The sequence below is a fragment of the Stenotrophomonas sp. Y6 genome (genome assembly GCF_022436665.1).
Taxonomy (GTDB): Bacteria; Pseudomonadota; Gammaproteobacteria; order Xanthomonadales; family Xanthomonadaceae; genus Stenotrophomonas; species Stenotrophomonas acidaminiphila_A.
Genome location: NZ_JAKUKB010000004.1, coordinates 1 through 223,788, shown reverse-complemented (window position 1 = coordinate 223,788; position 223,788 = coordinate 1). Strand labels below are relative to the sequence as shown.

The following is a 223,788-nucleotide window of genomic DNA, read 5'->3' as shown; positions in this document are numbered from 1 at the left end:
CGACGCCTTCCCGGGTGATTCCGGCCGCCGATTACCAGCGCGAGCGGTGGCGCAACGGCTTGGGCTGGACCCGCGAGATCCTGCGCCTGCCGGCGCAGGAGCCGTGGCAGCTGCGCCTGTCCATCGCCGAGATCGAACACGACGCAGCGTTTTCCGCGTTTCCCGGCATCGAACGCGAACTGGTGCTGCTCGAAGGCGAGGGTCTGCGCCTGCGCTTCGCCGATGGCCGCTGCCAAACCCTGCTGCCGCCATACCAGCGGCTGCGGTTCGCCGGCGAGGACGCGCTGGATGGCGAACTGGTCGATGGCCCAACCCGCGATTTCAACCTGATGTGGCGTCGCGCCGACCTGCGTGCCGAGCTGCTGCACCGGCCGCTGGTCGGCAGCATGCTGTTCTTCTGCGAGCCGCAGGTGGCGTGGGCGATCCACCTGCTGGCCGGGCAGGCGGCGTTCGAGGACCCGATGCTGCCGCCGCTGGAGGCCGGCGACAGCGCCTGGCTGGGGGCCGGCGCGCGCCGGCGGCATGCGCTGCACGGTGCCGGCGAGCTGCTGGCGATCCGGGTCTCGCCGGCCGCGCACGTCGCCTGAGGCGGGCGCGGCGCGTGGACAGCCGCGTGCGCGGCGGCCGATGATGGCGCCTGGCCGCAGCGCCGGGAGCGACGATGGACAAGACCCATGGCAAGGACGTCGATGCCTTCATCGATGCGCTCGATCACCCGCGGCTGGCAGTGATCCGCGCGCTGCGTGCGTTGCTCCTGGCGGTGGATCCGGCGATCCGCGACGAGGTCAAGTGGAATGCCCCCAGCTTCCGCAGCCGCGGGCACTTCGCGACGATGCAGCTGCGCCGGCCCGACGTGGTGCGCCTGATCCTGCACCTGGGAACGCAGAAGCGCAGCCTGCCGGTGGGCGCCATCGCCGATCCGGACGGCCTGCTCACCTGGCTGGCCCCGGACCGCGCCCTGCTCGAATTCCGCGATGCCGCCGAACTGGAAGCAAGGCAGGCCGCAGTGGTGGCGCTGATCAGGCAGTGGATGGCGCTGCTGCCGTAGAGGCGGGGCTTGCCCCGCATGCGGCATTACCGGGAAAGCCATGTGCCGGACACGCCCGGCACTACGGTCCTGTGTTGATGCGGATCGTGGAGGCGGGGCTTGCCCCGCATGCGGCATTACCGGAAAAGCCACGTGCCGGACACGCCCGGCACCACGGTCCTGTGTTGATGCGGATCGTAGAGGCGGGGCTTGCCCCGCATGCGGCATTACCGGAAAAGCCATCTGCCGGACACGCCCGGCACCACGGTCCTGTGTTGATGCGGATCGTAGAGGCGGGGCTTGCCCCGCATGCGGCATTACCGGAAAAGCCATGTGCCGGACAAACCCGGCACTACGGTCCTGTGTTGATGCGGATCGTAGATGCGGGGCTTGCCCCGCATGCGGCATTACCGGAAAAGCCACGTGCCGGACAAGCCCGGCACCACGGTCCTGTATTGATGCGGATCGTAGAGGCGGGGCTTGCCCCGTATGCGGCATTACCGGGAAAGCCATGTGCCGGACAAACCCGGCACCACGGTCCTGTGTTGATGCGGATCGTAGAGGCGGGGCTTGCCCCGCATGCGGCATTACCCCTCACGTCCCGGCAGGCGGCCCCGCCGTTCCCCGCTTCATGCGGGTCCGTCAGTAAACATCGCGGCGGTAGCGCCGCTCCCGGACCAGTTGTTCCTTGCATTCGCGCCCCAGCACCTGTGCGATCACCGCGTCCACCGCCGGCGCCATGCCCTGCAGGCTGCCGCAGACCAGCACGGTGGCGCCGTGGTCGACCCAGCGCCGCAATCGCCCGGCCTGCGCGGCCAGCAGGTCCTGCACGTAGCGATGGGGCCCGCCATCACGGCTGAACACGGTATCCAGGTGTTCGATGCCGCCATCGCGACGCCACTGCTCCAGCTCGTCGCCGAAGTGGAAATCGTGGGCGCGGTGGCGTTCGCCGAACAGCAGCCAGTTGCGCCGTGCGCCGGCGTCGATGCGTGCGCGCAGGTGCGCGCGCAGGCCGGCGATGCCGGTGCCGTTGCCGATCAGCACCAGCGGCGCGTCGCCGGCCGGCGGGTGGAAGTTGGGGTTGGCGCGCAGGCGCAGGTCGATGCGCGCGCCGATGGCGGCGTGGTCGCACAGCCAGCCGCTGGCCAGGCCCGGGGTGCCGTCCGGATGCGACTGCCGCCGCAGCAGCAGCCGCAGGTGGTTCTCCGAGGGCAGCGAGGCGATGGAGTATTCCCGGTGCGGCAATGGCTGCAGCGCCGCCGCGATCGCCTCGGGCGCGCTGCCATCGATCGCCTCGGGCAGCCTGGCCGCGGCCAGCAGTTCACGCAGGGCGCGGCCATCGGCCAGCGTTGTCGCCGGATCGAGCGCGTGCGCGCGCATCCACTGTTCGACCGTGGCCGGCGCGTGCCGTGGGCCGATTTCGGCGATATCGCCGGCCTGCCAGGCGGGCAGCGCGGCGTCGGCCGGTTGCAGGCACAGCTGGAACACCGGGCCGCCGACGCTGCCTGGATTGGTCCGCGTCCGTGCGCGCAGCACCCACGGCTGGTAATCGGGCGGGCTCCAGTCGGCCTGCACGCGGCCGTCGCCGAACTGGCCGAGCAACTGCTGCCAGTGGCGCAGCGCGGCCGGATCGGCATTGTCCACGTCCACGGTATCGAACAACGGCTGCGCGCCTTGTCCGCGCAGCCAGTCGTCGAGCCGGTGGCCGAACGCGCAGTAGTCCGCGTAGCTGCGGTCGCCCAGTGCCAGCACCGCGTACTGCAGCGCCGGCAGCGCCGGCGCCTGGCGCATCACCTGGTCGAGGAAGGCCAGGGCGTGGTCGGGCGGATCGCCCTCGCCGGTGGTGCTGGCGATGAACAGTGCCTTGCGGGTACCGGCCAGCAGCGTCGCATCGACCTGGTCGAGCGCGCGCAGGCGTACCCGGCAACCGCCATCGCGCAGGCTCTGCGCGGTATGCCCGGCCAGCTGCCGGGCGAAGCCGGTCTGGCTGGCCCAGGCCACCAGCAGCGGCGGTTCGCCGCTGTCGCCGGGCTCGTCCGGGCGCGGGCGCGCGCGCCACCACAGCGCCAGGCACCCTGCCACGTAGCCGAGCACCGCGGCGAGCGCGATCCAGCGCCGCGCCGGCAGCGGCGTGGGCTGCCAGCCGTCCTGGCCCAGGTGCAGGCGCAGCAGCAGTCCGGCGATGGCCAGCAGCGCGGCGATGACCACGGCATTGCCGGCGATGGTGCGCATCGAGCCCGGATGGTTCATGCGTTGCCCGCGTCCAGCTGCTGCCGGAAGCCGCGCGACAACGTTTCCAGCGGGCCATCGGCGCCGCGCTGCAGGAAGCGCGCGGCCAGGCCATGGGCATCGGCGAACGCGCATCCCTGGTCGGCCCCCATCACCGTCAACGCGGTGGCCCAGGCGTCGGCCAGCATCGCCTCGCGGTGGACCACGGTGACCGCCGCGGCGGCACCGGTCACCGGCGCCTGCCGGCGCGGGTCCAGGGTGTGGCTGTAGCTCACCCCGTCGTGTTCATAGCGGTGCCAGCGGTCGCCGGAGGTGGCCACGGCCAGGTCGTCCAGTGCCAGCACGCGTGGCGGCTGCCCGCTGCCGGCATCCTCGTCGGGTGCCGATTCGACCAGGACGCGCCACGGCTGGCCGTCCGGCTTGCGGCCGCGGCCATGCAGTTCGCCGCCGACCTCGACCAGCGCCGCTTCGATGCCCTGGGCGCGCAGCCAGCGGCTGACCAGGTCCACGCTGTAGCCCTTGGCGATGGCCGACAGGTCCAGCTGCAGGCCGCCCGGTTGCAGCACGGCCTGCGCCTGCGCGTCCAGTCGCAGCCGCTGCCAGCCGCATTGCGCGGCGACACGGGCGATCTGCGCCGCGTCGGGTGGGCGCTGGCCGCGTGCATCGGCGCCGAACCCCCACAGCGCGACCAGCGGGCCCACGGTAGGGTCGAAGGCGCCGTCGCTGCGTTCGGCGACGCTGCGCGCGGCCTGCAGCACCTGCCAGAAATCGTCGGGCAGCGGCTGCCAGTGGCCGCGGTCCGCGCGGTTGAAACGGCTGATATCCGAATCGTGCGCCCAGGTGCTCATCTGCGCGACCACGCGGTCGAGCTGCGCCTGGATGCCGGCATGCAGCGCATGCAGGTCGCGGTCGCGCGGCGCCACCAGCTTGACGCTCCAGGTGGTGCCCATGGTGTGGCCGCCGAGTGCGGCGATGTCGGATGACATGGAAGGGGATGCGGACAGGGGAAAGAAGAGGGGCGCCGGCGGCCGCGCCGGTACCCGTGCAGGCGCGGGCCGGGGGAGCTGGGGGGCCGCCGCGGCGACGGCCTGCCCGTGGCTCCCCGGCACGTGCCGCTGCCTTACTGCGGCAGCACTTCCAGCGTGGCGACGTAGCTCAGCCGGCGCTGCTTGGCCTGCGGCGCACTGGTCCTGGCATCGCTGGTCGAGGTTTCCAGCCAGTACATGCCCGCCTCCGGCCAGGTCACCTTGAAGCTGCCGTCGGCGCCGGTGGTCACCTTGATCTCGTCCTGGGCGTTGCGGTAGCGGGTGGCGCCACGCACGATCTCCACCTCCAGCCCACTGGCGGGCTGGCCGTCGACCAGCAGCCTGAACGTGGCTTCCTCGCCGGCGAACAGGTCGTTGGGATGGGTGACCGGCACCAGTTCCAGGCCCTTGCCGGTGGCCGCGACGGTGCTCGGCTTGCCCTTGGTGACGAAGGTCTCCACCCGGCCGATGCCTTCGGTGACCTGCAGGTTCTGCGCGTCCTTCGGAATCTTGGTGGCCAGGTCCTCGGCCGTGGCGTTGCGCAGGAAGCCGCCACGGGCGCCGCCCATGCCGCCGGCCGCCGGCTTGTCCTTGGCCGCGGCCAGGCTTTCGGGGGTATCCCAGCGCGCGGACAGGCCCCGGTTGAGGTTGACGATGCGGTAGGTGCCTTCCTGCGCCAGCGGCACGTCGAACACGCTGCGGTACTTGCCGGTGGCCGGATTCTGCGGCTGCAGCGTGCTGCCGTCGGGCGCGGCGATGCTGACGTTGTCCAGCCGCATCGGCACGTGGTCGGGGTAGTACAGCTGGTTGGATACCGCGGCGTCGACCGTCACCCAGGCATCGTTGCCGGCGACGACGGTGGCCGAGGGCAGCAGCCACTGCTTGTGGGCCAGGGCGGAGAACGGAAGCGAGGCGGCGATCAGCGCGGCGAGCAGCGTGGTGTGTTTCATGCGGGTTTCTCCTTGTCCGGAAGGTCAGGGCTTGGTGGCGAGGGTGACCAGGCCCAGTTCGCTCTGGCCGCGGGCGTTGCCGGTGGCGGCTTTGCCCTTCCACTCGAATGGGATCTTCAGCAGCTCGCGGCCGCCGACCTCGCGCACCGCTTCCACCACCAGGGTGTACTGGCCGGCGGGCAGGTTGCGCAGCTGCGGCTGGCTGTCGCTGAAGCTCAGCGCGTGCTTGCCGGCCGGGCGGGTCGGCCCGGTCACGCCGTCCACCGGCACCTGCAGGGTGCGGCCGCTCTTGCGCCACCACTGGCGCAGGTCGGGCAGCCACTTGGTGCCATGGCCTTCGGCGTTGGACGTCTGCTGGTACCACACCGACAGGTTGGCCACCGACTTCTGCGCGCCATCCTCGACCCACACCGCCACGTAGGGCCGGTGGTACTCGGCCACGTTGAGCCGGGGGATCTCGACGTTGATGTCCAGGCTCGCGGCGTAGGCCGCCGGGGCGGCGGCGAGCAGCCCGCTCAGGGCGATGGTGAGGGTGACGCGCATGGTGCGACTCCGTAGGGAAAGCGTGTTCAGTGGATGAGGAGCAGGGCGATCAGCAGCGGCACCAGCAGGCCCAGGCCGACCAGCGGCCAGGTCATGCGCCGCTGCCGCGCATGCAGGTGCAGCAGGAACAGGCCGGTGATGCAGAACACCAGGCAGGCCACCGCGAACAGGTCGATGAACCAGCCCCAGCCGGCGCCGGCGTTGCGGCCCTTGTGCAGGTCGTTGAAGTACGACACCCAGCCGCGGCGGGTGCGTTCGAACTCCACCGCGCCGGTCTCGCGGTCGATGCTCAGCCAGGCATCGCTGCCGGGGCCCGGCAGCGACAGGTAGATCTCTTCGGGCGACCACTCGGCCGCGCGCCCGCCGATGGCCACGTCCAGTTCGCGCGCCAGCCAGTCGGCGACCCGCGCCGGCAGCGGTGCATTGCCATCGGCGTGCGGCGCCGCCAGCACCTGCAGCAGCGGCGGCGGCAGGTCCAGCTGGCGGTTGGTCACCTGCGGCGCGCCCTCGATCCTGCCCGCATGGTTGAGAGTGATGCCGGTGGCGGCGAACAGCAGCATGCCGATCAGGCAGACCGCCGAGCTGATCCAGTGCCACTGGTGCAGCGTGCGCAGCCAGAAGCCGCGGCTGGCCTGCTGCTGGACGAGATCGGCGGGGGAGCGTTCGGCGGACACGGGCGTGGTGCGGGGGAAAGAGATGGAATTAGAACATTGATGAGAATGATTCGCAATTTGTATCGCTCTGTATCCCGGCCTCGGCGGGTGCGGCCGGCGCTACCCGCCACGGCGGATCAGAAGCGCAGGTTCATGCTCAGCCAGACGCTGCGCGCCTTGTCCTTGTTGTTGTAGTCGTCCTCGAACAGCACCTCGTTGGTCACGTCGCCGTAGATGCCGTTGCCGTTGAGGTCGGTGAACGTGGTCTGGTAGGTGGTGAAGTCGCGGTCGAGCAGGTTGTTGATGCGCGCGTTGAAGGTCAGCCAGCCGGTGGCCTCGAACGACGCGCCCAGGTGCAGCACCGTGTAGTCCTTGTAGTACAGCTCCTTGCCGGTGACGGCACTGACGCCGCGGTAGCGCCTGGAGCGCGCCTCGGCGGTCAGGAACAGGCTCAGGCGGTCGCTGGCCTGCCAGTCGAACGTGGCATTGGCCATGTGCCGGGCGCTGTTGCCCAGCGGCAGGCCCTTCTCCGCGCCGCTCTTCTGCTCGCTGTCGGTGAAGGTGTAGTTGGCGCGCAGGCCGAAGGCATCGCTGATCTGCCAGCGCCCGGCCAGCTCGGCCCCCTGGATCACCACTTCGTCGATGTTGACCGTGCGGTTGCTGCTCGAATAGCCCAGCTCGGCATACTCGCCGCTGCTGGTGCAGCGCAGGGCCAGGCCGGCGCCGCACGGCTGGCTGTCGATCTTGTCCTCGAAGCGGTTGTGGAACAGCGTGGCGTTGAAGTTGTGGCCGCGCGGGTGCTGCCAGTACACCGCCAGCTCGGTGCTGGTGCTGGTTTCCGGCTTCAGGTCCGGGTTGCCGAAGAATGGCAGCGTGCCCTGGCCGCCGAAGCCGATGACGCCGTCGTACAGGTCGGTGGTCTTGGGGGTCTTGAAGCCGGTGCTGACGCCGCCCTTGATCGTCCACTGCTCGCCCAGCGCATAGACACCGTACAGGCGCGGGCTCAGGTGGTCGCCGAACACCTTGTGGTCGTCGTAGCGCAGGCCCGCGGTGAGGGTCAGCGGCGTGCTCACCTTCCAGTTGTCCTCGACGAACAGCGAGTACATGTCGTGCTCCTGCTTCAGCCCGGGCGTGCCCTTCTCGGTGCCGAACACGCCGTCGGTCAGATCGCCGCGGATGACCTGCGTGCCGACCACCAGGGTGTGCTCGCCGGCGGCCTGGAACGGCACGTCGAGCTTGGCGTCCAGGGTGTACTGCGCGCTCTCCAGGGTGCGCTTGGGGCGCGGCAGGAAGGTGGACTCGGCCAGCGCGCGGCGCTCGGCCAGGCCCATGCCGGCATATGCGCCGGTGCCGTCGATCATCGCCAGCAGGCGTTCGCGCTCGGCCACGGTGAACGGCAGCGTGCGGCCATCGTTGTTGGTGGCCACCCGCGCCAGCGAGACGAAACTGTTGCCGATGTCCCACTGGCCTTCGTGGGTCAGCGCCCAGGCATCGCGGGTGAATGCCTGCGATGCGCTGTAGCCGACTCGCGGGTCGGCGCGCCGCGCCCAGGTGCCGCCGTTGGCGCGGCAGGCGGCGGCATTGGCGCCGCTCGCGCCGCTGCAGTAGTTGGAGGCGCGCCAGATGCTGTTGATGGTGTCGACGGTGCCGACGGGGTATTCCTCCACGCCGCTGTCGTTGATCCTGATCCTGTTGTCGTAGGTCTGCCGCGAGGTGTCGTAGTCCAGCGACAGGGTCTGGTTGTCCGATGGCATCCACGCCAGGGTGATGCCGCCGGCCTTGTTGGTGTTGTCCACGGTCTTGCCGCCGCTGCCGAAGCCCAGCGGGCGGGTGTGCAGTCCGCCGGCCGGATCGGTGGCCGCTGCATAGGTCGGGTTGGAAGCCTTGCGTTCGTACCAGCTGCCGCGCGCGCTCAGGTTGAGCACCCCGGGCAGCAGCGGCCCGGTGACGAAGAAGTCCACCGTGCTGTCGTCGCCGAACGCGTCGTCGGTCTCGACGGTGCGGGCGATGCTGGCCGAGCCGTGCCAGCTGTCGAGGGTGCGCCGGGTGATGATGTTGATCACCCCGCCCATGGCGTCGGCGCCATACAGCGTGGACATCGGCCCGCGGATCACCTCGATGCGCTCGATCGCGTCCAGCGGCGGGATGTGGTTGAACTGGTTGCCGCCAAAGTTGTTCGGGTAGATGTCGCCGTGGTTGTTCTGGCGGCGGCCGTTGACCAGGATCAGGGTGTAGTCCGCGCCCATGCCGCGCATGGAGATGGTGCCCTGGCCGGTCTTGTCGCGGGTCTCGCCCACGTCCACGCCTTCCAGGTCGCGCACCGCGTCCAGCAGGGTCATGTAGGGGCGCCTGGCCAGGTCCTCGCGGGTGATCACCGAGATGCTGGCCGGCGCGTCGGTGATCTTCTGCTCGAAGCCGGACGCGGTGACCACGACGGTGTCCAGCGTGGACGGTTGCGCGGCGGGGGCGCCGGAGGCGTGGGCCAGCGCCGGCAGCGCGGCGAGCAGGGCGAGGGCGAGGGAAGTGCGCGCGGCGGGCGCGCGGAAACGATGGCGCAGAGCCATGGGAAGACCTCGGGAACGGAATGGAGAAGGGTGCGGCGGGCCGCTGGCGCACGGGCGCCATGGCAGCGACGGAAGGGGCGGTGGAACAGGCGCGGCGTGGCCGCGCGGCGACGGCTCAGCGCGGTGGGGGCGCTTGGCTGCGCTGCGACCGCCAGTGCCTGGGCAGGGCGGCCGGGGGCGCCGGCGAAGCCGCCGGCAGGGCGGACGTCAGGGGCGATGCGCTGTCCACGGCGCATGCCACGGGACGTGGCGGCGCGGCGCGCAGGCAGGCCGCGCGCGGCGCCTGCAGCGTGGCCACGCGGCGCAGTTTGGCGGGTGTTTCCTGCGCGGCCGTCTCGCCCGCGGGCGTTTCCTCGCCTGCGCCGACGGCGGCCGACGGCGCCCGGGTCGCGGGCGCGACATGCGCCTGGCCGGTGCCGGCAGGGCCCAGCAGCAGGCACAGGACCATCAACCCCCACAGCGGCATGCGCAGGCCGTTGCGCAGGGGCGCAACGGCGGACAGGCAGCGGCGGCGGAGCAGGTGGTGCATCGGATCCCCGGTGGGCGTCAGTGGCCGCCGATCAACGGGCCGGCGGCGTTGCGCAATTGTAGTTGGGATTCGTTATCCGATGCAAATAAGAATTCATTTCATTTGAGGTCGGGTTGACGCGGATCAACCCGCCCACCGCACCGTCAGACCTCGGCCCATTGCCGCAGCAGGTTGTGGTAGACGCCGGTCAGCTGCAGCACCGCGCCGGCGTCGGCGTTGCCCTGGCACAGGGTCTCGATGGAGCTGTCCAGTTCGAACAGCATCCGCCGCCGGGTGTCGTCGCGGACCATGCTCTGCACCCAGAAGAACGACGCCAGCCGCGCGCCACGGGTCACCGGCGTCACCTGGTGCAGGCTGCTGGAGGGGTACAGGATCAGGTCGCCGGCCGGCAGCTTCACCGCATGCTCGCCATAGGTGTCGCTGATGACCAGCTCGCCGCCGTCGTACTCGTCCGGCGGGTTGAGGAACAGCGTGCACGACACGTCCGAGCGCAGCTGTTCACCTTGGGACAGGTTCATCACCGCGCCGTCGACATGGAAGTCGTAGGTGCCGCCGCCGGTGTAGCGGTTGAAGCGGGGCGGCAGGTACTTGAGCGGCAGGGCGGCGCTGAAGAACAGCGGGTGCCTGGCCAGTGCCAGCAGGAGGGTCTCGCCCAGCTCGCGCCGCAGCGGTGAATCCTCCGGCAACTGCTCGTTGCGCTTGGCCTGGGCGCCGAGGTGGCCCACCGTCTGGCGGCCATCGATCCACTGCGCGGCGTCGAGCCGGGCGCGGAAGCCGGCGACCTGCGCCGGTGTCAACACGTTGGGGATATGCAGCAGCATCGGGGCTTTCCTCAGTCTGCGGGAGAGTCGACCAGCGCGCGTACCCGGGGGTGCGGCGAGGCGGCCAGTTGCGGAACGATATGCGCCATGAACGCGGGGCTGCCGTGGGCGAGCGCAAGCCGCAGCCAGTGCAGCGCTTCGTCGATGCGCGCCTGCTGCAACAGGATGGAGGCGTAGTTGGCCTGCCCGCGGAAGTCCCCGGCTTCGGCCGCGCGCCGGTACCAGTACAGCGCCGCCTGCGGGTCGCGCGCGGTCTCCAGCCCGTCTTCCAGGTGGCGCGCCAGCAGGTTCATCGACTTGGCGTGGCCCAGGTGGGCGGCGCGGGTGTAGAGCGCGAGCGCCTGGCGGCGGTCCTGCGCCACGCCGCGGCCGGTGGCGAGCAGGTTGGCCAGGTTGTACATGCCCCAGTCCAGCCCGGCCCCGGCTGCGCGCCGGTACCAGACGGCAGCCAGTGCCGGATCGTGCGCGGTGCCCTGGCCCAGTTCGTGGCAGCGGCCGAGCATGTTCATCGCCAGCGCATCGCCATTGTTGGCCGCGGTGGCGTACCACAGCAATGCCGCTTCGGCGTCGCGCGCCACGCCCTTGCCGTCCATGTACATCTGCGCCAGCAGCAGCTGTGCGGCGACCAGTCCGCCCTGGGCGGCCGCGCGGACATCGGCGAAGGCCGCGTGCGGGTCCGCGCTCAGCCGCGCGGCCAGCGCGTCGGCATCGAGGAAGGGGCGGGAGGACGCGGACATCGGTGGCTTCGATCGGGCCTGGCGTTTGGAGGAAAGACGGGCCTGCCGGAAAGGCGAAGACGGCGGCAGCAGACCTGCCGCCGTCGGTGTCCCTGGATCAGAACCTGACGTTGAGCGCCAGCGTGGCCGAACGCCCGGGCGCGATGCTCGCGTAGTGCGACGAATAGGCCTTGGTGAAGTAGACCTTGTCGGTCAGGTTCTGCAGGTTGAGCTGCAGGCTGATGTTGTCCTGCAGTGCGTAGCTGGCCATCGCGTCCCAGCGGGTGTAGGCCGGGATCCACTTGGTATTGGCGACGTCGCCGTACTGCTTGTCCACGTAACTGGCGCCACCGCCCAGGGTCAGGCCGAACGGGAGCGCATACGTGGTCCACAGCGTGGCCGCGTGCCGCGGCGTGTTGGGGAAGACGTTGCCGTTGTTCGGCGAGACGATCCACACCCCGGGCGCCGGGCAGCCGCTGCGGCTGGGCACCGAGCAGACGTAGCCGTTGTCCTTCAGCTCCGAATCCATCCAGGTGTAGCCGCCGGCGACGCTCCAGCGTTCGCTGATCTGCCCGTTGATGCCGATCTCCACGCCGTTGATCGCCTTGCGGCCGGCGTTGCGGGTGTCACCACTGTCGACCACCACGCGCGCGTTGTTCATCTCGGTGTGGAAGAGCGCGGCGGTCAGGTTCAGGCGGTTGCCGAACAGGTCCCACTTGGTGCCCAGCTCGTAGTTCCTGGTCTCCTGCGGCTTCAGGTTCTGGATGGCGGCGCTGATCGCGTCGTTGCCTTCGCCGCTGTCCATGCCCGGCGGCGTGGACGAGGTGCCGTAGGACAGGTAGATGCTGCCGTTGGCCGTGGGCTTGAACACCACGCCGGCCTGGTAGTTGACGAAGGACTCGCTGTTGCGCAGCACGGTCGGCGCCTTGCCCGCGACCGGGGTGACCTGCTCGGTGTCGTAGTCGTCCCAGCGCAGGCCCAGGTTGAGCAGCCAGCGTGGGCTCAGTTCGAGGGTGTCGAACGCGTACACCGACGCGGTGCGCGTGGTCTGGCGGATGTCCAGCGCCTTGTCGCTGCGGGTGACCGGGTGGGTGGCGGCCCAGGGGTCGTTCGGGTTGGGGTTGTAGAAATCGGTGCAGTTCCAGCCGGTCGCCGCGCCGGTGGTCGGGCAGGCCTGGGTGCCGTCGATGGCGTTGCTGGTGCCGCCGCCGCCGATCAGGTAGCGGCCCTTGCTGCTCTTCTCCTCGCTGTGTTCGACCCCGGCGCTGTAGCTGTGCTTCAGCCCGCCGGTCTGGAAGGCGCCGGTCAGGCTGAGCTGGTCGGCGAAGGTGCGGGTATCGATGGCGCGGTCGTTGGTGCGGCGCCACAGGGTGCCGTACTTGTTCGGGTTGTTCTTGCTGTCGTCCGGCTGGGTCCACAGGTAGTCGTTGCTGGTGTTGCCCAGGCGCGCGATGTTGCGCAGCTTGTGGCCGCCCAGGTCATAGCTGGCATCGAGGGTGCTGATGTCGGCGCGGGTGCGCTGGAAGTCGCGGTCCTTCAGCCCGTAGTAGTTGTTGCGGTCAGGCACCAGCGGCCGGCCGGTGGTGGTGCCGGTGGCCGGGTCGGCATACGGGAAGCCGCCGGCATCGGGCAGGTCGTCGGTTTCCAGGTGGTAATGGCTGGCGATCACCTGCAGCGGCCCGTTCAGGCCGAAGGCGATCGATGGCGCGATGCCCCAGCGGCTGACGTTGGCGGCGTCGCGGCCTGGGATGTCGGACTCGTGCTTGAGCAGGTTCAGGCGTGCGGCGATGCCGTCGCCCAGCACGTAGTTGGCGTCCACGGTGCCGCGCGCGTAGCGGTCGCTGCCCACGCCCATGCTGGCGCTGGTCTGGTTCTTCAGCTTCGGGGTCTTGCTGACCAGGTTGATGCTGCCGCCGCCGGAATCACGGCCGCCGTAGGCCGAGCTCGGGCCCTTGACCACTTCCAGCTGCTCCAGGTCGAACACTTCGCGGGTCTGGCTGCCGACGTCGCGCAGGCCATCGACGAACATGTTGCTCTGCCCATCGAAGCCACGCAGGAACGGGCGGTCGCCGGTCGAATTGCCACCCTCGCCAGCGCCGAAGGTAATGCCGGGCACCATGCGCAGCGCGTCCACCAGGTTGGTGGCGCCGATCTCCTGCAGCGTTTTCTCGGTGACCACGGCCACCGACTTGGGCGTATTCAGCAGTTCGGCGGTGAACTTGGGCGAGGACGGCGCGAACCAGCTGCCGCGGACCTGGACCTTGTCCAGATCGGTGGCCTGTGCGGCGCCGGCGTCAGCGTCCGCCGCCTGCGCGGCCAAGGGCGAGAAGCCGGCGGCGAGGGTGGCGGTGGCCAGCATGGCGGCACGCGGCGGGTACTTGCGGGTCTTGATGGGGCTCATGGATGACGATGTCCGGGAAAAGTAAGACGAAAGCGGCAGCGCGGGCGCCGGCGGTGCGGACGCCCGGGAAGCGGAACGGAGCAGGCAGGCGCGGCCCTTGGCGGCCTTTGGCACGTGGACCCGCCGCGCGGAACTCAGCCGTGGTGGCGCGCAGGGGGCGCATGCCCCGGAGGCGACCGGTACGCCCGTGCGTCGGGTGCCGCAGGCGCCGGCTTGATCCGCCGAGGCGTGGCTGGCCGGGCCGGATGCGATGCCGGCCAGGGCGCGCGCGACAGTGCCGCCGGGCGCGCGACGCGGGTCGCTGCTTCGGCATCGGCTTCGGCAATCGCAGTCAGGTGCAGCGATGGGCCACCCGGGGCCGCCGGCTGGCCGGCGGACGCGACAACGGCCGCGCCGCCGGCGGGCGATGCGGCGGCATGGGCCGCAGGGGCCAGCGCCGCCACCAGGCAGGTGGCGAGAAAGCCGCATGCCAGCAGCCACAGGTGCCAGTACCGCCGCACCGGAACGGTCGGCAGGCAGGGCGGGGCTCCGTCGCGGGAGCCGCGCGGGCGGGGGCGGGCGGCATGCATAACGGTAAATTAAACGATAATGATTCGCATGTCCACACGCATGCGCGGCGCCCCGGCCGGCGCCGTGCCGGCTGGGTCAGTCGCGGTCGTCGCGGGCCCAGATGCCGCCGTTCTCGCGCTTGACCGGGAACTTGGGCACCGGGGTATAGGCCGGGGCGCACAGGGCGCGGCCGTCGCGGACATCGAAACGGGCGCCATGCAGGACGCACTCGATGCTGCCCTCGACCGGGTCGATGCTGCCCGAGGACAGCTCGAACTCCTCGTGCGTGCACTGGTCTTCCAGCGCGTACAGTTCGCCGTCCAGGTTGAACACGACGATCGGCGCGCCGGTCACCTCGTCGAACGCGGTCTTCATCTCGCCCGGCAGCAGCTCATCGCTGGCGCAGACATAGGTCCAGGTCGCGCTCATGCCGCCGGCTCCAGTCGCTTCTCCAGGACTTCGAAGCGCAGATCGTCGCGTTTGGGCAGGCCGAAGCGCGCGTCGCCGTACGGGAACGGCTTCTTGATGCCGGTGCGGGCATAGCCGCGGCGCTCGTAGAAGGCGATCAGTTCGTCGCGGCAGTCGATCACGGTCATCTGCATGGTCGGCAGCCCCCACTGCGCCGCGACAAGCCGCTCGGCATGCTGCATGACCTGTTTGCCGACCCCGCCGCCCTGCGCCGCGGGGCTGACCGCGAACATGCCGAAGTAGCCATGACCGTCCTCGTCGGCGACGTGGCAGCAGGCCAGCAGCCGCCCGCCCTGTTCGGCCAGCAGGATCACGCTGCGCGGCCGCTGGATGTCGGCCAGCAGGCCCGCGGCGTCCACCCGCTGGCCGTCGAGGAGATCGGCTTCGGTGGTCCAGCCCACGCGCGAGGCGTCGCCCCGATAGGCCGAGGTGACCAGTTCGATCAGGGCCGGAATGTCGTCCGGGGTGGCGCTGCGGAAGGTGAGGGTATCCATCGCCGCATTGTAGCGATGCCGGATTTCCTTGTAGATGCGGGGCCTGCCGTGCATGCCGTGACGGCAACGCCGCGGGCGGGGCATGCCCCGCCTCCACGCTCAGCCCAACAGGGCGCGCACCTTCTTCAGCGCGGCCATGAACGCCTCGATCTCCGCGTGCGTGTTGTAGAACGCCAGCGAGGCACGGCAGGTCGCGGCCACCCCGTAGTACTGCAGCAACGGATGCGCGCAATGCTGGCCGGAGCGTACCGCCACGCCCTGCAGGTCGAGCAGGGTGGCCAGGTCGTGCGCATGCGCGCCTTCGACCAGGAACGAGACCACCGCCGCCTTGTGCGGCGCGGTGCCGAAGATGCGCACGCCGTCCACCCGCTGCAGTTCCTCGGTGAAGTGCGCCAGCAGTTGCTGTTCGCGGGCGGCGATGTGGTCGCGGCCGAGGCCGTCCAGGTAGTCGACCGCCGCGCCAAGGCCGACGAAGCCGGCAATGTTGGGGGTGCCCGCCTCGAACTTGTGCGGCGCGTCGTTGAACACCGTGCCGTCGAAGCTGACCTCCTTGATCATCTCGCCGCCGCCCAGGAACGGCGGCATCTCCTGCAGCAGCTCGCGGCGCGCCCACAGCGCGCCGGTGCCGGTGGGGCCGCACATCTTGTGGCCGGTGACGGCGTAGAAATCGCAGCCGATGGCGGCGACGTCCAGCGCCAGGTGCGGCGCGGCCTGCGAGCCGTCGATGACGCTGACGATGCCGCGCCGGCGCGCTTCGCGGCAGATCTCGCGCACCGGGTTGACCGTGCCCAGTACGTTGGAGACGTGGGTCAGCGCCAGCAGCTTCACGTCCGCGGTCATCGCCGCGTGCAGCGCGTCCATGTCCAGGCTGCCGTCCGGGTTGATCTCGGCCACGCGGATGCGGGCGCCGGTGCGTTCGGCGACCAGCTGCCACGGCACGATGTTGGCGTGGTGCTCCATGCGCGAGACCAGGATCACGTCGCCGGCCTTCAGCCGCGGCAGCGCCCACGAGTAGGCCACCAGGTTGATGGCGAAGGTGGTGCCGCTGCACAGCACCAGCTCGTTGGCGCGCACGTTGAGGAAGCGCGCCAGCTTGGTGCGCGCGCCTTCGTAGGCGTCGGTGGCCTCGGTCCCCAGCGCGTGCACCGCGCGGCTGACGTTGGCGTTGTAGCGGCGGTAGAACTCATCGACCGCGCCGATCACCGGCAGCGGCTTCTGCGCGGTGTTGGCGTTGTCGAAGTACACCAGCGGCTTGCCGTTGACCTCGCGCATCAGCAGCGGGAAGTCGGTACGCACGCGCTCCCAGTCGGGGGCGCTGCCGGTGTCGGGGAGGGGGCGCGGGGAGGAAAGGTTCATGCCATGCCTGCCTGGTGCAGTGCCTGGCCCAGGTGCTGGACCAGCTGCCCGGTGAGGGTGTCGTCCACGGCGGCCAGCGGCTCGTGGCAGAACGCGGTGCTGAGCATGGCGCGCGCCTGCTCGGCCGGCACCCCGCGCGAGCGCAGGTAGAACAGCGCGTTGGCGTCGAGCTGGCCGACGGTGGCGCCGTGCGCGGCCTTGACCTCGTCGGCGTCGATCACCAGCGTGGGCTGGGTATCGATCTCGGCGTCGGCGGACAGCAGCAGGTTCTTGTTGGACAGGTTGGCGTCGGTGCCGTCGGCGCCCTCGCGGATATGAATGCCGCCGTGGAACACGACCCGGCTGCGGTTGGCCGCCACGCCCCGCCACAGCAGCTCGGCGCGGGTGTCGCGGGCGATGTGCTCGATGCCCAGGCGGGTGTCGATGTGGCGGCGGCCGGTTCCCAGCAGCACGCCATTGGCGACCAGCAGGGCGTTGTCGCCTTCCAGCCGCACGTTGAGTTCATGGCGGCTCAGCGCGGCGCCCAGTTCCAGGTCGATGCGGCGGTACTCCGCATCGCGCGCCAGCACCGCGTCGGTGCGCAGCAGCGCGGTGGCGCGCGCGCTGTCGGCCTGCACGCGGGCATGCGCGAGCCGCGCGCCCTGCGCCAGGTGGACATGCACCAGGGTGTTGTCCAGGTGCGCGCTGTCGCCGGCCTGCAGGTGGTGTTCGACCAGGTCCAGCGACGCGCCACGGCGCAGTTCGACCAGGTGCCGGTGATGCCAGGCGATGTCGGTCGCGTCCCGGGTCGCGGCGGCGGCCGCGGTCGTGGCATCGGCGTGCGCGGCGGCCAGTGGCGCGCTGACGAACACCAGGTGCAACGGCGTCGTCGCGGCGATGCCCTCGGCCACCTGCACCAGCACGCCCTCGTCGGCGAGCGCGGCGTTGAGCTGGGCGAACACCTCCTCGGCGCGGTCGAAGCGGCGGCCCAGGAAGCCGGCGGCCAGCGGCTCGTCGCGGCGTACCGCCGACAGCGTGCGCACCTGGACGCCGGTGTCCAGCCCTGACAGGTCGCTGTGGGCGTCGCTGGGGCGACCGTTGACGAAGACCAGCCGCGGCGCCGGGATGGCGGCCAGCAGTGCGGCGTCGATGGCCGGCGCCTGCAGCGGCGCGGCACCGAAGCTGCGGCGTTCGAGCTGGCGCAGCGAGGTGTACTTCCAGGCTTCGCTGCGCGCGGCGGGCAGGCCGCTGCGCAGCGCGGCATCGAGCGCGGTACGACGCTCGTCGTTGCCGCAGAACGCGGCGGCCAGCGATTGCAGGAGCGGGCTCATTACTTGGCCGCCTCGCGCACCACGCGGTCCTTGAGGAAGTCGTAGCCGTGCGCTTCCAGTTCCAGCGCCAGCGCCGGGCCGCCACTCTTGACGATGCGGCCATCGGCCAGCACGTGCACCACGTCCGGCTTGATGTAGTCGAGCAGGCGCTGGTAGTGGGTGATGACCAGGAACGAGCGCTCGGGCGAGCGCAGCGCGTTGACGCCGTCGGCCACGCTCTTGAGCGCGTCGATGTCCAGCCCCGAGTCGGTCTCGTCCAGGATCGCCAGCTTCGGCTCCAGCACCGCCAGCTGGAAGATCTCGTTGCGCTTCTTCTCGCCGCCGGAGAAGCCTTCGTTGACGCCGCGGTGCAGCAGCTCGTCCTTCAGGTGCAGCACGGCCAGCTTCTGCCGCACCAGCTTGAGGAACTGCATCGAATCGAGTTCTTCCTCGCCGCGCGCCTTGCGCTGGGCGTTGAGCGCGGCGCGCAGGAAATAGGTGTTGTTCACGCCCGGGATCTCCACCGGGTACTGGAACGCCAGGAACAGGCCGGCGGCGGCGCGCGCCTCCGGCTCCAGCTCCAGCAGGTCGTTGCCCTCGAAGCGCACGCTGCCCGCGGTGACCTCATAGCCATCGCGGCCGGACAGCACATTGCCCAGCGTGGACTTGCCGGCGCCGTTCGGGCCCATGATGGCGTGGACTTCGCCAGGCTTCACGTCCAGCGACAGGCCCTTGAGGATTTCCTTGCCGGCGATGCTTGCGTGGAGGTTTTCGATCTTCAACATGAGGGTGCGGTCTTCAAATTTGAATGTGGGGCAGGGCGATCAGAGCTCGCCTTCGGCGCGATCGAGGAAGGTGGCGCGCAGCCAGCCGGTGCGCTGCCGGGTGAGCTCGGCCTTGTTGGCCGAATACAGCATCGGGTACATCGAGCCGTACAGGACGCGCGGGTTCTCGTCCTTGCCCACCGGGTAGCGTGCCTGGATGTCGGCGTCGCGCAGCTGGATCCACAGGCGCTGGGCGTCGCGCAGCCTGGCGATGGCCACCGGCTGGCCCTGCAGCTTCTGCATCACCTGCCGGTACACGGCGTTGAGCTCGGCATCGCTGGCGTCGGCTTCACGCGCGGCGCATTCGTTGATGTCCAGCTGGGTGCGGGCACCGTCGCAGGCCTTGCCCGGCGACGCGGCCGAGGCAGCGGCCGGCAGCAATGCCAGCAGGAGCAGGGGCAGGCGACTCATCCGACCGAGCCTTCCAGCGACACTTCCAGCAGCTTCTTGGCCTCCACGGCGAACTCCATCGGCAGCTCCTTGAACACCTGCTTGCAGAAGCCGTCGACGATCATCGACACCGCGTTCTCCTGGTCGATGCCGCGCGCGCGGCAGTAGAACAGCTGGTCGTCGGAGATCTTGGAGGTGGTGGCCTCGTGCTCGACGGTGGCGCCGGGATTCTTCACCTCGATATAGGGGAAGGTATGCGCGCCGCATTTCTTGCCGATCAGCAGCGAGTCGCACTGGGTGTAGTTGCGCGCGCCGTCGGCGCTGGCGGCGACCTTGACCAGGCCGCGGTAGGTGTTCTGGCCACGGCCGGCGCTGATGCCCTTGGACACGATCTTGCTCTTGGTGCGCTTGCCGACGTGGATCATCTTGGTGCCGGTGTCGGCCTGCTGGCGGTGGTGGGTCAGTGCCACCGAGTGGAACTCGCCCACCGAGTCGTCGCCCAGCAGCACGCACGAAGGGTACTTCCAGGTGATCGCCGAACCGGTCTCCACCTGGGTCCAGGTGACCTTGGAACGGGCACCGCGGCATTCGGCGCGCTTGGTGACGAAGTTGTAGATGCCGCCGACGCCGTTCTCGTCGCCCGGGTACCAGTTCTGCACGGTGGAGTACTTGATCTCCGCGTCTTCCAGCGCCACCAGTTCCACCACCGCGGCGTGCAGCTGGTTCTCGTCGCGCATCGGCGCGGTGCAGCCTTCCAGGTAGGAGACGTGGCCCCTGTCCTCGCAGATGATCAGCGTGCGTTCGAACTGGCCGGTATTGTTGGCGTTGATGCGGAAATAGGTGCTCAGCTCCATCGGGCAGCGCACGCCCTTGGGCACGAACACGAAGCTGCCGTCGGAGAACACCGCCGAGTTGAGCGCGGCGAAATAGTTGTCGCCCACCGGCACCACCGAGCCCAGGTACTGGCGGACCAGTTCGGGGTGCTCGCGGATGGCTTCGGAGATCGAGCAGAAGATCACGCCCTTGTCGGCCAGTTCCTTGCGGAACGTGGTGCCCACCGAGACCGAGTCGAACACCGCGTCGACCGCCACGCCGGCCAGCCTGGCGCGCTCATGCAGCGGCACGCCGAGCTTGTCGTAGGTGTCCAGCAGTTCCTTGGGGACTTCGTCCAGCGACTTGTACTTGGGGCCCTTGGGCGCGGAGTAATAGCTCAGCGCCTGCAGGTCGATCGGGCCGATCTGCAGCTTGGCCCAGTCCGGCTGGCGCATGGTCAGGAAATGGCGGTAGGCGTCCAGGCGCCACTGCGTCATCCATTCCGGCTCGTCCTTCTTGGCCGACAGGGCGCGGATGATGTCCTCGTCCAGGCCTGGCGGGAACGACTCGGACTCGATGTCGGTGACGAAGCCGGCCGCGTACTTGCGGCCCAGCTGTTCGTGGATCTCGCGGTTGGGGGTGTCGGCGCTGCCGACGTTGTCGATGGTCTCGGTGGCCATGAGGCTGCCTACGGAATTCAGGAAACGATGCTGACGTCGATGCGCCGGCGATCAGCAAGTGGGAGGGGGTGCAGCATCTGCGCCAAGGTGACCCCGCGCAGGGCATCGGCGACCACGTCGTTGATCAGCCGCCAGTTGGAACGCACCCCGCACTGGCGCGCGATGCCGCACTGGCTCTCGCCCTGGCTGCATTCGGTGATCGCCAGCGGGCCTTCCATCGCCTCGACGATCTCGATCAGGCTGATCTCGGTGGCCGGGCGGGTCAGGCGGTAGCCGCCGCGCACGCCGCGCAGGCCTTCGACCAGCCCGGCCTGCGCCAGCGGCTTGAGCAGCTTGCTGACCGTGGGCGGTTCGAGCCCGGCGGCCTCGGCCAGCTCGGTCGCGCTCAAGACCTCGTCCGGCCGCGTGGCGAGCACGGTCATGACGACGCTGGCGTAATCGGTGAGCTTGGTGACGCGGAGCATGCGAAGGCGGGGGAGTCAATGTGGACCGAAATTGTACGCTTTTGTGCGCGGGGCCTCAAATCGACCGCCGGCCGCCGCGTTGATGCAGGTCAAGCGGCCGCCTTGTGGCGTCCCGGGCTTGGGAAGCCTGCGCGACTGCGCGAGAATCCCCCTTCCCATCGTTTCCCGGCCATGTACATGCCCAAGAAGATCCAGGCGCGCAAATCCACCATCCACGGCAATGGCGTGTTCGCGCTGGCGGCCATCGCCAAGGGCGAGCGCATCATCGAGTACAAGGGGCTGCGCCGGACCCACGCCGAGGTGGACGCCGACGATGCGGGCGACGTGGAAAGCGGGCATACCTTCCTGTTCACGCTCAACGACGATTACGTCATCGATGCCAGCTACAAGGGCAACGACGCGCGCTGGATCAACCACAGCTGCGACCCCAACTGCGAGGCGCTGATCGAAGAGGCCGAGGGCGACGACCGCACCGCCGACAAGGTGTTCATCGAGGCGATCCGCGCGATCCGTCCGGGCGAGGAGCTGACCTACAACTACGGCATCACCCTGGCCGAGCGCCACACCCCGCGGCTGAAGAAGATCTGGGAGTGCCGCTGCGGCTCGCCCAAGTGCACCGGCACCATGCTGCAGCCCAAGCGCTGAGCGGCAGCGGGTGACTGGACATGAAGAAGGCCGCTTCGGCGGCCTTCTTCGTTCGCGGCAGGTGGAACTGCCCGCTGGTCCGCAGGTGCCGGGCTTGCCCGGCACTGGACTTCCCCGGGGAGCTCCAGGCGGGGCAAGCCGCGCATCCACGGCCATCTGTTTCGTGGCGCCTCGCGTCATCGCTGCGCAAGGAACCTCAGTTGCCCAGCAGCCCCTGCGGCAGCAGCGTGCCCAGGTTCTGGTTGAAATCCACCGCGATGCGGCCGTTTTCGATACCCACCGACTTCACCTGCAGCGCACCCATCACGTTGGCGATGGCCGGTTCGATGCGGTAGATCGGCTCGCGGCGCGCGTAGTCGGCCAGCCAGGTGTTGAGCAGGCCGCGGGTGCCGGCGTCGAGTTCGGCCCCGGCCATGGTCGGGCGGAACGCGTCGACGGTCGGCTGCTCGAGGTGGAAGCCACGGGTCTGCGCGTCGTAGCGCAGGCCGCTGCTGAGCTGTACGTTGCCCACCGGCATCGGCGCGCCGCCGGCGGCGGCCATGGCCAGGTCGAACTGCAGGTTCAGGCGGCTGCCCGCGGGCAGGGTGAGCCGCGGCTGGCTGACGGTCATCGCCAGCAGCCCGCCCAGTGCCTTCTGCGACCGCGGGAAACTGCCGTCCAGGTAGTGCTGCACGTCGGCCGCGTCGACCAGGAGCCGGCGGCCGCTGACCTGCGGCGCGGCATGGGCGCTGGTGGCCAGGACCACGCAGGCGACGGCGGGCAGCAACAGGGTGCGGAGGTTCATCGTATCGGCCTGTGAGAGTGCGGCGGGAAGCGACGCACGATACCCGGAAACGGTGAATGGCCGGTTAGCGCGCTGGCGCCGGCGTCGCCGCGGTCACTGCGCCGGGCGCAGTGCACGCAGCCGCGCGATCAGTCCGTCCAGTTCCGGCTGCAGCGTGGCCAGCGGGTGGCCGTCGCCGCGCGCGGCCGCGGCCAGCGCTTCCAGCAGCCCGGTGGCGACCACGACGCCGGCGGCTTCGTTGCAGGACAGGCGCCGCTGCCGCTGGGCCTCCTCCAGTTCGCGCATCCAGTCGCGCGGGCTGCGCTGCTCGAACTCGATGGTGCAACGGCCGCTGCACTGCAGGCCATCGGCTTCGATCGGCGTGACGGTGATGCGGTAACGGTGCTTGCTGCTGGACATGGTGTGGCGTGGGGTCGTGTGGCTTGGCGACCACCATAGGCCCGGCGCGCGGCCGGGGCGAGGCGCCAGCCCATGACGCTGTGTTCCAGTGCAGGCCGCCGCGCAGGGCAGCGGGCCGTGCCGGCGGGCGCCCTGTGGCCATCGCTGGCGGGCGTGCCGCAGGCCGCGTGGCGCACCGGTCCACGGTGCCGGCCATAGCGTCCGTTGGGGGGCGGGTCCCGTGCTTTCGAACCGCCGGCTGCTCCCGGTGCATGTCGGCGCCCGCCGATTGCAGCCGTTCCGACAACGCACCGTGGTGATGGCGGCGCTTGCGCGCGGTGGCTGGATATTCCCTCCGCGCATCCGTGCGGGTTGGCGCAGACGCCTTGCAGGCGGGCGCCGGGACGATTCCGGCGTTGCCCGTCGATGACCCGGGAAGCGCCGTGCACGGCGCAAAAAAAACGGGACGGCATGGCCGTCCCGTTGTTTCGCCCAGGGCGCGCGGATCAGATCGCGGCGTCCTTGAGCTTCTTGAGCGGGCGCACCTTGATCTTGGTGGAAGCCGGCTTGGCGGCGAACCACTGCTCTTCCTTGGTGAACGGGTTGATGCCCTTGCGCTTCGGCTTGGCCGGCACGCTCACGGTGGTGATCTTCAGCAGGCCCGGCAGGGTGAAGCTGCCAGCGCCCTTCTTGTTGACCGATGCGGCAACGGCGCCTTCCAGCGCGGCCAGGACGGAACGGACATCCTTGGCGGCGACGCTGGTCGCCTCGGCCAGGTGTGCAACCAGACCCGACTTGGTCAGGGCTTCCTTGATCGGCTTGGGAGCGGCCGGCTTGGCGGCTGCCTTCGTAGCGACTTTCTTCGCTGCCTTCTTCGGGGCAGCCTTCTTAGCGGTCTTTGCCATGGTTTCCTGTTCCGTGAGCGGATGGTTGTTGGTCGTGCCGACCCCGTCGGCAAGCGAAATGTAGGGCATGCGCGGTGCATCGCCAATAGGCCGGGGCACAAAAACCCCATAAAAATTGCATCCAGCCGCCCTTTTGCCACGGCGCGGGGCGACGGCGGCGGGAAAATGCACGGCAAACGCGGGGGGGCATGCCGGTAATGGCGGCGGGCATGGGCGCGGCCGGCAGCGCTGGCCGGCGCGCGGGGCGATGCCGCCGCGGCGCACAAGGCGCTAACGAACGCTCGCCTAGGCTGGGGCCACCTTCAACGCATGCACAGGAGACTTGCCATGGGTATTTCGCGTCACGCCACCGCGCACTGGGAAGGTGACCTCAAGAGCGGGCAGGGGCGGCTGAGCACGCCGCAGAGCGGCCTGATGGACAACACCCGCTACGCGTTTTCCAGCCGCTTCGGCGACGAGAAGGGCACCAATCCCGAAGAGCTGATCGCCGCCGCGCACGCCGGCTGCTTCACCATGGCGCTGTCGGCAAAACTGACCGAAGCCGGTTTCCCGCCGCGCTCGCTCGACACCCGCGCCGATGTCGACCTGTCGATGGAGGGCGGGCCGCAGCTGTCGCGCATCCGCCTCAGGGTGAAGGCGGTGGTGCCCGGCATGGACGAAGTGAAGTTCCGCGCGGTGGCCGACGACGCCAAGCAGAACTGCCCGGTGTCCAAGGCGCTCAGCGCGGTGCCGATCAGCCTGGAAACCGAGTTCGCCTCCTGACCCGTCGGCCGGGGCGGTGCGCAACCGCCCCGGCGTTCCGGTTCAGGGCCGTTTCACGCGCCGCGCCGGAGCATCCGTCCATCTCCCACGCCGGTGCGGCCGCCATGTCCCGATCATTGCCTGTTGCAGGTGTCCTGGTCTTTGGTTGCCTGCTGGCGTTCACCGCCTCGGCGCAGCGCTACGACGACGACAGCTATCGCCCCTACCCGGGCAGCAGCGGCCAGTGGCGCGACGATGATGGCCGTTACGACCGCGACGACAACGGCCCGGTCTACGACTATGCCCGGGTGGTGCGGGTGGATCCGATCATCGTCGACGGCGGCGGCCGCCAGGGCGCCTGTTACGAGCGCAGCGATGGCGATTACGTGTACGACGCCGACGGCTACCGCCGCGAGCGTGGCGATATCCGCGACTATGGCGACGGGCACGATGGCGGCTATCGCCAGGGCAGCGATGGCGGGCGCCAGGTGGCAACGGTGATCGGCGGCCTGGCCGGCGCCATCATCGGCAGCCGCATCGGCGGCGGCGATGGTCGCTACCTGGGCACCGCGATCGGCACCGTGGCCGGCGGTGCCGCCGGGCGCGCGATCTACGATGCCAACAACCGCCCGGTCTACCGCCGCTCGGACGTGCGCGTGTGCGAGCCGCAGCGGGAGGGCTACGGCTACGAGAGCGAGCGCGTGGCCGGTTACGACGTCACCTACGAGTATGCCGGCCGCGAATACCACACCCGCCGCGATTACCACCCGGGCGAGCGCATCCGGGTGCGGGTGGACGTCAGCGCCGATTGATCCGCGCCCTTCGCCGCGCCCGACGGCGCACGCGGTTCGTTGTCACGCCTGGCCGATGACGGCATAGTCGCCGTTCCCGTTGGCCAGGAGTGTCCCCGCATGCGCCGTACCGCCGCCTGTCTCGCCATCCTGCTTCCCTGCCTGCATGTCGCGCCGGTCGCGGCCGGGGTCCGGCTGCTGCTCGCCGACACCATCCGCACCGGCGATCCGCAGCAGCCGTCCGCCAGCGCGCTGGCCTGGGACACGGACGACGGCCGCCTGCTGGCGGTGGGCGAACGCACCGCGCTGCTGCAGCGCTATCCGCAGGCCACGCGGGTCGATGTCGGCAAGGCCACGGTGGTGCCGGGCCTGATCGACGCGCACGCGCACTTGGTCGGCCTTGGCAACACCCTGGCGCAGGCCGATCTCAATGGCGCGCGCAGCCGTGCCGACGTGGTCGAGCGGCTGCGCGCGTTCGAGAAGACGCTGGCGCCGGGCGAGTGGCTGCTTGGCGCCGGTTGGGACCAGAACCGCTGGGACGATACCGCGTTCCCGACCGCCGCCGACCTGGACGCCGCGTTCCCCGAACGACCGGTGTACCTGGAACGTGTCGACGGCCACGCCGGCTGGGCCAACAGCGCCGCGCTGCGGATCGCGGAGAAGGCGGGCAGGTCGCTGTCCGGCGACTGGCAACCCGAGGGCGGGCGCATCCTGCGCGATGCCGCCGGCAAGCCGGCCGGGGTGCTGGTGGACGCTGCGTCGGCGCTGGTCAGCGCGCACATCCCGGCGCCTGACGCGGCGGTGCGCGAAAAGCGCCTGCAGGCCGCACTGCAACTGGCGGTCAGCAACGGCCTGACCGGCGTGCACGACATGGGCGTGTCGCGCGGCGACCTGGCGGTGATGAAGCGGCTGGCCGACCAGGGCAGATTGCCGCTGCGCATCGACGCCTACGCCGATGGCAACAACGCGGCGCTCGATGACCTGTGCGCCAACGGGCGCTACACCCATCCGGGCGGGCGCCTGCAGATGCATGGGGTAAAGCTGTTCATGGACGGCGCGCTGGGCAGCCGCGGCGCCGCGCTGCTGGCCGACTACAGCGACGACCCGCACAACCGCGGCCTGCTGATGACCTCGCCGGAGGAATTCGAGGTGGCCGTGCGCAAGGCCGATGGCTGCAAGGTGCAGGTGGCCACCCACGCCATCGGCGACCGCGGCAACCGCATCGTGCTCGACACCTACGAGAAGGTGCTGGGCGCACACAAGGGCAACGACCATCGCTGGCGCGTGGAGCACGCGCAGGTGGTGGCGCTGGAGGACATCCCGCGCTTCGCCCGGCTCGGGGTGATCGCCTCGATGCAGCCCACCCACGCCACGTCGGACATGGGCTGGGCCGAGCAGCGCGTCGGGCCGGAGCGGATCAAGGGTGCGTATGCCTGGCAGCGTTACCTGCACAGCGGCGCGCGGCTGGCGCTGGGGTCGGACTTCCCGGTCGAGCAGGTCGATCCGCGGCTGGGCCTGTATGCCGCGGTGACCCGGCAGGACCGCGATGGCCACCCGCCGGGTGGTTGGCAGCCGGAGCAGCGCCTGAGCGCGGAACAGGCGCTGCGTGGCTTCACCAGCGACGCGGCGTATGCCGGACATGACGAGACCCGGGTCGGGCGCCTGCGCGCCGGCCTGCACGCGGACTTCGTGGTGCTCGATCGCGATCCGCTGGATCCGGCCAGCGGTCGCCTGGACGCATTGAAGGTGCTGTCCACCTGGGTCGATGGCGAGCCGGTGTACACCGCCGCGGCGCCGGCCGGCGAAGGCTGACCCCGCGGTGCGGCGCGGCCGGAGTGGCCCGGCCGCACCGTGACGCCGATACCGGATCGCCGCACGGACAGGCCGCGGTGGATGCCACGCTGCGCGCGCCAGAGGGCCATGCATCCACGCCGCGCAGGTTGCATGCAGGTGGAAAATCCGCGCAGTCGCGGCTGATATGTGCCGCTACGGCGGCGGTTGCGGAAGAAACCGTCCGCTCTTCGTCGCGTGGTCGAGCGTGATGCAGTTCACCCTGCGAGAGACGGTGGATCCGCAGGTCGAATCCGGCCAGGCGGCGTCGCGCCCCATGCGGCGGGCGTTTGCGCGCCCCGGCGCTGCGCCGGCCGCTGGGCCCGATCCGCCGGAAAATCCGGTTGCAGGCGCAATGAAATTCGTCTTCCCCCAGACACTGCGCTTTGTTCGTTCACGAGTTAGCACTGTCGGTACGCCCCCTGCGGGCGTCCCACAGTCATCGCGAATCCGGGTAACGAACACATGCGCAAGCCACTCCCGCTTCATCCCCTGACGTTGTGCGTCCTGGCCACCCTGGCCGCCTCCGCCGACGTCCATGCCCAGGCCAAGGAAGAAGGCAGCGATCGCAAGGTCAGCGATCTCGCCACGGTCAGCGTCTCCGCCTCGCGTATCGACCGCCCCGACCTGGTGGCGCCGACGCCGACCCTGCCGATCACCGCCGAAGAGCTGAAACTCGACACGCGCACCAACATCGGTGCCGCGCTCAACGACCTGCCACAGTTCCGCGCGACCAGTTCGCCACAGACCACCGGTTCCAACACCGGTGCCGGCAATGCGCCGGTCGACCTGCGCGGGCTGGGCATCTCGCGCACCCTGGTGCTGCAGGACGGCCGCCGCATCTCCAGCGACAACGACCTGAACACGATCCCGTCGATCGTCGTGAAAAGTGTCGACGTGGTGACCGGTGGTGCCTCCGCGGCGTGGGGCTCGGGTGCGGTCGGCGGCGTGGTCAACATCACCCTGGACCACGACTTCGTCGGCTTCAAGGCCGGCGCCCAGGCCGGGCAGTCCACCTACGACGACGGCAAGGAAAAGCGCTTCGAGGCGGCCTGGGGCACGGATTTCGCGGACGGGCGCGGTCATTTCCTGGTCGGCGGCGAGTTCCTCGACAACGACGGCATCGTGCCGCGCAGTTCGCGCAGCCGCGCCGGTCGCTGGTCGACGCTTTCGAACGGAAAACAGCTCGAATTGATGCCCGACGTGGGCTTTTCCGATGCAGCGTACGGTGGACTGATCCTGCCGCGGAAACTGCCCGGCGGTGTCGAGGATACGTCCGCGCTGGCGGGCAAGGCATTCAATCCGGATGGTTCGCTGCGCGACTTCCAGTACGGCCGCGTTGTCGGCGCGCTGATGAGCGGTGGCGAGGGGCCGTCGAACGACGATTACAGCCCGCTCAGCGCGCCGCAGAAGCGGTATTCGGTGCTCGCCAGCGGCCGTTATGACCTGAACGACGATGTGCGCCTGACCGCCGAAGTGCGCCACTCGCGGATGTACAACAACTACATCTGGTTCGGCGACCACAACCGCGGAGAAGGCTTCACCGTCAAGATCGACAATGCCTTCCTGCCGCAGCAGGTACGCGATGTGATGCTGGCCGAAGGGCGTGAGACGATCAACATCGGCCGCTTCAACAACGACATCAACTACCCGCACATCGATTTCGAGCGCAAGACCACGCAGGCCACGCTCGCCCTGGATGGCTACGCCGGCGACTGGCGCTGGAGCGCGTACTACAGCCATGGCGAGGCCGAGGCGAACTTCGATACGCCGGGGTTCATCCTGCGCGAGGCATGGGCCAACGCCATCGATTCGGTGATCGACCCGGCCACCGGCAAGCCCGTATGCCGCGTCAGCCTCGGCAACCCGGCGCTGCACTGCGTGCCGATCAACGTGTTCGGCGAAGGCGCGCCGTCGCAGGAGGCCATCGACTACGTGACCGGCACCCCGCAGCAGCGCGCCAGGACCACGCTGGACGTGTTCGGTGCGAGCCTGCGCGGCGAGCCCTGGGAACTCCCGGCAGGCGCGGTCTCGGTCGCGTTCGGCGTGGAGGGCCGGCGCGAGGCGATCGACCAGCGTGTCGGCGCGCTGGACGCGGCCAAGGCCTTCCGTTCGTTCAACTTCAGTGCGATGAAAGGCGCGTTCAACGTCAAGGAGGCCTTCGGCGAGGTGCTGGTGCCGCTGGTCAGGGACGTGCCCGGCCTGAACAACCTGGCGCTGAGCGCGGCCGCGCGCATCTCCGACTACAACACCACCGGTTCGATCTGGTCGTGGAAGCTCGGCTTCACCAACGAGTTCGTCGATGGCTTCCGCGGCCGCATCGCCCGTTCCCGCGATATCCGCTCGGCCAACCTGGGCGAGCTGTTCACCACCACCACCACCGGCTGGAGTTACGTCACCGACCCGACCAACAACCAGACCGTGTATGCGCTGAGCAACGGTGGCGGCAACCCGGGGCTGCGTCCGGAAACGGCGGACACCCTGACCGCTGGGCTGAGCTGGTCGCCGCGGGCGGTCGAAGGGTTGGATCTGTCGCTGGACTATTTCAACATCGACATCAAGGACGTGATCACCACGATCGGGCTGCAGGACATCCTCAGCCGCTGTGCCGCCGGCAATGCCGAACTGTGCAGCCGGGTCGAGCGCGACGCGGCAGGAAACATCACCCGCATCGTCTCCACCTACACCAACCTGTCCCAGTACAAGACCGACGGCGTCGACCTGGAAGCCTCCTACCGCCGCGACGCGCGCCTGTTCGGCGTGCCCGGGCGGCTGCGCCTGCGCACCCTGGCGACCTGGGTCAACAGCCTGAGCACCGACGACGGGGTCAAGCGCATGGAGTACGTGGGCTCGCAGGGCTACGCGTTCGGCCTGGGCGTGCCGAAGTGGCGCGCGGTGTCCAGCATCGCCTTCGACAGCGATGCGTTCTCGGTCAACGCACGCGCGCGCTACCTGTCCGCGGGCGACTACGACCGCAACCAGAACATCGTCAACAACCGGATCGGCAGCTACGTGTACTACGACGTCGGCGGCGCCTACCGGCTGGGCGGCGAGGGCAGGGTGGAGCTGTATGCCAGCGCCAACAACGTCTTCAACAAGAAGGCGCCCATCGCCGCGACGTTCTCGCCCTATTACGACGTGATGGGGGCCTACTACACCGCCGGCGTGCGGGTGAAGTTCTGAGCGGCGCGGCCGCCAACCGACAAGGAGCAGAAATGAATCATGCACTCCATGCGCTGCTGGCGGCGGCATTGGCCGTCGCCGGCAGTGCCGCCGCGGCGGTTCCGGTGCCGCCGGCGATCCATGCCGACGGCGTTCCGGCCATTCCCGCGGCGACCGCGGAGGCCAGCGCCCGCTACCTGGAATTCCGTCGCGCCGCCTTCCTGGGCTGGGACCCGCAGAACCGCTCGGTCCTGATCAAGACCCGCTTCGGCGGCACCGACCAGCTGCACAGCGTGCAGTCGCCGGGCGCCGCGCGCACCCAGCTCAGCTTCGAGGCCGAGCCGGTGCCCTTCGCCAGCCACGCCCCCGGCGACAGCGGTCACCTGGTGGTGCAGAAGGACATCGGCGGCAACGAGTTCTTCCAGCTGTACCTGCTGAAGGACGGCCGCCTGGAGCTGTTGACCGACGGTCGTTCACGCAACTGGCTCGGCAGCTGGAGCCGTGACGGGCGCCTGCTCGGGTATGCGTCCTCGCGGCGCAACGGCGCGGACATGGACCTCTACGTGCTGGACCCGGCACGGCCGGGCAGCGACCGGATGGTCGCGCAGGTCAGCGGCGGCGGCTGGAACATTTCCGACTTCTCGCCCGACGGCGCGCATGCGCTGGCCATCAACCGGCTGTCGATCAACCACGCCGTGCTGGCCGAGGTCGACCTGCGCAGCGGCGCGATGAAGGTGCTGACCCCGGCACGCGGGCGCGCGTCCTATGCCGACGCGCGCTATGCCCGCGACGGCCGGATCTGGGTGCTTTCCAACCGCGATTCGGATTTCGTCCGGCTGGGCAAGCTGGACCCGCGCAGCGGCGCGTTCACCGCGGTCAGCCGCGAACCGCGCTGGGACGTGACCGACTACGCGGTATCGGACGACGAGCAGGTACTGGTCTATGCGATCAACGACGGCGGCGTGTCGCGGCTGCGCGTGGGCGACGGCGCCGGGGCCAACCTGCGGCAGGTCGACGGCCTGCCCGACGGTGTCCTGGACTGGAGCATCGGCCAGCTGCTGCAGATTGCGCCATGGGGCGAGATCGGCCTGAGCCTGTCCTCGGCCAAGGTGCCCGGCGACGTCTATTCGATCGACGCGCGGACGCTGGCGGTCCGGCGCTGGACCCGGAGCGAGGCTGGTGGACTGGACCTGGAGCGCAACCGCGAGCCGGAGCGGGTGGAGGTCGCCAGTTTCGACGGCGAGAAGGTGTCCGGCTTCCTGTACCGCCCCGATCCCGCCCGCTTCCCGGGCAAACGCCCGTTGATCATGGACATCCATGGCGGCCCGGAAGGGCAGAGCCGGCCCGGCTTCCTCGGTGCCGACAACTATCTGCTCAATGAGCTCGGCGTGGCTCTGTTCCTGCCCAACGTGCGCGGCTCCTCCGGCTACGGCACCCGCTTCCTGGACCTGGACAACGGCCCGTGGAAGCGCGAGGACTCGGTCAAGGATGTCGGGGCGTTCATCGACGCGCTGGCGGCCGATCCGGCATTGGATGCGGCGCGGTTCGCGGTATACGGCTTCAGCTACGGCGGCTACATGTGCTACGCCTCGGCGGTGCATTACAGCGACCGTCTGCGCGCGGCCAGCTGCGCCGTCGCCATTTCCGATTTCGTCACCTTCCTGGAAAACACCCAAGCGTACCGGCGCGACCTGCGGCGGGTGGAGTACGGCGACGAGCGCGATCCGGCCCAGCGCGCCCGGCTGGCGGAGATATCGCCGTTGCGCAATGTCGGGAAGATCCGCATTCCGCTGATGGTCGCCGCCGGCGGCAACGATCCGCGGGTGCCGGCTTCCGAGGCCGAGCAGATCGTCAAGGCGCTGCGCGCGCAGGGCGGCGACGCCTGGCACGTGCTGGCGCGCAACGAGGGCCACGGTTTCCACAAGCGCGAGAACCGCGATTACATCTTCTGGGCCGGCATCGAGTTCTGGAAGAAGACGCTGCTCGCGCCGGCGCAGTAGGCGCCACGGCAGGCGTCGGCATCGGCCGGCGCCTGCGCCTCAGCGGTCGTCATGCAGCTGGCCGCCGGGCAGGAACACCCAGGTGCGGGTGACCTGCAGGATGTCGATGTCGTCGCTGGTGCGCGGCAGCGGCGGGAACGGCTGCGCCAGCTCCACCACCCGCAGCGCCGCCGCGTCCAGCAGTGGCGTGCCGCTACTGCGCAGGATGCGGCTGCTTTCCACGCTGCCGTCGCGGCGCACGCCCACGGTGATCACCACCTGGCCGCCGAGACGGCGCTGGCGCGCTTCGTCCGGGTAGTTCAGGTTGCCCACGCGCTCGGCGCGGTCGACCCAGGCGCGCAGGTAGTTCGCGTATGCATACTCGCGGGTGCTGGCCGAGACGAACTTGCGGTTCGGGCGCTTGGCGTACTGCTCCGAGCGCAGGTGCACCTCGGCGGCCAGCCGTGCCATCTCCGCGTCGCGCTGTTCGCGCGCGGTCATCGGCGCGTCCGGCGCAGGGCGTTCGGGCAGCGGTTGCGGCTGCGCCTGGGCCACCACGTCCTCGCCGCGGGTGCTGCTGACCACGCGCGCCTGCGGCGGCGGGGGCGCGGCGGCGGCCTGGCGTTGCGTCGGCACCGGCGCGATGCCGTCATCGGCGCGTGGCACGATGCCGGCCTGGCTGTCGCGCGGCCGTTGCGGCGTGTCGTGGTCGCCGCCGCCCTGCTGGTTGGCCTGGGCCAGGAAATCGGCCTGTTCCGGCGTCAGCGGCGTGCTGGTCTGGCTGAAGATCACGTCCAGCGTCGGTACCAGCGGCGCGTTGCCGCCGACCGCGAAGCCCACCCCCAGGATCAGCAGCCCGTGCACCAGCAGCGAGAGCGTCAGCGTGGCGCCCAGCCGTTGCTGTTCGGTGATGCGCGCCGGCGGCGGCAGGGCATCCACGGGTACGCTCATCGCCGCAGGCCGGCCTCGAGCGCGTCGAACAGCTGGCCGGCGATGTTCAGGCCGAACTGGGCGTCGAGCTCGCGGGCGCAGGTCGGGCTGGTGACGTTGACCTCGGTGAGGTAGTCGCCGATCACGTCCAGGCCGACGAAGCGCATGCCGCGCCGCTTCATCTCCGGGCCGACCTGGGCGGCGATCCAGCGGTCGCGCTCGCTCAGCGGGCGGCCTTCGCCGCGGCCGCCGGCGGCCAGGTTGCCGCGGAACTCGTCGCCCTGCGGGATCCGCGCCAGGCAGTAGTCGACCGGCTCGCCGTCGATCAGCAGGATGCGCTTGTCGCCGGCGCTGATGTCGGGGATGAAGCGCTGCGCCAGCGCCAGCCGGCGGCCACCGTCGGTCAGCGTTTCCAGGATCACGTTGAGGTTGGGGTCGCCGGTGCCGCTGCGGAAGATCGAACGCCCGCCCATGCCGTCCAGCGGCTTGAGCACCACCTGGCCGTGCTCGAGGGCGAACGCCTTGAGCGCGGCGGCGCTGCGGCTGACCAGGGTCGGCGGGCAGCATTGCGGGAACAGCAGCGCGGCCAGCTTCTCGTTGTAGTCGCGCAGCCCCTGCGGGTCGTTGACCACGCAGGCGCCGGCGGCCTGGGCCACCGACAGCACCTGGGTGTCGTACAGGAACTCGCCGTCGAACGGCGGGTCCTTGCGCATCAGCACGATCTGGCCGGGGCCGAACGCGGTGCGGGTGTAGCTGCCCAGGGTGAACCAGCCGGCCGGGTCGTCGCGCACCTGCAGCGGCGCGGTCTCGGCCACGGCGGCGCCGCCCTCCAGCGCCAGCCCGCCGGGGCGCACGTAATGCAGGCGGTGGCCGCGCCGCTGGGCTTCCAGCAGCATGGCGAAGGTGGTGTCCTTGGCGATCTTGATTTGGGCGATGGGGTCCATCACCACGATGACGTCCAGCATGATCCACGGCCGTTCGGGTCAGGCGGCGATGGTAGCGCCCCGGCACGACGGGCGCCCAGCGCCACGCGCGGTCCGGAGCGTTGCGGGGCTGAATGGCCCCGCGCAGCGACTGCGATGGGGTTCACACTGCGGGCGGCGATGGCCCTGCGCTGACGGCGGCCCTTGACAGTTTGCGGCCGGGCTGGGATATAGACCGCTTTCGCAGCAGCTCCACGTTCAGATGGCGCGCTGCGCGCCCGGGGAAATCGCAATGGTTGAAAACATGGCTGCGGGTGGGGAACTCGCAGGGTTGAAGGTGATGGTCATCGACGATTCGAAGACCATCCGCCGTACCGCCGAGACACTGCTCAAGCGCGAGGGCTGCGAGGTCGTGACCGCGACCGACGGTTTCGAGGCATTGGCCAAGATCGCCGACCAGCAGCCGCAGATCATCTTCGTCGACATCATGATGCCGCGGCTGGACGGCTATCAGACCTGCGCGCTGATCAAGGGCAACCAGCTGTTCAAGTCCACGCCGGTGATCATGCTGTCCTCCAAGGACGGCCTGTTCGACAAGGCGCGCGGCCGCATCGTCGGCTCCGAGCAGTACCTGACCAAGCCTTTCACCCGCGAAGAACTGCTGGGCGCCATCCGTACATACGTCAACGCCTGACCAGGGGGTAAGGCACATGGCTCGAATCCTGTTGATCGAGGACTCACCGACCGACCGGGCGGTGTTCACGCAATGGCTGGAGAAGGCCGGGCACGAAGTGCTCGCCACCGACAATGCCGAGGACGGCCTGCAGATGGCGCGCAGCCAGGCGCCGCAGCTGGTGCTGATGGACGTGGTGCTGCCCGGCATGAGCGGGTTCCAGGCCACCCGCGCGCTGTCGCGCGACGAGGCCACCCGCGGCATCCCGGTGCTGATCGTCAGCACCAAGAGCATGGAGACCGACATGGCCTGGGGCATGCGCCAGGGCGCGTCGGATTACGTGGTCAAGCCGCCGCGCGAGGACGACCTGATCGCGCGGATCAACAAACTGGTGGGTTGATGCGATCTCCCTTCGACATCCTCGAGGCCTATGAACGGCGCAGCCTGGCGCACGCGGTGCAGTTGCCGGAACGGCATTTCTCCGCCGACGTGTGGCGTGGCGTGGGCTACCGCATCGGCAGCCGGCGCCTGGTGTCCGATTTCCGCGAGGTGGTCGAGATCGTGCCGATGCCGCCGGTGACCCCGGTGCCGGGCGCGCAGCCCTGGCTGCTGGGCGTGGGCAACCTGCGCGGCAACCTGTTCCCGGTGGTGGACCTGAAGTACTTCCTGGAGGGTCAGCGCACCGTCCAGCAGGAAGGCCACCGGGTGCTGATCATGCGCCAGACCGGCGGCGACGTCGCCATCAGCATCGACGAGCTCTACGGGCAGCGTAGTTTCGAGCTGTCCACCCGGGTGCCGGCCGGTGACATCGCCCAGGGCCGCTACGCCCATTTCGTCGAGCACGCCTTCAATGACGGCGACCACGACTGGGGGGTGTTCTCGCTTTCCCTGCTGTCGCGCACGCCTGAATTCCGGCAGGCCGCCGCCTGAGTGCGGGCCCGCCTTTCCGTATTGGATACCGAGGTCGAAACATGAGTACTGCTCCGGACGCCGCCAAGACCAGCAAGCTTGGCAACGTGAGTACCAATTTCTGGTTGGGCCTGCTGGTGCTGTCGATGATCGTGTTCGGCGCCAATACCGGCGTCGCGACCTGGCAGGGCAGCCGCCTGGCCGGCGCGGGCACCGGCGCGGCCGACCTGCAGGTGCTGTCGCAGCAGCTGGCCAACCAGGGCCGCGAGGCGGTGGCCGGCAACCGCGCGGCCTACGCCGCGTTCAAGGACACCCGCGCGCGGGTCGACCGCACCGTGGGCGAGCTGCAGGGCCGGTTCGGCCAGGAGGCCGGCGTGGCCACGCCGCTGCGGCAGCTGGTCGAGACCTGGCAGCCGCTGTCCAAGAACGCCGAGCAGATCGTGGCCAGCGAGCCCGCGGTGCTGGCGCTGGCCGGCAACGCCGACAGCTTCGTCGGCGCGGTGCCGCAGCTGCAGGCGCAGCTGAACGAAGTGGTGCGCGCGATGACCGCCGGCGGCGCCCAGTCCAGCCAGATCTACAACGGCCTGCAGCAGGTCGTGGTGGTCGGCTCGATGGCCCGCCGCGTCACCGAAATCCGCGCCGGCGGCCCTGGCGCCAGCGGCGCCGGCGACGCGCTGGCGCGCGACATGACCGTGTTCACCCAGGTGCTCGAAGGCCTGCGCAACGGCAGCGAGGAGCTGGGCATCGCCGCGGTGCGCAACCCCGCCGCGCAGGTGGCGCTGGAGCAGTCGGCCAGCCAGTGGACCAAGATGAAGAAGGACGCCGACGCGATCCTGGCCAGCTCGCGCAACCTGTTCGCCGCGCAGTCCTCGGCCGCGGCGCTGGCCAGCGGCTCGGACCGCATGCTGGACAACAGCCGCAAGCTGTTCGACGCGTTCTCCGCGTTCGGCTCCACCCGCGACACCCGCATCTTCCCGAACTTCTGGTGGAGCGTGGTGTTCGGCGCGCTGTCGGTGCTGTCGATCATCGGCTTCGTGTGGAGCACGGTGCGCAGCCGCTCGCGCGAGCAGGAGCTGCGCTACCAGACCCAGGTGGAGTTCAACAGCCGCAATCAGCAGGCGATCATGCGCCTGCTGGACGAAATCAGCTCGCTGGGTGAAGGCGACCTGACGGTGAAGGCCTCGGTGACCGAGGACATGACCGGCGCCATCGCCGACGCGATCAACTACGCCGTGGACGAGCTGCGGCACCTGGTGACCACCATCAACGACATCTCCAGCAAGGTGGCGGTGTCGGCGCAGGAAACCCAGGCCACCGCCATGCAGCTGGCCGAGGCGGCCGGCCACCAGGCCGACGAGATCACCAGCGCCTCGGACCGCATCGGCGAAATCGCCTCGTCCATCGAACAGGTGTCGCGCAACTCCAGCGAGTCGGCCGAAGTGGCGCAGCGCTCGGTGGTCATCGCCACCGAGGGTGCCGGCGTGGTGCGCCAGACGATCCAGGGCATGGACCAGATCCGCGACCAGATCCAGGAAACCTCCAAGCGCATCAAGCGCCTGGGCGAGTCGTCGCAGGAGATCGGCTCGATCGTGGAACTGATCAACGACATTTCCGAGCAGACCAACATCCTGGCGTTGAACGCGGCCGTGCAGGCGGCGTCGGCCGGCGAGGCGGGCCGCGGTTTCGCGGTCGTGGCCGACGAAGTGCAGCGACTGGCGGAACGTACCTCCGGTGCGACCCGGCGTATCGAGGGCCTGGTGCAGGCCATTCAGGCCGACACCAACGAAGCGGTGACCTCGATGGAACAGACCACCGCCGAAGTCGTGTCGGGCGCGCGCCTGGCCGAGGACGCGGGTACCGCGCTGACCGAAATCGAACGCGTGTCCAACGCGCTCAACACCCTGATCAAGAACATCTCCATTGCCGCCCACCAGCAGGCCGCCGCCGCTACCGACATCACCCAGACCATGGGCGTGATCCGGCAGATCACCGGCCAGACCTCGCAGGGCGCCGGGCAGACCGCCGATTCGCTGGGCCAGCTCAACCAGCTGGCGGCGGACCTGCGGCGTTCGGTGGCCGACTTCAAGCTTCCGGCCTGAACCGGTTGAACGGGCGGGGATGGAAAGGAACCAGCAGATGAAGTGTCGTCATACCGCACAACAGGGCCGCCCGGACGGCAAGCGAACGATGCTGCACGGGAGAGTGCGATGAGTACCTTGCGCGATGCGATGAGCCACGCGGCGCTGGGCTGGGTCAAGCCGGAGCTGGACGAGACCCTGCGCCAGGCGCGCAGCGAGATCGAGTACTTCGTCGAGGACCCGGCCGATGCCAGCCGCATGCGCTTCTGCGCCGGCTACCTGCACCAGGTGCAGGGCACGCTGCGGATGGTCGAGCTGTATGCCCCGGCGATGGTGGCCGAGGAGCTGGAGCTGCTGGCCGACGCCGTGCGCGAGGGCGCCGTGCCGGACCGCGACGAGGCCTGCGCCACCCTGATGCGCGGCACCGTGCTGCTGCCCGACTACCTGGAGCGCCTGCAGAACGGTCATCGCGACATCCCGATCGTGCTGTTGCCGCTGCTCAACGAGATCCGCGCCGCGCGTGCCGCCGAGGGCATCAACGAAGGCGTGCTGCTGGCGTTCGATCCGGAAGCGGGCAAGGCCAGCGAGGCCGAACTGGAACACGCGCGCGGCAGCCTGCAGGGGCGCAACCGCGAGCTGCTGGACACGGTCGGCAACGCGGTCAAGGAAGAACTGCTGCGGATCAAGGACGCACTGGACCTGCACGTGCGCACCGGCGGGGCAACCGCCGACCTGCAGACCCAGGTCAACGAGCTGGGCGCGGTGTCCGACACCCTGGGCGTGATGGGGCTGGGCGTGGCCCGCGGCGTGGTCGCGCAGCAGCGCGACGCGCTGCGCGAGGTGGTGGAAGGCAGCCGTCCCATCGACGACAACCTGCTGCTGGACATCGCCGGGGCGCTGCTCTACGTCGATGCCTCGCTGGACGACCAGGTCGCCTACCTCGGCGCCGCGCTGGAAGGCGACGAGGATCCGGCCGCGGTGGAGACCCGGCGCACGGTCGAAGTGCTGGCGCATGAAGCCATCGCCAATTTCGCCGCCGCGCGCGAGGCGTTCGTCGCCTTCATCGAGACCAACTGGGACCACGCGCGCCTGCAGGACGTGCCGCGCCTGCTCGACGAGGTGTCCGGCGCGCTGCGCATGCTCGACCTGCGGGTGCCGGCGGACTACATGAACGGCATCCGCCAGTACATCGGCGTGGAGCTGATCGGGCGCAAGCGCATCCCCGGCGGGCGCCAGCTGGACACGCTGGCCGACGCCATGGCCAGCCTCGAGTACTACCTGGAGGCGCTGCGCGAGCGGCGCCCCGGCCGCGAGGAGATCCTGGACATCACCCGCAGCAGCCTGGAGGCGCTGCGCTACTGGCCGGTACCCGCCGCGGGCCGGCAGGAGGACGCCGCCCCGGCGTTCGCCATCGATTTCGCGGAAGCGGCGGAGGCGGCGCCCGCTGCCGCCGCGCCGGCGCCGGTCGAGGTGCCGCAGGCACCCGTGCAGGCGCCCGCAACGGCCGCCACGCCGCTGGTGTTCGGTGATGCCATCCATGCGCCGCCGCCGTCGACCGCGCCGGTCGCGGAACCGCCGCCGCTGCCGTCGTGGGACGCCGGCGACGGCTTCGGGGCGTTCGATCCGGTGGCCGCCGAAGGGCTGCCGGCTGCGGCCGAGGCGGATTTGAGCGTCGCGCCGCTGGATCTTTCTGCCGACACCGGGCTGGCGCTGGAGCCGTTCGCTGCCGATGACGCCAGCGACGCCGCCACCACGGATGCCGCTGCGCCGGGCGTCGCCGCTGGCGAGCTGGGCGATGCCGCCGCGTGGACGCCGAACGAGGCCATGCCGGATCCGTCCGCGGCGCCGCTGTCCTTCGACGCGTCGTCGTTCGGCTTTGCCGACGACGACACCGCCGCACCCGCGCCGGCCGCCGGGGACGAAGCCGATACCGCCGCCGCTGCGGCCGGTGGAACGCCGGCCCCGGACCACGAGATCGCCGCTTTCCTGGCCGAGCTGGACAAGGCCGCCGCGTCCTTCGATCCGCTCGCTGCCGAGGCCGACGTGGCGCCGGCGCCGCTGCTGGACGCACCGGCGGTGCCGCTCGCGGCCGATGCCGGCGAAGGCGTGGATGGCGGCTTCGACAACGACGCCGAGCAGATCGACCAGGACATCCGCGAGGTGTTCATCGAGGAGTTCGACGAAGAGCTGCAGAACCTGGGTCGGCTGCTGCCGGCGTGGCGCGCCGCGCCCGAGAGCATGGAGCGCCTGCGCCCGGTGCGGCGCGTGTTCCACACCCTCAAGGGCAGCGGCCGCCTGGTCGGCGCACGCACCCTGGGCGAGTTCAGCTGGAAGATCGAGAGCATGCTCAACCGCGTGCTCGATGGCAGCCGCCCGGCCAGCCCGGCGGTGGTTACCCTGGTCAGCCAGGCGTATGACGTGCTGCCGCAGTTCAACGCCGCCCTGCGCGGCAACGGCCGCATCCATGCCGACGTGGCCGGCATGCAGGACATCGCCGACCGCGTGGCCGCGGGCGAGGAAGCGTTCCATGTTCCCGGTGCGTCCGCCGCACCGGCCACCGCCGCGGCCGCGGCCGCGCCGGTCGCCGCGCCCGCGGCCGGTACCCCGGCATCGGTGGACAGCGTGCTGCGCGAGATCCTCGAAGCCGAAGTGGGTCAGCACCTGGCCACCGTCGAGGCGTGGCTGGCGCAGTCGCAGTCGCAGCCGCAGCCGGTGAGCGAACAGCTGCTGCGCGCCGTGCACACCATGAGCGGTGCCTTCGCCATGACCGAGGTGCCGGAGATCACCGCGGTCACCACGCCGGTCGAATCGTTCGTCAAGCGCTCGCTGGCCAATGCCGTGGTGCCCAGCGCCGCGGGCGTCGCCGCGCTGGGCGAGGCCGCCACCGCCGTGGCCACCACCATCACCGCGCTGCAGGCACCGTCGCCGCTGATCCCGTCGTTCGCGCCGCTGGCCGCGCGCCTGCGCGAACTGGCCGACGCCCTGCCCGAGGCGCAGTGGCCGCCGCAGGTGCACGAGGAGCTGGACGAGGAGGCCGATGCCATGCCGTCGGCGGCCACGGTGCCCGCAGCGTCCGCACCGGCGCCGCTGCCGGTGGAGCAGGAGCTGGCCGGCATCGGCGATCTTTCCGCCTACTTCGACCCGGCGCTGCTGGAAGCGTCGTTCGCGGATGTCCCCGCGCATGATGCCGCCGCCAGCGGAGATGCGTCCGTGCCTGCCCCTGCGGCGGAGGAGACGGTTGCGCTGCAGGTCTTCGAGTGGCTGGAGGACGATGCGGACACGGGCGACGTGGAGGCTGCGCTCGCCGCTGCGACCGACGCCGGGCTGGAAAGCGCCGGCGCGCTGCAGGACACGGCGGCGGACGTCGACGCCGGCGCTTTGCTGCCGGATGACGCCGGGCAGGCGCTCGCGCCGGCCAGCGGCTTGGCGCAGGTGCAGGATGCGATGCCGGCCGACGCGGACATGCCGCGCCAGGCCGGGGAGCGCGATGCCATTGCGGCCGATGCCGGCATCCAGTTTGTCGACGCCGCACCGTCGGCGGTCGACGATACCGCGCCGCTGGGCGAGGCGGGCCACGACGACGCGTTTGCCGTAGCCGATGCCGTGGCGACGACCACCGATGAAGCCATGGACAACCTGCCGCCGTCGCTGGAGGTCGCGCCGCTGGCGCCGGCGTCCGGCCAGGACCAGGCCGCCACCGACGACGCGGCGCTGGATGCCCGGTTCGGGATCCAGGCGGGTAGCGACGCCGATAGCAACGCCGAGGCAGGCGTTCACAGCGGCGCGGAAGCCGGCAGCGAAGCCGAAAGCGCAGTCCAGCTCCAGGCCGTCGCCGGCAACGAAGCGGAAGCCGACATCGAAATCGAAGCCGAAGCCGAAGCTGAAGCTGAAGCCGGCGTCGAAGCGGAAGTAGAGGCCGAAACCGAAACCGAAACCGGCATCGAAGCCGATGCCGACGTTGAAGCCGAAGCGCGAGTTGAAGGCGAGCGTCACGACATCCACGACGCCGAAGCCGAAGCCCGAATTGAACGCGACCGTCACGACATCAACGACGCCGAAGCCGAAGCCGAAGCCGGGAGCGACGCCCGCGTCGAGCCCGCGTCGCCGACCCCGTCGCTGCATGAGGCCGAGGCGCCGGCTGTCGCCTCCGAAGCGGCGGCGTTCGATGCCGGCCCGCTCGATTTCGAAGATCTCGACCGCGAACTGGTCGATATCTTCGTCGAGGAAGGCAAGGACCTGCTCGACCATTGCGATCGTCTGATCAGCGAGCTTCGCTCGGCGCCGGAAGACCGCGAGCTGCTGGCCGGGCTGCAGCGCGACCTGCATACGCTCAAGGGCGGCGCGCGCATGGCCGGCATCAACGCCATCGGCGATCTCGGCCACGCCATCGAGTCGCTGCTGGAAGCGGTGGCGGCCAGCCGCACCGAGATCGGCCGTGGCGACGTGCAGCTGCTCGAACGGGGTTTCGACCGCCTGCACCAGTTGCTGATCCGTACCGGTGCGCACCGCGCGGTGCAGATGCCGGTCGACCTCATCGAGGCGTTCGAGGCGCGTACCGCCGGTGGCGGCGAAGCGCTGGAAGCGGCCGTGCCGGTGGACGCCGTGCCGTCGTCGCCGCAGGCCGCGGCAGCGACCACCGTCGAGGTGCTGGACGCAGCGGCCGAACCGGAATGGCAGGCGGCGGGCGCCGCCGCCGATCCGGCAGCGTCGTCGCCGGCCGATGCCGCAGGCGTTGTGGCGCCGGACAGCCAAGCCGTTGCCGAAATTGAAGCCGTCACCGGAGTCGACATCGAAGTCGGCGCCGACGCCGTTGCAGCGCCGGCGACCGCGGTCGAACCGCAGCCGGTGGCTGCCGCGGCCATCGCCAGCGAGCCGTTGTCGCCGCCGGTGGTCGAGGCCCAGGCCGTCGACGAGGAAGGCACGACCCGTACCCAGGAGCAGGTGCGCGTCCGCGCCGACCTGCTCGACCGTCTGGTCAACCATGCCGGTGAAGTCGCGATCTACCGCTCGCGCCTGGAACAGCAGCTGGGCGCGTTCCGCAGCGCCATGGCCGAGCTGGACCGCACCAACGCACGCCTGCGCGACCAGCTGCGCCGCCTGGACCTGGAAACCGAGGCGCAGATCGTCGCCCGCTACCGCCGCGAGCAGGAGCAGGCCGACCAGGCATTCGATCCGCTGGAGCTGGACCGCTTCTCGACCCTGCAGCAGCTCAGCCGCGCCCTGAACGAATCGGCGGCCGACCTGGGCGGCCTGCAGGGCGTGCTCGACGACCTGTCGCGCAATTACGACGCCCTGCTGCAGCAGCAGTCGCGGGTCAGTTCCGAACTGCAGGACGGGCTGATGCGCGCGCGCATGGTGCCGTTCGACGGCCTGGTGCCGCGCCTGCGCCGCGTGGTACGCCAGGCCGCGCAGGAACTGGGCAAGCAGGTGCACCTGAACCTGGAAGGCACCCACGGCGAACTCGACCGCAACGTGCTCGATCGCATGGTCGCGCCGCTGGAGCACATGCTGCGCAACTCCGTGGCCCATGGCCTGGAGACGCCGGCGCAGCGCCTGGCCGCCGGCAAGCCGGAGGAGGGCGCGATCACCCTGCGCCTGCGCCGCGAAGGCTCGGAAATCGTGCTGGAAGTGGCCGACGACGGCGCCGGTCTCGACCGCGAGGCGATCCGCCGCCGCGGCGAGCAGCGCGGTTTGATCCAGCCGGGCGAACAGTTGGACGACGCGCGCCTGGACAACCTGATCTTCGCCTCCGGTTTCAGCACCAGCGAGCAGGTCAGCCAGCTCGCCGGGCGCGGCGTGGGCATGGACGTGGTACGCAACGAAGTGCGCCAGCTTGGCGGCTCGGTGGACATCCACTCGGTGCGCGGCCAGGGCGTCACCTTCACCCTGCGCCTGCCGCAGACGCTGGCCGTCACCCAGGCGGTGTTCGTGCGCATCGGCGAGACCACCTTCGCGGTGCCGGTGGCATCGGTCAGCGGCATCGGCCGCATCGCCCGCGAGCGTTTCGAGTCCGGCCAGGGCGGTTACCACTACAACGGCGAGGACTTCGCGCTGCACGACCTGGGCACGCTGGTCGGGCAGGCCGCGGCCAAGGCCGAGGGCCAGCCGCAGATCCCGTTGCTGCTGGTGCGCGCCGGCGACCTGCGCGCCGCGGTGGCGATCGACCAGGTGCTGGGCAACCGTGAAATCGTGGTCAAGCCGGTCGGCCTGCAGATCGCCTCGGTACCGGGCATCTACGGCGCCACCATCACCGGCGAAGGCAACGTCGTGGTGATCCTGGACGTGGCGCCGCTGGTGCGCCGCCACCTTTCGCAGCCGCAGCAGCCGGTGGAAGTGGCGGCCGTCGGCCAGCAGCGGCATGTGCCGCTGGTGATGGTGGTGGACGACTCGCTGACCATGCGCAAGGTCACCGGCCGCGTGCTGGAACGCCACAACTTCGAAGTGGTGGCGGCGCGCGATGGCGTCGAGGCGCTGGAGCGGCTCGAGGAGCGGGTGCCCGACCTGATGCTGCTGGACATCGAAATGCCGCGCATGGACGGTTACGAGCTGGCCACCGCGATGCGCGCCGATCCGCGTTACAAGGAAGTGCCGATCGTGATGATCACCTCGCGCAGCGGCGACAAGCACCGCCAGCGCGCATTCGAGATCGGCGTGCAGCGTTATCTCGGCAAGCCGTACCAGGAGCTGGATCTGATGCGTAATGTCTATGACCTGCTGGGGATCGCCCGTGTCCGCGAGTGACCGTCCCAGCGCCCGGGCCGTGGCGCTGCTGGCGCGCCCCGGCGTCGCCCGCGAGCGCCTGCGCGAGGCGGTGCTCGCCGCCGGTGGCGCGCTGGTCCTGGAAGAAGACCCGGGCGCGTTGGACCCGGCCGTGTTGCAGGCACTGGGCCCGACGATGGTGCTGGTGGCGCTGGAACCGGCGCTGGAGGATGCGCTGGAACGGCTGGCCCCGGCCCTGGAAGGGCCGCAGCTGGAGCTGATGTTCGAGGAGGCCGAGCTGGCCGCGCGCCGCGAAGGCTGGGACGCGCAGCGCTGGACGCGCCATCTCGCCGCCAAGCTGCACGGCCATGACCAGGTGCTGCCGCCCGGCCAGGAAGAGGACGCGTTGACCCTGCCGGAGCCGGGCATGCCCGAGCGCCCGGCCGAGCGCCATGCCGATGCGCCGCTGCAGTTCCATGTCGAGGAGGCCGCGCAGCACCTGGACGAGGTGCCGGTCGACACGCTCTATGCGCCGCCGCCAGCCGGTCACGACCGCCCCGAAGTGCTGAGCTTCGAGGAGTTGATGGCCATGGCGCCCGCCAGGGCCGAACCCGCCCCCACGCCGGCCGTGCCGCCCGAACTGCCGCCACTGGCCGACGCCCAGGCGCCGCTCGCGGCTGGTGCGCCGTCGCTGCCGGGCAGTTTCCACAGCTGGTCGCTGCTCGACGACGACGCCTATGTCGCGCCCGCCGCGGCGCCCGCGTCGGCCGGCGAGGTGGCGCAGGCACCGGCCGACGCCACCGACGCCATCGACACCGGTGGGTTCTCGCTGGTCGCACTGGAATCGGACGCGGAGGCCGCCGCCCAGGGCGCGGTGCTGCTGCTGGCCGGCATCGGCGGCCCGGATGCGGTGCGTCGCCTGCTGAGCGCGCTGCCTGAGGATTTCCCGCTGCCGGTGCTGGTGCAGATGCGCCTGGACGGCGGCCGCTATGCCAACCTGGTCAAGCAGATGTCGCGCGTCGCCGTGCTGCCGGTCGCCCTGGCCGAGGCCGGGCAGGCGCTGGAAGGCGGCAATGTCTACGTGCTGCAGGACGGGGTCGGGGTGGCGTCGCAGGCCGGCGGCCTGCGCTTCGCCGACGACACCGCGCCGGTGCTGCAGGCATTGGCGGTGGACCGTTCGGCGGTGGTCATGCTCAGCGGCGCCGATCCGTCGCTGGTGCCCGATGCGCTGGCGTTCGCCGAGCGCGGCGGCTGGGTGGCCGGACAGAGCGGCGATGGCTGCTACGACCCCGAAGCCGCCAGCCAGCTGGCCGTGGCCGGGCATCCGGCCGGGCCGCCGGAATACCTCGCCGGCGAGCTGGTCCAGCGCAGCTACGGCTGAGCCGCACACGAGCAAGGAACCGACCATGAGTTATGCAAGCAACGATGAAGTCCGTGGCGTCCTGATCCAGGCCGGCGCCGAGCGCGTGCTGCTGCCCAATGCCACCGTCGCCGAGATGATGTCGCGGGTGCCGGTGCAGCCCATCGAGGGCGCCCCCGACTGGCTGGCCGGCTACATCGCCTGGCAGGGCTGGGAAGTACCGCTGCTGTCCTACGCCCGCTTCAACGGCGGCGACGAGCCGGTCTCCGGCAGCAACAAGGTGGTGGTGCTCAAGGCGCTGGGCGGCAACCCGGAAATGCCGTACTTCGCGCTGCTGACCCAGTCCTTCCCGCAGCTGATCGCGGTGCCGCGCGACGGCCTGCTCGCCGACGCCTCCGAGGAAAGCCTGCCGCAGGGCGTGCACATGCGCGTGCTGCTGGGCGAACAGAGCGCGCTGCTGCCGGACCTGGACGCGATCGAAAGCGCGGTGGTCGCCGCACTGGCGGCGGTGGCCTGAAGCCACCCCATCGATGCGCGGCCCGCCCCGCACGGGCATTGCCGGCAGGTCCGCGTGTGGGGCAAGCGCCACGATACCTACGTGGGCACGATCACCGGCAATACGCGCCAGGCTGCCATCTGCGCCATCGGTGCGGAGTCCGCACCGCACGGGCATTGTCGATCAGGTGGCGTTGCAGGCGGGGCAGGCCGCGCATCCGCGGTGCGCCATGCAGCACACCGCGTACCGCCGTGCGCTCCTACAGGTCGCCCAGCCGCGCCTGCAGTGCGGCGATGGCGGCCAGCCCCGCGGTCTCGGTGCGCAGGATGCGCGGCCCCAACTGCAGCCCCTGGAAGCCGGCGTCGGCCAACTGCTGGCGGTCGCGTGGCGACCAGCCCCCTTCCGGGCCGATGGCGATCACCACCCCGCAGGCCGGCGCCGGCGGCAGCGCCGACAGCCGGTGCGCGCCCTGTGGATCCAGGGTCAGGCGCAGGCTCTGCGCCGGCAGCGCTGCCGCCGCCGTGGCCAGCGCCTGCGGGGCCGACAGCGCCGGGATGCGGGCGCGGCCGGACTGGCCGCAGGCCGAGCCGATCACGCTGCGCCAATGCGCGATGCGCTTTTCCGCGCGCGCGGCATCCAGCTTCACTTCGGTGCGCTCGGCGTTGACCGGGACGATCGCGGTCACGCCCAGCTCGGTCGCCTTCTGCAGGATCAGGTCCATCTTCTCGCCGCGGGCGATGCCCTGCAGCAGGGTGATCGCCAGCGGCGATTCGTTGTCCAGCGCCTGCGCGGCGTCGATCCGTACCTGTACCTCGCGCTTGCCCACCGCCAGCAGCGTCGCCGTGTAGTCGCTGCCGTCGCCGTTGAACAGCACGCAGGCATCGCCCTCGCGCAGGCGCATCACCCGCACCAGGTGGTTGGCGGCGTCCTCGGGCAGGGTCACGGTCTGCCCGGCGTGCAGCGGCAGTGCCACGGGGCAGCGGGTCAGGCGCATGCGCGGCTCCGGCAGGGCGGGGTCATCGTCGTGGCGGCGGGGTCTGCTAGCATTTCGGGCTCATGGAAACGTATCTGCCAGTGCGCATTCTAGCGATCCGCCCGTCCTCCGCCCGGAGCCCCGCATGAGTCGCCGGTTGCCGCTCATCCATCGGGTGCGCGGGGAGGACATCGGCCCGTTCCACCAGGAACACTTGGACCTGGAGTTCTCCAACGGCGAACGTCGGCATTTCCAGCGGCTGGTCAGCCGCGGCCACGGCGCGGTGGTGGTGGTGCCGATGCTGGACGCGGACACCGTGCTGCTGGTGCGTGAATACGCCGCCGGCCTGCACCGCTACGAACTGGGGCTGGTGAAAGGGCGCATCGACGCCGGCGAAACCCCGCAGCAGGCGGCCGACCGCGAGCTCAAGGAAGAGGCCGGCTATGGTGCCCGCCGCATCGACGTGCTGCGTACGCTGACCCTGGCGCCGACCTACATGAGCCACCAGTCGTGGCTGGTGCTGGCGCGCGATCTCTACCCCGAGCGCCTTGCCGGCGACGAACCCGAGGAGCTGGAAGTGGTGCCCTGGAAGCTGGCCGAGCTGGACGCGCTGATGCTGCGCGAGGATTTCTCCGAGGGGCGCTCGCTGGCGGCCCTGTTCATTGCCCGCGAATGGCTGGGGAAGGCGCCATGAGCGTCCTCGATCCGTCGCTGCGCGAGGCCGTCATCGGCATCGCGCGGCAGGCCGGCGCGGCCATCATGCAGGTCTATGCCGATGGTTTCGACGTCGCCCACAAGGACGACCTGAGCCCGCTCACCAGCGCCGACCTGGCCGCGCACCACGTGATCGTGCACGGCCTGTCGCAGCTGACCCCGGACCTGCCGGTGCTGTCGGAGGAATCGGCGCAGCTGCCGTGGGAGGCGCGCCGCCAGTGGCAGGACTACTGGCTGGTCGATCCGCTGGACGGCACCCGTGAGTTCATCAAGCGCAACGGCGAATTCAGCGTCAACATCGCGCTGATCCGCGAGGGCGTGCCGGTGTTCGGCGTGGTGCAGGCACCGGTCACCGACGTCGTCTGGCACGCCCTGCGCGGCGATGGCGCGTGGCGCCGCGAGGGGGGGCGCGAGGATGCGATCCTCACCCGGCGGCCGCCGGCGCTGCCGCTGCGGGTGGCGGCCAGCCGCTCGCACCGCGATGCGCGCACCGGCGAACTGCTCGCGCGCATGGGCGAGATCGAACTGGTGGCGCAGGGCTCCTCGCTGAAGTTCTGCCGCATCGCCGAGGGCACGCTGGACGTGTACCCGCGGCTGGGGCCGACCAGCGAGTGGGACACCGCCGCCGGACAATGCGTGCTGGAAGCGGCTGGTGGCGTGCTGCTGGCCGCCGATACCGGCGAGCCGTTCCATTACAACCGCCGGCCGCGCCTGCTCAATGGCGACTTCATCGCGCTGGGCGACCCGTCGCTGCCGTGGCGCGACTGGGTGGCCGCGCCGTGAGCGCCGGCGACCTGGGCGAGCCGGGCGACGTCGCCACCCTGCTGCGGATCATGGCGCGCCTGCGCGATCCGCAGGGCGGCTGCCCGTGGGACCTGCAGCAGGATTTCTCCAGCATCGCGCCGTACACGATCGAGGAAGCCTACGAAGTCGCCGACGCGATCGACCGCAACGACCTGGCCGGGCTCCAGGACGAACTGGGCGACCTGCTGCTGCAGGTGGTGTTCCATGCGCAGATGGCCAGCGAGCAGGGCGCGTTCGCTTTCGCCGACGTGGTCGCGGCGATCAGCACCAAGCTGCTGCGCCGGCACCCGCACGTGTTCGGCGATGCCCGGGCCGACGACGCCGGCCAGGTGGTGGAGAACTGGGAGCAGATCAAGCAGCGCGAGCGCGCCGACGCCGGCGATACCGACGACTCGGCGCTGGCCGGCATCGCCCGCGGCCTGCCCGAATGGCAGCGCGCGCTGAAACTGCAGAAACGCGCGGCGCGTACCGGCTTCGACTGGCCCGACGTCGCGCCGGTGCTGGACAAGCTGCGCGAGGAGGTCGACGAGGTGCAGACCGAGTTCGAAAGCGCCGCGCATCCCGGCCGCCACGCGCGGCTGGAGGACGAGATCGGCGACCTGCTGTTCGTCTGCGCCAACCTGGCCCGCCACGCGCGGGTGGATCCGGGCAGCGCGCTGCGCCGCGCCAACCTCAAGTTCGAGCGCCGCTTCCGTGCCATGGAGGCGCTGGCCGCCGCGCGCGGGCAGGTGATGTCCGCGCTGGACCTGGAGCAGCAGGAAGCGCTGTGGCAGGCGGTCAAGCGCGGGGAACAGGACACGCCGTGATCAAGACCCTGGCGCTGTTCGCGGTGACCGCGCTGGCCGAGATCGTCGGTTGCTACCTGCCGTGGTTGTGGCTGCGCCAGCAGGGCAGCGCCTGGCTGTTGTTGCCGGCGGCGGCCAGCCTGGCGCTGTTCGCCTGGCTGCTGACCCTGCACCCCACCGCAAGCGGCCGTGTCTACGCCGCCTATGGTGGCGTCTACGTCTGTGTCGCACTGCTCTGGCTGTGGCGCGTGGATGGGATCGCGCCGACCCGGTGGGACCTGCTCGGCGCCGGGCTGTGCCTGCTCGGCATGGGCGTGATCATGACCGGTCCCCGCGCCGGCGCGGCCTAGGGCGCTATGCTGCGCGCATCGCCCGTCGAGGGATGCGTCATGGCCCGTTTCGGCAGCTTCCGCGAGTTCTATCCGTTCTACCTGAGCGAACACCGCAACCGCACCTGCCGCCGGCTGCATGTGCTGGGCAGCGCCGCCGCCCAGCTGTGCCTGCTGGCGGCGCTGTTGAGCGGGCGCTGGCCGTGGGCACTGGCCGCCCTGGGCTGTGGTTACGGCTTCGCCTGGGCCGGGCATCTGTTCTTCGAGAAAAACCGCCCGGCCACATTCAGCCACCCGCTGTATTCGTTCGTCGGCGACTGGGTGATGTTCGCCGCGGTACTGCGCGGCCGGCTGCCGTTCTAGCCGGCGCCGGCTGGCTATACTCGGGCCGGCAACCCGACGAATCGAATTCACAAGGAGCGTACTGATGGGCGGCGGTTTTTTTCTCGCGGCGGTGATACTGGTGGGCGGTGCGATCGTGCTGTTCAAGACGGTGCGCATGGTGCCGCAGGGCTACGAATGGACGGTGGAGCGCTTCGGCCGCTACACCCACACCATGTCGCCGGGCCTGCACTTCCTGATTCCGGTGGTCTATGGCGTCGGCCGCAAGGTCAACATGATGGAGCAGGTGCTGGACGTGCCCAGCCAGGAAGTCATCACCAAGGACAACGCGGTGGTGCGGGTGGACGGCGTGGTGTTCTTCCAGGTGCTGGACGCGGCCAAGGCCGCCTATGAGGTCGCCAACCTGGAGGTGGCGATGATCGCGCTGGTGCAGACCAACATCCGCACCGTGATCGGCTCGATGGACCTGGACGAATCGCTGAGCCAGCGCGAGACCATCAACGCGCAGCTGCTGAGCGTGGTCGACCATGCCACCAATCCCTGGGGCATCAAGGTCAACCGCATCGAGATCCGCGACATCCAGCCGCCGCGCGACCTGGTCGATTCGATGGCACGGCAGATGAAGGCCGAGCGCGAGAAGCGCGCGCAGATCCTGGAGGCCGAGGGCCTGCGCCAGGCCGAGATCCTGCGCGCCGACGGCGAGAAGCAGGCGGCGGTGCTGGAAGCCGAAGGCCGCAAGGAGGCCGCGTTCCGCGACGCCGAGGCGCGCGAGCGCCTGGCCGAGGCCGAAGCCAAGGCCACCGCGATGGTGTCCGAGGCCATCGCCCAGGGCGACGTGCAGGCGATCAACTACTTCGTCGCGCAGAAGTACGTGGAAGCCTTCCGCGAACTGGCCAGCTCGCCCAACCAGAAGCTGGTGCTGATGCCGATGGAGGCCAGCGGCGTGATCGGCTCCATCGCCGGTGTCGCCGAACTGGCCCGCGAGGCTTTTGCCCGGCAGGAAGAACGCAAGGCATCGCCATCGCGCGGCAACCCGCCGCCGCTGGGGCGCTGAGCCATGCGCTGGGAGGTAGTGGGCTGGGCGGCGCTGGCGGTGCTGCTGTTCGCCGCCGAGGCGATGGCGCCGGGCGCATTCATGCTGTGGATGGGCTTCGCCGCCACCGCCGTATTCCTCGCGGTGTGGGCGTTCGACGGGTTCAGCGTGCTGGCCCAGGTGGTGCTGTTCGTGGTGCTCAGCTTCGTCTCGATCCAGGTCTACCGCACCTGGTTCCGCCGCCGTGACCGGCCCAGCGACCAACCCTTGCTCAATCGCCGCGCCGCGCAGCTGATCGGCCGGGTGGTGGTGCTGGACCAGGCCATCGCCAACGGCGTCGGCCGGGCCAGGATCGACGATGCGTTCTGGGTCGTGGCCGGCCCGGACCTGCCCGCCGGCAGCCGCGTGCGGGTGGTGGCGGTGGACGGCATGACGCTGAAGGTGCAGGACGCCTGAGGCAGGGCGGCGCGGGTTCCGCGCCGCCATGGGCGCGGCCCGGGCCATCTGGGATAATGGCCGCTTTCCTCGCATGGAACGGCCATGACCCTGAAGACTCTCCTCAACGAAACCCACCGCTCGCTCGGCGCCAAGATGGTCGATTTCGGCGGTTGGGACATGCCGATCCATTACGGTTCGCAGATCGACGAGCACCACCTGGTGCGCCGCGCCGCGGGCATGTTCGACGTCAGCCACATGACCGTGGTCGACCTGAAGGGCGCGCGCACCCGCGAGTTCCTGCGCCAGCTGCTGGCCAATTCGATCGACAAGCTCAAGGTCACCGGCAAGGCGCTGTATTCGTGCATGCTCAACGCGCAGGGCGGGGTGATCGACGACCTGATCGTCTACTTCCTGGCCGACGATTTCTTCCGCATGGTGGTCAACGCCTCCACCCGCGAGAAGGACCTGGCCTGGATCCGCCAGCATGCCGCGGCGTTCGACGTGGAGGTGGTCGAGCGCGAGGACCTGGCGATCGTCGCGGTGCAGGGGCCGCAGGCGCGCGCGCTGGTCGCCGGCCTGGTCGCCGAGGGCGACCGTGCCGCGCTGGACAAGCTCGGCCGCTTCGCCGCGCTGGACGTCGCTTCCGTCGATGGCGTGCCGCTGTTCGTGGCACGCACCGGTTACACCGGCGAGGACGGTTATGAGGTGCTGCTGCCGCAGGCGGCGGTGGTCGGCTTCTGGAACGCGCTGCTGGCCGCGGGCGTCAAGCCGGCGGGCCTTGGCGCGCGCGACACGCTGCGCCTGGAAGCCGGCATGAACCTCTACGGCCAGGACATGGACGAGGGCGTCACCCCTTACGAAGCCGCGCTGGCCTGGACCGTCGCCCTCGACGAGGGCCGTGCGTTCATCGGCCGCGACGTGCTGGAAGCGCAGAAGGCCGCCGGCAACGCACGGCAGATGATCGGCCTGGTGATGGACGACAAGGGCGTGCTGCGCCACGGGCAGAAGGTGCTCACCGCCAACGGCGAAGGCGAGATCCTGTCCGGCACGTTCTCGCCGACGCTGGGCAAGGCGATCGCCTTCGCCCGGGTGCCGGCCGGCGAGCCGGGCGAGGTGCGCGTGGACATCCGCGGCAAGGAAGTGCCGGTGCGCGTGGTCAAGTTCCCGTTCGTGCGCGACGGCCAGCCGCAGCCCGGCATCAACGCCTGACAATCCCGCGGCCGCGCGGGGCACCGCCCCGCGCCGTCCGTTAAACTACGCATCCACCCCGTCCACCGTTTCTTCGGAGCAGTTCCATGAGCGAGATCCCCGGCGACCTCAAATTCCTCAAATCCCACGAATGGGCCCGCGTCGAAGGCAATGGCCGCGTCACCGTCGGCATTTCCGACCACGCGCAGGGCCTGCTGGGCGACCTGGTCTACGTCGAACTGCCCGCCGTGGGCGACACGGTGCAGGCCGGCAACGCCGCCGCCGTGGTCGAATCGGTCAAGGCCGCCTCCGACGTGTACAGCCCGGTGTCCGGTACCGTGGTCGAAGTCAACGAAGCCCTGGCCGACAAGCCGGAAACCATCAACGAGGACGCCTACGGCGAAGGCTGGCTGTTCGTCGTGGAGATGTCCGAGCCGGAGCAGGTGAACGAGCTGCTGGGGCCGGACGACTACGCCGAGCTGCTGGAAAACGACGACCACTGATCCGGTTGCTTCGCGCCCAACGGAACGGCCGCCTCGTGCGGCCGTTTCTTTTTTCATCGCCCCGCGTCGCTGGCAGCGTGTCGCTGGCCGGCATGCCGTCGATGCACGCGCACGGTCGGCGCCGCGACGGCGGCGTCCATCGCCTGGTTCGGTGATGTGCGGTTGTCGCCCGCGCGCGTCGACGCGCGATGCCCGGGAGCCCGGCGAAGCGACAACCGGTGGCGACCATCGTGATCGGCGCGGACGCCCGCGATGGCTCCGGCAGGCGCCGATTGTTTGCGCAAAACCTTCCCCGCGATGCGCGCGGGCACGCTCGCGGCGCAACCAAACCAGGTCGCGCCGCCATTTTTTTTTCACACGCCCGGAACCGCGGTCGCGGCGTCGGCGTTTGTGCGCCCGGCGTCGCGGTGCGTGCGCGCCGCGAACGAATAGTGCTTTTTTTACGGTGTTTTTCGCATGCGCCGACATGGCGTGCGCAGTGCATGCGGCGGCGTCGCCGGATGTGCGGGCGGCAATGGCGGGCGTTGCCGGCACGGTTGGTGTGAAGCTTTCCGGAAAAAGTTGCGCGCGGGTAGTTGACAGTAAAAAAAACCGTGATTAGGTTTCGCCCAGCAGACCTTTGCTGCGGAAGCGAGTGAGCCGGATCAACATTCAGATGCGAAGCACAACCTGGACGTCCGCCACGATTGCACGGATGGTGGAGCAGGAGTCGCTTCCTTCCGCGAAACACCCCCCGAACAAGACATGGCACCCGTGGCGGGAATCGTTGCGGGTGTTTCTGTATCCGTCACGATGCGGCTGACGCATCGTCGGTCCTCCGCGATACACCGCGGATTTGCTTCAACTGGGCATTTCAATTCCATAGATCACTGACGAGGAGCCATCCAATGGCCACGAAGAAAGCTGCGAAGAAGCCGGCCGCCAAGAAGGCGGTGAAGAAGGTCGCGAAGAAAGCTGCTGCCAAGAAGGCAGTGAAGAAGGTCGCAAAGAAGGCCACCGCCAAGAAGGCAGTGAAGAAGGTTGCCAAGAAGGCGACCGCCAAGAAGGCAGTGAAGAAGGTCGCCAAGAAGGCCACCGCCAAGAAGGCGGTGAAGAAGGCGGCGAAGAAGGTTGCCAAGAAGGCCACCGCCAAGAAGGCGGTGAAGAAGGTCGCCAAGAAGGCCACCGCCAAGAAGGCGGTGAAGAAGGTTGCCAAGAAGGCTACGGCCAAGAAGGCGACCGCCAAGAAGGCGGTGAAGAAGGTCGCGAAGAAGGCTGCTGCCAAGAAGCCGGCCGCCAAGAAGGTTGCTGCCAAGAAGAAGCCGGCTGCCCGCAAGAAGAAGGCGGCTCCGGTCGCGCTTCCGGCCACCCCGGCGCCGCTGATCTGATCCAGCGCTGAAGCTGTACCTGGAACTCCTTCCCCGACTGCCCAGCGGGGAGGGAGTTTTTTTATGCGCGCGCATCACCCGGGCGCGGCCGGGGTGACGCCTGGTACCGGAGACGACAGGCACCGCCGCGGACACCTGCCGGCGAACGGCCGCGCGGTCGCGCGGTAACGCGGTGCATCGCCTGCCGCCCGCGCCGCTCCATCGGCGCTGGCGGCAGGCGCAGGTGCGCCGACGCCGGGCGACGCCGGGTGCGCCCGGGGCGTGGGGCCGGGCGCGGGCACCGTGCCGGAGACGCAGCAACGAAAAAGGCGGCCGAAGCCGCCTTGTCGGTGCGTCCCCCGGGCGCCGGGTCAGCGCGGAGACGCGGTGGCCCGGTCGGAGGCGACGCCCTTCCTGCCACGCGGCGGATTGGCCGGGGTGTCGTCCGCCATCAGGTTGTCGCTGCCGAAGTCGGTGTCCACGTCCAGCCAGCGCTGCGTCGGCAGGCCGAGGGCACGGTCGAGGATGGTCGGCATCAGCCCGCTGGGCACGCTGCTCTCGCCATTCCACATCACCGCGATGCCGAGATCGCGCTCGGGCAGCAGCGCGACCAGGCCGCGGTAGCCCTGCACCGCGCCGGCGTGGAACACCACGGTATGGCCGGCGTAGTCGAACACGCGCCACCCCAGTGCATAGCCGGCCGAGTCCAGCCGCTGGCGGCGCCAGCCCGAACGCATCTCGCCCGGCGTGTTGACCAGCGGTGCATGCAGGGTCGCCAGCAGCGGTGCCGGCAGCACGTCGGGGCGATGCCCGGTGTGCGCCAGCAGCCACTGCGCCATGTCGCTGGCGCTGGCGTTGACCCCGGCGGCCGGGGCGACCCGGTAGTAAGTGGGCTTGGGCGACAGCGAAACCCAGCCGTTGCGGCTGCGCACGTGCGGGCGCGCCCAGCGCGGACTGGCCTGGATGCCGGCCAGGCCGAGGCTGGCATCGTTCATGCCCAGCGGCTTGAAGATGCGGCGCTCGACCGCCTGCTCGTAGAAGCTGCCAGAGGCCGCATAGACCACGTCGCCGATCAGGCTGAAGGCGACGTTCTGGTAGGCGTAGCATTCGCCGGGCTCGCACTTGAGCGGCGCGCTGGCGAGCTTGCGGGTCAGCGTGTAGTAGTCGGCGTTGGCCTCGATGTCGCGGTCGTACGCGTTGTACGGCAGGCCGACGCGGTGGCTGAGCACGTCGGCCACGGTCAGCCGGCCGGTGGCCTCGGGCGTGGCCAGCTGGAAGCCGGGCACGTAGTCGGTGACCTTGCTGTCCCAGCGCAGGGTGCCGTCGTTGACCAGCAGCCCGGCCATGGTGCCGGCGAAGGCCTTGGACAGCGATGCCAGGCGGAAAACGGTGTGCGCGTCCACCGGCTGCGGATTGCCGATGTCGGTGACGCCGAAGCCGCGGGTGGACAGCACGCGGCCGTTGTGCACGATCGCCATCGCGATGCCGGGCACGCGGTTGCCGTAGGTGAGTTGTTCGGCCATCGATTCGATGGCGGCGACATTGAAGCCCTCGGGCAGGGCCTGCACCTGGTCCGGGCGCAGCGCCACCCGGTAGGGCATCGGCTGCGTCGGCGACTGCATCGGCGCGTTCTCGAGGTTCACCGGCAGCGGCGGGGCCGATGCAGGCAGCGGCTGCGGCGCGGTGGGCGTCTGGGCGGTGGTCGACAGTGCGAAGGGCATCAACACACCGAGCAATCCCGATGCCACCGGACGGAAACGCCGGCGTCTGCTGTTCTCTTTCATCGTGATCGATGCCTGCTAGCTAAGGCTGTCGCCGATTCTAGCGCCGCTTTTCTGGATTGCACAAACGGGGAGAAGATGAATAGGCATCATCTTGATATTGCTCGGTTTTGCAGCCCGACCACCGCTCAGCGCGGCGCGGCGGCCTGCGGATCGAGGATCAACGCCGCCACACGCTCGGCCATCATGATCACCGGCGCGTTGGTGTTGCCGCTGACCAGCGTGGGCATCGCCGAGGCGTCGATCACGCGCAGTCCGTCCACGCCGCGCAGCCGCAGTTGCGGGTCGAGCACCGCCGCGTCGTCGCTGCCCATGCGGCAGGTGCCGACCGGGTGGTAGATGGTCTCGGCCTTGGCGCGGATGAACGCCTCCAGGCCGGCGTCGTCCAGGTCCTCGCGGGCGGGGAAGATCGGCGCGCGCCGCCAGCGGTCGAACGCGCGCTGGCGCAGCAGGTCGCGGCTCAGGCGTGCGGCCTCGATCATCATCTTCAGGTCGAAGCCGTCGTCGTCGCCCAGGTAGTTGGCATGGATCCGTGGCGCAAGCGACGGGTCCGCGCCGGCCAGCGCGATGCGGCCGCGGCTGCGCGGGTGCAGGTAGCAGGCGTGCAGGGTGTAGCCATCGCCGGGCAGGCGGTGGCGGCCATGGTCGTCGAGCATCGCCGGCACGAAATGGAACTGGATGTCGGCACGCTCGTCGGCGGCGAAGCGCGAGCGCACGAAGCCGCCGGCTTCGGCGATGTTGCTGCTGCCGGCGCCGCGGTGGCCGCGCAGGAACCAGTCGAACGCGATCTTCAGCTCGCTGGCGCGGTCGTAGCTGACACCGGGAACGGTGCGGTACAGGGTGCAGATATCCAGATGGTCCTGCAGGTTGGCACCCACCTGCGGCTGGTCGAGCCGCACCGTGATGCCGTGGGCGCGCAGGGCATCGGCCGGGCCGATGCCGGAGAGCATCAGCAGCTGCGGCGAGTTGACCGCGCCGGCGCTGAGCAGCACCTCGCGCCGTGCGTGCAGGTGCTGCCGCTGCCGGCCCTTGCGCAGCACGATGCCGTGCGCGCGGCCGGCGTCGACCTGGATGCGCTCGACCTGTGCGCCGGTGAGCACGTGCAGGTTGCGGCGCTGGCGTACCGGCGCCAGATAGGCGGCGGCCGACGAGCAGCGCGCGCCTTGCTTCTGCGTCACCTGGTACAGGCCCACGCCGACCTGGGTGGGCCCGTTGAAGTCAGCATTGTACGGATGGCCGGCCTGCACGCCGGCGTCGACGAAGGCATGGCTGAGCGGATTGACGTGGCGCAGGTCGGAAACATGCAACGGGCCGGCGTGGCCGTGCAGCGCGTCGCTACCACGGCTGTTGCATTCGGCCTGGCGGAACCACGGCAGCACGCCGGCCCAGTCCCAGCCGCTGGCACCGGCCGCGGCCCAGCGGTCGTAGTCGCCGGCGACGCCGCGCACGTAGCACATCGCGTTGATCGAGCTCGACCCACCCAGCACCTTGCCCCGCGGCCACCACAGCCGCCGTCCCTGCAGCTGCGGCTCCGGTTCGGTGTGGTAGCTCCAGTTGAGGCGGCGGTTGTCGACCAGCCGGGCCAGCCCGGCGGGCATGTGGATGAACGGGTGGCGGTCGCGCGGGCCGGCCTCGACCAGCAGTACCTGCAGCTGCGGATCGGCACTGAGCCGGTTGGCCAGCACGCAGCCGGCCGAACCGGCACCGATGATGATGTAGTCGAATTCCCGCATCGCGCTTCCCCCTGGCGTATCGCCAGCATAGCCGGGAAGAACGCCCGCACTGGCGATGTTGCAGTGCATCGGATACCGTGCGCGCTTTGTGGCGACAGGTGCAGGCCGATGCGGTCCGGTCAGGGCAGGGTACATGCGGGGGAGCGGCTGGCGGTTGCGCTGTCCTTCGCCTATTTCTTTTGCGTGCTGGCCGCGTACTACGTGATCCGTCCGCTGCGCGAGCAGCTGGCCGCCGCGGTCGGCTCGACCCAGCTGCCCTGGTTCTACGGCGCCACCTTCATCGGCACCCTGCTGCTGTCGCCGCTGTTCGCCGCGCTGGTGACGCGCTGGCCGCGGCGGGTGGTGATGCCGGTGGTGCAGGTGTTCTTCATCGCCTGCCTGCTCGGGTTCGTGCCGCTGTTCGCGTGGCCGGAGCTGCTCGGGCCGAAGACGCTGGGGGTGACGTTCTTCGTCTGGGTGAGCGTGTTCAACCTGTTCGTGGTGTCGGTGTTCTGGAGCTTCATGTCCGACATCTGGGACAGCGCGCAGGCGCGGCGGTTGTTCCCGGTCATCGCTGTGGCCGGCACGGTGGGCGCGGTCGCCGGGCCGATGCTGACCCGTTCGCTGGTGGGCGTGATCGGCGTGGCGCCGCTGCTGGTGGTCTCGGCGGCACTACTGTGCCTGGCGCTGGGGTGCGTCGTGGCCCTGGGGCGCTGGGCGCGGCGGCATGGCGCGCGCCGCCACGAACCCGGCCACGAGGCCGCGGTCGGCGGTGGCATGTTCGACGGCCTCAAGCAGGTGTTCGCCGATCCGTTCATCCGCAACATGTCGATCCTGCTGCTGCTGGCCGACGGCATCGGCACGGTGAACTATGCGCTGGTGACCGACTACTCCGGGGCCACGTTCGCCGACGCGGTGGCGCGCACCCGCTTTGCCGCCAACATCGACCTGGCCGGCAACGTGCTGACCGCCATCACCCAGCTCACCCTCACCCGCTGGCTGCTGCCGCGCAAGGGGCCGGGCATCGTCATCATGATCTGGGCGCTGGTCAGCGTCGGCGCGCTGTCGCTGGTGCTGTTCGCGCGCGACCCGCACGCGCCGCTGCTGATGGGCATGCCGGCGGTGGCGATCGCACTGATCGTCAGTCGCGGCCTGGCCTACGGCATGGCCGAGCCGGCGCGGCACAGCCTGTACACCCGGGTGCCGCGCAGCGTGCGCTACAAGGGCCAGAATGCAGTGGACACGGCGGTATGGCGGTTCGGCGACATGTCCATCGCGCTGGGCATGAACTGGTTGCGCGTGCTGGGCATGGGCACTGCCGGCTTCGCCGGCGTCAGCGCGGCCGCGGCCGTGATCGCGGCAGGCATCGGCTGGCGGCTGTCGCGTCGCCCCGAGGGCGTGCCGGCGCCGGAGGCGCCGCCCGCCCGCTGATGGCTTTGCCGGGCGCGCGCCGGTCCACGGCGCGTCCCAGGCCAGCGCCAGCGGCGCGGCATGCAGCGCCGCGTCCAGCGTGGACACCAGGCTCAGCAGCTGCGCGTACCAGCCATGCAGGTGCCGCAATGCCGACCGCTCCAGCATGCGCCATGTCCAGAACAGCGCCACAAGTCCCTGCAGCGCCGGTCCAAGCGGCATGGCGTGCGGTCCGCGGCCGAAGACCAGTGCCAGCGCGCATACCGGCGAAGACGTGGCCCCGACGCGGGTCGGGGATCTGCATGACCGTGCGCTTGGCCAGGCCGTTGCGGGTGAGCTCGCGTTTCCGGGCGAACCGCTTCCACCAGGCCAGGTCGGAGGCCGCGGAGCGCAGGCCGTGCACGCCGTCCGGGCGCACCGCCCCTTCGGTGGTGTCCGTGGCCTAGCCGTTTGCGCGGCGCGGCGACACCCACATCGCAATGCGGGCGGTGAACACCTCGGTGCCCGCCGCATCGCTGATGCCGACCCGCACCGGCAGTTCGTAACCGGCGGGGGCGCTGGCGATGGGGCGTTCCGGCACCGCTACGGCCTTGAGGGGGCCGCGCGCCTTGGCCAGGTAGCGCACCTCCATGCCCCTGGGAATCCAGCGCATGTCGGCCGGCAGCGAGGCATCGGTCATCAGGCCGGCGGTCAGCTCGGCCAGGTTGCACAGCGCGATCGCATGCACGGTGCCGATGTGGTTGCGCACTTTGCGGCGGTCGGCCAGGGTGCCTTCGCAGCGGCCGTCCGCGAGCAGGGTGATGCGCGGGGAAATGCTGGCGAAATACGGCGCCTTGAAGCACACCGCGCGGGTGAACAGCCAGCGCCCGCCTGGCCAGCGCGACAGGCGCCGGTACAGCGTCAGCAATGGGGGGCTCATCGTCGCCTCCTGGACAGGGAAACGGCGGGCAGGTGCCCGCCGTCTTCCGGTTGCGTCGGATGGCCCGGTTCAGGCCACCTGCTGCGGCTGCCGGCCGTGGTGGTCGTAATACGACGCGGCACGCAGCTCATGCGGATCGAAGTCGTCCACGGTGATGGTATCCAGGGTGATCGCGCGCAGTTCCTCCAGCAGGGTGCGCTCGTCCTGGGTGATGACCCCTTCGGCGACCGCCTCGTCCAGCTGCGCGGGGAAGGTCAACGCCTCGATGCCCTTGGTCTTGAGCGCCTTGAGGAACTTGCGCTCCACCGGCTCGGCCATCACCGCCTTGGTCAGGTAGCTGGCGATGCGGCCACCGGGGTTGTTCTCGCACGGGGTCAGGAACACGCCCTTGGCCAGCCGGTCGCGGGCTTCGTTGGGCGACATCAGGGTGGCGGCCACGCGCCGGCTCAGGCGATCGCCGGGAGCTTCGGCGCGGCGGCCGAACGGGAAGATCAGCGCCCACATCAGCCAGCCGATCGGGCGGATCGGGAAGTTGCGCAGCGCCGCCGACAGTGCCTCCTCGATACGGTGCACGCTGTCATGGAACGCCCACGCCAGCAGCGGCTGGTCGGCCGTCGGCGCGCCTTCGTCGTGGTAGCGCTTGAGCATCGCGCTGGTCATGTAGATGTGGCTGAGCACGTCGCCCAGGCGGCCGGACAGCGATTCCTTGAACTTGAGCTTGCCGCCCAGGGTCATCATCGAGATGTCGGCCATCAGCGCCAGGTTGGCGGAGTAGCGGTCCAGCTTGCGGAAGTAGCGGCGGGTGTAGGCGTCGCCCGGGGCGGCACCGAAGCGCGCGCCGGTCAGCCCGAACCAGAACGAACGCACCGCGTTGGAGATGCCGAAGCGCACATGGCCGAACAGCGCCTGGTCGAACTCGCGCAGGCCGGCCTTGCGGTCCTCGTCCTGGGCGGCCTTCATTTCCTTGAGCACCCACGGATGGCACAGGATCGCGCCCTGGCCGAAGATCAGCAGGCTGCGGGTCATGATGTTGGCGCCTTCCACGGTGATCGCGATGGGCGCGGCCTGCCAGCTGCGGCCGGCGAAATTGCGTGGGCCGAGGATGATGCCCTTGCCGCCGATGACGTCCATCATGTCGCTGATGCACTCGCGGCTCATGTTGGTGCAGTGGTACTTGGCGATGGCCGACGGCACCGACGGCACGTCGCCGCGGTCCACCGCCGCCGCCGTGGCCTGCGACAGCGCGCTGATCTTGTACGCCTTGCCGCCGATGCGGGCCAGCGCTTCCTCCACGCCCTCGAAGCGGCCGACCGACAGGCCGAACTGCTTGCGGATGCGGGCGTACGCGCCGGTGATGACCGCGCCGGCCTTGGCACCGCCCGAGGCGGTGGATGGCAGGGTGATGGAGCGGCCGACGGCCAGGCACTCGTTGAGCATGTTCCAGCCCAGGCCGCGCTTGTCCGGGCCGCCGATGATCTGGCTGAGCGGGATGAACACGTCCTTGCCGCGAATCGGGCCGTTCTGGAACGGCGAGTTCAGCGGGAAGTGGCGGCGGCCGACTTCCACGCCCGGGGTTTCGCGCGGCAGCAGCGCCAGGGTGATGCCGATGTCCTTGGTGTCGCCGAGCAGGCCGTCGGGGTCGTACATGCGGAACGCCAGGCCGATCAGCGTGGCCACCGGCGCCAGGGTGATGTAGCGCTTGTCGAAGGTCAGCTTCAGGCCGAGGACTTCCTCGCCGTTCCAGGTGCCCCTGCAGACGATGCCGAAATCGGGGATGGAGGTGGCATCCGAGCCGGCGAACGGGCCGGTCAGGCCGAAGCAGGGCACCTCGATGCCCGCCGCCAGGCGCGGCAGGTAGTAGTCCTTCTGTTCCTGGGTGCCGTAATGGTTGAGCAGTTCACCCGGGCCCAGCGAGTTGGGCACGCCGACGGTGGAACTGACCACGCTGGAGATCGACGCCAGCTTCTGGATCACCTTGTGGTGGGCCAGCGCGGAGAAGCCCAGGCCGCCGTACTGCTTGGGGATGATCATGCCGAAGAACCTGTTCTTCTTGATGAAATCCCACAGTTCCGGCGGCAGGTCGGCGTGGACATGGGTGATTTCCCAGTCGTTGACCATCCGGCACAGTTCTTCGACCGGGCCGTCCAGGAATGCCTGCTCTTCGGCGGTGAGCTGCGGCTTGGGATAGTCCAGCAGCTTCTGCCAGTCCGGATCGCCAGTGAACAGCTCGCCCTCGAAACCGACCGAGCCGGTCTCCAGCGCGATGCGCTCGGTCTTGGACAGCGGCGGCAGCACCTTGCGGAACACCCCCATGAACGGCGAGGTGATCAGCGGCTTGCGCAGGAACGGCAGCAGCACCAGCGCGCTGACCACGACCAGGATCGCCGCGGCGACGATGACCGCAGTCGGGTTGATGCCCGCGAACCAGCAGATGCCCAGCAGTACGGCGCCGATCACCGTCCAGGTGACCAGCCGCATGCGGTGATAGGCGACGAAGGCGGCTGCCAGCAGCAGCGCCAGGAAAGGAACGACAGTACTCATTGACTTGCTCCGGTAACGTGCTCGGTTCGGGCGGACGCGGCGGCGGAAGCCGGGGGCAGTGCGTCCAGGTAGTTCAACACGGCGGCGGTAAACGCGTCGTTGTCATCGCCTGCCACCATATGCGTGGCGTCGGCCAGATGCACGTGTTGCGCGTGCGGCACCAGCGCCAGGAATTCGGCCACCGTCTGCGGGGTGACCAGGTCGCTGCGGCCACCGCTGACCAGCAGCACCGGGCATTCGACGCGGCGCGCGGCTTCGGCGATGGCATCCTGGTGCTGTTCGCTGTCGCGCGCCAGTTCCTCCACCAGCCGCGGATCCCAGTGCCAGCTCCAACGGCCGCTGCCGGTGGGGCGCAGCAAGCCACGCAGGGCATCGTCGCTCTTGCGCGGGCGGTGCGGCATATAGGCGGCGATGCTGTTGGCGGCCGCTTCCAGCGAGGCGAAGCCATCCGGGTGCGCGCTCATGAAGGCGAGGATGCGCTCGACCCCGCGGGTTTCCCAGCGCGGAGTGATGTCCACCAGCACCATCGCCGCGAACAGCCCCGGCCAGCGCGCCTCGGCCATCAGCCCGAACAGCCCGCCCATCGACGCGGCGACCAGCACCGGTGGCCGCGGCAGTTCGCCGGCGACCACGATCAGGTCGTCGGTGAACTGCTCGCCGTGATATGGCAGCCCGGCCGGATTCCAATCGGAACCGCCATGGCCACGCGCATCGTAGGCCAGCGTGGCGTGGCCGGCGGCATGCAGCGCCGCGGCAGTCGTGGTCCACGCGCCGCGGGTCTGGCCGAAGCCGTGCGCGAACAGGATCGGCGGCTTGTTTCCAGGGGCTTTCGTGGCGGCCAGTCCGATGCCGTGGGCACCTTCCAGGCGGGTGTCTTGCGCGTGCATGGGGCTCACAGGGAGAAAACCGTACCTGATAGTATGGATTCGCCCGGATGCCTGTCAATACTGATGGGTATGGATCGGAACGCCCTGCGCCACATGGCTTTGGCGGTCTCGTCGCCTGGTCGCGCCGCCCGCCGGCGCGGCGCATACTGCATCCAGTCCCCTGCGTATGGTTAAATCAGCGGATGAACGAATCTTCAGCTTCCCCGGCGGAACCCCGCGGTACACGCAACAGCCGCCTCAGTGCGGACGACTGGGCCCAGGCCGCCCTGGACCTGATCGCGGAGCAGGGGGTCGGCGCGGTGGCGGTGGAGCCGCTGGCCCGCCGCCTTGGCGTCACCAAGGGCAGCTTCTACTGGCACTTCCCCTCGCGCGACGCGCTGCTGCAGGCCGCACTGGAACGCTGGGAGCTGGTCGAGCAGCAGCAGGTGTTCGGCAGCCTGGAGGAAGTACCCGACCCGCGCACCCGCTTGCGCGCGCTGTTCCAGCTGGTCGCGCACGAGGTCACGCCGCACGTGATCTACAGCGAGCTGCTCAAGGCGCTGGACAACCCGCTGGTACGTCCGGTGATCGACCGCGTTTCGCAGCGACGCCTGGACTACCTGATGGCCTCGTTCCGCCAGGCCGGCCTCAGCTCCACCGACGCCCGCCACCGCGCGCGCTTGGCCTACGCGGCCTACGTGGGCTTTCTGCAGCTGTCACTGCAGCTGCAGCAGCCGAAGCAGGCGCGCGAGGAATTCGAATCCTACGTCGAGCACGTGATCGAGACGCTGATCCCGAACGGGTGAGGGCAGGCAACGGCGGGGAATGGAGAGCCGCGCATGTCGCGGCTTTTTTCATGCGCCATTCTCCGCTCTGCGTGGCTCGGAAAAAACAACGGCCCCTTTCGGGGCCGTTGCTTCAGACGCTGATCAATCCACCGATCAGAACTTCTGGTTGTACTTCAGGTACAGGAAGCGGCCGGTATCGAAGCCGCCGTAGTACGAGAAGTTCGATGCAGCCTGGCTGTACATGATCGGACCAACGCGGTTGAACACGTTGTTCGCACCGATGGCGATGCGGGCATTCCACGGCGCCTGCCAGGAGACCTGCACGTCGTGGAACGTGGTGGCGCCCAGGCGGTTCTGCGGGAGGATCTTGTTCGCGGTCGGGCTGAAGTAGTTCGGATCACTGCAGCCGTACCCCGGGGTGCAGTCTTCCTTGGTGCTGGAGTAGTAGCGGATGCCGTAGCTGGCAGACCAGTCACCCTTGTTCCAGCCCAGGCTCAGGTTGGAACGGATGCGGAAGTACTCTTCGAAACCATTGACCTGGCTGGGCTTGGTGCCAGCGTCGTTGGTGCTCTTGATCTCGAACTTGCTGACGTAGGTCGTCGCCCACTTGGCGCTGAAACGGCCCCAGTCGGTGTCCAGCGCGTAGTTGGCGTCGAAATCGAAACCTTCGGTCAGGTAGTAACCCGCATTGCGCCTGCCGTAGGTCAGTTCGCTGACGATGTTGCTCTGTGCCGGGTCACGCTTGAACATGGCGCAGCGCGATTCGATCAGGTTGACGTAGCAGTCGTTCATGATCGCGTTCGGCGAATCGGAAACCACGGTGTCGTCGATGCGCACCTTCCACCAGTCCAGCGCCATGGTCAGGCCCTGCACGAACTTCGGGCTGTAGACCAGGCCGATGGTCTTGGAGGTGGACATTTCCGGCTGCAGGTTGATGTTGGAGCCGGAGACGAACGGGACCGGGGTCTGGTTGCCGTTCGGACCGGTGATCGGCACGAAGCCCTGCTTCAGCTGGCGGAAGTTCGCACCGACGTCCTTGAGGCAGCGCGGCGAGTTGGCGGCCTTGCCGTAAAGGACGTCGCACGGATCCTGGAAGCCGGTGGCGAAGGTCTGCGAGCCGCCGCCATACAGGTCGCCGATGGTCGGGGCACGGAAGCCTTCGGCATAGGTGGCACGGACCAGCAGGTCGTCCATCGGACGCCACTTCATGCCGAACTTGTTGTTGGTGGTGTTGCCGAAGGTATCGAACTTCGAGTACCGGGTAGCTGCGTTGAAGGTCAGTTCCTTGGCACCCGGCAGGTCGGCCAGGACCGGCACGTTCAGTTCCAGGTAGCCTTCATCGACCTTGTACGAGCCGTAGGTCGGGCCCGAGGCCAGGTTGGTCGAATCGCCGGACTGGGCGATGGCATCCGGGGTGAAGCCGCCTTCTTCCTTGCGGTGCTCGTAGCCCAGCGCGAAGCCCAGGTCGCCGGCCGGCAGGGTGATGATCGAGCCCGCCAGGTTGACGAAGTAGTCGTGCGTCTTCATCTTGCCCACCGCGTGCTCTTCCTTGAACAGGAAGTTGCGCACGGCCGGGTCGTCCAGCGAATTCGCGACGGCACCGGTGCCGAAGCCGGCAAACGGGTTCCACGGCACGCAGCCGGCGATCACGTTGCCCGGCGTACCGCAGACGATCTTGCCCGTGGTCGGATCCTTGAACGACGGACCCACGGCGGCCCTGACGGCCGGGATGTAGAAATTGCCGTTGTTGATGATGGTCGTGTCGGCTTCATTGAACATGTAGCCGGCATCCCAGTCGAAATAGCGGTCGCCGATTTCGAAGGAGCCTTCCAGCGCCGCGGTGAAGCGCCACGTGGTCTGGGTGGTATCGGTGGTGCGCGGGACTTCCCAGCCACGACGACGCCAGTCGATATTGTTGCTCTGGGTGTACGGCTTGCCGGTAGCCGGATCGATATAGCCAACCAGATCCGGCTGGTAGAGATCGGCGTTGCCGTTCGGGTTGAAGTAGCTGCCATTGCTCACGAACTCGCGGCTGCCATCCGGGTTGGTCTTCCAGATGGCGCCGGCCATCGGTGCACCCACCGCGGTGGATTGCAGCGGGTAGCCGGCAATCTGGCGGTTCGACTGGCGCTTGGTGTAAGCCAGATCGCTGGTGAAGCGGACGCTGTCGGTGATGTCGTAGCTGGTGTTGACAAACAGCGAGCGGCGCTCAAGCGGCGTCAGCAGCTGCATCTGGTCGATGGAGTTGCTGGTGTCGTTGGCATTCTGCGGGTGGAAATTGCCCGAGCCGATGGCATTGCTGCCACGATTCGGAGCCGACCAGGCCGCACTCGCGCGCTGCGGATTGCCCTTGGAGTCAAGCTTGAGGCTGCCATCGCTGTTGCGCAGGAACTGGTTGTTGAGGCGGTTGTAGTTGCCCCACTGGCCGACGGTGGTGTTGTTGCTGCCCGGAGCGCGCGGATCGGCTTCGGCGGTGTACCAGCGGTCGCGCGCCCACACCGGATCTTCCTTGTGGTACTCGGCACCCATGGTGACCGAGCCGCGTTCGCCGGAGAAGCCGACCATGAAGTCGTAGGTCTGCTTCTGGCCATCGCCCTCGCCGTACTGGCCGGTGTAGACATTGGCCTCGGCACCGTCGAAGTTCTTGCGGGTGATGATGTTGATCACGCCGGCCATCGCGTCGGAGCCGTAGATCGCGGAGGCGCCGTCCTTCAGGACTTCGATGCGCTCGACGATGACGGACGGGATGGAGGAGATGTCCTGGTAACCGGCCGGGCTGATGCCCAGGCGCTTGCCATTGACCAGCACGAGGGTGCGCTGGGCGCCCAGGTTGCGCAGGTCGATGTACTGGCCGCCGGCTTCCTGGTTGGAGGTCAGCGGCGAGGCGCGGCTGAACGTGGGGCTGCCGGCTGCGGAGATGTTCTGCAGGATGTCGGCGACGGAGCTGAAGCCCTGGTTCTCGATTTCCGCGCGGGAAATGGTCAGAACCGGCTGGGCGGTTTCGACGTCGACCTGACGGATGCGCGAACCGGTGACTTCAATGCGGTCGAGGTTGGTGGCACCGCTGGTGTCCTGGGCGAAGGCAGTGCCGGTGGTGCCGGCGCCTGCGACCAGGGCCAGCACCACTGCGTCACGCAGCTTGTTGGACTTGCAATACATGGGCTCTCTCTCCAAGTGATCTTGGTAGTTACAAGTGGTAGCGCCTGCGCGGCGGGGCGAAAGATTCGGTCCCAAAATCCGTGCGGCTGACCCGATAGTACTTCCGTCTCTTCTGAAATTAAAGCTTCGTTAATGAATTGCGTGGGTTTGGTGAAATTCGGCAAAGTGAATGTTGCAGGCGCAACAAAAACGCCTCCTTGCGGAGGCGTTTCGATGAATGCGCAGGCTGTTCGACGGGTCGAGAGCTCAGAGATCCTGCTCGTACCGCACGTAGGGAATAGCCCCTTCGTCGTTGCTCTCATTGCGTGGAGAGAACGGGTTCTTGCCGCGGGTGATGACGTTCTCGGCGCCGACGGTGAGCTGGCCGCTCCAGGGCGTGCGCCAGGTCAGGCCCAGACCGATGCCTTCCCACTTGCCGGCCCGGCCGGGGGCGTCGACGACGCGGCCGATGATGTTGGCGCTGAACGGGCCATAGCCCCCGCCGATGCTCAGGCTCTTGCTGTCCCAGCGGTCGACGAGCGCGGGCGATGCATCGCTCAGTGGTACCAGGCGTGCCTTGGCGTAGGTGCCGCCGATGGAGACGAAACCCTCGCTGCCGATGTTCTTCTGGCCGAAGACGGTCAGGTCGTTCTGTTCCACGCGCGCGGCCGGTGCCTTGGCATTGCCCGACAGCCATGCGGGCAGCGTGTCGCGGCCCGTGCCGGCGCTCAGGCCGACGCGCCCGCCGGGACGGTTGAAGGTGGTGGTCGCCGACAGGTGGCGACCGGGAACACTGTCATCGTCGTCGCCCAGGCTGGCGAGCATGCAATGGCTGGCCAGGCCGCTGATGCTGCTGCCGCGGCTGCTGTTGCACAGCAGGCCGAGCGAGTCGCCGGAGGAGAGCCCGAAGGCGGCATCGAGCGAATTGCGGCCGAAGTGCCAGCGCGCGCCGGCGACCTGCTCGCCCGTGGGCTCCAGGTACAGCAGCGCCTCGACCTTGCCGCTGCCCTTGTTCCAGACCGGCAGGACGGTGCTGTCCTGGGGGGCTCGCGGCTTGGCCTGTGCATGCGCGCCCGTTGCCACCCCAAGGGCGATCAACAAGGCCAGCGGCAGGCGCAGGAAGGTCTTCATCGACTCAATCAGACAGGACAGGGGCCGGGAAGTTCCCGGAGCGTGAGATTCTGATCGTATGTTGTTTATGTTTTCTTAACAAGACTCCGTCCTCCCCGGAACGCAGCTCGTCGGTGCCGTTACTGCAGCCGCTCGGGAGCGGCCTGGCTGGTGGGCATGGCTGCAAACAATACGCCGAATTCGGTCAAAGGGAAGTGATACTCGCGCCCGCAGAACTCGCAGCGTACTTCGACCTGGCCGCTGTCGGCGGCGGCGGCGCGGGCTTCGTCCTCGCCCAGCGACTGCAGCATGCCGATCACCCGCTCGCGCGAACAGGAGCAGCCGAAGCGCAACGGCTTGTCGCCCAGGGTCTCGACCTGCTCTTCGTGGAACAGGCGGTGCAGCAGCGCGGGGCCGTCGACTGCCAGCAGTTCGTCGCGTCCCAGGGTGTCGAACAGCGCGCCGGCGCGGACCCAGCCATCCTCGTCGCCCTGGTCGCCCGGGAGCTTCTGCAGCAGCAGGCCGGCGGCCCGCTGGCCATCGGCGGCCAGCAGCAGGCGCGTGGGCAGCTGCTCGGAATGGCGGAAATAGTCCTCGAACGCCTCGTCCAGGCTGTTGCCCTGCAGCGCCACCAGGCTCTGGTAGCGCTGCGGCTCGCGCGGGTCCAGGCCCGGGTTCTCGATGGTGATGGCCAGCAGCGCGCCGTCGCCGAGCTGCGACAGGTCGGGCGGGGCATCCTGGCCGTCCTCGAGCTGGGCGATGCCACGCAGGGTGCCGGCCGAGGTGCATTCGGCGAACAGGGTGCGCAGCGCCGAGCCGCTGCGCAGCTGCACCGACAGGCGCCCGTCGATCTTGATGTGGCCGGTGAACAGCGCCGAGGCCACGCAGGCCTCGCCGAGCAGGCGCATGGCCGAAGGGCGGTAGCTGCCATGGGACAGGATTTCGCGCCAGCTGCCGGAGAGCTGGACATGGACGCCGCGCACGCCGGCCTCGGGCAGGAGGAAGCGGACAAGGAGGTCGGACGTTTCGGTCATGGGAATCTGCACGTATGGGGACGCCGGTGCCGGATAATGCACCGATGTCGGGATTCATGGGGTCAGCCAAGCAGATGGGGACGGAGCAGGACGAGCGCAAGGTGCGGCCGTGGCGCAGGTGGCGGCGCTGGTTGTGGATCACGCCCTGCGCGCTGGCGCTGTTCAGCATCGTGCAGGTGGCGGTGCTGCGGTTCGTCGATCCGCCGTTTTCCACGGTGATGGCGCTGCGGCAGGCCGAAGCGTGGGGGCAGGGCGAGTGGGGATTCCGCATCCATTACCAGTGGTGCGACCTGGACGCGATGGCGGCCAGCGTGCCGATCTCGCTGGTGGCGGCCGAGGACCAGCGGTTCCCGCTGCACAACGGCTTCGATCTGCAGGCGATCGAGAAGGCGATGGACCACAACGCCCGTGGCAAGCGCCTGCGCGGCGGCAGCACGATCAGCCAGCAGGTCGCCAAGAACCTGTTCCTGTGGCAGGGCCGCAGCTGGCTGCGCAAGGGGCTGGAGGCCTGGTACACGGTGCTGATCGAGGCGCTGTGGCCGAAGCGGCGGATCCTGGAGATGTACGCCAACGTGGCCGAATTCGGCGATGGCGTCTACGGCGTGCGGGCGGCGTCGCGGCAGTTCTGGGGCAAGGACGCGGCGCAGCTGTCGGCGGCCGAGAGCGCCCGCCTGGCGGCCGTGCTGCCGTCGCCGCGGCGTTACAGCGCAACCCGGCCGGGCCCGTTCGTGCAGCGCCGCGCCGCCTGGATCCAGCGCCAGGCGCGGCAGCTGGGTGGGCCCGGTTACGCGGTGGACGGCGAGTGATGCCACCGCGTACCGGCCGCTGCCGGGGCGTGCGCGCCCTGTTCCGTAGAATGCGCGCATGAGTCCCCGCGACCGGCTGACCGTCGTCATTGCCGCCTGCAACGAGCAGGACGCCCTGCCGTTGCTGCACGAGCGCCTCGGTGCCGTGCTGGAACGCCTGCCCGACATCGATGGCCGGGTGCTCTATGTCGACGACGGCAGCACCGACGCCACCTGGTCGCTGATGCAGCAGCTGGCGACGGACGACCCGCGGGTGGCGGCGCTGCGGCTGTCGCGCAACTTCGGCAAGGAGGCCGCGCTCACCGCCGGGCTGGACCTGGTGGATGAAGGCGCCGCGCTGATCCTCGACGCCGACGGCCAGGACCCGCCGGAGCTGATCGCGCAGTTCGTCGCACTGTGGCGGCAGGGGCATGACGACGTGTATGGCGTGCGCCTGGCGCGCGAGGGCGAAGGCTGGCTGAAGCGCGCCACCGCCTCCGCGTTCTACCGGGTGATGGGGCGGCTGTCGAAGACGCCCATTCCCGCCGACACCGGCGACTTCCGCCTGCTGTCGCCGCGCGCGCTGGCGGCGCTGCGGCAGCTGCGCGAGCGCCAGCGTTTCATGAAGGGCCTGTTCGGCTGGGTGGGTTTCCGCCGGGTGGCGTTGCCGTACCGGCGCGCGCCGCGGGTGGCCGGGCGCAGCAAGTTCGGCTTCTGGAAGCTGTGGAACCTGGCGCTGGAGGGCATCACCAGCTTTTCCACCGCGCCGCTGCGGGTGGCGACCTATCTCGGGTTGCTGACCGCCGCGTCCTCGTTCGGTTTCGCCGCCTGGGTGGTGGGCAAGGCGGCGCTGTACGGCGACCGCGTCGCGGGCTGGCCGACGATGATGGCGGTGATCCTGTTCCTGGGCGGGGTGCAGCTGATCGCGCTGGGCCTGATCGGCGAGTACCTGGGCCGCCTGTACATGGAGGCCAAGCAGCGGCCGTTGTACCTGGTTGACACCTGGCGGCCGGCCGACGTGGCACTATCGGGCGCATCCGCCAGCAAGGGAGAACGCCATGCAGACCGTTCGTCAGTTGCTCGGGACCAAGTCCCCTGAGATCCACGCGGTAGCGCCGGACAGCGCGGTGATCGACGCGATCCGGCTGATGGCCGAGAAAGGCATCGGCGCGGTGCTGGTGATGGACGGGGCGCGGCTGGCCGGCATCCTTTCCGAGCGTGATTACGCGCGCAAGATCGTGCTGCGCGACCGCTCCTCGCGCGACACCCCGGTGGCGGCGATCATGACCGCCGAGGTGGTCACGGTGACGCCGGCGGACACGGTCGAGGACTGCCTGCAGCTGGTGACCGACCGTCGCATCCGCCATCTGCCCGTGGTCGAGGGCGGCGCGGTGCTGGGGGTGATCTCCATCGGCGACCTGGTCAAATCGGTGATCGAACAGCAGCGCCGCGAGCTGGGGCAGCTGCAGCAGTACATCGTCGGCGGCTGAGCGCGCGCCCGCGCCCTATCTGGCGTAGTGGCCGCCGCAGTCGGCGTCCTTGCCCGGCCCGGTTTCGAGGGTGGCCAGCAGCGCCGCCGGCGGGGTGATGCTGCCCAGGGTCAGGGCGATGGCGCCGCGCAGCCCCAGGGCCTTGAAGTCGGGGCGGAACGACGGGTCCTTGAAGGTGCCGCCAATGCGCAGCGGCGAGCGCAGCGCGAGGATGCTCCTGTCCTTGGGCCGCGGCCGCAGTAGCAGGTCCAGCTGCTCGCCTTTGAGGCTGACGCTGCCTTCGCCCACGACCAGGGTGTCGGTGGTGTCGAACGCCAGTGCGCGCGCCTGCATCAGGCCATCCTGCACCCCGAAATCGGCGAACGCGCAGCGCAGCGGGATCTGGCGGTCGCCGGTGAACAGGAACTTGAGCGACTCGGCCACGTCCAGCCCGGCCAGCTCCATCAGCAGGTTGCCGACATGGCCGCGGCCCATGCCGATGGCGACGTCGCCGTCGCTGCGGCCGAGCATGGCGGCCACCGAGTTGCCGGTGCCGGACAGGCGCACGCGGCCGCCGATGCCGCCGGAGGCCTGCCGGGCCAGGCGCGCGTCGGGAAACAGGCGGCCCAGCTGCACCCCGCGCAGACTGGCGTCGAGCGTGGTGGCGATGCGCGGGCTGCGCGCATCCATGCGCACCGAGCCGCGGATGTCGCCGCCGGCGACGCCGAAGTTCAGCGGCTCCAGGCGCAGCAGGCCATCGTCCAGCCGCAGGTGCGCGTCCATGTCGTCCAGCGGCAGCGACGGCGAATTGATGCGCTGCGCCTTCCAGCGCACGTCCGCGTCCATCGCCCGCAGTTTGCCCAGGTCGTACGGCTTGTCAGGCAGTACCGTGGGCCGGGCCGCCAGTGCCGCGGCCGCGGCCCTCTGCCCGGCGTTGGCGGTTTCGCCGCCATCGGTGCGGGGCGGCGCGCCGACAAAGCCGGCGAGGTCGTCGAAGTCGAGCCGGCGCGAGACCAGCTCGGCGGTCAGCCGCGGGCGCTCGCCGCCCACGTCGATGCGTACATTGCCGGCCAGATCGCTGTCGCCCACCTGGCCGCTGAAGCCGTCGTAGCGCCAGGTGTCGCGGTCGCGACGCAGCCGGCCGTCGAGGCGGTACGGGGGCGAGGACGGCAGGGCGATGCCGAGCAGGGGGTACAGGTCTTCCAGGTCCTCGCCGCTGAGCCGAAGCCGCAGGTCGAACAGCTGCAGCTGGAACGGATTGGTCAGGGTGCCGCTGGCGGTGGCGCGGGTGGCGCCGGCACGGCCTTCCAGGTGCAGGCGGAAGGGGTGCTCGCTGTCGGCCAGCTGCAGTGGCGATTCGGTACCGCCACGCACCGTGAACGCGGCGCCGCGCCAGTGCCCGTTGCCCTGCAGCAGCAACGGTGGCGCGGCGTTGGCCTGCGCCGGCGCGCCGCTGCGGACGGCAAGCCGGATGTCGGTACGGCCAGGCGCGTCCACGAAGCGCAGGATGCCGTCGTCCACGCGCAGCCGCTTGAGCGGCAACGGCCGGCCTGCGTCACCGCCACCGAGGAAATCCCAGTTCCCCGGTTCGCCGCGCCGCGGCGCGGTCTGCAGCAGCACATCGGGACGCGCCAGCCGCACTTCGGGTACCTGCAGGTCGCCGCGCAGGAGCGGCCACAGCCGCAGGTCGATTTCGACGCGCGCGGCCCGGGCCATGTCCGGCCGCTGCGCCCACGGCGCATTGGCGAAGCTGACCCGGTCGGCGCGCAGCGTGCTGGTGCTGCCCAGGTCGACGTCGAGGTGCCCGATGTGCAGGGCGCGGCCGGTACGCGCCTGCACCATGCGTTCCAGTGGCCGCTTGAACCAGTTCCAGTCCCACAGCAACAGCAGGACCACGAGCGCGGCGAGCAGCACGCCGGCGATGGCGAGCCAGCGCTGGCCGCGCGTTCCGGGACGGCGGTGAGGCCAGCGCGACGCGCGCGGCGTGGCGGGGGCAGGTGCGGTGTTCACGCCGCCATGGTTGCCGCCAGCTCGTGCACGTGGCGCGAAGCGTTCATTGGCGCGGCGTGCAGACGCCGTCGTCGCGCCGCTGCGCGGCAGCGGCCCGCTAGAGGATCTGCGCGGTCACCGAAACGAAATGGCAGACGCTGCCGGCGATCACGAACAGGTGCCAGATGGCGTGCGAATAGCGCACCGATTCGCGGTGGTAGAAATAGGTGCCCAGGGTGTAGGACACGCCGCCCGCCAGCAGCCAGCCCAGGGTGAATCCATCGAGCGAGTTCCACATCGGCTCGATCGCCACCACCACCAGCCAGCCCATGGCGATGTAGATGGCCGTGGACAGCCGCTTGAAGCGGCCGGTGTAGAACAGCTTGAAGATCACCCCGCCCACCGCCAGCGTCCAGATCGCGGCGAACAAGCCCCAGCCCCACGGCCCGCGCAGGCCGATCAGGGTGAACGGCGTATACGTGCCGGCGATCAGGATGTAGATCGCGCAGTGGTCGAAGATCTTCAGCCGGCCCTTGGCCACCGGGTGCTGGATGGCGTGGTACAGGGTCGAGGCGGTGTACAGCAGCAGCAGCGCCACGCCGAACACGATGGCGCTGGCCAGTTGCCAGCCGTCGCCGTAGATTGCGGCCAGGGTGATCAGCACCGCGCTGGCGCCCAGCGCGGTGACCGCGCCCAGGCCGTGGGTCAGGGCGCTGGCGATTTCCTCGCGGATGTCCACGGTGTGCCGCGGCAGGGGGGCGGTGGTAGGCATGGCCTGCACGTTACCGCAATGCAGCACGGGGTGCATCCCCATGCCCGCCAGCGGTTGGGGGTGGCGTCATCCAGGGGCAGGAGCGCGCTGGACGCGCCTGCCACCGGCCGCTCATTCCACCGAGACGGTATGCGCGGCCTCGCGGGTGGCGGAGAAACGCACGTCCGGCGCCCGTTCCTGCGCCAGTTGCAGGTTGACCCGGGTCGGGGCCAGGTAGACCAGCTGCCCGGCGGCGTCCACGGCCAGGTTGTTGGCGTTCTTCTCGCGGAACTCCTCCAGCTTCTTCGCGTTGTCGCAATGCACCCAGCGCGCGGTGACCACGCCCACCGGTTCGAAGATGGCTTCCACGCCATACTCGTCCTTCAGGCGGTAGGCGGCGACGTCGAACTGCAGCACGCCGACCGCGCCCAGGATCAGGTCGTTGCTCATGATCGGGCGGAAGAACTGGGTGGCGCCTTCCTCGGACAGCTGCGCCAGGCCCTTCTGCAGCTGCTTGAGCTTGAGCGGGTCCTTCAGGCGCGCGCGGCGGAACAGTTCCGGGGCGAAGTTGGGGATGCCGGTGAAGGTGACCGCCTCGCCCTCGGTGAAGGTGTCGCCGATGGAAATGGTGCCGTGGTTGTGGATGCCGATCACGTCGCCCGGCCAGGCCTCGGCCGCGATCTCGCGGTCGCTGGCCATGAAGGTCAGCGCGTTGGCCAGCTTCATTTCCTTGCCGGTACGCACATGGAAGGTCTTCATGCCGGCGCTGAAGCGGCCCGAGCACACCCGCATGAACGCGACGCGGTCGCGGTGCTGCGGGTCCATGTTGGCCTGGATCTTGAACACGAAGCCGCTGAGCTTGTCTTCCTGCGGGGCGATGGTGCGGCCGGTGGTGGCGCGCGGCTGCGGCGCCGGCGCGTGTTCGACGAAGAAGTCCAGCAGCGGCTGCACGCCGAAGTTGTTCACGCCCGAGCCGAAGAACACCGGGGTCTGCTGCCCGCGCAGGTAGGCGTCCTTGTCGAACGGATGGCTGGCGCCCTGCACCAGTTCCAGTTCATCGCGCAGGTCGGCCAGCATCTTCTCGCCGATGCGCTCGGCCAGGCCGGGCGCGTCCAGCGACGGGAAGATGGTCGAATCCTGGCGGGTGAAGTTGCGGCCCGGCTCGTACAGGTGCACCTCGCCGGTCAGCAGGTGCACCACGCCCTTCAGGCGCTGGCCCATGCCGATCGGCCAGGTGACCGGCGCGCACTGGATGCCGAGCACGGTCTCCACTTCGTCCAGCAGCTCGATCGGATCCTTGCCCTCGCGGTCGAGCTTGTTGATGAAGGTCATGATCGGGGTGTCGCGCAGGCGGCACACCTCCATCAGCTTGATGGTGCGCTCCTCCACGCCCTTGGCCACGTCGATCACCATCAGCGCCGAATCCACCGCAGTGAGCACGCGGTAGGTGTCCTCGCCGAAGTCGGCGTGGCCGGGGGTGTCGAGCAGGTTGACGATCTTGTCCTCGTACGGGAACTGCATCACCGAGGAGGTGACCGAGATGCCGCGCTCCTTCTCCAGCGCCATCCAGTCCGAGGTGGCGTGGCGGCTGGTCTTGCGCGACTTCACCGAGCCGGCCATCTGGATCGCGCCTCCGAACAGCAGCAGCTTTTCGGTCAGCGTGGTCTTGCCGGCGTCGGGGTGGGAAATGATGGCGAAGGTGCGGCGGCGCGCGGCTTCGGATGCGACTTCGGACATGGCGGCTGCGCCCACGGCGGGCGCGCATTGGGAAAGGGAAGCCGGCGATTATAGCCGCTCAGGGCGGGGCGCCCGCCTCGCGGGCGAAGCGCAGCTCGCCGTGCGGGCCGGCCATGCGGAACGGGATCGAGGCCAGCGTCAGCCCGGTGTTGGCCTGCACCGCGAAGTGCAGGTGCGGGCCGGTGCTGCGGCCGGTGTTGCCGGAACGGGCCAGCGGCTGCCCCGCCTGGACCTCCTGCCCGGGCCGGACCGCCAGGCTGCCCGCCTGCAGGTGGGCGTAGAGCGCCATGCCGCCGTCGGCGTGCAGGACCCGCACCAGGCACCCGTCGCCGGGCGCATCGTCCACCACCTGCATCACCGTGCCGGCGCGGGCGGCGAGCACGGGCGTGCCTTCGGGCAGGGGAAAGTCGATGGCGTGGCGGTTCTGCGCGTCGCCATGGCTGCGGGTGCCGTCGAAGCCCTGGCTGACCCGGACCGGCACCCCGGCGAACGGCAGCAGGTAGAGGTGATCGGCCGGTCGCGCGGACGGGTCGCCGGGAAAGGCGTCGAGCAGCAGCCGGACCCCGTTGCCGGTATCGGCCAGCCACAGCAGGTCGCGCTGTCCGCCCGCCGGCAACAGCACCGGCGCGGTCACCGCGCGGCCATCGGTGCCATCGCGCAGGCGTACCTGCAGCGGGCCGGCCAGCAGGTTGCGTGCCCGTGCTTCGCGGCCGCCGCCGCGGGGCTGCAGGAGCAGCCGTGCGAAGCCGGCTTCGCGGTCGCCGGCGGCCTCCGCCATGGTCGGGGCGGCCAGCCCCCAGGCCTGGCGCCAGCGCGGCGCGGGGTCCTGGCCCTGGGCGGGCAGGGCCAACGTGGCGGACAGGAGCAGAACTGGTAACCGGTGCATGCGCTGGCGCGGGCAGGTGGTGCCGGGATTATGCCGGCATGGTTGCATCGGAAACTCCATCGCTCCATCCGAATAAAGAGATTGACATGCGTCCGGGAGGCTGGCATCGTGTGTCCACCATCGAGACCGGCGGAGGGACAGGCCCTTTGATGCCGGGGCAACCAGCAGGTGCGCAAGCGCCTGTGTTTGGTGCCAAATCCTGCGGGGACCACCGCGTCCGCCGAAAGATGGTTCGATCCGTGCCCTGCACGGCGAACACGGGCCCGCGAAGCTCGATGGCTGCTCCTTACCGGATATCGCCATGCGTTTCGCCACCGCCACCGCCCTCCGTGAACACCCGGCCGCTGCGCCCGACAGCGCAGTGCCCGCCGCAGCCGCCGTGCGCGGTGAAATCGACGTGCGCCTGGCCATGCGCCATGCCGGCGAGCGCACGCTGCGGCTGCGCTACGAGCTGGCCGGCCGTGCCGATGCGCCGGTGGTGCTGGTGGCCGGCGGCATCTCCGCGCATCGCCACATCGCCGCCAACACGGTGTTCGGCGAGAAGGGCTGGGCCGAAGGACTGGTCGGCTGCGGCCGCGCGCTGGACCCGGCGCACCGCCGCCTGCTGGGCCTGGACTTCATCGGCGCCGACGGCGAGCTCGACGTGCCGATCGATACCGCCGACCAGGCCGATGCCGTGGCCCTGCTGCTGGACGCGCTGGGCATCGATCGCCTGCATGGCTGCGTGGGCTACTCCTATGGCGCGCTGGTCGGCCAGCAACTGGCCATCCGCCACCCGCACCGGCTCGGCCGGCTGGTGGCGGTGAGCGGCGCGCATCGCCCGCATCCGTATGCCTCGGCCTGGCGCGCGCTGCAGCGGCGCGCGGTCGCCCTGGGCCAGCTGCAGTGCGCCGAAAGCCACGGGCTGGCGCTGGCGCGGCAGTTCGCGATGCTCAGCTACCGCACCCCGGAAGAGTTCGGCGAGCGCTTCGATGCCCAGCCCGAAGTGGTGAATGGCCGCGTGCGCGTGGCCGCCGAGGATTACCTCGACGCCGCCGGCGCGCAGTACGTGGCGCGCACCCGGGTCAATGCCTACCTGCGCCTGTCCGAATCCATCGACCTGCACCGCATCGAGCCGGCCGCCATCGGCGTACCGACGCTGGTGGTCGCGGTCGAGGGCGACCGCCTGGTGCCGTTGTCCGACCTGGTCACGCTGGTCGAGGGCCTGGGCACGCGCGGCAGCCTGCGCGTGCTGCGTTCGCCCTATGGCCACGACGCCTTCCTGAAAGAGACCGATCGCATCGACGCGATCCTCGCCAACGCCCTACGCCTTCCCGGAGAGAACGCATGAGCCTGTCCACCGCTTCCGATGTTTCCTGTTGCCGCGCCACCGCGGCCGTGCGTGCCGGCATCGATCGCGATACCGCCTATGGCGCGGTGACGCCGCCGCTGGTGCTGTCGTCCAATTTCAGCTTCGACGGCTTCGGCAACAAGCGCCAGTACGACTACACCCGCAGCGGCAACCCGACTCGCGACCTGCTCGGCGAGGCGCTGGCGGAACTGGAGGGCGGCGCCGGCGCGGTGGTCACGTCCACCGGCATGGGCGCGATCAACCTGGTGCTCAATGCGCTGCTGCAGCCGGGCGACAGGCTGGTGGTGCCGCACGACGCCTACGGCGGCAGCTGGCGCCTGTTCAACGCACTGGCGGCCAAGGGCCACTTCGAACTGATCACCGCCGACCTGACCGATCCACGCGCACTGGCCGAGGCATTGGCGCAGGCGCCGAAGCTGGTGCTGGTGGAAACCCCGTCCAATCCGCTGCTGCGCATCACCGACCTGCGGTTCGTGATCGATGCCGCGCACAAGGCAGGCGCGCGGGTGGTGGTGGACAACACCTTCCTGTCGCCAGCGCTGCAGAACCCGATCGCCTTCGGCGCCGACCTGGTGCTGCACTCGACCACCAAGTACGTCAATGGCCACAGCGACGTGGTCGGCGGCGCGGTGGTCGCGCGCGATGCCGAGCTGCACCAGCAGCTGGTGTGGTGGGCCAATGCGCTGGGCCTGACCGGCTCGCCGTTCGACGCCTTCCTGACCCTGCGCGGCCTGCGCACCCTGGACGCGCGCCTGCGCGTGCACCAGGAGAACACCCGCGCCCTTGTCGACCTGCTCGCCACCAGCGACGTCGTGGCCAGGGTCTACTACCCGGGGCTGGAATCGCACCCGGGCCACGTGCTGGCCGCGCGCCAGCAGAAGGGGTTCGGCGCGATGCTGTCCTTCGAGCTGGCGCAGTGCGAGGACGCCGACCCGCACGCGGCGGTGCGCGCCTTCGTCGAAGGCCTGCGCTATTTCACCCTGGCCGAATCGCTGGGCGGCGTGGAGAGCCTGGTCGCGCACCCGGCGACCATGACCCATGCGGCGATGACCCCGGAGGCGCGGGCCAAGGCCGGCATCAGCGACGGCCTGCTGCGCCTGTCGGTCGGCATCGAGGCCAGCGAGGACCTGGTGGCCGACCTGCAGGCCGGACTGCTGCGCGCTGCGCGGGCGCTGGCCGACAGCCGCCGTGAGGCCCTGCGGAAAACGGTGGACGCATGAGCGCGCAGCTGCGTCCGCGCGCAGCACCGGCGCGGCTGGTGCTGCTGGGCACCGGCACGGTCGGTTCGGCGTTCGTCGCCCGCTACCAGGCCCTGCGGCAGCGGCAACTCAGGCTGCCGCTGCTGCACGCGGTGGCGAACTCGCGCATCGCGCTGGCCTGCGGCGACGCGCCCGAGGCGGCGTTGTCGCGCGCGCGCGAGGCCACCCGGCAGGCCGGCGCGCTCGCCCATGCCGAGCAAACCGGGCGCCTGCAGGCCGGCGACATCGTGGTCGACGCCACCGCCAGCGAGGACGTCGCCGCCGAGCATGCGCACTGGCTGGCGCGGGGCATCCACGTGGTCACCGCCAACAAGCTGGGCAATGGCACCACCTTGGCGCGCGCGCGCCAGATCGGTGGCACCGCGGCCGCGGGCAACGCACGCTATGGCGACGCGGCCACCGTCGGCGCGGGCCTGCCGCTGCTGTCCAGCCTGCGCGCGCTGGTGGCCGGCGGCGACCGCATCCATTCCATTGAAGGCGTGCTGTCCGGTTCGCTGGCCTGGCTGTTGCAGCGTTTCGACGGCAGCCGGCCGTTCTCCGCGTGCGTGCGCGAGGCCGCCGCGGCCGGTTACACTGAACCCGATCCGCGCATCGACCTGTCCGGCGAGGACGTGCGCCGCAAGCTGCTGATCCTGGCGCGTGCGGCCGGGGTGGCGCTGGAGCCGGACCAGGTGGCGGTCGAATCGCTGCTGCCGCCGGCGCTGGCGGCATTGCCGGCCGCGCAGGTCGACGCCGCGCTGGCGCAGCTGGACGCGCCGCTGGCGGCGCGCCTGCAGCAGGCACGCGGGCAGGGGCTGTCGCTGTGTTTCGTGGCGCGCCTGGACGGGCACGGCGCCAGCGTCGGCCTGCGCGCGTTGCCGGCCGAGCACCCGCTGGCCGGCGGCCGCGGCACCGACAACCGGGTGGCGATCCACAGCGACCGCTACCGCGTGCAGCCGCTGCTGATCCAGGGCCCGGGTGCCGGCGCCGAGGTCACCGCCGCCGCGTTGCTGGACGACGTGCTGGGCATCGTCAATCGATGAGCGCGCACGCCCGTTGACGGCCGGTCCGTCGCGGGCCACCGCCGTGGTTGCCGTGGTGCCCCGCGGTGGTGGGGCGGCGTGGCGTATGCGTGCGCTGCGGTGCTGCCGGTAGCGGGCCCGCGCACTGCCGGACCGCATGGTCGGCGGTGGCCTGGACGCTTGTCCGTCTCGCCATGTTGGCCACCGCCGGGCGCGACCCGCCGAGAGGTGGCGCGAACCGGCAGGGCCTCAATGCCGCGCGGCCGCCGCGTGGAGAAGCCGCTCGACCTCGGCGCGGCCGAGGCGCGTGCCATCGCGGTCGACCACGCTGAAGTCCACGCCGTTGTCCCACAGCAGCGGCGCGGTGAGCACCGCGATGTCCTCCGACGCGGTCCGCGCCTGCAGGTCGAGCAGGCGCTGGTTGAAGCCGGCGGCCTGCAGCCAGGCGCGGTAGCTGGAATCGTGTTCGGTGGCGAACTGGTCCTGGTAATGGCATTCCTCGCGGTCCGGCGAGGGCAGGGCGTCGCACTGGGCGTTGCGCTGGTGCAGGCCGATCACCGCGTCCGGCTCCATCTGCCGCTGCGCGGCGGCGGCCCACAGCGCCACGCAGATGCTGGCGCAGTAGCCACGCACGCGCACGGTGAGGTTGTTCCGGCGCACGATGCGCGCCGCTTCCAGGCCGGTGACGGCATAGCCGCCGCCGCTGGTGATGTCGATCCGCCGCACCGAGGGCGCCGCGTCCAGCAATGCGCCCAGGTCGCTTGCGAAATTGCGGCCGACGCCGCCCTCCACGCGCAGCGCGGTGCCCTGGTCCTGCAGGGTCATGCGCGCTTCGCCGATATCCGCCAGGGTGGTCGATTTCTCGCCGCGGATGAGCCGCGCCTGCGGGGCGGGCGCCGCGGCGGGGGATGGCGCCGGCGGGTCCGCGCGGGTGACCGGCGCATCCCCCGCCGCCGGACGCTTGCCGATGAACCAGGCAAGCACCAGCAGCGCGACCGCCGCCAGCGCCAGCCGGGCCAGGGTCAGGCCACCGCCGTTGCGCGGCGCCGACGGCGTTGCCGTACGCGGGCGCCGCGGTGGCGTTGCCCCATCCGGTTGCTGTGCGCCCTGCATCCTTGCCCCGCTGCTGGCTGTCGTTGCGCGATTCTGGTGCGCGTCCGGGCGCCGGCGCAACCCGCCATCGGGCCGGTCGCGGCGTGCGTCCGGGCCCGCGGCGCGGGTCACGCACCGCGAGCGATGTCGATCCTGCCGTCGCTGCCGAACATCTCCAGCAGGCCGTTCTCCACCAGCCACCAGGGATCGCCGGCCAGGGCCGACAGGTCGTCGGGTGGCTGCGCGCCCGGCACCGGCTGGTAGGCGATCCAGCCGTTGCGCCCGGCCATCTTGGCCCGGTACAGCGCGCGGTCGGCGAGGGTGACCAGTTGCTCCCAGCCGAGCAGCCGCGGGTGGCTCGGGAACAGCGGGCACTCGATCAGGCCGACCGAGGCGGTGAGGCGGTGCTGCTGGCCGTTGCCCAGCTCGAAGCTGTGTGCGGCGATGCGCGTGCACAGGCGCTGGCCCAGTCGCCCCAGGCTGCCACGCGGCAGCGGGCGGAACACCAGCAGGAATTCCTCGCCGCCCCAGCGCGCCACGTAGTCGCCGCTGCGCTTGAGTTCGCCGAGCAGCTGGCCCATCTGCTCCAGCACGCGATCGCCGGCGGCGTGGCCATGGGTATCGTTGATCGACTTGAAATGGTCGACGTCGAGCAGCGCGAACACCACCGCCTCGCTGCCGTTGGCATAGCCCTCGTCACGCTCGTAGAACGACAGGTCGGTGGGTATCTGCTGGGACAGGTAGCGCCGGTTGTGCAGGCCGGTGAGCGGGTCGGTGAAGCTGATCGCCTTCAGTTGCGCGTTGGCTGCCTGCAGGTCGCGGGTACGTTCCTGCACCAGGCGCTCCAGCTGCGCGCGCTGGCGCGCATAGCGATGCTGCAGCCCCAGGTAGCCGAGCCAGATCAGCCCCGCCAGCCCGAGCATCGCCAGCAGGCGGAAGACGAGGGTTTCGTACAGGCGCCGCGGGATCTCCACGGCGACATGCGCGGCGTGCCGCAGCGGTTCGGCCTGGCTGAAGTCGGCGACCTCGAAGGTGTAGTAGCCGGGGGGCAGGCTGGCGTAGCTGGCGCTGCGCGTGGTCGGGCTTTCCAGCTCGTGCCATTCCTTCTCGTAGCCGGCCAGCCGGTAGCGCAGCTGCGGGGCGTGCATCGGCTGGAAGTCGGGCAGGCTGAACTCGAAGCGCAGGTCGCGGGCGTCGAGCGGCAGCTTGAGCGTGCCCTGGCCGGTGGCCAGGCGCCGGCCCTGGACCTGCACGTGGTCGATGCGGATGTTGCGCGGCGCGCTGTCGGTGTCGGTGTCCACATCCACCAGCAGCGCGCCGTCGCGGGTGGGCAGCCACAACTGGCCATCGCGCAGCACCCCGCGGCTGTTGCCGGCGCCGTTGCAGCATTTGTCCTGCTGCCCGCCGGTACGGTCGGTGCCGGAGTTGATGACGATCTGCGCCGCCAGTGCCTGGCGGGGATTGGCCAGCGCCTTGTCCAGCACCGCCAGTGGCAGGCGGTAGACGCCGCGCATGCCGGCGACCCACAGGTCGCCGCCGTTCTGCGCCAGGTGGAAGGCGACATTGGCCGGCAGCTCGCGTTCGCGGTCCAGCCAGTGCCAGCGCTGGCCGTCATGCACGCGCAGGCTTTCGCCATTGCTGGTACCCAGCACCCAGCGCCCGTCGCGGAGTTCGACGAAGGCGGTGACCGGGGTGTCGTCGGACAGCCCGCCGAGCCGGCCGGTCGCCAGGATGCGGCCGTCGCGCCATTCGTACAGGCCCTTGTAGGTGCCCAGCAGGATGCGGCCGTCGCGGGTCTCGTAGACCAGCCGGATGCGGGGATCGGCCAGTCCTTCATGCTCGCCATAGCGGGTCAGCCGCTTCCCGTCCTGCAGCAGGAACAGCCCCTGGGTGGTGGCGAACCAGAGCCGGCCGGCATGGTCGCGGACGATGCCGTTGATCTGCGCATCGCGCAGCGGGGCCAGCGCGGGCGGTTGTTCGAGCCGGCCGCCGCGCAGCACCGCCACGCCGGCGCGGGTGCCGATCCAGGTCTGGTCGCGCTCGGGCAACAGGCTGTAGGCCTCCGGGTGCGGCAACTGGCTGCCGGCGACGCGGCTGGAGAAGCGTCCGTTCTGCCACACCGCCACGCCGTTGCTGCTGCCGACCCAGATGCTGCCGTCCGGCGCCGCGGCCACCGACCACAGCAGCGGGTCCTGCAGCCCGTCGGCCTGGCTCAGGCGCCGGGTCCAGCCGTTCCAGACCCGGGTCGCGCCCTCGACCATGCTGCCCAGCCACAGGTTGCCGTCGCGATCCTCGTAGATCGCGCGCACGGCGATGGCGCCGGGGGTGTTGTGGATGCGCTCGGGCGGCTGGCCGGCACGCAGGCGTTCCAGGTACTGCGGCGTGGCCACCCACAGGTTGCCGTCGCGGTCGGCATGCATCGCTTCCACGGTCAGGACCTCGTGCGGACGCGGGTCCGCCGCCTGCCAGCTGCCGTTGCGCAGGCGGAAGAGGCCGTTGCGGGTGCCGGCCCACAGTTCGCCGCCGGCACGCGCCAGCGCGGTCACTCCGGCGTTGCCGGCCGCCGGTGGCAGCGGCAGCGTGCGCACGCTGCCGCCGGAGACCTGGAACACCCGGCCCTGGCCACCCGCCCAGATCGCATTTTCGTCCGCCAGCAGGCTCAGCGCCGGATCGGGCAGTGCCTGCACGCGCCGCAACCTGCCTTCGCGCGGGGTGCAGATGCCTTCCGCGCAACCGGCCAGGAGGCGGCCGTCGACCTTGAGCAGCGCACTGACCGGCGCCGGATGGTCGGCGACGGTTGGCGCGATGGCGTGGAAGCGCTGGTCCTCGAGCAGCAGCAGCCCCTGGGTGGTGCCGATCCACAGGCGGTCGTCGGCCTCGGCCAGCAGTGCCAGGATGTTGTTGCCCAGCTCCGGCGCGTCGCGCTGGGTGTAGCGCACGAAGCGCACGCCGTCGAACCGGGCCAGCCCGGTCTGGGTGCCGAACCACAGGTAGCCGGCCGGGTCCTGGGTGATGGCCAGCACGCTGATCTGCGGCAGCCCCTGGTCCACCCCCCAGGTGTCGGTGACGTAATCGCGGAACGGTTTTCCCGTGTCCAGGGCGGCAGCGGGCAGGGAAACCGCCAGCAGGAGCAGCAGCCACAGGCATGCCAACAGTCCGGTGCCGGTTGCCAGCGACCGGCGCGGATGGCGGATGATGAATGGATGGTCGATCGAGATTCCCCCTGAATCCCGGTACTGACGTCAGCCTACATTGAAAACCATAGCGGCCCGGCGCGCATCCACTTGAATGCCCGCCGCCGCATTCAGCATTCGATGACGTTGACCGCCAGTCCGCCGCGGCTGGTTTCCTTGTATTTGTCCTGCATGTCGCGGCCGGTGTCGCGCATGGTCTTGATGACCTTGTCCAGGCTGACCTTGTGCTTGCCGTCGCCGCGCATGGCCATGCGTGCGGCGTTTATCGCCTTGACCGCGCCCATGGCGTTGCGCTCGATGCAGGGGATCTGCACCAGCCCGCCGATCGGGTCGCAGGTCAGGCCCAGGTTGTGTTCCATGCCGATCTCGGCGGCATTCTCGATCTGCCCCGGCTTGCCGCCGAGGGCGGCCATCAGCCCGCCGGCGGCCATCGAACAGGCCACCCCGACTTCGCCCTGGCAGCCGACCTCGGCGCCGGAGATCGAAGCGTTCTCCTTGTACAGGATGCCGATCGCCGCGGCGGTCAGCAGGAAGTCGAACACGCCCTGCTCGTTGCTGCCCGGGCAGAAGCGGTCGTAGTAGTGCAGTACCGCCGGGATGATGCCGGCCGCGCCGTTGGTCGGGGCGGTGACCACGCGGCCGCCGGCGGCGTTCTCCTCGTTGACCGCCAGCGCGTACAGGTTGACCCAGTCCAGCGTGGTCAGCGGGTCGCGCATGGCCGCCTCCGGCCGCGCGGACAGTTCGCGGTGCAGCGCCGGGGCGCGGCGGCCCACGTGCAGCCCGCCCGGCAGCGTGCCCTCGGAGCGGATGCCGCGCGCAACGCAGGCCTGCATGGCGTCCCAGATTTCGCGCAGGCCGGCGCGGATCTCGTCCTCGCTGCGCCAGCACTTCTCGTTCTCGAACATCAGCGCGGCGATGCTCAGGCCGCTGCGCGCGGCCTGGGCCAGCAGCTCGTCGCCGCTCCTGAACGGATACGGCAGCGGCGTCTGGTCGGGCACGATGCGGTCGTCGGCGGCGTCGTCGGCATTGACCACGAAGCCGCCGCCGACGGAGTAGTAGTCGCGGGTGGCGATGACCGTGTCGTTGGCGTCGAACGCGGTGAAGCGCATGCCGTTGGTGTGGTACGGCAGCTTCTGGCGCTTGTTCAGGGCCAGGTCGCGCTTCTCGTCGAAGGCGATCTCGTGCTGGCCCATCAGGTTGATGCGCCTGGACGAGCGGATGCGCGCCAGCGTGGCCGGGATGATGTCCGGGTCGATCAGGTTGGGCCGGTGGCCTTCCAGCCCGAGCAGCACCGCGGTGTCGGTGCCGTGGCCGCGCCCGGTCAGCGCCAGCGAGCCGAACACCTCGGCGCGGATGCGGGCGACGTCGGCCAGCTGGCCCGGGTCGAGCAGCCAGCGGTGGACGAAGCGTTCGGCCGCGCGCATCGGGCCCACGGTGTGCGAGGAACTCGGGCCGATGCCGATCTTGAACAGGTCGAACGTGCTGACGGACATTGCGTTGTGCGTGCTGCCTGGAGGAGTCGCTATTCTACGGGTTCGCCGCTGACGGCCCCGCCCGCAGCGCAGCATCTGACCTGGATGGGGTGTAGGGAATGGGCTTGATCCTGTATCAGCGCGACGATTGCCACCTGTGCGACCAGGCGCTGGAGGTGCTGGCGCAGGCGCGCACGCCGGCGTTCGACAGCGTGTTCATCGACGGTGACGACGCGCTGGAGCTGCGCTACGGCACGCGCGTGCCGGTGCTGCGCGATACCGCGGGCGGTGCCGAGCTGGAATGGCCCTTCGATGCGCAGGGCGTGCGCCGGTGGCTGCGATGAACGCCCGCGCGTGGTCGCCACTGCTTGCCGTGCTGGGCATGGCGGCGGCCACTGCCGGTGCGGCCGACGTGGACCTGGCCAAGGCGCTGCCGGCGGACCCGCAGGGTTTTGCGTGGCAGGGGCGCACGCTGGCGCAGGTGCTGCCGGTGGACGCCATCGAGCGGCTGGTGCTGTTGAAGGCGGTGACCAGCGCGCCGGCCGCGCTGGACATGCGCAACCTGCGGCGCATGCTGCGCGACGCCGCGGCCACACCGCTGCAGGCACCGGCGCCGGGCGAGCGGCAGCCATTGCAGGCCGGGGGCGCGGACACGGTGTGGGAGGCGGTGCTGCTGACCCGCGACGGCGGTGTGTTCGGCCTGGTGGTGCGCCCCGGCCAGGGCGGGCAGGCGCAGCGGCACCGCGCCTGCCTCACCGACGCCGCCGGCCGGCGTGGCTGTTTCGATATCGCCGGCGTCGCCGCCGGCTGAGTCCGGTGCGGGCTTACTTCGCGCGCAGCACGACCTTGGTGCTGATCGCGGTTTCGTCCGGGATGGTCTTGGTGTCGGCCCAGTCGCCACCGCCGACGCCGAAGTCCAGGCGCTTGACCGTGGCCTTGCCGGTCAGCACCGGCTGCGCGCCGGGCGTCCAGGTGAAGGTCAGGGTGACCGGCTTGCTGACCCCGCGCAGCTGCAGCGTGCCGTCGGCGGCGAACTGGTTGCCGCCCACGGCGCGGAAGCCGCTGGCGGTGTAGCGCGCCTGCGCGAACTGGGCCACGTTGAAGAAGTCCTTGCCCTGCAGCGTCGAGTCGCGGTCACTGTTGCCGCTGCGCGCGCCGGCCAGCGGGATGGTGACGTCGAGCTTGCCGGCGGCGGGGTTGGCCGGGTCGAAGCTGAGCTGGGTCTGGAAGCCGGGGAAGGTGCCGGTGAATACCTCGCCGTCGTATTTGGTGGCGAACACCAGGATCGAGCCGGGCGCCTGTTCGTAGTCCGCGGCCATCGCCGGGGCGGTGGCCAGCATGCCGGCCAGGGCAGCCGCCACGGCGGCCGGGGTGGTGAGCTTGATGTTCATGCGGATTCCTTCTGTGGGGTGTCGAGCCAGCCCTGCGGCAGCATGCGCACCAGCGTGGCGTCGCGCTGCTGGAGGTGGTGGTAGAGGGCGGCGCCGGCATGCGCCAGCACCACCAGGATCAGCGCCCAGAAGCCCCATTCGTGGAACGCGTGCGAGAGCTGCGCGGCGCGTTCGTCGGGGGCCACCAGCTTGGGCATTTCCAGCAGCCCGAACAGCTTGAACGGGCGCAGGCCGCTGGCCGAGTCGTACAGCCAGCCCGACAGCGGGATGGCGAACATCATCACGTACAGCAGCCAGTGGGTGGCGCTGGCGATGCGCTCCTGCCAGCCCGGGGTGCCCGGCACCGGCCGCGGGGCGCCGGCGTACAGGCGCCACAGCAGCCGCAACACCACCAGCACCAGCACGGTGATGCCGATCGACTTGTGCGCGGTGTAGACCCAGAAATATTTCGGCGTCTTCGGCAGTTCGCCCATGAGCAGGCCGACGATGCCCAGGGCGAGGATCAACAGGGCGATCAGCCAGTGCAGGCTCTTGCTGACGCTGCCCCAGCGGTCAGGCGTGTTCTTCAGGGTCATGGGCGCGATTCCGGTTGCGGGGAGGATCGGGTGGCGGCGTCGGCCGCGGCCTGTGCGTCGTCGGCGTCCGCCGGCGCGGCTTCGCCGGCCGCCGGTGCCGCGGCGTTGTCGTCGCGCACCGCTTCGGCCTCGATGCGCAGTTCAACGCGGTTGCCGATCACCGTCGGCCAGGCGTCGATGCCGAAGTCCGAACGCTGCAGGGTGGCGGTGGCGGAAAAGCCGGCGGTGCGGCGGAACGGCGGCAGCGGGTGCCGCTTGAGTGCGTTGAGGCGGACGTCGAGCACCACCTCGCGGGTCACGCCGCGCAGGGTCAGCAGCCCATGTACGCGCGCGCTGCGTGCATCCACCGGTTCGATGCGGGTGGAGACGAACCGCGCCTGCGGGTGGCGCTGGCCGTCCAGCAGGTTGCGCGCCAGCGTGGCCTGGTTCCACTTGTCGTTGCCCAGGTCCAGCCGCGCGACCGGGACCACCACGTCGAGGTGGGCACCGGACCAGTCGTCCGGGTCGAAGTCGAGCACGCCCTCGCTGCCGGACACGGTGCCCAGCGCCTGCGAGAACCCGGCGTGTTCGACCGCGAACAGCACCCGCGTGTGCACCGGGTCCAGCCGGTAACGGTCGGCGGCCGGCGCCGACAGTGGCAGCAGGCAGGCCAGCAGCAGGGCGAGGCGAGGTGACAAGGGGCGGCTCCGGCGGGGGGTGGTGGATTCTAGGCATATGCCCGTCATGGTTTGTTGCCTGGCGGCGCAATGGATTGTTGCGCGGCGCCGCCGGGCCGCGCCGTTCCGCCGCGGGCCGGGGAGGGGGCCGGGGGCGGTCGTGGCCGGGGCTGCCGGCACGCGCCGGTCGTCGTGCCGCGCGGATGCTATTTTCCCCGCTGACAGGAAGCGCGAACGGGCGGCGGATGGGAACCAGGGGCAGCATCGACACCAGCGGACCGGCACCGGGGCGCGCGGCCGCGGCGGCCATTTGCGGCGGCCCCGCCGCGCACACGGGGGCCGTGCGATGAGGGCGTGGTGGCGTGGGCTGTTGTGCCTGCTGCTGTGCGCCGGGGTGGTGGTGCCGGCCACGGCCGAGGTGCCGGTCACCCCGCAGCCGCGCCGGCTCCGGGTGGCCGATGGGCTGCCGTCGGCCAACATCAATGCGTTCGCCGAGGACCGCCGCGGCTACATGTGGCTGGCCAGCCACGACGGACTGGCGCGCTTCGATGGCCGCAACTTCCGCATCTGGCGCGCCGAGGACGGCCTGCGCGACAACCTGATCTGGAGCCTGCACGTGGACGCCGGCAACCGGCTCTGGTTCGGCACCCAGAACGCGGGCTTGGGGATGCTGTCGGCCGATCGCCGCAGCTTCCGCTTCTTCGATCGCGAGACCTATCCGCAGATCGGCAGCAACAGCGTGTGGAGCATCGCCTCCACGCCCGATGGCAGCGTCTGGTTCGGCACCCCGAGCGCCGGCCTCCACCGGCTTGCGGTGGACGGCACCATCCAGCGTTTCATGCCGGTCCCCGGCCGGCCCGACAGCCTGCCGTCGGCGTCCATCGCCTACCTGGCGGTCACCGCCGACGGCGTGCTGTGGGTGGGCAGCAAGGGCGGGCTGGCGCGCTGGACCGGCAGTGGCTTCCAGCGCGAAGGCGAGTCGGTACTGCCCTCGCCGCGGATCAACGGCCTCAAGGTCGATGGCGGCCAGCGGCTGTGGATCGCCACCAACGGCGGGGTGGTGGTGCGCCATCGCGACGGGCGTTTCGAGCGCATGCAGTGGCCCGGTTCGGACTACGGCCACGTGCTCAACGTGCTGCAGTACGACAGCGACGGCAATTACTGGCTGGACACGCTGCAGGGCCTGGGCCGCAGCAGGGCCGGCGAGGCGGTGAGCAACGTGCCGCTGTACAGCGCCCAGGAACGCGGCATGGTCAAGCCCAACTGGAGCACCGCCTACGAGGACCGCGACGGTGGCCTGTGGTTCGCCAGCACCAATTCCGGCCTGTGGCACCTGTCGCCGAACTGGCGCCAGTTCTCGGTGCTGGCGCGGCACCTGGACGATCCGTCCTCGCTGCGCAATCCATATGCGCTGGCGATGGCCGCCTCGGCCTCCGGCGGCATCTGGGTGGTGGGCACCCGCGGTGCGCTGGACCGGCTGGATCCGGCCAGCGGCGCGGTCGAGCACCACCTGCAGCCGGTCGACGGCATCCACTGGCCGCAGTCGGTGGCCGAGGATCCGCAGGGGCGGGTCTGGATCGGCAGCCTGGACACGCTGGTGCGCTACGACCCGCGTGACGGCGCGGTACGCCGCTGGCGGCATGACGATGCGGTGGACGCGGCGATGGTCGGCGACGGCGACATCGTGCGCCTCTGCGATGGCCACGTATGGATCTATTCCGAGGACGGCGGCATCCAGCGGCGCGATGCCGAGGGCCACGTCACCCTGCACCTGGCGCCGGGCCAGCACGGCCTGCCGCAGGGGGCGCTGCAGGACATGCAATGCGGCCCCGGCGAGCGCCTTTGGCTGTCCGGCGCCACCGGCCTGTCGGCCTGGCAGCCGCAGGCCGGCGCCTTCGCGCCGGTGGCGGGCGGGCCGCAGGTGCCGGCGCATGCCTTCGACGTCGGTGCCGACGGCACGGTGTGGGTGGCGCTGCTCGGGCGGCTGGAGCGTTACCGCTGGGACGGCGGGCAACTGCGCTGGGAGGACGGCATCGGCGTCGAGCAGGGGTTCCCGATGCTGGCCGCCGGCGGGCTGGTCATCGACGGCCGCGGCATTGCCTGGGCGAGCAGCGCGCGCGGCCTGATCCGGGTGGATCCGCAACGGCGCTCGGTGCGCCTGTACGGCGTGCACGACGGGCTGCCCGGGCAGGAGTTCCGGCGCCGCGGGCTGGTGCAGGCGCGCAGCGGCCAGGTGGCCGGCGGCACCCCCGACGGCGTGGTGCTGTTCGATCCGGCGCAGGTCGGCCCGCCGGCGCGGCGGCCGCCACTGGTGATCGAGCGGATCAGCGTGCATCGCGGCGACCAGCTGTACGACCTCTCCGAGCAGCCGCTGCTGCGGATCAAGGACGGCGACCGCGACCTGCACGTGGTCGCACGCCTGCTGGCGTTCGCCGACTCCACCAACAACCAGTACCGCTTCCGCCTGAGCGGCTACGACCCGGACTGGGTCAACGCCGGCGCCAGCGGCGAGCGCGTGTTCCCGCGCCTGGCGCCGGGCAGCTACACCCTGCAGATCCAGGGCGCGGTGCCCGGCGGCGGCTGGATCGCCGCGCCCGACGTGCGGATCGAGGTCGCCCCGCCGTGGTGGCGCAGCGGCTGGGCGATGGCCGCCTATGCGCTGGCCGCGGCGCTGGCGCTGGGGATCGCGGTGCTGGCCTACCGCGCGCGCCTGCAGCGGCGCAGTGAATGGCAGCTGGCCGAACAGCGGCGCGAACTGGCCGAGCAGGCCTCCTCGGCCAAGACCCGCTTCCTGGCCACCTTCGGGCACGAAGTGCGCACGCCGATGACCGGCGTGCTGGGCATGACCGAGCTGCTGCTGGACACCCCGCTGGACGATACCCAGCGCCGCTATGCCGGTTCGATCCAGCAGGCCGGCGTCCATCTGCTGCAGCTGGTGAACGATTCGCTCGACCTGGCGCGCATCGAGGCCGGCCGGCTGGAGCTGGACAGCCGCCCGTTCGAGCTGGCGCCGCTGCTGGACGAGGTCGCCGCGCTGATCGCGCCGGTGGTGCGCAAGCGTGGCCTGGAGTTCGTGCAGGAGCCGCGGCTGCCGATGCCGGTGCGCGTGACCGGCGATCCGATGCGCCTGCGCCAGATCCTGATGAACCTGCTCGGCAACGCCGCCAAGTTCACCGGGCACGGCCAGGTCGGGCTGGGCGTGGAACTGCTGCCCGCCGGCGCCGGCATCCGCCTGGTGGTCAGCGATACCGGCCCCGGCATCACCGCCGAGCAGCAGGCGCGGCTGTTCCGCCGCTTCGAACAGGCCGAAGGACCGCAGACCGCCTCGCGCTACGGTGGCAGCGGGCTGGGCCTGGCGATCTGCCAGGAACTGGCCGCGGCCATGGGCGGCAGCATCCGCATCGACAGCCGGCTGGGGGCCGGCGCGCGCTTCATCGTCGAGCTGCCACTGGCGTGGACGCCGCTGGCCGGCGGCGATGCCGCGGCGGCGCGCGCGCCGGGGCAGGGCCCGGAAGGCAGCCTGTGCATCCTGCTGGTCGAGGACGACCCCACCGTGGCCGATGTCATCGCCGGGTTGCTGCGCGCGCGTGGCCACCAGGTGGTGCATGCGCTGCACGGGCTGGCGGCGCTGGCCGAAGTGGCGGCGTGGCCGTTCGACATCGGCCTGCTCGACCTGGACCTGCCGGCGCTCGACGGCCTCGCATTGGCGGCGCAGCTGCGCGGCCAGGGCCACCGCTTCCCGCTGGTGGCGGTGACCGCGCGTGCCGATGGTGGCGCCGAGCAGCAGGCGCGCGCGGCCGGCTTCGACGGGTTCCTGCGCAAGCCGGTGACCGGCGAGATGCTGGTGGCCGCCATCGCCGCGGCGTGGCGCCCACGCGACGCGGCACCGGCGCAGGACGCGCCGGCGGCGGCGCCGCCGGGCTGACTACTCGACCACTTCCTCGACCGCGCGCGGGTGCGGCCGGTTTTCCGGCAGTTGCCAGAACACCAGGGTCGAGCTGAGCGTGATCACGCCGACGCACACGAACGTGGCGTGCAGCGCGGCGCTGGCGCCATGCCCGGTGAGGTGGGCGCCGAAGGTGGACAGCAGGCTGCCGGCGGTGGCCGCGCCGAAGCCGGTGGCCAGCATCATCACCATCGACAGCAGGCTGTTGCCGCTGCTGGCCTGGCCGGCGTCCAGGTCGCGCAGGGTCACCGTGTTCATTACCGTGAACTGCATCGAGTTGAAGGCGCCGAACAGGGCCAGCTGCAGCAGCTGCAGCGCCAGCGGCTGGCGACCGCTGACGAACATGAAACTGGCCATCGCCAGGCCCACGCAGACGGTGTTGATCATCAGGATGCGGCGATAGCCGAAACGCTCCACCAGGGTCACCGCCAGGCGTTTGGCGGCCATGCCGGCCAGCGCCACCGGGACCATCATCATGCCCGCCGCCATCGGGCTCATGCCCAGGCCCACCTGCAGCAGCAGCGGGATCAGCAGCGGCATGGCGCCGCTGCCGATGCGCGAGAACAGGTTGCCGAGGATGCCGATGCGGAAGCTGGTGACCCGGAACAACGTCAGCGGGAACAGCGCGTCGCTGCGCCCGGCCGCGTGCAGCCAGTAGCCGGCCAGCGCGGCGATGCCGATCACCGCCAGCAGCAGCACCAGCGCATGCGCCGAGCCGAAGCCGGAGGCGCCATCCAGTGCCAGCGACAGCGCGATCATGCCGAACGCCAGCATCAGGTAGCCGGCCAGGTCGAAGTGATGCCGTTCCTGGCCGTAATGGTCGGGCATGATCCGCAGCGCGGCGAACAGCCCGGCCACGCCGATCGGCAGGTTGATCAGGAAGATCCAGTGCCAGGACGCGGCCTGCACCAGCCAGCCGCCCAGGGTCGGCCCCAGCAACGGGCCGACCAGCGCCGGGATCGCGATGAAACTCATCGCCGACAGGAACTGCTCGCGCGGCACCGAGCGCATCACCGCCAGCCGCCCCACCGGCAGCAGCAGCGCGCCGCCGATGCCCTGCAGTACGCGTGCGGCGACCAGCCAGTGCAGTGTCGGCGACAGCGCGCAGGCCAGCGAGCCCAGGGTGAACAGCACGATCGCCGCCACGAAGGTGCGGCGGGTGCCGACGCGGTCGGCGATCCAGCCCGAGGCCGGGATGAAGCTGGCCACCGCCAGCGCGTAGCTGAACACCACCGACTGCATCTGCAGCGGGCTCTCGCCCAGGCTGCGCGCCATCGCCGGCAGCGCCGTATTGACGATGGTCGAATCCAGCATCTGCATGAAGATCGCCAGCGACACCAGCCACAGCAGCGGCTTGTGCGGATCGGCGGCGGGCAGTGGGCTGGAAGGGGGCAGGGACATCAGGCGCACTCGTTGCCAGGGCGGTGCCGGCATTGTCCCGGTTCGCGCGTGCAGGCATCGCGCACGCGCGCCGCCGTGGGCCGGCGCCGCGCGCTGAGCGGGCGTGCCCGGGCCGGCCTGGCCGCGCCCGGGGCGAAGTACTCAGCGGCGGCTGAGGCGGTGCACCGCGTCCACCAGCACCGCCACGTGCTCGGGATTCATGTCCGGCGACATGCCGTGGCCGAGGTTGAACACGTGGCCCTCGCGCGAGCCGCCGTTGCCGGCGGCATAGCTGTCCAGCACCTTGCCGGCCTCGCGGGCGATGGCCTCCGGTGAGCCGTACAGCGTGGTCGGGTCCAGGTTGCCCTGCAGCGCCACCTTGCCGGCGGTGGCGCGCGCGGCGTCCTCCAGCGAAATGGTCCAGTCCACGCCCACGCCTTCGGCGCCGGTGGCGGCCAGCTCGGCCACATACTGGCCGGTGCCCTTGCCGAACAGGATCAGCGGCGTGCGCTGCGCGCCCTGGCCGCGTTCCAGCTCATGGGCGATGCGCGCCAGGTAGGGCAGCGAGAACTCGCGGTACATCGCCGGCGACAGCACCCCGCCCCAGGTGTCGAACACCTGCAGCGCCTGCGCCCCGGCCGCGCGCTGCGCCGCCAGGTAGGCGACGACCGCGTCGGTCACCACCCGCAGCAACTGGTGCAGCGCCGCCGGCGCGTTCAACGCCATCGCCTTGATCCGCGCGTAATCCTTGCTGCCGCCGCCCTCGACCATGTAGCAGGCCAGCGTCCACGGGCTGCCGGAGAAGCCGATCAGCGGCACCTTGCCGTCCAGCTCGCGGCGGATCAGCCGCACCGCGTCCATCACGTAGCCCAGCTCGGTCTCCATGTCCGGCACCGCCAGCCGGGCGATGCCCGCCGCGTCGCGCACCGGGTGGTGGAACTTCGGGCCCTCGCCCTCGGCGAAATACAGGCCCAGGCCCATCGCATCGGGCACGGTGAGGATGTCCGAGAACAGGATGGCCGCGTCCAGGTCGAACCGCTGCAGCGGCTGCAGCGTGACCTCGCAGGCGACCTCCGGGTTCTTGGCCATGGCCAGGAAGCTGCCGGCGCGGGCACGGGTGGCGCGGTATTCCGGCAGGTAGCGGCCGGCCTGGCGCATCAGCCAGACGGGCGTGCAGTCCACCGGCTCGCGGCGCAGGGCGCGCAGGAAGCGGTCGTTGCGAAGGGGGCTGGTCACGGAAAACTCCTTGGAACGTGGCCGTTGGGCCGGGGCGGCGCGCATGGCGCCGGGGCCGGTCAGGGGTGCGGCTCGCCGCTGGCGAACACCACCTGGAAACCGCGCTTGATCTGCGCGTCGCGTGCCTTCTCGAAGGCGTGGCGGGCCTCGTCCTGCTGCAGGAACAGCTCGCGGCGCAGCTGCGCGCGGCCGCCGGTCTGGCCGGTCTCGCGCAGCAGCTCCCAGCCGCCGAGCAGGTCCGGCAGCAGCGAAAGCTGCACATAGCGGGGGGATTCGTTGCCGCTGGGCGGCTGCTGCAGGTAGACGCGCATGGCGATGATTGTAGCCGGCCGCGTCGGGGCCGGGTGGCATTGCCCCGGCGCCGGCCGTGGCCTCAGCCGGCGCGCAGTACCGCCAGCACCGCGGCCTCGTCCACGTCCGCCACCACTTCGGCCCGGCCGACGCCGCGCCACAGCACCAGGCGCAGGCGCCCGGCGAGGTTCTTCTTGTCCAGGCGCATGTGCGCGAGCAGGGTCGCGGGGTCGAGCCCGGCCGGGATCGCCACCGGCAGGCCATAGGCCCGCAGCAGGTCGCGCAGCGCGTCCGCGGCGTCGCCGCCGGCCATGCCCAGCGCGGCCGACAACCGTGCCGCCAGCACCATGCCCACCGCCACCGCCTCGCCGTGGTTGAGGTTGTCGCTGCCCGGCGCGCCATAGCCCTGCGCGGTCTCGATGGCATGGCCGAAGGTGTGGCCGAAGTTGAGCAGGGCGCGCTCGCCCTTTTCCAGCGGATCGCGCGCGACGATCTCGGCCTTGTGCTCGCAGCTGCGGGCGATGGCCTGCGCCAGCGCCGCATCGTCGCCGGCCAGCAGCGCGTCGCGCTCGGCCTGCAGCCATTGGAAGAACAGCGGGTCGCGGATGCAGCCGTACTTGATCACCTCGGCCAGCCCGGCGCGCAGTTCGCGCACGGGCAGGGTGCGCAGCGCGGCGGTGTCGGCGATCACCGCGCGCGGCGGGTGGAACGCGCCCACCAGGTTCTTGCCTTGGGCGATGTCCACCGCGGTCTTGCCGCCAACCGACGAATCCACCATCGACAACAGGGTGGTGGGCAACTGCACGCAGTCCACGCCGCGCATCCAGCAGGCGGCGGCGAAGCCGGCCAGGTCGCCGACCACGCCACCGCCGAGCGCCAGCACGCAGGCGTCGCGGGTGGCACCGAGCGTGGCCAGCGCGTCGATCGCGCTGCCGAAATGGTGCAGGGTCTTGGACGCCTCGCCGGCGGGAATCAGGTACTCGCCGACCGCCAGGTCCGGGCGCGCCTGGTGCAGCGCGGCGCGCACCCGCGCCAGGTACAGCGGCGCCACGGTGTCGTCGCTGACCAGCAGCACGTGGCGGCCGCGGACGGCGCCGGCCAGCAGGTCGCCCGCGCCGAGCAGGCCGGGGCCGATGTGGATCAGGTACGGGCAGTCGCCGCCGACGGCGACGGTGCGGGGGGCATGGCTCATGCGGGGAGTTCCGGGTTCTGCCACTGCGCGGCCAGGCGCACGACCAGGTGCGCGGTGGCCTCGGCGGGGGAATAGGGATCGGTGTCGACGACCAGGTCGGCGACCTCGCGGTACAGCGGATCGCGCAGCGTGGCCATGGCCTCGAGCACCTGTTCGCGGTCCTCGCGCTGCAGCAGCGGGCGGGTCTTGTCGCGCTGCAGCCGCTGCAGCTGCGCGGCCACGCCCACGCGCAGCCACACCACGAAACCGCGCTGGCGGATCCGCTGGCGGTTGTCGGCATCGAGCACTGCGCCGCCGCCGGTCGAGACCAGCTGCCCGCCGCGTTCCAGCAGCCTGGCCAGCACGCGTTTTTCGTGCGCGCGGAAGCCGGCCTCGCCGACGTTCTCGAAGATGGCCGGGATCGACGAACCCACCTCGTCGACGATGGCCTGGTCGGCATCGACGAACGCCAGCCCGAAACGCTCGGCCAGGCGGCGGCCGATGCAGGTTTTGCCGGCGCCCATGGGGCCGACCAGGATGACGTTGGGGGCGGGATTCATTGCCGTTCGATGCTAGCACCGTGTCGGTGCGTTAACACGGTAGCAGCCAAGCTCGTCGACGCCACGAGTGGTTCGTGGTGCAACCAACGGAGGCGGACATGGCAGTGGCGAAAATCATCGAAGTCAGCGCGTCGTCCAGCGCCAGCGTCGAGGACGCGGTGCGCAGCGGCCTGAAGAAGGTGGCCGAGACGGTCAAGGGCATCCAGGGCGCGTGGATCAACGAGACCAAGGTGGTCACCGATGGCGACGGCAACATCACCGAATGGCGGGTCAACCTGCGGGTGACGTTCCTGGTCCAGTAGGTGCGGGGCTCGCCCCGCACGGCTTTCGCACATGGCGCGTGCGGGGCAAGCGCCGCACCTACGGCGTGGGCGGGGTAGGCATCGCGTCTACGACATGTGCGGGGCAAGCCCCGCACCTACGGCGCATGGGGCAAGCACCGCGCCTACGGCAGCACCCGGCGCTGCGCATCCAGCGCCACGCTGCGGTCGGCGATGTCCGGCAGGCAGCGCAGCGCCTGCCGGCTGACGCGCTCGTAGAACTGCACGAAGCGTTCGACCTGCGCCCGGTTCATGCCGGTGCGCCCGGGCGCGGCCTGCTGCAGCGCCTGCTCCTGCTGCCAGCGCCAGTTGGGCACCACCGAAAAGCCCGGCGGCTGCAGGAACCACAGCCGGTCGCAACGCTGCCACAGCGCCGGGTAGTCGCGGGCCAGCGCCTGGTTGCACCAGCGCCGCCAAGTGCCGTCCGCATCGGCGTCGCGCTCGAGCGCGTTGAGCGGTGTGCGCAGGGCGTCTTCGGCTTCCGGCGGGGTGCCCAGGAACCAGCCCTCGAACACCAGCAGGTCCAGGTGCTGGACCGGTTGCCACTGCGCCTGCGGCACGCGCTCATCGGCGAGCTTGTCGAAGCGCGGCAGCGCGAACGGCTGGCCGCCGCGGGCCGCGTCCAGGGTTGCCAGCGCCAGCGGCAGGTCGTGGGTGCCCGGGGGGCCGCGCGTGGCCAGCAGCGGATGCACGCGCCCGGCCAGGCGCTGGCGCTGGGCGCGGGTCAGGTAGACGTCGTCGATGGACAGCGCCGCCGCGCGCAACCCGCGCGCCTGCGCCAGCTCCACTACCTGCGCCGCCAGCGTGGACTTGCCGCTGCCCTGCACCCCGCTGATCGCCAGCACCGGCGTGTCGCGGCCGCTGGCCAGCGCTTCGTCCAGCGCCTGTGCGGCCAGGGCCTGCGGGAAGCGGCGTGCGGAGAAGCGGTGCGGAACGGACGACATGGCGCCACAATAGCCCAAACCCGTGCCGTCCGAAGTGGAGCCATGACCGATCTGTACGCAGAAGCGCTTTCGACCTTCGCCGAGTTGTTCGAGGAGGCCAAGGCCAGCAATGAAATCGAGCCCAGCGCGATGACCGTGGCCACGGCCGACGTCGATGGCCGGCCATCGGCGCGCACCGTGCTGCTCAAGGCCTTCGACGAGCGCGGTTTCGTGTTCTACACCCACCTGGACAGCCGCAAGGGCCGCGAGCTGCACGCCAACCGCCAGGCGGCGCTGCTGTTCCTGTGGCGCAGCCTGCGCGAGGCCGGCATCCAGGTGCGGATCGACGGCGACGCGCAACTGGTGTCCGCGGCCGAGGCCGACGCCTACTTCGCGTCGCGCCCGCGCATGAGCCAGATCGGCGCCTGGGCGTCGATGCAGTCGCAGACGCTGGGCTCGCGCGAGGAGTTCGACGAGCGCCTGCGCAACTTCGAGGCGCGTTTCGAGGGCCGCGACGTACCGCGCCCGGACGGCTGGAGCGGCATCCGCGTGGTCCCGCAGCGCATCGAGTTCTGGTACGGCGCCACCTTCCGCCTGCACGAGCGCTGGTGCTACGAGGCCGACGCCGCCGGTGCCTGGAGCAAGCGGCTGCTGTACCCGTGAGCCGGCTGCGCCTGCATCCGGTCCATCGCATCACCGTGTTCGTGCCGCCGGCGCACCTGCAGGCGCTCAAGCGCGGCATCCTCGCGGTCGACGACCTGGCCGCCGGCGGTTATGCCCAGGGCATGTGGGAGTCGGCACCGGGGCGGGAACAGTTCCGCGTGCTGCCCGGTACCGCCTGCGTGGTGGGCGAGGTCGGCGAGCTGGTGAGCGAACCCACCGTGCGGCTGGAGTTCTGCCTGCCGCGCGGCGTGCCGGGTGACCGCGAACGGCTGCAGCGGGTACTCGACCACGGCATTGCCGCGCACCACCCGTGGACCAGCCCGGCGGTGTTCGTCGAGGCGCTGGAGTTCGCCGCGCCATGACCGGGCCACGCCGCATCGTCTGCCTGACCGAGGAGCCGACCGAGACCCTGTACGCGCTGGGCCAGCAGGACCGCATCGTCGGCATCAGCGGTTTCACCGTGCGCCCGCCGCAGGCGCGCCGCGACAAGCCCAAGGTCAGTGCCTTCACCAGCGCCAAGGTGGAGGAGATCCTCGCGCTGCGGCCCGACCTGGCGATCGGCTTTTCCGACATCCAGGCCGATATCGCCGCCGAACTGATCCGCCGCGGGGTGGAGGTGTGGATCGCCAACCACCGCAGCGTCGCCGGCATCCTCGATTACATCCGCCGGCTCGGCGCACTGGTCGGCGTGGCCGCGCGCGCCGACGCCTATGCCGGCGAGCTGCAGCGCGGGCTGGACGCCATCGCCACGCAGGCGGCGCGGTTGCCGCGGCGGCCGCGGGTCTATGTCGAAGAGTGGGACGAACCGATCATCACCGGCATCCAGTGGGGCGCGGAGCTGGTGGAGATCGCCGGCGGCATCGACGTGTTTCCCGAGCTGTCGCGCGAGCCCCTGGCCAGGGCGCGGATCCTCGCCGATGGCGCGCCGGTGATCGCGCGCGACCCGGAGATCATCATCGGCTCGTGGTGCGGCAAGAAATTCCGCCCCGAGCGGGTGGCCGCGCGCCCGGGCTGGGCGGCGATCCAGGCGGTGCGCGACGGCGAGCTGCACGAGATCAAGTCGCCGCTGATCCTGCAGCCCGGGCCGGCGGCGCTGACCGACGGCGTGCAGGCGATTGCCGCCATCATCCAGCGCTGGGCGCAGCGTCACGCGTAGGTGCGGGGCTTGCCCCGCACGGGCTTTACCGACGGGGCACCAGGTGGGGCAAGCCCCCATCGCGGCCCGTCTTCCTGCCGGCATCAAGCAAGGGGCTGCGGCGCTGACCGGCAGCGTGCAGGCGACCGCCGCCATCATCCAGCGCTGGGCACAGCGTCAAGCGCAGGTGCGGGGCTTGCCCCGCACGGGCTTTACCGATGGAGCACCAGGTGGGGCAAGCCCCACCGCGGCCCGTCTTCCTGCCGGCATCAAACAGGGGGCCGTGGCGCTGACCGACGGCATGCAGGCAATCGCCGCCATCATCCAGCGCTGGGCGCAGCGTCACGCGTAGGTGCGGGGCTTGCCCCGCACGGGCTTTACCGACGGGCACCAGGCGGGGCAAGCCCCCATCGCGGCCCGTCTTCCTGCCGGCATCAAGCAGGGGGTCGTGGCGCTGACCGACGGCGTGCAGGCGATCGCCGCCATCATCCAGCGCTGGGCGCAGCGTCACGCGTAGGTGCGGGGCTTGCCCCGCACGGGCTTTACCGACGGGGCACCAGGCGGGGCAAGCCCCTGTCGCGGCCCGTCTTCCTGCCGGCATCAAACAGGGGGCCGTGGCGCTGACCGACGGCGTGCAGGCGATTGCCGCCATCATCCAGCGCTGGGCGCAGCGTCACGCGTAGGTGCGGGGCTTGCCCCGCACGGGCTTTACCGACGGGGCACCAGGCGGGGCAAGCCCCCACCGCGGCCCGTCTTCCTGCCGGCATCAAGCTGCGGGTCCGGCCTCACGGTTTCAGGCCGCTGGCTTCATCGCCCAGCCTGTTCTCCAGATTGGCGCGCCCGCTCTGGGCGTAGCGCTTGCATGCCCCGGCGTCGACCAGCGGTTTGCCGCCCGTGCCCCGCAGGCGCGCGAACAGGTCACTGGCCAGCGGGTGCGGCGTGATCTGGATGTCGCAGGGCAGGGCGGCGAGGGTGTCCAGGCCGCGGCGGAAGGCGGCGACCATCGCCGGATGGTCGCTGTAGCGGTACTGGTGGTCGGACAGTGCGCTGACGCTGTCGGTGTAGGCCAGGTCCAGGCAGCGCGTGCCTTCGCAGCTGCGCCAGGTCCAACTGGTGCCGCCCGGGGTGTGGCCGGGGGTGGCGTGTGCGACGAGCGCCAGCGCGCCGACCCGTACGCTGTCGCCGTCGGCCAGCGTGCGCACCACCGGCACCGCCGGAAAGCCGGTGTCGAATTCCAGTTGCTGCGGGTCGCTGCGGTCGCTCACCCCGGTATGCAGCGTGTTGACCGCCGGCGCGCGCGCCAGCAGCGGCGCGCCCGTCACCTGCTGCAGGTAGGCCAGGCCGGCCGCGTGGTCGTAGTGTTCATGCGAATTGAGCAGGTACTTGACGTCGCCGGGGTCGAAGCCCAGGGCGCGGATGTTGGCTTCGATCAACGGCCCGGCCGGCGCGGTGGCGCCGTCGATGAGCACGTGGCCCTGGTCGGAGGTGACCAGCAGCGCGGTGAGGCCGCAGGTGCCCACGTACCAGGTGTTGCCGAAGATGCGGCGCGGCGGCGCGGGTTCATTCCAGTCGTCCATGGCGCTGTCGCTGGGCGGGCAGTCGCGCGCGCCGGGGGCGGTGGACGTCGCCGGCGCGGCGTGGGTGGCGGGGAGGGCGGCCGCCACATGCGCCGGCGCGCGTGGCGGCGTTGCAGGGCAGCCGGCCAGCAGCGCCAGGCCAAGCGCGGGTACGGCAAGGCGGCAGGGCCGCCGCAGGACTGGGGGCATCACGGTCATCTGCAGGTTGGAAAGCGCTGCCGCAGGATAGGCAGGCCGCGCGCGCGCGACCAACGCGAATAAGCTGCGGCAGGCATGAGCTGCCTGCATGCCTGGGTGCCTTCGCCGCGGTCAGCGCCCCGGCGCCAGCCCGGTGTAGCGTGCGCGCGGGCGGATCAGCGTGCCCAGTGCCTGCTGTTCCAGCGCGTGCGCCAGCCAGCCGGTCAGGCGCGCGGCGGCGAACATCACCAGCGCATGCGCGCCGGGCAGGCCGTGCACGTAGCAGATCGCCGCCAGCAGGCCGTCGATGTTCGGGTGCTGGCCGCTGTGTTCGGCGGTGGCCGCCAGCACCGCCTCGACGTGGCGCATGCGCGGCTGCCCGCCGCACAGCGCGCGCAGCTGGCGCAGCATCTCGCCGCCGCGCGGGTCGCCATCGGGATAGAGCAGGTGGTTGAAGCCGGGCAGTTCGTCGCCGCGGCGCCAGCGTTCGGCGATGAACGCCGCCGGCGCGCCGCTGGCCTCGGCATCGAGCAGCAGCGCATGCGCGCGCGCGGTGGCACCGCCATGGCGCGGCCCGGACAGCGCGGCCAGGCCGGCGCTGACGGTGGCGTGCAGGTGCGCGCCGGTGGAGGCGACCACGCGCGCGGCGAACGCCGACACGTTCAGCTCGTGGTCGGCGCACAGCACCAGCGCCGAGCGCACCAGTTCGGCGAAGCCGGCATCGCCGGGTTGCCACGCATCGGCCAGCAGGCGGTGCACCGGGCGCGCGTCGGGCTGCACTCCCACCAGCAGCGCGGCGTTCTGCCGCAGCAGCATCGCCGCCACCTCGCGCCGCACCGGCGCGGCGGCGTTGAGCGATTGCCGCTGTTCCAGCGCCAGCAGCGGGATGCAGGCCATGGTCCGTTCCAGCGGCGGCAGCGCTGCGTCCAGCGCCAGCGCCGCCACCCGCGGCGGCCACGCCGGCGGTGGCGCCGCGGCGAACGGATCCTGTTCCTCGCAGTCCCACAGCAGCCGCGCGATGTCTTCCAGGGTGGCGCCGCCGCGCGCCGCCGCCACTGCCGAGCGGCCGCGGTAGTACGGCGCGTCCGGGCGGATCAGCGAGATCCGCGTTTCCAGCACCGGCAGGCCGCGGTCCAGGCTCTGCGCCGCGCCACGCGCCGCGCCGCGGCCGGCGCGCTTGCGCTGCGCCAGCCGCTCCACCTCGGCGCGCAGGTAGACCCGGCTGCGCGGGTCCGGCCCGGGCCGCGAACTGAGCTGGCCGCGGCTGACATAGGCGTACAGCGTGGCCGGGCTGATCCCGAGCAGGGCGCAGGCGTCGCTGGCGGGGATCAGTTCGGGGTCGGCGGGTTCGGTCATGGGCTCGATATGTTGATTGTTTGAATCAAGATTGATCAATGGTTTGGATGGTGCCAGATTGTGCGCCATCGCGGAACGGCGCTCTCGCCGCCGCCATACCAGGAGTCCCGCCATGTCCGTTTCCTCCGCCGGCGCCGCGTTCCGCGCCGCCCTGGCCGCCGAAAAGCCCCTGCAGGTGATCGGTGCGATCAACGCCAACCACGCGCTGCTCGCCAAGCGCGCCGGCTACAAGGCCATCTACCTGTCCGGCGGCGGCGTCGCGGCCGGCTCGCTGGGGCTGCCGGACCTGGGCATCAACACCCTGGAAGACGTGTTGATCGACGTGCGCCGCATCACCGACGTGTGCGACCTGCCGCTGCTGGTGGACATCGACACCGGCTTCGGCCCGAGCGCGTTCAACATCGCGCGCACGGTGAAGTCGCTGATCAAGGCCGGCGCCGCCGCCTGCCACATCGAAGACCAGGTCGGCGCCAAGCGCTGCGGCCACCGCCCGGGCAAGGAAATCGTGTCGCAGGGCGAGATGGTGGACCGGGTCAAGGCCGCCGCCGACGCCAGGACCGACCCGGACTTCTTCCTGATCGCCCGCACCGACGCCATCCAGATGGAAGGCGTGGACGCGGCCATCGAGCGCGCCATCGCCTGCGTCGAGGCCGGTGCCGACGGCATCTTCGCCGAGGCCGCCTACGACCTGGACACCTACCGCCGCTTCGTCGACGCGGTGAAGGTGCCGGTGCTGGCCAACATCACCGAGTTCGGCAAGACCCCGCTGTTCAGCCGCGACGAGCTGGCCACGGCCGGCGTCGCCATCCAGCTGTTCCCGCTGTCGGCGTTCCGCGCCGCCAACAAGGCCGCCGAGAACGTGTACGAGGCGATCCGCCGCGACGGCCACCAGCGTGGCGTGGTCGATGCCATGCAGACCCGCGAGGAGCTGTACGACCGCATCGGCTACCACGCCTTCGAGGCGCAGCTGGACAAGGTATTCGCGCAGAAGGGCGCATGATGGCCGTCCCTGCGGCCACCTGATACCCGCCATGGCGACCCCGTCCTCCCACCGCACCCGCGTCGACCGCCGCGATACCGCGCGGCGCCTGCTGCAGCGCGACCTGGAACAGCTCACGCCCGAGGAACGGGTGGTGGTCGAACGCTTCATCTCCGGCGGGCGGGTCTCGCGCAACGTGCGCCGCGAACTGCACGAGTCGCGCACGCTGGGCGAGCGGGTCGCCGACCGCGTCGCCGAAGTCGGCGGCAGCTGGACCTTCATCCTGTGCTTCGGCGTGGTGCTGGTGGTGTGGATGGTGGTCAACAGTTTCCTGTTGGCCCGGGCGTTCGACCCGTACCCCTACATCCTGCTCAACCTGGTGCTGTCGTGCCTGGCCGCGGTGCAGGCGCCGATCATCATGATGAGCCAGAACCGGCAGGCGGCGGTGGACCGCATGCGTGCCGAGAACGACTACCAGGTCAACGTGAAAGCGGAGCTGGAAGTGCTGCAGATCCACGAGAAGCTGGACCTGCTGCGCACCCGCGAATGGGCGCTGCTGGTGGAACAGCAGAACCGCCAGATCGAAATGCTGCAGCGGTTGCTGGAACGCGCCACCACGGCGCCCGGCGACGAGCCGCAGAAACAACCGTAAACCTTCCCTCGAAAGGCAGAAGACCATGTCAGAACAGACCACCGCCACGCCCGCCTTCAAGCCCAAGAAGTCCGTCGCCCTGTCCGGCACCGCCGCCGGCAACACCGCGCTGTGCACCGTCGGCCGCAGCGGCAACGACCTGCATTACCGCGGCTACGACATCCTGGACCTGGCCAACACCAGCGAGTTCGAGGAAATCGCCCACCTGCTGGTGCACGGCAAGCTGCCGAACCAGGCCGAGCTGCGCGCCTACAAGGCCAAGCTCAAGGCGCTGCGCGGCATCCCTGCCGCGGTCAAGGCCGCGCTCGAGGAGCTGCCGCCGTCGGCGCACCCGATGGACGTGATGCGCACCGGCGTGTCGGTGCTGGGCTGCGTGTCGCCGGAGAAGGACGACCACAACCACCCGGGCGCGCGCGACATCGCCGACAAGCTGATGGCCTGCCTCGGCTCGATGCTGCTGTACTGGTACCACTGGAGCCACAACGGCCGCGCCATCGACGTGGAGACCGACGACGACTCCATCGGCGGGCACTTCCTGCACCTGCTGCACGGCGAGCAGCCGCGCGAATCGTGGGTCAAGGCGATGCACACCTCGCTGATCCTGTACGCAGAACACGAGTTCAACGCCTCCACCTTCGCCTGCCGCGTCATCGCCGGCACCGGCAGCGACATGTACAGCGCCATCACCGGCGGCATCGGCGCGCTGCGCGGGCCCAAGCACGGCGGCGCCAACGAAGTCGCGTTCGAGGTGCAGAAGCGCTACGAGACGCCGGACGAGGCCGAGGCCGACATCAAGGTGCGGGTGGAGCGCAAGGAAGTGGTGATCGGTTTCGGCCACCCGGTCTATACCGTGTCCGATCCGCGCAACAAGGTGATCAAGGAGGTCGCGCGCGAGCTGTCAGCCGAGCAGCAGAACATGAAGATGTACGACATCGCCGAGCGCCTGGAAACGGTGATGTGGGACATCAAGAAGATGTTCCCGAACCTGGACTGGTTCAGCGCCGTCAGCTACCACATGATGGGCGTGCCGACCGCCATGTTCACCCCGCTGTTCGTGATCGCGCGCACCGCCGGCTGGAGCGCGCACATCATCGAGCAGCGCATCGACGGCAAGATCATCCGTCCCAGCGCCAACTACACCGGTCCGGAAGACCAGGCCTTCGTGCCGCTGGACCAGCGCGCGTAAGCCGCGCATCGCGTCTTCCGCGTGCGGAAGACCAGGCCCCTCTCCCGCACGCGGGGGAAGGGCCGGGCGAGGGGAAGCGGCTGGCGCGTACGCCCGGCTTCGTGCGGGTGGACGAAGATCGACAGGCAACGCCAGGGTTCCCCTCCGCCCTTCGGGCACCTTCCCCCGCAGGCGGGGAGGGCAGCCTTCGGATTCTCCGGGGTGCGGCGGCTCGGCGCAGCCGCCAGCCCACCCGCCACGACAGCAAGCCCAGACCCTCACAGGCCCGCCATGAACACCGATCACCGCAAGCAACTCCCCGGCACCGCGCTGGACTACTTCGACGCCCGCGAGGCGGTCGATGCCATCGCCCCCGGCGCCTACGCCACCCTGCCGTACACCTCGCGCGTGCTGGCCGAGAACCTGGTGCGCCGCTGCGATCCGGCCGCGCTCGGCGATTCGCTCAGGCAGCTGATCGAGCGCCGCCGCGACCTGGATTTCCCGTGGTTCCCGGCGCGCGTGGTGTGCCACGACATCCTCGGCCAGACAGCGCTGGTGGACCTGGCCGGCCTGCGTGACGCCATCGCCGAAAAGGGCGGCGACCCGGCCAAGGTCAACCCGGTGGTGCCGGTGCAGCTGATCGTCGACCACTCGCTGGCGGTGGAGTGCGGCGGCTACGACCCGGACGCGTTCGCCAAGAACCGCGCCATCGAGGACCGCCGCAACGAGGACCGCTTCCACTTCATCGACTGGACCAAGCAGGCGTTCCAGAACGTGGACGTGATCCCGCCGGGCAACGGCATCATGCACCAGATCAACCTGGAGAAGATGTCGCCGGTGGTCTACGTGCAGGATGGGGTAGCGTTCCCGGACACCTGCGTCGGCACCGATTCGCACACCCCGCACGTGGACGCACTGGGCGTGATCGCCATCGGCGTCGGCGGCCTGGAGGCGGAGAACGTGATGCTCGGCCGCGCCTCGTGGATGCGCCTGCCGGACATCGTCGGTGTCGAACTGAGTGGCAGGCCGCAGCCGGGCATCACCGCCACCGACGTGGTGCTGGCGCTGACCGAATTCCTGCGCAAGGAGCGCGTGGTCGGCGCCTACCTTGAGTTCTTCGGCGAGGGTGCCGCGGCGCTGACCATCGGTGACCGCGCCACCATCTCCAACATGTGTCCGGAGTACGGCGCCACCGCGGCAATGTTCTATATCGACCAGCAGACCATCGATTACCTGCGCCTGACCGGCCGCGAGGAATCGCAGGTGGCGCTGGTGGAAAACTACGCGCGCACCACGGGGCTGTGGGCTGACGCGCTGGCCACCGCGCAGTACGAGCGCGTGCTGCGTTTCGACCTGTCCACGGTGGTGCGCAACATGGCCGGCCCGAGCAACCCGCACCGGCGCCTGCCGGTGTCCGAGCTGGCCGAGCGCGGCATCGCCGACGAAGCCAAGCTGGAAAGCGGCAGGGGCGAGGAAGCCCGGGGCCTGATGCCCGACGGCGCGGTGATCATCGCCGCCATCACCAGCTGCACCAATACCTCCAACCCGCGCAATGTGATCGCCGCCGGCCTGCTGGCGCGCAACGCCAACGCGCGCGGGCTGGTGCGCAAGCCGTGGGTGAAGTCGTCGCTGGCGCCCGGTTCCAAGGCGGTGCAGCTGTACCTGGAAGAGGCCGGCCTGCTGCCCGAGCTGGAAAAGCTGGGCTTCGGCATCGTCGCCTTCGCCTGCACCACCTGCAACGGCATGAGCGGTGCGCTGGATCCGGCGATCCAGCAGGAGATCATCGACCGCGACCTCTACGCCACCGCCGTGCTGTCGGGCAACCGCAATTTCGACGGCCGCATCCATCCCTACGCCAAGCAGGCGTTCCTGGCCTCGCCGCCGCTGGTGATCGCCTACGCCATCGCCGGTACCGTGCGCTTCGACATCGAGAAGGACGTGCTGGGCATCGACGCCGACGGCAACGAAGTGCGGCTGAAGGACATCTGGCCGTCGGACGCCGAGATCGACGCGGTGGTCAAGGCCGCGGTCAAGCCGGAACAGTTCCGCAGCGTCTACAACCCGATGTTCAACGTGCGCGTCGAGCATGGCGCGCCGGTCAGCCCGCTGTATGACTGGCGCCCGCGCAGCACCTACATCCGCCGCCCGCCGTACTGGGAGGGCGCGCTGGCCGGCGAGCGCACGCTGCGCGGCATGCGCCCGCTGGCGGTGCTGCCGGACAACATCACCACCGACCACCTGTCGCCGTCCAACGCGATCCTGCCGTCCAGCGCCGCCGGCGAGTACCTGGCGAAGATGGGCCTGCCGGAAGAGGACTTCAATTCCTACGCCACCCACCGCGGCGACCACCTCACCGCGCAGCGCGCCACCTTCGCCAACCCCAAGCTCTACAACGAGATGGTGCGCAACGCCGACGGCAGCGTGCAGCAGGGCTCGCTGGCGCGGGTGGAGCCGGAAGGCAAGGTCATGCGCATGTGGGAAGCGATCGAGACCTACATGGCGCGCAAGCAGCCGCTGATCATCATCGCCGGTGCCGACTACGGCCAGGGCAGCTCGCGCGACTGGGCGGCCAAGGGCGTGCGCCTGGCCGGCGTGGAAGCGATCGTCGCCGAGGGCTTCGAGCGCATCCACCGCACCAACCTGATCGGCATGGGCGTGCTGCCGCTGGAGTTCAAGCCGGGCACCGACCGCAACACCCTGGGCATCGACGGCACCGAGACCTTCGACGTGGCCGGGCAGCGTACCCCGCGCGCCGACCTGACCCTGCTGATCCACCGCCGCGACGGCAGCACTGTCGAGGTGCCGGTGACCTGCCGCCTGGACAGCGACGAGGAAGTGGCCATCTACGAGGCCGGCGGCGTGCTGCAGCGCTTCGCCCAGGATTTCCTGGAAGGCGCCCGGGTGGCCTGATACCCCCGACGGCCCGGCAACGGGCCGTCTTTCATCGCAAGGAACCGTTCCATGGCATTTCTCCCGCAACTCCGCATTCCCGCCACCTACATGCGTGGCGGCACCAGCAAGGGCGTGTTCTTCCGCCTGCAGGACCTGCCGGAAGCGGCGCAGGTGCCCGGCCCGGCGCGCGACGCGCTGCTGATGCGCGTGATTGGTTCGCCCGACCCGTACGGCAAGCAGACCGACGGCATGGGCGGGGCGACGTCGAGCACCAGCAAGTGCGTGATCATCGCCCCGGCCTCGGTGCCGGACCACGATGTCGACTACCTGTACGGCCAGGTCTCCATCGACAGCGCGTTCGTCGACTGGTCGGGCAACTGCGGCAACCTCAGCACCGCGGTGGGGCCGTTCGCCATCGCCAACGGTTTCGTCCCGGCCGCGCGCATCCCGCGCGACGGCACCGTGGCGGTGCGGGTGTGGCAGGCCAACATCGGCAAGACCATCATCGTGCACGTGCCGGTGCGCGACGGGCAGGTGCAGGAAACCGGCGATTTCGAACTGGATGGCGTCACCTTCCCGGCGGCGGAGATCGTGCTGGAGTTCATCGATCCGTCCGACGACGAAGGCGAGGGCGGTTCCATGTTCCCGACCGGCAATCTCGTCGATGAGCTCGACGTGCCCGGCGTCGGCACATTCCGCGCCACGCTGATCACCGCTGGCATTCCCACCGTGTTCGTCGAGGCCGCCGCGCTGGGCTACGACGGCACCGAACTGCAGCCGGCGATCAATGAGGACAAGGCGGCGCTGGTCCGGCTGGAGGCCATCCGCGTGGCCGCCGCGCTGCGCATGGGCCTGATCCGGACGCCGGAAGAAGCGGCCACCCGCCAGCACACGCCCAAGGTCGCCTTCGTCGCGCCGGCCAGGGACTACGTCGCTTCCAGTGGCAAGCACATCGCCGCCGCCGACATCGACCTCAACGTGCGCGCCCTGTCGATGGGCAAGCTGCACCACGCGATGATGGGCACCGCCTCGGTCGCCATCGCCACCGCCGCGGCCGTGCCGGGCACGCTGGTGAACCTGGCCGCCGGCGGCGGGCAGCGCGAGGCGGTGCGCTTCGGCCACCCCTCCGGCACCCTGCGGGTGGGCGCCGCGGTGGCCCGGGTCGACGGCCAGTGGACGGTGACCAAGGCGGTGATGTCGCGCTCGGCGCGGGTGCTGATGGAGGGCGCGGTACGCGTGCCCGGCGACACGTTCTGAAAGGTCCGGGCGCAGCCGGCACGCCACCGCAGGCGTGCCGTCGCGCACACGAGGGGTTCCCGGGCGGCGGCTATACTCGCCGCGTCTGCAGGAGAACGCCATGGGCAACAGGAAGTGGAAGCACATGCGCTGGGGCGCCGCCGCGCTGGTGGCGCTGGCGATGCTGGTCGGCTGCAAGCGCAACGAGACCGGGCAGCTGCCCGGCGCCAGCGGCGAGGCGATCCAGGCCAAGCGTGACGAGGTCAAGGGCTTCGCCCTGGTGCGCGTGTGGCCCGACCAGAAGGGCGGCGACGGGCTGTCGCTGGCGGTGGAGTTCTCGCAGCCGCTGGTCGGCACCCAGGACTTCGACAAGCTGCTGCGCTTCGAGGAAAAGGTCGGCACCGAGGACAGCAGCTGGTCACTGTCCGATGACGGCAAGACCCTGCGCTACCCTTACGTCGAGGCGGCCAAGGATTACACCCTGGTCGTCTCGGCCGACCTGCTCGCCGCCGACGGCAGCCGCCTGGGCCGCGAAGTGCGCCAGCAGGTGTTCACCGGCGAACTGAAGCCGGCCGCCGGCTTCGCCTCGCAGGGCAGCGTGCTGCCGGCGCGCGAGAGCCGCGGCCTGCCGGTGGTGTCGGTCAACGTGCCGGAAGTGGACGTCGAATTCCTGCGCGTGGGCGAGAAGAACCTGCCCAGCTTCTTCAGCCAGTACCAGCGCGGCGGCCGTCGCGGCAGCTGGGAGCTGGACAGCGACTACGGCGAGCACACGCCGATCTCGCAGCTGGCCGAGCCGGTCTACCTGAACCGCTTCGTGCTCGGCGGCAAGCCCAACGAACGGGTGCTGACCTACCTGCCGATCCAGGAGATCCGCGAGCTGCAGCAGCCGGGCCTGTACTTCGCGGTGATGAAGCGCGCCGGCAGTTTCGAGGGCGAGTACGACACCGCCTTCTTCACCGTCAGCGACATCGGCCTGCACACCCGCGCCTACAAGGAGCAGCTGTTCGTGCACACCGCCTCGCTGGCCTCCGGCGCGCCGCTGAAGAAGGTCGAGCTGCGGGTGCTCGACGGCAAGGGCGAGACCATCCTCAAGGGCCAGACCGACGCCAACGGCAACGCGCTGCTCAACTACACCCTGGACGCCGCGCACGTGCTGGTGGCCAGCAGCGGTGCCGACACCACGATGCTGCCGTTCAACCAGCCGGCGCTGGACCTGAGCGAGTTCGCCGTGGCCGGGCGCCAGAACGCATGGTTCGACGTGTTCGCCTGGTCCGGCCGCGACCTGTACCGCCCCGGCGAGACGGTGCGCGTGTCGGCGCTGCTGCGCGACAACGACGGCAAGCCGGTGACCGCGCCGGACAAGGGCGCGCAACCGGTGTTCCTACGGCTCAAGCAGCCCGACGGCAAGGTGTTCCGCGAAACCCGCCTGCAGCCGGGCGCGCAGGGCTATTTCAGTTTCGAGCAGGCGATCCCGGCCGAGGCGCCCACCGGCCGCTGGCAGGTCGAGTTCCGTACCGACCCGGCCAGCAAGGAGGCCGTGCAGGGTCTGACCCTGCGCATCGAGGAATTCCTGCCCGAGCGCATGAAGCTGGACCTGGACAGCGCACAGAAGACGCTCAAACCGGGCGAACCGCTGAAGCTGCAGGCCGACGCCGCGTACCTGTACGGCGCGCCGGCCGACGGCAACCGCTTCACCGCCCGGCTGGCGGTGGCGGTGGAGCAGCACCCGCTGGAATCGATGCCGGGCTGGTTCTTCGGCGACCCGACCGTGAGCCTGCCGCGCGACGCCAGCGACGTGATCGACACCACCCTGCCCAGCGACGGCCGGCTGCGCCAGGACATCGCCCTGCCGGACGAGGTCGGCAAGGGTACGCCGGTGGCGGCGCTGGTCTCGGCCAGCGTCTACGAGACCGGCGGCCGCACCGTCACCCGCACCCTCAAGCGCGTGCTGTGGCCGGCACCGGCGCTGGTCGCGGTGCGCCCGCTGTTCAGCGACACCGATGGCGCCGACGCCAACGCCAACGCGCGTTTCGAGCTGCAGCGCGTGGATGCCGACGGCAAGCCGCAGCCGGCCAAGGGGCTCAAGGTCACCCTGGTGCGCGAACTGCGCGACTACCACTGGACCTTCACCGACAACCGCTGGGACTACGATTTCACACGCCGCTTCGAGAACAAGGAAACCCGCACCCTCGATGTCGGCGCCACCGCCGCCCGGTTCGACTTCCCGGTGGAGTGGGGCGAATACCGGGTGGACGTGTTCGACCCGGCCACCGGGCTGACCATGCGCTACCCGTTCCGTGCCGGCTGGAGCTGGAACGACGACAACCGCGGGCTCGACGCGCGCCCGGACAAGGTCAAGCTGGCCCTGGACAAGACCGGCTACAAGGCCGGCGACACGCTGAAGGTGACCCTGACCCCGCCGCATGCCGGGCGGGGCGTGCTGATGGTCGAAAGCGACCGCATGCTGTACGTGCAGGACATCGAGGCCAAGCCGGGCAGCACCTTCGAGATTCCGGTCACCCAGGACTGGGAGCGGCACGACGTCTACGTCACCGCGCTGGTGTTCCGCGGTGGCAGCGCGTCCAGCAAGATCACCCCGGCGCGCGCCGTGGGCGTGGCGCACGTGCCGATGGACCGCCGTGACCGCCGCATCGCGGTGGGCCTGGTGGCGCCGAAGCAGATGCGCCCCGAACAGCCGATGACGGTCACCGTCAGCGCGCCGGAGCTGGCCGGCAAGCCGGCGCACGTCACCGTCTCGGCGGTGGACGTGGGCATCCTCAACATCACCCGCTTCGCGGTGCCCGACGCCAACGCGCATTTCTTCGCGCAGCGCCGCCTGGGGGTGGACGCCTACGACATCTACGGGCGGGTGATCGAGAGCTTCGAGGGCAACAGCGGCAAGCTCAAGTTCGGCGGCGACATGGCGCTGCAGGCGCTGCCGCAGGCGCGGCGCCCGACCGCGCGGGTGCAGACCGTGGACCTGTTCTCCGGCCCGGTCGCGCTCGACGCGAAGGGCAACGCCCGCATCACCCTGCCGGTGCCGGATTTCAACGGCACGCTGCGGGTGTCGGCGCTGGTGTATTCGGACACGCGCTACGGCAACCGCGACGTGGAAACGGTGGTGCGCGCGCCGATCCTGGCCGAGGCCAGCATGCCGCGGGTCATGGCCCCCGGCGACCGCAGCACGGTGACCCTGGACGTGCAGAACTTCACCGGCAAGCCCGGCGAGTTCACGGTGCGGGTGGACGGCGAGGGCCCGCTGGCGATCGGCGAGGCCGCGCGCCGGCTGCAGCTGGCCGCCGACGCCAAGCAGACCCTGAGCTTCCCGCTCAGCGCGCAGGAGGGCTACACCGTGGCCAAGGTGCGGGTACGGGTGGACGGCAACGGCTTCAAGGTCGACCGCCGCTACGACCTGCCGGTGCGCGCGGCCTGGCCGCAGGTGCTGCGCGCGCAGACCCGCACGCTCGACCCGCTGGCGCCGGTCACCCTGGACAGCGCCTTCGCCGGCGGGCTGATGGCCGGTTCGGTCAGTGCGCGCATGCTGGTCAGCCCGCTGCCGCCGATCCCGTTCGCCTCGGCCCTGCAGGGCGCGCTGAACTACCCCTACGGCTGCGCCGAACAGACCACCAGCAAGGGCTATGCGGCACTGCTGCTGGACCAGGCCACCTCGGCCATGCTCGGCGCCGACGGGCTGGACGCCAAGGCCCGCCGCGAGCGCATGGAAGGCGCGTTCGGGCGACTGGCCTCGATGCAGGTGGCCAACGGCAACTTCTCGATGTGGGGCAGCGACGACTACGTCAACCCGGCGCTGACCCCGTACATCGCCGAGTTCCTGCTCGACGCCAAGGATGCCGGCTTCGCGGTGCCGGACAACGTGCTGCAGAAGGCATTGAACCGGATCAGCGAGGACCTGCTCAGCGGCGGCAACCAGTTCTACGGCCAGGACCGCCGCGAGGCACTGAAGTTCGCCAACCAGGCGTATTCCGGCTACGTGCTGGCGCGGGTCAACCGCGCCCCGCTGGGCACGCTGCGCGCGCTGTACGACAACGAGCGCGGCAAGGCGGTGACCGGGTTGTCGCTGGTACACCTGGGCGTGGCGCTGTCGCTGCAGGGCGACAGCAAGCGCGGCCAGGCCGCCATCGCCGCCGGCTTCGGCATGGCCGGCAAGGACCGCCCGGCGTATTTCGGCGACTACGGCAGCCCGCTGCGCGACGACGCGCTGATGATCGCGCTGCTGCACGAGCGTGGCCTGGCCAAGCCCGGGTACGACGCACGCGCGGTCAGCCTGGGCCGCGAACTGGACGCGCGCCGCAACGCCGGCTGGCTGTGGCTGAGCACCCAGGAGCAGGTGGCGCTGGCGCGGCTGGGCAAGGCGCTGATGGCCGACCAGAAGAAGCTGGTCTCCGGTGAACTGGCGGTGGGCCAGGCGCGCGAAGCCATCGACGCGCGCAAGCTGTTCGCGCGGGTGTTCGACGCCACGCAGCTGGCGCAGGGCGTGCGCTTCACCCCGCAGGGCCAGGCGCCGATGTTCGCCAGCCTGGAAGTGGCCGGCATTCCGCGGCAGGCGCCGGCGCCGGACAACAGCGTGATCGGCATCGAGCGCGCCTGGTTCACCACCGACGGCAAGCCGTGGACCCCGCGGCCGCTGAAGGAAGGCGAGGCGCTGATCGTGCGCCTGAGCGTCACCGCCAACACCGCCATGCCCGACGCGCTGCTGACCGACCTGCTGCCGGCCGGCCTGGAGATCGAGAACTTCAACCTCGGCGACGCCAGGCAGTGGGCCGACGTGGTGGTGGACGGCATCCAGATCAACGACCGTGGCGGTGCGGCCGATGCCAAGCACGAGGAGTTCCGCGACGACCGCTACGTGGCCGCGCTGAACCTGTCGCGCGGCAGCACCGCGCGGGTGTTCTACCTGGTGCGCGCGGTCACCCCGGGCACCTACACCGTGCCGCCGCCGCTGGCCGAGGACATGTACCGTCCCGAGCTGCGCGGCGTGGGCCGGTCCAACCCGACCACGATCACCGTCGTGCAGCCATGACGATCACCGCGGGCACGTGCCACTGCGCGTGCCCGCGCGGCAATGAATGGATGATGGATGGCGAGCGCCGCACCCCGCACTCCGGTACCTCCCGCTCCCGCGCCCGCCGCGGGCGCGGGCGTCGAACGCGGCACTGATCCGGCGATGCGGCCGCCGCGCGGGCGCTTGCGGCGCCTGCTGCCATGGCTGCGCTGGGGCACGGTGGCGCTGTTGTCGCTGCTGCTGGTGCTGGATATCGCCTTCCCGCCGCCGCTGCCGGCCGCACGCGACACCGGTACCCTGGTCGTCGCCCGCGACGGCACGCCGCTGCGCGCCTTCGCCGATGCGCAGGGCGTGTGGCGCTACCCGGCCGATGCGAAGACCGTCTCGCCGCTGTACCTGCAGGCACTGCTGACCTACGAGGACCGCTGGTTCCGCCGGCACCCCGGCATCAATCCGTGGGCGCTGCTGCGCGCCGGCGGGCAGATGCTGGCCGAGCGCCGCATCGTCTCCGGCGGCTCCACCCTGACCATGCAGGTGGCGCGCATCCTCGACCCGCACACGCGCACGCCCTGGGGCAAGGCCAAGCAGTTGCTGCGCGCGCTGCAGCTGGAGGCGCACCTGGACAAGGCGCAGATCCTGGACCTGTACCTGGAGCGCGCGCCTTACGGCGGCACCATCGAAGGCGTGGAAGCGGCCAGCTGGGCCTACCTGGGCAAGCCGGCGGCGCGGCTGTCGCATGCCGAAGCCGCGCTGTTGGCGGTGCTGCCGCAGTCGCCGAGCCGGCTGCGCCCGGACCGCCACCCCGAGGCCGCGCGCCGCGCCCGCGACAAGGTGCTGGCGCGCATGGCCGAGCTGGGCGCCTGGTCGGACGAAGCGGTGGCCGATGCGCGCATCGAGCCAGTGGTCGCACGCTCGCTGCAGCAGCCGCTGCACGCGGCCTTGCTGGCGCAGCGGCTGCGCAGTGCGCAACCGCGCGCGGCGCACATCCAGACCACCCTGGACAGCGGTCTGCAGCGCACCCTGGAAGAGCGCGTGGCCGCGTATTTCTCGCAGTTGCCCGAGCGCACCTCCGCCGCGCTGCTGGTAATGGACAACGCCACCCTGGAAGCGCGCGCCTACGTCGGTTCGGTGGCGTTCGCCGACAAGGCGCGGCTGGGCCACGTGGACATGGTGCAGGCCTGGCGCTCGCCCGGCTCCACGCTCAAGCCGTTCCTGTACGGCATGGCGCTGGACGACGGGCTGATCCATTCCGAAAGCCTGCTGGTCGATGCGCCGCAGAGCTTCGGCGGCTACCGCCCCGGCAACTTCGACGCCGCGTTCAACGGCCCGGTCGGCGCGGCCACCGCGCTGCGGCTGTCGCTGAACGTACCGGCGGTGGACCTGCTCGACCGCGTCGGCCCGTCGCGCTTCGCCGCGCGGCTGGGCAACGCCGGCATCAAGTTGCGCTTCCCGCACGGGGTGCAGCCCAACCTGGCGCTGATCCTGGGCGGCACCGGCGCGCGCCTGGAGGACCTGGTCGGCGCCTTCGCCGCGCTCAACCGCCAGGGCATCGCCGGGCGCGTGCGCTACACCCCCGACGACCCGCGCATCGAACGCCGGCTGGTGTCGCCGGGCGCGGCGTGGATCGTGCGCGACATCCTGCAGTCCAACCCGCGCCCCGGCTACGGGCTGGGCACCTTCGACACCGGCAGCCGCCCGCCGGTGGCGTGGAAGACCGGCACCAGCTATGGCTACCGCGACGCCTGGGCGATCGGCAGCACCCGCCGCTACACCGTCGGCGTGTGGGTGGGGCGCCCGGACGGTACGCCGTTGCCCGGCCAGTACGGCGCGGTCACCGCGCTGCCGCTGATGTTCGAAGTGATCGACAGCCTGCCGCGCCAGCCCGGCGACAGCGACACGCCGCCGATGCCGGCCAGCGTTGGCGAGGTGGCGGTGTGCTGGCCGCTGGGCCTGGCCGCCACCGACACGCCGCCGGCGCTGTGCCAGCGGCGGCTCGACGCGCTGGCGCTGGATGGCACCGTGCCGCCGACCTTCGCCGAGCGCGATGCGCGGCTGTGGCAGTCCGGGCAAGTGCGCTTCGAGGTGGATGCGCGCAGCGGCCAGCGCCTGTCGGCCGGCTGCGAGGGCCACCCGCAGCGGCAGGCGCGCGAAGTCGCGCGCTGGCCGGCGCTGGCATCGCCGTGGCTGTCGCAGGCGCAGCGCCAGGCGCAGCAGCTGCCGCCGCTGGCGCCGGACTGCCCCGACGACGGCCGCGGCAAGGATGCCGCCCTGCACATCGACGGACTCACCGACCGCGCCACCGTGGCGCGCGCGCCGGGCGCGGCGCACGGCCCGCGCCTGCAGATACGGGCGATCGGCAGCGAAACCACGGTGCAGTGGCTGCTGGACGGGCGCTGGATCGCGCAGACCGAAGGCGCGCGCGCGTTCGTGCGCGACTTCGATGAGCCGGGCGAGCACAGCCTCACCGCACTGGCCGCGGACGGTGCCTGGACCCGCATCCGCTTCCGCGTGGCGCACTGAGCGGTGCGCGATGTGCCCGCGTAGGTGCGAGGCTTGCCTCGCACGCCCTTCGTGACCGATATCGGGAAGGCCCCCGTGCCGGGCAAGCCCGGCACCTACGATGCCCTCGGCCGCTCCGGCGTCCAGATGCCATTGGACGATCCAAGAAAGGCCCTGCGGTGCCATTGCGCTCCATGGCTGGCCGCCGATGGCGCCTGCAGGTCCCTCCGCCCGGCGCGCGGCACGTTGCGCGATGTGCCCGCGTAGGTGCGAGGCTTGCCTCGCACGCTCTTCGTGACCGATATCGGGAAGGCCCCTGTGCCGGGCAAGCCCGGCACCTACGATGCCCTCGGCCGCTACGGCACCTACGATGCCATCGCACAGTCCAAGGGAGGCCCTACGGTGCCATTGGACGATCCAGCCACGGCATGTGCTTCATGGTTGGCCGCCGCGGCGCCCGCCGCCGGCGCCTGCAGGCCCCTCCGCCCGGCGCGCGGCACGTTGCGCGATGTGCCCACGTAGGTGCGAGGCTTGCCTCGCACGCTCTTCCGCGCAAAGCGCCAGGGCGCGTTTCGCCGCGGTTACTCGCCGATCCAGCCGTCGAGCAGGTCGGCGAAGTCGTCGGCGTGTTCTTCTTCCTGCGCCAGGATCTGCTCGAGGATGCGCTTGGTGGTGGTGTCCTTGTCGCCGACGAAGTTGATCATCTCGCGGTAACTGTCGATGGCGATGCGCTCGGCGATCAGGTTCTCGCGCACCATGTCGCGCAGGTTGCCGCCTTCCTTGTACTCGGCGTGGGCGCGGGCGGTGAGGGTGTCCGGGTTGAAGTCCGGCTCGCCGCCCAGCTGCACGATGCGCTCGGCCAGCATGCCGGCGTGCGCCTGCTCCTGCTGCGCGTGCTCCAGGAATTCGGCCTTCACCGCATCGGCGAGCATGCCCTTGGCCATGTAGTAGTGGCGGTAATAACGCAGCACGCACACCCATTCGGTGGCCAGGGCGTCGTTGAGCAGCTTGATCACCATCTTGCGGTCGGCGGCATAGGTCGGGGTGATCGCGCCGTCCTCGATGCTCTTGCGCGCGTTGGCGCGCAGGGTCTTGCGGTCGCTGATGCCGCTGGCCGGGACGGTCATGGCTTTCTTGCTGGCGGGCTGCTTGCTCATGGCGGGCGTGCTCCTTGGTGGAAGGGAATCGCTACTCCGGAAGGTGGGCCAGTACGTACTCGGCGGAGGACACCTCGAAATTGCCGGGTTCCTCCACGTGCACGGCGCGCACGATGCCGTTGTCCACGTACAGCGCGAAACGGCGCGAACGCATGCCCATGCCCGATCCGCTGGCGTCCATTTCCAGGCCCAGGGCGCGGGTGAGGTCGCCATTGCCGTCGGACAGCATCAGCAGCCCGTCCGGCACCGACTGCGCCTTGCCCCAGGCCTGCATCACGAACGGGTCGTTCACCGCCATGCAGAACACGTCGATGCCGCGGCTGCGGAACTGCTCGAAGCGCTCGATGTAGCCGGGCAGGTGGCGCGCCGAGCAGGTCGGGGTGAACGCACCGGGCACCGCGAACAGCACCGCCTTGCGGCCATCGAACAGCGCCTGCGTGTCGATGGTTTCCATGCCCTCGCGGATGCGCTTGAGGGTCACTTCCGGGATGCGGTCGCCGACGTGGATGGTCATGGGCTTCTCCAGAGTCTGAATCGAAGTTTAGTGAGTGGGGGTTGAGGGCCGCGTCAACGGCTTGAAAGCGCGGCCTTCACGCAGCATTTCCCGTGCATGGGCGCAGGGCGCCATTCCGGCCGCCCGCCCGCATCCCTGCAGGAGGAGATGATGAGCATCGTACGTTACCGCCAGTGGCCGACCCAGTCCGATATCCGCCATCTGCTCGCCCCGTTGCTGGACATGCCCGGCGACGCCGCACCGGCCGGTAGCTGGGTGCCGGCCGTGGACATCCGCGAACAGGACACGCAGTTCGTGCTGCACGCCGACCTGCCGGGCGTGGATCCGGCCTCGATCGAGGTGCAGATGGACAAGGGCGTGCTGTCGATCAAGGGCGAGCGCCGCGCGCCGGCGCCGGTGGAAGGCCCGCACTTCTCGCGCATCGAACGCCGCCACGGCACGTTCGAACGCCGCTTTGCGCTGCCCGACAGCGCCGACGCCGAAGGCATCGTCGCCAGCAGCCGTGACGGCGTGCTGGAAATCCGTATCCCCAAGCGCGCCGAAGCCGCGCCGCGCCGCATCCAGGTGGCCAGCGCCGGCGGCACCGCGTAAGCACGCGCCGCGCACACATCGGCACCGCCGTGGCCCGCTAGAATGGCGCCACGGCGGCAGCCGAACCCGTATCGGCCCGTTCGCCGCAAGGCGGCGGGCCCGACTCTTTCCGAAAGGGTGTCTGGATGGAATTCAAGGATTACTACGCGACATTGGGCGTGGAGCCCACGGCCGGCGATGCCGAAATCAAGACCGCCTACCGGCGGCTGGCGCGCAAGTACCACCCGGACGTGAGCAAGGAAGCCGGCGCCGAGGAGAAGTTCAAGGCCGTCAACGAAGCCTACGAGGCGCTGCGCGACCCGGCCAAGCGCCAGGCCTACGACCAGCTGCGCGCCCAGGGCTACCGGCCCGGCGAGGAGTTCCACGCGCCGCCCAACTTCGGCGGCGGCCAGGGCTTCGACTTCGAGGAAGTGTTCGGCGGCGCCGGTGCCGGCGGCGGATTCAGCGATTTCTTCGAAAGCCTGTTCGCGCGCCAGCGCGGGGGCGGCCGTGCGCGTGGCGGATTCGACGGTTTCGGTGGCAACGCCGGGCCGCAGCCCACGCGCGATACCCGCGCCAAGCTGTCGGTGCCGCTGGAGGCGGCCTACAACGGCGACACGCTGCGCATCAACGTCGATGGCCGCCAGCTGGACGTGCGCGTGCCCAAGGGCATCCGCCCCGGGCAGGTGATCCGCCTGGCCGGGCAGGGCAGCGGTGGCGGCAACCTGATGCTGGAAGTGGAATACGCCGCCCACCCGCAGTTCGAGGTGGACGGCCGCAACATCCTTTACACCCTGCAGGTCACCCCCTGGCAGGCGGCGCTGGGCACCAGCATCAGCGTGCCGACCCTGGGCGGTGCGGTGGAGCTGAAGGTGCCGGCCGACTCGGACAGCGGCCGCAAGCTGCGCCTGCGCGGCCGCGGGCTGCCGGGCAAGCCCGACGGTGACCAGATCGTGGAGCTGGAAGTGATCGCCCCGGTGGCGACCAACGAGGCCCAGCAGAAGGCCTACCGCGCGCTGGCCAAGGCCTTCGGCGAGAAAATCTGACGTATCGCCAGCGGCAGGCGCGGCCCGTGAGGGCGCCCCTGTGGCGGTATCAGGCCGGGGCCACGGCCCCGTAGGTGTGGGGCTCGCCCCACACGGGGCCTTGCCGGGGAACGCCGCATGCGGGGCAAGCCCCGCATCTACAGGTAAGCGTGCGGTGCATGCCCGCATCCACAGCACGCGGAGCAAGCCTCGTATCGCGCATGCGGAGCGAGGCCCCCATCCACTGGTCAGGTTTCGTGAACGTCGCCGCCTGGCCGTATCAGGTCGGGGCCACGGCGTCGTAGGTGTGGGGCTTGCTCCACACGGGGCCTTGCCGGGGGAAGCCGCATGCGGGGCAAGCCCCGCATCTACAGGGGCAGCGTGCGATGCAAGCCCACATTCACAGCATGCGGGGCAAGCCTCGTATCTAGCATGCGGAGCGAGGCCCGCATCCACAGAGCAGGTTTCGGGAACGTCGCCGCCTGGCAGTATCAGGTCGGGGCCACGGCGTCGTAGGTGTGGGGCTTGCCCCACACGGGGCCTTGCCGGGGGAAGCCGCATGCGGGGCAAGCCCCGCATCTACAGGGGCAGCGTGCGATGCAAGCCCACATTCACAGCATGCGGGGCGAGCCGCCCCATCCACAGATCAGGCTTCTGGCGCGTCGCCGCCGCCTTCGAACACCCGCGCGATCACCTCGGACAGCTCGTCTTCCGAAAACGGTTTGGTGATGTAGGCCTTGGCGCCCTGGCGCATGCCCCACAGGCGGTCGGTGTCCTGGTCCTTGGTGGTCACCAGCACCACCGGGATGTGCGCGGTACTGGCCTCGCGCTTGAGCGTGCGCGTGGCCTGGAAACCGTTGAGGTTGGGCATCACCACGTCCATCAGCACCAGGTCGGGCAGCACCGACTTGGCCGCTTCCACGCCGGCGGCGCCGTCGGTGGCGGTGAAGGTTTCATGCCCCAGTTTTTCGACGATGCGCTGGATGCCGAGCAGCTGCGACGGCGAATCGTCCACGATCAGAATACGCGCCACGTTCTTCCCCAAGATGATGTCGCGGCCATAGTGTCGTGCCCGCTGCGATGCGAAGCAACCCGCCACGCCGCGCGCGGCGCCGCATTCAGTCGATCCGCACAAGCGTGCGCCCGAACGAGCCGCCGCCCAGCATGGTGGCGAACACCTCCGGCAACCCGTCCAGGCCCACCTCGCGGGTGCAGATGGTGTCCAGGTGGCGGGGCTTCCAGTCGTCGCCCAGGTGCTGCCACACCTGTTCGCGGATGTCGCGCGCGGTGCCGGCCGAGGCCACCCCCAGCAGCGACACGCCGCGGATGATGAACGGCATCACCGTCATGTCCAGTTCCGCGCTGGCGGCCAGCCCGGCCGAGGCAACGTTGCCGTAGGGCGCGGTCTGCGCCAGCAGGCTGGTGAGCATGGCGCCGCCGACATTGTCCAGGCCGCCGCCGAAGCGCGCCGATTCCATTGGCCGGGTGGTGGCCAGCGCCTCGCGGCCCAGCACCTGGGTGGCACCGAGCGTGGTGAGGTAGTCCCTGGCTTCGGCCTTGCCGCTGATGGCGTGCACCTCGAAGCCGGCGCGGCTGAAGATATCCACCGCCAGCGAGCCGACCCCGCCGGTGGCGCCGGTCACCGCCAGCGGGCCGTGCGCCGGGGTCTGCCGGTTGTCGGTCATGCGCAGCAGGGCCAGCGCGGCGGTGAACCCGGCCGTGCCCAGCACCATGGCCTCGCGCAGGCTCAGCCCGGCCGGCAGCGGGATGGCCCACTTCGACTCCAGCCGCACATGCTGGCTGTAGCCGCCGTCGCGGGTTTCGCTCAGCCCGCAGCCGGTGGCCAGCACCGCATCGCCCTCGCGGAAGGCCGGGTCGCGGGAGGCCACTACCTCGCCGGCCACGTCGATGCCGCCCACCAGCGGGAACCGGCGCAGGATCTTGCCCTGGCCGGTGCCGGCCAGCGCGTCCTTGTAGTTGACCGAGGACCAGCGGGCGCGCACCACCACCTCGCCCGGGCTCAGCTGGTCCAGGGCGACCTGCTCCAGCCCGGCGCGGTAGCCGGCGTCGTCGTTGTGGATGCGGAAGGCGGTGAACGGGGCGGGGGCGGACATGGCATGGCCTGCGGCGGAACGGGAGACAACCAAGATAGCGGTTGCGAAACGTCAGGTCTGCCCCATCTAGTAGAATCCGGATTCGATTGACCACGGCCAGGACTGCGGGAACGCCCCGCGGACAGGCCCTGACAGATGGAGCATGCATGGCCTGGAACACACCTGGCGGCAACGATAGTGGCGGCCCCGCCGACAACCGGCGCGGATCGCGCTCGCCGCGCGGCGGCAATGGCGGCGGCGGATGGGGCGGATTGCCCGGCCCGCTGCGCGACCTGTTCGACGGCGGCATCTGGCGCTGGGTACTGCTGGGCGTGGCGCTGCTGGTGCTGCTGTCCAGCTTCCAGCTGATCGGCGAACAGCAGCGCGGCGTGGTGCTGCGCTTCGGCCAGTTCTCGCGCATCCTGCAGCCGGGCCCGAACTTCAAGCTGCCGTGGCCGATCGAATCGGTGGTCAAGGTCAACGCCACCCAGATCAAGACCTTCAGCAGCAACGTGCCGGTGCTCACCCGCGACGAGAACATCGTCAACGTGGCGCTGAACGTGCAGTACCGCGTGGACGACCCGCGCCTGTACCAGTTCGGCACCATCGACGCCGACCAGGTGCTGGAGCAGTCGGCGCAGAGCGCGGTGCGCGAGCAGGTGGGCCGTGCCGACCTCAACACCGTGCTCAACAACCGCGGCCCGCTGGCCGTGGCCGCCGAACAGCGCCTGGAAGCCTCGCTCAAGGCCTACCGCACCGGCCTGGTGGTCACCGGCCTGACCCTGCCCGACGCGCGCCCGCCGGAAGAAGTGAAGCCGGCCTTCGACGAGGTCAACGGCGCCCAGCAGGTCAAGGAACGGCTGATCAACGAAGCCCAGGCCTACGCCGCCAAGGTGGTGCCCGAAGCGCGCGGCCAGGCCTCGCGCGCGCGCACCACCGCCGAAGGCTACAAGCAGGCCATCGTGGCCCGCGCCGAAGGTGACGCGCGCCGCTTCACCCTGCTGCAGGCCGAATACAAGAACGCCCCGGAAGTCACCCGCAAGCGCCTGTGGCTGGAAACCGTGCAGGACGTGCTGGCCGAGAACCGCAAGGTCATCGGCGGCGACGGCCGCCAGCTGATCTACGTGCCGATGCCGGCCGACGCCGGCAAGACCGCCAACGCCCCGCAACTGACCCCGGAAATGGCGGTGCCGGCGCTGCCGGCCGCCACCGACAGCATTCGCAACGCGGACCGTTCCGGTTCGCGCTCGGCAAACCGTGAGGAGGCCGGCCGATGAAGAATTCCCTTGTGATCGGCCTGCTGGTCGCCGTGCTGCTGGGCCTGCTGGGCTCGGTGTACGTGGTGCGCGAAGACCAGACCGCCATGGTGCTCAACCTGGGCAAGGTGGTGCGCTCGGACATCAAGCCCGGCCTGCACTTCAAGGTGCCGCTGGTGGAAACGGTGCGCGTGTTCGACCGCCGCTTCCAGGTCCTGGACACCGCCCCGGCGCGCTACTTCACCGCCGAGCAGAAGGACGTGAGCGTCGACTTCTTCGCCATCGGCTACATCTCCGACGTGCGCGCCTACTACCGCGCCACCGGCGGCGACGGCAAGGTGGCCAACGCCCGCCTGGCGCCGATCATCACCGACTCGCTGCGCAACCAGATCAACGCCCGCACCCTGCAGCAGCTGGTGTCCGGCGACCGCGGCGAGCTCATTGCCGGGCAGCTGCAGGGCATCAACGAGGCGGTCAAGACGCTGGGCATGCAGATCATCGACCTGCGCATCAAGCAGATCGACCTGCCCACCGACAGCCAGGTGATCACCGACGTCTACGAGCGCATGCGCGCCCAGCGCAAGCAGGAAGCGGCCAAGCTGCGCGCCGAAGGCGAGGAGCAGTCGCTCACCATCCGCGCCCAGGCCGACCGCGAAAGCACCGTGCTGGTGGCCGAAGCCGAGCGCGACGCCCAGCAGCTGCGCGGCGAGGGCGACGCCCAGGCCGCCGCCATCTACGGCAAGGCCGGCTCGGCCGACCCGGCGTTCTACGCCTTCTACCGCAGCCTGGAGGCCTACCGCGCCTCCATGACCGACGGCAACGGCGTGATCGTGCTGGACAAGAACGACCCGTTCCTGCAGTACCTCAAGAACGACCGCTGAGCCCAGGCCCGCGCCGCCCCGCCGCTCTCCCGCCGGGAGAGGGCAGGGGCCGGGCCCTTACAGGACACAGGAAGCCGCGGCCGCGGCGCTGCACTGCAATGCACCCCCGGCCGCGGTGTTCCCCCGCCTCGCCATCCCCATGCAAGACCTCTTCTCCGCGCTCTGCCTGGTCGCCATCCTCGAAGGCCTGCTCCTGTTCGCCGCGCCGCTGGCGTGGAAGCGCATGGCCGCGCGCCTTCTGGAACTGCCCGCCGCGGCCCTGCGCCAGTCTGGCGCGGTGCTGCTGGCCATCGGCCTGGCCGCGCTGTGGTGGCTGCGTCACTGAACCGCGGCCGGCCGCCCGCCCCGGCCGGGGCCGGCGGGGGTGGTAGCCGTCAGGCAAAACCCGGATAATCCAGAAAAGCCGGCCGGGGCACTCCCGTTCGGCTTTTTCCGTGTAAGGCCCTGGCGTTTGCCCGGCACTCCCCGATGGAGCGCCACCCCGGCAGGCCCGCCGGCCCCGCGCGGTCCCGTCCGCGGCCCCGATGGCCGCAGCCAACTCAGGAGTTCACCCGCCATGGGTCAATCAGTTGTTGTTCTCGGCGCCCAGTGGGGCGATGAAGGCAAGGGCAAGATCGTCGATCTGCTCACCGAGGAAATCGGTGCCGTCGTGCGTTTCCAGGGCGGCCACAACGCCGGCCACACCCTGGTCATCAACGGTAAGAAGACCGTCCTGCACCTGATTCCATCCGGCATCCTGCGCGACGACGCGCTGTGCCTGATCGGCAACGGCGTGGTGATTTCCCCGGCCGCGCTGCGCAAGGAAATCGAAGAGCTGGAAACGGCCGGCGTGGAAGTGCGCTCGCGCCTGAAGATTTCCCCGGCCGCGCCGCTGATCATGCCGTACCACATTGCCCTGGACCAGGCGCGCGAAAAGGCCGCCGGCGGCAAGGCCATCGGCACCACCGGACGCGGCATTGGCCCGGCCTATGAAGACAAGGTGGCGCGCCGCGGCATCCGCATCGCCGACCTGCACTACCCGGAACAGCTGGCCGAAAAGCTGCGCACCGCGCTGGACTACCACAACTTCGTGCTCACCAAGTACCTGGGCGTGGAGCCGGTGGATTTCGACAGCGTCTACGCCGAAGCGCTGGCCTTTGGCGAATACGTCGAGCCGATGAAGAGTGACGTGGCCGGCATCTGCCATGACCTGCGCAAGCAGGGCAAGCGCGTGCTGTTCGAAGGCGCGCAGGGCGCGCTGCTGGACATCGACCACGGCACCTACCCGTACGTCACCAGCTCCAACACCACCGTGGGCGGCGCGCTGGCCGGCGCCGGCGTGGGCGCCGACGCCATCGACTACGTGCTGGGCATCGCCAAGGCCTACGCTACCCGCGTGGGCGGCGGCCCGTTCCCGACCGAACTGGACGACGAAATCGGCCAAGGCATCCGCGACCGCGGCGCCGAGTACGGCGCCTCCACCGGCCGCCCGCGCCGCTGCGGCTGGATGGACATCGTTGCGCTCAAGCGCGCCGTGGCCATCAACGGCATCACCGGCCTGTGCATCACCAAGCTGGACGTGCTGGACGGCATGGAAAAGCTCAAGGTGTGCATTGCCTACGAATACCGCGGCAAGCGCACCGAATACGCCCCGCTGGACGCGCAGGGCTGGGAAGAGTGCACCCCGGTGTACCTAGAATTCCCGGGCTGGAGCGAGAACACCCACGGCATCACCGAGTGGGACCAGCTGCCGCCCGCCGCCCGCGCCTACCTGCGCGCGCTGGAAGAACTGGCCGGCTGCCCGATCAGCATCGTCTCCACCGGTCCGGACCGCGACCACACCATGGTGTTGCAGGATCCGTGGGGTTGAGGCGTTAGCCCCGTAGGAGCTAGGTCACTAGCTCCGAAATGATGATGTTTAACCAAGAAGCCCCGCATTTGCGGGGCTTCTTGTTGCTGCTTCTTAAAAAAATAATGGAGCGGTCCTTTGGCGCCGACTTGGAGGCTTTCATTTGCCAGTTTGCACGTCAGGGAATTGGCGGGAATCACAAGAAATCATCAAAGTAATACCCGCTCTCGACCAGTAGCAGACATCTAGACCATTTAAGGCGGCATCCTTTACGTGCTGCAAATGACCCCAAGGTCGCAACCAATGGTTTCTTTCAAATAGGTTGCCGCCGAGGCGATCACCATGTCTTGGTCGGTCGTCCTGTTTGCCAATGACAGGCCCGGCTGCACCACGAGGATTTCCGCATCAACGCGTTTGAATCGGTAGGCCTTCACGATGTTGTTCAACTCTGTAGGACTGCCCGCGAGGAACCGGCTCGGTCGAACATTTGTCGCCAATTTCTGATTCCGGCTGTTGATGTGCTGGCCAAGATCCCTGAAGCGCCACTTCCATTTCGCTGAGCGCACAGCCTGTGAGCAAACTTCGACCACGTCCTTGACGCGTTCGCCAGCCGTCTGACCCCCCGAGAATTTGCAGTGGGCCAGCACCAGACGGATGCGATCCGGCTCTTCCTTAAGGCAAACTAGGTCGGCCGCTTCGCCCGCTGCGTCGTCGTCGAACACAACGTCGAAACCACCTTGGATGAAATGCTGCGCGGCCTTCCACTGGATTGAGTCCATGCGCATTTGTCCATTCCGCCACAGTGACTCGACCGTCAAATCCACCCCCTGCCAATCCCATGTTTCGAACTGGCTCGCATCGAGCTGTAGTTCTCGCGGATCTTGGGGCTTGATCAGGAGATTCCCGTCCAACTCAGAAAGATCTACGAAGCGGACCAGGGGCGGGTACGAGCTGAAGTACTGGGATGCCCCGTAATCGCGATTTCCTATCTTGATGGATAGCTCGTCCCCGCCTGTCTGGCGAACCTGAAATCCGTATTCACCTCCAACCGTTAACGTGAAGGCGGCCAAGTCAGGAACATCGTCGGTCCTGAGCTCAAATCGTAAGCTGCTCCCTTCTTTATCGCGGAATTCTATGTCCACCAGATAGAGCGGCCACTCAGCGTCTCCAGAGGCAAACACGACCCGTTCCACCGATACGCCTAGCAGCTCTGCCGGCCACTCCACGACAAGCACTTCCTCATCGGGGATTCCATCGATTTCCTGCGGGACGAGGACGTTTGCAATGATGTCGGCGACGTTGATCGTATCGTCCACGAGCTTCGAACCAATCTCCTTGCACCATTGGATAAGCGAAGGAATGGAGCCTTGTTCCCTCGACCATACGCGACCTTTATAGGAACATCCGATCGCGACCTTGTTTCCTTCTTCCCAACCCGTTCCGCTCACATTGTTTTTGACGGAACCAGCACGCTCGGAAACTCCCAACGCGTCCGCGACATCCGCTCCGGTGTACATGGCAAAGCTCAAGTTCCGCCTGCCGTGCTTTTTTACGCCCAGGCTTTGGAACATGAGACGGTTGATGCGGCCCAACGACCGAAACACCTGTTCGCCACTGATCAGCGTCACCTCGCCGGAAACAGCCTGAGCCAGCTCCTGGAATATGGAGCCATGATCTGTCGATGATAGAAACAGCAGTCGCGCATCCGCGTGGTAGTGGAGCACAAACAGAGCCCATTCCCGATCGCGAACTTCCTTGGATTGCATCCAGCGCAGGCGAGGCTCACTCCTTGTCACGAAGTACAAGGTCTTCGTTTCATCATGCAGCCAAACGGCATGGACATGACGCTCCTTGCCGAGGCCCAAGTGAAATCTGGCGGGAACGAATTGTTCTGAATTAAAGACAACCGTGCTGAAGATCGGGCGGAGCAGCTTGTGCGAGATGGAAACATCGTCGGTCGACGGCGTGTCAAGTCGCTGCGACGATTGGAGGAATTCGATCAGTTCCGCATGGTCTTGCGCTGCTTCCGAACTGAGCTCGCTCAGCAACTTGTTCCAGTCGGCATCTTCGCTATACAGGCGTTCCAGTGCACCGGAAACCCGTGTGTCGGCGATATTCGCGACAACGGTGGCATCCCCGATGTTCTGGCCCGCGACCCGGGTAAACCGACCGGTAAATTGCAGCAGGATGGCTAGGCTGCGGTGCATATCATGGATCGCCGCTACCTTCAGGCGGGGAAGGTCGAACCCCTCTCCGAGCATGTTCACGCAGACTGCGATCTTGGACCGACCCGCCTTCAGCTCTTCGACCCTGGCATTAGCGACAGGGCTCTCCGAGTGAATGAGGACCGGTTCCAAGTCGGGGGCCAATTCCCGATAGATCTGCTCCACTGCCTCGGCACGTCCGATGCCCTCACACCGGGCCATGAGCAGGTGGTCATATCCCGCGTCCAGATCCTCCCTCAACTGTTGGATGGCCGCCTCGGCAATGGCCCGGTCAGCCCGCACCGTCCCGCGGACTTCGAAGACGGACTCGAACCGGATCGGTTTGAAGTAGCCGTCTTGCTGTGCTTGACTGAGCGGGTAGTTGAATATGACCTTTCCGTCGACCAGCTGCGCATCGCGTCTGAAAGGAGTCGCCGTGAACTGGAGCGTGTGAACGTTCTTGAATGCATCCCTGACCCGCGTCCAGTTGGATGCTGGAACATGGTGTGCTTCGTCTAAAATTAGTGCACTGCAACTTTGTGCCAACGCATCTAGGATCGTGGTTTCCGCACCCATGCCGAGCGCACTGGCCGTGACTACCACGACATTGCATGCCGCTATCAGTTCAAGGTCTTCGGCTGTCTGGGGGCGTTTGTTGATGACCCCGACGATGGGATTGGGTACGTCTTCGGGCAGCACCTTGAGTTTCCTGAGCAACCCGAATGACAGGAACTTTTGCGCAGTCTGGGCTCGAAGGGCGTCCCACGGGACCACGACCAGCAATGGTGACCGCCCAAAAGCGGCAAGGGCAGCCAGCATTGTCTCTGTCTTGCCCGTACCGGTTGGCATGACGATCGTCGCTGGCTGATGTCCCAGGCTCCAGTGCGCCCCGATGGCATGCAACGCACCTAGTTGCGGCGGCCTCAATCCCTCCTGACCCGGCAATATGGTTCCATCTTCCTGTTTGACCTCGGACCGGAAGGACAGTCGCCCATCCCACGAGGTCGCAATCTCCTTGGCCACGCAGGGCCAACCGACTTGCGCAACCCTTGCATCGAACCCTTCGAGCAGGCGGTGACTCCTCCATTGATAGCCGCCTTCGGGACGTTCCTTCAGAATGCCATCAACGCTGGCTGGACGATCAATGTTCGGCCTCGAGGTCACCAGCACTCGGTCGCCGTTCGCCAAATGCAGGACTGGCAGTGTGGTTCTCGACGTAATCCGCACTTCGCGTCGTTCCAGAATTTCTACCTCGGCACCCTGTCGCAAGACGTGTCGAACCCGTCCCTTCGGAAACGGCTTGTTCACTACCAAAGGCGGCAATTGGATCATAACCAGGCCCCTAACCTGCGGTCGTCACACCCAGATTAACTCATGTCCACTTTGGGTCGTATGACGCCCTGCGGTCAAAAGCGGATCAAATTAATAGGGGGAAAAGGTCGGTTCCGGCTTAAATCGGTGCTTTTCGCAGCCCGTACGCGCCTTGAAGTCATATCGTCAATCTGCACCAGAACTCAGGCCTAAGTGCCTGATGGTTCAATTCAGCCACCCTATCCAGCTTCCGCCTCCTCGCACACTTCGTAATACAGCCAACGCGATCCGCTCATGGAACTAAATCGCGCTGTGCGTTACTCTTAAGGAATATGGCCGACGGCAACCATCGGCAATTGAATTTGGGGTGTCCTGGCGGTTCACCCCGCGCGGTTCGTTGATGTCTACAGCTGTGGAGGCATGAATGGCAGAAGATCAAGGCGGCGAAGAGGTAATTAGGGAGATAGCGAAGGCGCTAGCCCTCGCGTCTGAGCTTGATCCACAAATTGTTAAATCGCTTCGCTCCGCGATTGTCCAAGCGATGTCGGATTACGAGGACGACACGAACGCGCAGGCTGCAGCCGCGCTTGCGGCGGTTCTCGATTTTAGACCTGTGACGACCCAAGACGCACTCTCGCAAACCTTGGATGAGATCGGGGGGCTGGTCGAAGGTCTCACCGGACTAGAGGACGTCTGTTACACCGTTGAGACGCCAGAAGGACGCCGTGTTCGCTCAATCCGGTCACGTCTACCAACTGTATCACCCCGGGGTTTGACAGATGACGAGCAGGCAGATCTTGAGGCCTATATCGCCCGATATCTGCCACCGGACGACCCTCGCGAGGAGCACGCGCCACGAGGGCCACGACTGTGACGATCAATAAGTTAGCAATCCTAAAGGCTGTGAAAGCAGCCATTGCGCGTGCGAAGGCGAGCGGGTCTCCCTACGCGCAAGGAAAGGCATACGAACTTCGGGTACTGCTCAGGCTTCTGCGAATCATCGATAGTGCGGGCTACAAGCTCACGTGTACCCCCAAGAAGGCAGGCGTCCTGACATTTGGAGGGGCTCCATGCAAAGCAAACCATCCGCAACACGATTACATCAGTGGATCTACGTCTACCGAGAAGCTCGAGATTCGGGTTTCAGTGCAGGTCACCACGCTAAGCCATAGCTTGAAAGGCGCGACGATGGTCAAAGCGGCTGACCGTCACGAGATTGACGTCGGTGTATATCGTCCGATTACGAGCCGTCGCTATCCTGCATTTACGGAGCTACTTCTTGGGGCCTCGTGCAAGACTGGCGGCTGGCACAAGGCGTACGTCCGCGAGGCGCTAGGTATGCGTAGGGAGCTAGGATTCTTCAGGTCACCCATGATGAGCTCAGCTCCGTGGTTCATCGCAACCGTTCCCTGCGATCCTCCGGTTCCCTTTGTCTTGTACGCAACTAGCGCTGGGTCCGCCGTGTATGCGTCGTTGGCAACTTTGGGGCTCTACGTCGAGCACTACAAGGGTTAGCGGAAACCGGCTTTGGAGTTCGGATCAGCTCAGGTGTTTCGAGAACGATTTCCGCTTTGGGTCGAAAGCACTCATTCCGATATCGCCGTTCTCAATGCTTGGTCACTGACATAGACATAGCACCCTTTCATCCCTCGGCTCATCAGTGTTTTGTAGGTATTCCGGATGATCCGATCCACCCGGTTATGAACCTCGGGGTTGCTCTTGGCCTGCGACTTGTAGCCCCAAATGGAACGGTCCTGCTTTGAGCGCTTGCTGGGGTCGGTAACGATCCGGCCATCGCGCCAAGCCAGGTCGGGGCCGATGATCACGCCTACGTAGTCCATCTCCAGGCCTTGGCTGGTGTGGATGCAGCCGACCTGCTCGACGGAGTTGTCGGCGATGGCCCACAGGCTGCCGTCGCTGCCCAGGTTCCATTGGGCGCGGTAGTCGTGTTCGGGGATTTCAATGTCCCAGGCGTTGGGGTCCTTCTTGCTCTTCCAGTCCCAGCAGTAGCCGGCGACCATGCGCGATTTGTTGTTGGCGCGGTTCTTTTCGCGGATCAGTTGGTGCAGGTCGCGCGGGGAGTCGACGATGCCGAATTCGAAGGCGCCGCGGTCGAAGTCGGTATTGGCGGTTTGGCGGATGCCGAGCAGGTTGTCCAGCCATGCGATGTAGCTGTCCGAGCCGGCGCAGCGGAACTGGGACGACAGTTCGAGCAGGCTGACCTCGGCGTCGAAGTAGGCGGCCCAGCGGCACAGTTCTTCTGTATGGCCGATGTCGGACAGGGTGACTATCTGGTCGTCGTCGACGAAGAACACGGTGCAACGGGCGCTGCGGATCAGCTCCATGACCTGGTTGTCGCCGAGATTGCCGTACAGGCCGCTCTTTTCATTGAGGCGGTGGGCCTCGTCCACCACCAGCACGTCGAAGGTGTTGGGTTCGGTGGTATGGAAACCACTGGAGCCGGTGAACAGGCCGGCGATTTCGTACTTGCGGATATGCCCGGCCAGCTTCTGCGCGTAGACGGCGCGTGGTGCGGCGTTCTTGGAAACGTACTTGGTGGTCAGGCCGCGCTTGGTCAGTTCGACCAGCAGGTTGATGGCCACGACCGATTTTCCGGTGCCCGGGCCGCCTTTGACGATGACGACCTGCTTGCGGGTGTCGCTGGCCTGTGCGGCGCGGGCGAGGCAGTTTTCGTAGACCAGTTTCTGGTCGTCGATCAGGACGAATTCCTTGTTGCCCTTGAGCATGCCGGCAACGCTGTCGGCCAGCATCTTGGAAGGGCGCACGCGGCCGTTTTCGATGCGGTACAGCAGCTCGGCGTTGTCGCCACGCTTGACGTGCTGTTTGATGAAGGTGCGCAGCTTCTGCTTTTCGCTCGGTCCACGCAGGAACACCGGCGCCTTGTCCAGGTGGGCGGCATAGCGTGGATCCATGACGCCGCCATTGTGGACGTGGTTGTGTAGGTAGGCGCAGGGTTTGAGCTGGATGCCTCCTTCGTGCACGGCCGCGTTGAAGCCTTCCAGCAGCGCGGCATAGGACCAGGCTTGGTAACTGGGATGGATGCCTTCGCTTTCTGCCGGGCCGCCGCGCTGGGCAAGGATGATGCCGTCCTTGTCGGTGGCCCTGGACTCGGACCACTGCTTGAGTTCGACGATGATCGCGCGCGGGTCGCTGTCGGCGGCATGACCGCTCAGAATGAAATCGATGCGCTTGTTGCTGTAGGGAATGCCGAACTCGATGCCCACGCCCATGTCATCGGGCAGCTCGTCATCGGCTAGCACGTCCACCATCTGCATCAGCGAATGGCGCCATGCGTGAAATTCCGGGGTCGGGGCATACCGCTTGGTCTTCTGAAGGAAGGCCTGCGCGACGATTTCCTCGATGGCGCTTTCTTCCGAATCCCTTAGGAATCCGGCCCTTGTGGACTGATAGACAATCACGCTGGATCTTTCCCTGATGTTTCCCCGCTCCCGTGAAGCTCGGTGTACTTGTCGCTGCGCCCTTTTGCAAGTTCAACCGGGTATTTCTTCGCGTTGAGCGCGAGTTTGCCGCGCGCGGCGGCAGCCGGGTCGATCTGCAGCACGTCGCACAGGCGCAGCAGATAAAGCAGGACATCGGCAATTTCCGTGCCGACTTGAGCCTTGCGCTCGTCGCTCAGGTTCCGGCTCTGGGTTTCGGTGAGCCACTGGAAGTGCTCCATCAGCTCGCCGGCTTCGATGCTCAGGGCCATGGCAAGGTTCTTGGGGCTGTGGAACTGCTCCCAGTCGCGCTCCTGCGCAAATTGGCGCATGGCAGACTGGAGTTCATGGAGGGCGTCGGGCATGGCATCGAGTTGCTGTAGGAAATTCCTGATAATGGTAATCCGCCATTGACCCCGGTGGGGCCTGCTCGCATGCTGGGCCACGGAGCCTAGAAACTCCTCAAACAGCGGTGCCCACCTCCGACAAACCGGTGGGTTTTTTGTGCCTGCTGTGCAGGTACAACCGACGCGATGCCTGCGTCGGGAGGGCGGTGAATACAACACCCGCAAGGGGAATAAGCCCGCCGTCTGTTTGCGGTTTCTAGCCTCCCGACTTCCCGTCCGCCGTTCGCGGCGGACGGCCACTTCATGGAAGGAGGCGGCGACGATGGCGAAGCACACGTTGGACGATGAGCGGCCGGGCTACTACCTGCCCGAAGACAGCCAGCAGCGGCTGGTGCGGCTGAGCGACCACATCAAGTTCCTGCTGCGGTTGATGCAGCCGCTGGCGGATGCGGCGGGCGAGCCGGCGCGCGAGGTGCGCCTGGCCGAGGTGGCGTTCTGCCTGGAGTTGCTGGGCGACCAGGTGGACCTGGTGCTGGACGAGGTGTCGTGGCCCGCACGGCGTGCGGCGCAGGCGGGCGTGCCTGCGCGCGATGCGGCGGATCAGGCGCAGGGCTACGCCTTCGGCGTCACGCTGGCGCAGGTGGATGCGCTCGATGGCTGGGTGCGCACGCTGGCCGCGCAGGGCGATGTGCTGGCCACCGGCGATGCCGCGGGGTGGGCGGGCGGCACAGTGCCGTCGATGGGCCGCGCGGTGTTCGATGCGGCGGCGGCCATGCGTGGTGTGCTGGATGCGGTGGAAACGCAGCGGCTGGCAGCCGGCGCGGATGCGAGCCTGCGGGTGGAGGAGGCGCGGGCGGTGTATGCGGTGCCGCGTGCGTTGCCGGCAAGGGTGTCGCGGGACCCGGTGCGGGTGGAGGCGGAGCTGGAATACGGCGATTCCCTGCACTGAGGGAGCGCAGCACGCGCGGGGCGCACGGCCAATGGCCCTGCGCCGGCGTGGGCTCAGGCCGCGGCCAGTTGCTGCAGGTGCGTTGCGAAGCCGCTTTCGTCGCTGGCGGCGTTGATGTGGTCGAAGTAGGTGTACCCGCCGCTGGCGTGGATGCCGGCGGGCAGGGCGTCGCGCGCCTGCGTGTCGGGGACCGGCGTCGCTTCCCTCGGGCGGGGCAAATAGGCGATGCTGCCGTAGCACAAGGGGGAGCGCATGACGCACGCAGAGCACGACGACAAACAGGCGGCGCCGGGCGGCGCGCCGCCCGCCACGCCGATGAACTGGTCGCCGATTCCCGATGTGGGCACGGGCGATGAATCGTGGGTGCTGAACCTGTGGCGGCGCGGGTGCCGCGAGCCGGCGCTGATGTTTTCAGCGGCGTATGTGCTGGTGGGGTTCCTGGGGCTGTGGTCGAGCGCGTGGTTCTACCACGGCTTCGGCATCACCATTGCCGATTACCTGCAAGCCAGCGATTACCTGGTGGCGGGCCTGCGCGACCCGGGCAGTGTGCTGATCTTCGCCATCGGCGTGCTGCTGGCGGTATTGGTGAGCTGGCCGGAGGCGCTGCGCCGCCGTTACCCGGACTATGTGGCCGACCTGCGCCGGCGGCGCTGGTGGGCGCGCATGGCGTTTCCGCAGGCGCGGATCATGACCTGGGACGGCATTGGCATCCACCCCATCACCGGGGTGAGCCTGGTGGTGGCGTCGTTCATGCTGATGGGCTCGGCGGTGTACATGCAGACCAAGGGCGAACTGGTGCGCGAGAAGGGCCGCGGCACGCCGGTACAGGTGCATATGATCGGCGACGCCGCGCCGCGGCCGGGCCAGGCGCGGTTGCTGGGTACCAGCAGCGCCTTTGTCTATCTGTGGTGGCCGGCGCAGCGCCGCGCCGAAGCGGTGCCCATTACCTCGGTGCGGCAGGTGCAGGCCGCGCCCAGGGGAGCGCGCGACGCCGCGGTGGCGGCACCGTCAGCGGCACCGGCACCGGCGGCGACGCCAGCGACGCGCTGAGCCGGGCTGCCCGGTCACGGCCGGCGGGGCAGGGCCACTACGTGCCCGCTGCCGCATGGCCGCACAGGGCCGGCGCCGCAGTGGCGCGTTCAGTGGCTGGTGTGGTGCTTGCGCCCGCTGCCGGATTTCTTGCCACCGCCATCGTGCTTGTTGACCGTGGCCCAGGCGATGCGCTCGGCGGTTCGGGTGCTGGCGCCGCGGGCTTTTTCGCTCTTTTCGATGTGCGCGGCCTGGCGCTTCTGCTTGTCGGTGTAGCTGGATTTGTCGCCCTGGGTCATGGCGGTACTCCCGTGGGTGTGGGCCTGCAGGTATAGGCCGGGCGGCGCGGGGAGAAGGTGAAGCGGCCGTTGCCGGTGTGTTATGCCAGCCCGTGCCCGGCGCTGGCGGGGGGCTTGGCTAGAATGCGGGGACTGCTCCGCTGCCGGACCCATGCTTGATGCGTATCGACCCCGCCGAGATCGAAGCCCTGTTCGACGCCATTCCCAGCGTGCTGTTCTTCGCCAAGGACGTGCAGGGCCGCTATACGCACGTCAACAAGACGATGATGCAGCGGCTGGGGGTGAAGTCGCGCGGCGAGGTCATCGGCAAGCGCGCCGACGAGCTGTACCCGGCGGGCATGAGCGAGGCCTACGTGGCCCAGGACGCGCGCGTGCTGGGCGGCGAGGTGATCGAGAACGTGATGGAGCTGCAGCTGTTCGCCAACCGCCAGCCGGGCTGGTGCCTGACCTGCAAGCGGCCCATCGTGGAGAACGGCAGGGTGGTGGGGCTGATTGGCATCTCGCGCGACCTGGGCCAGCGCGGCGGGCTGGAATCGCAGTACGAGCCGCTGCGGCTGGCGCTGGATTACCTCAACACGCACTACGCTGAAAACGTGCGCATGCAGACCCTGCTGGACATCACCGGGTTCTCGCTGAGCAAGCTGGAGCGCAGTTTCCGCAAGGTGTTCCAGATGACGCCGCAGCAGGTGCTCACGCGCCTGCGCATCCAGATCGCCCTGCACCTGCTGCACGGGCAGGACAGCGTGGCCAGCATCGGCCAGGCCTGCGGCTTTACCGACCAGAGCGCGTTCACCCGCAAGTTCAAGGCCGAGGTGGGCATGGCCCCACGCCAGTACCGGGCGATGATCGCGGCGCGGCAGCAGGAAACCGCCGCGCCGGAGTGACGTCCGGCTGTGCGCTGCGGCGCAGGGTTCCAGCCTGCGGCTATGCAGGCAAAGAGGCAGGCTGCGCGTGGGCGCACGCCACAAGCCGATGCCGGGTTGAAGAAGAGCGGTTGCTGGGGCCGGTGATGGGCGGGGGCGCGGCGGTGGTGCCGCGCTTCAGCCGGCGTAGCCCGCGCGCGGTTCCTGCACCTGGCCGCCGGCGTCGATGCGGATGCGCGGGCGCAGCCAGGCGGCGAACTCGGCTTCGCTGGTGGCGCCTTCGGCCAGGCCCAGCATGGCGATGTACTTCTCTTCGTCGGTCGCGGTCAGCTGGCCGTCGTTGAGGGCGATGAACACGCGGTAGCAGACATGCGCGGTGCGCTTGTTGCCATCGACGAACGGATGGTTGCGCGCCAGGCCGTAGGCCAGGCTGGCGGCAAGATCGGCCAGGTCTGGCGGTGGCTCGCCATAGGCGTGCAGCTGCTGCGCGCGCGCGAGCGCGGAGTCGAGCAGGGCGTCGTCGCGCACGCCGATGCCGCCGCCATGTTCGGCGAGCTGGCGGTCGTGGATGGCCAGTGCCAGTGGCTTGCTGATCCAGCGGATCATGGCCGCCTCACTGCGCCAGCTTGTGCAGCACCTGGCGGTCTTCGCGCATGATCGCCTCGGCCACCTCCATCTGCGCGGCAAGCTCCGGGTCGAATACGGTCAGGCGGATGCCGTCGGGCGTTTCCAGCGCATGCAGCTCGTCGCCTTTTTCCAGGCGCAGGCGTGCAAGCAGTTCCTTGGGCAGGATGATGCCGGACGAGTTGCCGATGCTGGTGATCTTGAGCTTCATGGTGGGACTCTGCTGTTTGTTATAACGGACGTTATCACCGGGTGGCCGGGTGGACAAGCGGACTACCGGGTGCGCCGGCCGTAGGCGCGCGCCGCATGTGCCCGTCAGAAGTACGGCCGCAAAGCAAACGGCCCGCTTGCGCGGGCCGTTGCCTTTTACCTTGTGTCGCGGCCCGGTCAGGCCTCGACGTCTTCCTTGTAGGCATCCACCGGGATGCAGGCGCACATGATGTTCTTGTCGCCGTAGACGTTGTCCACGCGCGCCACCGGCGGCCAGTACTTGGACTGCTTGAGCGACGGCAGCGGGAACGCCGCCAGCTCGCGCGGGTAGGCGTGGGTCCACTGGCTGGCCGACACCGCGGTGGCGGTGTGCGGGGCGTGCTTGAGCGGGTTGTCCTCGCGGTCCAGGCGGCCGTCCTCGATCGCGCGGATTTCCTCGCGGATCTGGATCATCGCGTCGATGAAGCGGTCCAGTTCGTACTGCGATTCGCTTTCGGTCGGCTCGACCATCAGCGTGCCGGCCACCGGGAAGCTCAGGGTCGGGGCGTGGAAGCCGAAGTCGATCAGGCGCTTGGCCACGTCCTCGGCGCCGATGCCGGAGGTCTTCTCCAGCGGCCGCACGTCGAGGATGCACTCGTGCGCCACCAGCCCGTTGCGGCCGGTGTACAGGGTCTTGTAGTGCGGGGCCAGGCGCTTGGCGATGTAGTTGGCGTTGAGCAGCGCGACCTGGGTGGCCTTGCGCAGGCCGGCCGCGCCCATCATCGCGATGTACATCCAGCTGATGGGCAGGATCGAGGCGCTGCCGAAGGTGGCGGCCGAGACCATGGCGCCGTTGCCCACGCCCTGGGTGCGCAGGCCGTCGGCGACCAGCGCGCCCGGCAGGAACGGCGCCAGGTGCGACTTGACCGCGCACGGGCCCACGCCCGGGCCGCCGCCGCCGTGCGGGATGCAGAACGTCTTGTGCAGGTTCAGGTGCGATACGTCCGAGCCCCACTTGCCGGGCTTGGCCACGCCGACCAGCGCGTTCATGTTGGCGCCGTCGGTGTACACCTGGCCGCCGTGCTGGTGGATGATCTGGCAGATCTCCACCACCTCTTCCTCGAACACGCCGTGCGTGGACGGGTAGGTCATCATGATCGCGGCCAGGCGGTCGCTGTACTTCTCGGCGTTGGCGCGGATGTCCTCGACGTCGACGTTGCCGTTGGCGTCGGTCTTGGTGACCACCACCTTCATGCCGCACATCTGCGCCGAGGCCGGGTTGGTGCCGTGCGCCGAATCCGGGATCAGGCAGATGTCGCGGTGGCCCTCGCCGCGCGAGGCGTGGTAGGCGCGGATCGCCAGCAGGCCGGCGTATTCGCCCTGTGCGCCGGAGTTCGGCTGCAGGCTCACCGCGTCGTAGCCGGTGCATTCCACCAGCATCGCTTCCAGCCCGTCGATCAGCTCCTTGTAGCCCTGGGCCTGGTCGGCCGGGGCCAGCGGGTGGATGTTGGCGAACTCCGGCCAGGTCACCGGGATCATCTCGGCGGTGGCGTTGAGCTTCATGGTGCACGAGCCCAGCGGGATCATCGTGCGGTCCATCGCCAGGTCCTTGTCGGCCAGCGAACGCAGGTAGCGCAGCAGTTCGTGCTCGCTGTGGTGGGTGTTGAACACCGGGTGGGTCAGGAACGCGGACTGGCGCACCAGGCCGGCCGGCAGCGCGTCGGCGGTGGCCGCGTCCAGCGCGTCCACGTCGACGCGGGCGCCGAACAGCGCGCCCAGCGCCACGATGTCATCGCGGGTGGCGGTTTCGTCCAGGCTGATGCCCACCGCCGCGCTGTCGATCACGCGCAGGTTGTAGCCGGCGGCCACGGCCTTGGCCTGCAGCGCGGCGGCGTCGACGTTGCGCACGTGCAGGGTGTCGAAGAAGTGCTCGCCCACGTCCACGCCGTTGCCGCGCAGCGCCGCGGCCAGGAGGGTGGCCAGGCGGTGGGTGCGGCGGGCGATGCGGGTCAGGCCTTCCGGGCCGTGGTAGACGGCGTACATCGAGGCCATCACCGCCAGCAGCACCTGCGCGGTGCAGATGTTGGAGGTGGCCTTCTCGCGGCGGATGTGCTGCTCGCGGGTCTGCAGGGTCAGGCGGTAGGCCGGCTTGCCTTCGGCGTCGACCGACACGCCGATCAGGCGGCCCGGCATGGAGCGCTTGTAGGCGTCGCGGCAGGCCATGAACGCGGCGTGCGGGCCGCCGAAGCCGAACGGCACGCCGAAGCGCTGGCTGTTGCCGACCACGATGTCCGCGCCCCATTCGCCGGGGGCGGTGATCAGGGTCAGTGCCAGCAGGTCGGTGGCCACCGCCACCAGGCCCTGGCGGGCATGCACGGCCTCGACCAGCGCCTTGTGGTCGCCGATGTGGCCGAAGGTGTCCGGGTACTGCAGCAGCACGCCGAAGCAGTCGGCGTCCAGCGCTTCGGCCGGGGTGCCCACGCGCAGGGTGATGCCCATCGGCTCGGCGCGGGTGCGCAGCAGCTCCAGGGTCTGCGGGTGCACCGCGTCATGCACGAAGAACACGTCCGACTTGGACTTGGCCGAACGCTTGGCCAGGGTCATGGCTTCGGCCGCAGCAGTGGCTTCGTCCAGCAGCGAGGCGTTGGCGATCTCCATGCCGGTCAGGTCGGCGACCATCTGCTGGAAGTTGATCAGCGCTTCCATGCGGCCCTGCGAGATTTCCGCCTGGTACGGGGTGTAGGCGGTGTACCAGGCCGGGTTCTCGAGGATGTTGCGCAGGATCACGTTCGGCGTATGGGTGCCGTAATAGCCCTGGCCGATGAAGCTGCGCAGCACCTTGTTCTTGCTGGCGATGGCGCGGATCCTGGCCAGCGCCTGCACTTCGGTCAGCGACTCGGGCAGGGCCAGCGGGGCGGGCGACTTGATCGCGCCGGGGACGATGGCGTCGGTCAGCGCGTCGAGCGAGTCATGGCCGACCACGCGCAGCATCTGCGCGATTTCGGCATCGTTGGGGCCGATATGGCGGTCGACGAAGGCGGAGGCGTGTTCGAGTTCGCGCAGCGAAGGCGTGTTCTGGTGCATGACGGACGTCCGGAGGTGGCGTGCGGGGCTGGGGCGGCGGCCGCATGCCCTCCGGCAGCGGTTCCGCGCACGCGGCACCACGGCCGGCAAGCCGGTGGCTCGCCTCGTGCCCCTCTGTCCTTTTGCCTGAGAGTTTGGAAGGCGCGACCTGCGGGTCGCGCGCCTCGTGCACCTTCGGCGCCGGATTGAACCGGTCTCTCCAGAGTTTTGACGCAGGTGGTATCGGGCCTGAGCGATTGCGGGCGTTTGCGCCTTCGGCAGCGATGAACCGCTTCTCCCACCGTGTAGCGCGCCGATTATAGCCGTTGCCCCGGGCGGCCGGCGCGGTCGCCAGGCTGAACGGGCCACGCCGCCGGCGCGTGCCGGGCACCGGTGCGCGTGGCGTCGCGGCGGCGGCGGGCCTATCATGTGCGGCTTCCCGTTGTTCCCAGGCGCCGCCCGCACAGGGCCGGCGCCCGTCGTGCGTCGCCGCGCACGCCCCGCCGGATACGCCATGACCACCGCTTCGCCGTCCACCCGCCGCCTGGCCCTGCTGCTCGCCGGGCTGTCCATGTTCGGGCCGTTTTCCATCGACACCATCTTCCCGGCGTTCCCGCTGCTGGCGCGGGAGCTGGCGGTGGACGAGGTGGCGGTGCAGCAGACCATCAGCGTCTACCTGCTGTTCTACGGCCTGATGAGCCTGGCGCACGGCCCGCTGTCCGATGCCTGGGGGCGCAAGCGGGTGATCCTGGGCGGGCTGGTGCTGTTCACCGCCGCCTCGGTCGGCTGCGCGCTGTCCACCCACCTGGGCACGCTGCTGGTGTTCCGCGCGCTGCAGGGCGTTTGCGCCGGCGTCGGCATGATCGTCGGCCGCGCGGTGATCCGCGACCTGTACCACGGCCCGGACGCGCAGCGGCTGATGAGCCAGGTGTCGATGATCTTCGGCATCGCACCGGCCATCGCCCCGATCATCGGCGGCTGGATCCTGCTCGGCGGCGGCGACTGGCCGCTGATCTTCTGGTTCCTGGTGGTGTTTTCGCTGCTGCTGGTCGCCGCTACCGCGCGCTGGCTGCCGGAAACGCACCCGGCCACGGCGCGCACGCCGCTGTCGCCGCGCGGCCTGCTGCGCGACTACCTGCGCATCGGCTTCAACCCGCGCTTCCTGCGCCTGGCGCTGGCTGGCAGCGTCAACTTCGGCGGCATTTTCCTGTACATCTCCTCGGCGCCGGTGTTCGTGATGCAGCACCTGCGCCTGGGCGAGGGCGGCTTTGCCTGGTTGTTCATTCCCACCATCGGCGGCATGACCACCGGCGCGTTCCTGTCCGGGCGCATGGCCGGGCGTACCGTGCCGGTGCGGCAGATCAGCATCGGCTTCGCCTGCTGTGCGCTGTCGGCGGCGCTGAACATCGCCTACGCCGCCTCGGTGGTGCAGCTGCAGCTGCCGTGGGCGGTGCTGCCCATCTTCCTGGGCGGGCTGGGCATGGCGCTGATCTTCCCGGTGCTGGCGCTGGCGGTGCTGGACATGTACCCGCAGCAGCGCGGCCTGGCCTCGTCGCTGCAGGCCTTCGTGCAGCTGATGATCAGCACCCTGGTGGCCGGCGTGGTGTCGCCGCTGCTCAGCGGCAGGCCGCTGCACCTGGCGCTGGGCATGGCCGGATTCATGCTGCTGGGCTTCGCGTTCTGGTACTGGGAACACCGCCGCGAGCGCCACCTGGCCGGCCCGCACATGCACGTCTAGCCGGCCTCCATTCCCGCCTCACCCCGACTGCGTCATTCTCCCCCTACCGGCCAGCATGGCCGCCACCGGAAGCTGCCACCATGTCCATCCATTCCAAGGGCCGCCGCGAGGCGAAGAAGAAGCTGGCCGAGCGCGAGCGCAACCAGGCCGCGGCCAACCCGGCGCCGAAGCCCGCGGTGGAACCGCACGCCGAACTGCGCGACCAGCAGCGCACCCTGCTGGCCGGCATCGTCCGCCGCGACGGCGAGTGGGTGCTGGGCATGGACGGCAGGATCGCCGGCGAAACCTCCAGCGCCGCCCGCGTGCTGGCGCTGATCATGCAGGCTGCCGAACTGCACGAACGCAGCGGCACCCCGGTGCGGCTGATGTACTCCGATGCGCTGAAGGACGCCGCGCATGCCGAGGCGGCGGAGCAGGGCATCGACTTCGACACCTGGAAGCGCAACCTGGCCACGGAGCTGGGCCTCGGCGCGAAGGACGCCGTGGCCACGCATTGAGTTGTTGATGCGGGTGAACGGACAAGGGCGCCGGGTGGCGCCCTTGTTGTTTCCACCGGCAGCGCGCGGCGGTGGGCTGGCCGGGCTATGCCATGCCGGCGCCCACCGTGGCCCGCACCGGGATGCCGGCCGGGTCGAAATCCTCCAGGCAGAACACGTTGATGCCGTAGTGGTCCGGGGTGACGCGCTTGCGATGGAACGGGTAGATGCCGCAGGTCCGGCAGAAGTAGTGCGTGGCGGTGAAGGTGTGGAATTGATACGCCGACAGCTGCTCCTGGCCCGCGAGCAGGCGGAAGTCGCTTTCGTGCACCTTCACCATCAACGCGTTCTTGCGGCGGCAGATGGAGCAGTCGCAGGTCGTGAGCTCGGGAAAGTCGCTGGTGATCTCGAAGCGGACGGCGCCGCAGTGGCAGCTGCCGGTGCAGGTGGTTCGGGGGCGGGTGGACATGTGGGCAGTTGAAGGGCGAGTGGTCGGGGCAGACTAACGCCAACCGGGCCGGGCGGTCGCGCGGGCCGGCGCACACCGGAGCCCGGCAGCAGATGCCCGGGCATTGCGTGCCAGCGCCGGCCCTCTGTTGCGTCACACGGCGAAGCCCGCGACCGCGGTATGGGGATCGCCACGACGCGTAGCCCGTTCCTTCTCCGGGAGCCGCCGGATACCCGCGCGCCACGTCGCGCTGCGGAAGCTGCCGGCGTTGGCACAGGTGCCGGAACGACTCAGGTTTGGCCTGTCCCGGGTATCAGCGTTGACCAACCCAGCGGGCTGGGAAACACCGGCACGGCGTTGCCCAGACATGGGCGATGGCCCACCGCTGGACGTGTTTCCGGCCGCCGCCAACCCGCACGCCCTGGGGCGGGTACCTGCACGGGAAGCGCCGCCCGTTGGCGGACATCCACGGCGATGATCGCGTTCCTCATCCAGGCAACGGGCGCACGCGCGGACGACAATCAGTGAAGCCAGTGCGCCCATGCCCTGGTCAGCAGGAAGGCAGTGCCGGCATACCCCGCCGCGGCCATCATCCACACCCGGTGCGGGGCGCGTGCCTGCTGCAGCAGCCAGACCCCGCCCAGCAATGACAGCACGAACATGATGGCCGCCATCACATAGGCCTGCGGGGCGGGTACGAAGACCGACCAATGGCCGCGCTTGTTCGACGTGGTGAATCCGTGCCCCGCAAGAATCAGGCACCCGCCTGCAAGCGCGAAGAATGCGAGGGAGAAAACGGCGGCGAACTGTGCCTTGCGCATGGGACGCCTGCGTCAGCGCTGGGCCGGGCCGCGACGGGGTCGCGATGGCAATGGGCGTCGAGCTGCCACGGTCAGGTCCCGGCTCAGCATGCACGACGGTAGTGCAGGGCGACCGCGCCGCAGCGCAGTGGCTGCGCCGACACCCGTTCGAGTCGTCGCGAGGCGGGCAGCCCACCCGCGTACAGGGTGGGACCATGGCCGGCGATCCTGGGATGGACGAGGAACCGGTACTCATCGATCAGGTCCAGCCGGTCCAGCGCGTTCGCCAACATGCCACTGCCCAGGAGCACTCCGCGCGGCGTGGCGTCCTTCAGTTGCTGCACGCCCGTGCGCAGATCGCCGGCGATGCGGTGGCTGTTCGCCCAGGAGAAATCCGTTCGCTTCGCCGATACCACGTACTTCGGTTTGGCCTGCAGTTTGACCGCCCACTCGCGCATCGATGCGGGCGCCTCCACCTCGCCGCGGGCCACTGCCGGCCAGTGGCTTTCCATCATCTCGTAGGTGACACGCCCCCACAGCATCGCGCCGCTCTCGTCCATCAGCCGGGTGAAGAAGGCATGCGTCTCGTCGTCGACTATGCCCTCGCGGTGGTCGATGCAGCCGTCCAGGGTGAGGTTCATGCTGAAGATCAGAAGTCCCATGGTGCCCTCCGTGCGCGGTGCGTGGTGACCTTGTTCTGCCTACCTGCTGCTGCGCTTGCATGATAGATGCGAACTCGCCGGGTTGCAGATACGGCCTCTGGTAGCGCTGGATACAAGTACCTGGCGAACTTCAACCCTGCTTCATACCTGGTGCCGCGGAGCGTCGGCCTGGACGAACGGCCGCGCGGCTCACCTTGTGGCTACGAGACCACGACCGCCGACTGGATTGGTTTCAACATGCTCGCTGAAGCCGGTGATATATGGCCTGGCTCGCTTGATGGCGTCCTGCACGGCAGGGAGCGTCAGCGAATTCGCGTGATGCTCCTTGCTGTCCCAGACCTCAGTCACCCAGATCGCGTTGGCATCTGCCGGGTCTTCAGCCACGACATAGCTCAGGCAGCCGGGCATGGCGTTCACGCCTTCAAGTAGTGCGGCAACGACCGCAGGGCGCTGGCCCGGTACGACGTCGATCTTTCCAATGAGACCGTACATTGGTGCTTTCTCCGCGCTGGTGGCGATTGAAGGTAGTGCCGATGAGGCAACGCCCATGGCACTGGCAAGCAGGAATTCGCGGCGGCTGACATCTTTCATGGGGTGCGCCTGATGTCTGGGTAAGACAGAGCTGCGAAGCGGGTTCGGGGCGCCGGATTGTTGGGCCTCTGCCCGTTGGTCACCAGTGAGGCAAACATGCGTCAAGGGTGCACGCAGCCATTGTACTGCCACCCGTTGACCGCAAGCCCGTAATACCCGGCGCCGCAAATGTCGCGATGAGTCGCGAGCGATGAAAAGCCACGAGTACGAAGAGTGCGGACACCCTGTATGTCGATCCCTCGCCCTGGCGTGCGCTTGTGTCCGTATGGGGCCCGCATCAACGGCAATGCCCTGCGCCCGGTGGAGGCCAGTCTGTGGCCGCGATGTCCCCCTCTTTGGGTAGCACGACGATTTGGAGTCCAATTTCCAATTAGGTGAAGATTGGATGTGAAGAGATGGTTTGCCGAAGAGCAGGTCATAGGCTTCCCGCGTGAGGCTGTAGCGGGCATGGCGGTGAAGGACCTGTGCCGGCGGTATGGATTCAGCGAGGCATCCTACCTGCGGCGCAGCAGGTTCGGCGGCATGAGCGCGCCGGGGGTCAAGCAACTCAAGGGGCTGGAGGCCGAGAACAGGTGGTTGAGGAAGCTGCTGGCCGAACAGTTGTTCGAGAACGGCGTCCTCAAGGACGCCCTGCGAAGAAAGGGATGGCCGCATCGGCTCCCTTCGTTGCAACGCACCGGCCTTTCGTTGTCACGCCATCGGGCTGCCGGCTTTTGCCCTGCACCTGGCACCCGCCCCAGGCGGCGCGAGCTGGCCCCCGGACGCGCCTATAACACCGGCATCAGCTGGATCATCGGCAGGTAGGCCGAAACGAGCGCCAGCGGCACGCCCACGATCAGGATGAGCAGTCCGGATACCCCCGCGGCGATCGCGCGGCTGGCCTTGCCCGGCCAGCACAGCCGGATCAGTAGCACCAGCGCCGGGGCGAGCCAGATGGCGGGGTAGAAGCGCGTGGCGAGCCGGGTCGGCAGTGGCAGGTCGGTGCCGCGCAGGGTGAACGCGGTGAAGGTGTCGGTGAACTGCGGGTAGACCACCATGCCAATCACGCTGATGGCCACGGCGGCCAGCACGCTGGCGATCAGGCCGGTGAGCAGCCACACGGTGTCTCTGGACAATCCGGGCGCGGCTTGGGCGCGGGGCAGCTCGGGTGGTCTGCTTGCGGGGGAGTCGGTCATGGGGCGTCTACGGGGCGTCGCGTTGGCATGCGCTGCATGCGCGGAAGGAGGTGAACGAAGGGCGCCTTGCCGGCGCCCTTCGTTTTGATGCCTGAACCGGAACCGGGGTTACGGCGCGGCCGGCTTCACCGGCTGCGCGGGACCGGCCTGCCAGCCACACATCTGGCCTTCGTTCTGCTGCTTGAGCCACTCCTGCAGCGGGGCGAAGTACTCCAGCATGGGCGCGGCGTCGAGCTTGTCGGTGCCGGTCAGTTCCTTGAGCGTGGCCTGCCACGGCTGGCTGGCGCCCTTGCTGAGCATGGCCCAGTACTTCTGCCCGGCTTCCTTGTTGCCGTAGAAGGTGCACTGGTTGAGCGGGCCGGTGTAACCGGCGGCGTCGCACAGGCCCTTGTAGAACTGGTACTGCAGGATGCGCGCCAGGAAGTAGCGCAGGTACGGGGTGTTGCCCGGCACGTGGTACTTGGCGCCGGCGTCGAAGAATTCCTCGCCGCGTGCGCTGGCCGGGGCCACGCCCTGGTACTGGGCCTTCAGTTCCCACCACTTCTGGTTGTACTGCTCGGGCTTGATCGAGCCGTCGAACACGCCCCAGCGCCAGCGGTCGATCATCAGCCCGAACGGCAGGAACGACACGCCGCTCAGGGCCATGCGCATCTGCGCGTTGATGGTGGCCTCGCGGCTTTCCTGCGGCTTGTCGACCAGGCCGATGGAGTTCAGGTACTGCGGGGTCATCGCCAGCACGATGGTGTCGCCGATGGCTTCGTGGAAGCCATCGTTGGCACCGCCCTGGAACAGCGGCGGCAGCGGGTTGTAGGCCAGGTCGTAATAGATGTGGCCCAGCTCGTGGTAGATGGTGGTGAAGTTCTCTTCGGTGGGGGTGATGCACATCTTGGTGCGCACATCCGGGCCCACGTCCTTGCCGTCGCCGCCCATGTTCATGTCCCAGGCGCTGGCGTGGCAGACCACGTTGCGGTCCAGCGGCTTGATGAACTGGGTGTTCTGCCAGTAGCTCGGCGGCAGCTTGGGCATGCCCAGCGACACGTAGAAGTCCTGCGCGCGCTCGGTCATCTGCCGCGCGGTGGCCAGCTCGGCCTCGCGCTGGGCCTTGAAGCGGGCGGCGACGTCGGCGTTGGCGCCGGCCTTGGCCAGCGCCGCGCTCAGGTTGCCCTGGTGCTGCTTCTCGAGCGCGGCGGTGATGTCCAGGCTGCCGGCGCCGGGGTAGGGCTGCAGCTGGTCCCACAGGTTGCTCCAGTCCTGCTGCCACATGTTGCCGGTCAGGTGCGCGGCGATCAGGCCACCGCCGACCTCGGCCTTGTCCTTGCCGTACTCCTTGTCCAGCTTGGCGCGGGTGTAGCAGTGCAGCTGTTCGTACAGCGGCTTGACCTGCTCCCACAGGCGGTCGGTTTCCGGGCCAACCTGTTCGGCCGGCATGTCGTAGCCGCTGCGCCACATCTGCCCGGCATCGGCATAGCCCAGTTCGCGCGCGCCTTCATTGACCAGTTCGACGAAGCGCTGGTACGGCTTGCGCGAGGCCACGGCGGTGGAGTGCCAGCCCTGCCAGGCGTCGAGCTGCTTGTCGTAGTCGTGCGAGCGCGCCAGTACCTGCTCCAGCTCGCCGAGCTGGCGGCAGTTCTGCTGGTCGCCTTCGCCGGTGCAGTAGGTGCCGGCGCCGTAGTCGCCCTCCAGCTTGGTGGCGATGGCGGCCAGCTCGGCCAGCTTGGCCGGGTCGCGCGGGGCGGGCATGGCGGTCATCAGCTTGAGCAGGTGCAGGGCACGCCGGGTGTCCTCGCTCATCGGCTGGCCGTCGTACTTGCCGGCCTGTTCGATCCAGCCGTTGAGCGTGGTCAGCCAGCGCTCGTTGGCCTTGGCCGCCACGCGCGCGGAATCGTCGTTGATGTAGGTGGACGACAGCCACTGCGCCGAGGTCATTTCCGGGTACATCGCCTTGAACTCGGCATTGATCCGGGCGACGAACTGGTCGGCGCTTTCGGCCGGCGCGGCCTGTGCCGTCGGTGCAGCGGTGTCGGTGGCGGCTTCCTTCTTGCAGGCGGCCAGCGACAGCACGCCGGCGCTCACGGCAAGGGCCAACAGCAGGTGACGTTGTTTCACGCGATTCCCCGGTGGTATTGGATCGGCGAAGGCTAGAGGGCCGCGGCGGCCGCGGCAAGGGGGTGGGTCAGCGCTTGAGTGCCATCAGCAGCACGCCGCCGCCGATCATCGCCACGCCCAGCCATTCGCGCCATGCCAGGCGCTCGTGCAGGAAGGCGAAGGCGAACACCGCCACCAGCACCACGCTGAGCTTGTCCACGGGCGCCACCTGCGAGGCGGGACCGCGTTGCAGGGCGCGGAAGTAGCACAGCCACGAGGCGCCGGTGGCCAGCGCCGAGAGCAGCAGCCACAGCAGGGTCCTGCCGGGCAGCGCCAGCGGGTTGCTCCACTTGCCGGTGGCAGCCACGAACAGGCCCAGCACGGCGACGATGGCGATGGTACGCAGCAGCATCGCCAGGTCGGCATCGACCTGCTGCAGGCCGAGCCTGGCGAAGATCGCGGTCAGCGCGGCGAAGGCCGCCGACAGCAGCGCCCAGGGCAGCCATTGCGGAAAGGTGGCCATGGTGGGTTCTCGCAATGCCGGTTGGATGATCCCGCGGCGCTTTGCCGCGGGAACGACGGGCGTCGCTGCCGCGGCGGGACCGGTTGCTAGCCTTCGCACCCGGCGAACAGGTCGCGCTCGCGCTCGTACACCGAGGTGGTGACCTGCATCAGCCCCAGTACCGAGGGGAACAGGTTGTCGTGGTCGCTGCGCTGGCGCGCACGCTCGCGCAGGCACTGCAGGTCCAGTCCGCGGCTGGCGGCGAACTGCGGGGAGAACCACATCACCATAGGCACCCGGGTCTGTTCGTCCGGTGCGATGGCGTACGGCACGCCATGCAGGTACAGCCCCTTCTCGCCCAGCGATTCGCCGTGGTCGGAGAGGTAGATCATCGCCGTGTCGTAGTCCTGCAGGTCGCGCAGGGTGGCGATGGTGCGGGCCAGGAAATGGTCGGTGTAGCGGATGGCGTTGTCGTAGCTGTTGACGATCTGGCCGCGGCTGCACTTGCCCAGGTCCGGGGTGTCGCAGGTCGGCACGAACTGGCGGAACGCCGCCGGGTAACGCTGGAAATAGCTGGGACCGTGGTTGCCCAGCTGGTGCAGGACGACCACGCGGTCGCCCGGCCTGGCACGCACCTGCGCGGCCAGGTCGTCGAGCAGGATCTCGTCCATGCAGCGGCCATCGGCGCACAGTCCGGGCTTGGTGGCGTCGTCCAGCCGCTGGGTCTCAAGCCCTTCGCACACGCCCTTGCAGCCGGACTGGTTGTCGCGCCACAGCGTGGCGATGCCGGCATGCTGGAGCACGTGCAGCAGCGACTGGTGCGCGCGGATCTTCTTGGCGTCGTAGTCGTGGCGGCCGAACGGCGAGAACATGCACGGCAGCGATACCTCGGTGCTGGTGCCGCAGGCATGCATGTCCGGGAAGTTGATCACCCCGGCCTTGGCCAGCTCCGGCGTGGTCTGGCGGGCGTAGCCGTTGAGGCCCCAGTTCTGCGCGCGCACGGTCTCGCCGACCACCAGCACCAGCAGGCGCGGCTTGCTGTCGGCCGCGCGCGGCGTGGCCTTGGCATCGGTGCCAAGCGGCAGCTTGGGCTGGTTCTTGATCGGGTTGGAGCTGACCAGGTTCTGCTTCAGTGCGATCAGGTAATTCGCCGGCGTGGCCAGGTAACGGACCTCGCGGTGGTTGCGCATCAGCGCCGATACGTTCTGGAACGAGGCCAGCGTGCCGGCACCGGACACCACCACCACGCCCACCAGGAACAGCAGCCGCCACAGCAGGGCGCGGGTCCAGCTGCGGCGGCGCAGGCGCAACCGCCACAGCAGCACGCAGGGCACCAGCGCATACACCAGCAGCGGCAGGAGCAGCGCCGGGGTCATCAGCTCGCGCGACTCCTTGTGGTCGGTGGCCAGCACGTTGCGCAGCATGTCCGCGTCCAGATAGACGTTGAAGCTGTTCATGTAGTGCGTGGCGAAGGCCGTGGTGACGAACAGGATCGTCAGCAGCACCTTGGCGTTCCAGCGCCACACCAGCAGGCCCAGCAGCAGCGCGTGCACGCCCATCAGCAGGGCGAACAGCGACACCGCGAACAGCACGCTGCCGGGGTTGGTGGCCAGGGCGTCGCGCCAGAACAGGCCGTTGCAGGCCAAGGCGAAGAACGCGCTCGACAGCAGGATCAGCGTTTCGGTGGAGATTTCCGGGCGCCAGCGGCGCAGCCGTGCGAATGCGCTGGTCGATGCCGGCAGATGCGGTGAAGCCGTACTCATGCGTGGGTTTCTTCCTTGAACGGGGTGGCCTTGGCCGGTGGGAACATCAACAGGTAAAGCAGCACCGCCACGGTCCAGCTGACCGCCAGCGACCACACATCATGCGAGAAAAAGTGCGCGCCGCGCAGCTGCTGGGAAATGCCGAACAGCAGCCCGGTGGCCACCGCCACGGCGAGCGCGGCCCAGCGCCAGCGCGGGCGTACCTGCAGGGCGAAGAAGTACAGCGCCACCCAGCCGTAGCCGGCGCTGGCATGGCCGGCCGGGAAGCAGGCGGCGTGGCCGAGCACCACCGGGCGCGGCTCGAACAGGCCGATGAACGGGCGCAGGCCGCCGTAGCGCTCCAGGTCCCAGGGGCAATCCATCTGGGTCATGGACTTGAGCAGGGCGACCACGCCGGTGGACAGGCCCACCGCCAGCAGCAGGTACAGCAGCGGCCGGCGCAGGGGCTTCCAGCGGGTGTCCAGGCAGGCGCGCAGCAGCGCCAGCATCACCAGCACCGCGGCCAGGGTGCTCAGGTTCTTGCCGCCGCGGTGGATGACGTGGGTGGTCCACCAGGCATCGCGGAACGCCCAGTGGCCGCCTTCCCAGCGGTAGAGCTGGTCGGCCAGCCACTGGTCGCCGTTGCCGGCCATCAACACCAGGCTGGCGGCCACGGCCAGCAGCAGCGGGAGCAGCAGGTGGCGGGCCAGGAAGCCGCGCCGGGTGGCGGCAAGGCCGGGCGCGGGCAGCACATACGGGGGCGGCGAGGACGGGATGGCAGGCACGGATGCGGAGCCTTCGACGATGAATGGCCGCATGGTGGTGGCGGCCATGTCGGAGAGTGGTCGGAGGCCCGTTGCCGCGGCGTTAACCCCGCCCCGCGTTCAGTCCTCGTCGGTCTCGCCGGCCGTTCCCGCGACCTGGCCGTGGGTGGCGGCCACGCAGGCGGTATCCAGCGCGGTGCCCGGCAGCAGCTGCCACTGGTTGCGGTTGGCGCTGCCGATGTCGATCACCGCGGCCGGGTCGGCGCAGGGGGTCATGGCCTGCTTGAGGACAAACAGCCAGCGCCGTTCCGGGGCGGCGGCCACCCACTGCCCGGCCATCTCCCACTGTTCGGGCCACGGCCGCTTAAAGCCGAAGTCCATCGCCTGCGGGTGGGTCTGCAGCAGGTTCTGCTCACGCCAGGCGACCATGCCCAGTTCGCCGTCGCCGATGCGCTGGCGCACCTTGTCCATGACCGCCGAGGCCGAGCTGTAGGGGTCCAGGGCCGGCATCAGCCCCAGTCCATACATCGTCCACAGCAGCACCGTGGCCAGCACCGCGGCCAGCCCGGCGCGGCGCAGGCGCAGCGTCGCCACCAGCACCAGCGCGGCAATGCCGAAGCCCAGCAGCCAGGCGCCGACCCGTGGGACTACCGCCGGGTCGATCGCGCGTTTGGCCGCGCTGCGCTGCGCCCAGCCATCGGCGTGCTGCAGTGCGTCGTAGCCGACCGCCAGCATCGCCACCGCCAGCAGCGCCACGTACAGCAGCAGCGCCCAGCGCACGCCGGTCCGGCGCAGCAGGCCGGCCAGCAGCGGCGCGGCCGCCACCGCCAGCGCCGGCAGCATCGGCAGGATGTAGACCTCGCGCTTGCCGGGGCTGGCGCTGAAGAACAGCAGCACCAGCAGTGCCCAGCCCAGCAGCACGATGTAGCGCGGGTCGGCGCGGCGCAGCCGCCGCCACCAGGCCGGCACCAGCCACGGCAGCAGCAGGCTGCCCGGCAGCCACAGCGTGGCGATCACCTGCAGGTAGTACCAGGCCGGCTGGTGGTGGTGCCAGGCGTTGGCGTAGCGGGTGCCTGTCTGCTTGAACAGCAGTTCGTGGGCGTAGGACTGCAGGCCGGGGTCGGGGTTGTTCAGCAGGGCAATGCCCAGCGGCGCCAGCCACACCCCGGTACCGGCAATGAACAGCGGCAACAGCAGCCACCAGCCCCAGCCGCGCCCGGCGCCGGGCGCGCCGGGGTGGCGCCAGCGCCAGGCGGCCCAGGGCAGCAGCGCCAGCAGCGGCAGGAAGCCCACGCCCTTGGTCACCGTGCCTACGCCGGCAGCGAAGGCGCCCAGTGCCAGCAGCTTCCAGTCGGGCCCGAGCAACGTGTGCCGCAGCAGCGCCCACAGCGACAGCGTGGTCATGCCCACCAGCACCATGTCGATCTGCGCGCGCTTGGCCATCAGCCCGAACTGGATGCACACGAACAGCGCCAGCACCGCGTAGCGCGCCACGCGCCGGTTCCACAGCCGCCGCGACAGGTCCCAGGTGAGCCACAGGGTCAGCAGCGCGGCCAGCAGCGACGGCAGCAGGAAGGCGATGTTCCAGTGGCCCAGCACTTTGTAGGTGGCGGCCTGGATCCACATGAAGGTCGGCGGCTTTTCGGCATACAGCTCGCTGCCGCGGTGCGGCAGCAGCCATTGTCCGGTCTCCACCATCTGCCGCGCGGCCAGCACGAACCGCGGCTCGTCGGGCGGGGAGGGCTCGCGCATGCCGAGTCCGGCCAGCAGGCTGGCCACCACCAGCGCCAGCAACAGGTACCACGAGGCGGGGGATCGAAGGCGGGTCGGGCGCACGCTGGGCTCGTCTTGGGAGTGGACGGGAAGGATCGCGCCGCCGGCGTGGGAAGCGCGTCGTAGCGCGCATTGTGACCTGTTTCGACGTCGCTCCGACCAGTGCTGGGGCTACGATGGCCGGGTACCGCCGGTCCGTCCGCCGCCGCCGATGGCGCCGGCGCGCGTCCGCCGGCGAGGCGCCATTCCAAGGGTTCTGCACATGCGGCTGCTGGTCATCGAAGACAATCGCAACCTGATCGCCAATCTTTTCGACTATTTCGAGGCACGCGGGCATGTGCTCGATGTCGCCCCCGATGGCGTGACCGGGCTGCACCTGGCCGCCACCCATGCCTATGACGCGATCCTGCTGGACTGGATGCTGCCGCGCATGGAAGGGCCGGAAGTGCTGCGGCGGCTGCGCGAGGAACACCGCTCCGAGGTGCCGGTGATCATGCTCACCGCGCGTGACGAGCTGCCGGACAAGATCGCCGGTTTCCGCGCCGGCGCCGACGACTACCTGACCAAGCCCTTTGCCCTGCCGGAACTGGAGGTGCGGCTGGACGCGGTGCTGGCGCGCACGCGCGGCCGCAACCCGCGCAAGGTGCTGGAGGTGCATGACCTGCGCCTGGACCTGGCCACCCTGGAGGTGCAGCGCGGCGGCCGCCCGCTGCACCTGTACCCGGCCTGCCGCAAGCTGCTGGAAGTACTGATGCGCGCCAGCCCGGCGGCGGTGCCGCGCGACCAGCTGGAGTACGCGCTGTGGGGCGAGGAGCCGCCCGACGGCGACATGCTCCGCTCGCACATCTACGAACTGCGGCGCAGCGTCGACGGGCCGTTCGCCGAGAAGCTGCTGCATACCCTGCCGCGCGTGGGCTACCGGCTGTGCGCGCCGGACGCACCGGCCATCGCGGACCCGGCGGCAGGCGACGGGCGATGAAGCGGCGGACGCTGCGGCGCAAGCTGCTGGTCTGGCTGGCCAGCTACCTGGCGCTGCTGACCCTGGTGGTGTTCAGCGCCGCCAACTACGTGCACGAGCGCGCCGAGCACTCGGTGTGGCGGGCGCTGCTCAACTCCGAACTGGACAGCGTGATCGCGAGCAAGCGTACCGACCCGGATTACCGCTGGCAGGATTCGGACACCCTGCATTTCTTCAGCGAGCATGATGCCCACGGCATTCCCGACGTGTTGGCGCACCTGGCGCCGGGGCTGCACGACGGGGTCCGGCTGGAAGGCCACCGCAGCGCGGTGATGGTGCGCCAGACCAGCGACTTCGGGCGCACGATGCTGGTGCTGGACATCACCGATTTCGCCGAACTGGAACACTTCATCACCCGCTGGGCGGTGCTGGCCGGGATCGCCATGGTGGTCGTCACCCTGTTGATGGCGTGGGTCGGCATGAACCGCCTGGTGCGCCCGCTGGCCGGGCTGGCCGCCGATATCGCCGCGCTGCAGCCCGAGCGTAGTGGCCAGCGCGTGCAGGTCGCTGCCCGCGGCAGCAGCGAAATGGAGGTGATCGCCGATTCGGTGAACGACTACCTGGAGCGCAACGAGCGCTTCGTCGAACGCGAACGCGCCTTCATCAGTACCGCCAGCCACGAACTGCGCACGCCGATCGCGGTGATCACCGGCGCCGCCGAACTGGCGCTGGAGCAGCCCGGACTGCCGCCGCGTGCGCAGCAGCAGCTGCAGCGGGTGCGCAGCACCGCGTCGAGCATGGAGCAGCTGATCCAGCTGATGCTGCTGCTGGCGCGTGACCCGGCGCGGCTGGCGGCGCTGAGCGAGCCGCTGGCGCTGGAGCAGCTGTTGCCGGAGATCGTGGCCGACCATGCCTACCTGGCCAGCGGCAAGGAGCTGTCGGTCGAAGTGATGCAGGCCGCGCCGTGCACGATCGTCGCGCCGGTGGGCGTGGTGCAGGCGGCGGTCGGCAACCTGCTGCGCAACGCGCTGGAGAACAGCGACCGCGGCGTGATCCGCCTGTGGCTGACGCCACACGCGGTGGTGACCATCGACGACCCGGGCCACGGCATGAGCCCGGAGGAAGTGGCCGCGGCCTACGCCAAGACCGCGCGCGGCGAACGCAACATGCGCACCGGCATCGGCCTGGACCTGATCGGCCGCCTGTGCGAGCACCTGGGCTGGAAACTGGACATCCACTCGGGCCACGAACGTGGTACCCGGGTCATCCTGGACATGGGCGCGTCGCGGCCGTAGCCGGGTGTCGCGCGGGAGCAACGGCACGCGTGCGCCGCGGGTGTGTTTTCGCCGCGGCCCGGGGCGGCCGCTTCAGGCCGGCAGCAGGCCGCGTTCGAGCAGCCATTGCCGGGCGTCGTCGGCATCACGCTCGAACCAGGCGCGGGTGGAGCCCAGGCGGTAGGTATAGCCCCAGGCGTCCATGTCGGCCATCAGCCGCGCGCTGCCGACCCCGGGCAGCTGCCCGGCGAGCACGATCTGCAGGTAGCAGGTGGCGTCTTCCTCGGGCACCGAATCGGTGGCGTCGGTATGCACCAGCGCGCGCCGCTCCGGTGGCAGCACGATCAGGTGGCAGGCTTCGTGCAGCATCGAGTGCACCGGGGTGTCGGCGCGCACGTAGACGTCGCTGGCGATGATCCCGGCTTCGGGTTCGCCCCAGTAGCTGCCGGGGATCTTCGCGCCGTCCTCGACCCGGTTCAGGCGCAGGCCGTGGCGCGCGAGCAGAGTGGCCGCGGCGTCCCAGGCGATATCGCCCACGCACAGGATGGCGGCGGCTGCGTTGGCCGGCGGAGTCGACATCGTCACAGGCGGGGCCGGGACCTTCGCCCGGTCCCGGCTCGCGGCATCAGCCCTGCGGGCCTTCGGGCAGGGCCACGGAAATGTCGAGCACGTCGTGCTCGCCGTCCTTGACCAGGTCCACCTTGACCGCGTCGGCGTCGATGTTGACGTACTTCTTGATCACTTCCAGCAGCTCGCGCTGCAGCAGCGGCAGGTAATCCGGGCCGCCGCGGGTGCTGCGCTCCTGCGCGATGATGATCTGCAGGCGGTTCTTGGCGGTTTCGGCCGTGCTCTTCTTCGCCTTGAAGATGTCGAACAGTCCCATCGTCACCCTCCGAACAGCTTGCTGAAGAAGCCCTTCTTCTCCACCGAAATGAAGCGCATCGGGCGCTCCTCGCCAAGGATGCGGCCCACCGCGTCCTCATAGGCCTGGCCGGCCATGGATTCGGTGTCCAGGATCACCGGCTCGCCCTTGTTGGAGGCGTTGAGCACGTCGCCGGACTCGGGGATCACGCCGATCGCCTTGAGCCCCAGCACTTCCTCCACGTCGCCGATGCTGAGCATCTCGCCGCTTTCCACGCGCGCCGGGCTGTAGCGGGTCAGCAGCAGGAAGGCGGGCACGCTCTTGCCGGCCTCGGCGTTGGCGGTCTTGGAGTCGAGCAGGCCGATGATGCGGTCCGAGTCGCGCACCGAGGACACTTCCGGGTTGACCACGACCACGGCGCGGTCGGCGAAGTACATCGCCAGGAACGCGCCCTTCTCGATGCCGGCCGGCGAGTCGCAGATGATGAAGTCGAAGCCGTCGGCGGCCAGGTCCTTGAGCACCTTCTCCACGCCTTCCTTGTTCAGCGCGTCCTTGTCGCGGGTCTGCGAGGCGGCCAGCACGTACAGGTTGTCGAAGCGCTTGTCCTTGATCAGGGCCTGCTTCAGCGTGGCCTCGCCGTGGACGACGTTGACGAAGTCGTACACCACCCGGCGTTCGCAGCCCATGATCAGGTCCAGGTTGCGCAGGCCGACGTCGAAGTCGATGACGGCGACCTTCTTGCCGCGCCGGGCCAGGCCGCACGCGATGCTGGCGCTGGAGGTGGTCTTGCCGACGCCGCCCTTGCCGGAGGTGACTACGATGATTTCAGCCAAAGGATTTCTCCTGAATGTTCCGTGGTGGGCTGCGCGTCAATCCAGCGCAGCGATCATGATCTGGTCCTGCTCCAGCCAGACCTGCACGGCCTTGCCGCGCAGGTTGTCGGGAATATCGTCCAGCACCTTGTAGCGTCCCGCAATCGCGACCAGTTCAGCGTGGAAGTCGCGGCAGAAGATGCGGGCACCGGTATTGCCCTGCGCGCCGGCCAGGGCGCGGCCACGCAGCGTACCGTAGATATGGATGCTGCCGTCGGCGATCACCTCGGCGCCGGCGCCCACCGTTGAGAGTACGGTCAGGTCGCAGTTCTCGGCGTACAGCTGCTGGCCCGAACGCACCGCGCCCAGCTGCATGCGCCCGGGTTGCGCGGCCGGTGCCGGTGCCGGTGCGGGTTCGGGCGCGCGCCGGGCCGGAGCGGGCGCCGGGGCCGGTGCCGGCGGGGCGGCATCGGCGCGTTCGTACTGGGCACGGAACTTGGCCAGCAGCGGCAGCCCGAGCTGGACCGAGAGCTGCTCGACTTCGCTGGTGCCATAGGCCAGCGCCACCGGCAGCACGCCGGCATCGCGCAGCCCGTCCAGCAGCGCCTGCGCGCTGGCCCGGTCGGGAACGCGGCTGAGGCCGCCGAAATCGAGGATCACCGCCGCGCGCCCGAACAGCTTGGGCGCGCGCGCCACGCGTTCGCGCATTTCCTGTACCAGCCGCTCCACGTCGAGGGTGCGGATGCGCAGGTTGGCGATGCCCACCTGCCCGATCTTCAGTTCGCCTGCCTGTTCGTAATCCGGATTCACTGCCATCTCAGGTTCCCGTCGGCCGCTGCTGCATGGGCCGGCGTGTGTGGCCCGCCCACGGAACGTCGGGCAGGTTGTCGCCATAGGTTTCCTTGACCCACTCATAGCTGCACAGGTCCTTGAGCAGCATGCTGGCACGCACGTCCACGGCCGGCATCGTGTTCTGCCCGACCTCGCGGAAGCCGAAGCTGCCATGGAACAGCAGCGCGGCGTCGGCGCCGTGGTCCAGGAACACCTCGCAGGCCATCTGCGGGTAGCGCAGCTCGGCGTAGCTCTGCGCGTCGGCATAGAACGCACGGCCGACGCCGCCGCCGCGGCGGCGGCTGGCGACCACGATGCGGTCGATATAGAAGAAGCTGGGGTAGCGCTGCTGGAACCAGGCGAAGTTGCAGCTGTCGTGCTCGGCGCTGCTGCCGTAGCCGACCAGGAAGCCGGCCATGTTGCCGTCGCGCTCGGCGACGCGGAAATACTCGGCGGTTTCGTAGAAGCGGCGGATCTTGGCGGCATCCAGCGGCAGGATGGCCAGGCCGGCGTTGTTGTTCAGTGCCAGGACGGAATCGAGCTCGTGCTCGCGCACGTCGCGGATGACGATCGACATTGTGACTCCGTGGGTGAAGCGGTCGGCCCCGAGTGAGGGGTGGGGGCTGGCCGGCGATTATCGCATGGCCGGCCGGACCGGGCGAGCGCCATCCGGGCATGACTTCCGTGGGAGGGCGCAAAGCCGCCGCGGTCCTTACCATGCACCCATGTTGGGATATCTCAGCCATACCCGCGTCCTGCGCCTGGCCGGCCTGTTCACCTGGGGCCTGGTCAGCCTGCCGCTGCTCTACACCCAGTACGCGCCGGCCGAGGGCGAGCTGCCGCCGAGCCTGGGCGAAGCCACCTGGCTGCTGGCCGCGTACCTGGCGTTCGGCGTGTGCTACTTCTGGCTGACCCGCGGGCTGACCGCCGGTGGCCACACCAGCTGGTACGACCGCCTGGCCCTGCTGGTGCTGACCCTGTCCGGACTGGCGGTGAGCTACCTGAGCGTCACCGGGCTGGGCAGCATCCTGCTGATGGTCGCGGCCGGGGTGATCCCGTGGCTGCTGAGCAAGCGGGTCGGGGTGGTCTGGCTGGTGCTCAGCCAGCTGGCGGTGCTGCCGGTCTACCACCTGATCATGGGGCTGCCGCTGTTCGAGGCGCTGCTGCAGTCGCTGTTGTATGCTGGGTTCTCGATGTTCATCTTCGTGACCAGCCTGGTGGCGCGGCAGCAGACCCAGGCCCGCGAGGAGCAGCGCCGGCTCAACGCCGAGCTGCGCGCGACCCGCCTGCTGCTGGCCGAGAGCGCGCGGGTCAACGAGCGCACCCGCATCTCGCGCGAACTGCATGACCTGCTCGGCCACCACCTGACCGCGTTGAGCCTGAACCTGGAAGTGGCCGGCCACATCACCGAGGGCCAGGCGCAGGAACACGTGCGCCAGGCGCACACCCTGGCCAAACTGCTGCTCACCGACGTGCGCGAGGCGGTCAGCCAGCTGCGCGAGAGCGGGGCGATCGACCTGGCCGCGGCGCTGCGGCCGCTGGCCGAGCGGGTGCCTTCGCTCGAGATCCACCTGGACATGGACGACCCGCTGAGCGTGGAAGACCCCGAGCGCGCCCACGTGCTGCTGCGCTGCACCCAGGAAGTGATCACCAACGCGGTGCGCCATGCCGGCGCCCGCAACCTGTGGATCCGGGTCGAGCGCGCCCATGGGCGGATCGTGATCGACGCCCGCGACGACGGCGTCGGTGGCGAGGTGGAGGACATCCTGCCCGGCAACGGGCTGCGCGGCATGCGCGAACGCCTGGCGCAGTATGGCGGTGAACTGGACGTGTCGGCACGGCGCGGCGAAGGCTTCCACCTTCGTGCCTCGCTGCCGGTGGCAACCCATATGATGCTGGCCTCCGGGCCGCAAGGAGTGAACTGATGATCCGCGTCTGTCTGGTCGATGACCAAACCCTGGTACGCCAGGGCATCCGTTCGCTGCTGGCGCTGGACGACGGCATCGAAGTGGTGGCCGAGGCCACCGATGGCCGCCAGGCCGTGGAAATGATCCCGCAGGTGGCGCCGGACGTGGTGCTGATGGACATGCGCATGCCGGTGATGTCCGGGCTGGAGGCGCTGCAGACCCTGTCGCGGCTGGGGCAGCTGCCGCCGGCGATCATCCTGACCACGTTCGACGACGACCAGTTGGTGTTGGCCGGGCTCAAGGCCGGTGCCAAGGGCTACCTGCTCAAGGACGTGACCCTGGAGCAGCTGGTCGGCGCGATCCGCACCGTGGCCGAAGGCGGCTCGCTGGTGCAGCCGGCGGTGACCCAGCGCCTGCTGTCCGGGCTGGAGCACATGCGCAACGAGTTCGTCAGCCTCGACCGGCCCGATCCGCTGACCGACCGCGAGACCGAGATCCTGCGGCTGATGGCCAGCGGCTTTTCCAACAAGGAGATCGCCAATTCACTGGGCGTGGCCGAGGGCACCATCAAGAACCACGTGTCCAACATCCTGAGCAAGCTGGGCGTGCGCGACCGCACCCGGGCGGTGCTCAAGGCGTTCGAGCTGCAGCTGGTGTGAGCGGCCACCGCGCCGCGCGCCCCGGGCCATACGGCTGCGTCCGGCGGGCGTTGCCGCGCCGGCGGATGCCGGCATGGCGGAATCTGCTTTCGAATGAATCTCATGGAACGACTGGTGCGGAGGCCGCCGGTAGAGGGAAAATAAGCGGCGTCGCACCCCTCGCCAGCCCGGCCCGCGCATGGCATCGTGCAGGGCCCCGGCGGCGGGGTGGCAGCCTTTACGGCCTTCGGCCCGCATGCCTGCACCGGACACGGAAACCGGTGCGCCAAATCCGTCAACAACCTGCGCAAAGCCTGATAGGATGGGGGCTTCGCTTCAATCAACCCGGCCGTGGGATCGGCCCCGGAGACTCCTGAATGACCCGTATTATCGAGTTCCTGATCGCCTTGGGGATCGTGGCTGGCCTGTTCGTCATCATTGGCGTGTGCCTGCCGGGCGAGCGCCACATTTCCGAAAGCATCGAAACCAACCGCAAGATGACGATCGTGTACGACACGGTCAACAGCCTGCGCCGCTTCAAGGACTGGAACCCGCTGGTGCTGCGTGACAAGGGCATCGAGCTGAAGTACAGCGGTCCGGACGCCGGCAAGGGCGCCCGCCTGGAGTATTCGTCCAAGGACAGCGCGCTGGGCCAGGGCAGCTGGGAAATCACCGACACCGAGCAGAACAAGCGCGTGGTGATCGCGATCGAGGACCAGACCAAGGGCAAGGACAAGGTCACCACCTTCACCCTGGAGCCGACCGGCAAGAACGACCGCAACGTCAAGATCACCCAGGACTACTCGGTCAACTACGGGTTCGACCTGTTCGGCCGCTATGCCGGCCTGTACGTCAGCCGCCACATCGGCGACGACCTGAAGCTGGGCCTGTCGCGCATGGCCAACATGCTGGCCTCGGTGCCGAACGTCGATTACCGCGCCGCCGAAGCCCCGCTGACCGACCTGAAGGTCGTGGACGTTCCGGTCGAGGACCTGCTGGTGGTCAACGCCGGCAACATCGACCGCAGCAACGAGAGCATCCGCAAGTCGATCCTGGACAACCAGGAGTGGATCAAGCGCGCGATGGAAGCCAACGGCCTGGAGGCCGCCGGCCCGGTGCGCATCGTGACCACCGATTTCGGCGCCGAGAAGTACGCTTTCGACGTGGCCCAGCCGGTGCGCAAGAAGAGCGCTGCCGCCGCTGCCGGCGACAAGAAGGACGGCGAGGCCGACAAGGCCGAGGCCGCCCCGGTTGCCGCCACGGGTGGCAAGCTCGACGTCAAGATCCCGTCCGGCAACCCGGTGACCTACGTGCATGCCGACGCGCACCGTTCGGCGTTCGCTTCCTACACCGGCCACATGGCGGGCCTGGACGTGGCGCGCAACGCGCTGCGCGCCTGGGCGACCACTGCCGGCTACGAAGTGACCGACCGTCCGTACGAATCGTGGAAGGGCGGCGTGGACAAGGCGTTCACCACCGACGGCACCTACGACGTGTACTGGTCGGTCAAGTAACCGGCCTGTCGCGGAAGAATGAAGTGATGCACAGAAAACGCGCCGCCCCCAGCGGCGCGTTTTTTGTTGCCTGCTGCCCGGTGGCACGCGGACGCCGGCCCGGGCAGGCGATGCGCCCGGCGTCCGCATGTACATGGCCACGCCGTGGTGGCCGAGCAACCGGGGGAAGATGATGCTGGGACTGGAACGGAGGGTGCGCAGGCCGTCGCTGCTGGCGTTCTGCGGGGCGCTGCTGGCGGCATCGGCGGTGGGCATGTCGGCCTACGCGTCGCATGCGGTGGGCGATCCGCTGGCGCGGTCCCACCTGGAGACGGCGGCACTGTACGCCTTCGGCCATGGCGCGGTGCTGGCGATACTCGGCCCGGCATCGCTGAACGCCGCCGGGCGTACGGCGCTGTATGTGCTGCTGCTGGGCGTGCTGCTGTTCTCCGGCAGCGTGGCCGGTGGTGCGCTGGGCTGGTGGCCGACGCGCCTGGCGCCGGCCGGCGGCACCGCGCTGATGGCCGGCTGGGTGTTGCTGGCGCTCAGCGCGCTGAGGCGCTAGCCGCGTGCCCCGGCACCCGCGCGGTTTCGACCTCGGGCAGGGGCTGGCGCACCTGCAGCGCCACGACCGGCGCCTGGCGCGCTGGATCCGCCGCGTCGGCCCGCTGGATGCGCCGCCCGGGTGGCGGCGTCCGTTCGATCCGGTCGATGCGCTGGCGCGCGCCATCGTGTTCCAGCAGCTCAGCGGCAAGGCGGCCGCAACCATCGTCGGCCGGGTGGAAACGGCGATCGGAAGCCAGCGCCTGCACGCCGCGACACTGGCCCGCATCGACGACGCCGGGCTGCGCGCCTGCGGCGTATCGGCCAACAAGGCACTGGCGCTGCGCGACCTGGCGCGGCGCGAGCTGGCCGGGGACATCCCCTCGACCCGGCAGATGGCGTGGATGCACCACGAGGCCATCGTCGAGGCGCTGCTGCCGATCCGCGGCATCGGCCGCTGGACGGTGGAGATGATGCTGATGTTCCGGCTCGGCCGGCCGGACATCCTGCCGGTGGACGACCTGGGCGTCCGCAAGGGTGCGCAGCGGGTCGATGGCGGGGCGGGGCTGCCCACGCCGCGCGAACTGCAGGCCCGTGGCCAGTGCTGGGGGCCGTACCGCACCCTGGCCAGCCTCTACCTGTGGCGGATCGCCGACATGGCCGACGGCGGCGCGGACACCAACCGCTCGCAGGACTGAGCACCGCATCAGCGCTGTCGTCCGCTGGGTGTGCCGGTGCGGTGCATGCCAAGGCGGCCGGATGCTGCCGGGGCGGGTCGCCGTACGTCGGGGGCCGACCTCGCGCAGGCGCCGCGGTTGGCCAGGGCTGCGCGTGCGCCAGCGGCCGCCGCTGGCGGGTTCAGCCCGTGGGGCCGCTGAAGCACCAGTGCCAGGGTTCGTAGACGATGCCGTGCGGGTTGCCGCGCGGGTAGCTCATATGGAAGCCGAACTCCCCGGCATGCGCCTGCAGCCAGGCGAAGGCCGCGGTGCGCTCGAACGATTCTTCCGCCGGCGGCTCGCCGGGCGTGCCGATGTCCAGTGCGTTGCCGCCGTGGTGCTCGCTGTAGCCCGGCGCCGCGTTGACGGTGAGGATCTCCGCCACGCGCAGGCCGCGGGCGAGCTTGCGTTCGAAGATGCCCAGCTGGTAGTCGTGGCTGCGGTAGCCGGAGATCGCATCCAGCGCGACGCCATCGACCGCCGCGGCCGCGCGCAGCCGCTGCCACGCGCGCGCGGCGCCGCGGGTCAGCCACAGCGCGCGCCGGTAGCGGTCCAGGCCGGCGAAATGCAGCCAGGCCGGCTCCGCCACCAGCGGCAGGCCGCTGCCGGCGGCATAGCGCTGGTCCAGGCCCAGGCGCTGCAGGCGTTGGTTGAGGCGATCCAGCGGCAGCGATGCCTGCGCGGGCGGACCGCCGCGCGGCAGCGGGGTTTCCAGGCACTGCAGCGCCGCGTCGATGCCCGGCTCGCGGGCCAGGCGTTCGACCATCGGCATCAGTCCTTCCGGCAGCTGCGCGGCCAGGTAGCGCCCGTCGCGCTTGCGCCGCAGCACCGTGCGCGCGCGGGACAGCAGCCGTGCATCGTGGTTGCTGCGCGCGCGCAGCAGGCCGCCGGGCCACAGTTCGATATCCGGGGTATTGAGCAGCAGGCGGGGAGCGGTGCGCATGGCGTTAGCTTGGGCCATCGCCGCGGGGCTGTCGATGCCGGCGCTGGCGCATGCAGGCGTGCCCGCCGGCAATGCGCGTTGGCCGCTTCTACGCCGCGCCATCGCCGGCGCGCTGCTTCAGTGCGTCGAGCAGGGCACGTGGCTGCTCGGGCGAAAGCAGCAACTGCGCGCCATCGCGCAGCGGCAGCACCAGGACGCGGCTGGGGTCGGTGATCAGGCAGAACGCCTTGCTGCCATTGCCCATGCGGTAGTGGCCGGAGCGAAAGCCGGGCAGGCTGTAGCCGTTGGTCTTGAGCGCCGGTTTCAAGGCGCGGTGTTCGCCCAGGTCGACGATGCGCGCGCGCTCCAGCTGCAGCGAGCCGATGGCCACGGTCCGGGTATAGAACGTGGAGCGGACCACCAGGCCGCCGGCGTCGAGCGTGATGCGCTTGCGCAGGTAGGCCAGGCTCACCGCCACGCCGGTCAGCGACACCAGCACCGGACCCAGCCAGGCGCGTGGGCTCGCCAGTGCCGCCACGCCCTTGTCGCCGGCCAGGAACGCCAGCGGCAGCCCGATCGCCGCCAGCAGGATGGCCCACAGGATCAGCAGCGGCATGCCGCCCTGTGGCGCGAGCGGATAGTCCTTCGGCAGGGGTGTCGCAGTCGACATTTCGCGGGTTCCTGTTCCGGTGGTCATGGGCCGCGGGTGTCCGGTGCCGGCATCATCACGCCGGCATCGGCACACCGCGGTGTCATTCCTGCGCCTGTACCCAGCGCACGATGTCCTGGATCAGCGTGGCATCGACGTGGCCGGGCTTGCCGTATTCGTCCAGCGTGCCCTTGCCTTCGCCGGCGATGCCCAGGTGGTTGAGCGCGGGGTACAGGTGGAAGCGGTAGCGCGGCCCCTGCAGTCCCTGTTTCCAGCGCTGCCAGTCGGCATCGACCACCTGGAAGTCGCGGCCGCCCTGCAACAACAGCACCGGGAGCTGGCTGGCGCGCGCATCGGCCACCGGGTCGATGCGTTCAAGCTGCTGCCAGTAGTGGCCGGGCAGCTCCAGCAGCGTCGCCGCGGGATCGTGGCGCACCTTGGCGATGGCCACATCCAGGGCGTCCAGGTGCGCCTGTTCTTCGGCACTGACGCTGCCGTCGAGATGGGCCAGGTAGCGGTTCTGTTCGCCCAGCAGGTCGAGGATCGGGCGCGCCGGTGCCGCCAGCAGGATCAGCCCGGCCACCTTGCCCTGGCTCCTGGCGGCGATGCGACCGGCCAGCAGGCCGCCCTGGCTGTGGCCGAGCACGTGGATGCGGTCGTGGGCGATGGCGGCATTGCCGGCCAGCGCGGTGACGGCGGCGACGGCATCGTCGGTGGTTTCGTCATCGATGCCGAACGCGCCGCTGAAATCCTGCGGCCGCGCCCGGGTGCGCTTGTCGTAGCGCAGCGAGGCGATACCGTGTGCGGCCAGGCCGCGGGCGATGTCGAGGAAGGGGCGGTTGCCGCCGATGGTCTCGTCGCGGTCCTGCGGGCCGGAGCCATGCACCAGCACCACGGCGGGGAACGGGCCCTTGCCCCGCGGCAGGGTCAGCGTGCCCGGCAGTCCGGGCTTGCCCGACGCCAGCGCCGGCAGGGTGATGGCCTGTTCGCTGAAGGACGCATCCGCGGCCGGCGGCGGTGGCGGCGGGGGCTGCACCAGGAAGCCGGCGATGCGGTCGTCGCCGTCCAACACCACGCGCGCCAGCACGTTGTCGCGTGCGTAGGCCAGCGGGATGGCCACGATGCGGAAGCCGTCGGCCTCGCTGACGGTCGCTTCGCCGCGTGCACCCGCCGCGCCCAGCAGCACGGGCAGCGACTCCCACATGGCCTTGAGCTTGTGCGCAGGAACCGCGGCCTTCATCTGCGGCGAGAACGTGGCCTCGGCCGCGGCGTACTGGCCGGCGTCGAGCTGGTCGAGCAGCCGCGTGGCGAGCGCGGCGGGGGAATCGGCGGCCGCTGCACCGGCCGCGATCACGACCGCGGTCGCCATGCCGGCGATCCATGCCTGCAGTCGCTTCATCTCAGACTTCCTTCTTGAAGATCAGGGTGGGCGAGGAGATGGTGGGCGTGGCGTGTACCACGTTGACCAGTTCCCAGCCGAGCCGGCCATGCCGGTCCAGCTCTTCCTGCAGCGTCTCCATCTTGAAGTCGCCGAGCATGCCGGTCTTCACTTTGACGACGAGATACTTCCATTGCGTACTCATGGTTCTTCCTCGGTGGATTCGTTTCTGGGAGTGGGCAGCCGCCCGGCTTTGCGCAGCGCATCGCGTATCACGTACTCGATCTGCGCGTTGAGGCTGCGCAGCTCGTCGTCGGCCCAGCGCTGCGCTGCCGCCAGCACGTCGGCGTTAATGCGCAGCGGATAGGCCTTCTTCTCGCTCACCGGCGTCCCGTCCCCACCGGTGCGCGGCGCAGGTGCAGGACCAGCGCCACGCCCAGCGCGTTGACCACCACCACCAGCGCGATCACTACGGCATAGGTGGCCATGCGGTTGCCGGCGGCCAGGTACAGGCCAGTGGCGCCCAGGAACAGGCTCAGCGCGATCAGCGCCCAGCGCAGCCCGAGGCCGCGCGCGTGGCGGCTGCCATCGCGGCTGCTCCAGGCGGCAATGCCCAGGGCGGGCAGGCCGGTGAGGGCGACGATCAGCGCGGCGAGCAGGTCATTCATCGACGCTGCCTCAGTACAGCGAGCCGGTATTGACCACCGGCTGGGTGCCGCGGTCCGAGCACAGCACGGTGAGCAGGTTGCCGACCATCTGCGCCTTGCGTTCCTCGTCCAGCGAGACCAGGCCGCTCTTCTGCAGCTCGGCCAGGGCCATCTCGACCATGCCCACCGCGCCGGCGACGATCCGCTGGCGCGCGGCGATCACCGCGTTGGCCTGCTGCCGCTGCAGCATCGCCTGGGCGATCTCGGGGGCGTAGGCCAGGTGGCTGATGCGCGCGTCGAGCACCTGCACCCCGGCATCGGCCAGGCGCTCGGCCAGCTCGTCCTTCAGGTGCTGGGAGATCTCGCTGGCGTGGCTGCGCAGCGACAGCTGGCCGTCCTCGTGCTGGTCGTAGGGGTAGCTGGTGGCCATCGCGCGCAGCGCCGACTCGGACTGGATGTGCACGAAGCTCTCGTAGTCGTCGACGTTGTAGACCGCCTCGGAGGCGTCCACCACCTGCCACACGATCACCGCGGCGATCTCGATCGGCGAGCCGTCCAGTTCGTTGACCTTGAGCTTGCCGCTCTCGAAGTTGCGCACGCGCTGGCTGACCTTCTTCTTGGTGAAGAACGGGTTGTTCCAGCGCAGGCCGTTGTCCTTGACCGTGCCCACGTACTTGCCGAACAGGCTCACCACCGCGGCCTGGTTGGGCTGGACCATGTACAGGCCGCAGCTCAGGAACAGGCCCACGACCAGCAGCACCAGGCCAGCGGCGAACAGCAGGCCGGCGCCGCCGGCCCCGGACTTGGCCAGGACCACCGCGTAGACCAGCGCGGCGACGCCGGCCAGCATCAACAGCAGCGAGCCCAGCAGGCTGGGAATGCCGGGCAGGGAACCGAGGGCTTTCTCTTTCATGGTCATGGTCTCGTGCAGGATCACAGCAGCGACAGGCCGATGCCTGCGGCGAGCAGGGCAACGGAGAGGAGGAGAAGGCCGGGGACGACCCGGTGTGCATGAGTGGGCCAGCGGCGCTGGATTTGATGGATCACGTGGAGCATGGTCGGTCTCCTTGGGCATCGTCGTTTGATTGAATGATATCAATTTGATATCAAATTTCAACAGGTCGCCCGCCGTCACCCGCCGGCCCGCCCGGTACACTGTCGCGCCCGTTTCCAGGACGCACCATGATCACGCTCGGTACCCCGTTGTCTTCCCTCGCCACCCGCGTGCTGCTGCTCGGTTCGGGCGAACTGGGCAAGGAAGTGGCGATCGAACTGCAGCGCTTCGGCGTGGAAGTGATCGCCGTGGACCGCTATGCCGATGCCCCGGCGATGCAGGTCGCGCACCGCAGCCATGTCATCGACATGCTCGATCCACAGGCGCTGCGCGCGGTGATCGCGCGCGAACAGCCGCACCTGGTGGTGCCCGAGATCGAGGCCATCCACACCCAGACCCTGGTGGAGCTCGAGGCCGCGCAGGGCCTGCGCGTGGTTCCCACCGCGCGCGCGGCGCGCCTGACCATGGACCGCGAGGGCATCCGCCGGCTGGCGGCCGAAACCCTGGGCCTGCCGACGTCACCGTACCGCTTCGTCGACACCGAGGCCGAGTACCGCGCCGCGGTAGAGGCCATCGGCCTGCCGTGCGTGGTCAAGCCGGTGATGTCGTCATCGGGCAAGGGCCAGAGCACGCTGCGCAGCGCGGCCGACATCGGCCCGGCCTGGGAGTACGCGCAGACCGGTGGCCGCGCCGGTGCCGGGCGCTGCATCGTCGAGGGCTTCATCGATTTCGACTACGAGATCACCCTGCTTGCCGTGCGCCACGCCGGCGGCACCGCGTTCTGCGCGCCGATCGGCCACCTGCAGCGCGACGGCGACTACCGCGAAAGCTGGCAGCCGCAGGCGATGTCGGCCGCGGCGCTGGCGCGCGCGCAGGCGGTGGCGCGCGCGATCACCGACGACCTCGGCGGCTGGGGCGTGTTCGGCGTGGAGCTGTTCGTGAAGGGCGACGAGGTGTGGTTCAGCGAGGTCAGCCCGCGCCCGCACGACACCGGGCTGGTGACGCTGGCATCGCAGGCGCTGAGCGAGTTCGCGCTGCATGCGCGGGCGATCCTCGGGCTGCCGGTCGATGCCGGCGAGGGCGGGTTGATCCGCCACTATGGGCCGGCGGCGTCATGCGCGCTGCTGGCGCAGGGCAACGGCGTGCCGTTCTTCAGCAACGTGGCCGACGCGCTGGCGCACCCGGATTCGGCGCTGCGCCTGTTCGGCAAGCCGGTGGTGCAGGGCCAGCGCCGGGTCGGCGTCACCCTGGCCCGTGCCGCGGACGTGGACCAGGCCCGCGCCATCGCCCGCGACGCGGCCGCGGCCATCGGCATCGCGCTGCGCTGACCGGCCGCTCGGCATGGCAGAAAAACGCCGGCGGTCGCCGGCGTTTTTTTCTTCAGTCGCTGCTGCCGTCGGGCAGGCTCAGCGCACGTCCACCCACACCAGGTGGTGGTCGCTGCCGTCGGCGATCGCCGCCTCCGCGGTGCCGGCCGCCGGCCAGAACACGCCGCCGTCGACGTAGCTGAAGCCGGTCGAGGGCAGCACGTAATCCAGCCGCATCGTGCCCGAGCGCGGACCGAAATCGCCGGTGGCATGCTGCGGCGCGCCGCGGCGCGCGATGCCTTTTTCCGCATACGCCCGGCTGGTCTGCTCGCCGCCGGCGCTGGCCGGGGTCGGGTAGCGCAGCACCCGCGGGTGCTCCAGCAGCTCGACGATGGCGTCGTGGCGGCCGTCGCCATCCACCGGGTCGTTGTTGAGGTCGCCGACGATCACGAAGCGCGCATCCGCGGCCAGCCCGCCGCAGCGGCCTTGGTCGTCGCACAGCCACGGCGTGTCGCCGCCGTCCAGGTAGTCCTTCCACAGCCGCAGTTCGTCGTGGTTGCGCGCGGCGTTGCGCTTTTCCCGGCCATCGAACACCGGCGGGGTCGGGTGCGCGGCCAGCACGTGCACCGTGCCCAGCGGGGTGCGCACCGGCACGTCCCAGTGCGACTTGGACGAAAGCCGCAGCTGCGACCAGACCGCGTCGTTCCAGAACGGCTTGCCGGTATCCGGGTCGATCGGGCGGATCGCGCCGGGCAGGGCGCTCCACTTCAACAGCTGGAAGCTGCGCACGGCCGCGGTGTCGATCGGGTACTTCGACAGCACCAGCATGCCGTACTGGCCCGGATGCAGGCCGTAGCCCCAGGCATCGTTGCCGCGCTCGCGGCCCTTGCCGCCGACGCTGCCGTTGTTGTCCAGGTCCAGGCCGCTGGGCACCCCGGTGTTGACCGGTGCCAGGTAGCGGTAGGGATAACGCAACGGGTCGCCGCCACCAGCCTGCGCGGTTTCCAGATAGCGCTGCTGGAACAGGTCGGCGGCGCGATGGGCCTCGTCGAAATCGAACTCGTTGAGCAGCACCAGGTCGGGGCGTACCCGCTGCAGCACCGCGGCGATCTTGCGCGCATGCGCGCTGTCGCCTTCCAGTTCACGGATCAGGCCGCCGGCATCGTCCGAATACAGCGAGGTGTTGTAGGTCGCCAGCCGCAGCTGGGCAGTGGCCGGTGCTGCCGGCGCGGTGGCCGGGGCGGTGCTGGTGCAGGCGGCGCAGAGCATCGTCAGGGCCAGGAGCAGGGTGTGTTTGTTCATGGCCGCATTCTCGCACCCGGGCGATGAAGGTGGGATGGCAGCGTATGGGCCTATGCGACCGGCGCGGCACCGGTGTCCATGTCGAGCCAGCGGCGGCCGTCGAAGCACTCCAGCGGCCGGTAGCGGCGCTTGTAGTCCATCTTGCGGTGGCCGTCGATCCAGTACCCCAGGTACAGGTGGGGAGCGCGGCAACGGCGCGCCCAGTCGATCTGCTGCAGGATCGCGTAGGTGCCCAGGCCGCGTGCGCGCTGGTCCGGATCGAAGAACGTGTACACCGCCGACAGCCCCAGCGGGGTGACGTCGGTGACGGCCACCGCCAGCAGCGGGCCGCGCTGCCCGGCGGCGCCCGGGGCGCGGATCTCCAGGAAGCGCCCATGCGACCAGCCGCCGATCAGGAACTGGTCGAACTCGTGCGGACCATGGTCGTCCATGCCGCCGCGGGCATGGCGCGCGGCCAGGTAGCGCCGGTACAGCGCGAACTGCTCGTCGGTGCGTGCGGCCGGCAGCACCCGGCATTCGAGGTCGTGGTTGCGCGCCAGGCAGCGGCGCTGGCTGCGGTCGGGCGCGAAGCGGTCCACCGGTACCCGCACCGGCACGCAGGCGCGGCATTGCTGGCAGTGTGGCCGGTAGACCAGGTCGCCGGAGCGGCGGAAGCCCCAGCCCAGCGCCATCGGGTAGAGCTCGCCCAGCCGGCTGTCCTGCGGGTCGAGCACCAGGTCGCGCGCGCGCCGCTCGGGAAAGTAGCCGCAGGGGTGTTCGCCGGTCTGGAACAGGCGCAGTTCTTCGTGGGAGTCGCCATGCAGGGCCATGGCCACAGCATAGCGGCCGGCGGTCTCAGTACGCGCGTCCGGCGCGGGCTGTCTGCGCCGTGAACACCGCCTGTATCGGCGTCAACGCAGGCGTCCGGCGCGCGTTGATTGCCATGAGGACGCAGCCATGCGCCCGATCTTCCACCACCGGAGCCAGACCATGACCCACCGCAACCCCCTGATCCTGCTGGCCGTACTGCTGGCCGCTTCCGCCACCGGCGCCACCCTGGCCGCCACCGCGCCCACGCAGAAGCCGGCGCCGGCACGCATGGATGCCAACGGCGACGGCGCGATCGACCGCCAGGAAGCCGCGGCGCACCCGCGGCTGGCGCAGCGCTTCGACGCACGGGACACGAACAAGGACGGCAGGCTGTCGCGCGATGAGATGCCGCGCTGGCACGCCCGTGGCGGCGACGGCCACCGCGGCATGGGCCGCCACCATCGCGGCCCGGGAGGCAAGGGGATGCTGCGGATGATGGACAGCGACCACGATGGCCGCGTCAGCGCCGCCGAGTACCAGGCCTTCTTCCAGCGCATGGACGTCAACAAGGACGGCTTCATCGACCAGGCCGACCGCGAGGCGCGCGCCAAGCAGCGCCGCGAGGAATGGTTCCGCAATGCCGATACAGACAAGGACGGCAAGTTGAGCCCTGCCGAGCTGGAGGCTGCCCGTGCCCGGATGGGCACGCGCGGTCCGCAGCCGATGCCGGCACCCGCGGCGAAGTAAGCCAGTCCCGATGAAACAGCGCCCCGCCATCGTGCGGGGCGCTGCTTTTCGCGCCCGCCGCATTGGCCGCGGGCGCGGCGGGTCAGCGGGTGAGCAGGACGTACAGCACCGAAGCGACCACCAGCACGCTGGATACCGCCACCGCGCTGCGGCCGAACAGGCTGTTGTACAGGCGGGTGGGGCCGCTGCGGCCATGGCGGGCGGCGTCGCGGGCCAGCATCGGGCCCATGATCCGCGGCAGCGTGACCAGGTACTGGTAGTTGATCGCGCACATGCCCACCAGCAGCGATGCCAGCGACACCACCAGCCCCAGGTGCAGCAGCACCACCAGCAGCGTGCTCCCGCAGAACAGGGCGGCGGTGGCGGTGTGCAGGCGCATGAAGCGCTGTACCTGTGCGCGCTCGGCGGCCGATTCGGCGTAGTGCAGCAGGTACAACCCGCCCAGCCAGGCGGCCGCGGTGCCGCCGAGGGTGGCGCCCAGGGCCAGGCCGAAGTGGAAGCCATCGGCCATCAGCGTGTTGGCCAGCATGCCGACGGAACCGCCCGCCGCACCGCCACCCACGGCGCTGGCGCCCATGCCGCCGGCGCCGAGTTTGCCCGCGCCGGCCAGGCCGGCGCTGCTGCCGATCACCACCGCGCTGGCGGTGCCGGGCGCGGCCACCATCAGCAGCGAGCACAGGGTGGCGGCGAACGCGGTGCCCGGCGCGCTGGCGCGCGCGAACTCGCCGAAGCGGCGCAGCATTTGCTCGCGCACGGTGGCGCGCGCGCGCGACAGGCGCTTGCGCACCGCCGCGTCGCTCAAGCCCAGCAGCGCGGCGACCTGCTGCGAGCTCTGGCCCTCGCGATAGAACAGCAGCAACGCCTCGCGGCTGTCCTCGGGCAGGGCGGAGATGATCTCTTCGGCAGCCAGTTCCTCCTCCACCCGCGCCATGGCTTCGGCGGCGCCGGGGGCGGGGTCGGCCGCCATGCCGATGGCGATCTCGGCGGCTTCGCCGCTGAGCGGGCGGTTGCGGTTGGCACGCAGCCAGTCGCGGGCGAGGTTGCGGGTGATCTGCCGCAGCCAGGGCAGGAAGCTGGACGGATTGCTGAGCTGGTTGAGCTGCTGCCAGGCCTTGATGAAGGCCTCCTGGGCGATGTCCTCGCTGGCCTGTACGTCGCGGGTCATGGCCAGGGCGATGGCGGTCACCGTGTTCTGGCAGGCCACCACGATGCGTCCATAGGACTGGGTGCAGCCGCCGCGGGCGGCGGGCAGTTCGTGGTGCAGCAGGGATTCGAGCGTGGCAGCGGTCATGGGCGGCTCCCGGTGGTCTGCATTACCGGACGGAGCCCGCCGGCCGATGTGACTGCCCGCCTGCCGGTCAGGGCTTCGGTGGCGTTGCCGGTGCGGCTGGCGTTGGGGCCGGGGCCGGTTGGCTGGGTTGGATGCGTACCCGGAAGCCGTCCGCGTTGTCCTGGCCGGGGGCCGGTTGCACCTGCGGCGCCGGTGCAGACACCGGTGCGGTCGGCGGTGCGGCGCGGTGGCGCAGCATGACCACCAGCGCGACGGCGGCGATCACCAGCAGCAGCGCGATGCGGATGCGCCAGGCCCAGCTGCGGCTGCCGGACGCCGCCGGCGGGTCGCGGAATGCGTATTCGGCGACCGGGTGGTCGCGGCGGGTAGTGTCGAGCAGGCGTGCGTCGCGCAGGATCTCGCGGGCGCGCGGCTGGTCGTCGGCGCGTACCACCCAGACGGTGGGCAACTGGCTGTCGTCCTTCTTGTCCAGATAGCTGAACTGGCCGCGGCGCCTGCTCTGGTACGAGCGGCCGTTGGTGATGCGGACCTCGATGCCGGCCTCGCGCAGCAGGGCGGCCACGCCTTCGGCGTTTTCCACGCGCTGGCTGGTGAAGATCTTGCGCATGCTTACTCCCCGCCGCCTTCGCCGGCCGCCGGCGCGACCCGGATCAGGCCTTCCTGCGCGGTGCTGGCCACCAGCACGCCGTCGCGGGTGAAGAACTGGCCGCGGGCCAGGCCGCGTGAGTCCTGCGCGCTCGGACTGTCCAGCGAATACAGCAGCCAGTCGTCCACGCGGAACGGGCGGTGGAACCACAGCGCATGGTCGAGCGAGGCCATCTGCACATGCGGCTGGTAGTAGCTGATGCCGTGCGGGAAGGTCGCGGTGCCCAGCAGGTGGAAATCCGAGGCATAGGCCAGCAGCGCCTGGTGCAGCTCCGGCGCATCGCCGACGCGCTCGTTCAGGCGCATCCACACCTGGTGGTAGGGCGGGCGCTTGGGCGGATGCAGTTCATCGCGCGGGTAGACGTGGCGGAACTCGAACGGGCCGCCGCGCGAGAGCCAGCGCTGCACCTTCACCGGCAGTCGTTCGAGCACCTCCGGCGGCAGCGGGCGGTTGGGCTCGATGTCTTCCGGCTGCGGGACCTCGGGCATCTTGTGCTGGTGCTCGGCGCCGCGTTCGGCCTGCTGGAACGAGGCCGCACAGAAGAAGATCACCTTGCCGTGCTGGATCGCGGTGACCCGGCGCACCGAGAAGCTGCCGCCGTCGCGGGTGCGGTCGACGTCGTAGATGATCGGGTGGTCGATGTTGCCGGCGCGCAGGAAATAGGCGTGCAGCGAATGCACGTGGCGGCCGTTGTCGATGGTGGCCTGGGCGGCGGCCAGCGCCTGCCCCAGCACCTGCCCGCCGAACACGTACTTGGTGCCGATGTCGCGGCTCTGGCCCCGGAACAGGTTGTCCTCGAGTCGCTCCAGCGACAGCAGGTCGATCAGTTCGGGTACCACGGGGTCGGCGTTGGCGGACAAGAGGGCGGGCCTGGGGTTCGACAGGCCGCCATTTTGGAGCAGAAACGCGTGCAGAGGAACGAGAGCCGGGTGAAAGCGGCGGCAGCGTGCCGTGCCTCTCTCCGTTTCTGGTTCCTCGCCACCCCGTTCCTAGCTTTTGCCCAGCCTGGCCGCCAGGGCCTGCAGCGCGGCCTGGGCGTCGGCCGAATACCAGGCCTCGACGAAGCGCTCCAGCTGGATGTGCTGCGGCTGCATCGCCTCGTGCAGGTCGGCGCGGGCAATGGCGCGGGTCTGCAGCATCGGCTGCCGCGGCAGCGTCAGCTGCGCCTGCAGCCACGCCAGCGCGCGTGCGACCACGGCGTCGGCGCCGTCGGCCAGTTCGTCCACCAGCCCGATCTCCAGCGCGCGCTCGGCGCTGACCAGTTGCCCGCCCGCCAGCAGCACCCCGGCCCGGTGCGCACCGACCACGCGTCGCATCAGCCGCTGGATGCCTTCCGGCGCGACCAGCCCCACCTGCACTTCGTTCAGGCCGATCAGGTACGGCTTGGCCGGATCGACGCTGCGCGCCATCACCCGGTAATCGCAGCACAGCGCCAACACGCAGCCGCCGGCCGGGGAGTGCCCGGTCAATGCGGCCACCACCGGGATGCGGCTGTCGGCCAGCGTGCGCGCGGCGCCGAAGAACGCCTGCCAGCTGTCCATCAGCCGCTGCCGGTCTTCGCCATGGCGCAGCAGGTAGGGCACGTCCATGCCACCGGTGAAGACGCGCTCGCTGCCAGACAGCACCACGCCCTGCACGTCCTCGGCCATGGCCTGGTTCATCGCCGCGATGAGCGCGCGGCACAGCTCGGTATCCAGCGCGTTGACCGGCGGCCGTGCCAGCCGCAGTTCGCGCACGGGGCCGTGGTTGATCGTGTCGATAAGCGTTGTCATGCTGCGGCCTCGAATTACGGCAGGGAGTCGAGGGTCCGATGATAACCAAACCATTCGCGTGCGTACTGTTGGGCATGGCCGGCCTCGCCGCCAGTGCGCTGGCGCAGGCCGCGCCGTCGTCGTGCGTGCGCCTGGATGGCGGCTGGATCCGTTTCCCGGCGATGGCGCACATGGCCGGTGGCTTCGGTCGCATCGACAACACCTGCAAGGCCGACGTGGCGGTGACCGCGGTGCGCAGCCCGGCGTTCAAGGACGTGTCCGTGCATGAAACCACGCTGGTCGATGGGGTCAGCCGCATGCGCGCGATCGAGCGCCTGCCGCTGGCGGCGGGCAAGGGCGTCGAGCTCAAGCCCGGCGGGCTGCACCTGATGCTGATGGATGGCAGCGGCCCGCTGCAGGAAGGCCAGCGCGTGCCGGTGTCGCTGGTGCTGTCCGACGGTACCGAAGTGCACGGCGAGCTGGTGGTGCGCAGGCCCTGAGATGGAAGCCGGGGTGTGCCGCCAAGGCCGCGCCAGCCGGCGCGGTGCTCAGCTTCCCGCCTGCGCCGGCGGGCGCCCGGAGATCACCGCCTGGATCCAGTCGGCGTAGTGGCTCGCACGCACGTTGCACGCGGTCTGGCCGTAACGTCCCGGCCGCGCGGTGCGCACGTCGCCTGCCATCACCTTCCATGACCCGAGGCCGGCCAGGCGCCATTGGCCGCCGTCCTCGATGAGCAGCGGGCCTCCGCTGTCCCCGTTTCCCAGCATGCCTTCCAGGGGCAGGGCGGCGGGCGGTTCGTCGAACACATAGCAGAGCCAGCGGTCATAGGCGCTGGTGACGATATTGAACGCGCGGCGCAGCTCGGTGCGGTTGGGGCCGGCGGGATCGTGCCCCGTGGCGCCGGTGCCGGTGGCGCCCATTCCCACGATCGCGATGGTCCGGCCAGGCTCGTCGCCGCGCGGGTAGAGCGCGACAGGCGCCACGCCCGCCACCGGTTGCCTGAGTTCGATCAGCGCGATGTCGTCGGAGGTGGCGAGGAAAGCCACGATCAGCATCGCCTCGCCGCTGGCCATGGCCTGGTCGACCAGTGCCTGCGGCAGCGTCCGGTAGCCCGGATGGACGACGACACGCGCGACCTCGCGCGGCCGCCCGTCGACCACGACCTGGCCGAGCGGGGAATGGGCCGGGAGGGTATGCGCCGCGGTCACCACCCAACGCGGCGCGATCAGCACGCCATGGCCCTCGCCGGGCATGTCGACCAGCGCCGGGAAGGCTGAGGCGGGCACGCGGTACTTCGCATCGTCGACGTCGTGCCGGATCACGACGGCGCCGGCAGCCAGGGGAACGGTGAGAAGCAGCAGGAGCCAGGCGAATCGGCGCATGGGCGGTTCCGGAGTGGGCGGCGATGGAATGTCCAGGGAGGTACCGTTACGTTCCGCGGATGCGGCCGGCCGTATCCCCGGAATAAGTCCCCGTCATCGTATTCGCTCGCGGGCTCCTGCGCGCACATGGCGGATTGGGCGGATTTCCGGGCAAAGGACAGGAGCGGCTTGTTGCAGCCATCACGCGGTAAAATGCGCCCATTCCCACTTCCACGCCCGTCATGACCGTCCGCACCCGCTTCGCCCCCAGTCCCACCGGCTACCTGCACATCGGTGGCGCCCGCACCGCGCTGTACTGCTGGCTGGAGGCCCGCCACCGCGGCGGCGAATTCGTGCTGCGCATCGAGGACACCGACCGCGAGCGCAGCACCCAGGCGGCGATCGACGCCATCCTGGAAGCGATGGACTGGCTGGGGCTGGACTACGACGAAGGCCCGGTCTACCAGACCGACCGCGTCGCCCGCTACAGGGAAGTGGCCGAGCAACTGATCGCCGCCGGCAAGGCCTACTACGCCTACGAGACCCGCGAGGAGCTCGATACCATGCGCGAGGCCGCGATGGCCCGGCAGGAAAAGCCGCGCTACAACGGCGCCGCGCGCGACCTGGGCCTGCCGTACAGGGACGACCCGAACCGGGTGATCCGCTTCAGGAACCCGCTCGACGGCGTGGTCGCCTTCGACGACCTGATCAAGGGCCGCATCGAGATCGCCAACAGCGAACTGGACGACATGGTGATCTTCCGTCCCGACGGTTACCCCACCTACAACTTCGCGGTGGTGGTGGACGACTGGGACATGGGCATCACCGAGGTCATCCGCGGCGACGACCACATCAACAACACCCCGCGCCAGATCAACCTGTACGAGGCCATCGGTGCGCCGGTGCCGAAGTTCGGGCACATGCCGATGATCCTGGACGAGCAGGGTGCCAAGCTGTCCAAGCGCACCGGCGCGGCGGACGTGATGCAGTACCGGGACGCCGGCTACCTGCCCGACGCGCTGCTGAGCTACCTAGCACGGCTGGGCTGGTCGCACGGCGACCAGGAACTGTTCAGCCGCCAGGAGCTGATCGACCTGTTCGACGTGAAGAACTGCAACTCCAAGGCCTCGCGCCTGGACATGGCCAAGCTCGGCTGGGTCAACCAGCACTTCCTCAAGACCGAGGCGCCGGAGCGCATCGCGCCGCACCTGGTCTACCAGCTGGAAAAGCTGGGCCTGGACCTGGCCGCCGGCCCGGCGCCGGTGGACGTGGTCATCGCCCTGCGCGAGCGCGTGCAGACGCTGAAGGAAATGGCCGAGAAGGCGGTGGTCTGGTACCAGCCGCTGACCGAATACGACGAGGCGGCCGTGGCCAAGCACTTCAAGCCCGGTGCCGAGCTGGCGCTGGGCAAGGCGCGCGCGCTGCTGGCGGGGCTGCCGCAGTGGACCGCGGAGAGCGTGGGCGTGGCCCTGCATGACACCGCCGCCGCGCTGGAGATCGGCATGGGCAAGGTGGCGCAACCGCTGCGCGTGGCCATCACCGGCACCCAGGTCAGCCCGGACATCTCGCACACGGTGTACCTGGCCGGCCGCGACGAAGCCTTGAAACGCATCGACGCCGCACTCATCAAGGTCCCGAAGGGTTGATCCCGCCGAGGCAGACATGACCGGACACGAGCACAGCTGCACCGCCCCCCATCACCATGTCGACGACGCGGCGGATTTCATCGCCGTGGTCGAACGGGTGTGCCGCGAGCGCGGGCTGCGGCTCACGCCGATCCGCGCCAACGTGCTGCGGCTGATCGCCGAAGCCGGCAAGCCGGTCAAGGCCTACGAACTGCTGGACTGGGTGCGCGAGGGCAAGGGCGTGGGCGCCGACGCCCCGCCCACCGTGTACCGCGCGCTGGATTTCCTGATGGCCAACGGCTTCGTGCACAAGCTGTCGTCGGTCAATTCCTTCGTCGCCTGCCACCACCCCAGCAGCAACCAGCACTCGGTGCCGTTCCTGATCTGCGACCGCTGCCACAGCGCGGTCGAGCTGGAGGACCGGGACATCGTGCGCCAGCTCGAGAACCGCGCCCGCGAACTGGGTTTCAAGCCGCAGGCACAGACCCTGGAAGTACACGGGTTGTGCGCGGAGTGCGCCGGCTGATCGCGGCGCCGGCCCCGGGCCGGCACCGGAACAGCGCGGGGCGGCTTATTTCGCCGCCTCGTCCGCGCGATAGACGACCTCGCCGTCCTTGATCGTCTGCAGCACCTTGATGGTGTGCAGTTCGGCCGGCGCGATGGTCAGCGGATTGTCCGAGAGCACCACCAGGTCGGCGCGCTTGCCGGTCTCGATCGAGCCCTTGCTGTCCTGCTCGCCATACTGCTCGGCCGCCCACAGGGTGAGGGCCTTGAGCGCCTGCAGCGGGGTGACCCGCTGGTCCGGGCCGAGTACATAGCCGCTGCGGGTGGTGCGGTTGACGGTAGCGTCCAGCACCCGCATCGCGTCGGGAAACACCACCGGTGCGTCGTGGTGGGAGGTGAACTTCATGCCGGCATCCAGTACCCAGCCGGTGGGCGAGATGTTCTCGGCACGCGCCGGGCCCAGTACCGATTCGCGGTGCCAGTCGCCCCAGTAATAGGTGTGCATCGGAAACAGCGAGGGAAAGATGCCGAGCCGGGCGATCTGCGGCACCTGGTCCCTGCGCAGGGTCTGGCCGTGGATCAGCACCGGCAGCAGTTTCCTGCCCGGGTGGGCTTTTTCGGCCGCGCTCACGGCGTGGATGAACTGGTCGATGGCGGCATCGCCGTTGGCGTGGGCCAGCACCTGCCAGCCGTGTTCCCAGGCGCGGTTGATCAGCTCGTCGGCCTGGGCGTTGGTGAAGATCGGGTAGCCGGCGTAGGTCTGCTTCTGGCCTTCGGGCACCTTGTAGTAGGGCTGGGTCAGCCAGGCGGTCTTGCCCTGCGGCGAGCCGTCCAGGGTGATCTTGACCCCGCCGATGCGGAAGTGGTCGGTGTACTGGCGGCTGTAGTACGGCCCCTGCATCGCCGGGTTGCTCAGCGCCACCTCGATGTTGGGGTAGGCGACTACGTCGATTTTCAGCTTCCCGCTCTTGCCGGCCAGCGGCAGCATCGCCAGCGTGCCGGCATCGGTATTGCCGTCCTGGGCGGTGGTGTAGCCGTGCTTCATGTACAGCGCCTGGCCAGCCTCGAGCATCGCCATGGCCTCGTCCAGGCCGAGCGTGGGCATCAGCTTGGCCAGGGTGAGGTTGTGCGCGTTTTCCTCCATCACCCCGTTGGGCACCCGCGAGCCGGGTTCACGGCGGATCACCCCGCCTTCCGGGTCGGGCGTGGCCGCGGTGATCCCCGCCACCTCCAGCGCCTTGCTGTTGTAGGCCCCCAGGTGGCCGGACTGGTGCATCAGGATCACCGGGATCTGCGTGGTGATGGCGTCCAGTTCCTCGCGGGTGGGGTGGCGCCGTTCGGCCAGCTGCGAATCGTCGTAGCCGAAGCCGATCAGCACCTTGTAGCCGCCGGGAATGGCGGTGCCGGTCAGGAACCGGCGCATGATCCGCTGCAGGTCCGGGATCGAGTTGCCCTCGCCATCGGGGGCGGGCAGCAGGTTGGCCGACAGCGCCTGCAGGCCGGTGCCGGAGACATGGCTGTGGCCGTCGATGAAGCTGGGGGTGAGGGTATGGCCCTGCAGGTCGACCTGGTGTGCGGCGGGGCTGAAGTCCAGTGCCGCCCGGCGCGTGCCGACAAAGGCGATGCGCCCGTCGCGCACCACCACCGCTTCGACCTGCGGCTGGCGGTCGTTGATGGTGAGGATGGTGCCGCCCGAGTACAGCGTATCGGCGGCAAGGGCGCCGGCGGGCGTGCAGGCGGCGAGCACGGCGAGGGCCAGAGGCGATTTCATCGGGATATCCGAACCGGGGGCGGGGCAACAGCCTAGCGCAGCCCGGTGGATGCCGGTGTGTCGGCGGCGTGGTGCCCGGCCGGGGAGCTCAGCGCTGGGCCGTATCCACTTCCACCACCACCGACATGCCCGGGCGCAGGCGCGCGGCCAGCGGCTGGTCCGGGTCGATGGCGATGCGCACTGGCAGCCGCTGCACCACCTTGGTGAAGTTGCCGCTGGCGTTGTCCGGCTTGAGCACGGCGAACTCCGAGCCGGTGGCCGGGGCGATCTGTTCGACATGGCCGTGCAGGTGCTGGCCCTGGAAGGCGTCGACGCTGAAGCTGGCCGGCTGGCCGATGGCCATCTTCCAGGTCTGGCCTTCCTTGAAGTTGGCCACGACCCACAGGCTGTCCGGCACCAGGAACAGCAGCTGGGTACCGGCGGTGACGTACTGGCCCAGCCGCACCGAGGCCTCGGACAGCTGGCCGTCGCGCGGGGCGCGGATGACGGTGTTGTCCAGGTCGATCCGCGCCAGCTCCAGCGCCGCCTGCGCACTGGCCACGCGCGCTTCCAGCCCCTGCCGCGCGACGCGGGTGGCGGTGAGGTTCTCCTCGGCGATACGGATCGCCGCCTGCGACTGCGCCACCCCGGCGTTGGCCGCCTGCGCGCTGGCGCGCAGCCTGTCGCGGTCGCTGCTGGATACCAGCTGTTGCGCGGCCAGGGTTTCGTAGCGCTGCAGTTCGGTACCGGTGCGCTGCCGCTCGGCCTGGCCGGCGGACAGGTTGGCCCGTGCCGATGCGATCTGCGCACGGCCCTGCGCCTGGCTCTGGTCGGAGTTGGCCAGTTGCGCGCGCGCCTCGGCCAGCGCCGCCTCGGCCTGGTCGACCTTCTGCCGGTAGCTGCGGTCGTCGATGCGCAGCAGCGGCTGCCCTTGCTTCACATGGTCGAAGTCCTTCACCAGCACGTCGGTCACGTAGCCGCTGACCTGCGGCGCCAGCACCGTGACCTGGCCGCGCACGTAGGCGTCGTCGGTATGCACATGGCTGCTGTTGAACGGCCACAGCTGCCAGGCGCGCAGGATCAGGGTCAGCCCGAGCAGGGCGATGGCGACCATCACCACCACGCTGGCGCGGCTGGGCGTGTTGTACTTGGAGACCGGTGCCGGCGCCGCCGCCGCCTCGCCATCGCTGGCGTCGGTGATCTGCGCGTCGGCATCGCCGGGTGTCTGCTGTTTGTCGCTCATGTCGTTGGTTTCACTTGGAGGGCGTTGCGGCCGTGGCCGGCCGGATCGCCTTTTTCACGGTGGGGTTGCGGAACAGCACTTCCAGCAGCAGCCAGCCGAGGAAGCCGATCGCCAGCCAGCCACTGAGCGCGAACACGTCGTTGAACGCGCGCACGTTGGCCTCGCGCCTGGCGGCCTGCGCCAGCGCCGCGGCGGCCTGGGCCTGGCGCTGTACCGGGTCGGTGACCAGGCGGGCGTAGCCCTGCTGCTGCGCGCGCAGGCGCTGGGCCACGGTCGGATCGGTCGGATCCAGCTGGCTGACCAGCTGGCTGGAGTACACGTGCTCGCGATGCAGCTGGTAGCTGCCCAGCAGGGCCGAGCCGGCCAGGCCGCCGAAGGTCTGGGTCAGCGACAGCACCACGATGAAGGACACGATGTGGTCCAGCCCGCGCGCCATGGCCTGGCGGATCCCGGTCAGCATCAGTGGGCCCATGAACATGCCGCTGCCCACCGCCGCCAGGAACTGGCTGAGCGCGAAATCCATCGGCCGGTCCAGGCTGGTGCGGTGCTGGTCGAGGAAAGCGGCGCTGCCGAGCAGGATGATCGACGCCAGCAACTGCGGTATCAGCGCCTTCGGGCCGAAGGTCAGCGCGCCGGCGGCGATGCCGGTGAGCACGCCGAGCAGGATCACCGCGAACAGCGGCGCCATCTGCTCCGGGCCCATGCCCAGGGTGCGCATCATCGTGACCATGCCGTAGGACTGCTCGTTGGTCAGGAAGCGGATCAGGAACGCGCCGGCGATGAAGCGCAGCATCGTCGGCCCCATCAGCCAGCGGATCTGCAGCAGCGGGTTGCGCCGGTAGTGTTCGATCAGGAACGCCACCAGCACCAGCAGCGTCGCCGCGGCCAGCAGCCCACCCAGCCACGGCGTGTCGAACCACCAGTGCAGGTAGCCCTGGCTGAGCACGATGACCAGCATCGCCAGCGCCGGGGCGAGGATGGCGAAGGTGACGAAGTCCAGCGGCTCGAACACCTTGATCTGGATGCCCGGCGGCAGCTTCAGGATCACCACCGCGGCGAACGCGCACAGCGCCAGCCCGGCCTCGAACAGGTACAGGTTGTGCCATTCGCCGTGGTCGAGCAGGCCCGGCGACAGCAGCCATGCCAGCGGCACCGCCAGCTGCGACAGGCCCATGCCGACCACCAGCAGGTTGCCCACGTACCTGCGTGGCAGCGCCTGCAGCATGTACAGCGTGCCCAGGGTGGTGCAGGCCGCGCCCGCGAACCCGCTGGCCGCGCGCACCAGGATCGTCGTCGCCAGCCCGCCCACCGCAAGGTGCAGCACCGCCAGCGCCGCGTAGACCCCCAAGCCCAGTTCGGCGAACAGGCGGATGCCGTACTCCTGGCGGAACTTGAACACCAGCAGGTTGGCGGTGACGTTGACCATCACGTAGGACGCCACCAGCCAGTTGGCTTCACTGGGCTGCAGGCCCATCTGCCCCTGGATCCACGGCAGGTTGGCGCTGAGCAGCGCGTTGCCGAGGCCGCCGGTGATCGCCACCAGTACCGCCACCGCGGCGTAGGCCGCGCGTCGGTGCGGCGGATGCCAGGGCATCGACGCGGAGCCGGGCAGGGTGGGTTTTTCGTGTTCCTCCCAGTCCGGGATCGGCTTGAGCGGTTTCATTCGCCGGCGCCCCCGGTCGCGGTTAGCCCGGGGCGCAGCAACTGCAGTGCGCGGCTGGCGAGCCGGGCCCGCTCGGCGCGGGTGCGTCCGCGCAGCGCGGCGCCGAGCATGCTCGATACCAGCGACAGGTCGGCCAGCGCCAGGTCCGGGCGACACAGGCCCGCCGCCCGCGCCCGCTCCAGGGCCGGCTCCATCAGCTTCAGGACCCGCTGGCGCGCGGCGCGGATCGGCGGATCGTTCTGGTCCACGGCGCGCCAGTAATCGGCCAGCGCCGGCGAGTGCACGATGCGCCGGGCCATGCCCTCGAGCAGCGCGAACAGGGCGTCATCGCGCTCGCCCAGTTCGGCCACGTGCGCCTGGATCTTCTCCACCGTGCGCTGCAGCATCGCCTCGATCAGCGCGGCGCGGTCGGGGAAGTTGCGGTACAGCGTGGCACGGCCGACGCCGGCCCGTTCCACCACCAGGTCCAGCGGCGCGGTGATGCCGTGTTCGCCGAACACGGCGTCGGCCGCGTCCAGCAGCTGGGCGCGACGCGCGGCGGCATCGGAACGGATCGAGGTCATGCACACATGATCCGGACAAAAGTGTCCGCTTGCAATGAGCGCGGCGTGAAACGCAGTGTCCGCCGGGGCGGGCGTTCACCTGCGCGGCGGTGGCGGCCGGGTGCCGGAAAAGCGGAAGGGGCCTTGCGGCCCCTTCCTTCATGCCGTCGTCGGCAGCGCGCCGGTCAGAACCAGGCGCGGATGCCGAAGGCGACGCCGCGGCCGGGCAGCGGTGCGTAGTCGCGCAGCAGCGAGGTGTGCGGGCGCACCTGGCGGTTGCCCAGGTTGCTGCCGTCCAGGAACAGCTCGTAGCTGTTGCTGCCGTTGCGGTCCCAGCGGTAGGCAAGGTGCGCGTCGACCAGGGTGTAGCCGGGGCTGGGTGCCTCGTTCGCGGCGACGTCGCGCTGGCTGTCGTAGCGGATCGCACCCAGCGAAGCGCGCCAGCCGTCGCGGGCCCAGCGCAGGTCGGCGCCGACGCGTGCCGGCGCGATCCGCGGCAGATGGCCGCCGTTGGCGAGGTCCACGCTGTAAGCGTGGCTGTGGTCGCCATGCGGCACGGCGATGTCCGCACGGCGGCTGCCGCTGCCGTCCAGTTCGGCCTTGACGTAGTCGCCGAACACGCGCAGGTCCCAGTCGCCGCTGTCGCCTTCGACCAGATGGAACATGGCCTCGGCCTCGGCGCCCTTGAAGGTGGCGTCCTGCTGGGTCCAGACCCGGACCGGCAGGCCCTGCTCGACCACGCCGGTGTCGGCCAGATAGATGAAGTCCCTGAACTTCGTCTGGTAGACCGCGGCCGAGACGTCGATGCGGTCACTGTGCGCGTGCAGGCCCAGTTCCATGCGGTGGCCGCGCTCGGTGTCCAGGTTGGCGTCGCCGATCTCCAGCGAGCGGGTGGCGATGTGGGCGCCGGCGGCGTACAGCTCCTCGTTGGTCGGCGCGCGCTCGGAGCGGTCCACGCCGAAGCGCAGGTCGACATGGTCGTTGACCGTCCAGATGCCGGCCGCCGACAGGTTGGTGGCGCCGAAGTCGCGGTCGGGCGCGGTGCCCTCCGGGCTCAGCCGGACCCGGTCGTGGCGGCCGCCCAGTTCCAGCTTGAGCGGACCGAACTGCTTTTCCTGCAGCACGAACAGGCCCAGGCTGCGGGTGGTGGTGCCGGGGACGAAGGCCTCCTCGCCGTGCGCGCCGAAGTCGCTGTCGCCGAACTGCAGGCCGAACGCGCCGTTCCAGCCGGCCAGCGGGGTCTGCACCGCTTCCACGCGGCCTTCCACGCCCTTGTTGGTGAAGCGGGTGGACGGGGTGCCGGCGTCCAGTTCGGTGTGCTCGTAGTCGGTCCAGGCCGCGCGCACGGTGACGCTCTGCAGGAATGGCAGCGGATCGTAGACACCGCCCTTCACGTCGAAGCGGTTCTGCACCATGTCTATGCGCACGTCGTGCTCGCCAGCCGCTTCTTCGCCGTGGTCGTCATGGTCATGGTCATGGTCGTGATCGTCGCCGGCGTGGACATGGGCGCCGTTGGGGATGCCGTAGTTGCTGCGGTAGGTGCCCAGCGAGGCGCCGAGGAAGCCGGATTCGCCCAGCCAGGTGGCACCGACGCCGCCGGCGCGGGTGCGCATGGCGCTGTTCTCCAGGCGTCCGCGCGGACCAAGCTCGTCACCGTGATCGGCGTGATCGGCGTGATCGTCATGGTCGTCGTCCAGCGCCGCAGGGTCGATCGCACGGCCGGGAATGCGGTAGTCGTCGCCGTTGCGCACCAGGCCATCGACATGCAGCACCAGGTTGCCGCCGCTGACGCCATCGAGCCGGAACATGCCGCTGCGCTCGTCGTTGACGCTGTTGCCGCGCAGCTCGGCGCGGCCGCTCAGGGGGCGGTCGGGCAGGTCGCGGGCGATGCGCCCGTCGACCACGTTGACCGCGCCGCCGATGGCGCCGCTGCCGAACAGCAGGGTCGCCGGGCCCTTCAGCACCTCGATCTGGTCGGCCAGGAACGGCTCGATGCTGGTGGCGTGGTCGGCGCTGACGGTGGACGCGTCCATGTTGCCGACGCCGTTGGCGACCACCGCCACGCGCGGGCCTTCCTGCCCACGGATGATCGGCCGGCCCACGCCGGGCCCGAAATTGCTGGTCTGCACCCCGGGCATGCGCGCGATGGTGTCGCCCAGGGTGGCGCCCTTGCGTGCATCCAGCTCCTCGCCGGCCAGCACCGCGACTGGCCTGGCGAGCGATTCGGCGTCGCTCTGCAGCGGCGAGGCGGTGACCTTGACCGTGGACAGTTCGGTCAGGTGATGGCTCTGCCCATCGGTTTCGTCGGCGGCCTGGGCGGCGGCCGGAAGGGCGGCGACAAGCGCCACGGACAGGGCGTGGCGGGCGAGACGCGGAAAGCGGCGGGAGTGGGCGGGTCGGGTCATGGTGTTGTTACTTTGTATCAATTGAGGGGCGAGGGACGGCCGGGACGGGAAACGGGAAGCAGGGAGCTCAAGCGGGCCGATGCATAATGTTATATTATTCCATAACGCGCCACCGCCCCTGCTGGAAGTCATGCCGCTGAAATCGTCCCGCCAGTTCCTCGACCGCTTCGGTGCCGCCGGTTCGCTGCTGTGCGCGGTGCACTGTGCGGCATTGCCGGCGCTGCTGGCATTGGCGCCGTCGCTGGGCCTGTCGTTCTGGTTGAGCGACGGGGTCGAACAGGCGGTGGTGGTGTTCGTGACCTTCCTTGGCCTGTTCAGTCTGCTCTGGGGCTACCGCCGCCACCGCGCGCTGCGCGCGCTGGCGCTGCTGGTGCCGGGGCTGGCGCTGCTGTGGGCCGGGTTGCTGCATGCCGGGCTGCATCATTCGCAGCTGCCGCACGCGGTGGTGATGACGCTCGGCGGCGTGCTGGTGGGGCTGGCGCACCTGATGAACCTGCGGCTCAACCACCTGCACGTGCACGACGCCAGCTGCGCGCATTGAGGGGCGCATGGTAGGCTTTCACTTCACGCGCGGGGGCGCTGCTACAGCGGCCTCGCCGAACCCGTGTCAGTACGGGGCAATCTGATTTCACACTAAGGAGTTGACGACATGGGTAAGGGTGACCGTAAGACCGCCAAGGGCAAGCGCTACAACGCCAGCTATGGCAATGCGCGCTCGCATTCGGTGAGCAAGGTGGCCGTGGGCGCAGCTGCGCCGGTCGCCAAGAAGACTGTCGCCAAGGCACCGGCCAAGAAGGCCGTGGCCAAGAAGACGGTGGCCAAGGCCGGTTGATCCCGGGCTGGCATCAGCGAAAAAGCGGCGCTTGCGCCGCTTTTTTTTTGCCTGCCTCGCGCCCTGCCTGCCGGCGCCGGTCATGGCGTGTGCCGCGCCGCGATCGAGCGGCGGCCGCCATTCAATCCTGTCCGCGCAACGCCGGCAGCAGCGCCTGCGGATCGCCGTCGTTCGGCGCCGGGGTGATGCCGGTCAACCGCGCCAGCAGCGGGTAGACGTCGACGTTGTCGAAGCGGGGCAGCAGTACGCCCTGGCGGAACGCGGGGCCGCGGGCGACGAACACCGCCTGCATCGAGGGCAGCGCCGGGTCGTACCCGTGCGAGCCGCGGTTGCCGGGCGGGCGCCGGGCGATGCTCTTGCGGGTCAGCGCGTCCCAGCCTTCGTGCATCTGGCAGACGATCGGCGGAATACGCGGGTGGGTGCCGTAGTGCCAGCGTGGCGGCAGCTGTTCCTTCTTCCAGCAGTCGTAGTGCGGGTGCGCGCCGAGCAGGGCCTTTTCCGCCTCGCGTTCGCGCCCCGGCTGCGGCGCGAAGCCGATCGACTGGCCGACCGATACCTCGCGCGCGATCTCCGGCGCGACCATGTCCTCGGTGGCGATCACCTGTCCGTCCGCGACATTGGCCATGCCATGGTCGGACACGATGATCACGTTGGTCTGGTCGAGCAGGCCGTCGCGGCGCATGCCGTCCAGCAGCTGGCCGATGGCGGCGTCCACCTGCCGCAGCGCGGCGGCGTACTCGGGCGAGTCCGGGCCGTAGGTGTGCCCGGCCTTGTCGACCTGCTCCATGTAGGCCGCGACCAGGCGCGGCTTGTGGCCGTCGGGCGCGCCCTGCAGCCATGACAGCACCAACTGCATGCGTTCGGGCAGCGGCACGCTTTCGTCGTAGGCGTGCCATTGGCTGGCGTGCACGCCCTGGATGGCGGCCTCGCTGCCGGGCCATGACCAGGTCGCGCTTTTGTAGCCGGCCTTCTCGACGCCGACCCAGATCGGCTCGCCACCCCACCAGGCCGGGTTGGTCACCGCCTCGCGGTTGTCCAGGCGGAAATCGCCCAGGTCCTCGGCGCGCATGCTGTTGTGGATGATGCCGTGGTGGTCCGGGCGCAGGCCGGTGACCAGGGTGTAGTGGTTGGGGAAGGTCAGCGACGGGTAGGACGGGGACATGCCGACCGCGCGCACGCCTTCGCGCGCCAGACGGGCCAGGTTGGGGCTGTGGCCGCGCTCGACCATGTCCGCGCGCAGGCCGTCGATGGACAGCAGCAGGACGGTGGGCGGTGCCGTGGCGGCAGCGGGTGTGGCGGGGGTGGGGCCGGTCGAGGCGCAGGCGGCGAGCAGGCAGGCGCCGAGCAGCGCGAGGGAAGTGCGGAATTGAATCATGCGCCAATGATAGTCCCGCCATGATGACAGCAGGCAGACGCCGGGTGTTTCGTCGTCGCGGTCTAGTTGTGTAAACCCAGCACGTTGTTCAGGGGTATGCGGGAGATGGGTGGTTTGTAGCCGAGGCTTGCATGAGGGCGGTGCCAGTTGTAGTGATGCAGCCAGTCATGGAGGGCGCCAGCCCGCTGCCCGGAGTTGTCATAGGCGCGGGCATAGGCCCACTCGCGCAGGCTGGTCTGGACCAGGCGTTCGGCCTTGCCGTTGGTGCGCGGGGTGTAGGGACGCGTGCGCAGGTGGCGCATGCCAAGGCGACGGAGCAGGCGCTGGAAACGGCGCGACCTGTAGCAGGTGCCGTTGTCGGTCAACACCCGCTCGAAGCACACGCCCAGGCTGCGGTAGTAGCGCACCGTGCGGATAAGGGCCTTGCAGGCGCTGGTCCCGCGCTCGTCCGGCTCGATGGAGGCGAAGGCCACGCGCGAGTGATCGTCGATGGCCAGATGGACGTATTCCCAGCCAATGCCCCTGTGTCGATGCGAGCGGTCACCGGTCACACGGTGGCCCGGGGAACCGATCCGCCCCAGCTTCTTGATGTCCAGATGCAGCAGTTGGCCGGGCCGGGCGTGTTCATAGCGGTTCTCCGGCAGCGCCGGCTTCAGTTCGGCCAAGCGGTGCAGTCCGGCACGGCGCAGCAACCGGGCGATGGTGCTTGGCGCCACGGACAGCCGCTGGGCGATCTGGCGATAGGTCTGGCGTGAGCGTCGCAGTTCCAGCATCTGCGCTGCGATGGTTGACGGTGTGGCATGGGGGCAGGCATGCGGCCGGGAGCTGCGGTCGGCCAAGCCAGCAGGACCCTCTTCCCGGTACCGCTTCAGCCACTTGTAGGCCGTGCGCACGCTCACGCCAGCTGCATGGGCGGCCTCCGCGATGCGCAGGCCCTGCACGAGGATGCGGTCCACAAGCAGGGCTCGACCGCGAGGCGTCAAACGGGCATGTTTATGCAGGTTCATCCGGGGCTCCTGGGGGCTGGGTTGGTGTCGTAACCCCCATCTTCCAGCGATGCCCCGGATGAACAACCTACTGAGAGATCACATCTAGTCGAACAGGGCCGGCGCGGCGACCGTGTCGGGCAGCGCGCCCTCAAGCCGCAGCAGCGCGGCCTTGGTCGGCAGGCCGCCGCCGAAGCCGGTCAGCGAACCGTCGTTGCCGATCACCCGGTGGCAGGGCAGCACGATCGGCAGCGGGTTGCGGCCATTGGCCGCGCCCACCGCGCGGGTCGCACTGGGGCGGCCGATGCGCTGTGCCAGCTGGCGATAGCTCCAGGTGCCGCCGAACGGGATGTCGGCCAGCGCGTGCCAGACCTGCAGCTGGAACTCGGTGCCGACCGGGGCCAGCACCAGGTCGAAGGTGCGGCGGCGGCCATGCAGGTAGTCCAGCAATTGCCGGCGGGGTTCGGCGACGGCGTCCGGCGCGTGCTGCCACTGGTCGCGGCCCTTGGCATCGTGGCGGTTGCGCGCGAACAGGATGTGGCGCAGGCCGGCCGCGTCGGCGGCGACGGTCAGGGGGCCGATGGGGGTGTCGAAGCGATCGTAGAAGAGGGTCATTGCGTCGGTTCCTTGTCGGGTTCGGCGGCCAGGTGCCACAGGTGGAGGACGGCATAGGCGCGCCAGGGGCGCCAGGCCTGCGAACGGGCCTCGGTGGCGCGCTCGCTCAGGCGCTGGCCTTCGCCGAGCACCTGCTGCAGCACCAGGTCGCCGGCAGGGAATGCGTCGGGCATGCCCAGTGCGCGCAGCGCCATGTAGTGGGCCGTCCACGGGCCGATGCCGGGCAGCGCGGTGGCCTGCTGGACGAACTGCTCCAGGGTCTGGGCGCGGCTGAACTGCAGCCGGCCTTCGCTGCAGGCGCGCGCCACCGCCCGCAGCGTGGCCGCCCGGGTGCGCGGCAGGCCGATGCTTTCCAGCGGCGCTTCGGCCAATACTTCCGGGGTGGGGAATTGCCGGTCCAGGCCGTCGGGCAGGTCCGCCAGCGCCTGTCCGAAGCGTTCGACCAGCCGCCGCGCCAAGGTGGTGGCCGCGGCGACGCTGACCTGCTGCCCCAGCACGGCGCGCGCGGCCACTTCGAAGCCGTCCCAGCCGCCGGGGATGCGCAGGCCGGGGCGCCGCGCGATGCCTCGCGCCAGCAGCGGCTCGCGCGCCAGGCAGGCATGCACGGTGGTCAGGTCGGCATCCAGGTCGAACACCCGCCGCACCCTGGCCACGATCGCCGGGATCGCGCGCGCGTCGGTGGTGCCGAGCTGCAGGCGCAGCTCCGGCCGCTTCGGGTCGGCACTGACCCGGATCAGGCTGGCGCGGCCATTGGCGACGATCACCCGCCGGTAGCTGTCGGCGTCGATGCGTTCGATGCCGGGGATCGCGCGTCTGCGCAGGAACTCGAGCATCGTGGGGAAATCCAGCGGCGGACGGTACGCCAGCCGCAGCACCGGCTCGCCACCGGCCACCGCGCCATGGCGCCTGCGCAGGGCGCTGGGCGGCATGCCACAGCCGGCGAGGAAGGCGTCGTTGAAGCGGCGCAGGCTGTTGAAGCCGGCGGCCAGCGCCACCTCGGTCACCGGCAGGTGGGTTTCGGTGAGCAGCTGCTTGGCCAGCAGCAGGCGCCGGGTCGCGTGCAACTGCGCGGGGGTGGCGCCGAGCCGGGCGACGAACAGCCGCTGCAGCTGGCGCGTGCTCAGCTCCATGGCCTGCGCCAGCGCGGCGACCGGCTGGTCCTGCAGGATGCCTTCGTCCAGCAGCGCCAGCGCCCGGTGCAGGGTGTGGTCCTGCATGAAATTGGCGTCGTCCGGCGACAGTTCCGGGCGGCAGCGCAGGCAGGGGCGATAGCCGGCCGCCGCGGCCGCCGCGGCGGTGGGGTAATAGCTGACGTTGTCGCGGCGCGGCGGCGGTGCCGGGCACACCGGCCGGCAGTAGATGCCGGTACTGCGCACGGCGGTGAAGAACAGCCCGTCGAAGCGCGCGTCGCGGGCCAGGCGGGCCTGTTCGCATTGGTCGTGGCTGGGCAGCGCGTGAGTGCTCATGGGGCCAGTCTAGGCCCGAAGCAGGATCCGGACTGGCCATTTCCGGACATCAATGCGCGGCCGGGCCGCGCGGTTCAGGGCGCATTGCGGCGCCGCTGCCGATGCGGACTAGACTGTAGCCCCTGGCGCGCGGCGCCTTGCTCCGGATCCGATCGTTGTCCATGTTGCGCAGATTCTGGTGGTTGCCGTTGCTGGGTGCCGGGTTGCTCGCCTGCACCGGGGGCGACAAGGACAGGCCGGTGGCGGCCGCCGATCCGGCCGCGGCGCTGGCCGCCGATGGCGACCACATGGTGTCGATCAACGCGGCCGACGCACCGCCACCGCCGCCGCCGGTGAAGCCGGCGCGGGACAAGGCCTGGCCGGAGGTGGTGCTGGAGAACGGCAAGGCCTGGGTCAGCTGCGATACCGACTACACCGGCGAAGCCGGCGATGGCGCCGCGCTGGAGGCGCTGGACCGCAAGACCCTGGATGCGGCGCTGGAGCCGTGCCGCGAACGCGGGCTGCTGCGGGTGCGCTACGCCGGCAAGATCAACCCGTCGTTCGCCGCGATGGTGTCGCGGCTGGCGGTGGTGGCCGACGCCAAGAAGATCGGCAAGCGGGTGCTCGACCTGGACTCCAGCGGCGGCCAGGTGGAAGCGGCGATCGTGGCCGGCGACAGCATCGGCGAATCCGGCTGGACCATCTGGGTGCGCGAGGGCTCCATCTGCCACAGCGCCTGCGTGTTCGTGCTCGCCGCCGGCGACAACCGCCTGATCTCCGGCAAGGTCGGCATCCACCGGATGATGCGCATCAGTTCCACCGCCACCTCGCGCGCCGAACTGAACAAGGAACTGCACGAGGTCTACGACAACGTGAAGGACTACCTGCAGCGCAACGGCGTGGCGGTGGGCGTGGCCGACCTGATGATGACCGTGCCCAACCGCAGCCTGCGCCTGCTCACCAGCGAAGAACTCAAGCAGTACGGCCTGGATGGCACCAACGCGGTGCAGGACGACCTGGAGCGGATCAAGCAGATGCGCAAGTGTGGCGACGACTTCGTGCGCCGCAAGGATGCGTTCCTGATCGCCTTCGACCGCCAGTGCAAGCTCGAGGGCGCCGAGCTGGACGCGGTGACCAGCTGCGGGCAGGCGCTGAAGGAGCATTTCGGCTTCCCCGACGAAGCCTGCCCGGACGAAAGCCCGTTGTCGGAGATCGACACCGCGCTGCTGGAGATGCCGGCCGACGCCGCGCCGCGGCCGCCGCTGACGCCGGCCACGGCAGGCGTGGAGCCGCGCCGCGGCGACCTGTGAACACTCGCGCCGCGGCGACCTGGGCCTGACATGATCCGGATCAAGGCCGCCGCCGGTCGCCGGCCCTAGGCTGTGCCGGACACAGAATGCGGAGGCGGAAGATGCGGGCTGTCGATGTACTGGTGGTGGGCGCGGGCCCGGCAGGGCTGTGTCTGGCACGCGGGCTGGCCGATACCGGGCTGGCGGTGACCCTGGTGGAACTGCAGCCGGCCGCGGCGCTGGCCGAGCCGGCCTTCGATGGCCGCGAGATCGCGCTGACCCACGCCTCGCGGCAGATCATGCGCACCCTGGGGCTGTGGGAGCGGATCGATCCGGCGCAGGTCTCGCCGCTGTGCAGCGCCAGGGTCATGAACGGCGCATCGCCATTCGCGCTCGGCTTCGCCGCCGGCAACGAGGACGCCGATCCGCTGGGCTGGCTGGTTCCCAACCACCTGATCCGCCGCGCCGCCTGGGACGCGGTGCAGGGCCAGGCCGGGCTGGAACTGGTGGACGGCGCCAGGGTGACCGCGATCGAGACCGGCGAGGCCACCAACGCGGTGGTGCTGGACGATGGCCGCCGCCTGTCGGCGCGGCTGGTGGTCGCCGCCGACAGCCGCTTCTCGGCGACCCGGCGGATGATGGGCATCGGCGCGCAGATGCGCGATTTCGGCAAGTCGATGCTGGTATGCCGGCTTGCCCACGAGCTGCCGCACCAGCACACCGCGTGGGAATGGTTCGGCTACGGCCGCACCCTGGCCATGCTGCCGCTGCCCGGCGACCAGTGCTCGGCGGTGATCACCCTGCCGCCGCAGGGCATCCAGGAACTGATGGCGATGGACGAGGCCGCCTTCGGCGAGGCCGTCACCGGCTTCTTCGAGCAGCGCCTGGGACGGATGCGGCCGGTCGGCACGCGGCATGCCTATCCGCTGGTGGGCGTGTACGCGCACCGCTTCGCCGGGCACCGCTATGCGCTGGCCGGCGATGCCGCGGTGGGCATGCACCCGGTGACCGCGCACGGGTTCAATTTCGGGCTGCAGAGCCAGCAGCGGCTGGTCAGGGAAGTCGCGGCCGCGGCCGCGCGCGGCGCCGACATCGGCGCGGCGGCGGTGCTGGCGCGCTACGAGCGCGCGCACCGGTTGGCGACGCGGCCGCTGTACGAGGCGACCAATGCCATTGCCGCGCTGTACAACGACAGCCGCCTGCCGGCACGCCTGCTGCGCGGTGCCGCGCTGCGGGCGGCGCACGGGGTGGCGCCCTTCAGGAAGATGATCGCCGCGCACCTGACCCAGCGCGCCGCGGGCTGAGCGCCCGCAGCCGGCGTCAGCGCACCCGGATCCGCACGTCGCCCAGCTCCACCTGCTGGCCCGCGCGGATCTTGCAGGCCTTGCGCAGTTCGACCGCGCCGTCGACCCGGACCTGGCCCTCGCCGATGATCATCTTGGCTTCGCCGCCGCTGGCCACCAGGTCGGTCAGCTTGAGCAACTGCTTGAGTTCCACGTACTCGCGGTCCAGTTCGAAATCGATGGTCTGCATGGGGAGGCCGGCGGGGAAAGGGGGCGATTATCGCCTGCCGCGGCCGTGAACCGCTGTAACCGCGGTGGCCACCCGGCGGGCCAGCGTCCGGCGGCGGGCGCCGGCGTCACGGTGCCGCCGGTGGCCGCCTCACCCGCGCGGCGCGCCGGGGCCGGGATTCGCCCGTGCCTGGCGGGAACCGGCCGCGACAGGCACCTGCCGGTGGCTGCTGGGGAGGGCAGCTGAACGGATGCCATCGGCAGCTTTCGACAGGGGGCCGCGCAAGGCGCACAATACGCCCCATTTTCCTGCCCGCTGCGTTCGCCGCGGTGCCCCCGGAGTCCCCATGTCCCAAGAATCCCCCGCGCCGCTGCTGTTCGCAGACCTCGGCCTGTCCGACGCTGTGATGAAGGCGGTGGCCGCCGTCGGCTACGAAACCCCGTCGCCGATCCAGGCCGCCACCATTCCGGCGATGCTGCAAGGCCGCGACGTGCTCGGCCAGGCGCAGACCGGTACCGGCAAGACCGGTGCCTTCGCGCTGCCGGTGCTGTCCAACATCGATCTTTCCGCCACCAAGCCGCAGGTACTGGTGCTGGCCCCGACCCGCGAGCTGGCCATCCAGGTCGCCGAGGCGTTCCAGACCTATTCGGCGTCGATGCCCGGCTTCCGGGTGCTGCCGGTGTACGGCGGCCAGCCCTATGGCCAGCAGCTGTCGGCGCTGCGCCGCGGCGTGCACGTCGTGGTCGGCACCCCCGGTCGCGTCATCGACCACCTGGACCGCGGCACCCTGGACCTGTCCGAGCTGAAGACCCTGGTGCTGGACGAAGCCGACGAAATGCTGCGCATGGGCTTCATCGACGACGTCGAGGCGGTGCTCAAGAAGCTGCCGGAGAGCCGCCAGGTCGCGCTGTTCTCGGCGACCATGCCGTCGCAGATCCGGCGCATCGCGCAGACCTACCTGCGCGAGCCGGTGGAGGTGACCATCGCCTCCAAGACCACCACCTCGGCCAACATCCGCCAGCGCTACTGGTGGGTGAGCGGCATGCACAAGCTCGATGCGCTGACCCGCATCCTGGAAGTGGAGCCGTTCGACGCGATGATCATCTTCGCGCGCACCAAGGCCGGCACCGAGGAGCTTGCCGAGAAGCTGCAGGCGCGCGGCCTGGCCGCTGCCGCCATCAACGGCGACATGCAGCAGGCCCAGCGCGAGCGCACCATCGGCCAGCTGAAGGAAGGCAAGCTCGACGTCCTGGTCGCCACCGACGTGGCCGCGCGCGGCCTGGACGTGGAGCGCATCAGCCACGTGCTGAACTACGACATCCCGTACGACACCGAGAGCTACGTGCACCGCATCGGCCGTACCGGCCGCGCCGGGCGCAGCGGTGAGGCGATCCTGTTCGTCACCCCGCGCGAGAAGGGCATGCTGCGCCAGATCGAGCGCGCCACCCGGCAGCCGATCGAGGAAATGCAGCTGCCAAGCGTGGACGCGGTCAACGACCACCGCGTGGCCAAGTTCATGGAGCGCATCAGCCAGACCCTGGCCGATGGCGACACCGATTTCTACCGCGACCTGGTGCAGCGTTACGAGAACGAGCACAACGTGCCGGCGGTGGAGATCGCCGCGGCGCTGGCGCGCCTGTTGCAGGGCGACGCCCCGTTCCTGCTGGCGCCGCCGGTGCGCGAGCGCCGCGAGCCGCCGGCCGGCCGCGGCGAGCGCCCGGCGCGCGATGGCGGTTTCCCGCGCCAGCGCGAGGACCGCGGTGAGCGTCCGGCGCGGTTCGAGCCGCGCTTCGAGCGTGCCCCGCAGGCCGATGACGGCGAGCGCGCGGCACGTGCCGAAGGCGCCTTCGAGCCACGCCAGCGGCGCGAAATGCCGCCGCGCGGCGCGCCGGAATTCGGCATGGAGACGTACCGCATCGAGGTCGGCCACATGCACGGCGTGAAGCCGGCCAACATTGTCGGCGCCATCGCCAACGAGGCCGGGCTGGAGAGCCGCTACATCGGCCGCATCGATATCCACGACGACCACTCGGTACTCGACCTGCCGGCGGAAATGCCCGCGGACACCCTGCAGCACCTGCAGAAGGTGTGGGTGTCCGGCCAGCAGCTGCGCATGCGCAGGGTGGAGCCGGGCGAGGCGCAGGGCGCCGCGCCGGGGTTCAAGCCGCGCTTCGGCAAGGGCCCCCGGCCTGCCGGGCGTCCCGGTGGCCCGCGTGCCCCGGGCGGTCGCCCGGGCGGCTTCAAACCGCGCGGTCCGCGCGGTGCCTGAGCCACGGCGCACGCGGCCGGCCGCCATGGCGGCGGCTGCGTGCGCGCCACTGCCGGCGGCGATTCCGGCAGCAGGAGCGGCGTGACGGCGGCGGAATGGCCGCATGCGATAATCGCCGACGCATGGGGTGTGCGCAGGGGAAGGGATGGTGATCGCGGGGTGTGGGGCGAGGGCGCGGGTGATGGTGGGACAGAGGCTGCTGTCGCTGCTGCTGTTGCTGCTGCCGCTGGCCAGCTTCGCGCAGCGCCCGCAGCTCGACCATGATTACCTGCTGATCGGCGAACCGACCACCGAACAAACACCGATCCGCGCCTGCCCGCCCGGCGTGCTGGAGCGGCTGGGCGACAGCATCCTGATTCCGGCGCCGGCCGGCGGCTGGTCCGGCGCGCCGCAGGCCGTGGACGTGTTCAACGTGTTCGCCGGCGAGGTGATGATCTCCCACGGCGACCGGCAGATATGCGGCAACATGCAGGACGCGCGCACCCGCGACTCGCGTTTCCGCGCCGGCATCGGCATGGTCATGGTGCCCAAGGCCGGCGACATGGAGCCGATCCGGGTGGCCTGGGAAAAGCCGCTCAAGGCGCGCTTCATTCCCACGCTGCAGCTCGGCGCGCCCAGCCCGGTGCAGCAGATCGACACCATGCGCCTGCTGGTGCGCACCGCCTGCATCGCCATCGCCATTGCCCTGGCGCTGTCGGCGCTGATGGGCTTCTTCACCACCCGCGACCGCGATTTCCTGGTGTACACGCTGGCCACCGCCCTGCTGGTGGTGTGGCAGTCGGTGCTCAGCGGGCTGAGTGGCTACCCCGAACCCTGGCTGCCGGTGGGCAGCCTGGCCTCGTGGTGGATGGTGTCGGCCTCGGCGTTGAGCATCGGGGTGATGGGCTGGGTGCTGTGGCGGCTGTGCGGCGGACTGCAGACCTGGCCGCGCTCGCGCCCGTGGGTGCGGCGCCTGGCGCTGTTGCTGATGCTGCTGGCGCTGGTCACGCCGCTGTTGCCGTGGGCGGGGCTGGCATGGGTGGCCGCCACCCTGGACCACGCTTTCACCCTGGTCTGCGTGCTGGCGCTGGTGGCCGGTATCGCGTCGCTGCGCCGCGGCGACTACCAGGCGGTGGACGGCATCGCCGCGGTGGCGCCGTTGCTGCTGATGGCCCTGGCCGACATGGCCGGCAGCCGCGAACTGGTGCGGTTCCGGGTCGAGGCGGTGCAGCTGTCGGTGACCTGGTTCCTGATGATGTATGCCTACGGTCTCAACCGCCGGCTTGGCAACCTGCGCCAGCAGCGCGACGAGATGCGCCAGCTGGCCGACACCGATGCGCTGACCGGGCTGCCCAACCGCCGTGCCGGCCTGCGCCAGCTCGAGCGCCACATGCTGCGCGCGCGCAAGGACGGCCTGCCGCTGTCGATCGGTTTTCTCGACATCGACCTGTTCAAGCAGATCAACGACCGCTTCGGCCACGAGGTCGGCGATGCGGTGCTGGTGTCGGTGGCCAATGCGCTGCTCGCCGCGGTGCGTGACCGCGACGACGTCATCCGCATGGGCGGCGAGGAGTTCCTGGTGCTGTTGCCGGGTACCCGCGCCGAGGTGGCGCTGCCGCGGCTGGAGCAGTTGCGCGAGAAGATCGCGCGGCAGGCGGCCGACCTGCGCCACGACGGCCTCGTGGTCACGGTCAGCATCGGCCTGGCGGAAATGCTCGCGCAGGGCGACGACCTGACCGCGCTGCTGCGGCGTGCCGACAATGCCATGTACCAGGCCAAGCGCGGCGGCCGCGACCGCGTGGTCGCCGCCGGCGACGATACCGCCGCGCTGTCCGCCGCCCCGGGCGATGGCGGATAATGGGTCGATGACGACCCGACTCAACAAGCACATCGCCGAATCCGGCTTCTGTTCCCGCCGCGAGGCCGACCGCCTGATCGGTGCCCGCCGCGTGACCGTCAACGGCACGGTGGCCGGCACCGGCGCGGTGGTCGGCGAGGGCGACGAGGTACGCGTCGATGGGCAGCCGCTGCGCGCGCGCGCGGTGCAGAAGAGCACCGGCCGCAGGCACGTGTACATCGCGCTGAACAAGCCGGTGGGCATCACCTGCACCACCGAGAGCGCGGTCAAGGGCAACATCGTCGATTTCGTCGGCCACGAGCAGCGCATCTTCCCGATCGGGCGCCTGGACAAGGATTCGGAAGGCCTGATCCTGATGACCAGCAACGGCGACATCGTCAACCAGATCCTGCGCGCCGAGAACGGCCACCAGAAGGAGTACCTGGTGGCGGTGAACAAGCCGGTCACCGAGGAGTTCCTGCGCGGCATGGCGCGCGGCGTGCGCATCCACGACCAGATGACGCTGCCGTGCCGCGCCACCCGCATCGCCAAGTTCGGCTTCCGCATCGTGCTGCAGCAGGGCCTCAACCGCCAGATCCGGCTGATGGCCGCCGCCTTCGGCTACCGCGTCACCCAGCTGCGCCGGGTGCGCATCGACAACATCAAGATCGGCGCGCTCAAGCCCGGCCAGTGGCGCAACCTCACCGAGCAGGAACTGCGCGGGCTGCTGCCGCAGCAGCGGGAGTGGTGAAATGTGACCGGTTCGCCGCGCTGACTACGGCGGGGTGAGGCTAGACTCGCCCTGCTTCCGTCACGCCCAAGGACACAGGCCCGGCCCGGATGATCAAGCCGCCCCTTCCCGCCAACGAGGCCGAGCGTCTGGCCGCGTTGCAGCGTTATCGCATCCTGGATACCCCGCGCGAGCAGGAGTTCGACGACCTGGTGGTTATCGCCCGCGCGATCTGCGGCACCGCGATGGGGGCGGTATCGCTGATCGACCGCGATCGGCAGTGGTTCAAGTCGCTGCAGGGAATGGACGGCGAGCAGACGCCGCGCGAGCAGGCGTTCTGCGCCCATGCCATCCTGCAGCCGACGTGCCTGACCGTGGTCGAGGATGCGCTGCAGGACGCGCGCTTTCGTGGCAACCCTCTGGTCACTGATGACCCGTTCATCCGCTTCTACGCCGGCGCGCCGCTGCTGAGCAGCGACGGCTACGCGCTGGGTACGCTGTGCGTGTTCGATTCGCACCCCGCGCAGCTTGCCGGCCCCCAGGCCGCGGCACTGCAGGCGCTGTCGCGGCAGGTGTCGCGGCTGCTGGAAATGCGCCGCCTGCGCCGCCTCATCGACCACCACCAGAGCGAGCACGACTGGTACGAGGCGCGCCTGGCCGAGTACTACGTGCAACTGGAGCAGCAGAACCTGGAACTGTCCGAGCAGACCCGCACCGATCCGCTGACCGCTCTGCCCAATCGCCGCGCGTTGTCCGCGGCACTGGCGGAGGCGATCGCGCGGGATGCCGGCGTGCCGCCGGCCGTGGCCATCGTCGATATCGACCACTTCAAGCAGATCAACGACATCCACGGCCACACCGAGGGCGACCGGGTGCTGGTCGAGTTGGCCGCGGTGCTGCGGGCGCAGTTCGCCGGCCGCGGCATGGCCGCGCGCTACGGGGGGGAGGAGTTCGTGATCCTGATGCCGGACACCCCGCTGGCCCAGGCCGAACTGCAGTGCCAGTACCTGCGCCAGGCGGTGGCGCACCTGCCACTGGGCTTGCCGGTCACCATCAGCATCGGGCTGGCGGCGCAGCGCGCCGGCGAATCAGCCCAGGAAACGCTGCGCCGTGCCGATGCGGCGCTCTACCAGGCCAAGGCGCAGGGCCGCGACCGGGTGGTGGTCGCGGGATGAGGGCGGCTGTCACGGCTGCGCGCCGGCCGCGGGGGCGGGCCGCGCGCGGTTGAGCAGCGGGTGCAGGAACACCGCGCCGATGATGATGGCCACGCCCAGGTAGAACAGCGGCGTGAGTTCGCGCTGTTCGCCCAGGAACAGCATCGCCAGCACGATCGCGTAGACCGGCTCCAGGTTGGTCACCAGCTGCACGGTGTAGGCGCTGAGGTGGCGCAGGGCCACCAGCGCCAGCGCGAACGGCAGCAGTGTGCACAGGCCCGCCAGCACCAGCAGCAGGACGCCGTCGTGCAGGCCGGGGATCACCCACAGGTCACTGGCCAGGGCGGGCAGCAGCAGTGGCAGGGCCGGTGCCAGCAGGGTCAGGGTGAGGGTGCCGGCGCCCAGCTCCAGCGCGGTGACGGTCAATGGGTCGGCATGGCTGACCAGGCGCTTGTTGAACGAGCCGAACACCGCCACCAGCAGCGCCGACAAGGCGCCCACCGCCACCCCGAGGCGCATGCCATGGGGCACGCCACCCACCACCAGCGCCACGCCCGGCAGTACCGCCAGGCCGAAGGCCAGCTCGCGCGGCTGGAACGGCCGCCGGGCGATCCATGGTTCGACGATGGCGGTGAACACCGGCGCCAGCGCGATGCAGGTGGCCGCCACCGAGGCGTTGGCCAGCTTCACCGCGCCATAGAAGGTGAGCCAGTGCAACGCCACCAATGCGCCGACGCCGCAGTAGCCCAGCGCCAGCCGCGGCGTCAGCGCCGACAGGCCGCGCCACACCCGCGGCAGCAGCGCCAGCATCGCCACCACCAGCAGCATGCGCCACCACACCAGGGGCAGCGCGGGCAGGGTGATGAGCTTGCCGAGGATGGCGGTCACGCCCCACAGCAGTACGCAGAAGTGGATCTGCACCAGGGCCTTGCGTGTATCGGGACTGGACATCCGCGGATTGTCGCCGATGTGCGTTGCCGGCGCTGCAGCGGATGCTTCAGTTTCCGCCCAACAGGTGCAGCAGTTGGCGTGCCGCGGCCGGATTGCGGTGCTTGGCCGCGCCGATGAAGTAGACGAACACCTCGCGTGGCGCGGAAGCGGCACCGACCGGGCTGGCGTGCGGCAGCTCGTGCGGGTCGCGGCCCTGCCGCCAGTCGCCGATGCGCCCGGCCCAGCGCGCCAGTTCCGCCGGCGGGTAACCGCTGGCGCATTCGTCGCGGCTGCGCATCAGCCGCGCGTAGACGAAGTCGGCGCACAGGTCGGCGGCGTTGGGGTGGTCCGGCGAATCGGTGAACACCAGTGCCATCCCGCGCTGCCGCGCCAGCGCCACCATTGCGGCGTCGAGGAACGCCGGGTCGCGGATCTCCAGCGCGTGGCGTTGCGTGCGTCCCTCCACCGTGGCCGGCAGCAGGTCGAGGAAGGCGGCGAAGTCGTCGCGGTCCAGCGTGCGCCCGGCCTCGAACTGCCAGACCAGCGGCCCCAGTCGGTCGCCCAGCGTGGCGATGCCGGCGATGAAGTCCTCCACCTGCGCGCCGGTGCCGGCCAGCCGCCGCGCGCCGGTGATGCGCTTGGGCGCCTTGGCCGAGAACACGAAGCCGTCCGGGGTGGCGTCGCGCCAGCCGGCGTAGATGGCCGGCTTCTGCGTGCCGTAATAGGTGCTGTTGATCTCGATGGCGGTCAGCTGGCGGCTGGCGTGCTCCAGCTCGCGCCGCTGCACCAGCCCGGGCGGGTAGAACATGCCGCCGCGCCAGGGCGCGTAGGTCCAGCCACCGATGCCGACGTGCACGCCCGGCATGGCGGCGGCCGCCCCGGGCGCGCGGGCGAACAGGTCGGCGGTGGCGGCGGGGCGGGGCGTCATCGCCGCGATTCTACCGGCATGCCGCGCCTGCATCGCGGCACCGCGCGGCCAGGCGGTCGCCGGCCTAGGTTGCCTGCGCCTTCCACGGGTCGTAGCTGCCGAACCACCACAGGTGGCCTTCCGGGTCGCGGCACGCATAGCCGCGGCCGCCATAGTCCTGGTCGGCGATGTCGATGACGATCTCCGCGCCGGCCGCGGTCGCGTGCGCGTAATGGGCGTCGGCGTCGCTGACCACCACGCAGGTGCTCTGGGTCTGCATGCCGCCCACCTCGTCGGGCTGGATCATATGGCTGCCCCAGGCGCCGGGCTGTACCGAACCCAGCATCACCATGCCGTTGCCGAACACCAGCTGCGCATGGTGGACGGTGGCTCCGTCCTGGTAGACGGCGTGGCGCTGGAAGGCGAAGGCGCGGCACAGCCAGTCGATCGCCGCCGGTGCATCGCGGTAGCGCAGGCACGGGACGAGGGTGGTGGTGGTCGCGGCGGCGAGATCCATGGCCGGGCTCCGATGGCGTGGAAGGCGAGGGTGGCGGTGGCCGCGTTACCATCGCGAGAAGGCCGGCCTGCCGGCATCGATCCCGAAGGAGAACGCATTGAACAAGTGGCTGGGGGGCGGGCTGGTGCTCGCGATGGGCATGGCGGCACAGGTGGCGGACGCACAGGAGGCGGCGATGCCGGCGGAACTGCAGCAGCTCGATGCCACGGTCGAGCGGGTGCGTCAGCAGTTCGACGTGCCGGGCGTGGCGGTGGCGGTGGTCAAGGACGGCAAGGTGGTGCTGGAGCGCGGCTGGGGCCTGCGCGAGATCGGCAGGCCCGAACCGGTACAGTCCGATACCCTGTTCGCCATCGCCTCCAACACCAAGGCCTTCACCGCCACCGCGCTGAACCTGCTGGCCGAGGAAGGCAAGCTGAAGATGAGCGACCGGGTGGTCGACCACCTGCCCGGTTTCCGCATGTCCGACCCGTACGTGACCGGCGAGATGCGCATCCGCGACCTGCTCTCGCACCGCAGCGGGCTGAGCCTGGGCGCAGGCGACCTGCTGTTCTGGCCGACCACCACCTACAGCAACGCCGAGGTGGTGGCGCGGCTGGCGCACGTGCCGCTGAAGAATGGCTTCCGCGACCGCTACGCCTACGACAACATCCTCTACGCGGTGGCGCAGCAGGTGATCGAGACGGTATCCGGCCAGTCCTTCGCCGATTTCCTGCAGCAGCGCATCTTCGACAAGGTCGGCATGGCGGGTACCCGCTACAACGCCGACCACCTCAAGCCCGGCGACAAGGCCGCCGTCGGCCACGCCAAGTTCGACTTCAGGGACCTGCGCCCGGTGGCACCGCTGACCTGGTCCAACAACGCCGGCGCCGGCGGCCTCTATTCCAGCGTGCATGACCTGGCGCTGTGGATGAACGTGCAGCTGGCCGGCGGCAGGCTGGCCGATGGCACGCCGCTGTTCTCGGAAAAGACCCAGCAGCAGATGTGGCAGATGCAGATCCCGCAGGTGGTGCCCGCGCCATCGGTGCCGGAACTGGCGCCGGCCAGGCCCAACTTCGCCGGCTACGGCGAAGGCTGGAGCCTGAGTGACTACCGCGGGCAGAAGCTGGTCTGGCATACCGGCGGCTGGCCGGGGCAGGTGTCGCGGCTGACCCTGGTGCCCGAGCAGAAGCTGGGCGTGGTGGTGCTCACCAACCAGGAATCCGGCGCGGCATTCAATGCCATCACCATGGGCGTGCTCGACGCGATGCTGGGTGCGCCCGCGCACGACTGGGTGGCCGCCTACGCCGCGGGCGTGGCCAAGGCGCAGGACAATGCCGACGCAGGCTGGCAGAAGCACCTCGCCGCGCGCGATGCGAAGAGCCGGCCATCGCTGCCGCTGCCGCGCTATGCCGGCACCTATCGCGATGCGTGGTACGGCGACGTGTACGTCGAGCAGAAGGGCGGTGCCCTGCGCCTGCGCTTCGGCGCCACCGCCGACCTGGTCGGCACCCTGGAGCACTGGCAGCACGACACCTTCATCGTGCGCTGGGACAACCGCTCGCTCAATGCCGACGCCTTCGTCAACTTCAGTCTTGACCCGGACGGCAAGGTACGCGACGTGCGCATGCAGGCGGTCTCCTCGCTCACCGACTTCAGTTTCGACTTCCAGGACCTGCTGCTGGTGCCGACGACGCCGTGAGGGTCGGTGCCGGGGCGGGGCCTGCACCGTGGCATGCCGATGCGCGGCAGGGCGTGCGGGCCTGCCGCTCCCGCGTCCACTCGTGCGTACCGACGCCGGGAGGGGGCCGTGTTCGTGTGGCCTGCCGGTGATGCAGGCCATGCGCCGTGGCCGGCGCCGGGACGGTCGTGGACCGGCCCGGCGTCAGCCTGATGGCTGGCCGGGTTGCCCGGCTTCCGTCGGCGGTCGCGTTCTTCCTGCGCGCGCCTAACCGCCGCGGGTGCTGCGGTAGACCGCCACGACCTGCGACGTGGTGGGATTGGACATGCCCATGCCATTGATGAAGACCGCGGGCGCGCCCTGCTGGAACACCTCGACGGTGCGGTCCACGGCAGCGCGCTGTTCCGGGCTGGGGTTTTCGATGTTGAAGGAAAAGGAACTGCCGCGCTTCACCGGGATGCCGATGTCGGTCAGCTCACGGATGAGGGCTTCGGCCCGCTGCGCCTGCTCGGACGGGCAGTTGGGCGGCGCCAGCACCAGCACCGTGTCACGCGGTGTGCCTGTCGGCATTTCCACCGCGACGAAGCCGTCGATGCCTGTCGTTGCCGTTGCCGACGCGACGCCGCCAGGCGCGCGGTGGCTCCACCAGTTGTAGCCGCCCGCCAGCCCGGCCGCGATGAGAAGCAGTGTCCACCAACGCATTGCCGTCTCCTTTCCATGAGTGTCGATTCAACTGCCGTGTCCGCGGGCGCCGGTGCGGCGTCGCGCATCGGCGCCGATTATCGATTCATTGCGGTCCCGGCTTCCAGCCGGCAGGGTGGAAGGCGCCATGCCATCGCCATCGGGATGCGTAGTGGATGCGAAGGTGCCGTCCGCCAGCCATGCAGTGCCGCAGGGCAGCGGTTCCCCGCGGTGCTGCATGCGGAACCGGTGGACAGGCCGGTTGCCCCTGCGTCCCGGCCCATTGGCGCCTGTTTGCCGCCGGCGCGGGCCAGGCATCGTCAAGGCCTGGCGGGGCACCGGCGCCCGCCCAGCCCCCTGCGCCGCGGGGATACGCGACAATGACAGGCCCCGTCCGTCCGCTGGCCCGTCTCCATGTTCCGTTGGTTCGAATCCCGCCTCGATCCGTTCCCGTCCGATCCGCCGGCGCAGCCGCCGCGCGGGCTCTATGCGTTCTGCCGGCACTACACGCGCGGCGCGGAAAAGTGGCTGGTGCTGATGGCGCTGACCACGGCCGGCATCGCCGTGGCCGAGCTGGCGCTGTATGCCTATGTCGGCGCGCTGGTGGACCGCCTCGGCGCCAGCACCCCGGCCACCTTCCTCGACGCCGAAGGCCGGCGCCTGCTGTGGATGGGGCTGCTGGTGGTGGTGGCGCTGCCGCTGCTGGTGCTGCTCAACTCGCTGGTGCAGCACCAGACCCTGCTCGGCAACTTCCCCATGCGCATCCGCTGGAGCGTGCATCGTTACCTGCTGCGGCAGTCGATGGGCTACTTCCAGGATGAATTCGCCGGGCGCATCGCCACCAAGCTGATGCAGACCTCGCTGGCGGTGCGCGAGACGGTGGTCAAGCTGTTCGACATCGGCAACTACGTGCTGGTGTTCTTCATCGGAACACTGGCGGTGGCCGGCGCCGCCGACTGGCGGATGATGCTGCCGTTCGTTGCCTGGCTGGTCGGCTATGCGCTGCTGATGTGGCACTTCGTGCCGCGCATGGAGCGCATCTCGCGCGAGCAGGCCGACGCGCGCTCGGAAATGACCGGGCGCATCGTGGACAGCTACACCAACATCGCCACGGTCAAGCTGTTCTCGCATTCGCGGCGCGAGCAGGCCTACGCGCGCGAGGCGATGAGCGGCTTCCTGGACAAGGTGCACCCGCAGATGCGGCTGGCCACGCGCGTCTATTCGCTGCTGTACGCGTTGAACATGCTGCTGCTGTTCTCCGCGGTGGCGCTGGGCCTGTGGCTGTGGCACGGCGGCGCGGTGAGCGCCGGTTCTGTGGCGGTGGCGGTGGCGCTGGTGCTGCGCATGCTGGGCATGTCGCAGTGGATCATGTGGGAACTGTCGGCGCTGTTCGAGAACATCGGCACCGTGCACGACGGCATCAATTCGATCTCGCTGCCGCCCACCGTGGACGACGTGCCCGGTGCCCCGGCACTGAGCGCGGTCGGCGGCGACATCCGTTTCGAGGGCGTGTCGTTCCACTACGGCAAGCACCACGGGGTGATCGAGGGACTGGACCTGCATGTGCGCGCCGGCGAGAAGATCGGCCTGGTCGGGCGCTCCGGCGCGGGCAAGTCCACCCTGGTCAACCTGCTGCTGCGGTTCCACGACGTGGAGCGTGGCCGCATCCTCATCGATGGCGTGGACATCGCCACGGTGCAGCAGGACTCGCTGCGCGCGCAGGTGGGCGTGGTCACCCAGGACACCTCGCTGCTGCACCGCTCCATCCGCGAGAACCTGCTGTACGGCCGCCCCGACGCCAGCGAGGAACAGCTGCGCGCGGCCGTGGCCAAGGCGCGTGCCGCCGACTTCATCGCCGAGCTGCGCGACAGCGAGGGCCGCAGCGGCTACGACGCGCATGTCGGCGAGCGCGGGGTGAAGCTTTCCGGTGGCCAGCGCCAGCGCATCGCCATTGCCCGCGTGCTGCTCAAGGACGCACCGATCCTGGTGCTGGACGAGGCGACCTCGGCGCTGGATTCGGAGGTGGAAGCGGCGATCCAGGAAAGCCTGGACGAACTGATGGGCGGCAAGACGGTGATCGCCATCGCCCACCGCCTGTCGACCATCGCGCGCATGGACCGGCTGGTGGTGATGGACCACGGCCGCATCGTCGAAACCGGTACCCATGCCGGGCTGATCGCCGCCAACGGCCTGTACGCGCGGCTGTGGGCGCGCCAGACCGGCGGCTTCGTCGCCGCCGAGGCGTAAGCGCGCCGGCACGGCGGGCTGCGGCCGCCTCGTCGCCGCCGGCCGGCGCGCGCTCGCCCCGCTACGGCGTCGCGTCTGCCGGCGTGGGCCGCCGGCAGACGATGCCGCACATCAGCCAGGGCGCCGCGGGAGGGCTCCACCGCCCGCGCGGGGCGTGGCGGTGTCGTTGCCGTGCGGGCGGCTCAGCACTTGCCGGCGGCCTTCAGCAGCGCATTGCACGCGCCGTCGGTCGCGGGCTTGCCGCTCATGCCGCCCTTGCCGAGCTCGGAGCAGATCGCATCGGATGCCGCGCGCCCGGTGACGGATATGCCGCCAGTGACGTAGCACGAGAACTGTTTTCCGCTGTCGGTCCTGACCAGATAACTCGCCTTGACCCCGTCGTTGCTGCGATCGGTGATGGTGAACGTGCCCTTGGCCAGCCCGAGCGACTGGGCGGTGTTGCGCTCGATGGCATCGTCGGTGACCGAGAACGAGGCGCAGGCCGATGTCAGCGCAACGAGGGTGGCCGCCGTAGCCAGCGCGATCGGTTTGTTCATCGTGGAGCTCCTTTTCCATGCGGTTTTTGAAAGGAGACGCAGGATGTCCAGCGCCGCCGGAGTGGTTCAACCCTACTGCGGTAGGGTTCCGCCCGGGGCGGGGCGGCTACGCATAATTGGCCGCGCCTGGCGGTTGCCGACGGCCTCGCGCGTTCCCGTCATCGGCCGGATCCGGATGTGCGAATGATCGCCACGCGCTGGTTGTGGATGCCGCTGGTTGCCGCGTTGCTGCTGTGGCCGGCGCAGGCGTGGGCCTTTGCCGTGGTGCTGCAGTACGAGGGCACCGCGGATGATCGCATCGCCTATTTCGCGGATGTCCGGGTCATCGCCAATCGCACGCCGCCCGCCGACGTCGGCGGCGCGCACGAGATCCGCGAGATCGACGTGACGGCCGTGTACGAGAGCGCGGACAAACCCGAATTCGTGCACATGAAGCTGCAGTTCCAGTGCCCCAACGCCGCGCCGCTGGACAAAGCCGGCGTGCGCGCGGGGGACCGCGTGCCGCCGGTGCGCGCCGGCGATGCGGTCACCTTCCGCATCGGGCCCGGCAGCTACCAGCTCAGGCGCGCGGACCTGGAAACCGAACCGGTCGCCGCCACCGGCTGGAACAGCTCCGCCGCCCCGGCGCTCTCGCGGGCCGGCGCCATTGCCTGCAACCACATCGCCTTCGACCACGCGCTGCATGCCGCCATCAAGGCCGGCGGCACGCTCGACGCCGGCGCGTTCGGCAAGCGCATGGCCGCGCTGGGCCTGCCGGCGGACCTGCCGTTGCTGGCGGAGACGCTGCCGTCCGAGCTCCTGGCGTTCGCCTGGGAGAATTTCTGGTGGGAGAAAGTCCTCGCCGGCAGGCGTCCCGACCCCAGCGGCAAGTGGGCCACGCCGCTGTCCGAGGCCGACCGCCAGGCCGCGATGGAGAAGCTGAAGCAGAAACAGCGGGAACTGGAAACGGGCACCGCGTCGATCCAGGCCGGGCTGGGCCGGGACATCGCGCAGCTGCAGGCACAGATGCAGGCCGACACGCAGGCCGCGCGCGGCGGTGGCAGGGGCGCCGATGGGCGCACGCTGACGCCGCTGGAATCCAGCCTGCTGCCGCTCTGGAAGGGCCGGCCCGAGCAGGACGTCGTCGCGCTCATGGGCAACCCGCAGTTCCACCAGGCCGGGGACACCCGTTTCCTGCGCTACACCCAGACCTGGGAGCGGGAGGCGGTGACGGCCTACGGCAGCCAGGGCGTGGTGGGCGGCGATGCCGGCGGCTTTGCGATGTGCTTCCTGGAGTTCCGGACCCGGCCTGACGCACAGGGGCAGTGGCAGGTGGACGACATCCTGATCCGGTCCGACTACGAAGGCGCCGGCCTGGGGCGCACCCGCAACATGTGCGAGGCGCTGGCGCGCCAGGCGGCCGGGCCTTGAGCGCGCCCGCCACGGCGCCGGGTGCGGCGGTACACGACAGTGGAAAAAGGAGGATGGCGATGATCAGGAACATGGTGCTGGCCGCGGGACTGCTGCTGGCGAGCGTGCCGTGCGCGGCCGCCTCCGGCGTGGACGCCGCTTCGTTCGACGTGCTGGGATCGATGATGGAAACCCGGCGGGCGCAGATCAATTCGGCGGACATCCTGGAATCGAACAAGGAAGAGGCGATCCGCTACCGGGAGAAAGTCATCGCCGGCTGGTGGGAGTTCATGCAGGCCAGGTCCGGCGCGCGCCCGGGCGAGTACTGTGCGGCCTCGTTCCTGCGCGGCAAGCGGGTCAAGCGCGAACGCGTCGATGGCATCAGCGATGGCGTGGTGGTGACCCTGTTCGGGCCGGGCGGCGGCTACCGCGGCGCGCTGCTGGGCTTTTCGCCCCTGACCCAGGAGCACGCTTTTCCGCGGCTCGGCAACGGCACGCCGGTGCGCGTGACCCTCAGGCAGGGTAATCTGCAGCCGGCCACCTTGAACGCCATCTACGCGCAGACAAGCGCAACCGCGCCGCCGATGCTGCTGTTCGCGGTACCGAGCATCGAGGCGCTGTTGGCCGGGATGGAGGACGACTGGCATTTCGAGGTGATTTACCAGGGCGCGTCGATCGCCGACATCGCCTGGCACGATGGACTCAAGGCACGCGATGCACTGAAGCGCTGCCTGGCCGGCGGGGGCGGGCATGGGTAGCCGGAGTGACCCGCGGGGCGACGGCGGGCGCCCCGGAACGACGCGGCCGTGGCAAAGGGGGACGGACAGATGGCTGGCAAGCGCAGCACCCGGGCACCGCACGTGAATCGTGGCCTTTGTCCGGCCACGCCGGCATCACGATGACGCCCTGGCACCCACCCTCGGCCGTGGTGGTGGACGATCATCCGCTGGTCGCGCGCGGTATTGCCGACTATCTGCGCACGCATTGCGGGTTCGCGCGCGCCGAGGGTATCTGCGGTGCCGATGCGCTGTGGGCCCACCTGGAGCAGGCCGGGGTGCCGACACTGGCGCTGGTGGATTTCTGGCTGCCGGACGGCACCGCGCTGCCGCTGCTGGCGCGCCTGCGCGACGCCTGCCCCGCGGTCCGCCTGCTGGTGATCAGCGGTGACGATGATCCGGCCATACGCGACAAGGTACGCCGGTTGGCCGTGGATGGCTTCCTGCTCAAGCACGCCGAGCCCGCGGTGTTTGCGTCGGCGGTCGCCGCGGTGCTGCGCGGCGATGGCTGGTTCGACGACGCATCGGTACCCGGCCGGTGGAACGGCGATGCGCGCAGCCTGCCGCTGAGTCCGGCCGAACTGGGGCTGACCCCGCGCCAGGGGGAGGTGCTGGCGCTGATGCTCAAGGGGTTGCCGAACAAGCGCGTGGCGCAGCAGCTGTCGTTGACCGAGCAGACCGTGAAGGAGCACGTGAGCGGCATCCTGTCCCGGCTGGGCGCGCGCACCCGCGTCGAACTGATAACCCGGCTGCGCGGAAAGCGGATCGATGTCTGAGCCGGGCCAGTCCGCACCGGCCACTGCCGACAGCCCGCCGGGCTACGCCGACATCAGCCCGGCGCGCCGGGTGGGACTGCTCGAGGTGGCTTTCGCACGGGTCAATTACGGCTTCGGCGCGATGGTCGTGGTCAGCCTGCCGTTCATCGCCTGGTACGCCCATCTCGGGCAGGACCCGCTGGGCCTGGTGCTGTGGTCGGCCTGGTATTTCGTCGGTTTCTGGGGCGTGCGCGGGCTGTACCGGCGCTACCAGCGCGCCTGTGTCCAGGATGCACCGGAGGCGGTGCTGCGCCGCTGGTCGCCGTTGATCCATGGCGTGGCGCTGGTATACGGCAGCAGCATGGCGGTGCCGCCGCTGCTGACCGCCGCACACGCCACCTTCGAGTTCCAGCTGCTGTATCTGGTGACGATCGCGGCCATCGTGGCCAGCAACTCGGTGCATGCCTCGCCGGTGCTGTCGGTGTTCCGCTGCTTCTTCCTGTCCGGCTGGGGAAGCGTGACCCTGCTGGTGCCCTACACCTTCCCGGACCACTGGCATTACGTGATGCCGTTGGCCCTGGTCTACATCCTCACCATCCTGCGGCATTCGGCGATCTCGCTGCGCTTCTTCGTGCAGAACGTCGTGTTGCAGGAGGAGGGCGTACGCCTGGCCGAGAACTTCCGCCGGGCCAAGGAACAGGCCGAGCAGGCGCTGTACGACAAGAACCTGTTCCTGACCACGGCCAGCCACGACCTGCGCCAGCCGGTGCATGCCATGGGCTTCCTGGTGGCGTCCATCTCGCGCAGCAACCGGGATCCGGCGCTCGACGGCGCCCTGGCGGACCTGCGCCAGAGCGTGCAGTCGGCCACGCAGATGTTCGACGCGCTGCTCGACCTGTCCCGGATCGAGAGTGGCCGGGTACAGATCAGCACCGAGGCGGTCGATCTGGCGGGCATGATCGCCAACGTCGCGACCCTGTTCCGCGAGGAGGCGCGCGATCGCGGGCTGGCATTGCGCGTGCGCCTTCCCCCGGGCCCGGCCGTGGTGATGGCCGATGGCACGCTGCTGCGCCAGGCGTTGAACAACCTGCTGCACAACGCCCTGCGCTACACGCGCCGCGGTGGCATCCTGCTGACCGTGCGCCGGCGGGCGGGCGGCTGGCGGTGCGAAGTCTGGGATACCGGCATCGGCATCGCGATGCGCGATGGCACCGACATCTTTTCGCCGTTCTTCCGCAACGAGCACGCCTGGGACATCGACAGCGCCGGCCACGGGCTGGGGCTGGCCGTGGTTGCCCGCTGCTGCGCCATGATGCGGGCCAGGCACGGTTTCCGCTCGCGTGAGGGCAGGGGGTCGTGTTTCTGGATCCAGCCCGACGCGGCGCAGGCGGCGGCACCGCTGGTGGTCCCGCGGTCGCTGGACCCGCCGCCACCGCGGATGCTGCCGCAATGGTCGGGCAGCTGCCTGGTCGTCGACGATGATCCGTTGGTGCGCAGCGCCTGGCAGACCCTGATGCGGTCCTGGGGGCTCGAGACGACCTGCGTCGAATCCGGCAGCCAGGCACTGCGCCTGCTCGAGTCCGGTTTGCGGCCGGACGTGGTGTTCTGCGACCAGCGGCTGCGTTCGGGCGAAAACGGCTTCGAGCTGCTGTGCGAACTGCTCGGGCGGCTGCCGGACGCGCGCGGGGCCATGATCAGTGGCGAGCTGGATTCGGCCGAGCTGGCCGAGGCCCAGGAACAGGGCTATCTGGTGTTGCGCAAGCCGGTGGAGACTGCCGAGCTGCAGGCGGTGCTGGGCTACTGGCTGCCCGCGCCGGCAGCTGGCTCGCCTCCCTGAGCGCCTGCCAGCGCGGCGTGTGCGGGGAGCGGGCCGGCCGCCGGACGATGCGCCGGCGCGCGGGTACCGCAGCCCGCGGATAGCGGCGGCGCCGCAAGAGACCGGCGCAGGCCGGGCCGCCCCTGCGGCGGATGCACCGCCATCGACACGGGTGCAGGCCGCGGTCGCGGGCGCCCGGCCTGCATCAGCCGCCGGCGCGTGACATGCGCGCACTAGTGTTCGAGTTCGTGCTCGATGCGCCGGTCGGGAATCAGCCACAGCAGCGCGACCAGCGCGTACAGCGCCTGGCCCAGCCGCGCATCGACCAGCGTGGCGCCGATGCCGGCGAGGTAGAGCACCGGCGACAGCTTGCCTTTCCAGTCGACGCCCAGCGCATGCCGCAGCACCGATTCACTGCCGTCGGCGGCGATGATGCGCCGTTGCAGCAGCCAGTAGGCGATGGCCGCGGCCAGCAGGACCACGCCATAGGCCACCGAGGGCAGCGGCGCCAGGTGGTTGTTGCCCATCCAGCGCGTGGCGAAGGGCAGCAGCGACAGCCAGAACAGCAGGTGCAGGTTGGCCCACAGCACGCTGCCGGTGACCCGCCTGCAGGCCTGCAGCAGGTGATGGTGGTTGTTCCAGTAGATGCCCACGTAGATGAAGCTGAGCACATAGCTCAGCAACGACGGCGCCAGCGGCAGCAGCGCGTCGAGCGTGGCGCCTTCCGGGGCCTTCATCTCCAGCACCATGATGGTGATGATGATCGCCAGTACGCCGTCACTGAAGGCTTCAAGACGTCCCTTGCCCATGCGTTGTCCCCGTGGGTTGTGGTGGTGGGTGGCGCTGCCGCGGATCAGCGGGGCGCCGGGGCCGGTTCAGCCGGCGGCCCGGCGCACCGGAGCGGTCGGCATGGCGGCCCTGGCAGCGCCGAACCGGTGGATGGCGAGGGCTCTTGGCCACCGCCCTTGTCCAGTGCCGCCTGGTCGCTGAGGCCGCAGCTGGCGTAACGGGTGTCGAATCTGCCCTCGCCCTGCAGCAAGCGTCGCGCCCTGGCGTCCCGCGCCCGCGGCGGCATGCCATGCCCGGTGCGTGGCTGCAGGCCGCCTGCGGCAGCCATGACCAGCGCATGGATGCGCCGTGCCCTGTCGCGTCCGGCTGCTTGCATCCCATCGACCGGCGCCGGCAGCCCGGCCTCGCCCCCGGCGCTGCCGCGGTTGCCGCGGACCTCGGCCCTGCGTTCCCACGCCCGTGCTTCCATCGCCGCCTGGTCTTCGCTGGTGAAGCCACCGGCGCGCCCTGCGCTGGCGGTCCCGCCGCGCGCGCTGCGCCGGTCGGTGGCGGTGCGGGCCATGTGCGTCCCCAGCGGGAAAACCCTGGCGTTCGCCGAAGGCACCGGATCAGCCACCGCGGCGCGCCAGCCACAGCGCCGCCAGCGGAGCGAGATTGAACAGCAGGATGCCGATCTTGTACGCGGCCATGCCGCCGTAATGGATGGCGTCGAAGCTGGCATCGGGCAGCGCGAACCAGCGGCCATGCAACCGCCGCAGCGCGTCGCGCGCGGTCACGAAGGCAAGGAACCAGGCCAGCAGGACGGCGTAGTTGAACGCCAGCGACCACAGCAGGAAGCGGCACAGGAAATCGCTGTCCATTGGGTTCTCCGAAGCGCGTTACAGCAGGCGGGTGCCGAGCGGGACATCGTGTTCGGGCACGCATAGCGATACCTGGCCGTGGGCATTGTGGAAGCCGGTGACCAGGCATTCGGACATCAGCGGGCCGATCTGCTTGGGCGGGAAATTCACCACCGCCACCACCTGCTTGCCGACCAGCGCCTCGGGCGCATACAGGTCGGTGATCTGGGCACTGGACTTGCGCACGCCGATCTCCGGGCCGAAATCGACCTGCAGGATGTATGCCGGCCGGCGCGCCTTGGCGAACGGCTCGGCGGCCACGATGCGGCCCACGCGCAGTTCCACCTTGCTGAAGTCGTTCCAGTCGATCGTTTGCATGGCGTGCGCCGGCGGGACGAGTGCCGATCATTGGCGCCGGCGCGGGCGGGCGTCAACCGCGCCGGCGCCGGCGCCGGTGGCGGTCCGCGTCCGCGGCAGGGCGGCGGCCGCGGTCAGCGGGCGCGCCCGGCGCGCTTGAACAGCGCCGTCCGCAGTACCGGCGTGCCGTCCTTGAAGTAGGACTCCGTCTCGGTCATGACGTTGCCGTCGGCACTGACCGAGTACACCCGGGTGGAGCGCGGGATGCCTTCGTAGACGAACTGCATGACCAGGACGTTCGGCGCCGGCATCTTGGCGGCCAGCACGTCGACCCAGTACGTGCCCGACGCGCGGCCGGGGGTGCCGTCCAGCGCCAGGGTGGATTCGGCATGCATGACCTTGTCGTCCTGGCCGACGATCTGGACACGCTCGTTCCAGCGGCCGTCGGGCGTGGCGGCGAACACCAGGTCCACGCGCTTCGGGCGCGCTTCCGGCGGCATCGGCAGGCTGTCCACGTCCAGCAGCCACTGGCCCACCAGCGGCGAGTCGGCCGGCACGGCGGGCGCGGCGGCCAACGCGGGGGTGGCGGTGAGGGCGGTGGACAGCAGCGCGGCAAGCATCACGTTCATGCGATCTCCTGGAGGCAGGTTGCCTGGGCCGATCATGCCCCGGCGCGGTACCGGCCTGCATGAACGCGGCGGCGCGGTGGCCGGACAGGCCGGCGATCGCGTGCAGGCCTGCGCGCGGCGCGGGCGGCGCTGGCGGGCGCCGCAACGACAAAGGCCCGGGAATCCCCGGGCCTTTGCGCGTCCCCTCGCGGGGCGGTCACTCGATCGGCTGGTCCAGCATCAGCTGGCGTGCGAAGCGCACCGGCGGCGCGCCGTAGGACAGGATCTGGTCGTGGTAAGCCTTGAGCTTGAAGTCGGCGCCGAGCTTGTCCTGCACCGCCTTGCGGGTGTCGAAGTGCTCCTGCGCGCCGACGAAATAAGTCGGCAGCTGCGCCGAGGTCAGCTGCGCGCGCACCCACTTGCCCGCGGCCTCGCTCTCCTGCTGGAAGGCGTCGTGGGTCATCAGCTGCATGGCCTGCTCGCGGCTCCAGTTGTCCACGTGCACGCCCTGGTCGAGGATGGCGTTGGCGATCGTGCGCAGGTAGAACTTCAGCTGCACCAGGTGGAACAGCGGGTCGCTGTCCAGGTAGCCCTGCTCCTGCATCATGCGTTCGGTGTAGACCGCCCAGCCCTCGGCGAACAGGCCCGAGCGCAGCACCGCGCGCAGCGTCGACGGGAACTTGCCCGAGTGCCAGCCTTCCAGGTAGTGCCCGGGGGTGCCTTCGTGGATCGACAGCAGGTGGATCATGCGGCTGTTGTATTCGCGCAGGAACGAATCGACCTGCTTGTCGCTCCAGTCGTCGGGGATCGGCGAGACCGCGTAGAAGGTCTTGAGGTTCTTGTCCAGTGGGCCGGGCGAATCGCAGTAGGCCACCGCCACGCCGCGCTGGAATTCGGGCATCAGGATGATGTCGACCGGGGCGTCGGGCAGGGTCATCAGGTCATGCGTGCGCACGAATTCGGTGGACTGCGCCAGCGCGGCCTTGGCGTCGTCGACGACCTTGTCGCGGGCCGGCTTCTCGGCATAGGCCAGTTCCAGCGCGGCCTCGATCGCCTTCTGCTGCTGCTCGTCGGTCGGGTTGGCCGGCATCTCCGGCGCACCCGGCTTGTCCTTGAGCACCACCTGGGCAATGCCGTACATGTCCTTGCGCACGCGGGTCAGTTCGGCGCGGGCGCGTTCGCCGATCTCGGCGCGCGAGAGCGAGGAGTTGAGCGAGAACTTCAGCTTCTGGTCGTACTTCTCCGCGCCGATGCGGAAGTCGCCGCGGGCGTTCGGCACCAGGGTCTTGTCCAGCCACGCCTGCTGCTCTTCGACGGCGGTGGTCAGCGTGGCGATGGCGGTCTTCAGGCGTTCCTGGTCGGCGGCTTCGAGCTGACCGATGTTGGGGACGATGAAGGTCTCCACCAGGCTGAGGATGCCGCGGTTCTGCTTGGCCACGGTTTCGGCGTGGATCTTCGGCACGCGCGCCGGGTCGAGGTTGGCGCGCGCGGCGGCGAAGATCTGCGGGATCTTCTCGATCCGCGCGGTGGCCGACTTCAGGCGCTCGGGCAGGGGCGCGAACTCGCGCGCCATCAGGCCGTAGATGGCGCTGCCGGCCAGCCCGGTGTAGACCTGCGGGTCCCACTTCCACGACTGCAGGGTTTCGTTGCTCCAGATGTCGGACTGCAGCTGGTTGCGCAGGATCGCCGCGTCCACCTGGTTTTCGCGGCCGAGCTTGCCGGTGTCGATCCGGTCCAGTTCGGCAAGCAGCGCCTTGCTGGCGTCCAGGCCCTTCTGCTGGCCGGCGGCGCTGAGGTCATCCAGCTCGGCGTCGTAACGGTGGTCGCCGATCTGGGTGGCGCTGACCGGGGACAGCTGCATCCAGGTATCGAGTGCCTTCTTCGACAGTTCGGCGAACTGCGCGTCGGCCTGGCTCTGGCCGGCCTGTTCGGTGGTGGCGGACGGGGAGGACGGGGCGTCGCTGTTCTGGCAACCGGCCAGGCTGGCGAGCAGGGCGGCGGCGAGCAGGTGCTTGCGCATCGGGATACCTGTTGCGGAGGAAACATCCAGCATAGGCCAGTGCCGCGGCGGACGCCCCTGCCATTGGCTTACCATGTCCGCCAGACACGCCGGTGGAGGGGATGCGATGCATTACGAAGGCAGTTGCCACTGCGGGCGCATCGCGTTCGCGTTCGAGTCGGCCGAGCCGATCGCCAGTGCCGTGTCCTGCAACTGTTCGATCTGCCGGCGCCGCGGTTCGCTGCTGTGGTTCGGCCCGCGCAGCGGTTTCGAACTCCGGACCGATCCGGCGCACCTGGAGAGCTACCGCTTCCATTCCAGGCACATCGACCACCACCACTGCCACGTCTGCGGCGTTGCCCCGTTCAGCGAAGCGATCGACCCGCGCAGTGGCCAGCCGACCGTGGCGATCAACCTGCGTTGCGTGCCGGACGTCGATCTGGAGGCGCTGGAGATCCACCCTTACGACGGCGCCAGCCGCTGACGGCTGCGCGGCCGGGCTGACCCGCTGCCACTGCCGGCCGTGGGCTGCGCCGGGCACGACGTCGTTGCGGCCGGCGTGGCCACCGGGCTGACCGCGGCGGCCACGGACCGTGCATTCCCGGCCCCGGGATACAGAGCGATCGCGCGCTGGAGACGTCCGCGGCATCTTCACCCCCGGCGGCCTGCCGCCGTCGTGCTGCGGTGCGGTGGATTGCAGCCCCGGCGCCGTTGCCGGCGCCAGCGGCAGGGGTGAGCCGGTCGCAGGGCGCACCGGGGTGCGCCAGCGACCTCACGGCCGCCAGTAATTGTTGGCCGCGGCCACCGTCTGGAAATTGAGTGCCAGCACCTGGGCGGCCGCGGTCAGCGCGTCGGTGGAGTCGGCATACTCCGGCCGCAGTTTCTGCAGGATGGACAGGTCCGGCTGGGTGTACTTGACGCTGCGGCGGCTCAACAGGACCGCGAGCTCGAAGCCTTCCTGCGGGGTGGCGGTGATCAGGGTGTCGAGCCAAAGGTCGGTCATCGCGGTGGTCTCCTGTAGCGGTGGATGGACAGCGGAATGTGCGCTGCCGCCGGCCGCGATGTCTTGACCAGGATCAAACCGCGGCGGCGCCGCGCCTACCAGCGCCCGCCCGGGCCGTGGCGCGGCTCAGCCCTCGTCCTGCTCGTACTCGATGACCAGTCCGCGTTCGCGGGCCAGCAGTTCCACCGCCCGGCGCGCCTTGTCCGCGGTGGCCGTGTTGCCGACCTCCACTTCCAGTTCGTGGATGCCGGGGCCGATGTCGTCGGACAGGCCGGCCGAACTGGAGTCCTCGTCGTCCATGTGCGGCATCAGGTCGTCGGTCTCCTCGACGTGTTCGATGCCTTCCAGGCCGTGCAGCAGGTCGGTCACGGCCAGGGCGTCGTCGGCGTTGCCGGTGATGCGGATGCGCAGCAGGGGCATGGGGGAGCTCCGTGGGAAGGGGCCCCCAGCCTGGGCATCGGGCGGGCAAGGCAACGTGAAACGCGGCGGCGCGGGCGCGCGCTGTTTGTCAGCGGGCGCGGTTGCAGGGATGCTTGCGTTCCACCCACGGAGGGATGTCGATGGCAGGCGCGGTGCGGGCGGAAACGATGGTGAGGGAGCCGGGCCCATGAGCGGGGCGAGGCCGGCGCCGGTGGCGCGCGATTGGTCCACGCCGCTGGAACTGCTGGGGCTGGGCATGGTGTGGGGCGCCTCGTTCCTGTTCATGCGCATCGCGGTGCCCGACTTCGGCCCGTACGCGCTGGTGGAGGTGCGTCTGCTGCTCGGCGCGCTGGTGCTGATGCCGTTCCTGTGGCGTGCACGTGCGCTCTTCCCGGCGCGGCGCTGGCTGTGGCTGGCGCCTGTCGGCCTGGTCAATTCGGCGCTGCCGTTCGTGCTGTTCGCGTGGGCGGCCGAGCGTGCGCCGGCGGCGATCGGCGCGATCTGCAACGCGATGACGGTACTGTTCGCCGCGCTGATCGGCTTCCTGTTCTTCGGCGAGAAGATCGGCCCGCGCCGGGCGTTCGCGCTGCTGGTCGGCTTTTCCGGCGTGGTGGTGCTGGCCACGGCCAAGGTGTCGGGCCTGGCGATCGGCGCGGCGGTGGCGGCCGGCACGGTGGCGGCGCTGCTCTACGGGCTGGGCGCCAACCTGGTCCGTCGCCACATGGGCGGACTGCCGCCGGCCGCGGCGGCGGCGGCTACGCTGGGCTGCGCTTCGCTGTGGATGCTGCCGATGGCGCTGCGCCACTGGCCGCGGCAGCCGGTGCCGGCCGCCTCCTGGGCCAGTGCCGTCGCCTTGGGCATCCTCTGCACCGGCCTGGCGTTCCTGGTGTTCTACCGCCTGATCGGCCGGATCGGAGCGTCGCGCGCGGCCACCGTCACCTACCTGATCCCGCTGTTCGGGGCGCTGTTCGCCTGGCTGTTCCTGGGCGAGCCGGTGACCCTGCAGATGCTGCTCGCCGGCGGCCTGGTCCTGGGCAGTGTGGCGGTCAGCCAGCGCTAGGCAGCGGCCGGTGACCGCAGGCGGTGGTGGCCGCTGGCGTCACCCGCATGCGGCCCGGCTCAGCGCACCGGCAGCGGGATGTTGCACAGGTCGATATGGCCGGCCGGGCGTTTGTAGAAATCGTCGCGGCGGTTGCGGCGCGCTTCCACCATGTCGGCGAAGGTCCTGGAGTCGGTGCGCAGCACCCGCAGCGGCGTGCGCTGCGCGGCAGGCACGTCGCTGGCGAGGCGGATGGAAAGGATCGGCGTGCGCTGCGCGGGGTCTTCGTAGAAGCCCATCGGCTCGGGTCCGCGTTTGATCGTGCTGAGCAGTTCCATGCCCTTGAGCACGCGCCCGACCAGGGTGATGTTGCGGTCGAGCTGGCGCGGCGACTGCCCGGTGACCACGTACAGCTCGGCGCCGATGCTGCTGTCCTCGTCGTTGTTGCGGCCGGCACCGACCGCGCCGTAGCAGTGCGCCAGCCAGGTGTGTTCGCCGTCGCCGGCAACGGCGAAGTCGCCGACGAAGCCGGTCTTCGCGGCCCAGCCGTCGCGGTCGGGCAGCGCGGTGAACGCCAGCCCCCGGGACGGCCGCTGGAACTCGGCCGGCAGATGGGTCTTCGCGCTGCCCAGCGGCCGCGCCCGGGCCGGGTCGTCGGCATCGGCGTCGCCGAACTGGACCACGAAGTTGTCCTGCGAACGGTAGATGCTGGTGCCGTTCCAGAAGCCCTCGCGCGCCAGGGTGCGGATGTTGCCGGCGTGTTCGGGGGCGAATTCAGGGGCCAGTTCGATGATGACGCGGCCGCCGTCCAGGTCCATGTACAGCAGGTTGTCGGCGGCGGGCACGTGCCAGTCGCTGTCGGGCGAGGCAGCGAGGATCTCCTGCGCGCTGCGGTACCTGGCCGGCGCGTCGGCGGCCAGTGCCGGCAGCGGGGGCAGCATCAGGGCCAGGGCCAGCAGGGTCGGGCGTAGCGTCATCGGGCGCGTTCCGTGATCGGGTGTGGGCCGATTCTGGCGGATCGCCCGGGGCCGCCGCCAGACCATGCCGGGAGTGGGGTGACTACCGGCACATCCGCTATAGCGAAGTGAGTAATAGTGTTGGCTTCAGGTTAGTTGGCAGGAGCGGGGCGATGGGTGATTTCGAGGCCCAACTGCGCAAATTCCAGAAGGAACTCAGCGCCGGCACGGTGTCGCTTGCACTGCTGGCGGTGCTGGCCAAGGCCGGGGAGCCGCTGTACGGGTACCTGATCGCCAAGGAACTGGAGCGCACCGGTGATGGCGTGCTCAGCGGCAAGCAGAGCGCGCTGTACCCGGTACTGCGCAACCTGGAAGGCGCCGGCCTGCTGGAAAGCCATGTCGAGCCGTCGGTGGCCGGGCCACCACGGCGCTACTACCGCATCAATGACGAGGGACGCGCCGTGCTGAAGCAGTGGATCGCGGCCTGGAATGCCACCCGGGACTCGCTGGAGTCCGTACTGGAGGGAGTCGAACGATGAACAACGAGACCAACCCACGGCCGCTGCCGACCACGATTCCCGAATACCTGGAGCAGCTGCGCGCCGCGCTGGCCGGTGCCGACCCGGCGATGGTCCAGGACGCGCTGTACGACGCCGAGGAGTACCTGCGCTCGGAGCTGGCCGAGCAGCCCGGCAAGAGCGAGGCCGAGGTGATCGCCGGTGTCGCCGGCAGCTACGGCGCGCCGGAGGAGGTGGCCGAGATCTACCGCGAGACCGAGGTGACGGTGAACCGCGCGCTGCGCACGCCACTGCCGGGCCGCCGGCCGCCGCCGCCGCCGCTCGCCACGCCCGCCGCGGGCGTGGCCGCCACCGCCCCGGCCGCGCCCACCGCCAGGCCGCGCCCGGCG

Annotated in this window: 204 protein-coding genes, 3 pseudogenes and 2 riboswitches (1 of these 209 only partly in view); of the genes and pseudogenes, 92 read left to right on the top strand and 115 right to left on the bottom strand. The window is 69.9% G+C overall.

Features of this window, described 5'->3' with window-relative positions:
• Positions 1–587: the 3' portion of a HutD family protein gene (locus tag MKP15_RS06790; RefSeq protein ID WP_240212198.1), read on the top strand. It extends 13 nt beyond the left edge of the window; only the last 587 of its 600 coding nucleotides appear in the window; its start codon lies off the left edge, out of view; the stop codon is at positions 585–587.
• A 74-nt stretch (positions 588–661) separates the two neighbouring features.
• Positions 662–1,048, top strand: a complete 387-nt coding sequence (locus MKP15_RS06785) for a DUF1801 domain-containing protein (protein WP_104939376.1) — start codon at positions 662–664, stop codon at positions 1,046–1,048.
• Between the two features lie 621 nt (positions 1,049–1,669).
• Here MKP15_RS06785 and MKP15_RS06780 read toward each other — a convergent pair.
• From MKP15_RS06780 to MKP15_RS06695, 18 genes are all read right to left on the bottom strand, one after another.
• A complete protein-coding gene (locus MKP15_RS06780) occupies positions 1,670–3,277 on the bottom strand; it encodes a sulfite reductase flavoprotein subunit alpha (protein ID WP_240212197.1) in 1,608 nt (535 codons plus the stop codon).
• Positions 3,274–4,242, bottom strand: a complete 969-nt coding sequence (locus MKP15_RS06775) for an FAD:protein FMN transferase (protein ID WP_240212196.1) — start codon at positions 4,240–4,242, stop codon at positions 3,274–3,276. The genes MKP15_RS06780 and MKP15_RS06775 overlap by 4 nt, the downstream gene beginning before the upstream one ends.
• A gap of 134 nt (positions 4,243–4,376) precedes the next feature.
• On the bottom strand, positions 4,377–5,231 hold the full coding sequence (locus MKP15_RS06770) for a DUF4198 domain-containing protein (RefSeq protein ID WP_161613429.1): 855 nt from the start codon (positions 5,229–5,231) through the stop codon (positions 4,377–4,379).
• A 24-nt stretch (positions 5,232–5,255) separates the two neighbouring features.
• The gene (locus tag MKP15_RS06765) at positions 5,256–5,774 is read right to left on the bottom strand and encodes a DUF2271 domain-containing protein (RefSeq protein WP_240212195.1); all 519 of its coding nucleotides are present in this window, start codon (positions 5,772–5,774) and stop codon (positions 5,256–5,258) included.
• Positions 5,775–5,800: 26 nt separating this feature from the next.
• Positions 5,801–6,448 (bottom strand): PepSY-associated TM helix domain-containing protein, encoded by a 648-nt coding sequence (locus MKP15_RS06760; protein ID WP_161613430.1) that lies wholly within the window; start codon positions 6,446–6,448, stop codon positions 5,801–5,803.
• Between the two features lie 116 nt (positions 6,449–6,564).
• Complete coding sequence (locus tag MKP15_RS06755; protein WP_240212194.1) at positions 6,565–8,991, bottom strand: TonB-dependent receptor; 2,427 nt, start codon at positions 8,989–8,991, stop codon at positions 6,565–6,567.
• 115 nt (positions 8,992–9,106) lie between these two features.
• Positions 9,107–9,520: a hypothetical protein gene (locus MKP15_RS06750; RefSeq protein WP_240212193.1), complete on the bottom strand. Its 414-nt coding sequence runs from the start codon at positions 9,518–9,520 to the stop codon at positions 9,107–9,109.
• A gap of 143 nt (positions 9,521–9,663) precedes the next feature.
• Positions 9,664–10,341, bottom strand: a complete 678-nt coding sequence (locus MKP15_RS06745) for a Fe2+-dependent dioxygenase (protein WP_240212192.1) — start codon at positions 10,339–10,341, stop codon at positions 9,664–9,666.
• An 11-nt stretch (positions 10,342–10,352) separates the two neighbouring features.
• Positions 10,353–11,078 (bottom strand): tetratricopeptide repeat protein, encoded by a 726-nt coding sequence (locus MKP15_RS06740; RefSeq protein ID WP_240212191.1) that lies wholly within the window; start codon positions 11,076–11,078, stop codon positions 10,353–10,355.
• Between the two features lie 97 nt (positions 11,079–11,175).
• Complete coding sequence (locus tag MKP15_RS06735; protein WP_240212190.1) at positions 11,176–13,458, bottom strand: TonB-dependent receptor; 2,283 nt, start codon at positions 13,456–13,458, stop codon at positions 11,176–11,178.
• Between the two features lie 645 nt (positions 13,459–14,103).
• Entirely contained in the window at positions 14,104–14,436 is a 333-nt protein-coding gene (locus MKP15_RS06730; RefSeq protein ID WP_104939367.1) for a non-heme iron oxygenase ferredoxin subunit, read from the bottom strand.
• The gene (locus MKP15_RS06725; protein WP_240212189.1) at positions 14,433–14,969 is read right to left on the bottom strand and encodes a GNAT family N-acetyltransferase; all 537 of its coding nucleotides are present in this window, start codon (positions 14,967–14,969) and stop codon (positions 14,433–14,435) included. The genes MKP15_RS06730 and MKP15_RS06725 overlap by 4 nt, the downstream gene beginning before the upstream one ends.
• A gap of 99 nt (positions 14,970–15,068) precedes the next feature.
• Positions 15,069–16,325 (bottom strand): cysteine desulfurase, encoded by a 1,257-nt coding sequence (locus MKP15_RS06720; RefSeq protein WP_240212188.1) that lies wholly within the window; start codon positions 16,323–16,325, stop codon positions 15,069–15,071.
• Positions 16,322–17,635: a Fe-S cluster assembly protein SufD gene (gene sufD / locus MKP15_RS06715; RefSeq protein WP_240212187.1), complete on the bottom strand. Its 1,314-nt coding sequence runs from the start codon at positions 17,633–17,635 to the stop codon at positions 16,322–16,324. The genes MKP15_RS06720 and sufD overlap by 4 nt, the downstream gene beginning before the upstream one ends.
• On the bottom strand, positions 17,635–18,399 hold the full coding sequence (gene sufC / locus MKP15_RS06710) for a Fe-S cluster assembly ATPase SufC (RefSeq protein ID WP_104939364.1): 765 nt from the start codon (positions 18,397–18,399) through the stop codon (positions 17,635–17,637). Before sufC ends, sufD begins: the two co-directional genes overlap by 1 nt.
• Before the next feature lie 39 nt (positions 18,400–18,438).
• Complete coding sequence (locus tag MKP15_RS06705) at positions 18,439–18,849, bottom strand: lysozyme inhibitor LprI family protein (protein ID WP_240212186.1); 411 nt, start codon at positions 18,847–18,849, stop codon at positions 18,439–18,441.
• The gene (gene sufB / locus MKP15_RS06700) at positions 18,846–20,321 is read right to left on the bottom strand and encodes a Fe-S cluster assembly protein SufB (RefSeq protein WP_240212185.1); all 1,476 of its coding nucleotides are present in this window, start codon (positions 20,319–20,321) and stop codon (positions 18,846–18,848) included. The genes MKP15_RS06705 and sufB overlap by 4 nt, the downstream gene beginning before the upstream one ends.
• Before the next feature lie 17 nt (positions 20,322–20,338).
• Positions 20,339–20,785 carry an SUF system Fe-S cluster assembly regulator gene (locus tag MKP15_RS06695; RefSeq protein ID WP_104939361.1) on the bottom strand — a complete coding sequence of 149 codons (447 nt, stop codon included), beginning with the start codon at positions 20,783–20,785 and terminating at the stop codon, positions 20,339–20,341.
• A gap of 177 nt (positions 20,786–20,962) precedes the next feature.
• On the opposite strand from MKP15_RS06695, the gene MKP15_RS06690 reads away from it, so the two are divergent.
• A complete protein-coding gene (locus MKP15_RS06690) occupies positions 20,963–21,430 on the top strand; it encodes an SET domain-containing protein-lysine N-methyltransferase (protein ID WP_054668746.1) in 468 nt (155 codons plus the stop codon).
• A 196-nt stretch (positions 21,431–21,626) separates the two neighbouring features.
• Here MKP15_RS06690 and MKP15_RS06685 read toward each other — a convergent pair whose 3' ends face one another.
• From MKP15_RS06685 to MKP15_RS06675, 3 genes are all read right to left on the bottom strand, one after another.
• Positions 21,627–22,214 carry a DUF1439 domain-containing protein gene (locus MKP15_RS06685; protein ID WP_240212184.1) on the bottom strand — a complete coding sequence of 196 codons (588 nt, stop codon included), beginning with the start codon at positions 22,212–22,214 and terminating at the stop codon, positions 21,627–21,629.
• A gap of 93 nt (positions 22,215–22,307) precedes the next feature.
• Entirely contained in the window at positions 22,308–22,613 is a 306-nt protein-coding gene (locus MKP15_RS06680) for a DUF3861 family protein (protein ID WP_104939359.1), read from the bottom strand.
• Positions 22,614–23,098: 485 nt separating this feature from the next.
• Positions 23,099–23,497, bottom strand: a complete 399-nt coding sequence (locus tag MKP15_RS06675) for an HU family DNA-binding protein (protein WP_104940241.1) — start codon at positions 23,495–23,497, stop codon at positions 23,099–23,101.
• Positions 23,498–23,824: 327 nt separating this feature from the next.
• On the opposite strand from MKP15_RS06675, the gene MKP15_RS06670 reads away from it, so the two are divergent.
• From MKP15_RS06670 to MKP15_RS06650, 5 genes are all read left to right on the top strand, one after another.
• Complete coding sequence (locus tag MKP15_RS06670) at positions 23,825–24,259, top strand: OsmC family protein (protein ID WP_240212183.1); 435 nt, start codon at positions 23,825–23,827, stop codon at positions 24,257–24,259.
• Between the two features lie 104 nt (positions 24,260–24,363).
• Complete coding sequence (locus MKP15_RS06665) at positions 24,364–25,050, top strand: glycine zipper 2TM domain-containing protein (protein ID WP_240212182.1); 687 nt, start codon at positions 24,364–24,366, stop codon at positions 25,048–25,050.
• Positions 25,051–25,149: 99 nt separating this feature from the next.
• Positions 25,150–26,841: an amidohydrolase gene (locus tag MKP15_RS06660; RefSeq protein ID WP_240212181.1), complete on the top strand. Its 1,692-nt coding sequence runs from the start codon at positions 25,150–25,152 to the stop codon at positions 26,839–26,841.
• A gap of 483 nt (positions 26,842–27,324) precedes the next feature.
• Positions 27,325–30,042 (top strand): TonB-dependent receptor, encoded by a 2,718-nt coding sequence (locus tag MKP15_RS06655; RefSeq protein WP_240212180.1) that lies wholly within the window; start codon positions 27,325–27,327, stop codon positions 30,040–30,042.
• 32 nt (positions 30,043–30,074) lie between these two features.
• Entirely contained in the window at positions 30,075–32,021 is a 1,947-nt protein-coding gene (locus MKP15_RS06650; protein ID WP_240212179.1) for a prolyl oligopeptidase family serine peptidase, read from the top strand.
• A gap of 39 nt (positions 32,022–32,060) precedes the next feature.
• Here the strand turns inward: MKP15_RS06650 and MKP15_RS06645 are convergent, their stop codons facing one another.
• Together MKP15_RS06645 and gshB are read right to left on the bottom strand one after the other, a co-directional pair.
• On the bottom strand, positions 32,061–32,951 hold the full coding sequence (locus tag MKP15_RS06645; protein WP_240212178.1) for an energy transducer TonB: 891 nt from the start codon (positions 32,949–32,951) through the stop codon (positions 32,061–32,063).
• Positions 32,948–33,898, bottom strand: a complete 951-nt coding sequence (gshB, locus tag MKP15_RS06640; protein ID WP_104939352.1) for a glutathione synthase — start codon at positions 33,896–33,898, stop codon at positions 32,948–32,950. The genes MKP15_RS06645 and gshB overlap by 4 nt, the downstream gene beginning before the upstream one ends.
• A gap of 247 nt (positions 33,899–34,145) precedes the next feature.
• On the opposite strand from gshB, the gene pilG reads away from it, so the two are divergent.
• The 7 genes from pilG (at position 34,146) to MKP15_RS06605 (ending at position 46,089) form a co-directional block, all read left to right on the top strand.
• Entirely contained in the window at positions 34,146–34,547 is a 402-nt protein-coding gene (gene pilG / locus MKP15_RS06635; RefSeq protein WP_054667142.1) for a twitching motility response regulator PilG, read from the top strand.
• Between the two features lie 16 nt (positions 34,548–34,563).
• Positions 34,564–34,926 (top strand): response regulator, encoded by a 363-nt coding sequence (locus tag MKP15_RS06630; RefSeq protein WP_055771240.1) that lies wholly within the window; start codon positions 34,564–34,566, stop codon positions 34,924–34,926.
• Positions 34,926–35,456 carry a chemotaxis protein CheW gene (locus tag MKP15_RS06625; protein WP_104939351.1) on the top strand — a complete coding sequence of 177 codons (531 nt, stop codon included), beginning with the start codon at positions 34,926–34,928 and terminating at the stop codon, positions 35,454–35,456. The genes MKP15_RS06630 and MKP15_RS06625 overlap by 1 nt, the downstream gene beginning before the upstream one ends.
• Positions 35,457–35,497: 41 nt before the next feature.
• Positions 35,498–37,534, top strand: coding sequence for a methyl-accepting chemotaxis protein (locus tag MKP15_RS06620; RefSeq protein WP_104939350.1), 2,037 nt, complete (start codon positions 35,498–35,500; stop codon positions 37,532–37,534).
• 108 nt (positions 37,535–37,642) lie between these two features.
• Entirely contained in the window at positions 37,643–44,254 is a 6,612-nt protein-coding gene (locus MKP15_RS06615; protein ID WP_240212177.1) for an Hpt domain-containing protein, read from the top strand.
• Positions 44,241–45,593, top strand: coding sequence for a chemotaxis protein CheB (locus MKP15_RS06610; RefSeq protein WP_240212176.1), 1,353 nt, complete (start codon positions 44,241–44,243; stop codon positions 45,591–45,593). The genes MKP15_RS06615 and MKP15_RS06610 overlap by 14 nt, the downstream gene beginning before the upstream one ends.
• Positions 45,594–45,618: 25 nt before the next feature.
• Positions 45,619–46,089: a chemotaxis protein CheW gene (locus tag MKP15_RS06605; RefSeq protein WP_104939346.1), complete on the top strand. Its 471-nt coding sequence runs from the start codon at positions 45,619–45,621 to the stop codon at positions 46,087–46,089.
• 238 nt (positions 46,090–46,327) lie between these two features.
• On the opposite strand, the gene MKP15_RS06600 is transcribed toward MKP15_RS06605, so the two are convergent.
• A complete protein-coding gene (locus tag MKP15_RS06600) occupies positions 46,328–47,062 on the bottom strand; it encodes a 16S rRNA (uracil(1498)-N(3))-methyltransferase (RefSeq protein ID WP_240212175.1) in 735 nt (244 codons plus the stop codon).
• A 124-nt stretch (positions 47,063–47,186) separates the two neighbouring features.
• Here MKP15_RS06600 and nudE point away from each other — a divergent pair, with 124 nt between their 5' ends.
• The 10 genes from nudE to MKP15_RS06550 all read left to right on the top strand — a co-directional run bounded on the left by nudE (position 47,187) and on the right by MKP15_RS06550 (position 54,544).
• The gene (gene nudE / locus MKP15_RS06595) at positions 47,187–47,735 is read left to right on the top strand and encodes an ADP compounds hydrolase NudE (protein ID WP_240212174.1); all 549 of its coding nucleotides are present in this window, start codon (positions 47,187–47,189) and stop codon (positions 47,733–47,735) included.
• Complete coding sequence (gene cysQ, locus MKP15_RS06590; RefSeq protein ID WP_240212173.1) at positions 47,732–48,538, top strand: 3'(2'),5'-bisphosphate nucleotidase CysQ; 807 nt, start codon at positions 47,732–47,734, stop codon at positions 48,536–48,538. The genes nudE and cysQ overlap by 4 nt, the downstream gene beginning before the upstream one ends.
• 50 nt (positions 48,539–48,588) lie before the next feature.
• Positions 48,589–49,365, top strand: a complete 777-nt coding sequence (gene mazG / locus MKP15_RS06585; RefSeq protein ID WP_240212308.1) for a nucleoside triphosphate pyrophosphohydrolase — start codon at positions 48,589–48,591, stop codon at positions 49,363–49,365.
• Positions 49,365–49,694, top strand: a complete 330-nt coding sequence (locus MKP15_RS06580) for a YnfA family protein (protein WP_240212307.1) — start codon at positions 49,365–49,367, stop codon at positions 49,692–49,694. Before mazG ends, MKP15_RS06580 begins: the two co-directional genes overlap by 1 nt.
• Positions 49,695–49,733: 39 nt before the next feature.
• Positions 49,734–50,036 carry a DUF962 domain-containing protein gene (locus MKP15_RS06575; RefSeq protein ID WP_240212172.1) on the top strand — a complete coding sequence of 101 codons (303 nt, stop codon included), beginning with the start codon at positions 49,734–49,736 and terminating at the stop codon, positions 50,034–50,036.
• A gap of 64 nt (positions 50,037–50,100) precedes the next feature.
• A complete protein-coding gene (locus MKP15_RS06570; protein ID WP_104939343.1) occupies positions 50,101–51,069 on the top strand; it encodes an SPFH domain-containing protein in 969 nt (322 codons plus the stop codon).
• A gap of 3 nt (positions 51,070–51,072) precedes the next feature.
• Positions 51,073–51,504, top strand: coding sequence for an NfeD family protein (locus tag MKP15_RS06565; RefSeq protein ID WP_161613523.1), 432 nt, complete (start codon positions 51,073–51,075; stop codon positions 51,502–51,504).
• Positions 51,505–51,588: 84 nt separating this feature from the next.
• The gene (gene gcvT / locus MKP15_RS06560; RefSeq protein WP_240212171.1) at positions 51,589–52,695 is read left to right on the top strand and encodes a glycine cleavage system aminomethyltransferase GcvT; all 1,107 of its coding nucleotides are present in this window, start codon (positions 51,589–51,591) and stop codon (positions 52,693–52,695) included.
• 86 nt (positions 52,696–52,781) lie between these two features.
• Positions 52,782–53,177: a glycine cleavage system protein GcvH gene (gene gcvH / locus MKP15_RS06555; protein ID WP_104939340.1), complete on the top strand. Its 396-nt coding sequence runs from the start codon at positions 52,782–52,784 to the stop codon at positions 53,175–53,177.
• An 887-nt stretch (positions 53,178–54,064) separates the two neighbouring features.
• Positions 54,065–54,544 (top strand): hypothetical protein, encoded by a 480-nt coding sequence (locus tag MKP15_RS06550; RefSeq protein ID WP_104939339.1) that lies wholly within the window; start codon positions 54,065–54,067, stop codon positions 54,542–54,544.
• Positions 54,545–54,894: 350 nt separating this feature from the next.
• Here MKP15_RS06550 and MKP15_RS06545 read toward each other — a convergent pair whose 3' ends face one another.
• Both MKP15_RS06545 and MKP15_RS06540 read right to left on the bottom strand, forming a co-directional pair.
• Positions 54,895–56,307, bottom strand: a complete 1,413-nt coding sequence (locus MKP15_RS06545; protein ID WP_161613521.1) for a serine hydrolase domain-containing protein — start codon at positions 56,305–56,307, stop codon at positions 54,895–54,897.
• 125 nt (positions 56,308–56,432) lie between these two features.
• Complete coding sequence (locus MKP15_RS06540) at positions 56,433–58,037, bottom strand: choline dehydrogenase (protein WP_240212170.1); 1,605 nt, start codon at positions 58,035–58,037, stop codon at positions 56,433–56,435.
• Between the two features lie 108 nt (positions 58,038–58,145).
• Between MKP15_RS06540 and MKP15_RS06535 the strand changes: the two genes are divergently transcribed.
• Positions 58,146–59,447, top strand: a complete 1,302-nt coding sequence (locus MKP15_RS06535) for an MFS transporter (protein ID WP_240212169.1) — start codon at positions 58,146–58,148, stop codon at positions 59,445–59,447.
• A gap of 421 nt (positions 59,448–59,868) precedes the next feature.
• Here the strand turns inward: MKP15_RS06535 and MKP15_RS06530 are convergent, their stop codons facing one another.
• The 3 genes from MKP15_RS06530 to MKP15_RS06520 all read right to left on the bottom strand — a co-directional run bounded on the left by MKP15_RS06530 (position 59,869) and on the right by MKP15_RS06520 (position 63,773).
• Positions 59,869–60,345, bottom strand: coding sequence for a hotdog fold domain-containing protein (locus MKP15_RS06530; RefSeq protein WP_240212168.1), 477 nt, complete (start codon positions 60,343–60,345; stop codon positions 59,869–59,871).
• A gap of 69 nt (positions 60,346–60,414) precedes the next feature.
• A complete protein-coding gene (locus MKP15_RS06525; protein ID WP_240212167.1) occupies positions 60,415–62,886 on the bottom strand; it encodes an acyl-CoA dehydrogenase in 2,472 nt (823 codons plus the stop codon).
• Positions 62,883–63,773 (bottom strand): alpha/beta hydrolase, encoded by an 891-nt coding sequence (locus MKP15_RS06520; RefSeq protein ID WP_240212166.1) that lies wholly within the window; start codon positions 63,771–63,773, stop codon positions 62,883–62,885. Before MKP15_RS06520 ends, MKP15_RS06525 begins: the two co-directional genes overlap by 4 nt.
• Positions 63,774–63,955: 182 nt before the next feature.
• On the opposite strand from MKP15_RS06520, the gene MKP15_RS06515 reads away from it, so the two are divergent.
• Positions 63,956–64,558 (top strand): TetR/AcrR family transcriptional regulator, encoded by a 603-nt coding sequence (locus MKP15_RS06515; RefSeq protein ID WP_104939332.1) that lies wholly within the window; start codon positions 63,956–63,958, stop codon positions 64,556–64,558.
• A 135-nt stretch (positions 64,559–64,693) separates the two neighbouring features.
• Here the strand turns inward: MKP15_RS06515 and MKP15_RS06510 are convergent, their stop codons facing one another.
• From MKP15_RS06510 to MKP15_RS06500, 3 genes are all read right to left on the bottom strand, one after another.
• Positions 64,694–67,699 (bottom strand): TonB-dependent receptor, encoded by a 3,006-nt coding sequence (locus tag MKP15_RS06510; RefSeq protein WP_240212165.1) that lies wholly within the window; start codon positions 67,697–67,699, stop codon positions 64,694–64,696.
• 246 nt (positions 67,700–67,945) lie between these two features.
• A complete protein-coding gene (locus MKP15_RS06505) occupies positions 67,946–68,809 on the bottom strand; it encodes a hypothetical protein (protein WP_240212164.1) in 864 nt (287 codons plus the stop codon).
• Positions 68,810–68,928: 119 nt separating this feature from the next.
• Positions 68,929–69,822, bottom strand: a complete 894-nt coding sequence (locus MKP15_RS06500) for an Hsp33 family molecular chaperone HslO (RefSeq protein ID WP_240212163.1) — start codon at positions 69,820–69,822, stop codon at positions 68,929–68,931.
• Positions 69,823–69,896: 74 nt separating this feature from the next.
• Between MKP15_RS06500 and mtgA the strand changes: the two genes are divergently transcribed.
• Genes mtgA through MKP15_RS06485 form a run of 3 tightly spaced genes read left to right on the top strand, consistent with a single transcriptional unit; the run spans position 69,897 to position 72,097 of the window.
• Complete coding sequence (gene mtgA / locus MKP15_RS06495) at positions 69,897–70,628, top strand: monofunctional biosynthetic peptidoglycan transglycosylase (protein ID WP_240212306.1); 732 nt, start codon at positions 69,897–69,899, stop codon at positions 70,626–70,628.
• 58 nt (positions 70,629–70,686) lie between these two features.
• Positions 70,687–71,706, top strand: coding sequence for a glycosyltransferase family 2 protein (locus tag MKP15_RS06490; RefSeq protein WP_161613512.1), 1,020 nt, complete (start codon positions 70,687–70,689; stop codon positions 71,704–71,706).
• Positions 71,666–72,097: a CBS domain-containing protein gene (locus tag MKP15_RS06485; protein ID WP_054667094.1), complete on the top strand. Its 432-nt coding sequence runs from the start codon at positions 71,666–71,668 to the stop codon at positions 72,095–72,097. The genes MKP15_RS06490 and MKP15_RS06485 overlap by 41 nt, the downstream gene beginning before the upstream one ends.
• A 15-nt stretch (positions 72,098–72,112) precedes the next feature.
• Here MKP15_RS06485 and MKP15_RS06480 read toward each other — a convergent pair whose 3' ends face one another.
• The 4 genes from MKP15_RS06480 to MKP15_RS06465 all read right to left on the bottom strand — a co-directional run bounded on the left by MKP15_RS06480 (position 72,113) and on the right by MKP15_RS06465 (position 77,403).
• A complete protein-coding gene (locus MKP15_RS06480) occupies positions 72,113–74,086 on the bottom strand; it encodes an AsmA family protein (RefSeq protein ID WP_240212162.1) in 1,974 nt (657 codons plus the stop codon).
• Between the two features lie 97 nt (positions 74,087–74,183).
• A complete protein-coding gene (locus MKP15_RS06475) occupies positions 74,184–74,837 on the bottom strand; it encodes a hemolysin III family protein (RefSeq protein ID WP_104939324.1) in 654 nt (217 codons plus the stop codon).
• A gap of 111 nt (positions 74,838–74,948) precedes the next feature.
• Positions 74,949–76,553 carry a peptide chain release factor 3 gene (locus MKP15_RS06470; RefSeq protein WP_240212161.1) on the bottom strand — a complete coding sequence of 535 codons (1,605 nt, stop codon included), beginning with the start codon at positions 76,551–76,553 and terminating at the stop codon, positions 74,949–74,951.
• Positions 76,554–76,611: 58 nt separating this feature from the next.
• The gene (locus MKP15_RS06465) at positions 76,612–77,403 is read right to left on the bottom strand and encodes a M23 family metallopeptidase (protein ID WP_240212160.1); all 792 of its coding nucleotides are present in this window, start codon (positions 77,401–77,403) and stop codon (positions 76,612–76,614) included.
• Positions 77,404–77,553: 150 nt separating this feature from the next.
• Positions 77,554–77,673: riboswitch (SAM riboswitch) on the top strand.
• A 67-nt stretch (positions 77,674–77,740) separates the two neighbouring features.
• Between MKP15_RS06465 and MKP15_RS06460 the strand changes: the two genes are divergently transcribed.
• From MKP15_RS06460 to MKP15_RS06450, 3 genes are read left to right on the top strand one after another with little or no spacing between them, the layout of a single operon-like run.
• Positions 77,741–78,769, top strand: a complete 1,029-nt coding sequence (locus tag MKP15_RS06460; protein WP_313247740.1) for a homoserine O-succinyltransferase — start codon at positions 77,741–77,743, stop codon at positions 78,767–78,769.
• Complete coding sequence (locus MKP15_RS06455) at positions 78,766–80,010, top strand: O-succinylhomoserine (thiol)-lyase (RefSeq protein WP_240212159.1); 1,245 nt, start codon at positions 78,766–78,768, stop codon at positions 80,008–80,010. Before MKP15_RS06460 ends, MKP15_RS06455 begins: the two co-directional genes overlap by 4 nt.
• On the top strand, positions 80,007–81,071 hold the full coding sequence (locus MKP15_RS06450; protein WP_240212158.1) for a homoserine dehydrogenase: 1,065 nt from the start codon (positions 80,007–80,009) through the stop codon (positions 81,069–81,071). Before MKP15_RS06455 ends, MKP15_RS06450 begins: the two co-directional genes overlap by 4 nt.
• 228 nt (positions 81,072–81,299) lie before the next feature.
• On the opposite strand, the gene MKP15_RS06445 is transcribed toward MKP15_RS06450, so the two are convergent.
• From MKP15_RS06445 to MKP15_RS06435, 3 genes are all read right to left on the bottom strand, one after another.
• Positions 81,300–82,163, bottom strand: a complete 864-nt coding sequence (locus tag MKP15_RS06445) for a hypothetical protein (RefSeq protein ID WP_240212157.1) — start codon at positions 82,161–82,163, stop codon at positions 81,300–81,302.
• A 107-nt stretch (positions 82,164–82,270) separates the two neighbouring features.
• Complete coding sequence (locus tag MKP15_RS06440; RefSeq protein WP_240212156.1) at positions 82,271–85,294, bottom strand: diguanylate cyclase; 3,024 nt, start codon at positions 85,292–85,294, stop codon at positions 82,271–82,273.
• A 152-nt stretch (positions 85,295–85,446) separates the two neighbouring features.
• On the bottom strand, positions 85,447–86,829 hold the full coding sequence (locus MKP15_RS06435; RefSeq protein ID WP_240212155.1) for an L-serine ammonia-lyase: 1,383 nt from the start codon (positions 86,827–86,829) through the stop codon (positions 85,447–85,449).
• Positions 86,830–86,927: 98 nt separating this feature from the next.
• Between MKP15_RS06435 and MKP15_RS06430 the strand changes: the two genes are divergently transcribed.
• Positions 86,928–87,152 (top strand): glutaredoxin family protein, encoded by a 225-nt coding sequence (locus MKP15_RS06430; RefSeq protein ID WP_104939314.1) that lies wholly within the window; start codon positions 86,928–86,930, stop codon positions 87,150–87,152.
• Positions 87,149–87,619, top strand: a complete 471-nt coding sequence (locus tag MKP15_RS06425) for a hypothetical protein (RefSeq protein WP_104939313.1) — start codon at positions 87,149–87,151, stop codon at positions 87,617–87,619. Before MKP15_RS06430 ends, MKP15_RS06425 begins: the two co-directional genes overlap by 4 nt.
• Positions 87,620–87,632: 13 nt before the next feature.
• Here the strand turns inward: MKP15_RS06425 and MKP15_RS06420 are convergent, their stop codons facing one another.
• The 3 genes from MKP15_RS06420 to MKP15_RS06410 are packed head-to-tail and all read right to left on the bottom strand — an operon-like array spanning position 87,633 to position 89,451.
• Positions 87,633–88,199, bottom strand: a complete 567-nt coding sequence (locus MKP15_RS06420; protein WP_240212154.1) for a YceI family protein — start codon at positions 88,197–88,199, stop codon at positions 87,633–87,635.
• Positions 88,196–88,774: a cytochrome b gene (locus MKP15_RS06415; protein WP_240212153.1), complete on the bottom strand. Its 579-nt coding sequence runs from the start codon at positions 88,772–88,774 to the stop codon at positions 88,196–88,198. The genes MKP15_RS06420 and MKP15_RS06415 overlap by 4 nt, the downstream gene beginning before the upstream one ends.
• On the bottom strand, positions 88,771–89,451 hold the full coding sequence (locus tag MKP15_RS06410) for a YceI family protein (RefSeq protein ID WP_240212152.1): 681 nt from the start codon (positions 89,449–89,451) through the stop codon (positions 88,771–88,773). The genes MKP15_RS06415 and MKP15_RS06410 overlap by 4 nt, the downstream gene beginning before the upstream one ends.
• A gap of 325 nt (positions 89,452–89,776) precedes the next feature.
• Here MKP15_RS06410 and MKP15_RS06405 point away from each other — a divergent pair, with 325 nt between their 5' ends.
• Positions 89,777–93,355: an ATP-binding protein gene (locus tag MKP15_RS06405; protein WP_240212151.1), complete on the top strand. Its 3,579-nt coding sequence runs from the start codon at positions 89,777–89,779 to the stop codon at positions 93,353–93,355.
• On the opposite strand, the gene mdtD is transcribed toward MKP15_RS06405, so the two are convergent.
• The 5 genes from mdtD to MKP15_RS06380 form a co-directional block, all read right to left on the bottom strand.
• Positions 93,356–94,777, bottom strand: a complete 1,422-nt coding sequence (gene mdtD / locus MKP15_RS06400; protein ID WP_240212150.1) for a multidrug transporter subunit MdtD — start codon at positions 94,775–94,777, stop codon at positions 93,356–93,358.
• A gap of 141 nt (positions 94,778–94,918) precedes the next feature.
• Positions 94,919–96,037 (bottom strand): uroporphyrinogen decarboxylase, encoded by a 1,119-nt coding sequence (hemE, locus tag MKP15_RS06395; protein WP_240212149.1) that lies wholly within the window; start codon positions 96,035–96,037, stop codon positions 94,919–94,921.
• 14 nt (positions 96,038–96,051) lie between these two features.
• Positions 96,052–96,303: a WGR domain-containing protein gene (locus MKP15_RS06390; protein WP_054667062.1), complete on the bottom strand. Its 252-nt coding sequence runs from the start codon at positions 96,301–96,303 to the stop codon at positions 96,052–96,054.
• Positions 96,304–96,365: 62 nt separating this feature from the next.
• Entirely contained in the window at positions 96,366–97,475 is a 1,110-nt protein-coding gene (aroB, locus tag MKP15_RS06385) for a 3-dehydroquinate synthase (RefSeq protein ID WP_240212148.1), read from the bottom strand.
• Positions 97,472–98,014, bottom strand: coding sequence for a shikimate kinase (locus MKP15_RS06380; RefSeq protein ID WP_104939305.1), 543 nt, complete (start codon positions 98,012–98,014; stop codon positions 97,472–97,474). The genes aroB and MKP15_RS06380 overlap by 4 nt, the downstream gene beginning before the upstream one ends.
• Positions 98,015–98,112: 98 nt before the next feature.
• On the opposite strand from MKP15_RS06380, the gene MKP15_RS06375 reads away from it, so the two are divergent.
• Entirely contained in the window at positions 98,113–98,316 is a 204-nt protein-coding gene (locus MKP15_RS06375; RefSeq protein WP_054667057.1) for a dodecin domain-containing protein, read from the top strand.
• Positions 98,317–98,459: 143 nt separating this feature from the next.
• Here the strand turns inward: MKP15_RS06375 and MKP15_RS06370 are convergent, their stop codons facing one another.
• A complete protein-coding gene (locus tag MKP15_RS06370; RefSeq protein ID WP_161613495.1) occupies positions 98,460–99,278 on the bottom strand; it encodes a kinase in 819 nt (272 codons plus the stop codon).
• Between the two features lie 42 nt (positions 99,279–99,320).
• Here MKP15_RS06370 and pdxH point away from each other — a divergent pair, with 42 nt between their 5' ends.
• The 5 genes from pdxH to MKP15_RS06345 are packed head-to-tail and all read left to right on the top strand — an operon-like array spanning position 99,321 to position 101,572.
• Positions 99,321–99,920, top strand: coding sequence for a pyridoxamine 5'-phosphate oxidase (gene pdxH / locus MKP15_RS06365; protein ID WP_161613494.1), 600 nt, complete (start codon positions 99,321–99,323; stop codon positions 99,918–99,920).
• Positions 99,917–100,282 (top strand): hypothetical protein, encoded by a 366-nt coding sequence (locus tag MKP15_RS06360; protein WP_240212147.1) that lies wholly within the window; start codon positions 99,917–99,919, stop codon positions 100,280–100,282. The genes pdxH and MKP15_RS06360 overlap by 4 nt, the downstream gene beginning before the upstream one ends.
• Positions 100,279–101,076, top strand: coding sequence for a cobalamin-binding protein (locus tag MKP15_RS06355; protein WP_161613493.1), 798 nt, complete (start codon positions 100,279–100,281; stop codon positions 101,074–101,076). The genes MKP15_RS06360 and MKP15_RS06355 overlap by 4 nt, the downstream gene beginning before the upstream one ends.
• Positions 101,077–101,119: 43 nt before the next feature.
• Positions 101,120–101,407 (top strand): hypothetical protein, encoded by a 288-nt coding sequence (locus MKP15_RS06350; protein WP_240212146.1) that lies wholly within the window; start codon positions 101,120–101,122, stop codon positions 101,405–101,407.
• A gap of 9 nt (positions 101,408–101,416) precedes the next feature.
• Positions 101,417–101,572 carry a hypothetical protein gene (locus tag MKP15_RS06345; RefSeq protein WP_240212145.1) on the top strand — a complete coding sequence of 52 codons (156 nt, stop codon included), beginning with the start codon at positions 101,417–101,419 and terminating at the stop codon, positions 101,570–101,572.
• 268 nt (positions 101,573–101,840) lie between these two features.
• Here MKP15_RS06345 and bla read toward each other — a convergent pair whose 3' ends face one another.
• Complete coding sequence (gene bla / locus MKP15_RS06340; protein ID WP_240212144.1) at positions 101,841–102,821, bottom strand: subclass B3 metallo-beta-lactamase; 981 nt, start codon at positions 102,819–102,821, stop codon at positions 101,841–101,843.
• Positions 102,822–102,941: 120 nt separating this feature from the next.
• A complete protein-coding gene (locus MKP15_RS06335; RefSeq protein WP_161613491.1) occupies positions 102,942–104,165 on the bottom strand; it encodes a citrate synthase family protein in 1,224 nt (407 codons plus the stop codon).
• Positions 104,166–104,277: 112 nt separating this feature from the next.
• Between MKP15_RS06335 and prpB the strand changes: the two genes are divergently transcribed.
• From prpB to pbpC, 7 genes are all read left to right on the top strand, one after another.
• Positions 104,278–105,165 (top strand): methylisocitrate lyase, encoded by an 888-nt coding sequence (prpB, locus tag MKP15_RS06330; protein ID WP_104939299.1) that lies wholly within the window; start codon positions 104,278–104,280, stop codon positions 105,163–105,165.
• Between the two features lie 31 nt (positions 105,166–105,196).
• Positions 105,197–105,796, top strand: coding sequence for a DUF1003 domain-containing protein (locus MKP15_RS06325; RefSeq protein ID WP_104939298.1), 600 nt, complete (start codon positions 105,197–105,199; stop codon positions 105,794–105,796).
• A gap of 25 nt (positions 105,797–105,821) precedes the next feature.
• Positions 105,822–106,982 (top strand): 2-methylcitrate synthase, encoded by a 1,161-nt coding sequence (gene prpC, locus MKP15_RS06320; RefSeq protein WP_240212143.1) that lies wholly within the window; start codon positions 105,822–105,824, stop codon positions 106,980–106,982.
• Positions 106,983–107,252: 270 nt separating this feature from the next.
• Entirely contained in the window at positions 107,253–109,871 is a 2,619-nt protein-coding gene (gene acnD, locus MKP15_RS06315) for a Fe/S-dependent 2-methylisocitrate dehydratase AcnD (RefSeq protein WP_240212142.1), read from the top strand.
• A gap of 51 nt (positions 109,872–109,922) precedes the next feature.
• Positions 109,923–111,110 carry a 2-methylaconitate cis-trans isomerase PrpF gene (prpF, locus tag MKP15_RS06310; protein WP_240212141.1) on the top strand — a complete coding sequence of 396 codons (1,188 nt, stop codon included), beginning with the start codon at positions 109,923–109,925 and terminating at the stop codon, positions 111,108–111,110.
• 124 nt (positions 111,111–111,234) lie between these two features.
• Entirely contained in the window at positions 111,235–116,130 is a 4,896-nt protein-coding gene (locus tag MKP15_RS06305) for an alpha-2-macroglobulin (RefSeq protein WP_240212305.1), read from the top strand.
• Positions 116,131–116,274: 144 nt separating this feature from the next.
• Positions 116,275–118,632, top strand: coding sequence for a penicillin-binding protein 1C (pbpC, locus tag MKP15_RS06300; RefSeq protein ID WP_240212140.1), 2,358 nt, complete (start codon positions 116,275–116,277; stop codon positions 118,630–118,632).
• 560 nt (positions 118,633–119,192) lie between these two features.
• Here the strand turns inward: pbpC and MKP15_RS06295 are convergent.
• Together MKP15_RS06295 and MKP15_RS06290 are read right to left on the bottom strand one after the other, a co-directional pair.
• Entirely contained in the window at positions 119,193–119,768 is a 576-nt protein-coding gene (locus MKP15_RS06295; RefSeq protein ID WP_054667040.1) for a ferritin-like domain-containing protein, read from the bottom strand.
• 31 nt (positions 119,769–119,799) lie between these two features.
• The gene (locus tag MKP15_RS06290) at positions 119,800–120,282 is read right to left on the bottom strand and encodes a peroxiredoxin (protein WP_054667038.1); all 483 of its coding nucleotides are present in this window, start codon (positions 120,280–120,282) and stop codon (positions 119,800–119,802) included.
• 150 nt (positions 120,283–120,432) lie between these two features.
• On the opposite strand from MKP15_RS06290, the gene MKP15_RS06285 reads away from it, so the two are divergent.
• A complete protein-coding gene (locus MKP15_RS06285) occupies positions 120,433–120,873 on the top strand; it encodes an Hsp20/alpha crystallin family protein (RefSeq protein ID WP_240212139.1) in 441 nt (146 codons plus the stop codon).
• A gap of 125 nt (positions 120,874–120,998) precedes the next feature.
• Positions 120,999–121,898, top strand: coding sequence for a DnaJ C-terminal domain-containing protein (locus MKP15_RS06280; RefSeq protein ID WP_104939291.1), 900 nt, complete (start codon positions 120,999–121,001; stop codon positions 121,896–121,898).
• Between the two features lie 625 nt (positions 121,899–122,523).
• On the opposite strand, the gene pilH is transcribed toward MKP15_RS06280, so the two are convergent.
• Positions 122,524–122,910, bottom strand: a complete 387-nt coding sequence (gene pilH, locus MKP15_RS06275; RefSeq protein WP_054668738.1) for a twitching motility response regulator PilH — start codon at positions 122,908–122,910, stop codon at positions 122,524–122,526.
• An 85-nt stretch (positions 122,911–122,995) separates the two neighbouring features.
• The gene (locus tag MKP15_RS06270) at positions 122,996–123,991 is read right to left on the bottom strand and encodes a YhdH/YhfP family quinone oxidoreductase (protein ID WP_240212138.1); all 996 of its coding nucleotides are present in this window, start codon (positions 123,989–123,991) and stop codon (positions 122,996–122,998) included.
• Positions 123,992–124,137: 146 nt separating this feature from the next.
• On the opposite strand from MKP15_RS06270, the gene hflK reads away from it, so the two are divergent.
• The 4 genes from hflK to MKP15_RS06250 all read left to right on the top strand — a co-directional run bounded on the left by hflK (position 124,138) and on the right by MKP15_RS06250 (position 127,956).
• Positions 124,138–125,247: an FtsH protease activity modulator HflK gene (gene hflK, locus MKP15_RS06265; protein WP_104939290.1), complete on the top strand. Its 1,110-nt coding sequence runs from the start codon at positions 124,138–124,140 to the stop codon at positions 125,245–125,247.
• Positions 125,244–126,107 carry a protease modulator HflC gene (locus tag MKP15_RS06260; RefSeq protein WP_056931328.1) on the top strand — a complete coding sequence of 288 codons (864 nt, stop codon included), beginning with the start codon at positions 125,244–125,246 and terminating at the stop codon, positions 126,105–126,107. Before hflK ends, MKP15_RS06260 begins: the two co-directional genes overlap by 4 nt.
• A gap of 139 nt (positions 126,108–126,246) precedes the next feature.
• Entirely contained in the window at positions 126,247–126,432 is a 186-nt protein-coding gene (locus MKP15_RS06255; protein ID WP_240212137.1) for a DUF2065 family protein, read from the top strand.
• A gap of 231 nt (positions 126,433–126,663) precedes the next feature.
• The gene (locus tag MKP15_RS06250) at positions 126,664–127,956 is read left to right on the top strand and encodes an adenylosuccinate synthase (RefSeq protein ID WP_056931330.1); all 1,293 of its coding nucleotides are present in this window, start codon (positions 126,664–126,666) and stop codon (positions 127,954–127,956) included.
• 248 nt (positions 127,957–128,204) lie between these two features.
• Here MKP15_RS06250 and MKP15_RS06245 read toward each other — a convergent pair whose 3' ends face one another.
• A complete protein-coding gene (locus tag MKP15_RS06245) occupies positions 128,205–131,471 on the bottom strand; it encodes a DEAD/DEAH box helicase family protein (protein ID WP_182334920.1) in 3,267 nt (1,088 codons plus the stop codon).
• Between the two features lie 403 nt (positions 131,472–131,874).
• On the opposite strand from MKP15_RS06245, the gene MKP15_RS06240 reads away from it, so the two are divergent.
• Positions 131,875–132,324, top strand: coding sequence for a hypothetical protein (locus MKP15_RS06240; RefSeq protein ID WP_240212136.1), 450 nt, complete (start codon positions 131,875–131,877; stop codon positions 132,322–132,324).
• A 712-nt stretch (positions 132,325–133,036) separates the two neighbouring features.
• Here the strand turns inward: MKP15_RS06240 and MKP15_RS06235 are convergent.
• Together MKP15_RS06235 and MKP15_RS06230 are read right to left on the bottom strand one after the other, a co-directional pair.
• Complete coding sequence (locus MKP15_RS06235) at positions 133,037–134,740, bottom strand: DUF2075 domain-containing protein (protein ID WP_240212135.1); 1,704 nt, start codon at positions 134,738–134,740, stop codon at positions 133,037–133,039.
• Positions 134,741–134,886: 146 nt separating this feature from the next.
• Positions 134,887–135,273, bottom strand: coding sequence for a nucleotide pyrophosphohydrolase (locus tag MKP15_RS06230; RefSeq protein WP_240212134.1), 387 nt, complete (start codon positions 135,271–135,273; stop codon positions 134,887–134,889).
• Positions 135,274–135,577: 304 nt separating this feature from the next.
• Here MKP15_RS06230 and MKP15_RS06225 point away from each other — a divergent pair, with 304 nt between their 5' ends.
• Positions 135,578–136,204, top strand: coding sequence for a hypothetical protein (locus tag MKP15_RS06225; protein ID WP_240212133.1), 627 nt, complete (start codon positions 135,578–135,580; stop codon positions 136,202–136,204).
• A 53-nt stretch (positions 136,205–136,257) separates the two neighbouring features.
• On the opposite strand, the gene MKP15_RS06220 is transcribed toward MKP15_RS06225, so the two are convergent.
• The gene (locus tag MKP15_RS06220; RefSeq protein ID WP_240212132.1) at positions 136,258–136,458 is read right to left on the bottom strand and encodes a DUF6616 family protein; all 201 of its coding nucleotides are present in this window, start codon (positions 136,456–136,458) and stop codon (positions 136,258–136,260) included.
• Here MKP15_RS06220 and MKP15_RS06215 point away from each other — a divergent pair.
• Complete coding sequence (locus MKP15_RS06215) at positions 136,457–137,254, top strand: hypothetical protein (protein ID WP_240212131.1); 798 nt, start codon at positions 136,457–136,459, stop codon at positions 137,252–137,254. The genes MKP15_RS06220 and MKP15_RS06215 overlap by 2 nt on opposite strands.
• Before the next feature lie 89 nt (positions 137,255–137,343).
• Here MKP15_RS06215 and MKP15_RS06210 read toward each other — a convergent pair whose 3' ends face one another.
• Complete coding sequence (locus tag MKP15_RS06210; RefSeq protein ID WP_104939282.1) at positions 137,344–137,532, bottom strand: hypothetical protein; 189 nt, start codon at positions 137,530–137,532, stop codon at positions 137,344–137,346.
• Between the two features lie 155 nt (positions 137,533–137,687).
• Here MKP15_RS06210 and MKP15_RS06205 point away from each other — a divergent pair, with 155 nt between their 5' ends.
• Entirely contained in the window at positions 137,688–138,416 is a 729-nt protein-coding gene (locus MKP15_RS06205; protein ID WP_199776714.1) for an AraC family transcriptional regulator, read from the top strand.
• 156 nt (positions 138,417–138,572) lie between these two features.
• Here the strand turns inward: MKP15_RS06205 and MKP15_RS06200 are convergent, their stop codons facing one another.
• The 3 genes from MKP15_RS06200 to gcvP form a co-directional block, all read right to left on the bottom strand.
• Positions 138,573–139,001 (bottom strand): type II toxin-antitoxin system death-on-curing family toxin, encoded by a 429-nt coding sequence (locus tag MKP15_RS06200; protein ID WP_240212130.1) that lies wholly within the window; start codon positions 138,999–139,001, stop codon positions 138,573–138,575.
• Between the two features lie 7 nt (positions 139,002–139,008).
• A complete protein-coding gene (locus MKP15_RS06195; protein ID WP_104939279.1) occupies positions 139,009–139,230 on the bottom strand; it encodes an AbrB/MazE/SpoVT family DNA-binding domain-containing protein in 222 nt (73 codons plus the stop codon).
• Positions 139,231–139,406: 176 nt separating this feature from the next.
• Complete coding sequence (gene gcvP, locus MKP15_RS06190; RefSeq protein WP_240212129.1) at positions 139,407–142,292, bottom strand: aminomethyl-transferring glycine dehydrogenase; 2,886 nt, start codon at positions 142,290–142,292, stop codon at positions 139,407–139,409.
• Positions 142,293–142,396: 104 nt separating this feature from the next.
• Positions 142,397–142,505: riboswitch (glycine riboswitch) on the bottom strand.
• Positions 142,506–142,785: 280 nt separating this feature from the next.
• Between gcvP and MKP15_RS06185 the strand changes: the two genes are divergently transcribed.
• Together MKP15_RS06185 and MKP15_RS06180 are read left to right on the top strand one after the other, a co-directional pair.
• Positions 142,786–144,009, top strand: a complete 1,224-nt coding sequence (locus MKP15_RS06185) for a multidrug effflux MFS transporter (RefSeq protein WP_240212128.1) — start codon at positions 142,786–142,788, stop codon at positions 144,007–144,009.
• An 80-nt stretch (positions 144,010–144,089) separates the two neighbouring features.
• Positions 144,090–144,506, top strand: coding sequence for a hypothetical protein (locus MKP15_RS06180; protein ID WP_161613473.1), 417 nt, complete (start codon positions 144,090–144,092; stop codon positions 144,504–144,506).
• Between the two features lie 85 nt (positions 144,507–144,591).
• Here the strand turns inward: MKP15_RS06180 and MKP15_RS06175 are convergent, their stop codons facing one another.
• The 4 genes from MKP15_RS06175 to MKP15_RS06160 form a co-directional block, all read right to left on the bottom strand.
• Positions 144,592–144,954, bottom strand: coding sequence for a GFA family protein (locus MKP15_RS06175; RefSeq protein ID WP_104939275.1), 363 nt, complete (start codon positions 144,952–144,954; stop codon positions 144,592–144,594).
• A 500-nt stretch (positions 144,955–145,454) separates the two neighbouring features.
• Positions 145,455–145,754, bottom strand: a complete 300-nt coding sequence (locus MKP15_RS06170; protein WP_240212127.1) for a hypothetical protein — start codon at positions 145,752–145,754, stop codon at positions 145,455–145,457.
• Between the two features lie 83 nt (positions 145,755–145,837).
• Entirely contained in the window at positions 145,838–146,395 is a 558-nt protein-coding gene (locus tag MKP15_RS06165; protein ID WP_240212126.1) for a dihydrofolate reductase family protein, read from the bottom strand.
• Between the two features lie 189 nt (positions 146,396–146,584).
• Positions 146,585–146,986, bottom strand: a complete 402-nt coding sequence (locus MKP15_RS06160; protein ID WP_240212125.1) for a putative quinol monooxygenase — start codon at positions 146,984–146,986, stop codon at positions 146,585–146,587.
• Positions 146,987–147,373: 387 nt separating this feature from the next.
• Here MKP15_RS06160 and MKP15_RS06155 point away from each other — a divergent pair.
• Positions 147,374–147,625: pseudogene (locus tag MKP15_RS06155) on the top strand (transposase); the annotation flags it as partial.
• A gap of 128 nt (positions 147,626–147,753) precedes the next feature.
• On the opposite strand, the gene MKP15_RS06150 reads toward MKP15_RS06155, so the two are convergent.
• The 6 genes from MKP15_RS06150 to MKP15_RS06125 form a co-directional block, all read right to left on the bottom strand.
• Positions 147,754–148,101, bottom strand: a complete 348-nt coding sequence (locus MKP15_RS06150) for a hypothetical protein (protein WP_240212124.1) — start codon at positions 148,099–148,101, stop codon at positions 147,754–147,756.
• A gap of 168 nt (positions 148,102–148,269) precedes the next feature.
• A complete protein-coding gene (locus MKP15_RS06145) occupies positions 148,270–150,267 on the bottom strand; it encodes a M2 family metallopeptidase (protein ID WP_240212123.1) in 1,998 nt (665 codons plus the stop codon).
• A gap of 67 nt (positions 150,268–150,334) precedes the next feature.
• Complete coding sequence (locus MKP15_RS06140; protein WP_240212122.1) at positions 150,335–150,769, bottom strand: EamA family transporter; 435 nt, start codon at positions 150,767–150,769, stop codon at positions 150,335–150,337.
• Between the two features lie 86 nt (positions 150,770–150,855).
• The gene (locus MKP15_RS06135; protein ID WP_240212121.1) at positions 150,856–152,511 is read right to left on the bottom strand and encodes a phosphoethanolamine--lipid A transferase; all 1,656 of its coding nucleotides are present in this window, start codon (positions 152,509–152,511) and stop codon (positions 150,856–150,858) included.
• Positions 152,508–153,323, bottom strand: coding sequence for a phosphatase PAP2 family protein (locus tag MKP15_RS06130; RefSeq protein ID WP_240212120.1), 816 nt, complete (start codon positions 153,321–153,323; stop codon positions 152,508–152,510). Before MKP15_RS06130 ends, MKP15_RS06135 begins: the two co-directional genes overlap by 4 nt.
• 51 nt (positions 153,324–153,374) lie before the next feature.
• Positions 153,375–155,006 carry a glycosyltransferase family 39 protein gene (locus MKP15_RS06125; RefSeq protein ID WP_240212304.1) on the bottom strand — a complete coding sequence of 544 codons (1,632 nt, stop codon included), beginning with the start codon at positions 155,004–155,006 and terminating at the stop codon, positions 153,375–153,377.
• 283 nt (positions 155,007–155,289) lie between these two features.
• Between MKP15_RS06125 and MKP15_RS06120 the strand changes: the two genes are divergently transcribed.
• Both MKP15_RS06120 and MKP15_RS06115 read left to right on the top strand, forming a co-directional pair.
• Positions 155,290–156,006, top strand: a complete 717-nt coding sequence (locus MKP15_RS06120; RefSeq protein ID WP_161613465.1) for a response regulator transcription factor — start codon at positions 155,290–155,292, stop codon at positions 156,004–156,006.
• Positions 156,003–157,280: a HAMP domain-containing sensor histidine kinase gene (locus MKP15_RS06115; RefSeq protein WP_240212119.1), complete on the top strand. Its 1,278-nt coding sequence runs from the start codon at positions 156,003–156,005 to the stop codon at positions 157,278–157,280. The genes MKP15_RS06120 and MKP15_RS06115 overlap by 4 nt, the downstream gene beginning before the upstream one ends.
• Before the next feature lie 72 nt (positions 157,281–157,352).
• Here MKP15_RS06115 and MKP15_RS06110 read toward each other — a convergent pair whose 3' ends face one another.
• The 5 genes from MKP15_RS06110 to MKP15_RS06090 are packed head-to-tail and all read right to left on the bottom strand — an operon-like array spanning position 157,353 to position 160,341.
• Entirely contained in the window at positions 157,353–157,838 is a 486-nt protein-coding gene (locus MKP15_RS06110; RefSeq protein WP_161613463.1) for a hypothetical protein, read from the bottom strand.
• A 46-nt stretch (positions 157,839–157,884) separates the two neighbouring features.
• Positions 157,885–158,142 carry a cell division topological specificity factor MinE gene (gene minE / locus MKP15_RS06105; protein ID WP_104939267.1) on the bottom strand — a complete coding sequence of 86 codons (258 nt, stop codon included), beginning with the start codon at positions 158,140–158,142 and terminating at the stop codon, positions 157,885–157,887.
• Between the two features lie 2 nt (positions 158,143–158,144).
• Positions 158,145–158,954, bottom strand: a complete 810-nt coding sequence (gene minD / locus MKP15_RS06100; RefSeq protein WP_161613462.1) for a septum site-determining protein MinD — start codon at positions 158,952–158,954, stop codon at positions 158,145–158,147.
• Between the two features lie 36 nt (positions 158,955–158,990).
• Positions 158,991–159,749, bottom strand: coding sequence for a septum site-determining protein MinC (gene minC / locus MKP15_RS06095; protein ID WP_240212118.1), 759 nt, complete (start codon positions 159,747–159,749; stop codon positions 158,991–158,993).
• Between the two features lies 1 nt (position 159,750).
• Positions 159,751–160,341, bottom strand: a complete 591-nt coding sequence (locus MKP15_RS06090; RefSeq protein ID WP_161613460.1) for a GNAT family N-acetyltransferase — start codon at positions 160,339–160,341, stop codon at positions 159,751–159,753.
• 148 nt (positions 160,342–160,489) lie between these two features.
• Here MKP15_RS06090 and MKP15_RS06085 point away from each other — a divergent pair, with 148 nt between their 5' ends.
• The 5 genes from MKP15_RS06085 (at position 160,490) to MKP15_RS06065 (ending at position 165,043) form a co-directional block, all read left to right on the top strand.
• Positions 160,490–161,689, top strand: a complete 1,200-nt coding sequence (locus tag MKP15_RS06085) for a sensor histidine kinase (protein ID WP_161613459.1) — start codon at positions 160,490–160,492, stop codon at positions 161,687–161,689.
• Entirely contained in the window at positions 161,689–162,330 is a 642-nt protein-coding gene (locus MKP15_RS06080; RefSeq protein WP_054666964.1) for a response regulator transcription factor, read from the top strand. Before MKP15_RS06085 ends, MKP15_RS06080 begins: the two co-directional genes overlap by 1 nt.
• Before the next feature lie 356 nt (positions 162,331–162,686).
• The gene (locus MKP15_RS06075) at positions 162,687–163,823 is read left to right on the top strand and encodes an SRPBCC family protein (protein ID WP_240212117.1); all 1,137 of its coding nucleotides are present in this window, start codon (positions 162,687–162,689) and stop codon (positions 163,821–163,823) included.
• Between the two features lie 172 nt (positions 163,824–163,995).
• Positions 163,996–164,367, top strand: a complete 372-nt coding sequence (locus MKP15_RS06070; protein ID WP_161613545.1) for a DUF423 domain-containing protein — start codon at positions 163,996–163,998, stop codon at positions 164,365–164,367.
• A 4-nt stretch (positions 164,368–164,371) separates the two neighbouring features.
• Entirely contained in the window at positions 164,372–165,043 is a 672-nt protein-coding gene (locus MKP15_RS06065) for a DNA-3-methyladenine glycosylase (protein ID WP_240212116.1), read from the top strand.
• 160 nt (positions 165,044–165,203) lie between these two features.
• Here MKP15_RS06065 and MKP15_RS06060 read toward each other — a convergent pair whose 3' ends face one another.
• From MKP15_RS06060 to MKP15_RS16965, 8 genes are all read right to left on the bottom strand, one after another.
• Entirely contained in the window at positions 165,204–166,004 is an 801-nt protein-coding gene (locus MKP15_RS06060; RefSeq protein WP_104939262.1) for a M15 family metallopeptidase, read from the bottom strand.
• 88 nt (positions 166,005–166,092) lie between these two features.
• Complete coding sequence (locus MKP15_RS06055) at positions 166,093–166,653, bottom strand: PH domain-containing protein (RefSeq protein WP_240212115.1); 561 nt, start codon at positions 166,651–166,653, stop codon at positions 166,093–166,095.
• 82 nt (positions 166,654–166,735) lie between these two features.
• Positions 166,736–168,031: an alpha/beta fold hydrolase gene (locus MKP15_RS06050; protein WP_240212114.1), complete on the bottom strand. Its 1,296-nt coding sequence runs from the start codon at positions 168,029–168,031 to the stop codon at positions 166,736–166,738.
• Position 168,032: 1 nt separating this feature from the next.
• Entirely contained in the window at positions 168,033–168,215 is a 183-nt protein-coding gene (locus MKP15_RS06045; RefSeq protein ID WP_054666950.1) for a DUF4177 domain-containing protein, read from the bottom strand.
• Positions 168,212–168,394, bottom strand: coding sequence for a hypothetical protein (locus tag MKP15_RS06040; protein WP_054666948.1), 183 nt, complete (start codon positions 168,392–168,394; stop codon positions 168,212–168,214). Before MKP15_RS06040 ends, MKP15_RS06045 begins: the two co-directional genes overlap by 4 nt.
• The gene (locus tag MKP15_RS06035; RefSeq protein ID WP_054666946.1) at positions 168,391–168,678 is read right to left on the bottom strand and encodes a hypothetical protein; all 288 of its coding nucleotides are present in this window, start codon (positions 168,676–168,678) and stop codon (positions 168,391–168,393) included. Before MKP15_RS06035 ends, MKP15_RS06040 begins: the two co-directional genes overlap by 4 nt.
• A gap of 10 nt (positions 168,679–168,688) precedes the next feature.
• On the bottom strand, positions 168,689–169,570 hold the full coding sequence (locus MKP15_RS06030) for an SPFH domain-containing protein (RefSeq protein ID WP_240212113.1): 882 nt from the start codon (positions 169,568–169,570) through the stop codon (positions 168,689–168,691).
• A 20-nt stretch (positions 169,571–169,590) separates the two neighbouring features.
• Positions 169,591–169,713 carry a hypothetical protein gene (locus MKP15_RS16965; RefSeq protein ID WP_275692495.1) on the bottom strand — a complete coding sequence of 41 codons (123 nt, stop codon included), beginning with the start codon at positions 169,711–169,713 and terminating at the stop codon, positions 169,591–169,593.
• Between the two features lie 126 nt (positions 169,714–169,839).
• Here MKP15_RS16965 and purT point away from each other — a divergent pair, with 126 nt between their 5' ends.
• Entirely contained in the window at positions 169,840–171,039 is a 1,200-nt protein-coding gene (gene purT / locus MKP15_RS06025; RefSeq protein WP_240212112.1) for a formate-dependent phosphoribosylglycinamide formyltransferase, read from the top strand.
• Between the two features lie 78 nt (positions 171,040–171,117).
• Here purT and MKP15_RS06020 read toward each other — a convergent pair whose 3' ends face one another.
• Both MKP15_RS06020 and MKP15_RS06015 read right to left on the bottom strand, forming a co-directional pair.
• The gene (locus MKP15_RS06020; protein WP_240212111.1) at positions 171,118–172,320 is read right to left on the bottom strand and encodes an endonuclease/exonuclease/phosphatase family protein; all 1,203 of its coding nucleotides are present in this window, start codon (positions 172,318–172,320) and stop codon (positions 171,118–171,120) included.
• A gap of 50 nt (positions 172,321–172,370) precedes the next feature.
• Positions 172,371–173,129 (bottom strand): arginyltransferase, encoded by a 759-nt coding sequence (locus MKP15_RS06015; RefSeq protein ID WP_104939256.1) that lies wholly within the window; start codon positions 173,127–173,129, stop codon positions 172,371–172,373.
• 160 nt (positions 173,130–173,289) lie between these two features.
• On the opposite strand from MKP15_RS06015, the gene MKP15_RS06010 reads away from it, so the two are divergent.
• The gene (locus MKP15_RS06010) at positions 173,290–173,856 is read left to right on the top strand and encodes an EF-hand domain-containing protein (RefSeq protein WP_240212110.1); all 567 of its coding nucleotides are present in this window, start codon (positions 173,290–173,292) and stop codon (positions 173,854–173,856) included.
• Positions 173,857–173,938: 82 nt separating this feature from the next.
• Here MKP15_RS06010 and MKP15_RS06005 read toward each other — a convergent pair whose 3' ends face one another.
• From MKP15_RS06005 to MKP15_RS05990, 4 genes are all read right to left on the bottom strand, one after another.
• A complete protein-coding gene (locus MKP15_RS06005) occupies positions 173,939–175,147 on the bottom strand; it encodes a sigma-70 family RNA polymerase sigma factor (RefSeq protein ID WP_240212109.1) in 1,209 nt (402 codons plus the stop codon).
• 67 nt (positions 175,148–175,214) lie between these two features.
• Positions 175,215–175,754 carry a DUF2007 domain-containing protein gene (locus MKP15_RS06000; protein WP_240212108.1) on the bottom strand — a complete coding sequence of 180 codons (540 nt, stop codon included), beginning with the start codon at positions 175,752–175,754 and terminating at the stop codon, positions 175,215–175,217.
• Positions 175,755–175,756: 2 nt separating this feature from the next.
• Positions 175,757–176,653 (bottom strand): acyl-CoA thioesterase II, encoded by an 897-nt coding sequence (tesB, locus tag MKP15_RS05995; protein ID WP_104939254.1) that lies wholly within the window; start codon positions 176,651–176,653, stop codon positions 175,757–175,759.
• A gap of 129 nt (positions 176,654–176,782) precedes the next feature.
• Complete coding sequence (locus MKP15_RS05990) at positions 176,783–177,565, bottom strand: enoyl-CoA hydratase/isomerase family protein (RefSeq protein WP_240212107.1); 783 nt, start codon at positions 177,563–177,565, stop codon at positions 176,783–176,785.
• Between the two features lie 38 nt (positions 177,566–177,603).
• Here MKP15_RS05990 and MKP15_RS05985 point away from each other — a divergent pair, with 38 nt between their 5' ends.
• Complete coding sequence (locus MKP15_RS05985; RefSeq protein WP_240212106.1) at positions 177,604–178,044, top strand: copper chaperone PCu(A)C; 441 nt, start codon at positions 177,604–177,606, stop codon at positions 178,042–178,044.
• Positions 178,045–178,092: 48 nt separating this feature from the next.
• Here the strand turns inward: MKP15_RS05985 and MKP15_RS05980 are convergent, their stop codons facing one another.
• On the bottom strand, positions 178,093–178,926 hold the full coding sequence (locus MKP15_RS05980) for a trypsin-like serine protease (RefSeq protein WP_240212105.1): 834 nt from the start codon (positions 178,924–178,926) through the stop codon (positions 178,093–178,095).
• Positions 178,927–179,147: 221 nt separating this feature from the next.
• On the opposite strand from MKP15_RS05980, the gene gltX reads away from it, so the two are divergent.
• Both gltX and MKP15_RS05970 read left to right on the top strand, forming a co-directional pair.
• Positions 179,148–180,551 (top strand): glutamate--tRNA ligase, encoded by a 1,404-nt coding sequence (gene gltX, locus MKP15_RS05975; protein ID WP_240212104.1) that lies wholly within the window; start codon positions 179,148–179,150, stop codon positions 180,549–180,551.
• Positions 180,552–180,567: 16 nt separating this feature from the next.
• Positions 180,568–181,056, top strand: a complete 489-nt coding sequence (locus MKP15_RS05970; protein WP_161613444.1) for a transcriptional repressor — start codon at positions 180,568–180,570, stop codon at positions 181,054–181,056.
• Positions 181,057–181,101: 45 nt separating this feature from the next.
• Here the strand turns inward: MKP15_RS05970 and MKP15_RS05965 are convergent, their stop codons facing one another.
• The 5 genes from MKP15_RS05965 to MKP15_RS05945 all read right to left on the bottom strand — a co-directional run bounded on the left by MKP15_RS05965 (position 181,102) and on the right by MKP15_RS05945 (position 188,637).
• The gene (locus tag MKP15_RS05965) at positions 181,102–182,805 is read right to left on the bottom strand and encodes an amidohydrolase family protein (protein ID WP_240212103.1); all 1,704 of its coding nucleotides are present in this window, start codon (positions 182,803–182,805) and stop codon (positions 181,102–181,104) included.
• A gap of 88 nt (positions 182,806–182,893) precedes the next feature.
• Positions 182,894–183,898, bottom strand: coding sequence for an HlyD family secretion protein (locus MKP15_RS05960; RefSeq protein ID WP_240212303.1), 1,005 nt, complete (start codon positions 183,896–183,898; stop codon positions 182,894–182,896).
• A gap of 139 nt (positions 183,899–184,037) precedes the next feature.
• Entirely contained in the window at positions 184,038–185,690 is a 1,653-nt protein-coding gene (locus tag MKP15_RS05955; RefSeq protein ID WP_240212102.1) for an MFS transporter, read from the bottom strand.
• Entirely contained in the window at positions 185,687–186,253 is a 567-nt protein-coding gene (locus MKP15_RS05950; RefSeq protein ID WP_240212101.1) for a TetR/AcrR family transcriptional regulator, read from the bottom strand. The genes MKP15_RS05955 and MKP15_RS05950 overlap by 4 nt, the downstream gene beginning before the upstream one ends.
• Positions 186,254–186,417: 164 nt before the next feature.
• Positions 186,418–188,637, bottom strand: a complete 2,220-nt coding sequence (locus MKP15_RS05945) for a TonB-dependent receptor (protein WP_240212100.1) — start codon at positions 188,635–188,637, stop codon at positions 186,418–186,420.
• A gap of 130 nt (positions 188,638–188,767) precedes the next feature.
• Here MKP15_RS05945 and MKP15_RS05940 point away from each other — a divergent pair, with 130 nt between their 5' ends.
• Together MKP15_RS05940 and MKP15_RS05935 are read left to right on the top strand one after the other, a co-directional pair.
• Positions 188,768–189,178, top strand: coding sequence for a MerC domain-containing protein (locus MKP15_RS05940; RefSeq protein WP_104939245.1), 411 nt, complete (start codon positions 188,768–188,770; stop codon positions 189,176–189,178).
• A gap of 108 nt (positions 189,179–189,286) precedes the next feature.
• On the top strand, positions 189,287–189,469 hold the full coding sequence (locus MKP15_RS05935; RefSeq protein ID WP_054666917.1) for a 30S ribosomal protein THX: 183 nt from the start codon (positions 189,287–189,289) through the stop codon (positions 189,467–189,469).
• A gap of 121 nt (positions 189,470–189,590) precedes the next feature.
• On the opposite strand, the gene MKP15_RS05930 is transcribed toward MKP15_RS05935, so the two are convergent.
• From MKP15_RS05930 to MKP15_RS05915, 4 genes and pseudogenes are all read right to left on the bottom strand, one after another.
• Positions 189,591–190,844: an ectonucleotide pyrophosphatase/phosphodiesterase gene (locus tag MKP15_RS05930; RefSeq protein ID WP_240212099.1), complete on the bottom strand. Its 1,254-nt coding sequence runs from the start codon at positions 190,842–190,844 to the stop codon at positions 189,591–189,593.
• A 62-nt stretch (positions 190,845–190,906) separates the two neighbouring features.
• Positions 190,907–191,851 (bottom strand): IS481 family transposase, encoded by a 945-nt coding sequence (locus MKP15_RS05925; protein WP_240212098.1) that lies wholly within the window; start codon positions 191,849–191,851, stop codon positions 190,907–190,909.
• A gap of 126 nt (positions 191,852–191,977) precedes the next feature.
• Positions 191,978–192,445: pseudogene (locus MKP15_RS05920) on the bottom strand (methylated-DNA--[protein]-cysteine S-methyltransferase); the annotation flags it as partial.
• Positions 192,442–193,911: a DNA-3-methyladenine glycosylase 2 gene (locus tag MKP15_RS05915; RefSeq protein ID WP_240212097.1), complete on the bottom strand. Its 1,470-nt coding sequence runs from the start codon at positions 193,909–193,911 to the stop codon at positions 192,442–192,444. The pseudogene MKP15_RS05920 and the gene MKP15_RS05915, both read right to left, overlap by 4 nt.
• Before the next feature lie 161 nt (positions 193,912–194,072).
• Between MKP15_RS05915 and MKP15_RS05910 the strand changes: the two genes are divergently transcribed.
• Both MKP15_RS05910 and ubiM read left to right on the top strand, forming a co-directional pair.
• Complete coding sequence (locus tag MKP15_RS05910) at positions 194,073–195,200, top strand: hypothetical protein (protein WP_104939240.1); 1,128 nt, start codon at positions 194,073–194,075, stop codon at positions 195,198–195,200.
• 101 nt (positions 195,201–195,301) lie between these two features.
• A complete protein-coding gene (gene ubiM / locus MKP15_RS05905; protein ID WP_240212096.1) occupies positions 195,302–196,483 on the top strand; it encodes a 5-demethoxyubiquinol-8 5-hydroxylase UbiM in 1,182 nt (393 codons plus the stop codon).
• Between the two features lie 16 nt (positions 196,484–196,499).
• Here ubiM and MKP15_RS05900 read toward each other — a convergent pair whose 3' ends face one another.
• A complete protein-coding gene (locus MKP15_RS05900; RefSeq protein WP_104939238.1) occupies positions 196,500–196,712 on the bottom strand; it encodes an RNA-binding S4 domain-containing protein in 213 nt (70 codons plus the stop codon).
• Positions 196,713–197,037: 325 nt separating this feature from the next.
• Here MKP15_RS05900 and MKP15_RS05895 point away from each other — a divergent pair, with 325 nt between their 5' ends.
• The 4 genes from MKP15_RS05895 to MKP15_RS05880 all read left to right on the top strand — a co-directional run bounded on the left by MKP15_RS05895 (position 197,038) and on the right by MKP15_RS05880 (position 202,681).
• On the top strand, positions 197,038–198,960 hold the full coding sequence (locus MKP15_RS05895) for a DEAD/DEAH box helicase (protein ID WP_240212095.1): 1,923 nt from the start codon (positions 197,038–197,040) through the stop codon (positions 198,958–198,960).
• A 181-nt stretch (positions 198,961–199,141) separates the two neighbouring features.
• A complete protein-coding gene (locus tag MKP15_RS05890) occupies positions 199,142–200,797 on the top strand; it encodes a GGDEF domain-containing protein (protein ID WP_240212094.1) in 1,656 nt (551 codons plus the stop codon).
• Positions 200,798–200,804: 7 nt separating this feature from the next.
• Complete coding sequence (locus tag MKP15_RS05885) at positions 200,805–201,527, top strand: pseudouridine synthase (protein ID WP_104939235.1); 723 nt, start codon at positions 200,805–200,807, stop codon at positions 201,525–201,527.
• Between the two features lie 89 nt (positions 201,528–201,616).
• The gene (locus MKP15_RS05880) at positions 201,617–202,681 is read left to right on the top strand and encodes a sensor domain-containing diguanylate cyclase (RefSeq protein ID WP_240212093.1); all 1,065 of its coding nucleotides are present in this window, start codon (positions 201,617–201,619) and stop codon (positions 202,679–202,681) included.
• A 9-nt stretch (positions 202,682–202,690) separates the two neighbouring features.
• Here MKP15_RS05880 and MKP15_RS05875 read toward each other — a convergent pair whose 3' ends face one another.
• The 3 genes from MKP15_RS05875 to MKP15_RS05865 all read right to left on the bottom strand — a co-directional run bounded on the left by MKP15_RS05875 (position 202,691) and on the right by MKP15_RS05865 (position 205,014).
• On the bottom strand, positions 202,691–203,611 hold the full coding sequence (locus tag MKP15_RS05875; RefSeq protein ID WP_240212092.1) for a DMT family transporter: 921 nt from the start codon (positions 203,609–203,611) through the stop codon (positions 202,691–202,693).
• Positions 203,612–203,657: 46 nt separating this feature from the next.
• Positions 203,658–204,518, bottom strand: a complete 861-nt coding sequence (locus MKP15_RS05870) for a DUF72 domain-containing protein (protein ID WP_240212091.1) — start codon at positions 204,516–204,518, stop codon at positions 203,658–203,660.
• Positions 204,519–204,582: 64 nt separating this feature from the next.
• Entirely contained in the window at positions 204,583–205,014 is a 432-nt protein-coding gene (locus MKP15_RS05865) for a VOC family protein (RefSeq protein ID WP_240212090.1), read from the bottom strand.
• A gap of 133 nt (positions 205,015–205,147) precedes the next feature.
• On the opposite strand from MKP15_RS05865, the gene MKP15_RS05860 reads away from it, so the two are divergent.
• Positions 205,148–206,692, top strand: a complete 1,545-nt coding sequence (locus tag MKP15_RS05860) for a serine hydrolase (protein ID WP_240212302.1) — start codon at positions 205,148–205,150, stop codon at positions 206,690–206,692.
• Positions 206,693–206,938: 246 nt separating this feature from the next.
• Here MKP15_RS05860 and MKP15_RS05855 read toward each other — a convergent pair whose 3' ends face one another.
• Positions 206,939–207,373: a hypothetical protein gene (locus MKP15_RS05855; protein WP_240212089.1), complete on the bottom strand. Its 435-nt coding sequence runs from the start codon at positions 207,371–207,373 to the stop codon at positions 206,939–206,941.
• A gap of 393 nt (positions 207,374–207,766) precedes the next feature.
• On the opposite strand from MKP15_RS05855, the gene MKP15_RS05850 reads away from it, so the two are divergent.
• Entirely contained in the window at positions 207,767–209,599 is a 1,833-nt protein-coding gene (locus MKP15_RS05850) for an ABC transporter ATP-binding protein (RefSeq protein WP_240212088.1), read from the top strand.
• Between the two features lie 182 nt (positions 209,600–209,781).
• Here MKP15_RS05850 and MKP15_RS05845 read toward each other — a convergent pair whose 3' ends face one another.
• Entirely contained in the window at positions 209,782–210,135 is a 354-nt protein-coding gene (locus MKP15_RS05845) for a hypothetical protein (protein ID WP_240212087.1), read from the bottom strand.
• 183 nt (positions 210,136–210,318) lie between these two features.
• Between MKP15_RS05845 and MKP15_RS05840 the strand changes: the two genes are divergently transcribed.
• The 4 genes from MKP15_RS05840 (at position 210,319) to MKP15_RS05825 (ending at position 214,892) form a co-directional block, all read left to right on the top strand.
• On the top strand, positions 210,319–211,545 hold the full coding sequence (locus MKP15_RS05840) for a hypothetical protein (protein WP_240212086.1): 1,227 nt from the start codon (positions 210,319–210,321) through the stop codon (positions 211,543–211,545).
• 53 nt (positions 211,546–211,598) lie between these two features.
• Positions 211,599–212,282, top strand: coding sequence for a hypothetical protein (locus MKP15_RS05835; RefSeq protein WP_240212085.1), 684 nt, complete (start codon positions 211,599–211,601; stop codon positions 212,280–212,282).
• Between the two features lie 140 nt (positions 212,283–212,422).
• On the top strand, positions 212,423–213,076 hold the full coding sequence (locus MKP15_RS05830; RefSeq protein ID WP_240212084.1) for a response regulator transcription factor: 654 nt from the start codon (positions 212,423–212,425) through the stop codon (positions 213,074–213,076).
• A complete protein-coding gene (locus MKP15_RS05825) occupies positions 213,069–214,892 on the top strand; it encodes a hybrid sensor histidine kinase/response regulator (RefSeq protein WP_240212083.1) in 1,824 nt (607 codons plus the stop codon). The genes MKP15_RS05830 and MKP15_RS05825 overlap by 8 nt, the downstream gene beginning before the upstream one ends.
• A 212-nt stretch (positions 214,893–215,104) precedes the next feature.
• On the opposite strand, the gene MKP15_RS05820 is transcribed toward MKP15_RS05825, so the two are convergent.
• The 5 genes from MKP15_RS05820 to MKP15_RS05800 all read right to left on the bottom strand — a co-directional run bounded on the left by MKP15_RS05820 (position 215,105) and on the right by MKP15_RS05800 (position 219,484).
• Positions 215,105–215,680: a TMEM175 family protein gene (locus MKP15_RS05820; protein ID WP_104939225.1), complete on the bottom strand. Its 576-nt coding sequence runs from the start codon at positions 215,678–215,680 to the stop codon at positions 215,105–215,107.
• Positions 215,681–216,268: 588 nt separating this feature from the next.
• Positions 216,269–216,520, bottom strand: coding sequence for a DUF6868 family protein (locus MKP15_RS05815; protein WP_104939223.1), 252 nt, complete (start codon positions 216,518–216,520; stop codon positions 216,269–216,271).
• An 18-nt stretch (positions 216,521–216,538) separates the two neighbouring features.
• Positions 216,539–216,877 carry a tRNA-binding protein gene (locus tag MKP15_RS05810; protein ID WP_240212082.1) on the bottom strand — a complete coding sequence of 113 codons (339 nt, stop codon included), beginning with the start codon at positions 216,875–216,877 and terminating at the stop codon, positions 216,539–216,541.
• A 113-nt stretch (positions 216,878–216,990) separates the two neighbouring features.
• Positions 216,991–217,485, bottom strand: coding sequence for a LuxR family transcriptional regulator (locus tag MKP15_RS05805; RefSeq protein ID WP_240212081.1), 495 nt, complete (start codon positions 217,483–217,485; stop codon positions 216,991–216,993).
• 196 nt (positions 217,486–217,681) lie between these two features.
• Positions 217,682–219,484: a DUF885 domain-containing protein gene (locus MKP15_RS05800; protein ID WP_240212080.1), complete on the bottom strand. Its 1,803-nt coding sequence runs from the start codon at positions 219,482–219,484 to the stop codon at positions 217,682–217,684.
• A 106-nt stretch (positions 219,485–219,590) separates the two neighbouring features.
• Between MKP15_RS05800 and MKP15_RS05795 the strand changes: the two genes are divergently transcribed.
• Positions 219,591–219,947 (top strand): GFA family protein, encoded by a 357-nt coding sequence (locus MKP15_RS05795; RefSeq protein ID WP_240212301.1) that lies wholly within the window; start codon positions 219,591–219,593, stop codon positions 219,945–219,947.
• A gap of 288 nt (positions 219,948–220,235) precedes the next feature.
• Here MKP15_RS05795 and MKP15_RS05790 read toward each other — a convergent pair whose 3' ends face one another.
• Both MKP15_RS05790 and MKP15_RS05785 read right to left on the bottom strand, forming a co-directional pair.
• Positions 220,236–220,466 (bottom strand): hexameric tyrosine-coordinated heme protein, encoded by a 231-nt coding sequence (locus tag MKP15_RS05790; protein ID WP_104939218.1) that lies wholly within the window; start codon positions 220,464–220,466, stop codon positions 220,236–220,238.
• Between the two features lie 126 nt (positions 220,467–220,592).
• A complete protein-coding gene (locus MKP15_RS05785; protein WP_240212079.1) occupies positions 220,593–220,886 on the bottom strand; it encodes a hypothetical protein in 294 nt (97 codons plus the stop codon).
• A gap of 187 nt (positions 220,887–221,073) precedes the next feature.
• Between MKP15_RS05785 and MKP15_RS05780 the strand changes: the two genes are divergently transcribed.
• Entirely contained in the window at positions 221,074–221,946 is an 873-nt protein-coding gene (locus MKP15_RS05780) for a DMT family transporter (RefSeq protein ID WP_104939216.1), read from the top strand.
• Between the two features lie 59 nt (positions 221,947–222,005).
• On the opposite strand, the gene MKP15_RS05775 is transcribed toward MKP15_RS05780, so the two are convergent.
• Positions 222,006–222,902 carry a peptidylprolyl isomerase gene (locus MKP15_RS05775; RefSeq protein WP_240212078.1) on the bottom strand — a complete coding sequence of 299 codons (897 nt, stop codon included), beginning with the start codon at positions 222,900–222,902 and terminating at the stop codon, positions 222,006–222,008.
• A gap of 152 nt (positions 222,903–223,054) precedes the next feature.
• On the opposite strand from MKP15_RS05775, the gene MKP15_RS05770 reads away from it, so the two are divergent.
• Complete coding sequence (locus MKP15_RS05770; protein ID WP_104939213.1) at positions 223,055–223,420, top strand: PadR family transcriptional regulator; 366 nt, start codon at positions 223,055–223,057, stop codon at positions 223,418–223,420.
• Positions 223,417–223,788, top strand: a pseudogene (locus MKP15_RS05765) (hypothetical protein); the annotation flags it as partial. The gene MKP15_RS05770 and the pseudogene MKP15_RS05765, both read left to right, overlap by 4 nt.

Bases quoted from the DNA above. Each gene is read 5' to 3' on its own strand.
- MKP15_RS06785 (WP_104939376.1), top strand. From the start codon at position 662: ATGGACAAGACCCATGGCAAGGACGTCGATGCCTTCATCGATGCGCTC.
- MKP15_RS06780 (WP_240212197.1), bottom strand. From the start codon at position 3,277: ATGAACCATCCGGGCTCGATGCGCACCATCGCCGGCAATGCCGTGGTC.
- MKP15_RS06775 (WP_240212196.1), bottom strand. From the start codon at position 4,242: ATGTCATCCGACATCGCCGCACTCGGCGGCCACACCATGGGCACCACC.
- MKP15_RS06770 (WP_161613429.1), bottom strand. From the start codon at position 5,231: ATGAAACACACCACGCTGCTCGCCGCGCTGATCGCCGCCTCGCTTCCG.
- MKP15_RS06765 (WP_240212195.1), bottom strand. From the start codon at position 5,774: ATGCGCGTCACCCTCACCATCGCCCTGAGCGGGCTGCTCGCCGCCGCC.
- MKP15_RS06755 (WP_240212194.1), bottom strand. From the start codon at position 8,991: ATGGCTCTGCGCCATCGTTTCCGCGCGCCCGCCGCGCGCACTTCCCTC.
- MKP15_RS06750 (WP_240212193.1), bottom strand. From the start codon at position 9,520: ATGCACCACCTGCTCCGCCGCCGCTGCCTGTCCGCCGTTGCGCCCCTG.
- MKP15_RS06745 (WP_240212192.1), bottom strand. From the start codon at position 10,341: ATGCTGCTGCATATCCCCAACGTGTTGACACCGGCGCAGGTCGCCGGC.
- MKP15_RS06740 (WP_240212191.1), bottom strand. From the start codon at position 11,078: ATGTCCGCGTCCTCCCGCCCCTTCCTCGATGCCGACGCGCTGGCCGCG.
- MKP15_RS06735 (WP_240212190.1), bottom strand. From the start codon at position 13,458: ATGAGCCCCATCAAGACCCGCAAGTACCCGCCGCGTGCCGCCATGCTG.
- MKP15_RS06730 (WP_104939367.1), bottom strand. From the start codon at position 14,436: ATGAGCGCGACCTGGACCTATGTCTGCGCCAGCGATGAGCTGCTGCCG.
- MKP15_RS06725 (WP_240212189.1), bottom strand. From the start codon at position 14,969: ATGGATACCCTCACCTTCCGCAGCGCCACCCCGGACGACATTCCGGCC.
- MKP15_RS06720 (WP_240212188.1), bottom strand. From the start codon at position 16,325: ATGAACCTTTCCTCCCCGCGCCCCCTCCCCGACACCGGCAGCGCCCCC.
- sufD (WP_240212187.1), bottom strand. From the start codon at position 17,635: ATGAGCCCGCTCCTGCAATCGCTGGCCGCCGCGTTCTGCGGCAACGAC.
- sufC (WP_104939364.1), bottom strand. From the start codon at position 18,399: ATGTTGAAGATCGAAAACCTCCACGCAAGCATCGCCGGCAAGGAAATC.
- MKP15_RS06705 (WP_240212186.1), bottom strand. From the start codon at position 18,849: ATGAGTCGCCTGCCCCTGCTCCTGCTGGCATTGCTGCCGGCCGCTGCC.
- sufB (WP_240212185.1), bottom strand. From the start codon at position 20,321: ATGGCCACCGAGACCATCGACAACGTCGGCAGCGCCGACACCCCCAAC.
- MKP15_RS06695 (WP_104939361.1), bottom strand. From the start codon at position 20,785: ATGCTCCGCGTCACCAAGCTCACCGATTACGCCAGCGTCGTCATGACC.
- MKP15_RS06690 (WP_054668746.1), top strand. From the start codon at position 20,963: ATGCCCAAGAAGATCCAGGCGCGCAAATCCACCATCCACGGCAATGGC.
- MKP15_RS06685 (WP_240212184.1), bottom strand. From the start codon at position 22,214: ATGAACCTCCGCACCCTGTTGCTGCCCGCCGTCGCCTGCGTGGTCCTG.
- MKP15_RS06680 (WP_104939359.1), bottom strand. From the start codon at position 22,613: ATGTCCAGCAGCAAGCACCGTTACCGCATCACCGTCACGCCGATCGAA.
- MKP15_RS06675 (WP_104940241.1), bottom strand. From the start codon at position 23,497: ATGGCAAAGACCGCTAAGAAGGCTGCCCCGAAGAAGGCAGCGAAGAAA.
- MKP15_RS06670 (WP_240212183.1), top strand. From the start codon at position 23,825: ATGGGTATTTCGCGTCACGCCACCGCGCACTGGGAAGGTGACCTCAAG.
- MKP15_RS06665 (WP_240212182.1), top strand. From the start codon at position 24,364: ATGTCCCGATCATTGCCTGTTGCAGGTGTCCTGGTCTTTGGTTGCCTG.
- MKP15_RS06660 (WP_240212181.1), top strand. From the start codon at position 25,150: ATGCGCCGTACCGCCGCCTGTCTCGCCATCCTGCTTCCCTGCCTGCAT.
- MKP15_RS06655 (WP_240212180.1), top strand. From the start codon at position 27,325: ATGCGCAAGCCACTCCCGCTTCATCCCCTGACGTTGTGCGTCCTGGCC.
- MKP15_RS06650 (WP_240212179.1), top strand. From the start codon at position 30,075: ATGAATCATGCACTCCATGCGCTGCTGGCGGCGGCATTGGCCGTCGCC.
- MKP15_RS06645 (WP_240212178.1), bottom strand. From the start codon at position 32,951: ATGAGCGTACCCGTGGATGCCCTGCCGCCGCCGGCGCGCATCACCGAA.
- pilG (WP_054667142.1), top strand. From the start codon at position 34,146: ATGGTTGAAAACATGGCTGCGGGTGGGGAACTCGCAGGGTTGAAGGTG.
- MKP15_RS06630 (WP_055771240.1), top strand. From the start codon at position 34,564: ATGGCTCGAATCCTGTTGATCGAGGACTCACCGACCGACCGGGCGGTG.
- MKP15_RS06625 (WP_104939351.1), top strand. From the start codon at position 34,926: ATGCGATCTCCCTTCGACATCCTCGAGGCCTATGAACGGCGCAGCCTG.
- MKP15_RS06620 (WP_104939350.1), top strand. From the start codon at position 35,498: ATGAGTACTGCTCCGGACGCCGCCAAGACCAGCAAGCTTGGCAACGTG.
- MKP15_RS06615 (WP_240212177.1), top strand. From the start codon at position 37,643: ATGAGTACCTTGCGCGATGCGATGAGCCACGCGGCGCTGGGCTGGGTC.
- MKP15_RS06605 (WP_104939346.1), top strand. From the start codon at position 45,619: ATGAGTTATGCAAGCAACGATGAAGTCCGTGGCGTCCTGATCCAGGCC.
- MKP15_RS06600 (WP_240212175.1), bottom strand. From the start codon at position 47,062: ATGCGCCTGACCCGCTGCCCCGTGGCACTGCCGCTGCACGCCGGGCAG.
- nudE (WP_240212174.1), top strand. From the start codon at position 47,187: ATGAGTCGCCGGTTGCCGCTCATCCATCGGGTGCGCGGGGAGGACATC.
- cysQ (WP_240212173.1), top strand. From the start codon at position 47,732: ATGAGCGTCCTCGATCCGTCGCTGCGCGAGGCCGTCATCGGCATCGCG.
- mazG (WP_240212308.1), top strand. From the start codon at position 48,589: ATGGCGCGCCTGCGCGATCCGCAGGGCGGCTGCCCGTGGGACCTGCAG.
- MKP15_RS06575 (WP_240212172.1), top strand. From the start codon at position 49,734: ATGGCCCGTTTCGGCAGCTTCCGCGAGTTCTATCCGTTCTACCTGAGC.
- MKP15_RS06570 (WP_104939343.1), top strand. From the start codon at position 50,101: ATGGGCGGCGGTTTTTTTCTCGCGGCGGTGATACTGGTGGGCGGTGCG.
- MKP15_RS06565 (WP_161613523.1), top strand. From the start codon at position 51,073: ATGCGCTGGGAGGTAGTGGGCTGGGCGGCGCTGGCGGTGCTGCTGTTC.
- gcvT (WP_240212171.1), top strand. From the start codon at position 51,589: ATGACCCTGAAGACTCTCCTCAACGAAACCCACCGCTCGCTCGGCGCC.
- gcvH (WP_104939340.1), top strand. From the start codon at position 52,782: ATGAGCGAGATCCCCGGCGACCTCAAATTCCTCAAATCCCACGAATGG.
- MKP15_RS06550 (WP_104939339.1), top strand. From the start codon at position 54,065: ATGGCCACGAAGAAAGCTGCGAAGAAGCCGGCCGCCAAGAAGGCGGTG.
- MKP15_RS06545 (WP_161613521.1), bottom strand. From the start codon at position 56,307: ATGAAAGAGAACAGCAGACGCCGGCGTTTCCGTCCGGTGGCATCGGGA.
- MKP15_RS06540 (WP_240212170.1), bottom strand. From the start codon at position 58,037: ATGCGGGAATTCGACTACATCATCATCGGTGCCGGTTCGGCCGGCTGC.
- MKP15_RS06535 (WP_240212169.1), top strand. From the start codon at position 58,146: ATGCGGTCCGGTCAGGGCAGGGTACATGCGGGGGAGCGGCTGGCGGTT.
- MKP15_RS06530 (WP_240212168.1), bottom strand. From the start codon at position 60,345: ATGAGCCCCCCATTGCTGACGCTGTACCGGCGCCTGTCGCGCTGGCCA.
- MKP15_RS06525 (WP_240212167.1), bottom strand. From the start codon at position 62,886: ATGAGTACTGTCGTTCCTTTCCTGGCGCTGCTGCTGGCAGCCGCCTTC.
- MKP15_RS06520 (WP_240212166.1), bottom strand. From the start codon at position 63,773: ATGCACGCGCAAGACACCCGCCTGGAAGGTGCCCACGGCATCGGACTG.
- MKP15_RS06515 (WP_104939332.1), top strand. From the start codon at position 63,956: ATGAACGAATCTTCAGCTTCCCCGGCGGAACCCCGCGGTACACGCAAC.
- MKP15_RS06510 (WP_240212165.1), bottom strand. From the start codon at position 67,699: ATGTATTGCAAGTCCAACAAGCTGCGTGACGCAGTGGTGCTGGCCCTG.
- MKP15_RS06505 (WP_240212164.1), bottom strand. From the start codon at position 68,809: ATGAAGACCTTCCTGCGCCTGCCGCTGGCCTTGTTGATCGCCCTTGGG.
- MKP15_RS06500 (WP_240212163.1), bottom strand. From the start codon at position 69,822: ATGACCGAAACGTCCGACCTCCTTGTCCGCTTCCTCCTGCCCGAGGCC.
- mtgA (WP_240212306.1), top strand. From the start codon at position 69,897: ATGGGGACGGAGCAGGACGAGCGCAAGGTGCGGCCGTGGCGCAGGTGG.
- MKP15_RS06490 (WP_161613512.1), top strand. From the start codon at position 70,687: ATGAGTCCCCGCGACCGGCTGACCGTCGTCATTGCCGCCTGCAACGAG.
- MKP15_RS06485 (WP_054667094.1), top strand. From the start codon at position 71,666: ATGCAGACCGTTCGTCAGTTGCTCGGGACCAAGTCCCCTGAGATCCAC.
- MKP15_RS06475 (WP_104939324.1), bottom strand. From the start codon at position 74,837: ATGCCTACCACCGCCCCCCTGCCGCGGCACACCGTGGACATCCGCGAG.
- MKP15_RS06470 (WP_240212161.1), bottom strand. From the start codon at position 76,553: ATGTCCGAAGTCGCATCCGAAGCCGCGCGCCGCCGCACCTTCGCCATC.
- MKP15_RS06460 (WP_313247740.1), top strand. From the start codon at position 77,741: ATGCGTTTCGCCACCGCCACCGCCCTCCGTGAACACCCGGCCGCTGCG.
- MKP15_RS06455 (WP_240212159.1), top strand. From the start codon at position 78,766: ATGAGCCTGTCCACCGCTTCCGATGTTTCCTGTTGCCGCGCCACCGCG.
- MKP15_RS06450 (WP_240212158.1), top strand. From the start codon at position 80,007: ATGAGCGCGCAGCTGCGTCCGCGCGCAGCACCGGCGCGGCTGGTGCTG.
- MKP15_RS06445 (WP_240212157.1), bottom strand. From the start codon at position 82,163: ATGCAGGGCGCACAGCAACCGGATGGGGCAACGCCACCGCGGCGCCCG.
- MKP15_RS06435 (WP_240212155.1), bottom strand. From the start codon at position 86,829: ATGTCCGTCAGCACGTTCGACCTGTTCAAGATCGGCATCGGCCCGAGT.
- MKP15_RS06430 (WP_104939314.1), top strand. From the start codon at position 86,928: ATGGGCTTGATCCTGTATCAGCGCGACGATTGCCACCTGTGCGACCAG.
- MKP15_RS06425 (WP_104939313.1), top strand. From the start codon at position 87,149: ATGAACGCCCGCGCGTGGTCGCCACTGCTTGCCGTGCTGGGCATGGCG.
- MKP15_RS06420 (WP_240212154.1), bottom strand. From the start codon at position 88,199: ATGAACATCAAGCTCACCACCCCGGCCGCCGTGGCGGCTGCCCTGGCC.
- MKP15_RS06415 (WP_240212153.1), bottom strand. From the start codon at position 88,774: ATGACCCTGAAGAACACGCCTGACCGCTGGGGCAGCGTCAGCAAGAGC.
- MKP15_RS06405 (WP_240212151.1), top strand. From the start codon at position 89,777: ATGAGGGCGTGGTGGCGTGGGCTGTTGTGCCTGCTGCTGTGCGCCGGG.
- mdtD (WP_240212150.1), bottom strand. From the start codon at position 94,777: ATGTCCCTGCCCCCTTCCAGCCCACTGCCCGCCGCCGATCCGCACAAG.
- hemE (WP_240212149.1), bottom strand. From the start codon at position 96,037: ATGCGCGCCGCCCCGGCCCAACGGCCACGTTCCAAGGAGTTTTCCGTG.
- MKP15_RS06390 (WP_054667062.1), bottom strand. From the start codon at position 96,303: ATGCGCGTCTACCTGCAGCAGCCGCCCAGCGGCAACGAATCCCCCCGC.
- aroB (WP_240212148.1), bottom strand. From the start codon at position 97,475: ATGAGCCATGCCCCCCGCACCGTCGCCGTCGGCGGCGACTGCCCGTAC.
- MKP15_RS06380 (WP_104939305.1), bottom strand. From the start codon at position 98,014: ATGAATCCCGCCCCCAACGTCATCCTGGTCGGCCCCATGGGCGCCGGC.
- MKP15_RS06375 (WP_054667057.1), top strand. From the start codon at position 98,113: ATGGCAGTGGCGAAAATCATCGAAGTCAGCGCGTCGTCCAGCGCCAGC.
- MKP15_RS06370 (WP_161613495.1), bottom strand. From the start codon at position 99,278: ATGTCGTCCGTTCCGCACCGCTTCTCCGCACGCCGCTTCCCGCAGGCC.
- pdxH (WP_161613494.1), top strand. From the start codon at position 99,321: ATGACCGATCTGTACGCAGAAGCGCTTTCGACCTTCGCCGAGTTGTTC.
- MKP15_RS06355 (WP_161613493.1), top strand. From the start codon at position 100,279: ATGACCGGGCCACGCCGCATCGTCTGCCTGACCGAGGAGCCGACCGAG.
- bla (WP_240212144.1), bottom strand. From the start codon at position 102,821: ATGCCCCCAGTCCTGCGGCGGCCCTGCCGCCTTGCCGTACCCGCGCTT.
- MKP15_RS06335 (WP_161613491.1), bottom strand. From the start codon at position 104,165: ATGACCGAACCCGCCGACCCCGAACTGATCCCCGCCAGCGACGCCTGC.
- prpB (WP_104939299.1), top strand. From the start codon at position 104,278: ATGTCCGTTTCCTCCGCCGGCGCCGCGTTCCGCGCCGCCCTGGCCGCC.
- MKP15_RS06325 (WP_104939298.1), top strand. From the start codon at position 105,197: ATGGCGACCCCGTCCTCCCACCGCACCCGCGTCGACCGCCGCGATACC.
- prpC (WP_240212143.1), top strand. From the start codon at position 105,822: ATGTCAGAACAGACCACCGCCACGCCCGCCTTCAAGCCCAAGAAGTCC.
- acnD (WP_240212142.1), top strand. From the start codon at position 107,253: ATGAACACCGATCACCGCAAGCAACTCCCCGGCACCGCGCTGGACTAC.
- prpF (WP_240212141.1), top strand. From the start codon at position 109,923: ATGGCATTTCTCCCGCAACTCCGCATTCCCGCCACCTACATGCGTGGC.
- MKP15_RS06305 (WP_240212305.1), top strand. From the start codon at position 111,235: ATGCGCTGGGGCGCCGCCGCGCTGGTGGCGCTGGCGATGCTGGTCGGC.
- pbpC (WP_240212140.1), top strand. From the start codon at position 116,275: ATGCGGCCGCCGCGCGGGCGCTTGCGGCGCCTGCTGCCATGGCTGCGC.
- MKP15_RS06295 (WP_054667040.1), bottom strand. From the start codon at position 119,768: ATGAGCAAGCAGCCCGCCAGCAAGAAAGCCATGACCGTCCCGGCCAGC.
- MKP15_RS06290 (WP_054667038.1), bottom strand. From the start codon at position 120,282: ATGACCATCCACGTCGGCGACCGCATCCCGGAAGTGACCCTCAAGCGC.
- MKP15_RS06285 (WP_240212139.1), top strand. From the start codon at position 120,433: ATGAGCATCGTACGTTACCGCCAGTGGCCGACCCAGTCCGATATCCGC.
- MKP15_RS06280 (WP_104939291.1), top strand. From the start codon at position 120,999: ATGGAATTCAAGGATTACTACGCGACATTGGGCGTGGAGCCCACGGCC.
- MKP15_RS06270 (WP_240212138.1), bottom strand. From the start codon at position 123,991: ATGTCCGCCCCCGCCCCGTTCACCGCCTTCCGCATCCACAACGACGAC.
- hflK (WP_104939290.1), top strand. From the start codon at position 124,138: ATGGCCTGGAACACACCTGGCGGCAACGATAGTGGCGGCCCCGCCGAC.
- MKP15_RS06260 (WP_056931328.1), top strand. From the start codon at position 125,244: ATGAAGAATTCCCTTGTGATCGGCCTGCTGGTCGCCGTGCTGCTGGGC.
- MKP15_RS06255 (WP_240212137.1), top strand. From the start codon at position 126,247: ATGCAAGACCTCTTCTCCGCGCTCTGCCTGGTCGCCATCCTCGAAGGC.
- MKP15_RS06250 (WP_056931330.1), top strand. From the start codon at position 126,664: ATGGGTCAATCAGTTGTTGTTCTCGGCGCCCAGTGGGGCGATGAAGGC.
- MKP15_RS06245 (WP_182334920.1), bottom strand. From the start codon at position 131,471: ATGATCCAATTGCCGCCTTTGGTAGTGAACAAGCCGTTTCCGAAGGGA.
- MKP15_RS06240 (WP_240212136.1), top strand. From the start codon at position 131,875: ATGGCAGAAGATCAAGGCGGCGAAGAGGTAATTAGGGAGATAGCGAAG.
- MKP15_RS06235 (WP_240212135.1), bottom strand. From the start codon at position 134,740: ATGGTGGACGTGCTAGCCGATGACGAGCTGCCCGATGACATGGGCGTG.
- MKP15_RS06230 (WP_240212134.1), bottom strand. From the start codon at position 135,273: ATGCCCGACGCCCTCCATGAACTCCAGTCTGCCATGCGCCAATTTGCG.
- MKP15_RS06225 (WP_240212133.1), top strand. From the start codon at position 135,578: ATGGCGAAGCACACGTTGGACGATGAGCGGCCGGGCTACTACCTGCCC.
- MKP15_RS06215 (WP_240212131.1), top strand. From the start codon at position 136,457: ATGACGCACGCAGAGCACGACGACAAACAGGCGGCGCCGGGCGGCGCG.
- MKP15_RS06220 (WP_240212132.1), bottom strand. From the start codon at position 136,458: ATGCGCTCCCCCTTGTGCTACGGCAGCATCGCCTATTTGCCCCGCCCG.
- MKP15_RS06210 (WP_104939282.1), bottom strand. From the start codon at position 137,532: ATGACCCAGGGCGACAAATCCAGCTACACCGACAAGCAGAAGCGCCAG.
- MKP15_RS06200 (WP_240212130.1), bottom strand. From the start codon at position 139,001: ATGATCCGCTGGATCAGCAAGCCACTGGCACTGGCCATCCACGACCGC.
- MKP15_RS06195 (WP_104939279.1), bottom strand. From the start codon at position 139,230: ATGAAGCTCAAGATCACCAGCATCGGCAACTCGTCCGGCATCATCCTG.
- gcvP (WP_240212129.1), bottom strand. From the start codon at position 142,292: ATGCACCAGAACACGCCTTCGCTGCGCGAACTCGAACACGCCTCCGCC.
- MKP15_RS06185 (WP_240212128.1), top strand. From the start codon at position 142,786: ATGACCACCGCTTCGCCGTCCACCCGCCGCCTGGCCCTGCTGCTCGCC.
- MKP15_RS06180 (WP_161613473.1), top strand. From the start codon at position 144,090: ATGTCCATCCATTCCAAGGGCCGCCGCGAGGCGAAGAAGAAGCTGGCC.
- MKP15_RS06175 (WP_104939275.1), bottom strand. From the start codon at position 144,954: ATGTCCACCCGCCCCCGAACCACCTGCACCGGCAGCTGCCACTGCGGC.
- MKP15_RS06170 (WP_240212127.1), bottom strand. From the start codon at position 145,754: ATGCGCAAGGCACAGTTCGCCGCCGTTTTCTCCCTCGCATTCTTCGCG.
- MKP15_RS06165 (WP_240212126.1), bottom strand. From the start codon at position 146,395: ATGGGACTTCTGATCTTCAGCATGAACCTCACCCTGGACGGCTGCATC.
- MKP15_RS06160 (WP_240212125.1), bottom strand. From the start codon at position 146,986: ATGAAAGATGTCAGCCGCCGCGAATTCCTGCTTGCCAGTGCCATGGGC.
- MKP15_RS06140 (WP_240212122.1), bottom strand. From the start codon at position 150,769: ATGGCCACCTTTCCGCAATGGCTGCCCTGGGCGCTGCTGTCGGCGGCC.
- MKP15_RS06135 (WP_240212121.1), bottom strand. From the start codon at position 152,511: ATGAGTACGGCTTCACCGCATCTGCCGGCATCGACCAGCGCATTCGCA.
- MKP15_RS06130 (WP_240212120.1), bottom strand. From the start codon at position 153,323: ATGGCCGCCACCACCATGCGGCCATTCATCGTCGAAGGCTCCGCATCC.
- MKP15_RS06125 (WP_240212304.1), bottom strand. From the start codon at position 155,006: ATGCGCGAGCCCTCCCCGCCCGACGAGCCGCGGTTCGTGCTGGCCGCG.
- MKP15_RS06120 (WP_161613465.1), top strand. From the start codon at position 155,290: ATGCGGCTGCTGGTCATCGAAGACAATCGCAACCTGATCGCCAATCTT.
- MKP15_RS06115 (WP_240212119.1), top strand. From the start codon at position 156,003: ATGAAGCGGCGGACGCTGCGGCGCAAGCTGCTGGTCTGGCTGGCCAGC.
- MKP15_RS06110 (WP_161613463.1), bottom strand. From the start codon at position 157,838: ATGTCGACTCCGCCGGCCAACGCAGCCGCCGCCATCCTGTGCGTGGGC.
- minE (WP_104939267.1), bottom strand. From the start codon at position 158,142: ATGGGACTGTTCGACATCTTCAAGGCGAAGAAGAGCACGGCCGAAACC.
- minC (WP_240212118.1), bottom strand. From the start codon at position 159,749: ATGGCAGTGAATCCGGATTACGAACAGGCAGGCGAACTGAAGATCGGG.
- MKP15_RS06090 (WP_161613460.1), bottom strand. From the start codon at position 160,341: ATGTCGATCGTCATCCGCGACGTGCGCGAGCACGAGCTCGATTCCGTC.
- MKP15_RS06085 (WP_161613459.1), top strand. From the start codon at position 160,490: ATGTTGGGATATCTCAGCCATACCCGCGTCCTGCGCCTGGCCGGCCTG.
- MKP15_RS06080 (WP_054666964.1), top strand. From the start codon at position 161,689: ATGATCCGCGTCTGTCTGGTCGATGACCAAACCCTGGTACGCCAGGGC.
- MKP15_RS06075 (WP_240212117.1), top strand. From the start codon at position 162,687: ATGACCCGTATTATCGAGTTCCTGATCGCCTTGGGGATCGTGGCTGGC.
- MKP15_RS06070 (WP_161613545.1), top strand. From the start codon at position 163,996: ATGCTGGGACTGGAACGGAGGGTGCGCAGGCCGTCGCTGCTGGCGTTC.
- MKP15_RS06060 (WP_104939262.1), bottom strand. From the start codon at position 166,004: ATGCGCACCGCTCCCCGCCTGCTGCTCAATACCCCGGATATCGAACTG.
- MKP15_RS06055 (WP_240212115.1), bottom strand. From the start codon at position 166,653: ATGTCGACTGCGACACCCCTGCCGAAGGACTATCCGCTCGCGCCACAG.
- MKP15_RS06050 (WP_240212114.1), bottom strand. From the start codon at position 168,031: ATGAAGCGACTGCAGGCATGGATCGCCGGCATGGCGACCGCGGTCGTG.
- MKP15_RS06045 (WP_054666950.1), bottom strand. From the start codon at position 168,215: ATGAGTACGCAATGGAAGTATCTCGTCGTCAAAGTGAAGACCGGCATG.
- MKP15_RS06035 (WP_054666946.1), bottom strand. From the start codon at position 168,678: ATGAATGACCTGCTCGCCGCGCTGATCGTCGCCCTCACCGGCCTGCCC.
- MKP15_RS06030 (WP_240212113.1), bottom strand. From the start codon at position 169,570: ATGAAAGAGAAAGCCCTCGGTTCCCTGCCCGGCATTCCCAGCCTGCTG.
- MKP15_RS16965 (WP_275692495.1), bottom strand. From the start codon at position 169,713: ATGCTCCACGTGATCCATCAAATCCAGCGCCGCTGGCCCACTCATGCA.
- purT (WP_240212112.1), top strand. From the start codon at position 169,840: ATGATCACGCTCGGTACCCCGTTGTCTTCCCTCGCCACCCGCGTGCTG.
- MKP15_RS06020 (WP_240212111.1), bottom strand. From the start codon at position 172,320: ATGAACAAACACACCCTGCTCCTGGCCCTGACGATGCTCTGCGCCGCC.
- MKP15_RS06015 (WP_104939256.1), bottom strand. From the start codon at position 173,129: ATGGCCCTGCATGGCGACTCCCACGAAGAACTGCGCCTGTTCCAGACC.
- MKP15_RS06010 (WP_240212110.1), top strand. From the start codon at position 173,290: ATGACCCACCGCAACCCCCTGATCCTGCTGGCCGTACTGCTGGCCGCT.
- MKP15_RS06005 (WP_240212109.1), bottom strand. From the start codon at position 175,147: ATGACCGCTGCCACGCTCGAATCCCTGCTGCACCACGAACTGCCCGCC.
- MKP15_RS06000 (WP_240212108.1), bottom strand. From the start codon at position 175,754: ATGCGCAAGATCTTCACCAGCCAGCGCGTGGAAAACGCCGAAGGCGTG.
- MKP15_RS05990 (WP_240212107.1), bottom strand. From the start codon at position 177,565: ATGACAACGCTTATCGACACGATCAACCACGGCCCCGTGCGCGAACTG.
- MKP15_RS05985 (WP_240212106.1), top strand. From the start codon at position 177,604: ATGATAACCAAACCATTCGCGTGCGTACTGTTGGGCATGGCCGGCCTC.
- MKP15_RS05980 (WP_240212105.1), bottom strand. From the start codon at position 178,926: ATGCGCCGATTCGCCTGGCTCCTGCTGCTTCTCACCGTTCCCCTGGCT.
- gltX (WP_240212104.1), top strand. From the start codon at position 179,148: ATGACCGTCCGCACCCGCTTCGCCCCCAGTCCCACCGGCTACCTGCAC.
- MKP15_RS05970 (WP_161613444.1), top strand. From the start codon at position 180,568: ATGACCGGACACGAGCACAGCTGCACCGCCCCCCATCACCATGTCGAC.
- MKP15_RS05965 (WP_240212103.1), bottom strand. From the start codon at position 182,805: ATGAAATCGCCTCTGGCCCTCGCCGTGCTCGCCGCCTGCACGCCCGCC.
- MKP15_RS05960 (WP_240212303.1), bottom strand. From the start codon at position 183,898: ATGGTCGCCATCGCCCTGCTCGGGCTGACCCTGATCCTGCGCGCCTGG.
- MKP15_RS05955 (WP_240212102.1), bottom strand. From the start codon at position 185,690: ATGAAACCGCTCAAGCCGATCCCGGACTGGGAGGAACACGAAAAACCC.
- MKP15_RS05950 (WP_240212101.1), bottom strand. From the start codon at position 186,253: ATGACCTCGATCCGTTCCGATGCCGCCGCGCGTCGCGCCCAGCTGCTG.
- MKP15_RS05945 (WP_240212100.1), bottom strand. From the start codon at position 188,637: ATGACCCGACCCGCCCACTCCCGCCGCTTTCCGCGTCTCGCCCGCCAC.
- MKP15_RS05940 (WP_104939245.1), top strand. From the start codon at position 188,768: ATGCCGCTGAAATCGTCCCGCCAGTTCCTCGACCGCTTCGGTGCCGCC.
- MKP15_RS05935 (WP_054666917.1), top strand. From the start codon at position 189,287: ATGGGTAAGGGTGACCGTAAGACCGCCAAGGGCAAGCGCTACAACGCC.
- MKP15_RS05930 (WP_240212099.1), bottom strand. From the start codon at position 190,844: ATGATTCAATTCCGCACTTCCCTCGCGCTGCTCGGCGCCTGCCTGCTC.
- MKP15_RS05925 (WP_240212098.1), bottom strand. From the start codon at position 191,851: ATGAACCTGCATAAACATGCCCGTTTGACGCCTCGCGGTCGAGCCCTG.
- MKP15_RS05915 (WP_240212097.1), bottom strand. From the start codon at position 193,911: ATGAGCACTCACGCGCTGCCCAGCCACGACCAATGCGAACAGGCCCGC.
- MKP15_RS05910 (WP_104939240.1), top strand. From the start codon at position 194,073: ATGTTGCGCAGATTCTGGTGGTTGCCGTTGCTGGGTGCCGGGTTGCTC.
- ubiM (WP_240212096.1), top strand. From the start codon at position 195,302: ATGCGGGCTGTCGATGTACTGGTGGTGGGCGCGGGCCCGGCAGGGCTG.
- MKP15_RS05900 (WP_104939238.1), bottom strand. From the start codon at position 196,712: ATGCAGACCATCGATTTCGAACTGGACCGCGAGTACGTGGAACTCAAG.
- MKP15_RS05895 (WP_240212095.1), top strand. From the start codon at position 197,038: ATGTCCCAAGAATCCCCCGCGCCGCTGCTGTTCGCAGACCTCGGCCTG.
- MKP15_RS05890 (WP_240212094.1), top strand. From the start codon at position 199,142: ATGGTGGGACAGAGGCTGCTGTCGCTGCTGCTGTTGCTGCTGCCGCTG.
- MKP15_RS05885 (WP_104939235.1), top strand. From the start codon at position 200,805: ATGACGACCCGACTCAACAAGCACATCGCCGAATCCGGCTTCTGTTCC.
- MKP15_RS05880 (WP_240212093.1), top strand. From the start codon at position 201,617: ATGATCAAGCCGCCCCTTCCCGCCAACGAGGCCGAGCGTCTGGCCGCG.
- MKP15_RS05875 (WP_240212092.1), bottom strand. From the start codon at position 203,611: ATGTCCAGTCCCGATACACGCAAGGCCCTGGTGCAGATCCACTTCTGC.
- MKP15_RS05870 (WP_240212091.1), bottom strand. From the start codon at position 204,518: ATGACGCCCCGCCCCGCCGCCACCGCCGACCTGTTCGCCCGCGCGCCC.
- MKP15_RS05865 (WP_240212090.1), bottom strand. From the start codon at position 205,014: ATGGATCTCGCCGCCGCGACCACCACCACCCTCGTCCCGTGCCTGCGC.
- MKP15_RS05860 (WP_240212302.1), top strand. From the start codon at position 205,148: ATGGGCATGGCGGCACAGGTGGCGGACGCACAGGAGGCGGCGATGCCG.
- MKP15_RS05855 (WP_240212089.1), bottom strand. From the start codon at position 207,373: ATGCGTTGGTGGACACTGCTTCTCATCGCGGCCGGGCTGGCGGGCGGC.
- MKP15_RS05850 (WP_240212088.1), top strand. From the start codon at position 207,767: ATGTTCCGTTGGTTCGAATCCCGCCTCGATCCGTTCCCGTCCGATCCG.
- MKP15_RS05845 (WP_240212087.1), bottom strand. From the start codon at position 210,135: ATGAACAAACCGATCGCGCTGGCTACGGCGGCCACCCTCGTTGCGCTG.
- MKP15_RS05840 (WP_240212086.1), top strand. From the start codon at position 210,319: ATGATCGCCACGCGCTGGTTGTGGATGCCGCTGGTTGCCGCGTTGCTG.
- MKP15_RS05835 (WP_240212085.1), top strand. From the start codon at position 211,599: ATGGCGATGATCAGGAACATGGTGCTGGCCGCGGGACTGCTGCTGGCG.
- MKP15_RS05830 (WP_240212084.1), top strand. From the start codon at position 212,423: ATGACGCCCTGGCACCCACCCTCGGCCGTGGTGGTGGACGATCATCCG.
- MKP15_RS05825 (WP_240212083.1), top strand. From the start codon at position 213,069: ATGTCTGAGCCGGGCCAGTCCGCACCGGCCACTGCCGACAGCCCGCCG.
- MKP15_RS05820 (WP_104939225.1), bottom strand. From the start codon at position 215,680: ATGGGCAAGGGACGTCTTGAAGCCTTCAGTGACGGCGTACTGGCGATC.
- MKP15_RS05815 (WP_104939223.1), bottom strand. From the start codon at position 216,520: ATGGACAGCGATTTCCTGTGCCGCTTCCTGCTGTGGTCGCTGGCGTTC.
- MKP15_RS05810 (WP_240212082.1), bottom strand. From the start codon at position 216,877: ATGCAAACGATCGACTGGAACGACTTCAGCAAGGTGGAACTGCGCGTG.
- MKP15_RS05805 (WP_240212081.1), bottom strand. From the start codon at position 217,485: ATGAACGTGATGCTTGCCGCGCTGCTGTCCACCGCCCTCACCGCCACC.
- MKP15_RS05800 (WP_240212080.1), bottom strand. From the start codon at position 219,484: ATGCGCAAGCACCTGCTCGCCGCCGCCCTGCTCGCCAGCCTGGCCGGT.
- MKP15_RS05795 (WP_240212301.1), top strand. From the start codon at position 219,591: ATGCATTACGAAGGCAGTTGCCACTGCGGGCGCATCGCGTTCGCGTTC.
- MKP15_RS05790 (WP_104939218.1), bottom strand. From the start codon at position 220,466: ATGACCGACCTTTGGCTCGACACCCTGATCACCGCCACCCCGCAGGAA.
- MKP15_RS05785 (WP_240212079.1), bottom strand. From the start codon at position 220,886: ATGCCCCTGCTGCGCATCCGCATCACCGGCAACGCCGACGACGCCCTG.
- MKP15_RS05780 (WP_104939216.1), top strand. From the start codon at position 221,074: ATGAGCGGGGCGAGGCCGGCGCCGGTGGCGCGCGATTGGTCCACGCCG.
- MKP15_RS05775 (WP_240212078.1), bottom strand. From the start codon at position 222,902: ATGACGCTACGCCCGACCCTGCTGGCCCTGGCCCTGATGCTGCCCCCG.
- MKP15_RS05770 (WP_104939213.1), top strand. From the start codon at position 223,055: ATGGGTGATTTCGAGGCCCAACTGCGCAAATTCCAGAAGGAACTCAGC.